We start from the raw sequence: 230,686 nt of genomic DNA, 5'->3' as shown, positions 1-230,686 counted from the left end.
GGGCTGGATTGCCGAGAAGCTGCGCAACGAGCTGACCGCCCGGCACGGCCACGCGCGCGCCGACGCGCCGCAATGGCTGACCGGTTTTGGCGTGGACCCTTCGCTGATGACGGAATGGCAGGAGCCGGATCAGCCCTTTCTGGACCAGATCAGCACCGAGACGCCCATCTTCCTGATCAACGCCTCCGGCCACCTGGGTTACGCCAACTCCCCGGCGATGAAGCTGGCCGGGCTGGACCCCGACACCAAGGGGGTCACCACCGAGGCCGACGTCGGCAAGGTGCTGGCGGTGATTCCCGGCCTGGCCGCTCCGCACTTGCTGAGCAAGCTGCAGGAAATCCTGCACGAGGCCGCGTCCAGAGGCATGACCACGCTGTTCGACGCCGGCCTGGGCGCCGCCATGGGCCAGCTGGAAATCACGCTGCTGCGCGCCTTCGCCCAAAGCCCGCTGGCGCCGGTGCGCATCGGCGCGGCGCTGTACTCCAACCAGGACTGGCTGCAAGAGCAGTGGCTGCACACCTTCCAGCCCAATCACATTCCGCACGACGACGACCGCTTCAGCATCCGCGCGCTCAAGCTGATCGCCGACGGCTCCAATCAGGGCCTGACCGGCTACCAATCGCAAGACTATTGCTGCGCGAACCAGCACAGCGTGCCCAATGTCTCTCCGCGCGGCCTGTTCAACTTCGAGCCGCCCATCACCTTCGCCGCCCAGTTGCAGCGCGCGCTGAACGCCGGCTGGCCGGTGCTGGTGCACGCCAACGGCGATCAGGCGGTGGATTACGTGCTGGCCGCCTTCGAACTGGCGCTATACGACGAAAACGCCAAGGACGGCGCGCCCAATCCCAAGCTGGCGCTGCGCTCGCGCATCGAACACGCCTCGCTGCTGAGCGACGCCAGCATCGCCACCATGGCGCGGCTGAAGCTGTCGCCCAGCTTCCTGATCGGCCACGTCGGTTACTGGGGCCACACTTTCAAGACCACCATCCTGGGCCGCGAGCGCGCCCAGATGCTGGACCGCTGTCAGTCCGCGCTCAAGGCCGGCCTGCGCATCAGCCTGCATTCGGATCACTTCGTGTCGCCGCTGGGCACGCTGCGGATGATGGAACAGGCGGTGACGCGGGTGATGGAGGCGGACCCGGAGCGGCAGGCGCTGAATCCGGCGGAGTGTCTGGACCGGCTCTCCGCGCTGCGCGCGGTGACGCTGGACGCCGCCTGGCAGTGCCATATGGACCACATCGTCGGCTCGCTGGAACCGGGCAAACTGGCGGACCTGGCCATCCTGGAACAGGACCCGCTGGACCCGGCGGTGCCGGCCGGATCGCTGCGCGACATTCCGGTGCATCAAACCTGGCTGGCCGGCAAGCCGGTCTTCCACAACCCCAAGACGCACTGAGCCGCGTCCGGCGCGCAAAACAAAACCGGCCGGGATTCCCGGCCGGTTTTTGCGTTCCGCCCTCTTCCGCCGCGCGGGCCGAGAGCGGGGCCTCGACTCAATGCGCCACGGACTTGGACATCAGATTCATCACCAAGACCCCGGCCACGATCAGGCCCATGCCTATCATCGCCGGCGCGTCCAGCTTCTGGCCGTACATGACCCAGCCGACGATGGAGACCAGCACGATGCCGACGCCGGACCACAGCGCGTAAGCCACGCCCACCGGGATCTGGCGCAGGGTCAGCGACAGCATGTAGAAGGCCAGCATATAGCCGGCGGCCGTCAGCAAGGATGGGCCGATCCGGGTAAAGCCGTCGGAGGCCTTCAGCGAGGAGGTGGCGATCACCTCGCTGACGATGGCGACGGCCAGGAACAACCAGGTTTTCATTCAAGACTCCAGTTCGGCGCAAGGCTTGCCGCCGCGCTCGCGTAGCTTGGCGCGCAGGGCGTCGTACAGCCAGTTGAATACATAAGTGTAAGGCAGGAAGAAGGCGAAGAAGCCCAAATCCAGCAAGAAAGCCTGCCAATAGCTGACGTTCAGCCACCAGGCCGCCAAGGGCACCAGCATGAACACCAGGCCGCCCTCGAACATCAGCGCGTGCAAGCAGCGCACGCCCACCGTGCGGCTCCAGCCCATCGCCGCTTCCAGGCGGTCGAACAGCATATTGAACACCACGTTCCACAACATGGCCGCGGTGGACATCATGAAGGCCAGCGCGCCCATGTGCAGCAGGCTTTGTTCCATCACCAAGGAAGCCAAGGGCACCAGCAGGGCCATCGCGCACAGTTCGTACATCACGGCGTGGAAGCCTCGCTCCAGCCAGGATTTTTGTTTGTCCATACTATTTCACAATCATGACCGTTTAAAGAATCCGTTCACGATCCGCTGCGCCGCGGCGGGATTGTTGGACAGAGGCTTGAGGACCGCTTCGAAACGCGCATGAAGCGCTCGCGCATTCCGCTGTCTCGGCCGCAAAGCCTTGTCTCGCCATGGTCCGCAAGATCGTGAACGTCAAGATAGTCGCTATTCTGATTGGTTTTTCGGATGGTTAAAAAATAATAACCATCGATAAAACCGATACATCAAGCCATGCCGGCGCGGGCGCGGCTCAGGCGGCGCAACAGGCTGGCGCGCAGTCCGTCGTACAGCCAGTTGAAAACAAAGGTATAGGGCAGGAAGAACAGGAAAAAGCCGATATCCAGCAAGAAGGCCTGCCAGTAACTGATCTCCAGCCACCAGGCCGCCAGCGGCACCAGCAAGATCACCAAGCCGCCCTCGAACAACAGCGCGTGCGCCGCCCGCAACGCCGGGGTCCGCGTCCAGCCGCGCCGCCGTTCCACGCGTTCGAACAGCGCGTTGAAGACGATGTTCCACGACATCGCCGCCGTGGTCATCATCAGGGCCAGCGCGCCGATCTGCGCGGTGTCCTGATTCAATAGCCAGCTGGCCAAGAGCATCAACAACATCACGGCGCACAGTTCGTAAGCCACGGCGTAGAAGGCGCGCTCCAGCCAGGATTTCTTTACTTGCATCGATTCTCCTTGATCCGCCGCGGCGCTTGGAAGCGGTGTGCGACCTGCTGCGCCGCGGCTTGATTGGCAAGACAATGACGCGATTTTTATTGGTTTTTCGGATAGGATAAAGATGGGTTAAATCGGAGAAACCGATATGAGCATGTCGCTAGACGCGCTGGCGGCGTTTGCCAACGCCGCCGAACTGGGCTCGTTTTCCGCCGCGGCGCGGCGGCTGGGCAAGAGCCAGTCCACCATCAGCGAGGCCATCGCCAATCTGGAAATCGATCTGGCGGTGCAGTTGTTCGACCGCGGCAGCCGCCAGCCGGCGCTGACCCAGGCCGGCCGTCATCTGCTGGGCTATGCGCGGCAGATGCTGGCCATAGGCGATGAATTGAACCAGCAGGCGCAGTTGCTGACCGCCGGGCTGGAGCCGCGGCTGACCCTGGTCTTGTCCGACACCTACCAGTCATCCCGCTTTCAGGAGGTGACGCGGCAGTTGGAACGGCACTTCGAGGCCTTGGAGCTGGAATGCCTGGTGGGCGAGCAGGACGACGTGCTGGACTTGATCCAGACCGGACGCGCGCACCTGGGCTGCATGGCGGCGCTGGAGCAGTACCCGGCCGATATCGGCCACGCCACGCTGGGCGAGGTCAGCGAAGTGGCTTTGTACGTGGCGCGCAGCCATCCGCTGGCGGCGCTGGAGCAGGTGGACCGGCAGGCGCTGAGCGGCCACCGGGAGTTGCGGCTGAACACTTACACCGAAAGCAAGCCGGACACGCTGAGCCGGCGCTGCTGGTTTGCGCCCAGCTATCTGATGCTGCTGGAAATGGCGATCCTGGGCGCCGGCTGGGCCGAGTTGCCGCGCTGGCTGGCGGATTCCTTCGGCGCCGGCCGGCTGAGCGAACTGCATGCGCCGGGCTGGCCCAAGGCGCGCCACATCGATCTGGTGTGGTCGCGGCGGCGGCCGCTGGGCCTGGCCGCCGTCTGGGTGCGCGAGCAGTTGCTGCGCTCCTGACAAGGCCGCCGCGCGTGACGCCAGGCGCGGCGGACGCCGAGGACTCAGCCGCCGGGCGCGGTCATCGGCCGCAGAATCCACATCGGCGGCCGGCCGGGATGCAGCTTGCGCAGCCGCAAGGCCGGCGGGAAGATTTTTTCCATGCCGAAGCCGAAGGCCAGGGTGCGATCGGCCTGGCTGACGATGTTGCCGGGCTGGGAGAACACATCCCAGCGCTGGCTCAGCAGCGCGGGCTCCGGCAGCAGATCCAGTTGCAAGGGCGAGCCGTCGGCCACTTCATTGGCGGCGATCACCAATTGATTGCCGCTGGTGGCCAGCGCGAACAGCCCGCGGTCGAAGTCGATATTGAACAAGGCGGCGAAATTGTTCTGGAACGGCTGCAGGCTGAGCCGGGAGCCCTTGATCGAATCCTCGGCCACAATGGCGTAATCCGGGAAATAGGCCGAGGTGATGAAATACGAAGTGCTGCTGAAACCCATCGTTTGCTCCTTGCATGAACCCAAAAAGCGGCGGCGAGCCTTAGAACCTGTTTACGATCTGCTGCGCGTTGGCGAGACGGCGTTGAAAACCCCTTCGAAATGCTCATGTACCAACCGTACATTCCGCTTTCTCAGCCGTTTTCGCCTTGTTTCGCCCTTGCTCGCGAGACCTTGAACAGACTCTTTGCGCCCGCCGCCGCGATCTTTGCCCTTCGCTGATTAAGCGGTTTCCAGCACCAGCTCCGAGCGTTGCGCCGAGGTCAGCGGCTTGAGCGCCCATTGCTGAGCCGGCGAAGCGTTGAACTCGTACAGCCAGATCAGGCTGCCCACGCCGCCGCGGCTTTGGTTGTCTATCACCAGATTGTTGTTTTGACGGCTGGAGATATAGCCCGGACGGGAGAACAGGTCCCATTGCTGGCTGAGCGAGGACGGATTGTACGGACGCAGCACCAAGGGCTTGCCGCTGGACAGGTCGGAAATGTCGATCACCAGCTGGTTGCCGCTGGTGGCCAGCGCGAACACGCCGTTGGCGAAGTCGATGTTGAACAGCGACAGGAAGTTGCCTTGGATGGGCTGCAGGTACAGCTGGGAACCGCTCATCGAATCTTTGGCGGTAATGCCCAGCGCGGTGTTTTGGCTATAGGTGAGGAAGTAAGGAACGCTAGAGAAAGACATATGGCAACCCCCATGTTTATGCCAATCAATTATTGGCTTTCTCAAACTAGCAAGGTTTGCCCGTATTGCAAGCGCCGGCCCGAAACCGGCCGCGCCCGGCGTAAAATCCAGATAAAAATCCGATCAGAAACACGAACTTAGACGACGATAAGTGAAATTGCTTAAAGTCATCCGGCACAGAACGGTCTGTTCGACAACAGACGCGGCGCCAACAAAAACAGCCGGGCGTCAGCCCGGCTGTTTTGATCCGTCCCAGCAGTCGATCAGACCGACAAATAAGACGATTGCTTCAGGCCGCGGCAGAACTCGGCGAAGAACAGGCTGCGCTCTTCGCTGCTGAGGTCGGCGGCGCGCGACTTGGCTTCGTAGCGGTTGAGGATGTCTTCCGGCGACAGGTGCACGTAACGCAGCATGTCTTCTATGGTGTCGTGCTCTTCCACGCCGGAGAACTCCAGTTCGCCGCCGTCGCGCACATAGACGTTGACCGAGTCGGTGTCGCCGAACAGATTGTGCATATCGCCCAGGATTTCCTGGTAAGCGCCCACCAGGAAGACGGCGATCAGATACTCGTCGCCCTGCTTCACCTCGTGCACGGACAGGCTGGATTCTATGCTCTGCTGGTCCACGTACTGCTTGAGCTTGCCGTCGGAGTCGCAGGTCAGATCCTGCAGCACCGCGCGGCGGGTGGGCTGCTCGTTCAGACGGTGCAGCGGGGTGATCGGCAAAATCTGGTCGATGGCCCAGGTGTCCGGCAGGCTCTGGAACACCGAGAAATTGCAGAAGTACTTGTCGGCCAGTCGGTCGGTCAGTTCGTCGTACACCTGGCGCTGAGAACGCTGGCTGGCTTGCAGCTGGCTGTGCAGGCGGCGACACAAGGCGGCGTGCACGTCCTCGGCCAGCGCCTTTTCCTTCAGCGACAGCCGGCCGGCGGCGTACAGATCGGTGACTTCCGACACGTAGTGGCTGGCGCGGTAGTAGATTTCGGTGACCAGGTCGTCGTCGTTGAGCTGCACCAGTTCAAACAGCTTGCGCACCGGCTGCGACAAGGCGGCGATGTCGTCCACCTGCGGCACTTCGTCCGGCAGGCGCTCGACATCGGTCACGTTCATGATCAGCACGGCGTGGTGGGCGGTCATCGCGCGGCCGGATTCGGACAGAATGCGCGGATGCGGAATGCCGTTCTCGCCGCAGAACTCGGACAGCATGGACACGATCACGTGCGCGTACTCGTCCATATCGTAGTTGATGGAGCTGTCGTTGCGCGAATGGGTGCCGTCGTAATCCACGCCCAGGCCGCCGCCCACGTCCACGTGGTCGATGGGCAGGCCCAGCGCGCGCAGTTCCGCGAAGTAGCGGATGGCCTCGCCGAAGCCGCTGCGGTAATCGCCGATGTGGGCGATCTGCGACCCCATGTGGAAGTGCATCAGGCGCACGCAGTCGGCCAGGCCGGCGGCGGTGAGCTTGTCCGCGGCGGAGATCAGCTGGCCGGCGGACAGGCCGAACTTGCCCTTCTCGCCGCCGGTGTCCGCCCACTTGCTGGACGCCAGCGAGGACAGACGCACGCGCATGCCGATATTGGGACGGATGCCCAGCTTGCGGGATTCATCGATCACCAGCTCCACTTCGGATTCTTTCTCGATGACGATGAACACCTGGTGGCCCAGACGTTCGCCCATCAAGGCCAGGCGGATGTAGTCGCGGTCCTTGTAGCCGTTGCAGACGATGGTGCAGCCCTTGGGCGCCAGCGCCAGCACCGCCATCAGTTCCGGCTTGGAGCCGGCTTCCAGGCCGATGGACACGTCCGGCGTGGCGATGATGCTCTTCACCACCGCTTCTTGCTGGTTGACCTTGATCGGATAGATGGCGGTATAACGATTGCCGTAGCCTTGTTCGGCGATGGCCTTGTCGAAGGCCGCGCACAGACGCGTGACGCGGTCTTGCAGAATATCGGGAAAACGCACCAGCAACGGCAGGTCCAGGCCTTTGCCGGACAGTTCGCCCACCAGGCGATGCAGGTCGATTTCCTTGTTTTGGCGCACATTCGGACGCACGACGATATTGCCGTTGGCGCCCATGTCGAAGTACCCCGCTCCCCAATGCCGGATGCCGTACAACGCCCGGCTATCAGCCACAGACCAAGCCATGAGTTTTCCCCTCAAGAACTGACGGAAAGCCCTGAACCCCGCGCAATGATGGGTGGACAGGGATTTCCAAAGGACGCGCCCAGGCCGCCGCCGAAAAAGCGATGAGCCAGCCGCAGGAGCATCCTTATGATGGATAACCCCGCTCCTTAGTGCGCGGCTTTCGGGCTGAACAGCTTTTATGTGGGCCTGGGATGTCGGAGCGAAACAATTGAATTGTAGGTTTGCAAAGCTGCAAACGAGCGCGGATTGTAACAACATCACGCGGCTTGACAAGTAAAAAAATGTATAAAAATCCGCATGTCCAATTTAATCGACAAGCCCGCGCCGAGCGGCCCGGCAAGCCTTGCCGGGCAAGGCTTGAGCAAAAACAGCCCCCTATATTTTTCTCATGCCGGCAAGCGGCCGTTTCTCCAGCCGGGGACCTCGCGGTTCCGGCAATGGACTTGTCCAAAATATTCAACAAGAGCGCGGCCCGGCGCGCCAAGCCGCGCCGAACAAGGCTTTTAGCCCAAATACGGCATGTTTTTTCAAATCTGCGCCACGCGCCGCCACCTGCCGCGCCGGCTCTGGTTACAATGCCCCGGTCATCACTAGCCGCAAGCACGAGCCAGCCCATGCGCGAGCATCACCACGATTTTCTGTCCTGGACCATGAATCCCGCCTCCCCGGCCTCCGCCGAATGGCAGCTCCACTCCGGCGTGCGGGCGCGCTGGCTGGATTACGGCGTCGTCGAGCTGGAACCCCTCGCCGCCGCCGCCGATTCCCTGCTGCTGTCCAGCGGCGTGCACGGCAATGAGACCGCGCCTATCGAGGTGCTCAACGCCATCCTGGCCGACATCGCCGGCGGCAGGCTGGCGCTGCGCTGCCGGCTGCTGGTGATCTTCGGCAATCTGGACGCGATGCGGCTGGGCAAGCGTTATCTGGATTACGATATGAACCGGCTGTTCAACGGCGCGCACGCGCGCCAGCCGGAAGCGCGCGAAGCGGCGCGCGCGGCGCGCCTGGAACAGGCGGCGGCGGACTTTTTCGCCTCCGCCCGCGGCCGGCGCTGGCATTACGATCTGCACACCGCGATCCGCGGCTCGGTGTTCGAGAAGTTCGCCATCTACCCCTATCTGCACGAACGCCCGCACAGCCGCGCGCAACTGGCCTGGCTGAAGAGCTGCCAGGTGGAAACCGTGCTGCTGCACAGCCAGCCGGCCAATACCTTCAGCTACTTCACCAGCCGCCACTGCCAGGTGGACGCTTTCACGCTGGAGCTGGGCAAGGCGCGGCCCTTCGGCCAAAACGATCTATCCCGCTTCGCCGGCATCGACCAAGCGCTGCGCCGGCTGCTGGCGGAGCCGGAGCAAGAACTGCCCGGCTACCGCGACGGCGACCTGCCGCTGTTCCAGGCCAAGTACGACATCGTCAAACACAGCGAAGCCTTCCGCCTGCACCTGGCCGACGACGTGGAAAACTTCACCGCGTTGCCGGACGGCTTCCTGATCGCCGAGGACGGCGAACACCGCTATGTGGCCGTCGGCGGCGATGAGCGCATCCTGTTCCCCAATCCCACGGTCAAGCCCGGACTGCGCGCCGGCATCGTGGTGGCGCCGGCGCGGCTGCCTTAAACGCGATTCAAGGTTCCGCGCGGACGCCCAGCGCTCAAGGGAGCCGCGCGCGACAACGCCGCGGCCATGGCCGCGGCGTCGTTCATTCCGGCAGGACCTGCCCGCCCCGCGCGGCGTTTCAAGCGAACTCGGCGGCCGCCACCCTCGCCACCGCGGCGATCACCGCATTGCGCTCGTCCATCATCGCCGTCGAGCCCCAGTAATAGACCGACAGCAACAACGGCGACTTGCCCGGCCGCCAGGCCACGGCCACGTTGTTGGCCGCGCCGTGGCCGCCGCTGCCGGTCTTGTCCCCCACCCGCCACTCCGCCGGCAAGCCGGCGCGGATGCGCAGATTGCCGGTGGTGTTGCCCAGCAGCCAGTCGTTCAGCAAACCGCGCTGCCGCTCCGGCAATAGCGGGGAAAACAGCAGCGCGCGCAGATTGGCCGTCATCGCCGCCGGCGTGGTGGTGTCGCGCGGATCGTCCGGCTCGGCGCGGTTCAGTTCCGGCTCGACGCGGTCAAGCCGGCTCAGGCCGTCGCCCAACGAACGGGCGAAGCGGGTCACCTCCTGCGGCCCGCCCAACTGCTCCAGCAGCAGATTGGCGGCGGTGTTGTCGCCGAAGCGCATCGCCGCGTCGCACAAGTCTTTCACCGACATGCCCTGCTCCACGTATTGTTCGGCGATGGGCGAATAGTCGATCAATTGCTCGCGCCGGTAGCCGACATGGCGGTAGAGCAGATCCGGCTGCGTCGCGCTGCGTTGCAATAAGGCGCCCACCAGCAGCAGCGTGAACGTGCTGCACATCGGGAAGCGCTCATCCGCCCGGTAAGCCAGCGTCCGCCCGCTGTCCACTTCTTGCGCGAACACGCCGATGCGGCCGCCGGCATTGCGTTCCAGCTCCGCCAATTGACGCGCGGCCGGGGCTTCGCCCGGCACCCGCAACGGCGGGCGCGCGCAACCCCAGATCAACGGCGTGGCGGCCAAGGCCGCCAGCAAGACGCGCCGCTGCGCAAAATCATCCATAGATCAATCCCCAGATTCGGTATGACGGCGCGGCCCGTCGCAACGGCCGGCCATCGCGGTTTAGTTCCCCCGATGCGCATTGCCGCTATCCGCCGCAATGACAATGAACTAAAGTGCGATACATATTCTTTTGCGCCTGAACCCCGAAAATAGATGCGTCAAAACATCACGAACAAGTTCAAGCACTTTTAATGACACATTAAACAATCGAATGACATGAAAAAGCCTGCACAGTTCCGTATCCCCGCTTTGCGGCGCATCGCCGGCCTGCTCGGCCTCAGCCTGGCCCTGCTGGCCGCGCCGCTTGAAGCCAAAACGCCGCACACGCATCGGCACGCCAGCGCGCCGGCGCAAGAGCAGTTGCTGGAACACGGCAGCTACACCAACTCCGACGGCGTGGAGGTCCACAGCCCGGCCCATACCCGCTCCGGCAAAGCGCCGGCCGGCGCCAGCGCGCGCTGCCGCGACGGCAGCTACAGCTTCAGCCAGCATCGGCGCGGCACGTGTTCGCATCATGGCGGCGTGGCGGCCTGGCTCTGAGAACCCGTTCATAGTCTGCTGCGCTTCAGCGATACGGCGTTGAAAACAAGCTCAAAATGCTCATGTACCATTTGTACATTCCGCTTTTTCGCTCGTTTTCGCCTTGTCTCGCCCTTGCTCGCGAGACTCTGAACAGGCTCTGAGAGCCTGTTTACGATCTGCTGCGCATCGGCGATGCGGCATTGAACGGGCTCTTGCCTCACACCAGACAGCCGGCAAACAGTAGGTACACCGCGCCCGCGCCCAAGAGCCAGCGGCCGTCCACGCTGCCGCGGCGGAACAACAGCCACAAGCCGACGATCGCCGCCATCGTGGCCAGGCCGGACCACAGCAGGACGCCGTCGAACATCCACGGGGTGAAGAACAGGCCGAAGGCGCTGGGAATCGTCGCCTGTATCATCATCGCGCCGGAGATATTGGCCAATGCCAGGCGCTCCTTGCCCTGGCGCAGCCAGATCAGCGCGTTCATGATTTCCGGCAATTCCGTGGCCACCGGGCTCAGCAGCAAGGCCACCAGATGCGGCGCCATGCCCCAATGTCCGGCCAGCGCTTCCAGCTGCGCGACGAAACCGTGCGCCGCCGCCGCGATCACCGCCAAGGCCAGCAGGGCCTGCGTCGCCGCCCAGCCCAGGCCGCCGCCGGCGCGCAGTTTCAAGGCGTCCAGTTCTTCCTCTTCCGGCGCGGTGTCCGCGCTGCGGATCTCGCGCCAGACATAGGCGGCGTAAGCGGCCAGGAACAGCACGCCCAGCCAGGGCTTGATGGCGAAGGCCAGCAGGCCCAGCGCCACCTTGAACGCGAAAATCAGCAAAAACGCCAGTTGGTCGCCGGCCAGCCGGCGGTGATCGACGCGCAGCAGGTAGTCGCCGCGCCCCAGCCGGCTGCGGTTGCGCCACAGCGCGAAGCCCACCACCGCGTACGCCAGCGTGGCCAGCACCAGCGGCCCGCCCAGGGCGGCGCCGACGCCGATGTCCTTATGTTGCGGCGTGCCGCCGAAGGCCATCGCGGTCAAGGTGACGGCGCTTTCCGGCAAGGCGGTGCCGAAAGCGGCGAGCACGGTGCCGACGGCGCTGGCGCCCAGGTTCAGATGGCGTCCGCACCATTCGATGGCGTTGACGAAGTATTGACAGGAAAGATAGATCAGGACGGCGAGGCCGAGCAGAAACGACAGGGTCAACAGCATAGATAGTCTTGGGCCGGGCAAGCGGATGGACAATGGCGCAACGACGCGGCTTGCCCGGCGGCAAACGCATCGTGGCCAAAGGTCTCGCTTGGCGGCGCCGGCAATGCCGGCCGCTGACCGCGCCATGAGGAAAGCTCCTCAAGTTTGTTGACGCGGCCTCTTCGGCGGGGCCGAAGATGGCTACTCCCCAATGACAACGGCGCCATTGTGCCAGCCTGGGCGCAATGGCGCAAACCTAGGCGCCCGTCATGCGACGCCCACTGCGGATGGCGGCGAAGGGCCGCGACGTCGCCGCCGCGGCCGCCTCGGCGCTAGCGGCGGAACCACTCACGCTTGGACAGCGCCGCCTCCACCTGCTCGCGATTGAGCAAGGCGTCGCGCATGGCGTTCCGCGCCGCCAGCTCCATCTGGTCGCCGTAGTAAGGCGATTGCGGCTGGCTGCTGTTGCCGTAGGTGTTGATCACCTTGGCGCGCAGCGGCCGACCGAACTCCACCAGGGCGGTGAAGGTGTCGCCGAAGATGGCGCGCTGACGGCCGTCGCTGTCGCCGATATAGCTGAAGGTGCGGAAGGCGCCCAAACCCTCGGCGCCGCCGCTGGCCGGCTGGTCCAGCCGCGCCGCGCCGCCGGCGGGGCCGCGCCGCAGCCGGTAGACTTCGCCGAAGGCGATGTCCAGCGGCACGCCGGCCTGTTGCAGCCCCTGGGCCGCCGCGCCCAGCTTGCTGAGCGCGAAGCCGGCGTCGCGCAGGCCGGCGGGCGTGTCGTAGGGCTGCGCCGGATCCGCTTCCCGGCGGTAGCGCAAGGCCTCTTCGCCGCCGGAGGCCGCCACCCAGGCGGCGAACAGCACCGCGCCCTTGCTGGCGGCGTCGCTGCGCCGGTCCCATTGGGCCAGCACTTGCGCCGCGGCGATCAGGCCGGCGTCGCCGGAGGCGCGCGCATAGCCGATCAAATCGTCCAGCACCCGGTCCGCCAGCAGCAGCCGGGTGTCGTGCTTGGCGCTGAGCAGCGTGTCCAGGGTGAAGGCCGGCGTCTGTTCGATCAGCTCGATGCCGCGCTGTTCGCGCAGCAGCGGCGACGCCCGCGGCGACAGATAGCCGGCGTAGGCGGCCGGGTCCAGCGCCGGCTTGCTCATATACCAGGGCACGCTATTGGAGTTCTGCACCCAGCCGCTGGACGGATTGGCCACCTGCGGCAATTCGTCCAGGCGCAGCGCCTGACGCCAGATCAGATCGCTGCGGCTGCCGTCCACCGGCTGCGCCCAGAAGGCGGCGTCGCCGCCGGCGCGGCGCGGGGTCAGACCGCCGAAAGCCGCCCAGATATTGCGTTGGGCGTCGGCGTAGATGATGTTGTGGTAGGGATTGCGCAGCCGCGCCACGACGCTGCGGAAGGCCTTGAAGTCGGGCGCTTGCGCCATGTCCCACCATTGCTCCAGCACGCCGGGGGTCTGCAGCTGGTCGACGCCGACGATGCGCAGCGCGTAGCTCTGGCCGTCCTTGTCGAACACCGGGCCCTGCTCGGCGCGGCGCAGCGTCAGCTGCTCGGCTTGCAGGCTGCCGTCCGGCTGACGGATATACAGGGTTTCGCGCTTGGTCTCAAAGTCGCGCGCCACGCCGTCCAGCAGGTATTGCCGGCCGCTGAGCTTGAGTTGGTACAGGTCACAGCCGTCCTGGGTGTTGACGGTGTGCACCCAGCCCAGCCGCTGGTTGAAGCCGATGCGCATCACCGGCAGGCCCACCAGGGTGGCGCCGTAGATATCGTATTCCGGGCTCTTGAATTGGGCTTCGAACCAGGTGTGGCTGCCGCCCCACAGCAAATGCGGGTTGGCCAGCAGCATGGCGTTGCCGGAACGGCTCTTGGCCGGCCCCAGCGCCCAGCCGTTGGAGCCGCCGATCAGATTGATGGGGGTGGCCACCGCGTCCGGGTAGATCAGCGAGCAATTGGCCGCGCCAGTGGCGGTGGAGCCGCTCAGATAGCCGAAGAAGATGCGCAGGGTGTGGGCCAGCACGTCCTCGCTGCGCACCGGCAGCACCGCGCGCGCCGCCGGGCTCAGACCGCCGCTGGCGGCGGCCTGGTCGTTGACGCCGGCGACGAAGGCGTCCAGGTAGGCGCGCATGCGCGGGCTTTGCTGTTGCAGCCATTGTTTGGAACGCTCGGGGAAACCCATGGTACGCACCATGCGGTCCACTTCCGCCATATTGCTGGGGAAGGGCTCGCCGGCCTCGAACACCGCGCCGTAGTATTCCGCGCCGCGGCCGCGGCCCTGGGCGTACAGCCGCAGCAGCAGCTCCGGATGCGCCTGCATCTGGGCACGGCCAAAGGCGTAGGCCAGGCTGTCGGCGCGCGCGGCGTAGATGTGCGGCACGCCGCTGCGGTCCCACAGCACCTGGCTGCCGCGCGGCTTGCCGTCTTCGTCCAGTTCGCAGGCCGTCAGCAAGGACAGCATGGCGATGCCCAATAGGGCGAGGATCAAGCGTTTCACTACCCTTCCTCCTTTTTGACAACTTAACAATAAGCTGTCGGCCAGTATGCTCAACAGCGATGCCCGGTTCTTCACACTCTTGAAACGACGGAACTGGCCAGCAAGAAAGGAAGCACGTATCCAACGCGCCCAAAGTCCCTTCAAGTCTGCCGCCGGGTGGCAGGCCCGAGGTTTTAGCTACGCAGAAACTTCGCTTCGCACGTTTTAAGCGGCTGCCTGTTCGAGCAGCGCGACGTTAGCGCGCCATCACTGAGCGAATCCTTGATTCGCTCAGTGGGCCAAGTTGTTCCCCTTCCTGCCTTATTCCCTCGCGACGCTACGCTTGCCTCGCTCGGTCAGCGCAGCCCCGGCAATCAAAACCATCATCCGCGCAGCGGATGCCTCATGCCCCTAATACCAGCGAAACACCCGCGCGCCGCTGACGAAGCCGGCAATGCCGATCAGCGTGAGCACCACCGCCGAACGCGCGATTTCCAGCACTCCAGCCCCCTCGACGAAGATCATGCGCATGCCGTCCGCCAGGATGGTCAGCGGCAACACCTCGATCACCGCCACCATCCACTCCGGAAAGTGCTTGTAGCTGAAAAAGATGCCGGAAAAGATCACCAGGAACAGGATGGTCATTTCCAGCAGGCCGTTGGCGGTCTGCGCCTTGGTGGCGCGCGAGGCGGCCAGGATGGCGATGCCGGCGAAGCAGACGTTGCCGGCCAGCAGCAGCACGATGAAGGGCAGCGCCCCGCCCTGGGCGTGCACGTCGAAATAACTGCTGGCGAACAAATACAGCACCAGGGTTTCCAGCAGGCTGAACACCAGGCAGGCCAGCACGTGGGCCAGCAGGAAATCAGTCTTGCGCATCGGGGTGATGCGCATCTGCCGGGTAACGCGGGTGGCGCGTTTTTCGATCAGCGACCAGCCGACGGCGATCAGGCAGGTTTCCATCACCGCCATCGCCACCAGGCCGGGCACCAGGAAGTCGATGTAGCGCAGGCCGGGGCTGTCCAGCACCGACATATTCTTGTCCACCGCCTGGCTCAGCGCGTCCGGGTCGTCGCCGAGGAAGAAGTAGGTCAGCAGCGCCTCGTTGTTCTGCGGGTCCAGATAGTAGATGCGCTTGCCGCTGTCGGCGCTGGGCTCCATGAACACCTGCACGTCGCCGCGCTTGAGGCCGCGCAACACCGATTCGCGGTCCGGGTAGTACTGGAAGCGGTATTTCATCCGTATCAGGTGGTCGCGCTTGATCTCGTCCGCGTTGATGACGCTGGACAGCGGCTGGTTGCGGGCCTCCACCTTGCTGATCCAGGCCTTGACCGCGGCCTGCTCCTGCAAGCTGGGCGGCAGCACCACGCCTATGGTGCGCTCCTTGATTTCGCCGCCGGAGAAGGACACGCCCAGCAGCCACACCAGCAGCAGCGGGAAGCCGAAGGACCAGAACAGGATTTGCGGTTCGCGCAGGTATTGGCGGAATTGAGTGACGATCAGATTGAGCAAGGCGTTATTCATGGAAACCTCGGCCGGCCAGTGACAGGAATAAATCGTCCAGCGTTTTTTTGCGCACGATGATTTCGTCGATGTCGATTTGTTGTTCGCGGATGAACTCGGGCAGACGGAACAGGAAGGCCGAGCCGTTGCGTACCAGCAGCCTCGCCTTGGCGGACGCCTGGTCGTAGCTGTAGCTGATGATGTTGTCCTTGTGCTTGGGCTCGGCGCCGCCGGCGCCGCTCTTGACCCGGTATTCGACCACTTCGCCCGGCTCGTGCGCGGCCAGCAGTTCGTCCAGCGTGCCCTGGGTCAGGATGCGGCCCTGGTGCATGATGCAGATGCGGTCGCACAAGTATTCGGCTTCTTCCATGTAGTGGGTGGTCAGCAACATGGTGGAGCCCAGCTCCTTATTGAGCTTGCGCAGGATGTCCCAGGTGCCGCGCCGCACCTGCGGGTCCAGGCCGGTGGTGGGCTCGTCCAGGATCAGGATTTCCGGCTGGTTGAGGATGGAAATGGCCAGGGCCAGCCGCTGGCGCTGACCGCCGGACAGCCCTTCCACCATCACCTTGCGCTTGGGGGTCAGTTCCACCAGCTCCAATACCTCGTCGGCGCGGCTGCGCGGCCGGCGGTAGAAACTGGCGAACAGGTTGACGGTTTCGTCCACCCGCAGCTTGTTGATGAACAGCGATTCCTGCAGCACCCCGGCCAGGCGGTGGCGCAGATAGCTTTCGTCCTTCTGCCAGCTGCGCCCCAGGATGCGGATGGAGCCGGCCTCCGGCTGTTTCAGTCCCTCCAGCATTTCCACCAGCGTGGTCTTGCCGGCGCCGTTGGGCCCCAGCAGGGCGACGAATTCGCCGCGATAGATGTCCAGCGACACGTCGTTGACCGCGGTGTAGTCGTTGAAGCGCTTGGTCACCGACTGGAATTCGATGACTTTTTCTCTTGTTGTGGCTTGGTGCATTTCACTTTCCATAGAAGCCGAAGGAGAACCGAAGCAGCGGAAAACCCCGCGCAGCCGCAGGGCTTATCCGCCTCTTTTCATTGCCGCCGCGCGGTCAAACGAGTTGATAACGGTCCGCATCCTTCAGGAAAGGGAACTGGGCGCGCACATCGTCCAGCTGCGCGCGCGACAGCCTGGCCTGATACACGCTTTCCAGTTGGCGGCCGTGGTACAGGGTGTCGCCCAGCGGATCGATCAGCATGGAGTCGCCGCTGTAGCGGATGTCGTTGCCGTCCACGCCCACCCGGTTGACGCCGATGACGAAGGCCTGGTTTTCGATCGCCCGCGCCGGCAGCAGCGTTTGCCAGTGCTTGGCGCGGCGCTCCGGCCAGCTGGCGATGTAGAGCGCCAGGTCGTACTGGCTGTTGTTGTTGCGCGACCAGACCGGGAAGCGCAGGTCGTAGCAGACGAAGGCGGCCACCGACCAGCCGTCCACCTTGACGATCAGCGGCGCGTCGCCGGCGGTGTAGTGCTCGTGCTCGCCGGCGAAGCTGAACAGATGCTTCTTGTCGTAGCTGAACAGGCTGCCGTCGGCCTTGGCCCACAGCAGGCGGTTGTAGTAGCGGCCCTGCTCTTCTATGGCCACGCTGCCCACCAGGTCGGCGCGCTTGGCGCGCGCGGTGTCGCGCAGCCATTGCACCGCCTTGCCGTCCATGGTTTCGGCGATCTTCTCCGGCCGCATGCTGAAGCCGGTGGTGAACATTTCCGGCAGCACGATCAACCGGCTGTCGTTCACCGCGCTCAGGTGGCGCTCCATCCGCTGCAGGTTCTGGTCCACCGATTCCCAGGCGATGTCGCTTTGCACCAGGGTGACGGCTAAGTCTTGATTTGGCATGGTTTGCTTTCCCAATGGGTCAATATCACTTCGTTGTGGTCGCCGCGCTCGCGGCTGCTCTGGCGCACCAGCACTTCGCCGCCGTCGTCGGACAGATACCAGCCGGTGCCGCTGATCTTGCGCCGCTTTGATTGATAGGCCACCACCCTCGCCTGCCGCGGCTGGCCCAGCAGGTCCAGGGTTTCGTCCGGCAGCCGCTGGTAGCGGACCTCGTCAATGTCGAAGTGCTCCAGATCCAGCACCCGCAAGGTGGCCTCGGCCTGGCCGCCGACGAGAAAGCGCTCGGCGGCGTCTTCGCTGCTGGCGTCGAAATCCCCCAGCTTGAAGCGGCGCACCTCCAGCTGGCCGTCGTGCAGGCGCAAGGTCAGCACGCCCTGACGCAGCCGGCCCTTGATCACGGTCTTGTCGCCGTCCTCGTCGGAGACGCCGGCGTAGCGGCACAGGCCGTCCGCGCCGAAATCCATGCTCTCGTCCGATTGCAGCGAGTAGTCGAACCACAGCCCGCTGCAGCGCAGGTCCATCCGGTTGCTGACCTGCAGCACCGGCATGTCGTCCAGCCAGCCGCGGCGGCGTTCTGTCCGCAGCCGGCCTATTGGTTCGCCGTTGCTCAGCACCTGATAGTCCAGCAGCAGTTCCGCGACCGGTGGGGACCTCGAAAAACCTACTGCGCCGTCCGATAGCTGCGTTGCTCCGTGCTCGCTCCCTCGCTGTACTCCTTGTACTATCTCGGTCGCTGCGCGCGGTGCGTCTTGCTCTCGAACCGCTCGCGACGGTTTTTCGAGCGCCCCCGGCGCTTCGATCAGCGCTTCCTCGTCGGCCAGCATCTCAGCGCACCGCCGCCGCGTCGCTCAGGTCGGCGTCGTACAAGCTCTCCATATAGCCGCCGGCCATGCTGGTGTGACGCTTGATTTCCGCCAGCGGGGTCTGCTCCGCCGGAGCGTTCAGGAAGCCCACCTTGCAGGCGTAGTCCAGATAGCGGCCGAACAAGGCCTGGTCCAAGTCCGGGCAGCGGATGTCGGTGTTGGCCAGCAGCTCCTGGATCTCGCTGGTGTCGTACTTGGCGTGCTCCTTGCAATCGCTGCCGTCGTAGAAGATGGCCATCAGATCGGTGAAGGTGGAGCGGTAGCCGGCGCCGCCGCGGTGCATGCGGCCTTCCTGCAGCGCTTCGAAGTAGTCCTTGGACGATACGTCGCGCAGGGTGTAGCCGTAGCCGCGCAGGCGGGCGACGATGCCGTCGTAGTTGATCGGACGCGGATTGGTCAGGTTGTAGGTGCGACGATTGCTGGACTGCAGATTCATCGCCGCGAACAGCGTGGCCTGGGCCACGTAGTCCACCGGGGAGATGTCGAAGGCTTCGTCCGAGGCGAAGGTCAGGCCGGTTTCCACCAGCGATTTGAGCATTTCGTAGTAGATGCCCTTGACCTTGGTCTGCTTCAGCGGGTAGCAGCCGGTCCGGCTGTCGCCCCAGATATTGCCCGGACGCACAATGACCCAATCCAGGCCGCGCTCGCCGGCCTCGTGCACCATGCGCTCGGCGGTGAATTTGGAGCGTTCGTAGTCCATGTTGACGAAGCCCTGGCCCACGTCCAGATCGGTTTCGCGCAGCACGAAGTCCGGCTGGTACAGCTTGTCGCCCACCATGCTGAAGCTGGAGGTGAACACCAGCGGGGCCTTGCCGGCCAGGCACAGTTCGATCAGGTTGGCGGTGCCGCCCACATTGACCGGGGCGATCTTGTTGTAGGAGGCCACCAGACTGACGTTGGCGGCGCAATGCAGCACCAGGTCCGCCAGATGGGCCAGATCGCGGTAGGCGCTGGCGTCCAGGCCCAGCATGGGCTGGCTGATGTCGCCCAGCACCGGGATGATGCGCCAGGCTTCGGTGGCCAGCTTGCGGCCTTCGTCGTAGCAATACAGCACGTCTTCGATGCGGGCGCGCGCGGCGTCCTTGTTCTCGGCCCGCACCACGCAATACACGTTGGCGTCGGTGGTGGCCAGTATTTCCTGCAGCAAACGGCCGCCCAGCACGCCGGTGGGGCCGGTCAGCACGATGTTCTTGACGCTGGTCTTGGCTCGGTAATCCATGACTTCACCTCTGAATTTGGTTTGGTTCCAGTCGGGGGCCGGCGCGGCCGGCCCCCTGTCACGCTATGCGGCAGAACCTGATCCAAGTCTCGCGAGCTAGAGCGAAACCGGTTTCAACGCCATATCGCCGAAGCGCAGCAGGCCTTGGACAGATTCTTACAAGGTGCCTACCCGCATGCCTCCATCCAGCGGAATGACGGTGGCGTTCAGATAGTTGGTCTTGCAGGTGGCCAGGAAGGTGACCACCTCGGCGATGTCCTCCGGCAGCCCCCAGCGCCCCACCGGCACGATGGACTTGACGATGGCATCGTCGGACTGCTCCACCATCTGACGGTCGACGAACTGGCCCAGCATCTTGGTCTTGCAGATGCCCGGCGCAATCGCGGTGACGCTGATGTTCAACGGCCCCAGCTCCCGCGCCCAGGACTCAGACGCCTTGATCAGGCCGGCCTTGGACGCCGCGTACGCCGACCCGCCGGCCGCGCCCCAGATGCCGGCCACAGAGGCGATGTTGATGATGCGGCCGTACTTCAGCCGCGCCATGTGGCGGGAGAACACCGCGGTGGCGTTGAAGGCGCCGTTGAGGTTGACGTCGAACACCCGTCTCGCCAGCTCCCCGCTTTTTTCCGCCATGCAGTAGCCGCGGCCGATGACGCCGGCGTTGTTGACCAAGACCGTGATGTTGGCGCCCATGCGCTCGACGATGGCGGCGCTGGCGGCGTCCACGCTGTCGGGGTCGGTCACGTCCATCACGAAACCGCGCAGGCTGTCCGGGCAATCCAGCTCCCGGCCCAGCTGCTCCAGCGCGGCGGCGTCCACATCGGTGGCCGCCACCGCGTAGCCCACTTCCAGCAGCGACTTGACGATGGCGCTGCCGAAGCCGCCGGCCGCGCCGGTGACGACGGCGACTTGCCGGGTCACGCCACCTCTCCTTCCTTGAAGGCGATGTCGATCACTTTGCGGGCGTTGGCCATGGCGTCGAAAATGCGTTCTTCGAAGAAGCGCACGTCGTCCTGGTTCATCAGCAGGTTGGAGTAGATCCGCGACAGCGGCGAGAACTGGATGCCGTAGCGCTTGGAGATCTCGCGGATGATGATGTCGCAGAACTTGACCTTGTCGCTGTAACCCTCGGAGCGGTCCACCATGGTGTCCTGCGAGTGGTAGACCAGCGCGGTGGGCATGCCCTGCACCACCAGCGGCAGATCGTTGGCGTGAGCGGCCTTGATGAAGGTGTCGGAGATCTGTTCGGTGAAGCGGCCCATGCGCTCGTAGCAGCCCGGGTCCTGTTCGATCAGCTCGAAAGTGCTCTTGATCGCGGCCAGGCCCAGCGGGTAGCCGTTGAAGGTGCCGGCGTGGATCACCTTGCCGCGGGTGTAGAGGTCCATGATGTCGCGACGGCCGGCGATGGCGGAGATCGGCATCGAGCCGCCGCCCAGCGCCTTGCCGAAGGTGGACAGGTGCGGGGTGACGCCGAGGATGCCCTGGGCGCCGGACAGGCCCAGACGCACGCCGGTGATGATCTCGTCGAAGATCAGCACGATGTTGTACTTCTCGCAGATTTCCTTGGCGCGCTCCAGATAGCCTTCGCGCGGGAAGATGCCGCCGCCGTTGACGCAGATCGGCTCCATCAGCACCGCGGCGATTTCATTGTGGTAGCGCTCGATGGTGGCTTCCAGCACCTGGATGTCGTTCCACGGCAGCATGAAGGACTGGTCTTCCAGCGCGCCGTCGGCGCGGCCCAGGGTGTCCAGCAGGTCGCCCTTGAAGGTTTCCGGCACCGGGAAGCTCAGGTCCTGGCGCTTGCGGCCGCCCATGATGTTGTCGGCGTTGCCGTGGTAGTGGCCGTGGAAGCGGATGAAGCGCTGCTTGCCGGTGAAGCCGCGCGCCAGGCGCAGCGCGTTCTGCACCGCCTCGGTGCCGCTCAGGCAGAAGCGGATCATCTCGGCGCAAGGGATGTGCTTGACCATCAGTTCGCAGACTTCGACTTCCAGGTCGCAAGTGTCCACCGAGGTCACTTTCTGCATGTAGCGGATCAGCGCTTCGTTGTAAGCCTCGTTGTGGTGGCCGACGAAGAGCGCGCCGAATTTGCAGAACAGGTCCAGGTGTTCATTGCCGTCCAGATCCCAGACCCGGGAGTTGCGGCCGCGATTGAACGGCACCACCAGCGGCCGTTCCGGGTCGCCGAAGTTGTAATGAGTGCCGCCCGGCAGCAGCTCCCAGCATTGCTTGTAAAAATCCTTGGACTTGATCAGCGACAGCTTGGTATTGCCTTCCATATTCCTGCTCTCCTCTTGCTTGCCCTGTGATGCTACGGTTGGTGCTACGGTTGATGACGGGATGTCATTCAATTCGGGTTCGGGTCCGATGTCGTCTTCGTCCAGCGCCGTCATGCGGGCGCTGAGGGGGCGGTAACGCTCCAGCCGCTGCGGCGTCAGGACGCCCAGCTGGCGCAAGGCCGCCACGCGGCTCAGGTAGGCGGCGCCGGCCATCAGCTCCACCGCGATGTCGGCCACCTTGCGCTTGGCCACCGGCGCCAGCTCGCTGCCTTGCAGCCACTCGTTGGCCGCGCCCATCGCCGCGCCGCACCAGATCTGGTAATCGACCGCGCGCTCGGCCGCGCCGGAGATCGCCCAGCGCGAGGACTGGCCCAGATACCACTGGAACAGCAGCGCCATCTTTTTCTTGGGGTTGGCGTTGGCGGCGTCTATCAGCGCCTGGTTGCCGCGGCCGGCGAAGAAGGCCTCGGTGTCGGCCCATACCTGGGCCAGCGGCTGACGGAACACCTGCTGTTCCAGGCTGGCCACTTCGGCGGCCGGGATCTGTTCCAGGCCGGGGTACTGCTTGTACAGGCCGTGCAGCTTCTGCGCGCGCACCGCGTACATGCTGCCGCCCTTGAGCACCTGCACCTTGGCGCCCAGTTCGAACATATCGGCGGACGGCGCCATCGCCATGTCGGCGATCTTGGCCTTGCCCAGCAATTGCTTGACCGGGTCCGAGGTGCCGGCTTCGACGCAGGCCTGGTTGATGGAGCCGGTGACCACGTAGGCGGCGCCCAGCGAGAACGCCGCCAGCGTGGCGTGCGGGCTGCCGATGCCGCCGGCGGCGCCGACGCGCACGGTGAAGGGATAGCCCTGGCCGGCGCAGATTTCGTCGCGCAGCTCCGCGATGGAGCGGAAGATGCAGCTGAGCAGGCCGTTGTCGGTGTGGCCGCCGGAATCCGCTTCCACGGTGATGTCGTCGGCCATCGGCACTTTCTTGGCCAACTCCGCCTGGCGCTCGCTGATCAGGCCGTCGGCCAGCAGCTTGCGCACGATCTTCTCCGGCGCCGGGCTGAGGAAATGCTGCGCCACTTCGCGGCGCGACACCTTGGCGATCACGCGGTTGCGGCGGATCACCGCGCCCTTGTCGCCGGCCTCCAGGCCCTTGACCCGGTAGTAGACGATGGCGGCGGACAGATTGACGTAGGCCGAGGCCTCCACCACCTTGACGTCCTGTTCGATGAACAGCTTGACGCAGTTCATCTCCCAGTCCGGCTGGCTGGGGTTGTGCAGCAGGTTGATCGCGTACGGGCCGTTGGGCAGCGCCTGCTTGATACGGCGGATGGCGCTGCCGATGCGCTCCAGCGTCAGGCCGCCGGCGCCGAAGGCGCTGAGGATGCGGCGCGAACCCAGCGCGATCACCATGTCCTCGGAGTTGATGCCGCCGGCCATGGCGCCCGCGTAATAGGCGAAGCGCACGCCGTAGTCACGCAGGAAGGACGGATCGCCGAAGTACTCCGGCAACATCGCCGGCACCATGCCCAGGCAATCCACCTGGCCGTTGCCGGCCAGGCCGCCGGCCGGTTCCAGCAGTACCGCGTCCTGCTGGCGCAGCACGTGCAGCGGCCGCGCCAGGTCCAGCAACTGGGCCTGGGCCTGTTCCGGCGTCTGCTGGAACTTGCCGGCATGGCCCTGCCATTTGTACACCGGGGCCGCAAAGCGCGGCGCCACGCAAAGCTTGTCTTGGTTCATTCATGCCTCTATCGCTGTCAGCGCCGGCACCGAAGCGTCCGCCGCTGCCGGCGCTCGGCTGAAGCCGGCGCCTAGGTTGTCGCACATACCGATGACGTTGCCGCGGTAGATGATCTCCGCGAGGAAGACCAGCGCCATCCGCTCCAGCTGGCCGTCGGCCTGGTAGTCGCAGTGGATGGATTTGCAGGTGAGCCGGTAACGCAGGGTGTCGGCCTCGCACTTCACTTCGCCGCGGAACTTGGCGCTGTAGCTGTGCGGGCTGAGCGCGTGCGGCACCATGCCCGGCAGCGAGTACAGCCCCAGGTAGCACAGGTAGAACTTGACCAGTTGCTCGCAGCCTTCCACCAGGAAGGTGCCGGGCATCACCGGGTCGTTCTTGAAGTGGGCGCGGAACACCCAGTGGCTGGGGTCGATGTCGCGTTCGGCCACCGCCTCGCCCAGGCCGAAGGCGCCGCCGGAGGCGGAGATGGACACCACCCGGTCCAGCATCTTGGCCGCCGGCGCGTACAAGCGCGGCGCGCGCGACGCGGCGTAGGCGGCGTCGCCGAAGCAGGCGACGAAATCGCCGCGCTGCAAGGCCTCGATATGGCTGTTGTCGAAGGACGCGCGCCCGCAGCGCAGCGGCGGCTGGAACGGCTCGGCCGGCTGGCCGGCCTTCAGATAGGGCGCGGTGTTGACCCCCTTGGATTTTTCGATGTCCTTGGGCAGGAAGAAGCCGGAATTGGCCTCCAGCTTGAAGCTCAGCCTATCGCCGACGTAGCACAGATACTCGTAGGCGATCAGCACGTTCTTGCCCACCTTGAGGAAGGACTTGATGTTGACCCGTCCGCGCAGCACTTCGCCGGCCTTGGGCAAGGGACCGTAGACCGTGGTCTGGCTGTCCACCGCCCGGTAGCGCAGCTGGCCCTTGAACAGCTGGTCGCAGCCGATATAGGTGAAGGCGACGATCATCGCGTGCGAGGCTTCCAGCGACACGAAGGCCGGCACCAGGCCGTCGGACACGTACCAGGCGTCGGGGTGCAGATCGTATTCCCACTCGATGAAGCACGGCTCCAGCTTGCCCGGCTGCGCCGACAGCGCGGTGATGCGCGAGGCGAACATATACGGCGGCGACGGCATGCGGGTGCGGATCGGATAGCTGTCGGCCTCGGCGTAATCCGGGCCCAAGACCTTGGCGATGGAGCCGTCGGTCAGCTCCACCAGCTGCGCTTCGTCGAACAGCGGACGCGGGCGCGGCGGCACCGGCGCCGCGGCCTTGGGCTTGGCCGCGCGGCGCTGGCCGGCCGGCGCGCCGGCGCCCAGCAGTTGCGCGATGCGCTGGTAGAAACGCTGCTCGGCCTGCAGATAGCTGAGCTGGGTCTGCGCTTGGCGGCTGTGCTGCCTTTGCAAGACCGGCGCTTCGCTGTCGGCCGGCGCCGCGGCGGCCGGCTGCGGCTGCGCCGATTCCGCCACCGGCTGCGGACGCCGCCAGGGCTTGACGTCGCCGAACAGCGCGCGGTTGGCCTCGTTGACGATCATCTCGGCGATGGTGTGTTCGCGGCCGGTGTGCACGGTGGCGACCAGGGCCGGACCGCCCGCCTGCGGCGGCGTCGGCGTTCTGGCTTCCAGGCGATTGGCCTCGCCGGGCTCTTGCAGAATCATATGGGCGTAGCCGCGGTCCAGGCCCAGGCTGTTGACCGCCGCCAGCCGCAGACCGCCGGCCGGCGCCGGCCAGGCCGCGCCGGTTTCTCCGGCGCGGAACACGGCGCGCAGCGCGGCCTCCGGATAGGCGGCCAGCGCCGCCGCGCCGGGCAGCTGCCGGCGATGCAGGCAGAGCGCGGCCTTGATCACGCTGACGATGCCCTGGGCCGAGGCCAGCTGGCCGTAGTTGGCGGCCACCGAACCGGCGGCGACGCCGCTGTCGCGGTAGACCCGGGACAAGCCGTCGATTTCCACCTGGTTGTCGCTGGCCAGCGCGCCGCCGCTCAGTTCCAGATAGCCCACCGACGCCGGATCCGCGCCGGCCTGGCGCAAGGCCGCCGCCGCCGAGCGCGCCACCGCGTCCGCCGCCGGTTGAAACTCGGTGCTGTCGCCGCAAGCGTGGCCGATGGCCAGGCCGCGCATCACCGCGTAGATGCGGTCCTTCGCTTCCAAGGCCGCCTGCTCGCGCTTGAGCACCACCACGCCGCCGCCCTCGCCCACCGGCGCGTCGACATGGCCGGCGCCGCGGCGCGGCGCCCACAAGACGTTTTCCAGACCGCCGGCGAAGCTGCCGCCGGCGACGATGACCGCGTCCACCAATTGCTCGGACAACATGAATTGCGCCAGTTCTATCGCCTTGAAGGCGGCGTTTTCATGCGCGCACAGCGAGAAGGCCGGGCCGTCCAGCTTCAGATGGGCGGCGATGCGGCTGGCCACCACATTGCCGATGCCGCCGGTGATGCCTTCCGGATACGGCTCCGGGAACAGGCTGTCCTTGACGATGGTTTCCAGCGCCGCGGTCTGCGCCTCGCTCAGCGAGATGCCGCTGTGCGCCAGGCTGTCGCGCACCTGCCAGGCCATCTCGTTGCGCGCCTGATAGCGCGAGCAGCTGTAGTCGACGTCGCCGGCGACGATGACGGCGATATTGCGCTTGTGGCCGTCCAGCTGGTAGCCGGCGTCGTAGAAGGCGCGCTCGGCGATGGGCATCAGGAACAAATGCGACAGCAGATGGCTGCCCACCACCTTGGGCGGCAGCTTGAAGCGCTTGCAGTCGAAATCGAACTGCTCGATATAGGCGCCGGCCGGCGCCTGACGGTAGCCGCGCGCGCCCAGCACGTCGGCGCGCCCCTCCAGGCCCAGCCAGCGGGTGCGCGGCAGCGGGCGGAAGTGGCGGCGGCCCTCGGCCACCGTCCGCAACAGGGCGTCCGGGGTTTCAGTGTCCGCCAGCGCCACGCCCACGCCCACGATGGCCAGGCTTTGTTGTTCAGCCGGCAGTTGCGGCCAGGCGGTCACCGGCGCGTCGGCGCGGTGTTCGCGCAGCACCATGTGGCCGTTGACGCCGCCGAAGCCGAAGGCGTTGATGCCGGCGCGCTTGGCCTGGCCGCGCTGCGGCCACGGCGTGGTGTCGCGCACCACGTGGCGGATGTCCAGCTGGCCGCCCGGGGTGCTGACCATGTCTTCCACGTTCAGCGTCGGCGGGATCACGCCGCTGCGCATCGCCAGCAGCACTTTGAGGATGCTGGCCATGCCGGAGGCGGTCAGCATATGGCCGATATTGCCCTTGTTGGCGCCGATCAGCGGCCGCTGCGCCTGGTCGGCGAAGAAGGTCTCCACCGAGCCCAGCTCCACCTGATCGCCCACCGGGGTGCCAGTGGCGTGGCATTCCAGATAATCGATGTTCTTGTCCACGCCGTCGTAGGCGCGCTTCAGCGACAGCAGCTGGCCGTTGAGGTCGGGCACCAGGATGTGCTTGGCGCCGCCGTCGTTGGACAGGCCGATGGACTCAATCACGCCGTAGATGCGGTCCTTGTCGCGCACCGCGTCGGCGTAGCGCTTGAGCGCGATCACGCTGGCGCCCTCGCCGGCCTTCAGGCCCTGGGAGTTGCGGTCGAACGGCACCGACTGGCCGTCGGCCGGGAAAGCCTGCAACACGTTGAAGCCGTGATCGATGTAGATGTGGTCGGCGTGGCAGACCGCGCCGGCCAGCATCAGGTCAGCCTTGCCGCTTTGCAGGTAGTAGCTGGCCACGCGGATGGCGTACAGCGCGGAGGCGCAAGCCGCGTCCAGCGCGAAGCTGGGGCCGGCCAGGCCCAGCGCCTGGGCCGCCAGCGTGGCGTTGTGGCTGCCGGTCATCAGATTGAGATCGGACAAGCCTTCCGCCTGCCAGGGCTGGCGGAAATGGAAATCGTCGCGTTGCAGCAGTTCCTGGACGTAGGGTTCCAGGATGCCTTGGTAGAAACCGTTGAGCAGCTTCTTGCCGGCGTGCGTGGGCATGCCGATATTGCCGATGATCAGGCCGCAGCGCTCCAGCGCCTCGGCGCTGTGGCCCACACCCTGGCCGGCGTCGATCAAAGCCTGTTCCGCCGCGTACAGCGTCCATTGGAACAGCGGGTCCAGCGCCTCCAGCTGCGCGGCCGGCAGGCGGTAGCGGCCGGCGTCCAGCTTGAAGCCGCGCACATGGCCGTTCTTGTTGTAGGCGATCTTGTCCGCGGTGCCCGGCACCGGGTGGCGATACAACGCCGGGTCCACGCCCAGCTCTTCCCGGCTCAATTCCGAGGTGCAATCCCGCCGCTCCAGCAGGTTGCGCCAGTACTGTTCTGGCGTTTCGGCGCCTGGAAACAGGCAGCCTAATCCGATAATGGCGATTTCTTCCATAGTGCATTCATGCCTAAAGTAGAGCCAACATTCCCAAACCTTGGGCGCAACCGTCCCCCTCCGCCGCCGGCCGCTGTTGAGGCGGCGGGCGGCGGCGCGGGATCAGGATTGAACCGGCGCGGGCCGATTTCGAGCGCGGCGGCGGCAAGGCGAACCCTCCGCCACCACGACTCGGCTGTATGGCCGGAACGCGTCGCCGCGCTCCGGACCGGCTGCGCCCGCAGGCGCAGCCTTGCTCGCGTCACACCGCCACGCTGGCCTCCGGGTCGCACATCAGCTGCCGCAGCTTCTTCGACACGGTGAACTGCAAGCCGGACAGCTTGCTGTACACCTTGCCGTCGGCGCCGTGGACGGTGACGTCGGCCAGCAGAGTGGTCGCGGTTTGCGCCGTGACCGCCATGCTCAGATAGAAGGCCTGGTCGAAAGCCAGCGGCGCGTACTGCCGCCACTCGGCGATCTGCAGCGGCAGCCCCGCCTTGTCCGACTGCGACATCAGCCAGATCAGCGGCGTTTGCAAGGCCACGTCCGCCAGGTAGGGGTTGAAGGAGTTCACCGGGAACTGCCCCTGTCCGCCCGCGGCGGCCAGCCTACCGCCCGCTTGCAAGCCCTGGCCGTCGAGACGGAACAAGGACTGCACGCCGCGGAAGGCCGGGCCGTGGAACAGCCAGGCGCCGTCGCGCATGTCGCCGTACAGCGGCGCATGCTCCAGCGGCTCGCCCGCCGGCGCCTTGGGCCCGTCCAGCGGCGCTTCCGCCGCCAGCCGGCTCATGGTCACCCGCGCCTGGTAGCGGTTCAGCGCGGCCCCGTCCACCTGGTTGAAGATGCTCACCTCCAGCGTGTGGCGGTCGCCGTTGCCGCCGGCTTCAGCCACCGGCCGCAGTTCGGCGATGAAGCGCCGCTGTTCGCCGGCGTCGAACACCACGCCCTTGAGCACGCGGAAGTCCGTCAGCGTCTCCAGCCGATAGCCGGGCAGCAGGTCTTCGCACAGCTGCACCATCCAGCCGGCCGCGGCGGTGGCCGGCAGCACCGGCTGTCCGCCCACCACGTGATCGCCCAGGAAGCCGTTGACGGCCGGGTCCAGCTCGCGCTCCACCCGGGTCAGCGCCGGCAGGGTCTTCTGCTTGCGCCCCACCTTGTAGCTGCCGCCGCCCACGATCACCTGCGGCACCAGACCGGCGGCGAACTCGTCGACGAAGAACTGCGCGCCCACGGCGGTGGGGATGATAGCCAGGCCGCGGTCGGCGTAGGCCTTCTTCAGCACGTCGTTGACCATGCCGCTGTCCCACGGACCCCAGTTGATGCTGCGCACCTGCTGTTTCGGGTACAGGGTCTGGTACAGATAGGCGAACTTGTTCAGCGCGTCGTTGGCCATCGCGTAATCGGTCTGGCCGGCGTTGCCGAAGAAGCCCGACACCGAGGAGAACAGCATCAGATGACGCAAGCCGTCCGGCTTGACCGCCGCCAACAGGTTCTCCAGCCCTTTCACCTTGGTGTGGAACACCGAGCGGAAATCGGCCGGGGTCTTTTTCTCGATGCGCTTGTCAGCCAGGTTGCCGGCGCCGTGGATGATGCCGCGGATGGGGCCCAGCTGCCGCTGCGCTTCCGCCGCCGCCCGCGCCACGTCCTTGGCGTCGCCGATGTCGCAAGCCAGATAGATGGCCTGGCCGCCGGCCTGCTCGATCCGGGCGATGGTGTCGCGCACCTCGGCCAGTTGCAGCAGCTCCTTGAGCAAGGCGTCCACCTTGACCGGGGTCACCGTCTCGCCCTGCTGTTGCAGATGACGGATGGCGCGCGCCTTGAGCTCGGCCACTTCGCCGCCGCCCTCCGCCCATTCCGGCAGCGGCGCGTCGATGCGGGTGCGGCCCAGCAGCGCGAAGCGGGCCGGATAACGCTTGGCCAGCGCGATCACGCACTCGGCGGTGATGCCGCGCGCGCCGCCGGTGACCAGAAACACGGTCTTGGCGTCGATGCCGGCCACGGCCTGCGGATCGGTCGGCGCCGCCTCGAAGCCCAGCGTCATCCGCTCGCCCTTGACGCCGCGGCCCACTTCGGCCACGTCGGACTGCACGTCGCGCAGCTCTTCCAGCAACATCGCGGCGATGGCGCTCTTGCCGCATTTGGGATCGAAATCCACAGTGCGGCAGAACACGTCTTCCCACTCGATGTTCAGCGCCTTGCTCAGGCCGCTGACGCCGGCGGCGGCCACCGGGAAGGCGGCGCGCCGGGCGGTGCCCAGTTCGCCGTCCAGCTGGCTGGCCACGAAGAAGCAGGCGCGGCCGGGGCCGGGCTGCGTCAGCGAGGGCTGCAGCAGCTTGGCCAGCAGGAACAAGGCCTGAGCGGTGTCGTACTCGGCCGCGGCGAAGGCGTTGGCCAGCGATTTGACGTTGCCGGCCGGCGCTTGCAGGTGGATGAAGCCGCCCACCTGCCCTTCGGCCACCGCGATCCGCGACAGCACGTCTTCCAGCGCCAGCTCGTCGGCGCGTTCCAGCACGTAGTCGTTGACGTGCTTGATCGCCTTGCGCTGGCCCTTGGCCTGCTGCCACTTGAACACCAGCCGCGCCACCTGCTGGCCGTGGGCCAGCAGCTGTTTGGCCACTTCTTCGCTTAAACCCTTGCCGTCGTCGGTCAGCAGCCAGAGCCGGCCGGCGGCCAGCTCCAGCAGGTCCGGCTTGGGCAAAGCTTGTTTCCGCGCCTGAAAACGATGGATGGACGCGGCTACCGTATGGGCATCACTTACAGGGGATTGCTGAGCGAGGGCAGATGCCGTCTCCCGGGGCTCAGCTAGGGATTTTTTTGCTGCGGAGTCCTCCACGGCAACGTCGGACACCAGTTTCTTGGTGGACGACACCACGCCCAGCTGACGCAAAGGCTTGGCCTCCGCCGCCGGGGTTTCGTGCAAGGCGGGCTCGCTGGAGACCGGGGCCGGCGCGGCCTCCGGCGCCGGAGCGGCTTCCGCGGCCGGCGCAGCAGCGCCGCCCTGCTTCAGCTCGGTCAGCAGTTCGGAGATGGTCTGCTTGAAGAAGCCGCCCATCTTGCGGATGTTGCTGAAGGCGTCGATGTCGAAGGTTTCCATGTCCTTCTGTTTTTCCATGTCCTGGAAGTGCGGCACCTCGGCGGACAGCTGGTCGAACATGGCGCCGAAGATTTCCAGGCGCTTGATCGAATCGATGCCCAGGTCGGCTTCCAGATCCATGTCTTCATTGATCATGTCGGCCGGGTAGCCGGTGCGGTCGCTGACGATGGCGATCAGTTGCTTGATCAGGTCGGCCTCGGTCAAGGCTTCGAAGCGCTGGATCAGGGCCTGGTCCTCGGCGCTGATCGCGGCGGCGGGCGCGGCGGCTGCCGGAGCGGGCGCGGCTACCGGGGCCGGCGCGGCGACCGGAGCGGCTGCTTGCGGAATCTCCTGCAGCGTCGGCTTGGGCGCCTGCACCGCGCTCACTTGAGGCGCCGGGGCCGCAGGCGCGGCGGCGGGCTGAGCCAGGGGCGCGGCCGCCGGCAATTCCACCGCGGCGCGCGGCGTCGGCAAGCTCACTTCCAGCGGCGCGCGCTGTTGCAGGCGAGCGGCCACCTGGCCGCCGCGGGCGGCGACGTCGGCGCCCAGCAAAGCTTGCTGGTTGTCGAAATAATGTTCGTGGTTGACGTGGTAGAGCTCCTGGTTCTTGTCCAGCAGCTGCAGGCTCTGGCCCAGGCTGGCCACCACTTCCGTCAGTTGCTGGCTGCCCTGGAATTTCTCCAGCAAGGTGTATTGCTTGTTCATCAGCGAATCCAGCAGCTGAATGTAGTCCTTCTGATTCAGCTGGAACTGCTGGTGCACCTGGCTGAGCATGTTCTGCGCCTGGATTTGCGCGTCCAATACGCTCAATACTTCGTTGTCCGAGCTACTGCGTTGCATGATTCCCTCTCCGCTTATGACATGGACCGGCTCCAGCCACACCATGTCGTCCCTGTTGTCGACCAAAGTTTCCACCACTACCGTACTATCCCGCTCCGTCTCCGGCGCCCGCGGCGGCGAGCTGGCGGCGAGCCGCTCGTCGATGAAGGCGTCGATGACGCGCGTATCCTTGCGCATGGCGTGCGCGCGGCGCTGCTTGGCTTTCTCCGAGTAGAAGAAGCCGCCGCTCATTGTGTAAGTCAGCGCCTTTTTCTTGGGCGCCGTCGCCAGTGGCAGCGCCGCCTGCGGATCGGTGGAGCTCAGCTCCACCCCCTCCACCGCCAGCCGAGCCAGCGCGCGCTTGAATTGCAGGGCTTCCTCGCCGTTGGCGCTGGGGTTCAGCGACACCACCGCGTGCGGCTTGTCCTTGAGGATGTCCGCCACCAGCTTGCCCAGAATGCCCTTGGGGCCGATCTCGACGAAGAGATAACCGCCCTGCTGATGAATGCGTTCAATGGTTTGCTGGAAGCGCACCGGGCTGACCAGTTGGCCGATCAAGGACTGCTTGATCTTGGCCGGGTCGTCGGCGTGGCGCTCGCCGCTGGCGGTGGAATACACCGCGGCTTGCGGCGCCTGGAACGGAATCCCGGCCAGGCTGGCCTCGAACGGCGCGCAAGCGTGGCGCACGAAGTCGGTGTGGAAGGCCGCCGACACCGCCAGCACCTGGCTGCGCACCTTGCGCTCGTTCAGGAACTCGTGGGCCTGGCGGATGATGTCGCCGGCGCCGCCGAACACCAGTTGCTGCTGCGAGTTGTAATTGGCCACCACCAGCTCCGGGAAGCGCTCCAGCACCGCGCTGGCTTCGCTCTCCGGCAGCGAGGCCGCCAGCATCGCGCCCGGCTCGCCGCCCGGCACCGGGCTGGCCACCGCCGCGCCGCGCGCCAGCGAGGCGCGGTAGAAGTTCTCGTCGCTCAAGACGCCGGCGGCCCATAGAGCGGTCACCTCGCCGTAGCTGTGGCCGGCCAGGAAGTCCGGCCGCAGGCCCAGACCGCGCAGCAGCTTGTAGTAGCCGGCGCTGATCGCGCCTATCGCCGGCTGCGCGGTGCGGGTCTGGGTCAGATCCGCCATCTGACGGTCCGCCGTCTCCGCGTCGAAGGCCGGCGGCGGGAAAATCGCCGCCGAAGGCAGCGGCAGCCCGTCGGCGTGCGCCGCGGCGTCCAGGCCCTCCAGGGTTTCGCGCATCGCCGGGTAATCGTTGGCGATGTCGCGGCCCATGTTCACGTACTGCGCGCCCTGTCCGGGGAACAAGGCCACCACGCGGCCGGCCAGCGGGGCCGCCTCGCGCTTGTAGTAAATGCCCAGCGGGTGTTCCCAGTCCTGATCCGGCCGCGCCCGCAGCAGCTTGATCGCCTCGTCCAGCAGGCCGGCCGCCTGTTCGGCGGAGCCCGCGACGAAGGCCAGGCGCGCGGAAGCGGCCGGCGCGCGCGCCGCCGCGCCTTGGTGCAGACGGAACTGATAACCGGCGTCTTCGGCGCGGAAGGCATCCAGCTTGTGCTCGGCCAGCGCCAGCAGCTGCTCCGGGCCGTCCGCGTGCAGCAGCACCACTTCCGGGCGCAGGTTCAGGCGGAAATCGCCCTGCGGCCGCGCCTGATGCTCTTCCATGATGGCGTGGTAGTTGGTGCCGCCGAAGCCGTAGGCGCTCAAGGCGGCGCGGCGCGGCGCGCCGTCCACCGGGCTCAGCCAGGGCCGGCTGTCGATGTTGACGTAGAAGGGGCTGGCGCTGTCCGCCAGTTCGCGGCTGGGCTGGCTGACGTTGATGGTGGGCGGCAACACCTTGTGATAGAGGCCGAGCGCGGCCTTCATCATCGCCGCCGCGCCGGCGGCGCAACGGGTATGGCCGATCTGCGATTTGACGCTGCCGATGGCCACCGAGCCGGGCTGAGCGCCGCCGGCCTCGAACACCGCGCGCAAGCTCTTGATCTCGGTCTCGTCGCCGGACTGGGTGCCGGTGCCGTGCGCCTCCACCAGCTGGATCTCGGCCGGAGAAATGCCGGCGCGCGCGTAAGCGCGTTGCATCGCCTTGACCTGGCCTTCGTGACGCGGCGCGAAAATGCTCTTGGCGCGGCCGTCGCTGGAGGCCTGCAAGGATTTGATCACCGCGTAAACGCGATCGCCGTCGCGCTCGGCGTCTTCCAGGCGCTTGAGCACCAGGAAGCCCACGCCGTCGCCCAGCATCATGCCGTCCGAGGATTCGTCGAAGGGCCGCGACAGATTGCTCTTGGACAGGGCCGGCGTCTTGCTGAAGCACAGGAAGGAGAAGATCGAGTTTTCCAGGTTGACGCCGCCGGTCAGCACCACGTCGCAGCTGCCGTCCACCAGCTCGCCCACCGCCGCCTTGATCGCGGCCAGGCTGCTGGCGCAAGCGGCGTCCACCATATAAGAGGTGCCGCCCAGATCGAAGTAGCTGGCGATGCGGCCGCAGGCGACATTGCCGAGGAAGCCGGGGAAGCTGTCCTCGTTCCATTCCAGATAGAGATGGTTGACGCGGTCGATGACCTCGTCGGCCACCGCGCCGGGCAGGCCGGCGTGGTTCAGCACCTTGCGCAGATACGGCTCCTGCTGACGGAAGGCCAGCGAGAAGGAAGTGTTGCCGTTGCCGGCGCCGCCCAGGATCACGCCCACGCGGTCTTTATCCACCGGCAAGGCGTCCTCGCCCACCAGCCTGGCGTCCAGCATCGCCTGTTTGGCCACGTGCAGCGCGAAGATCTGCGCGGTGCTGATGGACTCCAGCATCAGCGGCGGCAGTTTGAATTCCACCGGATCGAAATCGATGGCCGGCACGAAACCGGCGCGATGGCCGTAAGTTTTGTCGGCGGCGCTCGGGTCCGCGCTGTAATAGTCTTCCTTGCGCCAGTACTCATCGCCGTTCTTCTGGTCGATGTCGGTCAGGGAATCCTTCTTGTCGACGATATTGGTCCAGAAATCGTACAAGGTGGCCGCATCGGGAAAGTGGCTGGCCATGCCCACAATCGCGATATCCACCGTGCCCGGTCCTATCCTGCTCGATACGGTCTTGCTCATTGCTCCTCCCGCGGTGAACCTGCTGTTTCGCATCATTCGCTTGCCGCCGCGCACCAACCGGGAAGCGCAATCGCCGGCCGCACGGCCAGGGTCGACTGCCTTTCTTTAAATCCGGTCCCGCACGCAAAGCCTGGATCGAATTCGCGTCCGGCGAACCGCCGCACGCGCCTGCTGCCTATTACGCAAACCACATCCAAAACCGCGATCTCAACTTGACAAAATCTTTACAACCGAAACTGTCAAATCCGGTTTTGGAAAATTATGACGTTGAAATCTTAGTGTTTCCTTAGGGCTTTCTTGCAGTTGACTGATTTACCTCCACAGATCTGGAGAAAAATATATACAGAACAAAGCAAGTCATTGATTTTAATAATGTATCTTTATTGACACACCAATGCCAAAGTCATTATTTTTTAGTAAATCCATTACTGAAAAATAAAAAACCCAAGCTTGAAAAAGAAAACTGAGGAGAGTCTGAGCAGGCAATAAGAACAGCGGCTTATTGAATTGGCATTCAAATTCAATATCCAGACTAATACCAGTGGTATTAATACTAGGGAAATCCCGTACGCCGACTCCGCCTTATTCACGCTTGGCCGCGCTCAGAAAACCCTAAGCAGGAATAGGCATACTGCCCTCATTTCACCCCGGAGACAGTCATGCCCCAGCCCAACCATCCCCCCTGCCGGCCCGGCTGCAGCGCGGAGGCCTGACCATGGTCTCCCTCGCTCGCGCCTCGCTGATCTACGAGTGGCGCCGCTTCCTGCCGGCGGTGCTGGCGGTGGCTTTCGCCGGCCTGCTGGTGCAAGTGCAGCTCAGCCTGCTCTTGGGCATGTTCAGCTCGGTAGGCGTTTACATAGACCGCTCCAGCGCCGATCTTTGGGTGGGCTACCCGGCCACTCAGAGCGTGGATCTGGCCCGGCCGATTCCCGGCAAGACCGAGAACAACCTTTGGGCGCATCCCGAAGTCACCTCGGTGGAACGCTTCACCTGGACCATGGCGGACTGGCAGCGTCCCGGCGGCGGCAAGCTCAGCGCGGTGCTGATCGGCATCGACCCGCGCCCGCAGGCGATGACCTTCGCCACCTTGCTGACCCCGGCGCTGCGCCAGGAGCTGACGGTGCCCAGCACTGTGCTGGTGGATGAGAGCGATCTGGAAAAGCTGGGCGTCAAGATCGGCGACTACGCCGAACTCAGCGGCAAGCGGGTACGCATCGGCGGCACCGTCAACGGCATGCGCGCAATGGGCGGGGCCAACATCCTGACCTCGCTGAACACCGCGCGCCGCATCGATCCCAATCTGCGCAACGACGCCACCGACTACTTCCTGGCCCGGCTGCGCGACCCCAGCCGCGCCGAACTGGTGCGCGACCAGCTGCAGCCGGCCGGCAGCTTCAAGCCCTTCCAGGTGTGGACCGCCGAGGAGTTCTCCATCCAGTCGCAGGTGTATTGGCTGTTCGAGTCCGGCGCCGGCTCCGGCTTCCTGTTTTCCTCCGCGCTGGGCCTGCTGGTCGGCATCGTCATCACCAGCCAGACGCTGATGGCGGCCATCGTCGCCGCACTGCGCGAATACGCCACCTTGCGCGCCTTGGGCGTGTCCTCCTCCTCCTTGCGCGCCGTGATCCTGGAGCAGTCCTTCTGGGTCGGCCTCGCCGGCCTGGTGATCACCGCCGTGGTCGGCGCGCTGCTGGTGATGGCCGCGCGCCACGCCCACATCGCGCTGGAAGTGCCGGTGTGGGGCTGCCTGGCCACCGGCACCCTGGTGCTGGGCATCGCTCTGCTGTCCGGTCTGTCCGCGCTGCGCGCGCTGAACCAGGCCGAACCCTCCACCCTATTGCGATAAGGAGACTCTCATGTCCGCCTCTCCCGCCATCGTCGGCGAAAACCTGAACCGCTCGTTCAGCAACGGCAAGACCGAGCAAACCGTGCTCACCAATATCTCGCTGTCCATCCTGCCCGGCGAACTGACCCTGATCATCGGTCCGTCCGGCTCCGGCAAAAGCACCTTGCTGTCCGTGCTATCCGGCCTGCTGCCGCCCAGCTCCGGCCGCGTCACCGCGCTGGGGCTGGAGCTGACCCGGCGCTCCATCGAGGAATTGAGCCGCTTCCGCCTGGAGCATTGCGGTTTCGTGTTCCAGGGCTTCAATCTGTTCGCCTCGCTGACCGCGCTGGAAAACGTGCTGCTGCCGCTGAACTACGGCCCCAAGATCAGCAAGCCGGAAGCCGAGAAGCGCGCCCAGGAGGCGCTGGAACTGGTGGGCCTGGGCCCGCGCGCCAAGCTGCGGCCCATGGAATTGTCCGGCGGCGAAAAGCAGCGCGTCGCCATCGCCCGCGCGCTGGTCAAGCGGCCCAAGCTGATGTTCGCCGACGAGCCCACCAGCGCGCTGGACAGCCATAACGGCCAAGTGGTGATCGACCTCTTGCACCAGATCGCCCAGGAACAAGGCACCACGGTGCTGGGCGTGTCGCACGACAACCGCCTGATCAAACACGCCGACCGCGTCATCACCCTGGAAGACGGCCAGGTGGTCAAAGACCTGCGCGTCCATAACACGCCGATGGAGGTAGCATGAGCAGCCCTATTCCCAAGACCCCGCTGCGCCTGGGCCCGCTGCTGGCCTTGAGCCTGTTGCTGGCCGGCTGCTCCGAGCCCCCTCCCCCCGCGCCGGTCCAGCAATCGCCGTGGGCCGCCATCGCCAAGGGCCGCGTCAGCATAGAAGGCGGGGTGATCAATATCGCCGCGCCGCGCGCCGGCATCATTCGCGAGGTGTCGGTGGAAGAAGGCGCCGAGGTCAAACCCGGCGCGGTGCTGGCCCGCATCGACGACCGCGAGGCCAATCTGGCGATGAAGGTGCGCGAGCAGGAGCGCGACGAGGCGCGGCAGGCGCTGACGCTGCTGCAGGTCAAGCACGCCATCGCCCAGCGCGAGCTGCAACGAGTGTCCGCGCTGAGCGGCGACGAGGTGGTGTCCAAGCAGGAAAAAGACAACGCCCGCGATCAGGTCAAGCTCAGCGCCTCCGAACTGGCCCGCCAGCAGGCGGCGGTGGCCACCGCCGACGCGCAAGTGGCGGCCAGCAAGCTGGAAGTGGATCAACACGTGGTCCGCGCGCCGCTGGCCGGCCGCATCATCCGCCGCCAGGCCCGCCCCGGCGACGGCACCTCCACGCTGAACGTGACGCCGCTGTTCATGTTCGCCCCCAACGGGCCGCGCATCGTTCGCGCCGACCTGGAAGAACGCTATGTGGGCTTGGTGACGGCGGGACAGGCGGCCGAGGTGACGCTGGAAGCGGACGAAACCAAGGTCTACAAGGCCAAGGTGCTGCGGCTGGGCCAGGTGTTCGGCAACCGCCCGGACAACGACGACCCCAATGAGAAACAGGACGTGCGCGTGATCGAATGCGTGCTGGCGCTGGTGGACGCACCGGAAATCCGCATCGGCCAGCGAGTGCTGGTGCGCATCGCCCGACAAGACAAGGCGGGCAAGCCATGATGCGCCCCATCGCTCTGCTGCTGCTCCTGGCGCTTGGCGGCTGCGCCGGGCTGGAGCCTTCGCGCCCGACGCCGGCACTGCCGGAACGCTACGGCCGGACCCTGCCCGGCGCCGGCCCGGACGCCCAGGCCTGGGACGGTTTCGGCGATCCCGGCCTCAGCCGCTGGATAGCCGCGGTGCGCGAGGGCAACACCGACCTCGCCGCCAGCCTGGCGCGGCTGGACGCCGCGCGCGCCGAACTGGGCGTGCTCAACGCCGACCGCTATCCCAAGCTGGACTTCGAACAATCGGTGGAACGGCGCAAACTGTCCAAATTCGATTTGGGCGAAGTGAGCGAAGACACCGCCAATCCCAGCACCCGCTACAGCACGCGGCTGGCGCTGGGCTATGAAGTGGACTTGCGCGGCCGGGTCAGCGCCGCGACGCGCGCCGGCCGCGCCGACCTCAAGGCCAGCGGCGGCGACCTCGACGCGCTGGGCCTGAGCCTGGCGCGGCAAACCGCCGAACTGTGGCTGACCCGGGCGGAGCTGGCCGCCGACATCGAACTGGTCCAGGAGGCCGCGCGGCTGCGCCAGCGGCTGCTGGCCGGCGTCGCCGCCAAACGCCGCGTCGGCCTGGCCAGCGGCCGGCAACTGCTGGAACCGGACAGCGAGGCCAGCGAAGCCGCCCGTCTGGTCGCTCAACAAGGCGACGCGCTGAAGCGGGTGGAGCGCAGCCTGTGCCAGCTGGCCGCCAAAATGCCGGACGCCTGCGGGCTGCCGCCGGCGCGTCCGCTGCGCGAACTCCGGCTGCCGGAAGTGGGCGGCGACGTGCCGGCCCGGCTGCTGCAGCGCAGGCCGGATCTGAGCGCGGCCCAGGCCCGCTACGACGCCGCGCGCGCGCGCATCGACGAAGCCGAGGCCGCCCGCTGGCCGTCGCTGACCCTGAACGGCGGGCTGGGCATCAGCGCCGGCAGCTGGTCCGGTCTGCGCGGCAGCAAGGTGCTGAACTGGTCGCTGCTGCCGCAGCTGGACATTCCGCTGTTCGACACCGGCAAGCGCAAGGCCGAGGCCCAGCGCGCGCGCTCCGCCGCCGCCGAGCAATACGCGGCCTGGCGCGGCGCCGTCACCCGCGCGGTGTACGAGGTGGAAGACGCCGCCGCCTCCGCCCATTTCGCCAGAACCGATCAGGAGGCCAGGCAGCGCCAATACGTGGACGCCAGCCGCCGCTTGCGCGCCGAGCGCGACGCGCGCGGCGTGGGGCTCAGCGACGGCCAGGCGGAATGGCGCGCGCAACTGGCAGAGCTGCAGGCGGAACAGGGCGTGCAAGGCGCGCGCCGCCAGCAATTGCTGGCGGCGGCCAATCTGATCGCCGCGCTGGGCGGCGGCTGGGAGGGCGCGGACAAGAGCGCGCCCTGAGAAGCGATGAAGCGATGCGGGAGCGCGGCGGCCTCAAGCCGGCCGCGCGTCGCAGCGCGGCAGGCGGATTTCCACGCCCAGGCCGTTGCCGTGCAGGCCGTCGGTCAGCAGCAGGCTGCCGCCGTGCAGCTCCACCACCCGCTTGACGATGGCCAGCCCCAGGCCGCTGCCGGTCACGGTATTGTCGGGCAGGCGCACGAAACGCTTCAGCACCTGCTCCCGCCACTGCGGCTCGATGCCCGGCCCGTCGTCCAGCACCGCCAGCCTCACATTGGAAAACCCCTCGCTGACTTCCACATTGATGCAAGCGCCGTCCGGGCAGTAACGGATGGCGTTGTCCAGCAGATTGTCCAATAGGCTATCCATCGCGCTGGCGTCGCCGCAGCAGGCCGCCGTCTGCGCGCCGTCGTAGGCCAGCGTGATGTTGCGCTCCATCGCTCGCGGCACCTGGCGCGCCAGCGCCGCGCGCGCCAAGGCCGCCAGATCGAAGGATACCGGCAGCACCCGCGCCGATTCCGCGTCCAGCCGCGACAACGTCAACAGCTTGCCCACCAGTTCGCCGCTGCGGCCTATGCTGGCGTCCAGCAAGGCCGCCAGCGCCGCCCTCTCCTGTTCGGACTCCGCGCGCGCCAGCAGATGCACTTGCGCGCCTATCGCCGCCAGCGGCGTGCGCAGCTCGTGCGCCGCGTCGGCGAAGAAGCGCTGCTCGCCCTCGCGAAAAGTCGCCAGCCGCGACAACAGCTCGTTGACGGAATTGAACACCGGCCGCAGTTCCTGGTATTCGGGGTCGGCGCAGGCCAGCGGCGCCGTCGATTGCACATCGCGCGAGGTGATGGTGGTGGCCAGCGTCGCCAAGGGCTGCAGGGCGCGGCCGTAACCGACGCGCAGCAGCAGCATGATGATGGGCACCGCGGCAATCAGCGGCAGCAGGAAGAAGATCAGGATTTCGGCCTGCACCCGCTGCACGAAGCTGCGCGCGATCGCCAACTGCACCCGGACCTCGTCGCCGCTCGCCGTCAGCATGCGCCAGCGCCCCTGGTTGGCCGGCGCGCCGCCGCTGGGCGGCTGCTCCAGCTCCGGCCAGGCGCTGGACACCGCCAGCAGGCGCTGGCGCTTGTCGACGATGCGGTAGGCCAGCTCGTCCTTGACCGGCGGCCTTTCGCTATAGCCGTGGCCGAACTGGCCGATCAACTGATCGACGACGCGGGCGCGCTCGCTTTCCTTGATGTCGGCGCTGTAGACGGTGGCCAGGGTGCGCGCCAGCCCGCGCAAATCGCCGTCCAGATAGCCGGAACCGACCCGGGTCACTTCCCAATAAAACCAGGCGAACAGGACCAGCCACACCGCCAATAGGGTGCTCAGACTGGTCCATAACAGCCGCCGGTAGAGCGAGCGCCGCGCCAGCGAGGGGATGATCATGCCGGCTTGGGCAGCAGATAGCCGACGCCGCGTATGGTGCGGATCCAGTCCGAACCCAGCTTGCGCCGCAGATTGTGGACATGCACTTCCAGCGCGTTGTCGGACTCGCAGCACAGATGCTCGACCAGGTGCTCGCGGCTGACCACCTTGCCGGCCTTGCGCACCAGTTCGAACACCAGCGCGAACTCGGACGGCGACAAGGCCACCGCCGCGCCGCCCATCGACAGCTCTCGGGTTTCGGCGTTGATGCACAAATCGCCGATCTGCCAATTGGCCGACACGAAGCCGCTGCTGCGCCGGGTCACCGCCTGCAGCCGGGCCAGCAGCTCGGGAATCGCGAAGGGCTTGACCAGGTAATCGTCGGCGCCGTTGTGCAGGCCGGCCAGCCGGCTCTCCAGCGCGTCGCGCGCGGTCAGGATGATGACCGGCAGCGTCGATCCGTTGCCGCGCAACTCCTGCAGCAAATGCAGGCCCTCGCCGTCCGGCAAGCCCAGATCCAGCAGCAGCGCGTCCTGCGGCTCCTCGGCCAGAAAGGTGCGCGCCTCCTTCAAACGCCTCACCCAGACGGTGCGAAAGCCGGCCTGGCGCAAAGCCTGCCCCAGCGCCTCGCCCAATGCCAGATCGTCCTCCACCAACAGTATGTTCACGGGATATCTCCGCTCGCCAAAACAATGTCAAAATCATGCCAGAGCGCCATGGCAAAAGCTACCGCGCCGGCGTCAATCCTCGGGCTGCAAGAGATGATCCAGCGACAGCACATCGCCCAGCCGCCGCAGGGCCTGCAACTCCTCGCGATGCTCTCGCGCCAGACATTCCGCCAGCGCCTCGCCCTTGGGCAGCAGCCGCACTTCCACGCAGCGGCGGTCGTCCCGCCCCGGGCTGCGCGCCACCAGCCGCTGTTGCTCGCAGCGGCTGATCAGGCCCACCACGCTGTGGTGGTGCGACTGCAGCCGCTCGGCCAGTTCGGCCACCGTGGCCCAGTCGCGGCCGGGAAAGCCCTTGATCTGCAGCAATAGCAGGTATTGCAGCATGGTGATGCCGTGGCGCTGGGCCGCCTCCTCGCTGAAACGCTGGAAGCGGCGCAAACGATAGCGGAAGTCCGCCAGACGTTCGAAATCCTGTTTGGAGAAGCTGGATGGCTCGGGCATGCGGTCAATGATCCAGCAAGGCGCGGTAGCACACCGGCGACGCCAGCTCTCCGGCCTCGATGCGCGCTATCTCGTCCAGCTTGTCGCCCAGGAATTGCGCCAAGGCCTGCGCCGGCTGCTTGTCGCCGCCGCCCGCGTGCAGCAACACCAGGCCGCCGCGGCGGCTGGCCTTCCACAAGGGCCACCAGCGCTGCGGGTTCGCCGCCAGGTCGGCCCAATACACCTCGCAGAAGGTGGGCCAATGACGGTCGTCCTGGCGCAGCCATTTCAGCAAACCGGGCGCGGGCGCCACGCTTTTGAGCCAGTGGGCGGCGTCCAGCGCCTGCCGCGGCAAGCCCTTCGGCCAGGTCTCCTCGATCAGAAAAGCGTTATCAAGCCCCGGCCGGTATTCGCTCACCGGCAATAGGCGAATGGTTGCGTCCATTGCGTCACTCCTTATTTCATCTGGCGGCGGAGGCGGTGCGGCGTCGTCAGAAATATCGTATTACGATATTTAATGGTCAAAAAAAGGCGGCTGGGCCGCCATTGGAAGCTGTGTTCAAAGTCTTGCGAGCTAGAGCGAGACAAGGCGAAAACGAACGCAAAAGCGGAATGTACTCGTGGCACATAAGCATTTTGAGCGGGTTGTTAGCGTCGTATCGCCGCTGCGCAGCAGATCGTGAAGGCCGCGGCGAATCGCCGCGGCCCTTTACCGCTACAGCGCGGCCTTGAAGATCGCGCAGATTTCCTCGTGGCTGGCCTGGATCGGATTGGTCAGACCGCAAGCGTCCTTCAAGGCGTTGGCGGCCAGTTCAGGAATATCCTCTTCCTTGACCCCCAGTTGCGTCAATCCCGCCGGAATGCCTACATCGGCCGCCAATTGGCGTATGGCGGCGATCGCCGCCTCGGCGCTGGCTTCCACGCCCAGCGCCGCGCCGACATCGGCCAGCCGCTGGCCGGCCGCCTTGGCGTTGTAAGCCTGCACATGCGGCAGCAGCACCGCGTTGCACACGCCGTGCGGCAGATCGTAAAACCCGCCCAGCTGGTGCGCCATCGCGTGCACATAGCCCAACGACGCGTTGTTGAAGGCCATGCCGGCCAGGAATTGCGCGTAAGCCATCTGCTCGCGCGCCTCCATGTCCATGCCGTTGCGCACCGCGCGGCGCAGATGGCCGGCGATCAGCGTCACCGCCTTCAAGGCGCAGGCGTCGGTAATGGGCGTGGCGATGGTGGACACATAGGCTTCCACCGCATGGGTCAACGCGTCCATGCCGGTGGCGGCGGTCAGCCCGGCCGGCATGCCGGCCATGGTTTCCGGATCGTTGACCGACAGCACCGGCGTGGTGTGCTTGTCGACGATGGCCATTTTGATGTGACGGCTCTCGTCGGTGATGATGCAGAAGCGAGTCATTTCCGAAGCGGTGCCGGCGGTGGTGTTGATCGCCACCAAGGGCAGTTGCGGCTTGGCGGACTTGTCCACGCCCTCGTAATCCTGGATCTTGCCGCCGTTGGCTGCCACCAGGGCGATGCCCTTGGCGCAGTCGTGCGGCGAGCCGCCGCCCAAGGACACCACGGCGTCGCAGCCGTGCTCGCGCAACAGCGCGAGGCCGGCGCCTACGTTGGCGGTGGTGGGATTGGGATGCACGCCGTCGAACAGCACGGTGGCGATGCCGACGCCGCCCAGCAGCTCGGTCACTCGGCCGGCCAGACCGGTTTTCACCAGGCCGGCGTCGGTCACCATCAAGACCTTGCGGTAACCGTAGCCGCGCATGGTTTCAACGGCTTGTTGCAGACAGCCCGCGCCCATCAGATTGACGCAGGGGATGAAGAAAGCGCTGGTGGCCATGGCAAACTCCTGTTCTTAAGACATTTGTCATAATCGCAGTATGCTCAATTTGGCCGATGCGGCATTTGCCTCACATCAAAAGATGTCCAATCGCCCCGCTCACTTATGCGGCAACACATCCTGCGCCAGCTGGGTGATCAGGGCGCCGAAGCCGTCCCACATGATCTGCACGCCCAGGCATAGCAGGATGAAGGCGGACAAGCGCAGGAACACCACCGAGCCGGTCTGGCCCAGATAGCGCAGCAGCTTGTCGGCGTGGCGGTAGCACAGATAGACCAGCAAGCTGCACACCAGCACCGCGAAACTGCCGGCCAGCGGCGAGATCGCGTATTTGACGATGCCCTTGCCGGTATCGGTCAAGGAGGCGCCCATGGTGATGGCCACCGAGATGGAGCCCGGCCCCACCGTCAGCGGGAAGGTCAGCGGATAGAAAGCGCGTTGCTTCAAGGCGTCCTGGTTTTCCGCCTGGATGGGCTGATCGGTTGAGGTGGGGCTGCTCTCCGGCGGCGCGTCGTTGAGCATGCGCCAGGCGGCGAAGGTGATCAGCAGGCCGCCGGACAATTGCACCACCGGCAAGGACACGCCGAAGAAGGACAGCACATAGCCGCCGGTGAACATGCTGCCCAACAGCAGCAAGGCGCAATACATGGCAATGCGGCGCGCCAGGTAGCGGCGCTGCTGCGGCGTATTGCGCGCCGTCATCGAGATGAAGATGGGCACCAGGCCCGGAGGGTTCATGATCGGCAGCAAGGCGGCCATCACAAACAGAAACTTTGTTATGAATATTGTCAGCAACTGCATGAATGACTCCGAAGCCATCGAATTCAGATCGGGAACGCCGGCGGGCGGCGCCGCGCCAGCCGCCATATTACACAATTCATCAGTATTGCAAGCCGGCTCTCGTTCGGACTGCGGCGCCCCGCCCCGGTTCCGGCGCGCCGCGCGCGTCCGCGGCGCCGGCATGGGCCGGCGCCGAATCCAAAACAATCAAGCCCTTACGCAAAACAGCCCGGCATGGCCGGGCTGTTGGCGAACTGCCGCGCTAAGGCTGGCAGAATTCACAGAGGATCAGCGCGTGGCGGCGGCCAGCTTGCCGTCCTTATTCTCTTGGCGCAAAGCGCGAGCCTTGACCAGCGCCTCGCTGAAATCAATCTCTTCCAGCGCCACCATCCGGGTTTTGTGCTTGTACTTGTAGCCCAGCCACAGCGCCAGGAACAGCGGGATGCCCAGATAGGTGGCGATCACCGCGCTCCAGTCGATATGGCCGCCGATGAAGGCCTCGTAGTTCTGGCCCAGCATGATCAGCAGACACAGCGCGAAGGCGAACAACGGCCCCAGCGGGAACCACTTGGCCTGGTAGGGCAAGTCCGCCAGATCGTGGCCCTGCTTGACGTAGCCGCGGCGGAAGCGGTAGTGGCTGATGGCCACGCCCAACCAGGCGATGAAGCCGGTCATGCCGGAAGAGTTCAGCAGCCACAGATAGACCGCGTTGGTTTCAAACAAGGAGGTCAGGAAGCACAGCGCGGCGATCACGCTGGTGGCGTACAAGGCATTGCGCGGCACGCCGTTGCTGGACAGCTCGGCAAAGCGCTTGGGCGCCATCTTGTTGCGCGCCATGGTGTACAGCATGCGGGTGGACGCGTACATGCCGGAATTGCCGGCGGACAGGATGGCGGACAGGATCACCGCGTTCATCAGGCTGGCGGCCATGGCGAAGCCGGCGCGGTTGAACACCAGGGTGAACGGGCTGGCGCCGACGTCCTTCATATCGTTCTTCAGCAGCAGCGGATCGTTGTACGGCAGGATCAGGCCGATGATCAGGATGGACAGCATGTAGAACATCAGGATGCGCCAGAAGATCTGCCGCACCGCGCGCGGGATGGTCTTGCCCGGATTGGCGGACTCGCCGGCGGCGACGCCGATCAGCTCGGTGCCCTGGAAGGAGAAGCCCACAATCATGGCCACGCCGACAAAGGCGGCCAGGCCGCCGACAAACGGCCCCTGCCCCTGCTGCATCACCGACAAACCCGGCGCGATGCGCTGCGGATTGGGGTCGGTCATGATGCCGAAGATCATCAAAAAGCCGATGACGATGAAGGCGATGATGGTGGCCACCTTGAGCATCGAGCACCAGAACTCGGCCTCGCCGAAGCCCTTCACCGAGAAATAGTTGAGCACGAAGATGATCAACAGGAAGCCGGCGCTCCAGACGATGCCGGGCACCGCCGGATACCAGTAATGCATGATGATGGCGGCCGCGGCCAGCTCCACCGCCACGGTGATGGCCCAGTTGTACCAGTAGTTCCACCCTTGGGCGAAGCCGAAGGCCGGATCGACGAAGCGCGAACCGTATACCTGGAAAGAGCCGGATTCCGGCATGAAGGCGGCCATTTCGCCCAGGCTGGTCATCAGGAAGTAAACCATCAGGCCGATCAGGGCGTAGGCGATCAAGGCCCCGCCGGCGCCGGCCGACGCCACGGTGGCGCCGGAGGCCAGGAACAGGCCGGTGCCAATGGAGCCGCCGATGGCGATCATCGACAGGTGGCGCGCCTGCAAGGTGCGCCTAAGCTCTTGGCTTTCTTGCTTTTTTTCCATCTCTTTGTCTCAAGTGCGCCTGCTCGGCGACATTGCTTTCGGCTCGCTGCGGCCAGCCGGCGGCCTGCTGTCGCTACGACAGGCAGTCGTAATCGAAACGCAAAAGAATGACAGCAACCACGACTGTTGACTAGTCAAACATGGCTTTGAAGCTTAAAAAACGAAAATGTCATGTTCGCAAAGGAATACCACACCCGCTTGGATTGCGGCCGAAAGCCGGCCCAAAGCCCCGCCGGCCGGTACGGGCCGGGCCTGCGGCGGAGAACGCGGCTTTGCCCATCCGCGGCGCGGCGCTCTGAAACGCGGCGGACCTTGAGTACGACGAGTCGGCGCAACGCAGCATCCGGGGTGTGTTCGCCGCGCTTCATCGTCATCTCGCGCCGCATCTGTCGCGTGAATCATACAGTTTTCACCCGCCCCGCCCGCGCCGGCGCGCCGCAGGAAAGGCGCCGCGACCGCAGCGCCGCAACGTGGTTGCATGGGAAAACTCACAGTCTCCGACGGTCTCCCGTCGTTTACAAATAGGAATGAATCTCATTTGCAAAAATGACAAATAAGATCTTGTCATATAAAGACAAATTTAAATTTAATCCAAATTAAAACAAATAAGACATCACAAACCGTCACAATCGCATTTACAATTTTCACACCGCCCCATTGAATAAAAACCCACCTAAAACAAATAAAATTTCCATCCGCCTTTATTCATCCAATCCCTTCGCCATATCAATATAACGATTGCTCATAACCCTATAGCGGCTAATTTGTTCGCCCGCTCCCGACATCTGCCATAGAATGGCCGCGCTAACTAAAGCTAAACCTGTTCTTTCCATCATTTTTATTTTGGTTATCACATAACGATAAGTGAAACGCCCGCGCATGAACGTGGGCCAGTCGCAATTCAATCGCTTTTGATTCCACAACCATTTGAGATAAACCATGAACGCCATTGTCGACCCTGTTTTTCACCCTTTTGGAGTTTCCGCCTCGGATCTCGCCCGGCAAATACTGGAACGGGTTTTCAAGCTGCGCCGCGTCCACCCGGAAGACCTTGCCGCGCCGGAAGACCTTGCCGCGGAAATGGCCCCTCACCTGCCCAAGATTCAGGCCGCCGTCAGCCGACGTCAGCCGCTGCAAATGATTTTGCCGGCCTTTCCCGGCAAATCGCCCAACCGCAATAAAACCCTGGGCGCCATGCCCGACCTGGCCGAACGCCACGCGCTGGATAATCTGCACCAACTCTGCCGGGACATTCAGAGCATCTACCCGCCGGGCGCTCAAGTCGCCATTTGCTCGGACGGCTATTGCTTTTCCGACGTGGTGTATATCCCGGACGCGGAAGTCGCCGCCTATATGGACGACTTGATTCGCTACGCACGGCAACGCCATGGCGACAGCTTCCGTTTTTACGATCTGAAAGACCACTTCAGCTATATCGGCGACCTGGATTCCCAGCGCGAGGAATTGCTGATTCTTTACAGCGACTCCATCGAACAGATCAAACGCCAATGCCAGGACGAACCGGCGATGCGCGCGATGTACCAGGGCATTACCCGTTTCCTGTTCGAAGACGCGCAAGGCATGCCGCGCTTCGCCGGCCACAGCAAGACCAGCTTGCAGAAAATGGCGCGCGCCAACGCCTACCGGGTGATCCAGCGCAGCAATGCCTGGAGCCGGCTGCTGGAGCGCGCGTTTCCGGACAGCCTGCGCCTGTCCATTCATCCGCAATTCCGCGTCTCCGCCAAAATCGGCGTGCGCCTAGTGGACAGCACCGACGCCTGGCTGACGCCCTGGCACGCCGCCGCGATCAAGCACGAGCACGGCGTGATGCTGAAAAAACGCAGCGACATCGACGAGAACCAGTCCGCGCTGGTCTTTGTCGACGGCCGGCCCAGCCACTTCATCGCCACCGCCGCCTGAAGCCCCGCCTTTCATTGTTCATTTCGAGTATCGCCATGCAAAACGAACCTATTGTCGCTTCCATTGTTTCCATTCTGCTCGACGCCTTCCAGGGTGAAGCCGACCACCCGCAGCGCGAATCCTACCGCCAGGCGCTGAGCGCCCAGGTGGAAGGCTTCGTGCGCCGGCAACAGCCGCTGCAATTGCTGCTGCCGGGCTTTCCGCTGAAATCGCCCAACACCCGCGACAAGACCGCGTCCGACCGCCCCGACTACGCCGAATACGCGGCGCTGGAACGGCTGGACCGGCTGTGCCGCGCCGTCGGCCGCGTCTACCCGGCCGGTTGCGCGCTGGAACTGTTCAGCGACGGCCTGAGTTTCCACGATCTGCTGGACATCCCGCGCGACACCGCCAACGACTACCACCGCCGGCTGCGCGCGCTCTACGCCAGCCCGGTACTGCGCTGGCATGACTACGCCAGCATCCAGCCCGGTTTCGACCGCCTGCGCGACCGCGCGGAAAGCGTGCTGCGCCGCTACCTGCCCGCCGCGGCCGCGGACTTCTCCCAGCCGCTGCCGGAAAACCAGGCCGGACGCCAGCCGCAATGGCTGGGCCTGCTGCGCGAAGACAATGCGGCGCGCGGCATCGCCGAGGCCGAGGACTGGCCGCAGCGCGCGCGGCGCCTGGCCTGGCGCGGCATCGCGCTGGACGCGATGCTGGCCGAGCATTTCCCGGAAGCCATCCGGCTGACCATCCACCAATCCGGCGCGCCCGGCGGCAAATTCCCCATCCGCCTGTCTCCGGCCCAGGCCGAGGCGGCCTTGCCCTGGCACCGCGTCTACCTGCTGAACCTGGCCGGTCACGGCGAGCTGGTCTCCAAGCGCCAGGCGCTGGACGCGCGCCGCGCCAAGGCGGTGAGCTTCGGCGGGCAGCCCTGGCTCTATCTGGAACAGGCCGGCGCGGAATGGGAAGGTTGCGAGTTGTCGGTGATGCGGGCCGGCCGCTTCGGCCTGCTGATAGAAAACCGCCGTCCCGGCGCCAACTGCCTGTCTCTGCCGCGCCCGGCCTTGACCCGCTTGGCCCAGATGTTCGGCTTCGTCGCCCTGCGCGGCTTCGCCGTGGCCGACGAGGACAATCTGATCGACTTCAGCGCCCAGTTCGGCACCCCGTATATCTGGCAGTTCGGCGCGGTGCACAAGGTCAAGCCGGAGGAAGACGCCGACGGCTTCGTCCACTCCTTCGAGGAGCTGCCGCTGCACTGGGATTTGAGCATGCTGCCGGCCGACAATGAATTCGTGCGCAAGAATCCGCGCTTCAGCGCCAGCCTGTTCGCGCTGTATTGCAAGACCGCGCCGCAGCACGGCGAAGGCCAGACCACCCTGGTGGACGCGCGCAACATCCTGCGCCAGGTGCCGGTGGCCACCCTGGCCGAATGGGAGCGGCTGGAAATCCGCTACCACACCAAGTTCACCTATTTCGGCGGCGACGCCCGCGTCTACCCGCTGGTGGAGGCCCACCCGGACACCGGCGAATCCGTGCTGCGCTTCCAGGAAAACAGCAACTCCGAACTGCAGAAGTTCTTCGTCGACGTGGAAGAGCGCGCCGACGACTATCCCAACCTGGTGCAGGAACTGCTGGAACGGGCCTATGCGCCGGAAAACCTGATCGAGCACGACTGGCACGACGGCGACCTGGCGCTGATAGACAACTACAACAGCCTGCACGGCCGCCGCGCGATGACCCGCGCCTCGCGCGGACGCGAGCTGTGGCGTGTCCAGGTCCACAAAGGCTAAGCGCCTGTTTACGATCTGCTGCGCGTCGGCGATACAGCGTTGAAAAAGGCTTCGAAATGCTCATGTACCACGCGTACATTCCGCTTTCTCAGCCGCAACGCCTTGTCTCGCCTTAGCTCGCGAGATCGTAAACACGTTCTAAGGCCCGCCCCGCGCCGTCCGGCCCCGCCGGGCGGCATCGCCCCCCATCCCCCGAAAACCGCCATGAACCCACGCAAGCAGAAAATCCTCTTCGTCGGCGAGGCCGTCACCCTGGCCCATGTCGCCCGCCCCTACACCCTGGCCGCCGCGTTGCCCGCAGCGGACTACGACATCCACCTAGCCGCCGCGCCGCGCTTCGATCATATTTACCAACGCCAGGACATCCAATACCACCCGCTGATCACCAAGAGCTGCGAAGACTTTCTTGACGCCGTGGACAACGGCAAGCCGCTGTACCGGCGCGAGGAAATCATCGCCTACGTCGAAGAAGAATTGCGCCTGATCGAACGCCTGGACCCGGACATCATCGTCGGCGACTTCCGCCACTCGCTGGGCATCAGCGCCGCGCTCTCCGGCAAGCCCTTGATCAATCTGATCAACGCCTACTGGAGCCCCTACCGCCAGCCGCAGCCGCTGCCGGTGCCGGAACTGGCCAAGATCAATCTGCACCGCCTGCCCGTCATGCCCGCGCTGATGCGCTGGATCACCCCGCTGGCCACCCGGCTGCTGGCCCGCTCGCTCAACCGCGCCCGCGCCCATTACGGCCTGGCGCCCTTCGCCAACTGCTTCGAGGCCTGGAGCCACGGCGATCAAGTGCTCTACTACGATTCCCCGGAACTGGTGCCGCTGGATCCGCTGCCCGCCCACCACCGCTATCTGGGCCCGGTCACCTGGTCGCCCGGCGGCGCGCTGCCAGACTGGTGGCCGCAATTGCAAGACCGTCCCACCGTCTACCTGTCGCTGGGCTCTTCCGGCAATCTGGCCTTGCTGCCCACGCTGATTGAGCAGCTTCTGGGCGAAGGCCTGCAAGTGATCGCCAGCACCGGCCGCCGCCAGCGGCTGCCGCAACGCTCCGGCCTGTTCAGCGCCGACTTCCTGCCCGGCGAGGCCGCCGCCGCCCGCGCGGACCTGGTCATTTGCAACGGCGGCAGCCCCACCAGCTACCAAGCGCTGGAACAGGGCCGGCCGGTGATCGGCATCCCGTCCAATATGGATCAGCTGCTGGCGATGCGGCATATCGAAGCCTACGGCGCCGGCGCCACGCTGCGTCGCCGCCACATCGAAACCGGCCAGCTGCCGCCGCTGCTGCGGCGCATGCTGGCCACGCCGTCCTACCGCCAGCGCGCGCAGCAACTGGCCTGGCATTTCGCCGCTGCCCGGCCTCACCTTACATTCCGTCAAGTCTTGCAACAATTCGACATACAATCGCCGGCGCAAGCAAAGCCCGGTTCAAACACGGAGCGCATAATGCTGTAAGCATCGACCCTCAGCCTGCTGCGGCGCCATCCCTCGCCCCATCCGCGCCGGCGGTCGCCTTCGAATGATCCGGAGCGGCCCTCGCCGCTCCAAGGCCGTTTTTCTGGAGCCCCGCCGTGACCCAATCCGCCGCGCCTCGCCGCCCGTTTTACCGTTCCCCGCTGTGCTGGGGCCTTGTCGTCGCGCTCGCGCTGGGCGGCGGCTGGTGGTGGCGGCAGCACGCGGCCTCGGACGCCGCCGGCCAACGCCGCTCCGCGCCGCCGGCGGCCGTGGGCGTGGCCGCCGCGCAGCGGCAAAACGTGCCCTTGCAGATCAGCGCGCTGGGCACCGTCAACTCCACCTACACCGTCACCGTGCGCAGCCGCGTGGACGGCCAGCTGGACAAACTGCATTTCGAAGAAGGCCAGCCGGTCAAACAAGGCCAGCTGCTGGCGGAACTGGACCCGCGCCCGTTCCAGGCCGCGCTGGCCCAGGCCGAAGGCCAGTTGCTGCGCGACCAGGCCTTGCTGCAAAACGCCCAGCTGGACCTGAACCGCTACCGCCAGCTGCTGGAGCAGAACTCCATCGCCAAACAACAGGTGGACACCCAGGCGGCGCTGGTGCGCCAGTATCAGGGCACGGTCAAGCTGGACCAGGGCGCGGTGGACAACGCCCGGCTGCAGCTCAGCTACAGCCGCGTCACCGCGCCGGTGTCCGGCCGCGCCGGCCTGCGTCAGGTGGACCCGGGCAACATCGTCCACGCCAGCGACGCCAACGGCCTGGTGGTCATCACCCAGACCCAGCCCATCAACGTGCTGTTCTCGGTGCCGGAAGTCAGCCTGGGGCCGGTATTGCGGGCCAGCCGCGCCAAGCCCGGCCTCGCGGTGGAAGCCTGGGACCGCGACAACCGCAACAAGCTGGCCGACGGCGCGCTGCTGGCCATAGACAACCAGCTCAACACCAGCACCGGCACCGTCAACCTCAAAGCCCGCTTCGCCAACGCCGACGAGGCCCTGTTCCCCAATCAATTCGTCAATGTGCGCCTGAGCCTGGGCGAGCAGGAAAACGCCGTCACCGTGCCGGCCGCCGCGGTGCAGCTGGGCAAGGCGGGCAGCTACGTCTACAGCGTCAACGCCGACAGCAGCGTCAGCCTGAACAAGATCAGCGCCGGAGCGCGCGTCGGCGACATCGTCATCGTCGAGCAAGGCCTGCAGCCCGGCCAGCGCGTGGTGGTGGACGGCCTGGACAAGCTGCGCGACGGCGCCAAGGTCACCGTGGTGGACCGCGCCGCGCAAAACCGCCAAGCCGCCCAGGGCGCGGGCAAAAACGGGCGCCACAAGCGCGACGGCAGCGGCCCGGCCGGCAAACGCCGCGCCTCGGCGGCGCAGTAAGCGCGGAGAGACGGCATGAATCCCTCCCGTCTGTTCATCCAGCGGCCGGTGGCCACCACCTTGCTGATGGTCGCCATCCTGCTGACCGGCCTCGCCGCCTGGCGCATGCTGGCGGTGTCCGCCTTGCCGGAGGTGGACTATCCCACCATCCAGGTGGTCACCCAATACCCGGGCGCCAGCCCGGAGGTGATCACCTCTTCCATCACCGCGCCCTTGGAGCGCCAGTTCGGCCAGATGCCCGGCCTGTCGCAAATGTCGTCCACCAGCTCCGGCGGCGCTTCGGTGATTACCTTGCAGTTCGGCCTGGAACTGGGCCTGGACGTGGCCGAGCAAGAAGTGCAGGCGGCGATCAACGCCGCCGGCAATCTGCTGCCCTCCGATCTGCCCAATCCGCCGGTGTACAGCAAGGTCAATCCGGCGGACACCCCCATCATGACCATCGCCGTCACCTCGCCCACGCTGCAGCTGACCAAGCTGGAGGATCTGGTCGACACCCGGCTGGCGCAAAAACTGTCGCAAGTGCCCGGCGTGGGCCTGGTCAGCATCAGCGGCGGCCAGCGCCCGGCGGTGCGCATCCAGACCAATCCGCGCCAGCTGGCCTCGCTGGGCCTGACGCTGGAAGACGTGCGCACCGCCATCGCCAGCGCCAACGTCAACCAGGCCAAGGGCAGCTTCGACGGCCCACGCCAGGCCTCCACCATAGACGGCAACGACCAGCTCAAGTCCGCCGACGAATACCGCGGCGTCGTCATCGCCTACCGCAACGGCGCGCCCATCCGCCTGTCCGACGTGGCCCAGGTGGTGGATTCGGCGGAAAACACCCGCCTGGCCGCCTGGGCCGGCGCCACCCCGGCCATCATTCTCAATGTGCAGCGCCAGCCCGGCGCCAACGTGATCCAGGTGGCGGACCGCATCAAGACCCTGCTGCCGCAGCTGCGCGACGCCCTGCCCGGCGCGGTGGACGTCAAGGTGCTGAGCGACCGCACCGTGACCATACGCGCCTCGGTGGCGGACGTGGAGTTCGAGCTGATGCTGGCCATCGCCCTGGTGGTGATGGTGATCTTCCTGTTCCTGCGCAATGTACCGGCCACCGTCATCCCCGCGGTGGCGGTGCCGCTGTCCCTGGTGGGCACCTTCGGCGTGATGTATCTGGCCGGCTTCTCCATCAACAATCTCACCTTGATGGCGCTGACCATCGCCACCGGCTTCGTCGTGGACGACGCCATCGTGATGATAGAAAACATCGCGCGCTACATCGAAGACGGCGAAACGCCGATGGCCGCGGCGCTGAAAGGCTCCAAGCAGATCGGCTTCACCATCATCTCGCTGACCATCTCGCTGATCGCCGTGCTGATTCCGCTCTTGTTCATGGGCGACGTGGTGGGCCGGCTGTTCCGAGAATTCGCCGTCACCCTGGCGGTGTCCATCCTGATCTCGGCTTTCATCTCGCTGACGCTGACGCCGATGATGTGCGCGCGCCTGCTCAAACACGTGCCGGAAGACAAGCAAGGCCGCTTCTACCACGCCAGCGGCCGCTTCTTCGACCGGGTGATCGCCCGCTACGGCCGCATGCTCAGCTGGGTGCTGGAGCGGCAGACGCTAACCCTGCTGGTGGCGCTGGCCACCGTGGCGCTGACCGCCGCGCTCTACCTGGCCATGCCCAAGGGCTTCTTCCCGCTGCAAGACACCGGCGCCATCCAGGGCGTCAGCGAGGCCTCGCAATCCATCTCCTTCAGCGCCATGGCGCGCCGGCAGGAAGCCTTGGCCCAGCGTCTGCTCAAAGACCCGGCGGTGGACAGCCTGTCCTCCTTCATCGGCGTGGACGGCAACAACGCCACGCTCAACAACGGCCGGCTGCTGATCAACCTCAAGCCCAAGGCGGAGCGCGACGACATCCGCACCGTGCTCGCCCGGCTGCAAAGCCAGGCCGACGCGCTGCCGGGCATGGCGCTCTACCTGCAGCCGGTGCAGGACCTGACCATAGATTCCCGCGTCAGCCGCACCCAATACCAATTCACCCTGCAAGCCACCAGCGCCGAGGACCTGTCCGCCTGGACGCCCAAGCTGGTGGAGACGCTGCGCCGGCTGCCGCAGCTGGCCGACGTGGCCAGCGATTTGCAGGACCAGGGCCTGCAGGCCTACGTCAACATCAACCGCGACACCGCCGCGCGCCTGGGCGTCAGCACCGCCGCCATCGACAACGCGCTCTACGACGCCTTCGGCCAGCGGCTGATCTCCACCATTTTCACCCAGACCAATCAATACCGCGTGGTGCTGGAAGTGGACCCGCAGCACCAGCAAGACCCGCTGTCGCTGAAAAGCCTGTACGTGCCCACCGCCAACGGCGGACCGGTGCCGCTGGACGCGGTGGCCAGCATAGAGGAGCGCCCCGCCGCGCTCGCCGTCAACCACCTGGGGCAATTCCCCACCGCCACCGTGTCCTTCAATCTGGCGCCGGGCGCCTCCCTGGGCGCGGCGGTGGACGCCATCCGTCAGGCCGAGGCCGAGCTGGGCCTGCCGGCCAGCATAGACACCAAGTTCCAGGGCGCGGCGCTGGCCTTCCAGGCTTCGCTGTCCAACACCCTGTGGCTGATCCTGGCCGCCATCGTCACCATGTACATCGTGCTGGGCGTGCTCTACGAAAGCTATATTCATCCCATCACGATTCTCTCCACCCTGCCCTCGGCCGGCATCGGCGCGCTGCTGGCCTTGCTGCTATCCGGCAACGATCTATCGGTCATCGCCATCATCGGCATCATTCTGCTGATCGGCATCGTCAAGAAAAACGCCATCATGATGATAGATTTCGCGCTGGAAGCCGAGCGAGAGCGCGGCATGAGCCCGCGCGACGCCATCTACCAGGCCTGCCTGCTGCGCTTCCGGCCCATCCTGATGACCACGCTGGCCGCGCTGCTGGGCGCGCTGCCGCTGATGCTGGGCGGCGGCATGGGTTCCGAGCTGCGCCAGCCGCTGGGCGTGGCCATGGTGGGCGGCCTGCTGCTCAGCCAGGTGCTGACCCTGTTCACCACTCCGGTGATCTACCTGGCCTTTGACCGGCTGGGCAAACGCTTTGGCGCCAAGACGGCGGAGGCGGAAGCATGATTTTTATTCGCCACGGAAGCACACGGAAAAATACGGAATTCCGTGACATTTTCGACAGGATCGCCCTTAGCCAAACAACGCTAACCGCCATCAAACCCTTGCATGGCTGGTTTTTGTCCGTGTCCTTCCGCGTGTTTCCATGGCCGATGAGGATTTTCTCGTGATCCCCTCCGCTCCCTTCATCCGCCGCCCGGTGGCCACCACTCTGCTGACCCTGGCCATCCTGCTGGCCGGCTTGCTGGCCTTCAAGCTGCTGCCGGTGTCGCCGCTGCCGCAAGTGGACTTTCCCACCATCTCCGTCAGCGCGCGCCTGCCCGGCGCCAGCCCGGAAACCATGGCCGCCACCGTGGCCACCCCGCTGGAACGGGCGCTGGGCCGCATCGCCGGCGTCACGGAAATGACCTCGTCCAGCTCCCTGGGCTCCACCCGCGTCACCCTGCAGTTTGAGCTGGACCGCGACATCGACGGCGCCGCGCGCGACGTGCAGGCGGCCATCAACGCCGCCCGCTCGCTGCTGCCCACCGGCATGCCGTCCAACCCCACCTATCGCAAGGTCAACCCCGCCGACGCGCCCATCATGATCATCGCGCTGACCTCGGACAGCCTGAGCCGCGGCCAGATGTACGACGCCGCCGACACCATACTCGGCCAGAAGCTGGCCCAGGTGGAGGGCATAGGCGACGTCAACGTGGGCGGCGGCGCGCAGCCGGCGGTGCGGGTGGAACTGAACCCGCGCCAGCTCAACCACTACGGCATCGGCATGGAAACCGTGCGCGGCGCCATCGCCGGCACCAACGCCAACCGGCCCAAGGGCTTTCTGGAAAACGACGAACGACACTGGCAGGTGCAGGCCAACGACCAGGCCACCAAGGCCAGCGACTACCTGCCGCTGATCGTCAGCTACAAAAACGGCGCCGCGGTGCGCATCGCCGACGTGGCCGAGGTCAAGGACGCCGTGGTGGACCTGCGCAACGCCGGCCTCCTGGGCCGGCAGCCGGCGGTGATGCTGATGCTGTTCCGCCAGCCCGGCGCCAACATCATCGAAACCATAGACCGGGTCAAGGCGCTGCTGCCGCAGCTGCAAGCCTCCATCCCCGCCGCCATCAACATGCAAGTGGTGATGGACCGCAGCCCCACCATCCGCGCCTCGCTGCAGGAAGTGGAGCGCTCGCTGCTGATCTCGGTGGCCCTGGTCATCCTGGTGGTCTTCCTGTTCCTGCGCAACGGCCGCGCCACCGCCATCCCCGCCATCACCGTGCCCGTGTCCCTGGTGGGCGCCTTCTCCGTGATGTACCTGGCCGGCTTCTCCCTCAACAACCTCAGCCTGATGGCGCTGACCATCGCCACCGGCTTCGTCGTCGACGACACCATCGTGGTGCTGGAAAACATCGCCCGCCACATCGAAGACGGCATGAAACCGATGCAGGCCGCCTTGCGCGGCGCGCGCGAAGTGGGCTTCACCGTGCTGTCCATGAGCGTCTCCCTGATCGCCGTCTTCATTCCCATTCTGCTGATGGGCGGCGTGATCGGCCGGCTGTTCCGCGAATTCGCCGTCACCCTGTCCGTGGCCATCCTGGTGTCGCTGCTGGTCTCGCTGACCACCACGCCCATGCTCTGCGCGCGCTGGCTCAAACCGCGCGAAGAACGGCCTCCCGGCCGGCTGTTTCAATGGAGCGAACGCATCTTCGACGCCATGCTGGACGGCTATCGCCGCAGCCTGGACTGGGCCTTGCGCCACGGCCCGCTGATGATGCTGATCCTGGCCGCCACCATAGGCCTCAACGTCTACCTCTATCTGGCGGTGCCCAAGGGCTTCTTCCCGCAGCAGGACACCGGCCGGCTCAACGGCATGATACGCGCGGACCAGAACATCTCCTTCCAGGCCATGCAGCAAAAGCTGCAGCGCTTCATCACCGTGGTCAGCCAAGACCCGGTGGTGGACGCCGTGCTCGGCTTCACCGGCGGCGGCCAACGCAATAGCGCCAATATGTTCGTCAGCCTCAAGCCGCTGAGCCAACGCGGAGAAAGCTCGGACCAAGTCATTGCCCGGCTGCGCAAAACCCTGGCGCGCGAACCCGGCGCCCAGCTCTTTTTGCAGGCGGTGCAGGACATCCGCATCGGCGGCCGTTCCAGCAACGCCCAGTACCAATACACCCTGCAAGGCGATGATCTGGCCGAACTGCGCGAATGGACGCCCAAGGTGCAGCAAGCGCTGATGAAGCTGCCCATGCTGGCCGACGTCAACACCGACCAGGAAGTCAAAGGCCTGCAAACCACCCTGGTTTTCGACCGCGACGCCATGGCGCGGCTGGGCCTGACCCAGGCCCAGGTGGACGCCGCGCTCAACGACGCCTTCGGCCAGCGCCAGGTATCCACCATCTACAACGCGCTCAACCAATACCGCGTGGTAATGGAAGTGGCGCCGCAATACTGGCAAGGCCCGGACGGCCTGGACAGCATCTTCCTGCAAACGCCGGGCGGCCAGCCCACCCCGCTGTCCGCCGTCGCCCGCTGGGCGCCCGGCAACACCGCGCTGTCGGTCAACCACCAAAGCCAGTTCGCCGCCGCCACCGTCTCCTTCAATCTGCCGCCGGGCGCCGCGCTGTCCGACGCCACCGACGCCATCAACCAGGCGCTGGCCGGCGTCGGCCTGCCCAGCAGCATTCACGGCAGCTTCCAGGGCAGCGCCAAAACTTTCCAGGCCTCGCTGGACAGCCAGCCGCTGCTGATCCTGGCCGCGCTGATCGCCGTCTACATCGTGCTGGGCATGCTGTATGAAAGCGTGGTGCACCCGGTCACCATCCTCTCCACCCTGCCCTCCGCCGGCGTCGGCGCGCTGCTGGCCATCATCGCCACCGGCGGCGAATTCAACGTCATCGCGCTGATAGGCGTGCTGCTGCTGATCGGCATCGTCAAAAAGAACGCCATCATGATGATAGACTTCGCGCTCAACGCCGAGCGCGAACAGCAGATGACGCCGGAACAGGCGATACGCCAGGCCTGCCTGCTGCGCTTCCGCCCCATCATGATGACCACGCTGGCCGCGCTGTTCGGCGCGCTGCCGCTGGCCCTGGGCCGCGGCGACGGCGCCGAGCTGCGCACCCCGCTGGGCATCTCCATCGTCGGCGGCCTGCTGCTCAGCCAGCTGCTGACCCTGTACACCACCCCCGTCGTTTACCTGTATCTGGACCGCTTCCGGCTGTGGTGCCGCCGCTGGCGGCCCGCGCGCGCCGCGCTGAACCGCGGAGCCGAGGAATGAAACCCATGAAAACACAAAGCCTTACGCTGGCCTGCGCGCTGTTGCTGGCCGGCTGCGCGCTGGGCCCGGACTACGCCAAGCCCAAGCTGGACGTGCCGGCTGCATACAAAGAGGACGGCCGCTGGAAAAGCGCCCAGCCGCAAGATGCAGTGCCTCGCGGCGACTGGTGGCGCATCTACCAAGACCCGCGGCTGGACCAGTTGATGGACACCCTGAACCGGCAAAGCCCAGGCATCGCCCAGGCCGAAGCCCAATACCGCCAGGCCCAGGCCTTGCTGAAGCAGGCCGAAGCCGGGCTCTTTCCCAGCCTGGGCCTCAGCGCCGGCCAAAGCCGCGGCGTCAGTTCCCCCGGCCAGGCCACGTCCACCAGCTATAACCTGAGCGCCAACGCCAGCTGGGAGCTGGACCTGTGGGGCGGCCTGCGCCGCTCCGTGGAAGCCGGCTCCGCCAAAGCCCAAGCCAGCGCCGCGCAACTGGCGGCGATACGCCTCAGCGCCCAGGCGCAGCTGGCCACCGCCTATCTGCAAATCAGCGTCGCCGACCTGCAACTGCGGCAACTGCAAGCCAATGAACAAGCGCTGGCGGAAACGCTGAAGCTGACCCGCAATCAATACCAGGCCGGCATTGTTTCCGACGCCAACGTGGCCCAGGCCGAAAGCCAATGGCAAAGCGCCCAGGCGCAGCGGGCGGACAAACAGCTAACCCGCGCCCAGCTGGAACACGCCATCGCCGCCGCGCTGGGGCAGACACCGGCCAGCTTCAGCCTGCCGGCGCCCGGCGCCGAACCGCGCTTGCCCAGCATCCCCGCCGGCCTGCCCTCGCAACTGCTGGAACGCCGCCCGGACATCGCCGCCGCCGAACGCGCGGTGGCGCAGGCCAACGCCGAAATCGGCGTCGCCCAGGCCGCCTTCTTCCCCACCCTCACCCTGTCCGCCAGCGGCGGCTATCGCGGTGCCAGCTTCGCCGACTGGGTCAGCCTGCCCAACCGCGTCTGGTCGCTGGGCCCGGCGCTGGCGCTCAGCCTGTTCGACGCCGGCCTGCGCAGCGCCCAGAAAGAGCAAGCCGTCGCCGCCTACGACGCCAGCGTCGCCGGCTACCGCCTGACCGTGCTGTCCGCCTTCCAGAGCGTGGAAGACAATCTGGCCGCGCAAAGACTGCTGGGCGAGGAAGCCGCCTCGCAACAGGCCGCGCTGGACGCCGCCCGGCGCGCGGAAACCATCGCGCTGAACCAGTACCGCGCCGGCACCGTCAGCTATCTCAATGTCTTAAGCGCGCAAAGCGGCCGCATCAACGCGGAAAGCACGCTGTGGAACGTGAAGAACCGGCAATACGCCGGCAGCGTGGCGCTGATCGCCGCGCTGGGCGGCGGCTGGCAGGTGCCGACGCCGGCCCCATAGCGAGCGGCGGCGCCTAGGGCGGGAGATTGCAAGACTCGCGGAGCGCCCCCTCTCACCCCTCATCGCTCAAAGCCGTGGCCGCCTCCTCACGCACATTGTCCAGCATGCCGTGGTAGTCCTCCATCGCCCAACGCACCAGCCGGCACAGCCCGGCAATCGGCACACCGTCCTCGGCATCCAGACTCAGGCACAAGCGCTCCGCCGCCTCCACGGCGGGGATCACCAGGTCCAAAGCCTCCAGCCCCAGCTGGCTCGCGTCCAGCACGCGGCCCAGCAACTGCCGGCGCTCGTCTACCTCGCATAGGGCGTTCATAGCCGCGCCTCCTGTGGCCAGGACAGCGGATCAAGAGAAAAACGGGGAGAAAAAAGGAAGGATCGCATCGCGGCCTCCAAGTCGTTTCCTGAGAGAAGGCCCGCTCGAGCGGCAGGTTTGAGCAGGCTCGTGACAAGGGTAGAAGACCGGTTCACTCGACCAAAGACCGGTAGCCCGTTAAGGCTCCCTGCCACGGCCCGCCCAGGATGGGCATGCATGGCAGCAGACGTAGAAGTGCCAAAGCGGACACCTCCTGTCTGCGATCAAGTGACTCTGGGCTTCTACTCCCGGCGCGGCGTGATTGGGTGCAGCGCGAGCCACAGGGTACTGAGCCGGGCAAGCAGCGTCAAGGCGCCGGCGTCGCGGACGGAAAGAAAGCCAAACGGCGTGCATCCCGAGCAGGAGCACGCCGTTTCCACAGCCACCCATCAGACGGATGGGCCATGGCTAACAAAACTCAGTTTTACGACCTAGGCAAGTCGGCGCAACGCAGGATCAGGGGGTTTGTTAGCGGGTCTTATTGAACCAGCCCGCCATCTGCAGCTTCTTGACGTTGACATTGCGCGCCGGGCTGTCCTTGCCCAACACCTGATCGAACTCGCGCATCGCCGCCAGATAATCGCCCTTCAAAGGCTCCGGCACAAAGCGATAGCCGCCCTTGACGTAGTCATGCACGATCTCGCTCATCACGCTGCGGCACACCGCGCCGCGCTCGCCCGTCTTGAACATCAGGCCAAAATCCACCGGCACCACCTTGCCGCCCTCGGTTTTGACGAAATTGGCCGAAGACGGGTCCCCCATCATGAAGCCCAGGCGGAACAACTCGCCCACCGCGCCCTTCACCTCCTCCGTGGTCGGCGTCGAGCCGGCGATAAAGGGCATCGCCAGCGTATCGCCCTGCATCCGCGCCTCCGGCAGGGCCCGCTGGCTGGCCTTGAGATGGCTGTTGCACATCGCCAGCTCATGAGCGACGGCGCCCTTGTCCATCGCCTTGAAGGATTTGACCACCATATCGCCGGCCTGCTGCACTCGGCCGCGAGAGCCGGCGGCGCTGAAACCCTTGCCGGCGCCATCGGCCTCGGCGCGCGGCGCGGACTGAACCGGCCGCTTCTCCGCCACTGGAGCGGTCTCGTCGGCAAAACGCAAACGGCGGGTGCGGCTAGCGGCAGCCGGCTCATCCGCCTGCGGCTGGGCGCGACGGCCATTGGAGACGGTATTCAGGCTGGTGATCAGATCGACCAGGCGGAAACGGCGCGACCCCGACTCCGCCTGCTGCGGGTCCAGCTGGCGCAGAAACTCGCTGGCGCGTCGGGTCTGATCCGGATGCAGCAAATAAGAACGGCCGGTGTACAGCACCAAAGTGCCGTCCTTGCGCATGCCGATGCGCGCCTTGTCGGCGTTCACATCGGCGCAGCTCTCGCGCAAAGCCTGGGCGGAGTGCAGCCCGCGCATGGGGATATGGGTGGAAATCGTGCTCATGAGTGTCCTTTTCTTAGGAGTTTGCCCATCAGGGCTTATAGGCGGAACAAGGGTTTAACAAACGACAAGTTCGTCCACCGCCGACAACAACTCTTCGGCGCAGACAATCACGGCGTCCAGGGCGGACGCCATCGACGGCAAATCGCAGCCCTGGCACGGCAAACGCAACCAGCAGCCCAACCGCTCGTCCTGATCCAGGCTGACCACCGGCTGCCAGGCTTGAATCGCCAGCTGATTGCGGCGCAAGGCCTGCGCCAACACGGCGGGACCGGGCGACGGCAAGGCGTCGCCAAGGTCCGCCTGCATGAACCAGCTATCCTGATCGAGACAGACAAAATGGAGGGAGAAGCGCTGCTCCAACTGCAGACTGAGCACCTCCTGATCCGCGGCCAGCTCCGGCGCGTCAAAACCCAGGTGTTGCAACAGCTCCGCGACGCAGCGATGAAAAGCGATCAGGTCCGGCATGAAAATCCTACAAGCGAAATGGCGAATGCCGCTTTATACCTTCGCCGGTGCGCGACGCACTTCCAGAATTCGCCCAAGCGCGCCGTCTGCGCCGGCATGACGCAGCCCTCCTCAGACGGCACCGCGCCTGATTACGCCCGGCGGCGACACCCCGCCTCACCGCTGCCGCCGGCGCAAAAAGTTACAGACGTTACAGTTTGCGCGATTTACAGCCCAAGCCTTCGCCATCAGGATAGCGCCACACTTTCCCACCAGACAGAAGGACCCAAACCATGTTCAAGCATCTGATTTTATTCGTATCGCTAGCCGCGCCGCTGACCCAGGCCGTCGCCGCGGACCCGCTCGCCGTCGCCGCCGACAAGCTGGCAAAACTGGAGCGCGACTTTGGCGGCAGCATCGGCGTCTACGCCATCGACACCGGCTCCGGCGCCACCGTGGCCAATCGTCCCAACGAACGCTTTCCCATGTGCAGCTCTTTCAAAGGCTTTCTGGCGGCGGGGGTGCTGGCGCAGAGCCAAGCAAAACCGGGCCTGCTGGACAAACGCATCCGCTACAGCAAGACGACTCTGCCTAATTGGTCCCCGATTACCACCAAACACCAGGCAAGCGGCATGACCGTGGCCGAACTCAACGCCGCCTCCGTGCAATACAGCGACAACGGCGCGGCCAATCTGCTGCTCGAGGAAATCAACGGCCCCACCGCCCTGACCGCCTTCATGCGCTCCATCGGCGACGCCAGCTTCCGCCTGGATCGCCGGGAGCCAGAACTGAACTCCGCCATCCCCGGCGACCCGCGCGACACCTCCACCCCCAAGGCGGTGGCGGAGAGCATGCAAAAGCTGACGCTGGGCAAGGTGCTGCCGGAGCCGCAACGCCAACAGCTGGCGGACTGGCTGAAAGGCAACACCACCGGCAACGCCAGAATCCGCGCCGCGGTGCCGGCCGGCTGGGATGTGGGGGACAAAACCGGCACCTGCGGCGTCTACGGCACAGCCAACGACTTCGCTGTGATCTGGCCGCCCAAGCGTGCGCCCATCGTGCTGGCGGTCTACACCAAGCACGCCAAGAAAGAAGCCAAGCACAGCGACGAGGTGATCGCCGCAGCGGCGCGGGCGGCGTTGGAAGCGTTCACCGTGAAGAAATAAGGCGGGATGAGGCGCGGCCGAGGGGCCGCGCTGCTGGCAACAGGCCATGACGTAGGTTCATGGCCCTGTTTAATTGGTGAGTATGCAATACCGTGGGGGGATATCGGTTACAAGTAGCTGATTTTGATGAAGTTTTCGAGGGCTATTCGCATGAGGCGGGCAAACCAAATGACTTGCCTACCCCGCTTGCTAAACTACTTATCTCGGCCTCTCCCATTTCTGAATGGAAGTCCCTTGCTGCACCACGACAGCAAGAAATGAGACAACCACATTCATATCTACCTTAATAGCAAGCCGGTACCTGATATATGAAATTGCCAAAACACCGCTTCGGCCATCTAACAATCGAAAATCACTTAAATCTTTCTCTGAAAATTCCTCAAAGTTGCCAACATCCCCTCCCTCAAGCAATGAGACATCTCTGCCAAGCACCAGTCCAATTTTATGAACAATATCCGAATCAGGAATTATACCATTCACTTTTTTGCCTTTTGCCACCCGACCCAAACATTAAATCAAAGCACCCACATCAAAACCAATACGGCATCACACAATAACTTCCCTAATCATTTCCAGCTTTCCATCCACAAGAACATATCTACGCATCCAACTCCCTTCCTCCACCTCTGAGCGATACAAAAATTTAATTTCTTCCATCCCTGACAGCAAAACCATTAAAACATCAGGCTCTGCAACCTCATTAGCCTCCAACAACCAAACACATTCCTTAAAATCCTCCTCCTGCCACTCATCATCGCTAAAATTCCTAATCAGACGATAGCTCGTACCACCCTCACCCATTGCAAGGTAATACTCTCCCCAAAAACCACTTTCATGAGGCAAAAAACAAACCTTTAGCGTTTCCCCAAGTAGGCGCACCACATCATCTACATCTTGCTTCTCAACCCCATAATGATCATAGACATTCATTTTCAAATTCCCAGTTTAACAATATGCGAAGGACCTTTTAGCGCATCGGAAATATTATCATAAAACATAAACTCCACTGGACGACCTGATTGCTGAGACAATATTTTTTGCATTTCACGTAAACCAAGTAAACTGGCCTGCTCTGCACTTAATGGACCAATACGATCTGGCATAGTTTTCACTTTAAAGCCAGCAGATCTACCAAAGTCTAAAGATTTTAGATAAAGATCATCATTCACCAATGCAATATCATAGTCACTTAAGCGACCATAATCAAATGGTGCACCCGGCATTTTACTATATGGTGAGCTACGACCAGAAACAGAACTACCTTTAAAAACAATAGAAGTATTCTCTGTCAGACCGGCTTTGAGCACATCAACAAATGCGCCATATTCTCTAAAGTCCTTAAACCCATATGGCAATGGTGCACCTGAGGGGTCAAATGCCCTAGCAGGAACAAACTCTCCCCCCTCTGGCACCGCATACATCCTCAGCCCCGGTGTGCTCTGCTCCGCCAAACGATCCAGCCTCGGCCCAAACGCTTCCACAGCATCCCTTGCCAGCAAACGCGTGCCCATACCTGCTTCAACACTCAGACTGGACCCTCGTAGCAAACGCGACCCTGGAGCCCAGGACAACAAGGCATTGCCGGCCAATGCGCCTGCCTGCTCCGCGCTCAGTTTCCCAGGATTCTTCGCATAATACATCAGCTCGCCCGCCGCTTACCGCAAACCACAATGCAAATACAGAAACTGGCTTGAGCCTTATGAACGACCAAAGCTCCGGGAGGGGCTTTTGGTGAGGCTTGGGCTTATAAGTTACGGCGCGTCCAAAGGCCGTGTTGCCAAAGTCATGAGCACTGCATATATTCAACATCGCTAATAGGCAGCCGTCTTATCCACTCTAAGTCAGCAAGGCTTTTTTTCATAATTTTCCTCCAAACCGACTGGCCTTATCTTTAATTCGAGTCTAGACCTATCTTTTTAATCACGCACTCCACTCATCATCTTAATTACTCCACGAATAGAATCCAAGGCCTTCCTAGTTTCTCCATAAACATAGACATGCTTCATATTGACTGGGCAAGTCAAGCCAAATGGCATTATACCTATTGGCGTTGCTTCAGGTATCGGAGAAAGAACAACATCGCATGCTGGGCACGTGAGCACCACACCTTCTTGCCACAACCTCAACGCTCGCATACCAGCCATTTTTTCATGATCGTAGGTCATTATTGCCTCCAGCCTTTTACAGAAACCTTACCGAAGGAAAGACTCGCACATTCTGGCGTTTTGCCAATTACGCTCTAAATATCTTGACGCTTAAACAACGTCGTCCGCTTTACCAGACTAAGAGTGGCTAACAAAACTCCTGCGGCTTCATGAGTCCGCGTCATTCATATTACTTCCGCACCCTGCTTCTGCCTTCGTAGCACAGGAGCTTTGTGCAACGTAATTTTCTGAAATGACCTTATTCTTTAGAAATTCAGACAGCCTTTCATACATTGATCCAATTTCTCCATATTGAGTATCTTCTGCTGCTTGCACTTCCCATAAAATATTATTCATCTCCGTAAATTGCGGCGTTAGTTCAAAACCATTTTCCTTACCCTATTCCCAAGCACAAACTCAGGCACCGCTTCAAAACCTGCACCATTACGCCCCTACCTTACCTTATGAGTACCCCACCCTAATTGCTTAACCTCTGCAACTGCAAATTTCTGACCTATAGCACAATCTCATCAATTAAACGCACAGCCAAATCTCTAAACAAATTGGGTGATGAGCCTACCTCTGAAGAAATTGCATAATTAACCGTAAAATTCCCAGCAGGCAAACCATCAATTAATCCCATCACTCTATTCTTAACAGTCAAGCAAACTGCGTGAGCCGACCGTTCATCCAGCCCAAGAAAACCAACCCCAGCAAAGTTAGCTAAGTCATGATTCAAACAGGGCACATCCGCACCATTAAAACCAACAACAACATCCAACTCTGCTTGATTTATTATTTCGTAAGTACACCCCAGGAATCCGTATACCACCTTAGGTCCTGCGCTACAGAATCTCTCCACTGCAATTAAAATTGTTCCAAGAACACACTGAACATCGGCAGACATACGAAAACCTATTGCACTATCAGTATCAAATTCAAATTCTGGCACTGGAAGTGCGCCCATCCATACACGACTCAATCCAGCCTCGGAAAAATGCTCTTTCATCACCTTCTCCATCCACGCCCTAAACTAAGCCAGTGATCAATTACCAGAATTAGCCTTCAGAACACACAGACAACCAATAATTAATAGTGACACCTAACACCACCCAAAAACAAGGCAAGGCTTACTATATAAAACTTAAATATATAATCCTATCAAATCATGACAAAATCAATTAAAATATTGCAGAAACTCAGCGATAACCCTTCAAAAAAGGTCAACATCTTGCAAAAAAAATACTAAAGTGCCGATAAGGATAGCTGCAAAATTAAGCCCCACGACAAACCACCCCAAAAGCATACTTCCAGGGTATCAAAAAATCTAACGCAATCTGTCCCACCTCGTGACTAAACTCATAGGCTACCGTAAAAAGGACACCAGATAGGACAACGAAGTCATCGCCGCCGCGGCGCGGGCGGCGCTGGAAGCGTTCAACGTGAAGAAATAAGGCGATGAGGCGCGGCCGAGGGGCCGCGCCTCACCCCCTCAGCCGGCCGCTGACGCCGCCGGGCGGGTTCAGGCTCCATTCGCTGATCAGCACCATGCCGTCGGCGGCGGCCACCAGGAGGCTCAGCGCATTGGACAGGATCAAGGAGCCCGGCGGGTAAGCGTGGCTCTCTCGCCAGCCTTGCGCGCGGTGCACGTGCACGGTGACGCCGTTGACCGCGGCCAGGCATTCGAAGTCGCCGAAGGCGCGCACTCGGCGCATGACGTCCTCCACCGGCAGGCTGAAATCCAGCACCCGTTCTTCGTCCCGCCACAGCGGCCAATAGCTGCTGTTTTCGCCTTGCGGCTGAGCCTGATCCCATAAGGAGGCGAAGTCGCCGGCCACTCGCCCCGCCAGCCGGTACAACGCCAGTTGCAGTTTCGCGTCCAGCGATTCATGGGTTTCGTCCGGCCTCAAGGCGAACTGCTCCTGCGCCAGCACATCGCCGGCGTCCATTTCCCGGGTCAATTGGTGACAGCTGCAGCCCCATTGCCTATGGCCGTCCAGGATCGCCTTCACCATGGGGTAAGGCCCGCGGCCGATGGGCAGCGGCGACGGATGGAAGTTGACCGCGTAATTCAGATAAGGCTCCCAGTCCGGCACCCGCCAGTTGTAGCTGGCCACCAGCAGGACTTCGCAATCCTGCTCCGCCAGCTCCAGCAAGTCGCGCTCGCGCATCCGCGACAGCTGCACCGGCACGCCCAGGCGCTCCGCCGCCGCCAGCGACTCCTTGTGGTGATGCATGCGATGGTCCACCGGGGTGCAGAACAACTTCAACGGCTGCCAGCCGGCGTGCAGGAACACGTCCAGCACCGGCTTGAAGCGATCGGACAAGGTAATGGCAAAACGCATGACGGCATCCCGGCGGTTCAGAGGGCTGACTTGTTTATAACAAGACCATCCGAACGAGACTTCCTGTCTCACGGAAATTAACAGAATCTCCCCGCAAGGCTGGCACGCCGTTTGCAACTGGCAACGGGTCAAGCCCTTGTTCTGACGGGAAAACAGGCCAAACTCGCCGCCAGACGGCAATTCTCTCCGCCACGGCGGCATGGATTGCCGCCCGCGCCGGCAAAACGTCAGAACCAGGCCGGCAATGGAAGTCGAGCTGCTCCGTGAGGCTCACGACCGACAACTCCATCATGACTTTGCGGGAGAACATTCATGTCAGTCAGCAATACCAGCGGCATCGACGCCGGCGGCAACGCCTGGCAACAACGTAAAGCCGTTCACCAGCAGCGCCGCCAGGATTTCCAGACCATGATCAACGACGTGCGGCAAGGCGATCTGGGCGGCGCGCAGCAAGCCCTCGCCAGCCTGCAGTCCGCGGCGTCCGGCGGCGCGACAAGCGGCTCAAACGCCGCCAACGCCGGCGGCCAGGACTTCGCCAGCCTGATCAACTCCATGCAGACCGACGGCAGCGTCGCCGCCGCCGGCGACGCGTCAGCCAGCAATGCCGGCGGCAACGGCGATCTGGCCGTGCTGTTCCAGCAGATGCTGAGCCAGTTGCAGGCGGCCAGCTTCGGCGGTTCGGGCAATAGCGACGCCGACGACGCCTTAAGCGCGCTGAGCGGCGCCTCCTCGGCCTCATCGCCCAACTCGCTGTTCAACAACCTGGGCCAGGATCTGGGCAGCGGCAACCTTAAGCAGGCGCAGCAGGATTACCAGCAGTTGCAGCAAAGCTTGCAGACGGCGGCGCAAAACCAGCCGCCTCACCATCGCCACCATCACCATGGCGGCGCTCAGGTTCAGGCGGCGCTGGCGGCCTACCAGGCCAATAGCGGCGACGCCGGCCAGACTCAAGCTTCCGCGGGCTGAGCGCCCTTTTCCCGCCGGACCTCGGTTTAAGCCGGGTCCGGCTTATTATTTTTACCGTTGAAATGAAAATCCATTCCACGCCGATAACGCCGCCCGCCCTCTCCCCAAGGCCCCGCGCCGCGGACACCGCCGCCTTCGACCCCGAGCTTGCGCCGGCCGCCCCGGAACCGACGCCGGAACCCGCTCAAACCAGCCGTCCACGCCTGGACATGGCGACGCTGGTCCGGCTGCTGCTGATGCAAATGCAGCTCAAGCTCAGCCAGTCCGGCGACGCTGCCGAGGACACGCTCAAGCTAGCCACCGGACAAGACGCGCCGGCGTCTTCTTCCGGTTCACTGATAGACGACGCCGGCCAGGCCGCCGCCGCCGACGCGCAAGCCGCCGCAGTTCAAGCCGGCGGCGAAGCCATGCCGCAGACGGCCGCGTCCAGCGCGGCCCTGCAGGCCTACGCCGGCGCGGGCGCCCCGCCCGGCAAGCCGCTGAGCAGCGCCTGAGCGCGCGCCTGTACCTCTATCTACGCCACTGTGCTAACCTGCCTTATTGGCGGCGACGCCCCGTCCGCGCTTCCGCGTGCGCGGCCCGCCGCCCGACCGCCGGCCCGATAGCGGGCCGCTTGTTTACGCAGGATCTGGCGCGCCAATGAAATTGCACTTCACCAAAATGCACGGCCTCGGCAACGACTTCATGGTTGTCGACGGCGTGAGTCAAACCATTCCCCTGAGCGCGGAGCGCATCCGTCAGCTGGGGGATCGCCACTTCGGCATCGGCTTCGATCAATTACTGCTGGTGGAGCCTCCGCGCTCTCCGGACAACGATTTCCGCTACCGCATCTTCAATAACGACGGCGGCGAGGTGGAGCAATGCGGCAACGGCGCGCGCTGCTTCGCCAAATTCGTGTCCGACCGCGGCCTCACCGCCAAATCGCGGATCCGGGTGGAAACCGCCAAGGGCGTGATCGCGCCGGAGTACCTGGGCGACGGCCAGGCCCGGGTGGACATGGGCCGGCCGCGCTTCGCTCCGGACGAGATTCCGTTCCAGGCCGAGCGCGAGGCGGTATGCCACGATTTGCAAGTCGAGGATGCGACCTTGTCGGTCAGCGTGGTGTCGATGGGGAACCCCCACGCGGTGCAGGTAGTCGCAGATGTAGCCTTGGCTCCGGTGACGCGCGTCGGCGCGGCCATCGAAAACCATCCCCGCTTCCCGGAACGGGTCAACGCCGGCTTCATGCAGGTGCTCGCCCGCGATGAAATCCGTCTGCGCGTGTTCGAACGCGGCGCCGGCGAAACGCTGGCCTGCGGCACCGGCGCCTGCGCGGCGGTGGTGGCCGGCATCCGCCGCGGCCTGCTGGACCGGCGCGTGCGGGTGCACACCCGCGGCGGCGAACTGACGGTGGAATGGCCGGCCGACGACGCCGCGGTCACCATGACCGGCCCCGCCGTCACCGTGTTCCAGGGCGAAATCGAGATTTAACGGCCCGCCGCCGGCAAACGGCGGCGGGCTCGCAACAACAACACAGCCGTATAGGGGGTTATGAATCATGCAGACAGATGATGTGCTGGCGTTTTTGGACCAACACCCGGACTTTCTCGCCCACCATGCCGAAAGACTCGGCCTGAAGCCGGGCGGCGCGCCGCAAGACCGCGTGGTGGTCTCGCTGGCGGAACGCCAAATGCTGGACCTGAAGGACCGCAACCGCCAGTTGGAATCGCGTTTGCAGCAGTTGATCCGCCACAGCGAAGCCAACGACCGCATCATCGCCAGCGCCCATCAATTGGCGCTGACGCTGCAAGCCTGCCTGAGCCTGCAAGACGTGCTGAACGCGCTGCCCGCCTGCTTCGCCGAGCATTTCAAGCTGAAGCGCGTGGCGCTGCGGCTGTGGCATCCGGCGGCGGAGTCCGCCGGCCCGGCCTACGACGCCCGCAGCGAGGTGGCCGCGCTGGCGCGCAATCTGTCCGCGCCCTATTGCGGCCCCTACGTCAACGACGACGTGCTGGCCTGGTTCCCGGCCGCGCCGGTATTGCAGTCCTTCGCCCAACTGGCGCTGCGCGACGGCAAGGGCCAGGCCTTCGGCCTGCTGGCGCTGGCGTCGGACGATCCGCAACGCTTCACCTTCGACATGCACACCCACTACCTGGCCCAGATAGGCGAGCAGGTGTCCGCCGTCCTGGTCCGCGTACTGGAGGCTCAATGACGGCGACGCCCACCGGTTGGTTCCTGCTCGTTCTGGTCGCGCTGTTCTACCTGCACATTCTGTGGCGCTTGATCGCCAGCCGCGACGGCATCGCCCAGCTATGCTTCGCGGCGTCCTTCTTCATCCTGGCGCTGATCTTCCGCGCGGACCCCTTCCTCACCGTGCTGTCGCCGGTGTTGCTGCCCTTCTGTTACGCCTACGCCTGGCTGGGCATCGCCGCCGTGCTGTGGTCCGCCAGCAGCTTGCGGGTCAGCCGGCTTGGCTTGGCCTTCCCCGAACGCCAGCCTCAGCTGGCGGCGCTGATGGCCAGCCAGCTCAGCCTGCATCTGGGCATCGTCGCTTTTTCACGCTTGCTGGACTGGCGGCCGCTGCTGTCCTACCTGATGGCTCCGCCGCTGATCATGGTCGTCAGCTACGCCTGTTACCGCGCGCTCTTGTACGTGATGCGCCGTCAGCCGGAAGCGCGTCTGCCCTGGACGGTGTTCGGCGGCATGACCGTGATCAGCCCCCTGCTGGTGATGTGGCTGTCCGATTGGCTGGCCCCCATCGTGCTGGGCCTGACCTGATCCCCCGCAACGGCGTCCATAAAAAAACCCGAGTCTTTCGACTCGGGTTTTTTTTGACGCCGGGCAAGCTCTCCGGCGCTTTATCGAATCCGCTTACTTCTTGCCGGCTTCGATGGTGATGTTCAGCTGCAGATCGTCGCCCACCGCCGGCGCGTAAGCGCCCACGCCGAACTCGCTGCGCTTGATGGTGGCGGTGGCGTCGGCGCCGCACCACGGCTTCTTGGCCATCGGATGGGAATCCACGCACTTGAAGTTGGTCACCGTCAGCGTCACCGGCTTGGTCACGCCGTGCAGGCTCAGTTGGCCGTCCACCGCCGCCAGCTTGTCGCCGTTGAAGGTGAATTTGTCGGATTTGAACGTGATGGTCGGGTACTTCTCAACGTCCAGGAAGTCCGGGCTGGCGATGTGCTTGTCGCGCGCCGCCCAGCCGCTGTCGTGGCTGGCGGTCTTGATCACGATGTCCACCGAGCCGGTTTTCTTGGCCTGGTCCAGCACCACGGTGCCCTTGGTATCGTTGAAACGGCCGCTCAGCGTGGAAAAGCCCAGGTGGCTCAGCGAGTAGCCGGCATGGGTGTGCGAGCTGTCCACTTCGTAAGTGACCGGGGCGGCTTGCGCGCTGCCCAGCACGCCCAGCGTCATCACGGCGGCAAACAGAGTCTTCATTTTGGTCGTCACGTCGGTTTTCTCCAGGGTAAAGAAAGGCAAGATTACTTGCCGGTCAGAACGAATTTGTATTTGACGGTCACCAGATCGGCGATCGCCTCGGTGTCGTCCCAAGCGCCGTCGCCCACCTTGAACTGCAGGCGTTGCAGCGGGAAGCTGCCTTGCAGCGTGGTTTCATTGCCCGCGCTGGCGGCGGTGAAGGTGGACACCACCTCGCGGCTGACGCCCTTCAGGCTCAGGGTGCCGCGGGTTTCGAACTTGCCGCCGCCCAGGGCCTTCACCGATTTGGCGGTGAAGGTGGCCTTGGGCAGGCTGGCGATATTGAAGAAGGACGCGCCGCGCACCGTGGTGTTGCCGTCGGCGCTGCCCACGTCCACGCTGCCCAGGTCCACGGTGAACACCGCCTTGGTGGCCTCCGGCTTGGCGGCGTCGAAGCTGACGTTGGCGGCGAAGCTCTTGAAGCGGCCTTCGGTGGGCACGTTCATCTGCTTGAAGGTAAAGCCCAGCGTGCTCTTGGCCGCGTTCAGCGTTTGCGCGGCCTGGGCCGGCGCCATGGCCAGCGCCACGGCGGCGCTCAGGGCGAGGGAAGTCAGAAATTTCATGCTTGAGGATCTCCTTTGCGACAGGACGGCAACATCCGCGCCAGTGTGGCGTCGCGATCGATAAAGTGATGTTTCAATGCCGCCAGCGCGTGCAGGCCGACGATGGCGACGATGGCGTAAGCCATCAGCGCGTGGCTCCAGCCCAGCACATGGCCCAGCGCTTCGTTCTTGTCCACCAGGTCCGGCAGTTGCACCAGGTTGAACCACACCACCGGGTAGCCCTTGGCCGAGCTCATCAGCCAGCCCACCAAGGGCATGGCCAACATCAGCGCGTACAACAGCACGTGGATCAGACCGGCGGCCTTGAGCTGCCAGGCCGGCTGCCCGGGCAAAGGCGCCGGCGCGCCGCGGCGCGCGCGCCAGACCAGGCGCAGCACGGCCAGCGCCAGCACGCTGATGCCCACCCATTTGTGCCAGGCGATCAAAGAGGCTTTCAGTTTGAAACTGGCCGGCGAAGTGATTTGCATGCTGTTGAAATACCAGCCCATGATCAGGGCGGCAATGATCAACAGCGCAATCAGCCAGTGCAGGGCTATCTGTGTCGGACTGTAGCGTTGCATCGAATTCCTTATTACAAATGAGCGGCAGATTAAAACTTATCATGCCCGTTAATCATAAAAGCGCGCCCATTGCCGTCATAGCGAAATTATTAGCGCAAAAGATTCAAATTTTCTGAACAACCGCCAGGCGACGCAATGGCAGTTGAGATTGGGAATCACTATGAATAACAAACGACGGCAAGGTTCCCGTATGCGATATAAAACAAAAAACCGCCAGGGGCAAAGCCCGCTGGCGGTTTCCGACCTGGCTCAAAAGCCGGTCAACGGCTCTTGACGAAGGGAATGCCTATCGCTTTGGGCGCCACCGCGCGGCCGACGAAGCCCGCCAGCAGCAAGACGGTCAGCACATAGGGAATCACCGCGATGGCCTGGGACGGGATCTGGCCGATGCCCGGCAGCGCCACGCCTTCCAGACGGATCTGGATGGCGTCGGCGAAAGCGAACACCAGGCAGCCCAGCACCGCCGGCAGCGGCTTCCATTTGCCGAAAATCAACGCGGCCAGCGCCAGGAAGCCCTTGCCCGCCGTCATTTCCTTGATGAAGCTGCCGGTCTGGTACACGGACAGATAGGTGCCGGCGATGCCGCACAACACGCCGCCCCAGAACAAGGCGGTGTAGCGCACCTTGGCCACCGAAATGCCGGCGGTGTCCGCCGCGTGCGGGTTCTCCCCCACGGCGCGCAGACGCAGGCCGAAGCGGCTCTTGTACAACACCCAGGCCACCAGCGGCACAATCAGGAACAGAGTCAGATACACCAGGATGCTGTGGCCGGACAGCAGCTTGCTGTACAGCTGGCCCAGCAGCGGCACCTCGCGCAGCTCATGGGCGAACGGCAGCGCGATCTCGTGGAAGCGGCCCTCGTCCGGCAGCTGCGGGGTGTTGCCGCCCTGCTGGAACCAGGCCAGGCCCAGCACCGGGGTGATGCCGGAAGCGACGGTGTTGAGCGCCATGCCGGAAATCAGCTGATTGCCGTTGTAGGTGACGGACACGAAGGCGTGGATCATCGCCATCGCCACCGAGGCGGCGATGCCGCAGGCCATGCCTATCCACGGGTTCTGAGTGGCGAAGGCCGCGGCGGCCGCGGCAAAGGCCGCCACCAGCATCTTGCCTTCCAGGCTGATGTCCACCACGCCGGAACGTTCGGAGAACATGCCGGCCATCGCGGCCAGGATCAGCGGCGTGGCCACGCGCAGCGTGGAATCGAGCAGACTGAAGAAGATTTCCATTATTTGTCGTCCTTGCGCTTGAACAGGCCGGCGATGAACGGCTCGAACAGGTTTTCCAGCGCGCCGCAGAACAGGATGATCAGACCCTGGATGAAGATGATCATCTCGCGGGTGATCATCGGCTTCTCGAAGGACAGATCGGAGCCGCCCTGGGTCAAGGCGCCGAACAACAGCGCGGACAGGATGATGCCCACCGGGTGGTTGCGCCCCATCAGCGCCACGGCGATGCCGACAAAGCCCACGCCGTTGGTGAACATCACGTTCATGCGGTGGGCGGAGCCCATCAGCTCGTTGACCGCAGCCAGGCCGGACAGCGCGCCGGACACGCACATGGCGATGATGATGACGCGGCTGACGCTCATGCCGGCGTAGCGGGCGGCCGGTTCGCTGGTGCCCACGGTGCGCAGTTCGAAGCCCCAGCGGCTATGCCACACCACCAGGTAGAACAGCGCGGCGGCCAGCAAGGACATCACGAAGCTCAGGTTCAGCGGCGAGGTGGGAATCTCCACGCCAAAGCGCGCCGCCACTTCATGGATGGCGGGAATCCAGGCCGCCTGGCCGAATTCGCGCGTGGTCGGGTTCTGTGAGCCGGCCTCGATCAAGTGATGGCTGATCAGGTACAACATCAAGGAGTAAGCGATGAAGTTGAACATGATGGTGGTCACCACGATGTGGCTGCCCCGCTTGGCCTGCAACCAGCCCGGCACGAAGGCCCAGGCCGCGCCGAAGCCCATCGCCGCCAGGATGGCCAGCGGCACCAGCACCGCCGGCGGCAGGCTGTGGTCGAAGCCCAGCACCACCAGGGTGACGCCCAGACCGGCCAGATAAGTCTGGCCTTCGCCGCCGATATTGAACAGGCCGGCATGGAAGGCGGTAGCCACCGCGAGACCGGTGAAGATGAAGCCGGTGGTGTAGAACAGGGTGTAGCCTATGCCCTCGCCGTAGCCGAAGGCGCCGTTGATCAGCAGCTTCAGGCATTCCCAAGGGTCTTCGCCTATCAGCCAGGTGACCAGGCCGGTCACCAGCAGCGCCGCCATCAGATTAAGCGCCGGCAGCACCGTCAGCTGCGCCCAGCGCGGCAAGGTGGAAGGTTGTCCGAATTTCAATGCTTGTGCCCCCCCATCAGCAGGCCCAGCGAAATGGTGTCGGCGTCCTTGGCCGCCACTTCGCCGGAGATCTGTCCGCCGGCCATGACCAGGATGCGGTCGGCCAGCGCCAGGATTTCTTCTAATTCAACCGAGACCAGCAAAATGGCCTTGCCCTCGTCGCGCAGTTCCACCAGCCGCTTGTGAATGAACTCGATCGCGCCGATGTCGACGCCGCGCGTCGGCTGGCCGATCAGCAACAGGTCCGGATTGGCGTGGATTTCACGCGCCAGCACCACTTTCTGCTGATTGCCGCCGGAGAGCAGGCCCACGCGCAGCAGCGGATTGCCCGGGCGGATGTCGAATTGCTGAATGAAGTCGCGGGTGCGCGCCAGCAGCCGCTTGCGCGAATACCAGGGGCCGCGGCCCAGGCCAGTTTCGCCGTGATAGCCGAGAATGGCGTTTTCATAGCTGGAGAAGGCCTTGACCAGGCCCTCGCGCGAGCGGTCTTCCGGCACGTGAGCGATGCCCAGCCTGCGGTAGAGCGCGGCGCGCGGCTCGCCGCCGCAACGGCGGCGCAGCAGGTCCTCGCCCTTGTAGACCATCTCGCCGGCGCTGGGCTCCAGCATGCCGGCGAGCACTTCCAACAGTTCCGACTGGCCGTTGCCGGACACGCCGGCGATGCCGACGATCTCGCCGGCGCGCACTTCGAAATTCAACTGGTCCAGCAGCTTGACCGCGCGCGCGTCGGTCAGGCACAGATTCTTGACGCTGAGCACCGCCGCGCCCGGCTCGCGCTCGGCCTTGTCCACTTTCAGGCTGACCTTGCGGCCCACCATCAAGTCCGCCAGCTTTTCCTTGTCCACGTCGCAGGTGGCGACATTGGCCACCACGGTGCCGGCCCGCATCACGCTGACGCCGTCGGTGATGTCCATCACCTCGCGCAGCTTGTGGGTGATCAGGATCACGGTCTTGCCCTGCGCCTTCAGCGAACGCAGGATATGGAACAGGTGATCGGCTTCCTGCGGCGTCAGCACCGCGGTGGGCTCGTCCAGAATCAGCACGTCGGCGCCGCGGTACAAGGCCTTGAGGATTTCCACCCTTTGCTGCAGGCCCACGCCCAGATCGCCCACCAGCGCGTCCGGATCCACCTCCAGCGAGTAATTGCGGTTGAGCTCTTTCAGATGCTCGCGGGCCTCGTCCAGCCCCTTTTTCAGCACCAGGCCGCCTTCGGCGCCCAGCACGATGTTTTCCAGCACGGTAAAGGTGTCCACCAGCATGAAATGCTGATGCACCATGCCGATTCCCAGCGCGATGGCTTCCTGGCTGTTGCGGATAGGCGCTTCCTTGCCGTTCACCCGGATGGCGCCGCTGTCGGCTTGATAATAGCCGTACAGAATGCTCATCAACGTGGATTTACCGGCCCCGTTTTCGCCGATGACGCCATGGACGGTGCCCTTGGCGATTTTCATCGAGACGTCGCGGTTGGCTTTGACGGCACCAAAACTCTTGTTGATGCCCGCCAGCTCAATGGCAAACTCGGTCATGCTTATTCATATTCCCTGGTTAGGGTCAACCTGATTCCGCTCCGGCATGAACAAACAGGCACGATGGAATGCATCGTGCCTGCCTCCCCGAAACGGATCAGGGAAAACTCAGCTCAGCTTATTGCATCGGGCAACTGTTGTTGGCGCGGTAATCCACCACCTTGATCTTGCCGCCGATGATGTCCGCCTTGGCCGCGTTGATCTTCTTCTCCATCGCCGGAGTGATCACTTTGCGGTTGTTGGCGTCCAGCGCCCAATCCACGCCGGCCTCCTTCAGGCCCAGCACCTTGACTTCCGGCTTCCAGGAACCGTTCTTGGCGTCCTTGAAGGTGTTGAACACCGCCACGTCCACGCGCTTGACCATGGAGGTCAGCACCGAACCCGGGTACAGATGGTTCTGGTTGCTGTCCACGCCGATGGAGTACTTGCCGGCGGCCTTGGCGGCTTGCAGCACGCCCAGGCCGGTGCCGCCGGCGGCGGCGAACACCACATCCACGCCGCGGTCAAACTGGCTCTTGGCCAGCTCAGTGCCGCGCGCCGGGTCGTTGAAGGCCTGCGGGGTGGTGCCGGTCATGTTCTGGATCACGCTGGCGTTCTTGTTGGTGAACTTCACGCCCTGCACATAGCCACAGCCGAAGGCGCGGATCAGCGGCACGTCCATGCCGCCGACAAAGCCCACCTTGCCGCTCTTGGAGGCCATCGCCGCGGCCACGCCGGTCAGGAAGGCGCCTTCTTGTTCCTTGAACACAATGCTCTGAACGTTGGAACCTTTTGCCACGGCGTCGATCAGAGTGAACTTGACCTTGGGGAACTCCTTGGCCACGGTTTCCACCGCCTGGGTGAAGGAGAAGCCGATCGCCACCACGATGTCGGCGTCGCGGCGCGCCATATTGCGCAGCAGCTGTTCTTTCTGGGCTTCGGACGCGATCTGGCCGTCGCGGTAGTTGATCTTGAATTCCTTCTTGAAACGCTCGGCGCCGTTGTACGCGGACTCGTTGAAGCTCTTGTCAAACTTGCCGGCCATGTCGTAGACCACGGCGGGCGAGAATTCTTTGGCGAAGGCGGAAGTGGACAACACCGCGGCCGCTACGGCAAAGCTCATTCGTTTCAGCTGGATTTTCATCTCTATGACTCTATGGAGTTTGTTGGTCAACCCGCACGTCGATCACCCCCTGTGGTTCCCGTGTCGTGCAGCGAAGCAAAGCGCCCGCCAACCCTTTGTCATGTAGCGTCGCAACTACACGCCTGGTTGCGCGGATGCGGTCCTGCCGCCATCCCGTGGCAAACGGGATCGCAATCGGCACAGACGCCGCCCTGTCATTCTTGTTTGAGCGCGGCGAATTGTAATGACGCACCCATGGCCTGTAAACAACTTCCTCTCTACTTTGAAATATCATGTCGCAACGAAAGCCGGCAAAGCCCGAGCCCGCGCACAAAAACGCCAATAGCATGACAAAACGCTGTTGTTTTCGCGTAATGGAAGCGTAAGACATAAAACTACAGCACAAGGGCATCGTCCGTCGCCCGCGCGCCTTCCAAAGCCGGCCGGCAACGCCTACAATGCCGGCCTTCCCCACCCGCTTCAAGCCGCCCCATGCTGCCTATTCTTTACCGCGACGACCGGCTGATCGCCATTCACAAGCCCTCCGGCCTGCTGGTGCACCGCACCGCGCTGGACCGCAACGAAACCCGCTTCGCCGTGCAGCTGCTGCGCGACCAGATCGGCCAGCGGGTCTACCCGGTGCACCGGCTGGACAAGGGCACTTCCGGCGTGCTGCTGTTCGCGCTGGACAAGGACATGTGCCGCGAAATGAGCTGGCAGTTCGAACGCCAGCAGGTGGACAAGCGCTATATCGCCGTGGTCCGCGGCCACGCCGACGACGCCGGACGCATCGACTACCCCTTGAGCCGGCGCCCGGACGATCTGGAATGGATAGGCGAAACCGTGGACACCGCGCCGCAGGCCGCCGTCACCGATTACCGCACGCTGGCGCGCATCGAACTGCCAATAGAGGTGGAACGCTACCCCAGCAGCCGCTACAGCCTGCTGGAGCTGACGCCTCACACCGGCCGCCGCCACCAGCTGCGCCGTCATCTGAAGCACATCGCCCACCCCATCATCGGCGACGCCACCCACGGCAAGGGCCGCCACAATCGCATGTTCGCCGAGCATTTCGGCAGCCGGCGCCTGCTGCTGGCCTGCGTCGCAATGCGGCTGAGCCACCCTGACAGCGGGCAGCCGCTCTGGCTGCAAGCGCCGCCGGCCGACGATTTCATGCAGCTTGCGGAACAACTGGGCTGGCGCGCCGCGCTGGAGGACGCGCTGCGCGGCCACGCCGAATCCGGTACAATTCGCGGCTGACGAACGCCATACCCCGCAGCCATGCTTAGTTACCGCCACGCCTTCCACGCCGGCAACCACGCCGACGTGCTCAAGCATCTGATCCAGATCGAACTCCTGAACTACCTGGGCCAGAAAGCCAAGCCCTACTGGTATATCGACACCCATGCCGGCGCCGGCGCCTACTCGCTGGTGGAAGGTTACGCCACCAAGAACGCCGAATTCGAATCCGGCATCGCCCGCCTTTGGCGGCGCGAGGACCTGCCGGAAGCCGTCGCCAACTACGTCGACGTGGTGCGCAGCCTGAACGCCGACGGCGAACTCAAGCTCTACCCCGGCTCGCCCTGGTGCGCGGCGGAAGTGATGCCGGCCAGCGACAAGCTGCGCCTGTTCGAGCTGCACCCCACCGACCACCAGCTGCTGGCCGACACCTTCGCCGACGCCGGCCGCCGCGTGCAAATCCAGCAGGCCAACGGCTTCGAGGCGATCAAGGCGATTCTGCCGCCGCCGCCGCGCCGCGCGCTGGTGCTGATCGACCCGCCCTACGAGGACAAGCGCGATTACCAGCACGTGATCACCGCGCTGAAGGAAAGCCTGAAACGCTTCGCCACCGGCGTCTACGCGGTCTGGTATCCCTGCCTGCAGCGCGCCGAGATGAAGGAACTGCCCAAGGAAATGAAGAAGCTGGGCGCCAAGAACTGGCTGCGCGCCGAATTGCATGTGCAAAAGCCGTCCAGCGACGGCTTCGGCATGCACGGCAGCGGCATGTTCATCCTCAACGCGCCGTGGACGCTGCCGCAGACGCTGCGCGAAGTGCTGCCCTACCTCGCCCAGCACCTGGCGCAGGACGCCGGCGCCAGCTATGTGCTGGAAACCGGCGGTGACCTTTAAAGAACCTATTTACGATCTGCTGCGCGTCGTGGAGTGTTACACGGTGAGTACGGCTTCAGAATGCTCATGTACCTCTTGTACACTCCGCTTCTTCAACCGTTTTCGCCTTGTCTCTCCTTAGCTCGCGAGATCGTAAACAGGCCCTAAGCCCCAGCGAGAACCCATCGATGGCAAAACTCTTTTTCCGCTACGCCGCGATGAACAGCGGCAAGAGCACCCAGCTGCTGCAAATCGCCAACAACTACGAATCCATGGGCAAGACCGTGGCGCTGTTCACCAGCGCGATGGACGACCGCTACGGCTTCGGCAAGATCACCTCCCGCCTCAATCTGCAGCGCGACGCCCGCACCTTCTCGCCGGAGCTGAACTTCCTGGCCGAGGATTTCGGCCAGACCGCCTGCATCCTGATCGACGAAGCCCAGTTCATCACCCCGGAGCAGGTGCACCAGTTGCATGAGCTGGCCCATACCCGCAACATCCCGGTGATCTGCTTCGGCCTGCGCACCGATTTCCGCGGCGAGCCCTTCGTCGGCTCCGGCATGCTGCTGGCGCTGGCCGACGAAATCGAAGAGATCAAGACCATTTGCGAATGTGGCAAAAAAGCCACCATGCACATTCGCATCGACGCCGACGGCCGCCGCGTCAAAGAGGGCCCGCAGGTGGAAATCGGCGGCAACGCCCGCTACCGCGCGGTTTGCGCCCGCTGCTTCTACCGGCTCTGAAGCCGCCGCCCGCCCGCCGAAACCCGCCCGCCTCAGCGGGCTTTTTTGCGCCCGCCGCCGGCGCGCTCAAAAAAAACTTGCCCTGGGCTTTGATAATGTACACAATCAAATCTGCTTGCATTACAGAGGATTAGCCAATGAGCCATGGGGGCAAACGCAGCGGCGCCGGCCGCAAATCCAGCTACGGCGGCGACAAGACCGTCGCCCTCCGCGTGCCGGAACCGTTGAAACCGGTGCTGGAAGACTGGCTGCGCGACTACCGCAGCTGGCGCACCGCCCACAACGCCCAGGCCGACGACGTGCGCACCCTGGCGCGCCACCTCAGCGAGTTGTCGCTGCCGCTGTTCGCCAACAGCGTGCCGGCCGGCTCGCCGGTGGCGGCGGACGATCTCAAGGAAGACGACGTGGACCTCAACGCCAGGCTGGCGCCGCGGCCGGGCAGCACCTTCCTCGTCACGGTCAAGGGCGAATCCATGTTGGGCGCCGGCATCCACGACGGCGACCTGCTGGTGGTGGACCGCGCGACGGAGGCGCGCAACGGCAAGGTTGTGGTGGCGGCGCTCAATGGCGAACTGACGGTGAAGCGGCTGGAAAAAACCGCCAAGGGCATCCGCCTGCTGCCGGAAAACCCGGAATTTCAGCCGATTCCGGTACCGGAAGACGCCGCCTTCCATATCTGGGGCGTCGTCACCAACGTCATCCACAAAGTGGACTGAACCTTCGGGAGAACACCATGGAACACACTCAAGCGCAGTACGACAGCATCAAGATGAAGTTCATGGACTGGCGCCGGCTGCCGCGCGCCTTCCGCGCGGTGATCCAGGGCCAGCCGCAAGTGCTGGTCAGCCGCCCGGGGCGAGACTTCTACGTGCCGGTGCAGTTTGTTTAGCCACTTTTATTAGCCACGGAAACACACGGAAGACACGGAAAAAGACAACTCCTTCGGCCAGGAGGCCCACGAAACCTTCTACTGTCTTTGGTCCGTGTTTTTCCGTGTGTTTCCGTGGCAAAAGAAACTACAGACCTTGCCTGCTCCCGTGGCCTTCCGTGGCAAAAGACGTTTTCCGCTCCCCTATAAGAGCGGCTAACATTGTCAGTTTCACGGCTGAGGCAAGGCGCGCCGACGCAGGCAGTACTTGAGTACGACAAGTCGGCGCAACGCAGCATCAGGGGTTTGTTAGCCGCTCTAAGCAAGCGTCACGCTTAATTGGCCTCGCCCACATCCGGCCCGCGCATCGCGTCCGCAGGCATGTTCAAACGCTCCACCTGGGCGCGCGCCGCGGCGAAGGCCGGGCCGGCCAGCTCCGCCGCCCAATCCGCCGCCCGGCCGGCCATGCGCTCCAGCCGCCGCGCCAGTTCCGGCTGCGCCGGCGGCCGCAGATGGGCCAGGATCAGATCGGTCTGCCGGGGATCGTTGCAGACCAGCACCATATCGCAACCGGCGGCCAAGGCCGCGTCGGCGCGCTGAACAAAGTCGCCGGCGCCGGCCGCGCCCTCCATGTCCAAGGCGTCGGAGAAGATCACGCCGTCAAAACCCAGCCGGCCGCGCAGCACCTGCTGCAGCCACACCGGCGAGAAACCGGCCGGCTGCGCGTCCACCGCCGGGTACAGAACATGCGCCGGCATCACCGAGCCCATTCCGGCCGCCGCCAGACGGCCGAAGGGCACCAGATCGTCCGCCTCCAGCTCGGCCAGGCTGCGGCCGTCCTCCGGCATCAGATGATGGCTGTCGCCCTCGACAAAGCCATGGCCGGGGAAGTGCTTGCCGCAAGTGGACATGCCGCCGCGCGCCAGGCCGCGCTGCAGCGCCTCGGCCAACTCGGCCACAATGGCCGGATCGCGGTGGAAGCTGCGGTTGCCTATCACCGCGCAGCGCCCCCAATCCAGGTCCAGCACCGGGGTGAAGGACAGGTCGACGCCGCAGGCGGACAGCTCGGCGGCCAACACATAGCCCACGTTCTCCGCCTGCTCCAAGGCCGCCGCGCGGTCCTGCTCCCACATCCTGCCCAGCACCTGCATCGGCGGCAGACGGGTGAAGCCGTCGAGGAAGCGCTGCACCCGGCCGCCCTCGTGATCCACCGCAATCAGCAAATGCGGGCTGCGCAAGGCGCGGATTTCCGCGGTCAGCGCCTTCAGCTGTTCGATGTCCTGGAAATTGCGGCGAAACAGGATCACCCCGCCCACCAGCGGATGCGCCAAGCGCTGTTTCTCTTCGTCCGTCAGCCGCAGGCCGGCCACGCCCGCCATTACCGGCCCGCGCGGCAAGGCCGCGCTCTGTTGAGTCTGCTGCATCGGTTTGCTCTCTCTCTTAGAACCTGTTTACGATCCGCAACGCCTTGTGGAGCGTTACACGGTGAGCACGTCTTCAAAATGCTCATGTACCGTGTGTACACTCCGCTTTTTCAGCCGCAACGCCTTGTCTCGCCCTTGCTCGCGAGATCGTAAACACGTTCTTAGCCGGGCGCGGAGCGCTCCAGCACCACAAAAGCCAGCGCGTGGCCGCGTTCGTCGCTGATGGACAGATGACGCGCGCCCACGCCGCGCCGGCTTAAAAATTCTTCCAATTCAGGGCTTAGCGCCAATAGCGGCTTACCCCATTCATCATGCTCGACCCAGATCGCCGTCAGCAACACCGGCGCGCGCACCCCGGTGCCCAGCGCCTTGGCCAGGGCCTCCTTGACCGCGAAGCGCTTGGCCAGAAAGCGCGCCGGATCGGCGCTGTCGGCGAAAGCCCGCCGCTCGGCCGGGGCCAGCATGTGCCGCCCCAGCTTGAAGCCCCAGCGCTGGAACATCCCCCGCATGCGCTCGATGTCCACCAGATCGGTGCCTATGCCGTAAATCATCGTCCGCCCTCCCCGCGTCCGCGCAGCCAAAAAGCGCGGGACGGCCATAGCAGCAGACAGGGCAGCCAGACGTAAAGCAGCTCCGAACTCAGCACCCGCAGCCCCTTGGGGCCCAGCCAGCGGCCGGGCGTCAGCGGCGAGCCTTCGATAGGCCTCCAATCAAACAAGAAGCGCCCCGGATGCCAGGGCATCGCCAAAGCCGGGCCATGGGTGGCGTCGGTCCACATGTCCAGCAAGGCGTGGGAGGCCACCGCCAGGCTCAGCACGACAAAAGCGCGTAGCGGCCCCAGACCCAGCCGCGACCACCAGCGGCGCCCGAGCGCGGCCAGCGCGCCGCCGGCGATCAAGGCCAGCGTCAGCGAATGGGAGACGCCGCGATGCCCCCAGGGGCTGGCGTAGGGAATGCCCAGCTTGAAAGTGATCACGTCCAGATCCGGCAGCATCGCCGCCGCGCCGCACAGCAGCAGCCAGCCGGCCATGCCGGGCGCGCGCAGCGGACGCGGCGCGCACAGGCCGGCCAGCGTCGCGCCGGCCAGGGCGTGAGAGACGACGGTGGGCACCGGAATCAGCCGCGCGCGGCCGCCATCAGCGTCTTCATCTCCTTCACCGCCTCGGCGAAGCCGACGAACAGCGCCTGGGCGACGATGGCGTGGCCGATATTCAGTTCCGCGATCTGCGGAATCGCGGCGATCGGCTGCACATTGTGGTAGTTGAGGCCGTGGCCGGCGTTGACCACCATGCCCAGCTCGGCGGCGAAGGCGGCGGCGTCGCGGATGCGCGCCAACTCGGCGTCGCGCGCCGCGGCGTCATGGGCGTCGGCGTAAGCGCCGGTATGCAATTCCACCACGCGCGCGCCGGCGTCCCAGGCGCGCTGGATCTGCGCGCGGTCAGGATCGATGAAGATGGACACGCGGATGCCGGCGTCCAGCAGGCTGCGGGTGTAGCGGCTGACATCGGCGAAATGGCCGATGGCGTCCAGGCCGCCCTCGGTGGTGACTTCCTCGCGTTTTTCCGGCACCAGACACACGTCTTCCGGCTTCACCGCCAGCGCATTGGCCAGCATTTCCTCGGTCATCGCCATTTCCAGGTTGACCCGGGTCTTGACCACCTGGCGCATCGCCACCACGTCGGCGTCCTGAATGTGACGGCGATCCTCGCGCAGATGCAGGGTGATCAGGTCGGCGCCGGCGGTTTCCGCCACCAGCGCGGCCTCCACCGGGCTGGGATAACGGGTGCCGCGCGCCTGGCGCAAGGTGGCGACGTGATCGATGTTTACGCCCAACAGAATCATATTCACTCCCGATAGCTTGGCCTCAATCCGACAGCGAATTGACGGCCTGTAACAGTTCGCGCGAAGCCAGCGGCTCCTCGCCCAATAAAGCGGTCAACCATACTCGCATCAGCGCCCGCGCTTCAAGCCGGGTGGCCGCAGCCGCGTAATCGTCGGCCTCTATCGCCAGCAAGCTGGCGCCGCTGAGCCGCAGCCCGCGCTCCAGGCTCTGGCCGGCGTCGCGCTCCGGCGCGGCGTTGCCCTGGCACCAATAATCAAGTCCGGCGTCCACGTCCGCGCCGTCGCCGTCGCGCAGCAGGCTGGGCGCGTAGCCCAACACCTGGATCAGCCGCAATTCGTAGCGGCGCAGCACCGCGGCCAGACCGCCTTGCCGCGCCAGGCCGCGCACCGCCGCGTCGTAAACGGCGAAGGCGCGCGGTTCGGGGTCGTCGCGCGCGGTCAGCTTCATCATCAATTCGTTCAGATAAAAACCGCAGATCAGCGGCAGTCCGGACAACTGCGGCACGCCGCCGTCCCAGTCCGCGCTGTGCAGGGTGCGCAGTTCGGCCTTGCCGAACCAGGACAGGGTCAAGGGCTGGAAAGGCAGCAGCAGGCCGCGCAGATCGGCCCGCGGCCGCCGCGCGCCGCGCGCCACCACCGAAAAACGGCCGTGGTCGCGGCTGAGCACCTCCACCAGCAAACTGGTTTCCCGGTAGGGCTGCGCGTGCAACACATAGGCCGGCTGGCGATCCACCCTGCCCGGCTGGCTCATCCGGCGCCCCCGGCCGCCGGCCGCGGGCACACCGCGGCCGCGCTCACATTGAAAGCGAATACCCGATACCAGGCTTCCGGTCCGTAGCGCTGGGCGATCAGGCGCTCGGCGCACTGACGCCAAGCGGCGATGGCCTCGACGCTGTCCCAGTAGGACACCGTGTCCCGTCCCGGCTCTCCGCGCTCCAGACCCAGGAAGCCGGCCTGGCAGGGCGCCAGCCGGGCGATGCGCTCCAGCAAGTCGCGGCTGCCGGGCAAGTCCTGCCCTTGCTGCAGAGAAAAAATCACCGTCCAACAGGACGGCGCCAAATGATAGTGCATGAGGGCTTCAGTCCAGGCCGAATTCCCGCAGGAAGCGGACGTCGTCGGCCCAGCCGGATTTGACCTTGACCCAGACCTGCAGGAAGACCTTGCCGTCGAACAATTTTTCCATGTCCATCCGCGCCTCGGTGGAGATTTTCTTCAGCTTCTCCCCGCCGCGGCCGATGACGATGGGCTTCTGGTTTTCCTTGTCCACCAGCACGCCGATATGGATGCGGCGCAGCTCGCCGTCCATTTCGAACATTTCCACTTCCACGTTCATTTCGTACGGCAGCTCTTCGCCCAGGTAGCGGAACAGCTTCTCGCGCACGATCTCGGCGGCCAGGAAGCGTTCGCTCTTGTCGGTGACCATGTCTTCCGGATACAGCGGCATCGATTCCGGCAGATGCGGACGCACTTGCTCCAGCAGCTCGCTCAGGCGCTGGCCGTGCTTGGCGCTGACCACTTCCACGCCGGCGAAGGCGAATTCCGCCTGCACTTCGGCGATGAAGGCCTGCAGCGCGTCGCGGTCCTTGGCCTTGTCCAGTTTGTTCACCACCAGAATCACCGGGGTGCGCTTGGGCAGCAAGGCCATCACTTCGCGGTCCGCGCCGGTGAAGCGCATCGCCTCCAGCACGAACAGCACGCAATCGACGCTGCCCAGCGAGTCCTTGACGCTCTTGTTCAGGGTTTCGTTGAGCGCGCCCTTGTGAAAGGTCTGGAAACCCGGGGTGTCGACGAAGACGAACTGGGCGTTGTTCTCGGTGTGGATGCCGGTGACGCGGTGACGCGTGGTTTGCGCCTTCTTGGACGTGATGCTGATCTTCTGGCCGATCAGATGGTTCATCAGCGTGGACTTGCCGACGTTGGGACGGCCGACGATGGCGACGAAGCCGCAGTGATATTGGATGTCAGTCATATACGTTTCTTGCTCGCAGCGAGTTTTTGTTCCAGCAGGATCAGCGCCGCTTCGGCGGCCTGCTGTTCGGCGGCGCGGCGGCTGCCGCCTTCGCCGGTGGAGCCTATCGCCAGCTCGCCCAGGTCGCATTCCACGCGGAACCATTGCTCATGGGCTTCGCCGCTTTGCGACAGTATCCGGTATTTGGGCAAGGCCAGCTTGCGCGCCTGCAGCGCTTCTTGCAAACGGGTCTTGGCGTCCTTGGCCTGGCGGCTGGTGTCGATGGAGGACACGCGTTCGGCGTAGAGCCTGCGCACGACTTGCTCGGCGCGCAGAAAATCGGAGTCGAAGCTGACCGCGGCGAAAGTGGCTTCCAGCGCGTCGGCGAGGATGGACGGACGGTTGAAACCGCCGCTTTTCAGCTCGCCCTCGCCCAGGTACAGGTAATCGCCCAGCTTCAGCTCGTGGGCGATCTCGGCCAGGGTGTTCTGGTTGACCAGATTGGCGCGCAGCCGCGACAGCTCGCCCTCGGTCAGCTTGGGAAATTGATCGAACAGCATGCGGGCGACGGTGTAATTGAGGATGCTGTCGCCCACGAATTCGAAACGCTCGTTGTTGCCGGCGCCGTAACTGCGATGCGTCAAGGCTTGACGCAGCAGTTCCGGCTTCTGAAATGCGTAATCCAGCGCCTGACTCAGGCGCCGGAATCTATTGTCGGTTGGTATCACTTGGCTTATTGCGGGGGCTGGCCCGCTTGGGTATCGAATTTGAACAGCAGACTGACATTGGAGAACAAGGGCACTTCGCGCTGATAAGCGGCGCGGATGTACACGTAATTGCCGCCGGTCACCACCACCAGGTTTTCACCCTTGATCGAGGCGATGCCGGCCACGGCGGCCCGCTGGTTGAAATCCCGGCGAACGGATAGCTCGCCGACATTGCTTTGAGCGGACAAGGCGGTGATCGCCTGGCGCACCTCGGCGTACTCCGAGTACACCGGCATCACCTTCATGCCCAGCACGAGGACCGCGCCCAGCACGATCATCACCAGCAGTACGGAAAACAGCGACAGGCCCTTCTGACGACTGAAATGCATAATGCGCTCCGAGCTTGCGATCTTGCGTTTATCAGTGAATGGTTTTGCCGATGCGGGACAGGTCGCCAAAGTTCATCCAGATCATGAAGGCCTTGCCCACCATCAGCTTGTCGTTGACGAAGCCCCAGTAGCGGCCGTCCAGGCTGTTGTCGCGGTTGTCGCCCAGCATGAAGTAATGGCCGGCCGGCACCTTGCAGACAAAACCATTGTCATCATAGCGGCAGTTGTCGCGGAACGGGAAGTCCTGCACCTGGCTCAAAGCCACAGTGGGCGAACCGTCGTTGTTCAGCACCGAGTACGTGCGCGACCCCATGGTTTCCTTGTAGCGCTTGGCGTTGATCATCATCAAGCCCTGCTCCAGGTATTCATAGTTGCCGTCGTCGGCGTCCGGCAGCGGCTTGCCGTTGACGCTCAGGCGCTTGTCGCGGTACTCGACCACGTCGCCCGGCAGGCCGATGGCGCGCTTGATGTAGTTGACCTTGGGGTTGGGCGGGAAGTTGAACACCACCACGTCGCCGCGCTCCACCTTGTCCACCGGCGCGAACACGGTGTTCAGCACCGGCACGCGCAGGCCGTAGGTGAATTTGTTCACCAGGATGAAATCGCCCACCACCAGGCCCGGACGCATCGAGCTGCTGGGAATCTGGAACGGCTCGGCGATGAAGGAACGCAGCAGGAACACCACCAGGATCACCGGGAAGAAGCCGCGAGAATAGTCGACGAAATGGCCGGCCGGGGTCTCCGCCGCGCGGCGCTTGGCCAGCACCAGCTTGTCCGCCAGCCATACCGCGCCGGTGATCAGCACGAAGACCAGCATCACCGCGGTGAAGCTCATATAGTTGGACAGCAGACCGAAGCCGCCGATCAGCACCGCCAGATAGCCCCACTGCACCGCCTGCGGCCAATCCTTGGCGCCCTCTTGCTTCTTGCCGCCAAAAGCGATCAGCATGCCGCCGATCGCCACCGCCACGACAAACACCCAGAACAGATTTCCGCCCACTTATTTGTCCCCTACTTGAAGGATTGCCAGGAATGCTTCCTGCGGAATTTCCACATTGCCCACCTGCTTCATGCGCCTCTTGCCCGCCTTCTGCTTCTCCAGCAGTTTTTTCTTACGGGTGATGTCGCCGCCGTAGCACTTGGCCAACACGTTCTTGCGCAAGGCCTTGACCGTCTCGCGCGCGATGATGTGGCCGCCGATGGCCGCCTGCACCGCGATATCGAACATCTGACGCGGAATCAGTTCACGCATCTTGGACACCAGTTCGCGGCCGCGGTAGACGCTGGAGGCGCGGTGCACGATCAGCGACAGCGCGTCGACCTTCTCGCCATTGACCAGCACATCCAGCTTGACCAGATCGGCGCTCTGGAATTCCTTGAATTCGTAATCCAGCGAGGCGTAGCCGCGGCTGGTGGACTTCAGCTTGTCGAAGAAGTCCATCACCACTTCGTTCATCGGCAGATCGTAGGTGAGCATCACCTGACGGCCCATGTACTGCATATTGCGCTGTACGCCGCGCTTCTGGTTGCACAGCGTCATCACCGCGCCGACATAGTCTTGCGGCACCAGGATGGTGGAGGTGATGATGGGTTCGCGCAACTCGTCGTACTTGCCGGCGTCCGGCATCCGCGACGGGTTGGACACCACTTCCACCACGCCGTCCTTCATCACCACTTCGTAGTTCACCGTGGGCGCGGTGGTGATCAGGTCCATGTCGAACTCGCGCTCCAGGCGCTCCTGCACGATCTCCAGGTGCAGGAGGCCGAGGAAGCCGCAGCGGAAGCCGAAGCCCAGCGCCTGCGACACTTCCGGCTCGTACTTCAGCGAAGCGTCGTTCAACTGCAGTTTTTCCAGCGCGTCGCGCAGCGCTTCGTAGTCGTGGCTTTCCACCGGATACAGGCCGGCGAATACCTGGGACTGCACTTCCTTGAAGCCCGGCAGCGCCTCGGTGGCCGGCTTGGACACCAGGGTGATGGTGTCGCCGACCTTGGCCGATTTCAATTCCTTGATGCCGGCGATGACGAAACCCACCTCGCCCGCGTTCAGATTCGGACGCTGGACGGATTTGGGCGTGAACACGCCCACCTGCTCGCACAGATGCTCGGCGCCGGTGGCCATGAACTTGATCTTGTCCTTGGGCTTCAGCGAACCGTCGATCACGCGCACCAGCATCACCACGCCGACGTAGTTGTCGAACCAGGAGTCGACGATCAAAGCCTTCAGAGGGCCGCCCGCATCGCCCTTTGGCGGCGGAACCTTGCTGACCACTTCTTCCAGAATGTCCTCGATGCCGATGCCGGACTTGGCCGAAGCGCGCACCGCGTCCGCCGCCTCGATGCCGATAATGTCTTCGATTTCCTGGCTGACGCGCTCCGGCTCGGCGGCCGGCAGGTCGATCTTGTTCAGCACCGGCACCACTTCCACGCCCAGCTCGATAGCGGTGTAGCAGTTGGCCACGGTCTGCGCTTCCACGCCTTGCGAGGCGTCCACCACCAGCAGCGCGCCTTCGCAGGCGGACAGCGAGCGCGACACTTCATAGGAAAAGTCCACGTGTCCGGGGGTGTCGATCAGGTTCAGGTTATAGACCTGACCGTCGCGCGCCTTGTAGCTCAAGGCCGCGGTCTGCGCCTTGATGGTGATGCCGCGCTCTTTCTCGATGTCCATCGAGTCCAGCACCTGGGCGCTCATTTCGCGCATTTCCAGGCCGCCACAGAATTGAATGAAGCGGTCGGCCAGGGTCGATTTGCCATGGTCGATATGGGCAATGATCGAGAAATTTCGAATGTTTTTCATGATATCCAGCAAAAGATAAGGGCACGCTAGCGTGCCCGGAACTGCCGATGGAAGCCGCGGGCCTGATGAAAGCGGCTCATCATCAGGATTGCGACCTCTAAAGCCGTTAACAGCCCATCCAGCAAGCGGGGGCACCCAAGTGCCCCCGATATAAACTCACACTGGCGCGGATTTTAGCCGATTTCGCCCAAATGTGCAGCCAATGCGGCCTGATCCAGGCGCCAATGGCAGATTTCGGTCTCATCCGCCATCAGAACCGGCACCAGTTCGTTGAAGCGGCGCTCCAGCTCCGGGTCGGCGTCGACATCGACGACGTCCAGCTCGAAGCCGTAGCGCTCGCGCCAGGGCTGCAGCTCGGCCAGCATCTGATGGCACAAGCTGCAGTATTCGCGGAAATACAGCGTCAGTCTCACTTGCCGTCGCCCACCGGCAGCGGGATGAACTGGGTAATCCCCTGACGCAGCACTTGCAGCGCGATCGACGAGCCCTTCTTGGCCGCGGACAAGGCGGACTTCAGCTGCTCGACATTGGCCAGCGGCTCGCTGCCGATGCCCACGATCACGTCGCCCGGCTGAATGCCCGCGCGCATCGCCACATTATTGGCGCCGCGCACCAGCAGGCCGTACTTGATGCCGGCGCGCTGCAACTGCGCCGGATTCAGCACCTGCAGCCGCAAACCGATCTGCGAGAAGCTCTGCTCGGCCGGACGCTCCTGCTGCGAGCCGCGGTATTCGCGCTGCGCCAGCCTCGGGTCCTGATCCTGCTGCTCCACCGGCACCACCTTGGCCGACACCGCGGCGCGAGCGCGCCACAGGCCCAAGGTCACCGGCTTGCCGGGCGGAATGCTGCCGATCAGCCGCTGCAGATCGGAGCCGGATTCAACCGGCTTGCCGTCCACTTGCTGGATGATGTCGCCGGGCTTGACGCCGGCCTTGGCCGCCGGGCCACCCGGCTCCACCGCGTTGATCAGCGCGCCGGCCGGCTTGGCCAGGCCGAAGGAGGCGGCCAGATCCTGGCTCAACTCCTGGATCACCACGCCGATCTTGCCGCGGCTGACATGGCCCTTGGCCTTCAGCTGAGCCACCACGTCCATCGCCACATCAATGGGGATGGCGAAGGAAATGCCCATGAAACCGCCGGAACGGCTGAAGATCTGGGAATTGACGCCCACCACTTCGCCCCTGGCGTTGAACAGCGGGCCGCCGGAATTGCCGGGGTTGATCGCGGCGTCGGTCTGAATGAAGGGCACGAAGGTTTCATCCGGCAGCATGCGGTTCTTGCCGGAGACGATGCCGGAAGTGGCGGTGTTCTCGAAGCCGAACGGCGAGCCGATGGCCAACACGCCTTCACCCACCTTCAAGGCATTGGCGTCGCCGCGGCGCACCACCGGCAGCTTGTCGGCTTCAATTTTCAACAACGCCACGTCGGTACGGGCGTCGGAGCCTATCACCTTGGCCTTGTACTCGCGCTTGTCCGTCAGCTTGACGGTGATTTCATCGGCGCGGGCCACCACGTGCGCATTGGTCAGCACATAGCCGTCGGCGGAAATGATGAAGCCGGAACCCAGCGACGACTCTTGCCGCTCCTGGGCGCGCGGCGGCGCGAAACGACGGAAGAATTCAAAGAAGGGGTCGCCGCTCATGCCCTCGGGCAGATCGTTGCTGACCTCGCGCACCGTGGACTTGGTGCTGATGTTGACGACGGCCTTGCCCTCGTTAGAGACAATCTGGCTGAAGTCCGGCAGTTCCGCGGCCATTGCAGCGGGCACCGCGCCCGCCATAATAGAGGCCGCCAGCATGGCGGAAACAATCAGTTTTTTAACCGGCATGAGCGCTCCATCTTGATATGTTGTGTTTGAGACGCGCCGGCGGAAGCCGGCTGGGGAATTTCAGCGTCGAACCGGCCGCGCGCCAGGCGCCCGGCCGCGGCGTTCGCCGCCGAGAAAAACAGGAAAGCCGGCGTCAAGGCGCCGGCGCCGCCCGGTCCGTTCCGCGCAAGCGCGCCGCCGGAGGCCGGGCCTCCGGACGGGCTTGCAGGAACGTCCACGAGCTTGGCCGTCATGGCTTGAGGCTGACTTTCAACCCTTTCAGCAGCCCCATCATCGCCGGCTCGGGCATATCGCCCACCGCGGTCAGCTGATAGCTGCCTTGCGGACCGGTGGCCATATTGATGGCGCCGTGCAGATTGCTGCTACGTTCCAGCCGCGCGCCTTCCGGCTGCGTCTCGACGAACAGCGACAGCATCACCAAGCCGTCGGAATACACCATGTGGCGCACCGACTTGCCCGCCTGGCCCGGCAGACTGCGCTGCACCGAGCGCAGCAGATGGAAGCCGTTGGGCAGCCCGGACACATCGTTGTCCACTTGCGCGCCGGCCTGCGGCGTCGACGCGCCGCCGGAGCGCAGCAGGAACTTCTGCGCGAACTTGGGCCGATAGGCTCGCTTGTCCTTGGGGCCGTTCAGGTCGATGTCGGTGAAGGTGAACTGCTCCACCGCCTCGCCCTTGGGCGACAAGGTCACCATCTTCAAAGGCAGCGAGGTCAGCGGCTCCACGCACATGCGCAGGCTGTAGCGCTGCCTGTCCTTGGGCCGCAGCTCCAGCAGATTGCAATCGCGCTGAGCCACCCGGTCGCTGCCCACGTGCTTGAGCGCATACGACTGGTTGATCTCGCTCATGTCCTCCGGCAGCAAGGCCGGAAACAGGCGCATCGCGCTGATCTTGGCCGCGTTCAAGGCTTTCTTGTCCGGCGCGAAACAGGCCAGCTCATTGCCTTTGCGGACAATTTCGCGGGAAGGCCCGTCCAAGGACGTCCGCTTTTCCCGCATGGCTTCGCCTTGGCCTTCCCTGACGATGTGGAAGGTTTCCAGCGTGCCGTTCATCTGGTGCAGATAGGTGCCGTTCAGCGCCTGCTGGCGTCCGGCAGCCGCCACATTGCGCAGCAGCTGCCAGTCATCCTCTGCATGGGCGGCAGGCGCGGCCGCCACAACCATCAAACTGATCAGAGGAATTACACGCATTTAACGGCGAGCTCCGTTTCCGTAGGATACTTTCATATTGCCTTGTTCGGAGGTCACTTCCTGATGAGCCAGCAAATAGGGGTCGTCGCGCTCGGGCTGGCTGGCTTGCGCCGGCTGGGCCACTTGCACCGGCACGCCCTTGTCCGCCACCAGCGAGGCCGGCTCGCCGCGGTGCGAGAGCTGCTGCCAGCCCACCACGGCAGCGAAGCTCACGCTGGCGGCCAGCGCCACCGCGCCTGCGGTGCGGACGCTAGCGACCAAGGCCACCCCGCCTGCGGCGCGGCCGCGCGCCGGGCGCAACCAGCCCCGCGGCGCAAGCACCGTGGGCTCGTCCGCCAGCCGGCTGGCGACCTGCTCTCGCACATTGAGCGCAACCATGCGGTTGGCGCGCATCGCGTCGCCAATCAAGTGATACTCGCCCCAGGCGGCATCCAGTTGCTTGTCAGATGAAATGGAGGCGATGGCTCTGCCTATGTCAGAGTCGTCCAGTTCGCCATCCATCATCGCGGATATCGTTTCTTTCATACCTACCACCTTCTGTTCTTGGCCGTATCCAGCAAAGGCCTGAGCTCGGCAGCAATCGCCTCGCGCGCCCGGAAAATCCGCGAGCGCACGGTGCCTATCGGGCAATCCATCACCTTGGCGATTTCATCGTAGGATAGACCGTCCATTTCCCTGAGCGAAATTGCGGTTCTTAGTTCCTCCGGCAAAGCCTCCACGGCGGCATTGACCGTTGCCAGAATCTCCTTATTCATCAGCTCGGTTTCGGGCGTGTTCAGGTCGGGCAGCTGCGACGCCATGTCGAAGCTCTCGCCGTCCTCGTCCTCTATCTCGCTGTTGACCACCGGACGACGTCCGGAGGCGCTAAGGAAATTCTTGGCAGTATTGATGCCGATTCTGTACAGCCATGTGTAAAACGCGCTCTCGCCACGAAACGACGGCAAGGCACGATACGCTTTGACAAACGCCTCTTGCGTCACATCCTCGATGTCTGCGCCGTCGCGGATAAACCGCGACAACAACCTGGCGAGACGTCGCTGATACTTGGCAACAAGCAGATCGAAAGCTCTTTTTTCACCTCGCTGGGCACGCTCCACCAACTGTTGATCGAGATCCCGATCACTCATGTCGTTGTTATGCTCCCTGATTTGCCCACTAGTCGTGTTTGTGGTCGTTGTATGTGGACTGTGACTAGACCACCGCGCTTGCGATGAGTTCCCCCACGCGATTCAGCAGCGAAACATAACAGACCTCGAACAAAACTTGAACATTTGTTTTAACCGTATTGCCAGCGCTCAAACCAGCCCTTACACTCCTACCAAGCACTTGCTTGAATGACATAGAGATAACAATGCAAAGCCAAATAGTTTCCGACTTCACGGCTTTGCCGTTTCTCCGCAACTTTTAGGAACCCAACGCGATGAGCACTCCCGGCCAACGCTTCCGTCTGGCGGTAGCACAAGAACAGCCCTTGCAGGTGGTGGGCGCGGTCAACGCCTACGCCGCCCGGCTGGCCGAGCACTCCGGCTTCAAGGCGCTGTATCTGTCCGGCGGCGGCGTGGCCGCCTGCTCCTGCGGCATCCCGGACTTGGGCATCACCACGCTGGAAGACGTGCTGATCGACGTGCGCCGCATCACCGACGTCACCGAACTGCCGCTCCTGGTGGACATCGACACCGGCTGGGGCGGCGCCTTCAATATCGCCCGTGCGGTCCGCAGCCTGGAGAAGGCCGGCGCCGCCGCGGTGCATATCGAGGACCAGGTGCAGCAAAAACGCTGCGGCCATCGCCCCAACAAGGCCATCGTCAGCCAGGAGGAAATGGCGGACCGCGTCAAGGCGGCGGTGGACGCGCGCCGCGACGACGGCTTCGTGATCATGGCGCGCACCGACGCGCTGGCGGTGGAGGGCCTGGACGCCGCCATCGCGCGCGCCGTCGCCTGCGTCGAAGCCGGCGCAGACATGATCTTCCCGGAGGCGATGACCGATCTGGCCATGTACCGCCGCTTCGCCGAGGCGGTGAAAGTGCCGGTGCTGGCCAATATCACCGAGTTCGGCGCCACCCCGCTGTTCAATACCCGCGAGCTGGGCGAACACGGCGTCGGCCTGGTGCTCTATCCCTTGTCCGCCTTCCGCGCGATGAGCCAGGCCGCGCTCGACGTCTACGGCGCGATCCGCCGCGACGGCGGCCAACAGGCGGTGCTGGACACCATGCAGACGCGCGCCGATCTGTACAGCCATCTGGACTACCACGCCTACGAACAAAAGCTGGACGCGCTGTTCCGCCAGGAAGGCCATGGTGCCGAATAATCTGTTTGGCGACATCCCGGCGCAGTTGCCGGAAGAGTTGCTGCAGACTTTATTCAGCGGCGCGAAAGGCTTCCGCGTCGAGCGCATCGTCTCGCGCGGCCATGCTTCGCCGGAGGAATTCTGGTACGAACAGGACGAAGATGAATGGGTGCTGCTGCTGTCCGGCGCGGCGGAACTGGAATACCAGGACCCGCCCCGGCGTCTCAGGCTGAAACCGGGCGATTGCGTGGCCATCCCCGCGCGTCGCCGGCACCGGGTGGCCTGGACCGCGCCGGAGCGGGACAGCGTCTGGCTGGCCGTTTTCTACGAAAAATAATCATTCCGCAGGTCTGCGATCAGGAGAAAAGCATGAGCGAAACCGTTGTTGGCATCAAACCCAAGAAATCCGTAGCCCTGTCCGGCGTCGCCGCCGGCAATACCGCGCTGTGCACCGTGGGCCGCAGCGGCAACGATCTGCACTACCGCGGCTACGACATCCTCGACCTCGCCGGCCGTTGCGAATTCGAGGAAGTGGCCTATCTGCTGGTTCACGGCAAGCTGCCAAACAAGGCCGAGCTGGTCGGCTACAAGAAAAAGCTGAAATCGCTGCGCGGCCTGCCGGCCGCGGTGAAGGCGGTGCTGGAGGCGCTGCCGGCCAGCGCCCATCCCATGGACGTGATGCGCAGCGGCGTGTCCGCGCTGGGCTGCGCGCTGCCGGAGAAGGACGATCACAACCAGGCCGGCGCGCGCGACATCGCCGACCGGCTGATGGCCAGCCTGGGCTCGATGCTGCTGTACTGGCATCATTTCAGCCACAACGGCAAGCGCATCGAGGTGGAAACCGACGACGACAGCATAGGCGGCCACTTCCTGCACCTGCTGCACGGCGAAAAACCGTCTCAGGAATGGGTGCGCGCGATGCACACCTCGCTCAATCTTTACGCCGAGCATGAATTCAACGCCTCCACCTTCGCCGCCCGCGTCATCGCCGGCACCGGCTCGGACATGCACAGCGCCATCGCCGGCGCCATCGGCGCCTTGCGCGGCCCCAAGCACGGCGGCGCCAACGAAGTGGCCTTCGACATTCAGCAACGCTATGAAAGCCCGGCCGACGCCGAGGCCGACATCCGCGAGCGCGTGGAGCGCAAGGAAGTTGTGATCGGCTTCGGCCACCCGGTCTACACCATCTCCGATCCGCGCAACAAGGTGATCAAGGACGTGGCGCGCGAACTGTCCAAGTCCGCCGGCAACAGCAAGATGTTCGACATCGCCGAACGGCTGGAAACCGTGATGTGGGACATCAAGAAGATGTTCCCCAATCTGGACTGGTTTTCCGCGGTCAGTTACCACATGATGGGCGTGCCCACCGCCATGTTCACCCCGCTGTTCGTCATCGCCCGCACCAGCGGCTGGAGCGCGCACGTGATCGAGCAACGCCAGGACGGCAAGATCATCCGCCCCAGCGCCAACTACACCGGACCGGAAGACCAGGTGTTCGTGCCGCTGGAACAGCGCTGACCGGACCGGGGGCCGTCGCGCCCCCGCCCCTGATTTTCAAATTGGCCAAGACATGATGAATTCCGCTTACCGCATTCCCCTGCCCGGCACCGGGCTCGACTATTTCGACGCCCGCGCCGCCGTCGACGCCATCCGCCCCGGCACCTGGGAGCAACTGCCCTACACCGGCCGCGTCCACGCCGAAAACCTGGTGCGCCGCTGCGAACCGGCGCTGCTGGGCGACTGCCTGGAGCAGATCGCCCATCGCAAGCGCGAGCGCGATTTCCCCTGGTTCCCGGCGCGCGTGGTCTGTCACGACATCCTGGGCCAGACCGCCCTGGTGGACCTGGCCGGCCTGCGCGACGCCATCGCCGATCAGGGCGGCGACCCGGCCCAGGTCAATCCGGTGGTGCCGGTGCAGTTGATCGTCGACCATTCGCTGGCGGTGGAATGCGGCGGCTTCGACCCGCAGGCTTTCGAAAAGAACCGCGCGATCGAAGACCGGCGCAACGAAGACCGCTTCCATTTCATTGAGTGGACCAAGAGCGCCTTCGACAATGTCGACGTGATCCCCGCCGGCAACGGCATCATGCACCAGATCAATCTGGAGAAAATGTCGCCGGTGATCCACGCCGACAACGGCGTGGCCTACCCGGACACCTGTGTCGGCACCGACAGCCACACCCCGCACGTGGACGCGCTGGGCGTGATCGCCGTCGGCGTCGGCGGCCTGGAAGCGGAAAACGTGATGCTGGGCCGCGCCTCCTGGATGCGGCTGCCGGACATCGTCGGCGTGGAGCTGTCCGGCAAGCCCGGCCCAGGCATCACCGCCACCGACGTGGTGCTGGCGCTGACCGAATTCCTGCGCCAGCAAAAAGTGGTGGGCGCTTATCTGGAATTCTACGGCCCGGGCGCGGCGGCGCTGACCCTGGGCGACCGCGCCACCATCTCCAATATGGCGCCGGAGTACGGCGCCACCGCGGCGCTGTTCTTCATCGACGAGCAGACCCTCTCCTATCTGAAGCTGACCGGCCGCAGCGATGAGCAGGTCCGGCTGGTGGAAAGCTACGCCAAGACCGCCGGACTGTGGGCCGACACGCTGCAAAACGTCGTGTACGAGCGAGTGCTGCGCTTCGACCTGTCCAGCGTGGGCCGCAACCTGGCCGGCCCGTCCAACCCGCACAAGCGGCTGCCGGTGTCGGCGCTGGCCGAACGCGGCATCGCCGTCAATCTGGCGCAGGCGCGCGCGGAGGAGGCCCAAGGCCTGATGCCGGACGGCGCGGTGATCATCGCCGCCATCACCAGCTGCACCAATACCTCCAACCCGCGCAATGTGATCGCCGCCGGCCTGCTGGCGCGCAACGCCAACCGGCTGGGCCTCGCCCGCAAACCCTGGGTGAAGTCCTCGCTGGCGCCCGGCTCCAAGGCGGTTGAGCTCTATCTGAAGGAAGCCGGCCTGCTGTCTGAGCTGGAACAGCTGGGTTTCGGCATCGTCGCCTTCGCCTGCACCACCTGCAACGGCATGTCCGGCGCGCTGGAGCCCAAGATCCAGCAGGAGATTGTGGAACGCGATCTGTACGCGACGGCGGTGCTGTCCGGCAACCGCAACTTCGACGGCCGCATCCACCCCTACGCCAAACAGGCCTTCCTGGCCTCGCCGCCGCTGGTGATCGCCTACGCCATCGCCGGCACCATGCGCTTCGACATCGAAAAAGACGTGTTGGGCGTCGCCGACGGCAAGGAGATCCGGCTCAAGGACATCTGGCCGGACGACGCGGAGATAGACGCGGTGCTGCGCCAGGCGGTCAAGCCCGAACATTTCCGCCAGGTCTACGAGCCGATGTTCGCCATCCGGCGCGACGGCGCCGCCAAGGCCAGCCCGCTGTACGCATGGCGGCCGCAGTCCACCTATATCCGCCGCCCGCCGTACTGGGAGGGCGCGCTGGCCGGCGAGCGCACGCTGCGCGGCATGCGTCCGCTGGCCCTGCTGCCGGACAATATCACCACCGACCACCTATCGCCTTCCAACGCCATTCTGCTGGACTCGGCGGCCGGCGAATACCTGGCGAAAATGGGCCTGCCGGAGGAGGACTTCAACTCCTACGCCACCCACCGCGGCGATCACCTGACCGCGCAGCGCGCCACCTTCGCCAACCCCAAGCTGTTCAATGAAATGGTGTTGAACGAAGACGGCTCGGTACGCCAGGGCTCGCTGGCGCGCGTGGAGCCGGAAGGCGAGACGATGCGGATGTGGGAGGCGATCGAAACCTATATGCGGCGCAAGCAGCCGCTGATCATCGTCGCCGGCGCCGACTACGGCCAGGGCAGTTCGCGCGACTGGGCGGCCAAGGGCGTGCGCCTGGCCGGCGTCGAGGCCATCGTCGCCGAAGGCTTCGAACGCATCCACCGCACCAATCTGATCGGCATGGGCGTGCTGCCGCTGGAGTTCAAACCCGGCGTCAACCGCAAGACGCTGGCGCTGGACGGCAGCGAAACTTACGACGTGATCGGCCAGCGCCAGCCGCGCGCCGAGCTGACGCTGCTGATCCACCGCAAGGACGGCCGAACGGAGCAAGCGCCGGTGACCTGTAGGCTGGACACCGCGGAAGAAGTGTCGATCTACGAGGCAGGCGGCGTGCTGCAGCGTTTCGCGCAGGACTTTTTGGAGGGGGCGGGAGGCTGAACCCCTCTCCCCCGGCCCCTCTCCCTCAAGGGGAGAGGGGTGACTTTTAACTTCATTTTATTTATGGCATCAGCCGACGATTCCATCGCCTGGTTTGCCAACAAGGTAAAGTAGGCAGGTTAACTGCCAGCAGCTCAACAAACCCCTCCTCCCTCACGGGAGGGGGAGCCTTTCAACTTCATTTTATTTATGGCATGAGCCAGCGACTCCATCGCCTGGTTTGCCAACAAGGTAAGGCTCGCAGGCTAAATGTCAGCAGCTCAGCAAACCCTTCCTCCCTCGCGGGAGGGGGGACTTTCAACTTCATTTTATTTCTGGCACGAGCCGACGATTCCATCGCTTGGTTTGCCAATAAGGTAAGGTAGGCAGGTTAACTGTCAGCAACTCAGCAAGTCCTTCCTCCCTCACGGGAGGGGGAGCCTTTCAACTTCATTTTATTTCTGGCACGAGCCAGCGACTCCATCGCTTGGTTTGCCAACCAAGGTAAGGCACGCCAACTAACTGTCAGCAGCTCAGCAAGCCCCTCTCCCCCTGCGGGAGAGGGGTTGGGGAGAGGGGTATGCGCCAGCTCGATTTCGCCAAGTCCTTACGGCGCAATATGACCGACGCCGAACAGCGACTCTGGAAGCAGCTCCGCGCCCACCGGCTGAACGGCGAGAAATTCCGCCGCCAACAGCCGATCGGCCCCTACATCGTCGATTTCGTCCACTTCGGCTCGCGGCTAATCATAGAGGCGGACGGCGGCCAGCATCATGAAAGCCGCGGCGTCGCCGCTCGCGACGCTTGGCTGCAGGCGCAGGGCTTCAGAGTCATGCGCTTCTGGAACAACGATATTCTGCACAATCAGGACGCGGTCCTAGAAGCGATCTGGCAAGCGCTAAACGCCCGGACACAATGAACACAGCGGCGTCCCGACAACGGAACCGCCGCAAGCACAGGAAAAACAGCATATGACTCAGTCTGCCCAGATCCGCATCCCCGCCACCTATATGCGCGGCGGCACCAGCAAAGGCGTGTTCTTCCGTTTGCAGGACTTGCCGGAGGCCGCGCGCCGGCCGGGCGCGGCGCGCGACGCGCTGCTGCTGCGCGTGATCGGCAGCCCGGACCCTTACGGCAAGCAGATAGACGGCATGGGCGGGGCCAGCTCCAGCACCAGCAAGACCGTGATCGTGTCCCCCTCCTCGCGCCCGGGCCACGACGTCGATTATCTGTTCGGCCAGGTCGGCATAGACAAAGCCTTCGTCGACTGGAGCGGCAACTGCGGCAATCTGTCCGCCGCGGTCGGCCCCTTCGCCATCGCCGGCGGCCTGATCGATCCGGCGCGCATTCCCGCCAACGGCGTGTGCAGCGTGCGCATCTGGCAGGCCAATATCGGCAAGACCATCATCGCCCATGTGCCCATCACCGCAGGCCAGGTGCAGGAAACCGGGGATTTCGAGCTGGACGGCGTCACCTTCCCCGCCGCCGAGATTGCGCTGGAGTTCTTGGACCCGGCCGATGAAGGCGATGGCGACGGCGGCGCGATGTTCCCCACCGGCCAATTGGTGGACACGCTGGAAGTCCCCGGCGTCGGCGTCTTCCCGGCCACGCTGATCAACGCCGGCATCCCCACCATCTTCGTCAAGGCCGCCGACATCGGCTACAGCGGCGCCGAGTCGCAGGACGCGATCAACGCCGACCCGGCGGCGCTGGCGCGCTTCGAGGCCATCCGGGCCCACGGCGCGTTGAAGATGGGGTTGATTGAAACGCTGGGAGAAATCGCCAGCCGCCAGCACACGCCCAAGATCGCCTTCGTCGCGCCGCCGGCCGACTACACCGCCTCCAGCGGCAAGCCGGTGCGCGCCGCCGACATCGACCTCCTGGCGCGGGCCATGTCCATGGGCAAACTGCATCACGCGATGATGGGCACCGCCGCGGTGGCCATAGGCACCGCCGCGGCCATTCCCGGCACCCTGGTCAACCTGGCCGCCGGCGGCGGCAAGCGCCGGATGGTGCGCTTCGGCCATCCGTCCGGCACCTTGCGCGTCGGCGCCGAAGCCCGTCAGGAAAACGGCGTCTGGACGGTGACCAAGGCGGTGATGAGCCGCAGCGCGCGGGTGTTGATGGAGGGTTGGGTGCGGGTGCCGGGCGACGCGCTCTGAGTCCGACTCAGACCGGCAAGGCGCGCTGCAGGATAGCCTCGATATCCAGCCGGCATCCGTTCAGCGCGCCGGCCACCCGCCCCCATTGCCCGTCGTCCAAACGGCTGGCGATAAAACCCTGGGCCGAAGCCGACGGCGCATGGCGCGCCAGCAGGCAGGCTTGCGCCGTCAGCGCCAGCAATTGGGCGAAACGCCGCCCCAAAGGCTCAAGCTCGGCCGGCCTGGCGGCCATCTGGCGCAATTGCGCCAGCGCCGCCGCCAGCGCCGGCTCGCCGCCGGACAGGCCGGCCAAATCCTCCAGCAGCGCCTGCCAGGCTTCGGGCTCGCGCTGCAGCGCGCGGATCAGATCCAGGCACATCACATTGCCGGAGCCCTCCCAGATCGAATTCAACGGCGCTTCGCGATACAGGCGCGCCATCGGTCCGTCGACATAGCCGTTGCCGCCGAACACTTCCATCGCCTCGCCGCTGAGCTCCACCGCGCGCTTGCACACCCAGAACTTGGCCGCCGGCGTGACGATGCGCTTCCAACCCCGCTGCGCCGGCGCGTCCTCTCGTTCAAAGGCCTCGGACAGCCGCGCCGCCAATTGCAGCGCCGCCTCGCTTTCCAGCGCCAGGTCCGCCAACACCGCGCGCATCAGCGGCTGCTCGGCCAGCCGCTTGCCGAAGGCCATGCGCCGCCGCGCGTAGGCCAGCGCCTGCACCGCGCCCTGGCGCAGCAGCGCGGCGCTGCCGATCACGCAGTTGAGCCGGGTGTAGCCGGCCATTTCGATGATGGTGGGAATGCCGCGGCCCTCCTCGCCGATCAGCACGCCCCAGGCGTCCTGGAACTCCACCTCGCACCCGGCGTTGCTGCGATTGCCCACCTTGTCCTTCAGGCGCTGGATCCGCACCGCGTTGCGCTCGCCGTCCGGCCGCCAGCGCGGCAGATAGAAGCAGCACGGCGCGCCGTCGGCGGTCTTGGCCACCACCAGATGGGCGTCGCACATCGGCGCCGACCAGAACCACTTATGGCCGCGCAGCAGGTATTCTCCGCCGCGGCCCCCGGCGCCCAAGGGCGTCGCCTGGGTGGTGTTGGCGCGCACGTCGGAGCCGCCCTGCTTCTCGGTCATGCCCATGCCTATCCAGGCCGACGTCTTGCGTTCCAGCGGCAGATCGCGGCTGTCGTGAACGCGGCTGAACAGCTTGTCGCCCAGCTGCGCCCACAGCGCCGGCTCGCGCCGCAGCAAGGGAATGGCGGCCTGGGTCATCGTCGCCGGGCACAAGCTGCCGGCTTCCACCTGGCCATGCAGATAGAGGCCGGCCATCGCCGCGGTCCAGCGGCCCGGCCGCTGACTGTCGAAAGGCAGGCTCACCAGGCCCTGCTCACGATACAGCGCCAAGAACTGGTGCCAGGCCGGGTGGGAATTCACCTGGTCGACGCGACGGCCGCGGCGATCGAAAGCCCGCAACTCCGGCGCATGGCGGTTGGCTTGCTCGGCCAGTTCGAAGCTGTCCGCCCGCCCCAGGCGCTCGCCGTAGGCGCTGAGCCCGGCCTCGGACCAGCCCGCGTCGGCGCGCCGCAGCGCCTCGCGCAAAGCCGGGTCGCTGTCGTACAGCGAGTAATCCGCCAGTTCTTCGTACTGGTTGCTCACTTCATGGGTTTGCCAGATCATCGTTCCGTCTCCTCGCGCCGCGTTCGCGGCCATGACGAAAGTATAAGGAAAGCGGCGATGCGACATGTTCGGGTTTCCCCCACCGCGGCGCAGCAAGCCGAACAGGCCGCGCCGGCCACGCGCCGGCGTCCGCGCCAGTCGCGTTCGCGCGCCAGCCTGATCGCGCTGCAACAGGCCTTTGTTCAGGTTTTGCTCACGCGCGGCTACGCCAAAACCACGGTGCGCGAGGTGGCCGCCGTCGCCGGCGTGGCGGTCGGCACCTTTTATCAGTACGTGCGCAATATGGACGGCCTGGCCGCGCTGTGCATCCATCAGCATGTGCACGCGCTGGCCGGCGCGCTGCGCCAATGCGCCGCCGCCCGCCGCGGCGCGGATCGCCGCGATATCGCCATCGCGCTGCTGACCTTGCAACTGGACACGATCCAACGCCAGGCGCCGGCCTGGAGCGCGCTGTTCCAACTGGAACGACGCGTGTCTTCGCTGGACGCCTACCGCCGCCACTATCAGCAATACGTGGATATCTGGCGCGCCGCATTGGCCGCCGCCGCCGAGCCGCCGCCGCGACTGGACGCCGCCGCGCGCATGGCTCACTGTCTTTGCTACGGAAGCATTTCGCAGACCTTGCTGACCCAAGGGCCGACCGCGGATCTCGCGGCCCTGCGCCCGGAATTGGAAGCGGCGCTCAAGGCCTGTCTGGGCTGAAACCGCGGGAAAGGCGTCGCAATAAGGAGTAGAATCGGCCACAGCCGCCGCCAAGGCGGCCAAGAAGAACAAAGGAAGCAAAATGACAGAACATTGGGGCAAGGTGCTGACCGCCATGGTCACGCCCTTCGACGAGGCCGGCCGGCTGAATCTGGACGCGGCGCGGCAACTGGCCAGACATCTGGCGGCCAACGGCAGCGACGGCCTGGTGGTGGCGGCCACCACCGGCGAGGCGCCGACGCTGAGCGACGAGGAACGCCGCGATCTGGTGCGCGCGGTCAGCGAGGCGGTCACCATCCCGGTGCTGGCCGGCACCGGCAGCAGCCACACCGAACACGCGATCGCGCTGACGCGCGAGGCCGCCGGCCTGGGCGCCGCCGGCGTCTTCGTGGTCGGCCCCTATTACAGCCGCCCGCCGCAAGCCGGCATCGAAGCCCATTTCCGCGCGGTGGCCGCGGCCACCCGGCTGCCGCTGATGGTCTACGACGTGCCGGGCCGCACCGGCCGCCGCATCGCCGCCGACGTGCTGCTGCGGCTGTTCCGCGAGGTGGACAATATCGTCGCCTTCAAGGACGCCACCGGCGACCCGGCCGCGGCGGCCGCGCTGCTGGCCGCCGCCGGCGAGCACTTCTCGCTCTACTCCGGCGACGACGCGCTGACCCTGCCCTTGCTGGCGGTGGGCGCGGTGGGCGTGGTCGGCACCTCCACGCACTGGACCGGGCCGGAGTTCGCCCGCATGATCGCCGCCTTCGAACAGGGCGACACGGCGCAGGCGCGGCGCGTCAACGCCGGCTTGCAGGAATCCTTCGCCTTCTCCAACACCGACGCTTCGGTGTTTTCGATGTCGGTGAAAGCCATGCTGCGGGTGCAGGGTCTGCCGGTGGGCCAATGCCGGCTGCCGCTGCCGCCCACCGGCTCCGCCGAGGAGGAACAGGCGCGGCTGGTATGGGAGCGGCTGCAGCTGCGCCGCGCCGCCGCCTGTTAAAGCGGAACGGCAATGAAAAAAGGAGCCTGTCGGCTCCTTTTTTCATTTCGCGCGTGTTCATGTCGCGCGACGGCGTTCAATCGCGGAAGTTGTTGAACTGCAGCGGGAAGCCGTTTTCCTTGTCGTCGGCGATTTCCTTGCGCATCAGCGCGATGCATTCCTGCAGCACGTCGCGCTTGGCGCCGGACACGCGCACCGCTTCGCCCTGGATGCTGGCCTGCACCTTGAGCTTGGCGTCCTTGATCAGCTTGACGATTTTCTTGGCCAGGTCGGACTCCAGCCCTTCTTTCACCGTCAGCACTTTCTTCACCTTGTTGCCGCTGACTTTTTCCAGCTTGCCGTACTCCATGCAGCGCACGTCCACGCCGCGCTTGGACAGCTTGTTCACCAGAATGTCGTTGACCTGGTCCAGTTGAAACTCGGCGTCGGCGTACAAGGTCAGTTCCTTGTCTCCGGTTTCGATGCGGGCGTCGCTGCCCTTGAAGTCGTAACGGGTGGACACCTCTTTATTGGCTTGCTCCACGGCGTTGCGCACTTCCACCTTGTTCACTTCGGACACGATATCGAAAGACGGCATGAAATATTCCTAATAATGCTTGATGCCGACATTTTAGAGGCTGGCTCCGCCCTTGTCACTCGGCCGCCCGTTCGTTGCCCTCGCCGCCTTCGCCCAAACGCGCCCGCATCGCTTCCACCTCCTTGAGCCGGCCGCTGATGCGGTCCCAATGCCGCGCGTTCAAGGCGGCGATCACCGCGTCCACCAGCATCATCAGCGGCGTGTTGCTGTCCCAGCCGGCCGGTCCGGCGGTGTGCGCCGCCAAGGTGTAGCGCGCCACGCGCGCCACCGGCGACAGCCACTGATCCGTGAACAGCAGCACGCTGGCCTTGCGCTGCGCCGCCATTTCCGCGATGCGCAGCGCGTCGTCCCAGTAGCGGCGGATGTCGAAGATCACCAGCACGTCCGGCCGGCCCATGTCCACCAGCGAATCCGCCCAGCTTGCCGGCACCCCGCGCAAATGCACCACGTCCGGCCGCACCACTTTCAGATGGTGGCAAAGATAGGCCGCCAGCGGATCGGTCAACCGCCCGCCCAGCAGCCAGATCCGGTGCTTGCGCTCGCCCAGCAGGTCCACCGCGCCGTCGAACTCGGCGCGCGGCACCTGGGCCGCGGTCTGGCGCATCAGCTCGGCGATGCGCTCGGCGTGGCTGGCCAGAAAATCATGGTCTCCCTGCAACTGTCCCGGATCATGGCGCATCAGCGGCGATTGCAAGCGCAATTCCAGTTCTGCGCGCAGCGCGGACTGGAAGGCGGCGTAATTGTCGAAACCCAGCTTGCCGATCAAGCGCAGCACCGTCGGGCCGCTGACGTCGGCGCGCTGCGCCCATTGCGCGATGGTTTCCAGGCCGGCCACCGGATAGTTGGCCAGCAGCGCCCGTCCCACCTTGCGTTCGGTGGGGGTCAACGCTTCGAACAGCGCGCGGACTTGCTCCGCGATCGAGCGGCTTTGGCTCATTCTGTTGCCCCTTTGGCGATGCACGACTGCCCTCGTGCCGCGCAGCATAACAGCGCCGGTGTAAAAACGGCATTGTGTCATTGCGCCCACACTGCCGCCCATATTCTAATATTTATTACAAATTTGGCTTGATTCATTTTTTTTTAACGAATAATACTACCCAAACAACATGGCGGCGACAAAAAAGCAGCCCACAAGGCAGCGACAAATCACCGCCAAAACAGACAGTTGCAAGCCAGACGATGAACGCTCTGCCGGTATCGGGGAAGTCAGACCGCGGCAATCAGGGAGAGACAGCGATGGAAGCACGCGACGTAAAGACAATCGCGGATTTGAAGGTTTTGATCGAAGAACGCCGCCTGAGTCAGATCAAGGTGGGCCTGGTGGACATGGACGGGGTGATGTGCGGCAAATACATGTCGCGCGACAAATTCCTGTGCGCCCTGGAAGGCGGCTTCGGCTTCTGCGACGTGGTGTTCGGCTGGGACGTGGGCGACAAGTTGTACGACAACACCCTGCTCACCGGTTGGGGCCGCGGCTACGGCGACGCCGAGGTGCGGCTGATTCCCGAATCCTGCCGCGACCTGCCGCTGGAAGGCGATATGATCTTCGTCCAGGGCGAGGTGGTGGGCCGGCTGGAAAGCCTCTGTCCGCGCGGCCTGCTGCGCCGGGTGCTGGAGCGCGCGCGCGACATGGGCTTCGACGTGCTGGCCGGCTTCGAATACGAGTTTCTGGCGGTGGACGAAGACAACGACGCGCTGCAGCAGCGGCTGTACCAGCACCCCAAGCCGCTGGGCAGCGGCGCCTTCGGCTACTCCATTCTGCGCAGCTCGGTAAACACCGACTTCTACCGCGCGCTGCTGGACCTGTGCGAGCGGATGCAGATGCCGATCGAAGGCCTGCACGAGGAAACCGGACCCGGCGCGCTGGAAGCCGCGCTGTGCGTGGACAACGCCTTGCGCGCCGCCGACAACGCCGTCTGTTTCAAGACCTTCTCCAAGGTGCTGGCAGAGAAACAGGGCCGCATGCTCTGCTATATGGCCAAGTGGCACCAGGAGCAATCCGGCCAGGGCGGCCACATCCATATCTCGCTGCGCCGCCGCGACGGCGGCGACAGCGCCTTCCACCAGCCGGGCCGCGAACACGCGATCAGCGACGCGATGCGCCACTTCATCGGCGGCATCCAGCGGCTGATGCCGGAATTCATGAGCCTGGCCGCGCCCACGGTCAACAGCTTCCGCCGGCTGGTGCCCGGCTATTGGGCGCCCACCAGCTCGCTATGGGGCGTGGACAACCGCACCGTGGCCATCCGCGCGATTCCCGGCAGCGCCAAATCGCAACGCGTCGAATACCGCCTGCCCGGCGCCGACAGCAATCCCTATCTGGCGCTGGCCAGCGGCCTGGCCGCCGGCCTCTACGGCATCGAACACCGGATCGAGCCGGAAGAACCGGTCAGCGCCAACGGCTATCTGCTGGACGCCCCGCCCCATTTGAAACTTCACCGCACCTTGTGGGAGGCCGCTCAGGCGCTGCGCGGCTCCGCCGCCGCCCGCGACTGGTTCGGCGACGACTTCGTCGATCACTTCGCCGCCACCCGCGAATGGGAGGAACGCGAGTTCCAGCGCCATGTCACCGACTGGGAATTGAAACGCTACTTCGAGATCATCTAAATGAGCGAAAACTACTCCGTCATCACCCCGCTGGACGGTTCCACCCTGCTGCAGCGCGGCTACACCAGCCCGGTCCAGACCCAGGCCGCGCTGGACGCCGCCCGCGCCGCCCAGGCCGGCTGGCGCGCCACGCCGCTGGCCGAACGCAAGGCCTTGATCGGCCGGGCGGTGGACTGGCTGATCGCCCACAAGAGCGACTGCGCCGACGCCGTCACCCGCCAGATAGGCCGGCCCATCCGTCAGTCCCCCGGCGAGATCGGCGGCTTGGCCGAGCGCGCGCGCCATATGCTGGACATCGCCGAGGAGGCGCTGGCCGACCTCCACCCCGCGCCCAAGCCCGGCTTCGAGCGCTGGCTGCGCCGCGAACCGCTGGGCACGGTGCTGGTGCTGGCGCCGTGGAACTACCCCTTCCTCACCGCCATCAACACCATCGCGCCGGCGCTGGCCGCCGGCAACTGCGTGCTGCTCAAGCATTCCTCGCAAACCCCGCTGATCGCCGACCTGTTCCGCCAGGCCTGCGCCGCCGCCGGCCTGCCCATCGGCGTGTTCCAGACCCTGGAACTGGACCATGCCGCCACCTTGAAACTGACGGCCACGCCGGATATCGACTTCGTCGCCTTCACCGGCTCGGTCAGCGGCGGCCGCGCGGTGCAAAGGGCGGCCGCCGAGCGCCTCATCGGCGTCGGCCTGGAGTTGGGCGGCAAGGACCCGGCCTATGTGCGCGCCGACGCCGACCTGCCGGCGGCGATAGAAAACCTGGTGGACGGCGCTTTTTTCAATTCCGGCCAGTCCTGCTGCGGCATCGAACGCATCTATGTGCAGCGCCAGCGCTACCGAGACTTCGTTGACGGCTTCGTCGAGCTGACCCGGACCTATCGCTTCGGCCATCCGCTGGACCCGGATACCAATCTGGGGCCCATGGTGCGCGCCGGCGCCGCAGACTTCGTGCGCGGCCAGATCCAGGCGGCGCTGGCCACCGGCGCGCGCGCGCTGATTCCGGCCGGCCATTTCGCCGCCGACGCGCCGGGCAGCGCCTATCTGGCGCCGCAAGTGCTGGTGGACGTGGACCACGCCATGAGCGTGATGCGCGAGGAGAGCTTCGGCCCGGTCATCGGCATCATGGCCGTGGACTCCGACGAGGAGGCGCTGCGGCTAATGAACGACAGCGCCTACGGCCTGACCGCCTCGATCTGGACCGCGGACCGCGACGCCGCCGTCCGCCTGGGCCAGCAACTGGAGACCGGCACCGTGTTCATGAACCGCTGCGACTACCTGGACCCGGCGCTGGCCTGGACCGGGGTCAAGGACACCGGCCGCGGCGTGTCCTTGTCCACGCTGGGCTATCAGCAGCTGACCCGGGTCAAATCCTTCCATCTCAAGGGGTAAGGCGATGCAACTGCAAGGCAACTGGAACTATCCGACCAGCATCCGCTTCGGCGCCGGCCGCGCCGCCGAACTGCCGGCGCTGTGCCGCGAACTGGGCATGCGCCGCCCGCTGCTGGTCACCGACCCCGGCCTGGCCCGGCTGCCGATGCTGGCCCGGCTGCGGAGCTTGCTGAGCGACGCCGGCCTGGAGACCGCCTTGTTCAGCGATATGCGCCCCAATCCGGTGGGCCGCGACGTCGACGCCGGCGTCGCCGCCTTCCGCGATGGCCGCCACGACGGGGTGGTCGCCGTCGGCGGCGGCAGCGCACTGGACGTAGGCAAGGCCATCGCTTTGATGTCCGGACAAAAACGCCCGCTGTGGGACTTCGAGGACGTGGGCGACAACTGGCTGCGCGTCGATCCCGCCGGCGTCGCGCCCACGCTGGCGGTGCCCACCACCGCCGGCACCGGCTCCGAGGTGGGACGAGCGTCCTTGATCATCGACGAAGCCGCGCATCGCAAGGTCATCATCTTCCATCCGGCCATGCTGCCCAAGCTGGTGCTGGCGGACCCGGAACTGACCGTCGGCCTGCCGCCGGCGCTGACCGCCGCCACCGGCGTCGACGCGCTGGTGCACAATCTGGAAGCCTTCTGCTCCCCGTTCTATCATCCCATCGCCCAGGGCGTGGCGCTGGAAGGCATGCGGCTGGCGCACGACTGGCTGCCGGCGGCCCACGCCGACGGCGGCAATCTGGAAGCCCGCGCCCAGATGCTGTCCTGTTCCATCATGGGCGCCACCGCCTTCCAGAAAGGCCTGGGCGGCGTGCACGCGCTGGCGCATCCCATCGGCGCGGTGTTCGACACTCACCACGGCCTGGCCAACGCCGTGCTGCTGCCCTATGTGCTGGTGCGCAACCGGCCGGCGATAGCCGAACGGCTGAGCGCCGCCGCCCGCTACCTGGGCCTGGCCGACGCCGGCTTCGACGGTTTTCTGGCCTGGGTGCTGCAATTGCGCGCCGGCCTGGGCATTCCGCACACCCTGGCGGAGATCGGCATCGGCGCGGACGCCGCCGCCGACATCGGCCGCATGGCCAAGGCCGACCCCAGCGACGGCGGCAACCCCTTGCCCCTGTCCGCCGACGACTACCGCGCGATCTTCCTCGCCGCGCAGCAAGGCAGGCTGTGATGAGGCGCCCGCTGATCGGCCTGACCACCTACCCGGCCACGCCCGAGCACGGCTACCACACGCCGCTGGAATACGTGGCGGCGGTGGTGCGCGCCGGCGGCGCGCCGGTGCAATTGCCGGCGCTGGGCCCGGAGATGGTGGACGGCTGGCTGGACAAGCTGGACGGCGTGGTGCTGATCGGCGGCGGCGACATCGATCCGGCCCGCTTCGACCGCGACGGCCACCCGACCATTTACAACCTCAGCCCGGAGCGCGACGCCACCGAAATCGCGCTGGCGCGCGCGCTGCTGCAACGCAAGCTGCCGACGCTGGCGATCTGCCGCGGCCTGCAAATCCTCAACACCGTGCTGGGCGGCAGCCTGCACCTGCACCTGCCGGACGTGGTGGGCGAAGCCGTGCCCCATCGCGCGCCGCCACGCGTGCCGACGCCGCACCCGGTGCGCGTCGCCGCCGATTCCTGCCTGGCGGGCCTGATCGGCACCGAAGTCCTCACCCAGTCCTGGCACCACCAGGCGATAGACCGCCCCGGCCACGGCGTGGTGCCGGTGGCCTGGGCGCCGGACGGCGTGATCGAGGCGATAGAAATCGCCGACTTTCCCCAGTTGATCGCGGTGCAATGGCACCCCGAGCTCTCCGCCGAGCGCGACAGCGGCCAGCAAAGGCTGTTCGACGCGCTGGTCACCATGAGCGGAACGCCGCCGCCCGGCTGAGCGCCGCCGCGCCTCGCTTCCTAAATAGACACGAAGCCCGGATCACCGGGCCAGGGCCCGGCCGGCCTCCGCCGCCGTTCGGGCGCCGGCGCGTACGCGCGCCTAGGCGGAAAACCACAGACATGCACAATGAGAGAGGAACATCATGGAACCAGTTCGGCATGAGTCCGCGCCCGTGGGCGAGGACGAGAAACTGTTGCACAGCATGGGTTACGCTCAGGAATTGTCCCGACGCATGAGCGGCTTTTCCAACTTCGCCATCTCCTTTTCCATCATCTGCGTGCTGGCCGGCGGCATCACCGCCTTCCCGGCCGGACTCAGCGCCGGCGGCGGCGCGGCCATCGGCATAGGCTGGCCACTGGGCGCGCTGTTCGCCGCCATCGTCGCCGCGGCCATGGCCCAGATCGCCTCCGCCTACCCCACCGCCGGCGGACTTTACCACTGGGCGTCCATTCTGGGCGGCAAGGGCCTGGGCTGGACCACCGCCTGGATCAATCTGCTGGGACTGATCTTCGTCACCGCCGCGGTCAATTTCGGCGTTTACGACCCCTTCTTCAAAACCCTGGTCGCGCCGCTGCTGGGCCTGAACCCGGAACAGCTGGGCTGGGGCCAGCAGACCTTGTTCCTCGCCGTGGTGGCGCTGAGCCAGGCCTGGCTCAACCACCTGGGCATCAAGCTCACCACCCGGCTGACCGATCTGTCCGGCTATCTGATCTTCGTCGTCACCCTGGCCTTGGTGGTGTCGCTGCTGATCTACGCGCCCGGGCCGCTGGATTTCTCCCGGCTGTGGACCTTCCACAATTACAGCGGCGCCGACGGCGGCGCCTGGCCGCGGATGGACAACACGGTGATGGTCTTCCTGGCCGGCCTGCTGCTCACCGTCTATACCCTGACCGGCTACGACGCCTCCGCCCACACCTCGGAGGAGACCCGCGAAGCGGCGCGCAACGTGCCCAAGGGCATCTTGCGCTCGGTGCTGTGGTCCGGCGTGTTCGGCTATCTGATGATCTGCGCCTTCGTGCTGGTGCTGCCGGACCTGGGCGCCGGGGTCAAGGCCGGCATGGGCTTTTTCGATCTGCTGCTGAGCGCGCTGCCGCCGGCCTTGAAGGCGGCGCTGGGCATAGGCATCTTTCTGGTCAACTATCTGTGCGGCCTGGCCTGCCTGACCTCCACCTCGCGCATGATGTACGCCTTCGCCCGCGACGGCGGCCTGCCGGCCTCGCGCTGGCTGCGCCAGGTGCATCCGCAACACCGCACTCCGGGCCCGGCGATCTGGGTCAGCGCCGCGCTCGCCATCGCCGCCACCTTGTACGGCGACGCCTTCCTGGTGCTGTCCACCGGCGCCGCGGTGTTCCTGTACATTTCCTACATCCTGCCGTCCGCCGCCGGCCTGTTCGCCGAGGGCCGCAGCTGGACCCACAAGGGGCCGTTCGATCTGGGCCGGGCGTCCAAGCCCATCGCCGCGCTGGCCACGCTGGGCGGCGCGGTGCTGGTCTTCGTCGGCATCCAGCCGCCGAATGAGAAGGTCTTGTACCTGACCGTCGCGCTGCTGCTGGTGCTCGCCTTGTTCTGGTTCGCGCTGGGCGTGCGCAAGCAATTCAAGGGACCGCCCACCGGCCAGCGCATCCAGGGCCATCAAGCGCACATCCGCGAAATCGAAAGCGCGCTGGACGAGGCCGGCTGAACGCGCCGTCGCGAAGGGAGACCGGCGCGGCCGGACAAAGCGCTTGTCTCCCGGCGGCAAATGCGGAATCATCCGGACACGAACCACCGCCAGAGAAGCCCATGCTCGTCACCCCGGAACAATTGCTCGCCTTCGCCGCCGCCGCGATGCTGATCACCCTGTCGCCCGGCCCGGACAATCTGATGGTGCTGAGCCAGGGCATCGCCCGCGGCCGCCGCCAGGGCATGGCCTTCGGCCTGGGCTGCGCCTTGGGCTGCCTGAACCACACGGTGCTGGCCGCGCTCGGCGTCAGCGCGCTGATCGCCGCCTCCCCGCTGGCCTTCACGCTGCTGAAGTTCGCCGGCGGCGGCTATCTGATCTATCTGGGCTGGCAGGCGCTGCGCAGCCCCGGCGCCAGCTTCCAGGCCGGCGCCGCCGGGCGGGACGCCGCGCCGCTGGCCGCCACCTTTCGCAAAGGCCTGATCGCCAATGCGATCAACCCCAAGGTGGTGCTGTTCTTCCTCGCCTTCCTACCGCAATTCGTCAACCCGGCCCAGGGTCCGGCCGGGCTGCAGATCGCCGCGCTCGGCCTGGTCTTCACGCTGCAAGGCGCGCTGATCTTCGGCTGCCTCGGCTATTTCTCCGGCACCATCGGCCAATGGCTGTCCAAGAGCCGCCGCGCCAGCCAGTGGCTGGACCGCGTCGCCGGCAGCGTCTTCATCGCGCTGGGCTTGAAGCTGATACTGGACCGCGGTCACTAGAGGCGTCGCACGCTTTCCGTAGGCGATAAAAAAGCCGGCAAGCGCGCTTGCCGGCCGTTCGCTGTCTCGCGAGCCTTCATTTCTGGATCAGGAACTCCACCAGCACATTCTTGAACAGGAAGCCGGACACGCCGAAGCCCAGTACCAGGAACAGGATGAACATGCCCATCTTGCCGGCCTGAGCCTTCTTGCCCAGGTCCCAGATGATGAAGCCCATGAAAATGATCAGGCCGCCCAGGCACACGATCATGGAAATATTGGTGAATTGTTCTTCCGACACTTGTTATCCTTTGCGTCCACAGCAGATCACGGACCGGCGGGGTCTTAGCGATGCGCCCCGCCTGGCCGTAATAAGATACTCGCCATCGCCCTCCGGCTCAATGCCCGCGCGCGCCTATCGGCGCCAGCGCAACCTCTGCAACACCAGGGCGACGCCCAGCGCGGCCAACAACATGCCGCCCACCGCCAGCAGACTCAATTGCTCGTCGAACAGCCACCAGGCCTGCACCGCGGCCAGACCCGGCGTCAGATAGAAATAGCTGGCCACCTTGCTGACATCGCCGTCTTTCAACATGCGCATCAGCAGCAGGATGGCGAGCACCGACAGCGCCAGCACGCTCCAGCCCAGGGCCAGCGCCAGTTGCGCGTTCCAGTGGATGGCCTCGCCGCGCTCCAGCCCCAGCGCCAGCGCGCCGGTAATCAGAAAGGCCGCCAGGTATTGATGGAAGGCGCCGGTCAACGGATGCACGCCCTGGCCAAAACGCTTCTGGTACAAGGTGCCGGCGGTGATCGCGCACAAGGCCAGCGCGGTCAGCCACAGGCCGGGATTGGCGCCTAACTGCAAGCCCTTGCCGCCCAGCACCACCAGCAGCGCGCCGCCAAAGCCTGTCGCCAGGCCCAGCCATTGCATGCGGCTCAGCCGCTGCTCGCCCATCAGCCAGCTCAGTATCGCGGTCAGTATCGGCTGCAGGCCGACGATCAGCGCGGTGATGCCGGCCGGCACCGCCAGCTTGATGCCGGCGAAGCTGGCGCCCAGATAAAGGCCGTGCAGCATCGCGCCGCAAGCCCATTGGTGCTTGGCCGCCGCCAGGCCCGGCCAGGCGGGCCGGAAGCAGGCGATCAGCGCGCCGAAGCACAGCAGGGTCAGACCCATCCGTATCGCCAAAAAGGTGAACGGGCCGATGAAAGGCAGGCCTAGTTTGGCGCCGATGAAGCCGGTGCTCCACAGCAGCACGAAGGCCCAGGGGATCCAGGCATTGGATCGATGATTGGTTTCCATATTTTGCGTCATTAAAAAAAGCCCCCTGCGGGGGCTTTTGGGGTCCAACGCGGCGCTTTAGCCGCGTTTCTGTTTGGCGTTGCCGGCAATCCGCATCCGCAACGCGTTCAGGCGGATGAAACCGGCCGCGTCGGCGTGATTGTAGGCGCCGCCGTCTTCGTCGAAGGTGGCGATGGCGGGGTCGAACAGCGAGTCGGTCTTGGATTCGCGGCCCACCACGATCACATTGCCCTTGTACAGTTTCAGCCGCACCCAGCCGTTGACCGTGGCCTGGGAGGCGTCGATCATGCCTTGCAGCATCAGACGCTCCGGGCTCCACCAGTAGCCGGTGTAGACCAGCTTGGCGTACTTGGGCATCAGTTCGTCCTTCAGGTGGGCCACTTCGCGGTCCAGGGTGATGGATTCGATCGCGCGGTGCGCCTTCAACATGATGGAGCCGCCCGGGGTTTCGTAGCAGCCGCGGGACTTCATGCCCACATAGCGGTTTTCCACGATGTCCAGCCGGCCGATGCCGTGCTTGCCGCCCAGGCGGTTCAGCTCGGTCAGCACCTGGGCCGGGCTCATCGCCACGCCGTTGATCGCGGTGATGTCGCCCTTCTCATAGCTCAGCTCAATGTATTCGGCCTGGTCCGGCGCGTTCTCCGGGCTCACCGTCCACAACCACATATCCTCTTCCGGCTCCGCCGCCGGGTCTTCCAGCACCGTGCCTTCATAGGAGATGTGCAGCAGATTGGCGTCCATCGAATACGGGCTGCCGCCGTTCTTCTTCTTGCTGATGTCGATGCCGTGGGTTTCCGCGTAGTTCAGCAGTTTTTCCCGCGACAGCAGATCCCATTCGCGCCACGGCGCGATCACCTTGACGTCCGGCTTCAGCGCGTAATAGCCCAGCTCGAAGCGCACCTGGTCGTTGCCCTTGCCGGTGGCGCCGTGAGACACCGCGTCGGCGCCCACCTGATTGGCGATCTCGATCTGGCGCTTGGCGATCAACGGCCGCGCGATCGAGGTGCCCAGCAGGTACTCGCCTTCGTAAACGGCGTTGGCGCGGAACATCGGAAACACGAAGTCGCGGACAAATTCCTCGCGCAGATCGTCAATGAAGATGTTTTCCGGCTTGATGCCCAGCGACACCGCCTTCTTGCGCGCCGGTTCCACTTCTTCGCCCTGGCCAATGTCGGCGGTGAAGGTCACCACCTCGCATTGGTAGGTATCCTGCAGCCACTTGAGAATTACCGAAGTATCCAGACCGCCGGAATAAGCCAGTACCACTTTCTTGATGTCAGACATTTTGTATTCTTTCAAATCCATTGATTGCCGGATCCGGCCCGCGCCTGGCGCGGCCTTGCCGAATCGCGTAAACGGCGGGCTCGCCCGCGTCGTCAGTTCAGTCGTAGCGCTGGCCCAGCAGCAGGAACTCGATCAGCGCCTTCTGCACGTGCATGCGGTTTTCCGCCTCGTCCCAGACCACGCTCTGCGGCCCGTCTATCACCGCGGCGGCCACTTCCTCGCCCCGGTGCGCCGGCAAACAGTGCATGAACAAGGCGTCCGGCTTGGCAAGCTTCATCAGCTCCGGCGTCACTTGGTAGTCGCGGAAGGCTTCCAGCCGCGCTTCCTTCTCCGCCTCGAAACCCATGCTGGTGAACACATCGGTGGTCACCAGGTCCGCGCCGGTCGCCGCATGGCTGGCGCTGTGGCTGGGTTCGAAGTGCTCGGGGCCGTAATGCTGGCCGTCCAAGGCCTTGAGCTCGAAGCCCACCGGCGTCGCCACCTTGAGCTTGAAGCCCAGGATGCGAGCCGCCTGCAGCCAGGTGCGGCAGACATTGTTGCCGTCGCCTATCCAGGCCACGGTCTTGCCCTTGATCGAGCCGCGCTGCTCGATATAGGTGAAGATGTCCGCCAGAATCTGGCACGGGTGGTATTCGTTGGTCAGGCCGTTGATCACCGGCACCTTGGAATGCGCGGCCAGCCGCTGCACCAGCGCCTGCTCATAGGTGCGGATCATGATGATGTCGCTCATCCGGGACAGCACGCGGGCGGTGTCCTCGATGGGCTCGCCGCGGCCCATCTGCGAGCTTTGCGAGTCCAGGAACATCGCGTGGCCGCCCAGTTGCGCCATGCCCGCTTCGAAAGAAACGCGGGTGCGGGTGGAATTCTTCTCGAACACCATGGACATCACCTTGCCGACGAGCGGCTGGTACAGCTGGCCGTCGCTACGTCGTCGTTTCAGGACCTTGCTGCGCTCGAAGAGATGGCGGTATTCCTCGTGGGTCAGGTCGCTGAATTGCAAGTAATGCCTAGGGGACGTCATGGTGCTCCATTTCAAAAAAAAAGCCACCGCGCGTTCGACACCGTTTCAGTGTCCTTCATGCGCGATGGCACATTACTACACGCTGGTCTCAAGTCATTCACAGGCGTCGCAAGCATGCCTACGCAAAGCGCATGATTTACATAATTGCGACAAGACTTATATTTATCGGAAATCAGCCTGTCTGACAAGCATTCATTTGAACAAGGCGCGTCCAGGCAGTTGCGCCAGCTCCCCTTCTTTGAGCACTCGCAGCAAAAACTCGCCGCCATCCTCGGCCAATCCATGCATTTCTATGGATTTCTGGGTTTTTTGCAGCCGCGCCAAATACGCGAGAATGGTGTCGTCTATCACCTGGCCGGGCACCAGCACCGGAATGCCGGGCGGATACGGCACGATCTGGTCGCAGCAGACCCGTCCGACCAGGGCCGCGTTGGGGCGGCCATCGTCGTCCAGCAGCGGCAAGCGCTCGCCGGCCTCGTAAAAAGCGTCGCGCGGCAAGCTGGCCAGACGGGAGAAACGCGGAATCTCCGGCATCCTTCCCAGCGGTCGCGGCGGACGCTTTTCCTTGGCCAAACGCAGCATGGCGTCATACAGCCGCGACACCTTGCTGCGGGTGGTGCCCAGGGTCAGCAGCAGGGTGATGGTGCTGAACGTGGATTTCTCCACCTGGATGTTGTAGCGCTCGAACAGCGCCTGCTGCAATTCGTCCGCGGTGAAGCCGGACTGGGTGATGTCCACGGTCAGCTTGGTCGGGTCCAGCTGGATGCCGTCTTCGCGCACCTCCTCCGGCAATAGGTCCGACAGTTCCAGCACCCGGAAAGCGCCGGTGGAGTTGATCTTGTCGCGCAACTCCTGCGCCAGCTTCAGCGTGCGGTCCAGCAGCCGGTAGCCCTCCATCACCGCCTGTTTGCGCGCCACGTCCAGGCTGGCGATCAGGTTGTACTGCGGGCTGGTCGACGCGTGCATATTGAAGTTCTCGCGGAACAGATGCGCGTCGAAGCCGGGGTCGTTGACGTGAATCATGCTGGCCTGGGAGAACGCCGACAGCACCTTGTGCGTGCTCTGGGTCACATAGTCGGCGCCGGACTCCAATGCCGTCGGCCGGAACGCCGGGTGGAAACGGGCGAAGCCGTACCAGGCCTCGTCGACGATGACCTTGATGCCCTGCTCGTGCGCGGCCTCGATGATGGGCTTCAGATCGTAGCGCAGCCCGTCGTAGGTGCAGGAGGTCAGGATCAGCACCCGCGCGTCGGGGTTGGCGTCGATCGCGGCGAAGATGGTTTCCTTGGGCACCGGCCCGAAAATGCCGAACTGCTTGTTGATCGAGGAATCCAGATACACCGGCAGCGCGCCGGACAGAATCACGCCGTGATGCACCGATTTGTGACAATTGCGGTCCAGCAGCAGCTTGTCGCCGGGTGCCAGCAAGGTCTGGAAGATCACCTTGTTGGAGGTGGAGGTGCCGTTGGTGGCGAAGTAGGTGCGCTTGGCGCCGAAGGCCTTGGCCGCCAGCATCTGCGCCTCCTCTATCACCCCGGTGGGGTGCAGCAGCGAATCCAGCATCGGCACCGACACCGACAGGTCGGCGCGCAGCATGCTCTCGCCGACGAAGTCGTGAAAATCCCCGACCCAGGGGCTGCCTTTCAAGGAATCGCCGCCGGAATGGCCCGGCGTGTGCCAGGAGTCCTTGGCCATGCGCACGTATTGCTTGAGCTTGTCGTAGAACGGCGTCGCGGACTTTTCCGCCAGCTCCGCCGACAGAATGCGGAACCAGCCGTGGAAATCCAGCTCGTCGCGGTAGAAATAGCCGTCCACCGCGTGGCTGGCCAGGTCTTCCACCAGCGCGCGCTCGTCGTCGTCGAACAATAAGACATACAGCGAAATTTCCGGACGGAAGGCGCTGATGCGGTTGGCCAGCTGCGCCGCCGCCTGACTGACGCCCTTCTCCTGCAACTGCTTGTCCACCAGCACCACCTGGACGTCGCCGTCTCGGGCGATCTGATCCAACGCGTCCTGACTGCGCGCGACGCCGACGAAAGTCAGGCCGTAGGGGTTTTCCAGCCGGACCGCGGCGGCGCCCAGTCCGGCCAGCACATCGGCCTGCCATTTGGCGTCGTCGCTGACCACCAGCACTCGGCTAACGGGTGTCATGATCGGGTTTCTCCTGTTGATATTGCTTTGCGCTGTTATTGATGGATTTGTCTGCCTAAGTCGCTCGCGCAATTTCGCTTGTTTTTATATTTGCCTATCCTATCCACATCCGCGCGTCGCCGTCATTTTGCAGTCGCACATCAGGATTTCCCCATATTCGACGCCCGGCTTGGCGCGGCCAGACAAGGCCGCCCCCTTGCGGTACAATCGCCGCCATGCTGACCCCTGCTGAAAAAGACGCGATTCGCGACCATTACCGGACCATAGCCGACAACTTGCCGGGCTTCCGCCCGCGCGCCGCGCAACGCCGCATGCTGGCGGAGATCGCCAACGCGTTGTCGCGCAGCAAGGACAAGGAAGGCGACGACTGGCCGGAGCGCGCCGGCGAAAGCATCGCCGTGATCGAAGGCCCCACCGGGGTCGGCAAAAGCCTGGCCTATCTGCTGGCCGGCGGCGTGATGGCCAAATCCCGCGCCAAGAAGCTGGTGGTCACCAGCGCCACCGTCGCCCTGCAAGAGCAACTGGTCAACCGCGACCTGCCCTTCGTCGTCGAAAACAGCGGCCTGCCGCTGACCTTCGCCCTGGCCAAGGGCCGCGGCCGCTATCTGTGTCCGCAGCGCATTTACGCGCTGACCGCCGAGAACGCCCAAGGCCAGCTGCTGGACCTGGACCCGACGCTGGCGCTATGGGACCGCAAGCCGGAAGCCGGCGAAATCGAAACCCTGCGCCAGCTGGCCGACGCCTTCTATTACCGCCGCTGGAACGGCGACCGCGACGCCTGGGAAAGCGTGATAGAGGACGGCCTGTGGTCGCGCGTCACCAACGACCGTCACGGCTGTTTGAAAGCCGCCTGTCCCAACCGGCCGGAATGCCCGTTCTATCTGGCGCGCGACGTGCTGGAAAACGTGGACGTGGTGGTGGCCAACCACGACCTGATGCTGGCCGACGTGTCCATGGGCGGCGGCGTCATCCTGCCGGCGCCGGAAGAAAGTTACTACTGTATCGACGAGGCGCACCACCTGGCCAAAAAGGCGGTTAACCAGTTTTCCGCCGAACATTCGCTGGCTCAGGCCATGTCCTGGCTGGACAAAGTGGCCGCCGCCGCCATCCGCGTGGAGGCGCTGACCGACAAGGTGGACATCGTCAGCCAGGCGATAGAAGCCGCCAGCGCCTGCTCCGAAACGCTGACCGAGTGGCTGTGGCTGCTGGAAGGCGAAGACGCGCTGGCCGCCTCCAGCGACAATCTGGAGCCCACCTGGCTGATAGAGGACGGCGTGCTGCCGGAACGCTTCCAGGGCCCCACCGCCAATATGGCCACCTCGGCCCGCTCGCTGTTCAAACAGCTGAGCCTGCTGACCGACGCGCTGGGCGAGGCGCGCAAGGACAAGGGCGGCGAAGCGGCGCAAGTCGACAAGACCGCCTCCGACCTGGGCTTTCTGACCGCGCGCGCCGAACAACTGCTGGCGGTGTGGGAATTGTTTGAAAAAGAAACCGAGCCCGCCAGCCCGCCCATCGCCAAATGGATCACCCGCCGCGCCGAAGGCAAGGGCGATTACCTGTTCTCCGCCTCGCCGGTCAGCGCCGCCGCCAGCCTGGCCGCCACGCTGTGGCGCCGCGCCGCCGGCGCCATCCTGACCTCGGCCACGCTGCGCTCGCTGGGCGAATTCGACCTGCAGCTGTCGCAGACCGGCCTGAAATGGATGCCGGAAGTCAGCTGCGTGGCGCTGGACTCCCCGTTCAACTTCGACGAGCAGGGCGAGCTGTATCTGCCGCCGATGCTGGCCAGCCCCAAGGACGCCGGCGGCCATACCCGCGAAATCGTGGAATGGCTGCCCAAGCTGATCGATGTGAAAGAACCGGTCGGCACCCTGGTGCTGTTCTCCTCCCGCAAACAAATGCAGGAGGTCGCCGCCGGCCTGCCGGCCGCGCTGCGCGAGCGGCTGCTGATTCAGGGCGAAATCCCCAAGAGCCTGCTGATAGAACAGCACCATCAGCGGCTGAAACAGAGCGAACCCAGCGTGATCTTCGGCCTGGATTCCTTCTCCGAAGGCCTGGACCTGCCCGGCGAAAGCTGCGTGCACGTGATTATTGCCAAACTGCCGTTCGCAATGCCGGACGATCCAGTGGGCAAAACCCTGTCGCGCTGGATAGAGAAACGCGGCGGCAATCCCTTCATCGAGATCACGGTGCCGGAAGCTTCGATCAAGCTGGTGCAGGCCGTGGGCAGGCTGATCCGCACCGAACGCGACTACGGCCGCGTCACCATTCTGGACAACCGCTTGCAAAAACAAAGCTACGGCAAGCGGCTGCTCGCCTCGCTGCCGCCATTCAAGCGCATCTGATTTTCGGGTAAAATGCTAAATATTCAGCAACAAACAAAACGCCTGAACATAAAACGCCAAGCGCAAATCGCTTAGCAGACGATAAAAAACAGGCTAAACCAAAAGCAAACACTCCGGTCCACCGCCATGATCTGCAATCCATACGAAATAGTCATCCAGGGCATCACTTCCGAGGGGCGCACCTTCCGCCCCAGCGACTGGGCCGAACGCCTGGCCGGCATCCTAGCCTCCTTCGACGATCAGAAACTGCACTACCACGCCCATGTCCGCCCGATGATGCTGGACGGCGTGCGCTGCGTGGCGGTGGACAAGAAACTGGAGAAAATCAGCCCGCAGGTGTTTTGCTTTCTGATGGACTTCGCCAAGGACAACGATCTGCGCATCGTCGATTGCCGCACCCTGCTGGACGAGGTCTACCCCAATCAATTCTTGGCGTAATTGCAACACTACCCCTGTCCGAATTGTCTTGATGCAACAACATTGCAACACCCACGTCATATTTTGTGGCTAAACTAAGACATGTGTTGTGGCGATACCGCACTTATCTACTATAGATATTGCAGGTCCGCCAGCTTCGGCACCTGACTTTAGTAAAGCAAAAACTGACTTGGAGCATTCAAGATGCAAAAGAAAAATCTGGCAGCCCTGCTTGCCGCAATGTTCGCCTTGCCCGTTGTCGCCCACGCTGACGTAACCATCTACGGTTTCCTCAGCGGCGGCATCGAATCGAGCAAAGCCACCGGTTCCGGCGGCAGCGAATACAGCAGCCGCACCCGCATCGTCGACCACAACTCCCGCATCGGCTTCAAGGGCTTTGAAGACATCGGCGGCGGCACCAAGGCGATCTGGCAGGTGGAAAACAGCCTGCGCAACTTCGAACAAGGCGGCACCAACGACAAAGGTCAGAGCGCGACCTTCGCCACCCGCAACACCTTCATCGGCCTCGACAACGGCGACTTCGGCCGCGTGCTGCTGGGCCAACACGACTCCGCCTACAAGATGTTCACCGGCAGCAGCAACAGCGCGCTGGGCACCGACCTGATGGTCAACACCACCGCCGACAACTTCGGCAGCAGCTCGGTCAACAGCCGCGGCGAAGCGCGTATGGCCAACTCCGTACACTACTTCTCCCCGAGCTGGGCCGGCTTCAAGCTGGGCGCGTCCTGGGGCGTGGATGAAAACCGCGTATCCGGCAACGACTCCAAACGCATCTCCCTGGGCCTGGGCTACACCTGGCAAGGCCTGAACCTGGCCGCCGCCTGGGATCGCCAGTACGATACGGCGGTTACGGCTAACAGCAACAGCTACAACACCTCCAGCAGCAACAGCCCGGCGGTACTGTCGCTGAACTCCGGCAAGAACGTCACCTTCTACGGCCTGGCTGCCAGCTATAAGTTCGACACCGGCACCTTCGTCGGCGGCAACTACGAATGGGGCACCTATGACCAGGTAGGCGGCGGCCAAGTTAAGCAAGACGACTGGCTGATCGCTCTGGGTCAGGACTTCGGCGCGGCTTCGGTCAAGCTGTCCTACGGCCAGCTGGGCACGCTGAAGAACACCTCCGCCGGCGTTAACGGCGACGACTTCAAGGCCAAGCAATGGACTCTGGGCGGCACTTACAACCTGTCCAAAACCACCCAAGTACTGGCTTACTACACCAAGATCAGCAACAACGCCAAGGCCAAGGCCAACTTCGCCAACAACCCGGTATACGATAGCAATCTGGGCGCCAGCAACGCTTCGTTGACCGCCGGCAACGACCCGCAAGCCTTCGGCGTAGGCTTCAAGATCGCCTTCTGATCCTGAACGACTGCCGTTCCAATCACGCCGCCGGCCCTGCCGGCGGCGTTTTTCATTTGCTCAGGCTGGCGCGCAAGGCCTCGATCGCGTAACGCACTTTGGCCGGCTGAATGTCGCGGCGCGGCGTCACCGCGTAAATCGCCAGCGGCGGCAAGCTCCACTCCGGCAATACTCGCAATAAGCGGCCGTCGGCCAGTTCCTGGCGTATCTCCGGCTCCGGCTGCACCGCCACCCCCATGCCGGCCAGCACGAACTGGCGCGCGGCAACGATATTGTTGCTGACCAGGCGTGCGTCCGGTTCGGCGGTGAAGCGGCTGCCGTCAGCGTGCTCGAAGGCCAGCCAACCCAGCTTGCGGTCAGACAAAGCCACCCACTGCAGCGCGGACAATTGCTCCGGCCGCGTGATCGCCGGCTGACGCGCGAGATAAGCCGGCGACGCGCACAGCACATTGGGCCAGTCCGCGAGGTGGCGCGCCACCAGGCTGGAGTCCTTCAGCACGCCGGCGCGCAAAGCCAGATCGATGCGGTTGTCCACCAGATCTATCATTTCATCATGGAAAAACAAACGCAGCTTCAGGCCCGAGTGCGCGCTCAGCAGCGGCGTCAGCGCCTCGCTCAACAAGGCGCCGGCAAAACCGGTGGGCGCGGCGATGCGCAGCTCGCCCACCGGCGCGTCGCGCAGCTCCAGCAAGCGCTGCTCGGCCAGCTGCGCCGCGGCCAGCATATCGGCGCAGCCCTGATAAAACAGGCTGCCGGCCTCGGTCAGCGTCAGCTTGCGGGTAGTCCGGTGCAACAGGCTGACGCCGTGCTGCTGCTCCAGCTTGCTGATGTGCTGGCTGACCGCCGACGGCGTCATGCCCAGTTCGCGCGCCGCGCCGTTCATCGAGCCCTTGTCCACCACCATGGCGAAGACCGCCATCCGTCTCAATGCATCCATTATTAAGCCCATCTAAACTATCAATCTTATTTTTGCCGGATTATCGCTCTATAATCAAGCTGCTATTCTGAACGCCATCAAACTTCATCACGTTTATCGCGAAAAGGAATCCCCATGAAAATCGCTCTGATCGGCGCCAGCGGCTTTGTCGGCTCGGCCATCTTGCAAGAACTGCTGGCCCGCAATCATCAAGTCAGCGCCATCGTCACCACTCTGTCCAAGCTGCCGCAACACCCGCAGCTGAGCGGCGTGGCCGCCGATGCCTACCAGGCCGGCCAGATCGCCGCCGCCGTGGCCGGCCACGACGCCGTGGTCAGCGCCTTCAATCCCGGCTGGGACAAGGCCGACATCCAGGCACTGGCCGTCAAGGGCCACGACGCCATCGTCGCCGGCGTCAAGCAGGCCGGCGTCAAGCGCTTCCTGGAAGTGGGCGGCGCCGGCAGCCTGGAAGTGGCCCCCGGCGTGCAATTGGTGGACACCCCGGAATTCCCGGCGGAATGGAAGGAAGGCGCGCTGGGCGTGCGCGAGGCGCTGCGCCGCCTGCGCGAGGAAAGCACGCTGGACTGGACCTTCGTCTCCCCGCCGGCCTTCCTCCACCCGGGCGAGCGCAGCGGCAAATACCGGCTGGGTGGCGATCAGCTGCTGCTCAACGGCGACAAGCCGGCCGATATCAGCGTGGAAGACCTGGCCGTGGCCATCGTCGACGAACTGGAAAAACCGCAGCATCTGCGCCGCCGCTTCACCGCCGCCGCAGTCTAATGAGGCGGTTCAAAGTCTTGCGAGCAAGAGCGAGACAAGGCGTTGCGGCTGAGAAAGCGGAATGTACGCGTGGTACATGAGCATTTCGAAGCGGTACTCACCGTGTCACATCTCACGACGCGCAGCAGATCGTAAACAGGTTCTAAGCTCCAAGCCCGGCTCGCCCGGGCTTTTTCACGCCCCATTCCCCTCCTCGCCTTGTACAAAGGGCCTCCCACCCGCCCGGTTCATGCCGTCCGAATGCGAAGCGGTTTCAACTCGTCGAATCCCCGACGCAACTTAGTCCTGACTCTATAATTCTAAATTGACAGCCGTCGCCGGCTTGTCTAGATTGCCCGGCTGCCGCAAGATGGCGAGGCGCAGGCCAGCCCTCGCGCCAAAGCCGTGCGAAACCATGACAACGACAATAATAAGGACGGCCCAGGCCGCCCGGACAACAACCCGCTTAGCGGGACACAGCCCTTAAAGAGAAGCATTATGGCCATCAGTGTTTTTGATTTGTTCAAGATAGGCATCGGCCCGTCCAGCTCCCACACGGTTGGACCGATGCGCGCCGCGCGCCAATTCATCGCCCGGCTGGAAAAAGACGAGTTGCTGGATCAGACCGCCAGCGTGCGCGCCGAAATGTTCGGCTCGCTGGGCGCCACCGGCAAGGGCCACGGCACCGACGTCGCGGTCTTGCTGGGCCTGCAGGGCGAACAGCCCGACCTGGTGGACACCGATGCGGTGGACGGCATGCTGGCCGCCATCCGCGCCGACAAGTCCGTCGCCCTGCTGGGCAAGCAGACCGTGCCCTTCGTCGAAGGCGAACACCTGATTCTGCACAAGAAGAAAACCCTGCCCTATCACCCCAACGGCATGATTTTCGAAGCTTTCGACGCCGCCGGCGCCAGCCTGTCCAAACGCGCCTATTACTCGGTGGGCGGCGGCTTCGTGGTCGACGAGGCCGCCATCGACGCCGGCTTCGTGCCGCCGGGCGTCACCGAGCTCAAGCACCCGTTCAAGAGCGCGGCGGAATTGCTGGCCTTGTGTCAGCGCCACGGCAAATCCATCAGCCAGATCATGCTGGAGAACGAGCTGGCCTGGCGCAGCGAGGAACAAGTGCGCGCCGAGCTGCTGAAGATCTGGCAAGTGATGCAGGACTGCGTCAAGCGCGGCTGCGAGCGCGAAGGCATCCTGCCCGGCGGCATGAAGGTGAAGCGCCGCGCCGCCGACATGCACCGCAAGCTGCTGGCCTCGCCCGAGGCGGCGCTGCGCGACCCGCTGACGGTGATGGACTGGGTCAATCTGTACGCGCTGGCGGTGAACGAGGAAAACGCCGGCGGCGGCCGCGTGGTCACCGCGCCCACCAACGGCGCGGCCGGCATCATCCCGGCGGTGATGCACTATTACGCCCGCTTCGTGCCCGGCGCCAGCGACGACGGCATTGTGCGCTTCCTGCTCACCGCCGGCGCCATCGGCGTGCTGTTCAAGCTCAACGCCTCCATCTCCGGCGCCGAAGTGGGCTGCCAGGGCGAAGTCGGCTCGGCTTGCTCGATGGCCGCGGGCGCCTTGGCCGAAGTGCTGGGCGGCACCCCGGAACAGGTGGAAAACGCCGCCGAGATCGGCATGGAGCACAATCTGGGCCTGACCTGCGATCCGGTGGGCGGCCTGGTGCAAGTGCCCTGCATCGAACGCAACGCCATGGCCTCGGTCAAGGCCATCAACGCGGCGCGCATGGCGCTGCGCGGCGACGGCCAGCACTTCGTGTCGCTGGACCGGGTGATCAAGACCATGCGCGACACCGGCATGGACATGAGCACCAAGTACAAGGAAACCGCGCGAGGCGGCCTGGCCATCAACGTCATCGAAGTGCCGGTGAATATTGTTGAGTGCTGAGCCGCAGGCCTGTTAGCATCAAAGCCGATGGCGCTTGCGCCGTCGGCTTTTTTTACGACCTCATCCCGCGAAATCCGAACCAGCCATGCATCACATCGCCACTGCCAGACTGCAACTGCGTCCGCTGCACGCCAGCGACGCCCCCTTCATGCTCAAGCTGCTGAACGAGCCGGCCTTCATCGCCAATATCGGCGACAAGGACGCCCACGATCTGCTCGGCGCGCTGCGCTATATCGAGGAAGGCCCGCAAACCAGCTATCGCAAGCACGGCCACGGCCTCTTGCTGGTGGAACGGCTGGACGACGGCGCCCCGGTCGGCATCTGCGGCCTGGTCAAGCGCGACGGCCTGGACTATCCGGACATCGGCTACGCCTTCCTGGAGCAATACTGGGGCTGCGGCTACGCCAGCGAAGCCGCGCTGGCCGCCATAGAACACGGCCGCGAGCAACTGGGCCACGCGGTGGTGGTGGGCATCACCGCGCCGCACAACCAGGCGTCCATCCGCGTGCTGGAGAAAATCGGCCTGCTTTATCAGGGCCGGATCGAACTGCCCGGCATCGACGGCGACAGCTGTTACTTCGTGCCGCCGGCCCTGTTCAAAGATCAGCCCGCCTGAGCAGGCGCCGCCGGCCGCAGCCAGCGCCGGCACAGCAACACGCCCAGCGCGGCGGCGGCCGTCGACGTCGCGAACGTCGTCGCCATGCCGCCGTGCGGCCACACCAGCCCGCCGATCAGGCCGCCGGCGCTGCCGCCGACGCCGAAGGAGGCGATGATGTACAGACCCTGGGCGCGGCCGTGGTGATGTGGGTCGAACATGCGGTGGATCAAGCCCACCGAGGCGGCGTGGTGCAGGCCGAAAGTCAGCGCGTGCAGCAGCTGCGCGCCTATCGCCACCCAGGCCAGCTCGGCCGCGGCGGCGATCAAGGCGAAACGCAGCGCCGCCGCCAATAGCGACGCCAGCATCAGCGTTTCCAAACGCGCGCGCGCCATGATCTTGGGCATCAACAGGAATACCGCCACCTCGCTGACCACGCCCAGCCCCCACAGCATGCCGATCGCGCCTTGCTCATAACCCGCCTGCTTCAGGCCGATGGAGAAAAAAGTGTAGTAAGGGCCGTGGGCGAAGGCCATCAGGAAGCAGCAGCCGAACAAGGCCACCACCTCCGGCCGCCGCAGCGTGGCCGCCATCGGCGCCGACGGTCCGCTCTTGCGCTCGGCGGCCACCTCCGGCACCCGCCAGGCCGCCGCGGCCACCAGGGCCAGCAGCGCGCACAGCGCCCAGGGCAGATTGCCAATGCCGATGCCGTCCAGCAGCAGGCCGCCGCTCATCGCCAGACAGACGAAGCCTATCGAGCCCCAGACCCGCACCCGGCTGTAACGCCCCGGCTGCGCGCGCGTCAGATGGGCGGTGCTGGCCTCCACCAGCGGCAGCGCCGCCGCCCAGAAGAAGTGGGACACCGCCAGGCTGACGAACACCCACCAGAAAGCGCGGTCCAGTCCCACCAGCAGGAAGGCCGCCGCCGACAACAGCGACGTCGTCAGAATGATGGCGCGCCGACGGCCGCGGCGGTCCGCCAACCAGCCCCAGAAGCCGGGCGCCACGATGCGCGCCAGCGTAGACAAGGCCATCAGCACCGAGATCTGCCAGGCGGAGAAGGACAGCGATTGCAGATAGAGCCCCCAGAACGGACTGAACAGGCCCTGGAAGGCGAAATAACTGAAATAGAACAGGCTGAACGGCAGCAGGGATACGGCGGGTGACGCGGAAGACGACATGATCTGAAGCTCGGCCCTTGACGGGTTTCTGGTTGAAAATGGCGCGCAGGCTTTGAGCGGCTTTTTAGAGCCTGTTCAAAGTCTCGCCAGCTAGAGCGAGACAAGGCGAAAACGTTTTCAACGCCGTATCGCCGACGCGCAGCGGACTGTGAACCGCCTCTTAAAATTGCCCTTTGAACTTGCCGATATCCCGCCGCGCCTTCTTGGTGGGACGGCCGTCCCCGTGCGGGAAGCTGGCGCGCTCCGACTTCAACAGCAGCACCTGCTCTTCACGCGCGCGCTGAGAAGCCTCGTCCTCGCGGTAGAGCAGCCGCGCCTCCTGCGCCGGCCGGCGCTGGGTGCTCAGCGCCAGCACCTCGACGCGGTATTCCAGCTGATGGATGCGCATCACCAGCTGGTCCCCCTCCTTGACCACCCGCGACGCCTTGACCCGGTCGCCGTTGACCTGCACCCGCCCCAGCTCCAGCGCCTCGTGCGCCAGCTGCCGGGTCTTGAAGAAACGGGCGGCCCACAGCCATTTGTCGAGACGGACCTTGCCGTCGTCCTCGCCTGAGGCCGCCATCAGAGCACGCTCCATTCGGCGGCGGCCAGGCCCTCCAGCTTCAGGCTGAGCCGGTCGCCGGAACGCACCGCGGCCACGCCTTCCGGCGTGCCGGTATAAATCAGATCGCCGGCCTGCAGGCCGTAGATCCGCGACAGATAGGCGATGACGGCGGCCACCGGGAACAGCATCAGGCCGGTGTCGCCCTGCTGGCGCAGCTCGCCGTTGACGCGCAACTCGAAGCTCAGCCGCTGCGGATCGGCCACCCGCTCCGCCGGCGCCAAACGAGACAGGCAGGCGGCGGTGGGGAAACCCTTGGCCTTGGTCCACGGATGGCCCTTTCTCTTGGCCGCCGATTGCACGTCGCGCGCCGTCATGTCCAGACCGATGCCGTAGCCGGCCACATGGCCGAGCGCTTCGGACTCCGCAATGTCGCAGCCGCCCTTGCCTATCAGCAGCACCAGTTCGCACTCATGGTGAACGTCGCGGGAATAGTCGGGCAGCCTCAGCGGCTCGCCCTCTCCAGCCAGCGCCGACGTCGGTTTCAGGAACACCAGCGGCTCGTCCTCCAGCGGGTTGTTCAATTCCGCCGCGTGGGCGGCGTAATTGCGCCCGATGCAGAAGATATTGCCCACCGCGACCTCTTGATCGCCCAAGCGCGCCTTGAATGCCGTCATGACCATCCTTTCCCGTTCTGTTCAACGCCAAGCTTACCAGCTCGCGATTATCCCATAATTTCCACCCCCCCGGCATGCCAGGCCGAAAGGACAGCTAGGCAGATTGTGCACTGCGGCAACAAGATGCGGCTTTCGACGCGCCTTATCGTCCTCCTCCCGGTGAAAATGTCATGCAACCCTGTTACAGTCATGGCGTACCTTGCGACCGCACACTTTGTTACACGGTCCAATGCAGGAAAGCTTCGATAACGCTTCGGCACGTTTCAGGAGACAGCTTTGACCCAAGAAAGTACAAACCCGCTGGATAGTTTCTTCGCCAGCCTATCCGAGGCCAACCAACAATGGATGCAGCAGTTCGTCAACAACCTGCCGCTGCCGCCGCAACCTGGAAATGCTGAACTGCCGCTGGCCAACGCCTGGGGCGCCATGCTCAGCAACGCCGGCCAGCTGTTCGCCTGGCAAAGCAGCTTGTATCAGCAGCAAATGAATCTGTGGTCGCAATTCCTGGGCCAGGCGCCCGCCAACGGCGACGCCTCGGCGAAAAAGGGCGATCGCCGCTTCGCCTCGCCGGAATGGGATGAACACCCGTTCTACCATTTCCTCAAGCAAGGCTATCTGCTCACCAGCAAATGGATGACCGAGCTGGTGGACAACGCCCAGCTGGAGGAAGAAGCCAAGGACAAGCTGGCCTTCGCCACCCGCCAATACCTGGACGCGGTCTCCCCCAGCAACTTCATGCTGACCAACCCGGACGTGATGAAACGGGCGATAGAGACCAAGGGCGAAAGCCTGGTCGACGGCATGAAGAACATGCTGGAGGATTTCCAGAAGGGCCATATCTCGATGTCGGACGAGAGCCAGTTCGAGATCGGCAAAAACATCGTGGTCACCCCGGGCGAGGTGGTGTTCCGCAATGAATTGATCGAACTGATCCAGTACACCCCCACCACCGGCCAGGTCTATGAAAAACCGCTGCTGATCGTGCCGCCCTGCATCAACAAGTACTACCTGATGGATTTGCAGCCGGACAACTCCATGGTCCGTCACTTCGTCGCCCAGGGTTACCGCGTATTCCTGATCAGCTGGCGCTCGGCGGAACCGGAGATGAAGCATTTCACCTGGGAAAGCTATATCGAGAAAGGCGTGATCGCCGCGGCGGAAACCGTGCGCAAGATCAGCAAGCAGGACAGCATGAACGCGCTGGGCTTCTGTGTCGGCGGCGTGATCCTGACCACCACCCAGTGCGTGCTGCAGGCGCGCGGACTCAAATACTTCGACTCCACCACCTTCATGACCTCGCTGATAGATCACGCCGAGCCGGGCGAGATCTCCTACTTCATCGACGAGAATCTGGTGGCCAGCCGCGAAGCCAAGATCGCCGCCGGCGGCATCATCAGCGGCAAGGAGATAGGCCGCACCTTCGCCAGCCTGCGCGCCAACGATCTGGTGTGGAACTACGTGGTCAACAACTATCTGCTGGGCAAGACGCCGGCGCCGTTCGACCTGCTCTACTGGAACAACGACGCGGTGGACCTGCCGCTGCCGATGCACACCTTCATGCTGCGCCAGTTCTACATGAACAACGCGCTGACCAAGCCGGGTTCCATCACCCTGTGCGGCGTGCCCATCGACGTTTCCAAGATCGACATCCCTGTCTACATCTTCGCCGCGCGCGAAGATCACATCGTGTTGTGGAGCTCCGCCTACTCCGGCATCCACTACCTGACCGGCGCGCCGTCGCGGCGCTTCGTGCTGGGCGCCTCCGGCCATATCGCCGGTTCGATCAACCCGGTGACCAAGGACAAGCGCAATTACTGGGTCAACGACGCCCAGCCCCAGCACGCGGACGCCTGGCTGGAAACCGCGGAAAGCCGCCCCGGCAGCTGGTGGAAGGACTGGGACGCCTGGCTGGCCCCTCAATCCGGCAAGAAAGTCGCCGCGCCCAAGAGCCTGGGCAGCAAAGACTTCCCGCCGCTGCAAGCGGCGCCGGGCAGCTATGTGCTGGCCAAGGCCATGCCCAGCGTGGTGGCCAGCCTGCAATAAGAACCTGTTTACGATCTGCTGCGCGTCGGCGGGATGGATAGACATGGGCGTTGAAAGCCGCTTCGCAACGCTTTAGCGGCTTCCCCGCCCCGCCGCCGGCGCGCTGGCCGACACACCGACCTTCGCGGTCACATTGAAGAGAGAGACGGAGAAAAACATGGAAGTCGTGATTGTCGCAGCAACCCGCACCGCCATCGGCAGTTTCGGCGGCGCGCTGGCCAAGATCCCGGCCCCGGAACTGGGCGCCACCGTCATCAAATCCCTGCTGGCCAAAACCGGCCTGAAACCGGAAGACGTCAGTGAAGTCATTCTCGGCCAAGTGCTGACCGCCGGTAGCGGCCAGAACCCGGCGCGCCAAGCGCTGATCAAGGCCGGCCTGCCGGTCACCACCCCGGCCACCACCCTCAACGTGGTCTGCGGCTCCGGCCTGCGCGCCGTGCACCTGGGCGCCCAGGCCATCGCCAATGGCGACGCCGACATCGTCATCGCCGGCGGCCAGGAAAGCATGTCCCTGTCGCCGCACATCCTGCCCGGCTCGCGCGACGGCTTCCGCATGGGCAACGCCCAGCTGATCGACACCATGGTCAACGACGGCCTGACCGACGCCTACAACGCCTACCACATGGGCATCACCGCTGAAAACGTGGCGGAAAAGTACGGCATCGGCCGCGAAGAGCAGGACGCGTTGGCGCTGGCCTCGCAGCAACGCGCCGCCGCCGCTCAGAAAGCCGGCAAGTTCAAGGACGAAATCACCCCGGTGCTGGTGCCGCAGCGCAAGGGCGATCCGCTGGCCTTCGACAGCGACGAGTTCATCAAGCACGACGCCAGCGCCGAAGGCCTGGCCAAGCTGCGCGCCGCCTTCAAGAAGGAAGGCACCGTCACCGCCGGCAACGCTTCCGGCATCAATGACGGCGCCGCAGCGGTGCTGCTGATGTCGGCCCAGAAGGCGGACCAGCTGGGCCTGAAGCCGCTGGCCGCGATCAAGGGCTACGCGCTGACCGGCTGCGCGCCGGAAATCATGGGCATAGGCCCGGTGGCCGCCACCCGCAAGGCGCTGGACAAGGCCGGCTGGAAGGTGGAAGAGCTGGATCTGGTGGAAGCCAACGAAGCCTTCGCCGCCCAGGCGCTGGGCGTGGCGCGCGAACTGGGCTGGGGCCCGGACAAGGTCAACGTCAACGGCGGCGCCATCGCGCTGGGCCACCCGATCGGCGCTTCCGGCTGCCGCGTGCTGGTCACCCTGCTGCATGAAATGCAGCGCCGCGACGCCAAGAAGGGCCTGGCCACGCTGTGCATAGGCGGCGGCATGGGCGTGGCGCTGGCGGTGGAACGGCGCTAAAACCGGTACCCGTCAATCACAAAACCCACCGGCTCCGGCCGGTGGGTTTTGTTTTGGCCGCGCCCTCCGCGGCTAGCCCGAGCGCCCGTTGTCGCCGTGCTGGCGCAGAAAGTCCATGTTCAACTCCAGCGGCGCGCCCAGCCACATGGCGAAGTCGCTGTGGTCCTCGACATCGTCGCCGGTCAGCGGATGCAGCAGCACGCTCAACCCTTCCCGGTTCAGCATCAGCCACGGCACGATCTGGCCAAACAAGGCCGGCGCGAAGGCGATCTGATACGCGCCCACCGGATGCGGCCCGTAAGCCTGCTCTCGCCAGCGCCCCAATTCCACGGCGAAGCGCTGCGCCACCGCCTCGCGCAGCCGCCGCGCCGCGGCTTGCTGCGCCGCGTCGAAATACACATGGGCGTGATAGCCCGTCGCCTCGATGGCCTCTTGCATCGCCTGTCCCCCGCCCCCGCCGCGTTCACGGCGGCCGGCCCCGAATAAAGCCGGTAAAACTATCGTCTCCGCCGAAAAAAATCAACAAGCATATTTTGGCGGCGCGCGCCTGCCCTTGATCCGCATTCAATCCGCGCCAAACAAAAACCTCCTGGCCGCAAAGGCAGGAGGTTTGGGCGATTGGCCGGCCCGCTGGCCGGCGTAGACGGTCGGATGGACCGTGAAGGGAAACAGCGCACGGATCAAAACCAGCGAGGCGCTCAGCACATCAAGGCAGCCGCATCGCCGCGGCGCTCGCCTTAGTGAGGGACAATGATGGGCGCCCCGTCCGGCCCATGCTTCTTCTGATGTTTGGCCGCCCGCTTCTCCTTGGGCGTCATCAACGGCTGTTTTTTGGCTTCCTTGCTGCTGTGTCTTGATTTACTCATGATCAGCTCCTTGGCATGCATCGGCGGTGCCAATGCCGGCTCCAGTATAGACCTCATCCGGGCTTGCCATGGCGATAAAATACCCATCCGGGCGTCAAGGCCAGAGCGGCGGTTCCAATCGTCTTTTAAATGGTTCAATCAATACTTACACCTGAAACAAAGTCGCCGCCAAGGCCGGGATCGCCACGGCGAAACCCTCCGGCCCCAGTTGGCGAAAATGCTGCTGCGTCGCGCTAATAAAATCCTGGATGAAAGCGGGTTTTTCCCGACCATGTTTATCCTGCACGATCAGCGTGGGCGCGGGACTGAAATCGGAGAACGGTCTTCGTATCAACGCCGGTCCGTCCCGAGTGGCGCTGCCGGACGGGCACATATTCAGGATGGAACAGCCGAATCCCGCGGAAACCGCCGCGCGCACGGTTTCATAAGAGCGCGTCCTGAAGCGCACATGAGGCTGACAAGGCGATATCGCGAACAAGGCCAGCAAATACGCCGCCGTCTGCGGCAAATCCAGCAATACCAACGGCCGCAGCGCCAAATCCGCCAAGGAGACCGACTCTTGTTCCGCCAGCGGGTCTTGTCTCGACAGCAAGGCATGACAGGGCACTTTGCAGATACGGCTGACCTCCTCGTCCAAGTGAAAGCCGATATCGTAGGTCACGATCAAATCCACCTCGTCGGCCGCCAGCCAGCCGCGCAGTTGCGACTGATCTCCTTCCCGCAGCTGGATGTCGACTTCGCCCTGGCCCTGTATATAGCGCTTCAGCACATCCGGCATGAATAAAGCGCCAAACGGCTCAAAACAGCCAATCCGCAATTGCACGGCGCCCGGCCGCGTCAGATTGGCGATGCTGCGATTAAACGTCGACTTCGCCTCCAACATATCCTGCGCCGCCAGCATGAATTGCTTGCCCGCCGGGGTGATTTTTACGCCTCGCGCCGGGCGGCGTTCAAAAATCCGAAACCCGATTTGGTGTTCCACATGAATGATGGCGCTCAACAAGGCGGATTTGGAAATCGGTATCGACTCCGCCGCCGCCGCGATGCTGCCCGTCAACGCCACCTCATAGACATAACGGATTTGTCTAATCGAAATATTCATGGCCCCGCCCCCTCGCCGGCATTGAGCAGCTTGTTAAAAGTCCGCCGCGCTTCAGCGATACGGCCTTGAAAACATCTTCAGAATGCTCATGCGCCGTATGACCATTCCGCTTCTTCAGCCGCAACGCTTTGTCTCGCTCTCGCTCGCAAGACTTTGAACAGGCTCTTACACATAAAAACAGCGCAACTTGCCGCGAAAAATGCGTTTTTCCGCGCCGCCTCGTTTGCTTACCATCATCGCCAGGCAACACCACCGCCCAGTCATGCCATTGCGGCCACGCCGCTCCTTGCCTTGGAGCTGAGTATGTCATCTATTTCTACAAATCCGCTGTCGGACGCGTCCCCGCTCTGCCGGCTGAACGTGCAAACCATGACCGCCCGCTACGCCGCGGCAAGCCTTTCTCCGCTTGAAGTCGCGGACGCGGCGCTAGCCAGGGCCTCGGCGGTCCAAGACCGATACAACGCCTTCGCTTCCATCGACCGCGCCGGCGCGCTCGCCGCCGCCGCCGCCGCCGCCGCCGATGAACGTTGGCGGCGGGGCCGTCCCTTGTCGCCCATCGATGGCGTGCCGGTCACGATCAAGGACATCGTCCAGGTGCAAGGCTGGAGTGTGCGCTATGGCAGCCACAGCAGCAGCGCGGCGGTTTGCGACAGCGACGCGCCGTCGGTGGCTCGCTTGCGCGCCGCCGGCGCCGTCTTGCTGGGCATGACGACAACGCCGGAATTCGGCTGGAAAGCCGTCACCGATAATCCGCTGCATGGGATTACGCGCAATCCTTGGCGGCCTGAGCTGACGCCGGGCGGCTCTTCCGGCGGCGCGGCGGCGGCGGCGGCGGCCGGCGCGGGCGTATTGCACCTGGGAACGGACGGCGGCGGCTCCATTCGCATCCCGGCGGCCTTCTGCGGCCTGGTCGGACACAAGCCGAGCTTTGGCCGGGTGCCCGCCTATCCCGGCAGCGCCTTCGGCACCCTCTCCCATCTTGGTCCGATCGCGCGCTGCGTCGGCGACGTCAGCGCCATGCTGGACGCGATGAGTGGCCGCGACCTGCGCGACTGGCATCAGCCCATCGGCAACCCGCCCGCCTTCCCGCCCTTGGCGCTCAGCCGGGCCAGAGTGGCGTACTGGTCCACCCCGGCCTGCGGCCAGCTGCGGCCGGAAGTGGCCGCGGTCATGGAACGGGCCTTGAGTCTGCTGCGCTCCTTGGGGGTGGAGATCCAGCCATTCGAGCTCCCCGATATCGATCTGCTCGATGTTTTCCAAAAGCACTGGTTCAGCGGCGCGGCCAACCGGCTGTCCAGGGTGGCGCCGGCCCTGCGCGGACAACTGGACCCGGGCTTTGTCGAGATAGCCGAACGCGGCCTGGCCCTGAGCGCGGCGGACTTGGTCGCGGCTCAGACCCGGCGCGCCGAGTTTGGCGCCTTCATGGACCAGACAATGAGCCGGTTCGATCTGCTGCTGGCGCCGGCCACTCCCTTGGCGGCCTTCCCCATCGCCTCGCGACAGCCGGCCGGCGATGGCGCGGCCTGGACGGAGTGGGCGGGCTTCAGCTTCCCGCTCAATCTGAGCCAGCATCCCGCCTGCGTCGTCCCCTGCGGCCTGACTCCGGACGGCAGACCGCTTGGGCTGCAATTCATCGGCGCGCGCGGGGCGGACCGGCAATTGCTGTCGCTGGCCGGCCAGTTTGAAGCGCTGGGCGCCTTTCCCCATCTATTAGACTCAGGAGCCGACGATGAGCGCTGAACCCCTATCCGCCGCCGACTGGCGCGCCCTGGCCAAAGAGCCCCCCTTGGAACTGGGGCTGTTCATTGACGGGGACTTTCACCAGGCGCGTTCCGGCCGGCGCTTCGCCAGCGTCAATCCCAGCAATGACCAAATCCTGGCCGAGCTGCCCAGCGCCGATGGCCAGGATGTGGATCTCGCCGTCAATTCCGCGCGGCGCGCGTTTCAGTCCGGCGCCTGGTCCAGACGGCCGCCGCGCGAGCGTATGGCCGTGCTCAATCGGCTCGCCGATTTGATCGAACAACATCAGCGCACCTTCGCCTTGCTGGACTGCCTGGACATGGGCAAGCCGATCAGCGAGATGCTGACGGTGGACCTGCCCCTGAGCGTGCAATGCCTGCGCTTTACCGCGGAATCCATCGACAAGGTGCAGGGCACGGTGGGCGCAACCGCCCACCACATCCATAGCTTTGTGCTGCGTCAGCCCTTGGGCGTGGTGGCCTGCGTGGTGCCCTGGAATTACCCCCTTCTGATGAGCTGCTGGAAGATCGCGCCCGCGCTGGCGGCCGGCAACTCCGTGGTGCTCAAGCCGGCGGAGGAGTCTCCGCTCAGCGCTTTATGGCTGGCCAAGCTCTTCGTCGAGGCCGGCGGCCCGCCCGGGGTATTCAATGTGCTGACCGGCGATGGGCCTGGCTGCGGCCGGCCGCTGGCCTTGCATCGGGATGTCGACAAGATCGCCTTCACCGGTTCGGTGGAAGTGGGCAAGCTGATGCTGGGCTACGCGGGCCAGTCCAATATGAAGCAACTGTCCTTGGAATGCGGCGGCAAGTCCCCCCATGTGATTCTGGCCGATGTCCAGGACCTGGAGGCCGCCGCGCGCTGGGCGGCCATGGGCGTATTCGGCAATCAAGGCCAGATATGCTGCGCCGGCTCCCGCCTATTGGTGGAACAAAGCATTCTTCCCGACTTCCTCGACGCCTTCCTAAGCGCCGCGCGCAGCCATCACCTCCCGGGAGACCCGCTGGACCCGGCCACCCGCATGGGCCCGTTGGTGAGCCGCGGCCAGCAGCGCCGCGTGCTGGATTACATCGCGCTGGGCCGGCAAGCCGGCGCGCAATGCCTGTTGGGCGGCGACGCCCCGCGCCATCTGGAGCACAGCGCCTACGTCAATCCCACGGTGTTCGCCGGCGTGGACAACGGCATGCGCATAGCGCGGGAAGAGATCTTTGGCCCGGTGGCCTGCGTGCTGCCGGTATCCGGCTTGGACCAGGCCATCGCCATCGCCAATGACAGCCGCTTTGGCCTGGCGGCGGGCATCTGGACCCAAAACCTCAACCATGCGCATCGCTTCGCGCGCGAGGTCGAAGCCGGCATGGTCTACGTCAACAGCTATATGGACGGCGATATGCAACTGCCGTTCGGCGGCTGGAAAGAGTCCGGCAATGGCCGCGACAAATGCTTTGACGCGCTGCTGGCCTACACCCAGACCAAGGGGGTGTGGATGACGCTGAATCAGGAGCAATAGGACAACAGAACGCCGGCCATCGGAACCAACCGGCGCCGCATCGTAAAACCGAGGAGAGAACATCATGAGCAGCACAGCCAATCGCCATCCCACCGGCCACCTCTTATACCCCTTCGCCAATGCCAGCCATATTGCCGCGCATCCGCCGTTGCGGATCGATCGCGCTTCGGGTTGCCATGTCTTCGATCAAACCGGGAAACGCTATCTTGACGGGCAAGGCGGCTTGTGGAATGTGAACGTCGGGCACGACCATCCGGAAATCAAGGAGGCGATCACCCAACAATTGAACCAGCTGGGTTTTTATTCGATTTTTGGCGGCACCACCACGCAGCCTGCCCAGGCGCTGGCCGAACGCTTATGCCGGATGACGGAGCCGGAAGGCATGAGCGCCGCCTTTTTCTCCTCCGGCGGCTCGGAAGCCAATGAGGCGGCGTTTAAACTGGCCCGCCAGTACTGGCGGCAAAGCGGCGAGCCGGAGCGCCATAAAATCATCTCGCTGAAGCAGGCTTACCACGGCGTCACCCTGGGAGCCTTGTCGGCGAACGGCAGCACCGCTTATCGCCAGGCTTACGAGCCCTTGCTGGCGGGCTTCAGCCAAGTGGACACCCCCCATCTATACCGCAACCCCTACACCGACGATTCAGACACCCTAGGCCGCTTATGCGCGCAATTGCTGGAGCGGGAAATCCTGCATCAGGGCCCCGGCAGCGTGGCGGCCTTCATTGCCGAACCGGTGCAAGGCGCCGGCGGCGTCATCGTCCCGCCCGCCAATTACTGGCCCTTGGTGCGCGAGGTGTGCGACCGCCATCGCGTGCTCCTGATCGCGGACGAAGTGGTCACCGGTTTCGGCCGCATTGGCAAGCTGTTCGGCAGCCGGCATTGGGGAGTGAAACCGGACATCATGGTATTCGCCAAAGGGATTAACAGCGGCTACATCCCGCTGGGCGCGACTTTGATCAACCAGCGGGTGGAGTCGGCGTTTCACTCCAGCGACGCCCGTCAGTTCAGCCCAACCGCCTTCTATCACGGCAACACCTATGCCGGCCATCCGCTGGCCTGCGCGGCGGCGCTGGCCAATCTGGAGATCATCGAAAGGGACAAGCTGACGGCAAACGCGGCCAAGGTGGGCGGTCATTTATTGCAGCGCCTGACAAGGATAAAGAGCACGCATCCCCATATGGGCGATGTCCGCGGCCTGGGCCTGATGATAGGCGTGGAGCTGGTGGCCGACCCCGCCGGCAAACAGCCTTTTGATCTGGATCTGGGCTTCGGCGCCTATATCTCCGACTACTGCCGTCAACACGGGGTGTTGATACGCAATCTGGCGGACACCTTCATCATTTCGCCGCCGTTGACCCTGAGCCTGGAGCAGGCCGATCTCATCGCGGACACTTTCGAGCAAGCCGTCGAGGCCGCGGAGAAAGCCTTGCTACGATAAACGCCATGGATAGCAAGCGGCTTGAATCGACAACAATAGCCGGTCCCAAGAGACGGTTAACGACGCGCAGCGGACTTTGGACAGGCGCCAAAGCGCTGGCCGACAATAGAGGAGCATCATGATGCCAGGATCCCCCCCGTTCCCCATGACGGCGCCCGCGCAGCCCCTGCCCTACGCCGGATCGCTGCGCCGAGTCTTATCGCTGCCGGCGCTGACCTTGTTTGGCCTGGTCTATATGGTGCCCTTGACCGTATTCACCACCTATGGCGTGGTCACTCAAGTCACCGGCGGCCGCACCGCTTTGGCTTATCTGCTCACCTTGCTGTCCATTTTTTTCACCGCGCTGTCTTACAGCCGCATGGTCGGCCGTTACCCGGTTGCAGGCTCGGCCTATTCTTACGCCCGTAAAAGCTTTGGTCCGATGGCGGGCTTTCTGGCCGGCTGGTCTTTATTGCTCGATTACCTGTTTTTACCGATGATCAATTATCTGGTGATCGGCATCTACCTGCATCAAAGCTTTCCTCAAGTGCCGGCCTGGGGCTTTATCGTGACCATGATCGCGCTGGTCACGGTGTTTAATGTGCTGGGCATTCAATCGGTGTCGCGTTTCGGCAATGTGCTGGTGGCCGCGCAGCTCGTCTTTGTTCTGGTGTTTGTCGCGCTGGCCGCCCGGCAGATCATGACTCAGACCAGCGTGGATCTGCTGGCCCCGTGGCAGGGGGACGGCAGCGCCATCGGCATGGCTCCGGTGCTGGCCGGCGCGGCCATTCTGTGTTTGTCCTTTCTGGGCTTTGACGCGGTGTCCACTTTGGCGGAAGAGGCGCGGGAACCGCACCGCGACATCCCGCGGGCCATCATCATCACGACGATAGCAGCGGGACTGCTGTTCATCCTGCTGGCGGCCATCAGCCAGCTGGCTTTCCCCGGCAGCCGGTTCCAGCATGCGGATTCTGCCGCCAATGAGGTGATGCAGCGCATCGCCGGCCCCTATTTCGTCAGTTTTTTCACCGCCAGCTATGTGGCCGGGGCTTTTGGATCGGCGCTGGCCTCCCAAGCCTCGGTCTCGCGCATTCTGTACAGCATGGGCAGGGATCGCGTCTTGCCGCACCGGGTCTTCGCCGGTCTGTCGCAACGCTTCAACACCCCGATCTGGTCGATACTGGTGGTATCCCTTTGTTCCCTGCTGGCGCTGGTGATGGATTTGGCCACCCTGACCTCCCTGATCAGTTTCGGCGCGCTGGTGGCGTTCTCGGTGGTGAATCTGGCGGTGATCAAAACCTATCTGCTGGACGGCAAGCCGCATCCGTTCAGCGCCTGGCTGCGTTATGGCTTGCCTGCGGCGATTGGATTTGCCCTGACGCTATGGCTATGGACCAGCCTATCGGCGCTCACCCTGCAAATCGGCCTGGCCTGGCTGGCCGCGGGCGTGGCGTATTTGCTGTGCCTGACGCGCGGCCTGCGCAAAGCCGTGCCCACGGTTCAATTCGACGACAGCGGGTCTTGAGCGAAGGCGGGCGTCCGACGCCCGCGCCCCCAGCCAAAATGACATGGCAATCATCAGCTATGCTCATACTCTTGCGCCCCGGTTTCATTAGCCACAGAATGCATGGCATACATCCCCCGGAGCCGGCATGAACACCCTCGCAACCCCGCAATTGGACACCATTCCGCAACGCATCGCCTCTTTGCGCGCCGCCATGAAGAACGCCGGCGTCGACGCCTGTCTGGTGCCCTCCTCGGACCCGCATCTGTCGGAATACCTGCCGGCGCGCTGGCAGGCCCGCCAATGGCTGTCCGGCTTCACCGGCTCCATGGGCACGCTGATCGTCACCCGCGACTTCGCCGGCGTCTGGGCCGACAGCCGCTACTGGGTGCAAGCGGAAGCCGAATTGGCCGGCAGCGGCATCCAGCTGGTCAAGATCGTCAGCGCCGCCAGCGCCGACCACCTGGGCTGGATCGCCAAGACCCTGAGCGCCGGCCAGACCCTGGCGGTGGACGGCGACTCGCTGGGCCTGGCCGCGGCCAAGGCGCTGCAAGCCGCGCTGGAACAGGCCGGCGCCCGGCTCCGCACCGATCTGGACCTGATAGACGCCATCGACCCGCAGCGCCCGCCGCTGCCGGACGCGCCGGTCTATCAACATGAATCGGCCTTCGCGCCGCAAAGCCGCGCCGACAAGCTGGCGCGCTTGCGCGCCGCCATGGACGAGGCCGGCGCCGACTGGCACTTCCTGTCCACGCTGGACGACATCGCCTGGAGCTTCAATCTGCGCGGCAGCGACGTCAACTACAATCCGGTCTTCATCAGCCACGCGCTGCTGAGCCGTCGGCAGGCCACCCTCTTCGTCGGCGAAGGCAAGGTTTCTGCCGAGCTGCGCGCCCAACTGGCGGCCGACGGCGTCGAAGTGCGGCCTTACGCCCAGGCCAAGCCGGCGCTCGCCGCCTTGCCGGCCGGCGCCAGCCTGCTGCTGGACCCGCGCCGCGTGACCCTGGGCCTGCGCCAGGCGGTCAATCCGGCCGCCCGCGTGATCGAGGCGATCAATCCCAGCACCCTGTTCAAGTCCTGCAAGACGGAGGAAGAGGCCGCCCACATCCGCGGCGCGATGGAACAGGACGGCGCGGCCCTGTGCGAGTTCTTCGCCTGGTTTGAAGGCGAGGTCAACCGCAGCCGCGTCACCGAGCTGACCATAGACGAGGAAATCACCGCCGCGCGCGCGCGCCGGCCCGGCTTCGTATCGCCCAGCTTCGGCACCATCGCCGGCTTCAACGCCAACGGCGCGCTGCCGCACTACCACGCCACCGAAGCCGCCCACAGCGAGATCAAGGGCGACGGCCTGCTGCTGATAGACTCCGGCGGCCAATACCTGGGCGGCACCACCGACATCACCCGCGTGGTGGCGGTCGGCGCCCCGTCCGCCGAGCAGAAGCGCGACTTCACCCTGGTGCTGAAAGGCACCATAGGCCTGTCCATGGCTCACTTCCCGCGCGGCACCCTGTCGCCGATGCTGGACGCGCTGGCGCGCGCGCCGCTGTGGCAGCAGGACATCGACTTCGGCCACGGCACCGGCCACGGCGTCGGCTACTTCCTCAATGTGCACGAAGGCCCGCAGAGCATTTCCCGCGCGGTGCCGGACGCCAATATGGCGATGCAGGAAGGCATGGTCACCTCGATCGAGCCCGGCGTCTACCGCCCGGGCCGCTGGGGCGTGCGCATCGAGAATCTGGTGCTGAACGTGGCCTCGTCGCAGAACGAATTCGGCGACTTCCTGCGCTTCGAAACTCTGACCCTGTGCCCCATCGACACCCGCTGCCTGGACTTCAACCTGCTGTCCCGCGCCGAGGTGGACTGGCTGAACCAGTACCACGCCGAGGTGCGCGCGCGCTTGCTGCCGCTGGTGGACAGCACGGCGCGCGAATGGCTGCTGGCCAATACCGAAACCATTTAAACCCCTCCCCGCCCGGGCGCTGCCGCGCCCGGGCCACGCTCATGCTCGATCGACTCAACGACCTACGCCTCTTCCTCGACGCTGCCCAGCTGGGCAGCTTCTCCGCCGCCGGCCGCAAGCAAGGCCTGTCCCCCGCCGCCGCCAGCGCCTGCATCCAGCGGCTGGAAGCGGCGCTGGACAGCCGGCTGTTCCAGCGCACCACCCGCCAGCTGCGGCTGACCGAGGCCGGCGAAGTGTTCCGCGACCACTGCCAGCGCGCGCTGGACACCCTTCAGCAAGGCCAGGACCGGCTGCAGCGCGAGCAGCGCGAACTCAGCGGCCTGATCCGGCTGTCGGCGCCGTCGGACCTGGGCCGCCACGCCTTGCTGGACTGCCTGGACGAATTCCGCCGCCTGCACCCGGCGGTGCATTTCGCCTTGCAGCTGGACGACACCCCGGCCGATTTGATCGGCGAGGACATCGACATCGCCATCCGCTACGGCCAGCCGGCGGACAGCAGCCTGATCGCGCGCGAACTGGCCGCCAGCCGCCGCGTGGTTTGCGCCGCGCCGGCGCTGCTGGCGCGCACCGGCATGCCCAGCCATCCGCGGCAGCTGGCCGAGCTGCCGACGCTGACCCTGGTCACCGGCGACGGGCCGATGCATGAATGGCCTTACCGCGAGCACGGCCAGCGCCGCGCGCTGCGGCTGGAGCGCGCGCAGCAGAGCAACGACGGCGAGGTGATCCGCCGCTGGGCGCTGCAAGGCCAGGGCTTCGCCTACAAATCGCTGCTGGACATCGCCGACGATCTGCGCCAGGGCCGCCTGCTCACGGTGCTGGACGAATACTTCACCGACAGCGCGCCGCTGCACCTGCTCTACCCCGGCCAGCGCGGCCAGCCGCTGCGCATTCGTCGGCTGATCGATTTCCTGCGCGAGCGGCTGTCGACGCTGCCGGCCACCGCTCTGCTGCCGGAGGCCGGCGCCCAATTGTAAGAACCTGTTTACGATCTGCTGCGCGTCGGGGATACGGCGTTGAAAACGCTTTCAGAATGCTCATGTAACACCTGTACATTCCGCTTCTTCAACCGTTTTCGCCTTGTCTCGCCTTAGCTCGCGAGATCGTAAACAGGTTCTAAGAAAACCGCGGCGCGGCCAATGGCCGTCCCGCGGTTGTGGAACGCTTCTCAAAACCCAAGAACTCAGTCCGCCGGCACTTTGTCCGCCTGCAGCGCGTAGCGCGCGATCTCGTCCTTGCGCATGAAGGCGACGCCGGCATGGCTCTGCGCATAGCGGATGAACTGCTCCAGCGCCTTGACCCGCGCCGGCGAGCCGGAAATGCGGTCGTGGGTGCTGATCGACATCATCCGCCGCCGCGAACCCGCCTCGGCGTAGAGCACGTCGAATTCGGCCTTCAGATCCGACAGATAAGCCTCATTGCTCAGCGCCGGCGAGTCGAAACGCACGATGTCGTTGTTGCGCAAGGTATAAGGCACCACCACGAAGGGCTTGCCCTTGACCGCCACCGTGAACGGCTCGTCGCGGCTGACGTTGTCGATGTGATAGAGAAAGCCCAGTTGCTGCAGAATGCTCAGGGTATTGGGCGTGCCGCGCAGCCAGAAGGCGTTGAAGCCCACCGGCCGCGTGCCGGTGGCGCGCTCGATGCTGGCGATATTGGCGCTGTAGGCCGCCAGTTCCTGCTCCGGCGTCATCGGGTATTGCGGCTCCCAGGTTTGGCCGTGCGCCGCCGCCTCGTGGCCGCGCGCCACGATCTCGCGCGCCAGCCGCGGGCTGCGGTCCACCGCCTGCCCCACCATGTGCGAAGTCACCTTGACCCCGGTGCGGTCCCACAAGTCCAGTAGCCGCGGAATGCCCTCCTTCACGCCGTAGTCGTACCAGCTTTGCATCGGCAGATCCGCGTACTTGGGGTCCAGCGGCGGAAACGGCCCACTGGCGCCGCGCTCCGGCTGCGCGCCGGCCTCGAACTGCATGGAAATCGAAATCGCCAGGCGGGCGCCGTTCGGCCAGAAGGCGCCGCCGCTTGTTGAAATTGCCGTCATTTTGCTTGCTCCTGTCGCCGCCAGCACCGCGCCGTGCGCCAGCATCAGCGCGGTGCCGCCCGCGGCCGCGCCGGCCAGGAACTGGCGACGATTGATGGGTAGGGTATCGGACATCTCGAGTCCTCTCTCTTGGGCCGAGGCCTACAACAAGGCCCCGCCCTCCACGTCCAGCACCGCGCCGCTGATGAAGCCGTTGGCCATCGCCAACAGATAGGCTTGCGCCAATTCCCGCGGCTGGCCGACGCGGCCGACGGGCAGGCCCTGGCCGATGCGCGCCAGCGTCGCCTGGCGCGCGGCCGAGCCGGCCTCGCCCCATAGCTCGGTGTCCACCACGCCGGGGCTGACCACGTTGACGCGGCGCGGCGCCAGTTCCTTGGCCAGATTCTTGGCCGCCGCCTCCAGCGCGGCGTTGACCGTGCTTTTCAGCAGGCCGCCGCTGGAGAATTTGCGCGCCAGCAGGCCGGAGGTGAAGGTCACCGACGCCCGCTCCGTCAGATAGGGCAAGGCCTCGCGCACCGCCAGCAGGCTGCCGAACAGCTTGACGTCGAAAGTCTGCCGCAAGGCCTCCTCGCTCAACTCGGCCAAGGCTGGCGCGCCGACCCGGGCGCCGGCGGTCAGCACCAGATGATCGATGCGGCCGATGTCGGCGAAGGCCCGGGCCAATGCCCGGCTGTCGGTCATGTCCGCCTGGATGCCTTCGCGATCCGCCTCGGATTGGGCGCTACGCCCCAGCACATAGACCCGCGCGCCGGCCGCCGCGGCCGCGTCCGCCACCGCTCGGCCGATGCCGGAGCCGCCGCCCAACACCGCCACGGTCTGGCCGTGGAAAGAAAAATCCCCCGCGCTCATGGCTTCACCACTCCCAGTTGCTGCATCAGGGTCAGATTGTCTTCCAGATGCCAGTTCTCGGCGATGCGGCCGTTCTTGACGCGGTACAGGTCGAAGGCCTGGAACTCCACCGGCTGGCCCTGGCCTTGCACGTCGCCGAAGCGGCCGCTGAAATGGCCCTGGAAATGCAGGCGCAGCGCGACGCGGTCGCCGGCCAGCACCATGTCGGTGACGTCCACCTTCAAATCCGGCACCGCGGCGCGGAACTGGCGCGAAGCCTGCAAAGGGCCGGCCACGCCCTGCTGACGGCCGGCGGGCAGGGTGCGGTCGATGAAGTCGGGGTCCAAGGCCAGTTCGGCGTAACGCGGATCGCCGCTGTTCCAGAACGCCGCGTAACGCAGCGCGGCCAGCTTCACCGCCGCCGTGCTGCCGGCCGGACGGTCCGCCCACACCCGCGCCGGCTGCGGCAGGTTTTCCGCCGCGCCGGCGAAGGCCGCGGTCAAGGCCAGGCCGAAGCCCAGCGCCAAGGTCAAAGCTTTCATCATCGTCTCCCGATTGCGGCGCCGCCAACACGGCGACACCGGACCAGCGCATTGTGTCGCCGCCGAAGGTATTTGATAATTGGCTTTAAATTTGGATGATCTGCTTGTTTAATTTGAAAATAGGCGTAAAAAAAGGCGAAGCTCCAGCGCTTCGCCTTTCTCAAAGAACCTGTTTACACAGGTTCTTTGAGCCTGTTCAAAGTCTCGCGAGCAAGAGCGAGACAAGGCGAAAACGAGTGAAAAAGCGGAATGTACAAGTGGTACATGAGCATTTTGAGCTCGTTTTCAACGCCGTATCGCCGAAGCGCAGCAGACTTTGAACAGGTTCTTAGCCGCCGGTGCCGCCCACGGTCAGCCCGCCGTCTATGCGCAGCGTGGGCTGGCCCACGCCCACCGGCACGCTCTGGCCTTCCTTGCCGCAGACGCCGACGCCCTGATCCAGCTGCAAATCATTGCCTATCATGCTGACGTAGTTGAGCACGTCCGGCCCGTTGCCTATCAGGGTGGCGCCCTTGACCGGATAGCTGAGCTTGCCGTTTTCGATGCGCCAGGCTTCCGACGCGGAAAACACGAACTTGCCGCTGGTGATGTCCACCTGGCCGCCGCCGAAATTGACCGCGTACAGGCCGTCCTTGACCGAGGCGATGATTTCCTGCGGATCGTGCTGACCGGCCAGCATATAGGTATTGGTCATCCGCGGCATCGGGATGTGGGCGTAGGACTCGCGGCGGCCGTTGCCGGTGGCGCCCACCTGCATCAGGCGCGAATTCATCGCGTCCTGCATATAGCCCTTGAGCACGCCGTCCTCGATCAGCACGGTGCGCTGAGTGGGATTGCCCTCGTCGTCTATCGCCAGCGAGCCGCGGCGCTCTTCCATCACCCCGTCGTCCACCACCGTGACGCCCGGCGCCGCCACCCGCTGGCCGATCTTGCCGGAAAAGGCCGAAGTGCCCTTGCGGTTGAAATCGCCTTCCAGGCCATGGCCTATCGCCTCGTGCAAGAGCACGCCGGGCCAGCCCGGCCCCAGCACCACGGTCATCTGGCCCGCCGGCGCCGGCCGCGAATCCAGATTGGTCAGCGCCTGATGCACCGCCTGGCGGGCGTAGCGCTCCAGCACCTCGTCGTCGAAGTAGGCCAGGTCGAAGCGGCCGCCGCCGCCGCTGGAGCCCTGCTCGCGGCGGCCGTTCTGCTCGGCGATCACCATCACCGACAGCCGCACCAGCGGCCGCACGTCGGCGGCCCGCACGCCGTCGTGGCGCGCCACGTAGACCACGTCGTATTCGCTGGCCATGCCGGCCATCACCTGGATCACCCGCGGGTCCTGCGCCCGCGCCATCCGCTCCACTTTTTCCAGCAAGGCCACCTTGGCCGCCGCCTCCAGGCTGTGGCAGGGGTCCAGCGCCGGGTACAGCGGCTTGGGCGCGCGCCGGGTCTGCGCGCCGGCGGAACCGTCCCCGCCCGCCTGGCCGATGGCGCGCACCGCGTCGGCGGAGCGGCTCAGCGCCTCCAGGCTGATGGCGTCGGAATAGGCGAAGGCGGTCTTGTCGCCGGCCACCGCGCGCACGCCCACGCCTTGGTCAATGCTGAAGCTGCCGGACTTGACGATGCCCTCTTCCAGGCTCCAGGCCTCGCTGCGGGTGTATTGAAAATAGAGATCGGCGTAGTCGATGGCGTGGTGGCGCATGCGCGCCAGCGTGGCTTCCAAAGCCGCCTCGTCCAGACCGTAAGGCTTGAGCAGCAGGCTGTCTGCCGCGGAGAAAGCATCTTGCATAGTGTCGGGTTCTTTCACGCGAGTACGCGGTGCGCCAGCGCCGGCAGGCGGGTGCGCACCGACTGGATCAATGTCGGGTCGATTTCAGCGAGGATCACGCCCTCGCCCTTGTCTATTTCGGCCAGCACGCGGCCCCAGGGATCGATGATCATCGAATGCCCGTGGGTCTTGCGGCCGTTGTCGTGTTCTCCGCCCTGCGCCGAGGCCAGCACATAGCTCTGATTCTCTATCGCGCGCGCGCGCAGCAAGGGCTCCCAATGCGCCTCGCCGGTGGTGGCGGTGAAGGCCGCCGGCAAAATCATCAGATCATAGGGCGACAACTGGCGGAACAGTTCAGGGAAACGCAGATCGTAGCAGATGCCGAAGGCCATCTCGGCGAAGCCCAGATCCGCCTTGACCGGCTGTTCGCCCGGACGGATGGTGTTGGATTCGCAATAACTCTCGCCCAGGCCGGAGAAGCCGAACAGATGGATTTTGTCGTAGCGGGCGCGCACTTCGCCGTCCGGGTCGAACAGCAAGGTGGTGTTCAACACCCGCTGCGGCTCCGGGCTGCGCAAGGGCACGGTGCCGGCCGCCAGCCACACGCCGTTCTCCTGCGCCATCCGCGCCAGCGCGCTCTGGATGGGGCCGTCGCCGTAGGCTTCGCACACGGCCACCTTATCGGTTTCCTGCCGCCCCATCAGGCAAAAATACTCGGGCAAGACCACCAGCCGCGCGCCCTTGCCGGCGGCTTCCGCCACCCAATGCGCGGCGCGCTGCAAATTGGCCGTCACGTCGGAGCCGGACACCATCTGCACCGCCGCCGCCAAAAATGTCTGCTTCATGGTTTTCCCCCTTTGTTCTGCTGTATCGGACCGATCGCCGTGCGCACCACCTTGGGGTCGCGCAAGGAGCCGCTCACTTCGTAATCCACCGACAGGATGCGGCCCACCGGATCGCGCAGCACTTTCTGCGCCGCCAGCGTGGCGATGCCCACCACCGGATTGAGCAGGGCCGCCCCCGCCGCCAGCGCCACGCTTTCCGCCAGCCGCGGCACCACGTGCACTTTCAAGGCCTGGCTTTCCTTGCCCAGGTCCAGTTCTCCGGAAATCGTCACGTCCGCGCCCGGCCCCTTCATCTCCACCTTGGACGAAGTGAACAGACCGTTGCGCGCCTGCGCCTCGCCCTTCAGGCTGTCGAAGGCGAAGCCGTCGCTGAACACGTCGGTGAAGTCCAGCCGGATGCGGCGCGGCAGCGATTGCAGGCTGAGCGCGCCCAGCAGTTTGACCACGCCCGGGTCCACCTTGGCGAAGCGTCCGTCCTTGAAGTCTAGCGCCAATTCGCCGGATACCTTGGCCAAATCCAGATCGCCCAGGCCGCCGGGCCAATTCAAACGGCCGTTGAGCGTGCCCTGGCCGTTGCGGAAAATCTCGCCCTGACCCAGCCGCGTCAGCAGCTTGCCGGCGTCGCCGACGAGCAATTCGAAGCGGGCGTCGACATTGCCGGCGCCGCGCGCGTCCGAACGCACCGTGGCCTTCAGCGTGCCGTCGTTGGTGGTCAGCCGCAAGGGCGCCATCTGCCAGACGCTGCCGTCGCGGCGCGCCTCCAGCTCCAGCCGGCCCACCGAGCGCCCCTGCAACACCAGCTCGCCGACGCGCACCTTCATCTCCGGCAGCCTGCGGTTCAGCACCGAGGCTTCGCCGCCGGCCGCGGCCTTGGCCTCCGCCGCGCCCTCCTTCTTCTCCGCCGGCAGGCTCAAGGCCAGACGGCTGAGATTGGCCTGCAGCAGGCCGTTGCCTTCCGGCCGATAGCTGGCGTCGCCGCTCATCTCGTTGGAGCGCAGCTGTACGGTCCAGGCCTTGGACAGCTCGCGGTTGCCCAAGCGGGCGTTGACCTTGTGCAGGCTCAGGCCCGGCAACACCAGTTCCGGCGTTTCCAGTTCCAGCTGCAAGGCCGGCAGGGCCGCAGGCTCTCCGCCGCCGCTGGACTGCGCGGCGCCGTCGGCCAGTTTCAGCCAATCGTCCAGCACCACCTTGGGCTGCGCCACCCGCACCGCCAGGCCGGACGCCGCCGGCTCGCCCGGCGCGCGGCCCACGCCCAGCGCGCCGGCCTGCAAATCGCCGTGTTCGTTCAAACGCAGGCGGCCGGCTATCATGCCGTCCAGACTGAAGTCCAGCCGCTGGGTCTGGACGCCGCGCATCTGCTGCGGCCGCAGCTGCAGTTGCAGGGGCAAAACCGTCGCCGCGGCCTTGGCCAACGGCGGCGGCAAGTCGAAGGCGGTGCCCTGCAAGTCCGAACTCACCGCCAGGCTCTCCAAGCCCTGCTTGACGACGAACTGCGCGCGGTAGCCGGACTTGCCCGACACCTGCTCCGCCAGCGCCGGCAGATACTGCTTCAGCACTTGACGCGAATCGGCCTGGCCCGCCAGTTCGAAACGCATGCGCTTGTCTGCGCCGGTGTTGGCCTTCAACTGGAACGGACCGCCGAAGCCGACGAACTGCAGGCCCGGGCTGTCCACGCCGCGTTCGGTAAAGGTCAGCCGGCCGCGCGCCTTGCTCAGCGGCGGAATCGGCAGGGATTTGAAGCGCAGCGCGTTGTCGGCGAAGCAGATGTCGCCGCGCACCGTCACGCCCTGTTCGCCGGCCAGCGGTATCCCCAGTTTCAAGTCCAGGCTGGCGTCGCCGCCGGCTTCGATCTGGCCGGTGAAACCGTCCAGCCAGCCGTCCACCGGGCTTTGCGTGGTAAAGGCCAGCATGCGCTGCAGACGGTCGGCCACGCGGCCCTCCACCGTCAGCATGGGCACGTCGGCGCCCAGATTGTCTATCACCGCCTTGACGCCGCTCAGCGGCACGCCCACGGTGACGGCGCGGCGCGCGTTCACCTCCATCCGTTCGTTGCGGAACAGCAATTGGGCGTCGATGTCGTCGATGCGCGGCCAGCCGGACTGATAGCTGAGACGCGCGCGCTCCACCTCGGCCTCCACCAGAAACTCGCCGCCCTTGCCGCCGGCAAAGGGGAACTGCTCCAGATCGCCGCGCAGCTTCATCGTCGCCTGGCGCAGCTGCCCGCCCTGCAAGGCCTGGCGCAGCCAGCGCAAAGTGTGCTCGCCCACCTCGTGCGGCAGATACTCCGCCACCCTGGCCGCCGGCACTCCGGCGATGCTGGCGCGCAGATCGGCTACGCCGGCCCCGGCGCCCTGATGCCGATAACTGCCTTGCAGGCTGCCGGACAAATCGGCGTTGGAGAAGGCGGCCTGGCGGAAGTCCAAGACCACCGCCTGCCCTTCCCGCCGCCAGCCCACGTCGGCGGTCAGCTTGTCGAAATTCAACGGCGCGACAAAAACCGATGGATAGCTGACCTGGGACTTGCCGGTGTCCAGCTGCAGGCGGCCGCCTTTTTCGTCGAAGCTGATCGCGCCGCTGACGCCGGACACGCCGGGCAGCTCCCCGAACGGCTGCCAGGCCAGCTTTTCAAAACGGGATTTGAGTTTGAAGGCCTTGGGCGCTTCCAACGCGCCCTTCCAGCTGACGGTCAGGTCGCGCAGCGCGCCGCTGGGGGAAAAACGCGCGAACAGCGGGTTGCGGTCGGCGCCCAGCGCGTGGATGAAGGGGGTCAGGTGGCTGAGGTCCACATTGTCCAGCGTCAGTTGGCCGAAGCCTTGCTCGCCGTAACGCCACTCGCCGTCGATATTGGAATTGTCGAAAGCCAGGCCGCTGGCGCTGGCCAGGCTCAGCCGGCTGGCCTTGACCTTATAGCTGCCGCTGAGCTGGCGCGTCAGCTGCAACTCGCCCTGCAGCCGCGGCAGCACCAGTTCGTGGGAATCCGGCGGCGTGTAGGCGGCGTCGTGGACGTTGACGCTGGCTTTCAAGGCGTCGATGGCGCCGTCGGAGAAGGACATCTCCACCGTGCCGCTGCCCTCGCCGCTGCGCAGCATGCCCAGTTGTTGCAAATAACGCGTCCACGAACCCACTTTGGCGCCGTCCAGCGCCACCTTGAGCGAGCCCGACCACTGCTGCCAGGCGGCGATGTCGTCGCCGCGCCAGGACGCCGTCAGATCGAAGCCCTTGCCCAAGGACGCCGCCGGCTGGCCGGACAGCTTCAGGCCGTGGCCGAACAGGCCGGCGCTCAGCTTGAGCTGGCCCTGGCTCAGGTCCAGCCGCGGCAGGCCCAGCAATTCATCCTGCCAGCTCAGCCGCGCGTCGCTGATCTCCAGGCTGGGCTGGCGCAGCAGCCAATTGCCCAGGCCGCTGTCGGCGGAGCCGGAACTCAGATCAAAGCCGTTCAGATAGATCACGCCCTGGCGCGAGCGCAGCAGCTCCACCGTCGGGCCCTTGACCACCACGCTGGCCAGCCGCGGCTCCAGCGCCAGCAAGGAACGCCACGACGGCTCCAGCGACACCTGGCGCAAGGTCAGCGCCTTGCCGTCCTGCGGATTGGCGATGGTGACGCCGCCCAGCTCGAAACGCGGCCCCACGGTCAGCCATTCGCCGGACAAGGCCGCCACCTGCACCGGCCGCCCCAGCGACTGGCTCAGATAACGCTCCAGCGGCTGGCGAAACTGGTTCAGATTGGGCAGCACCCAGAAAGTGAACGCGCAAAAGGCCGCCAGCAGCAGCGTCAAGGCGGCGGCGGCGGCCATTCCCAACAGCGCACAGGTCCGTTTCAGAACCTTGATCACATGGATATGGGACAGAACGGAGAAGAGCTTTTCCAAATGCGGCAAACCGTTACAATGTGGCCATCAAGAATTGACATGCCGTAGAGGCCTATTATGCCAGCAAACACGGCCGCTGCCATTGCCCGCAGCCGCGAGTTCTCTCACTATCTGCAGCGTCTGCTGACCGCCCGCCCCGAAGAATTGGAGCGGCTGCAAGCCAAGCTAGGCCGGCCTTTCGACGCGGCGGAGATGGAAGCCTTCGCCGACTGGCGGGCGCTGAGCGACGCCGAAGGGCTGGCGCCGGCGCTGCGGCGGCTGCGCCAGGCAGTGGTGGCGCGGCTGATCTGCCGCGACCTCAACGGCCTGGCGGACCTGGACGAGGTGGTGTCCACCGTCAGCGCGCTGGCCGATTTCGCCGTCGAACGGGCGCTGACCTCTGCGCGCGCCGGCCTGGCCCACTACGGCCAGCCGATAGGCGAGGACAGCGGCGAGACCCAGCAATTGATCGTCATCGGCATGGGCAAGCTGGGCGGCGGCGAGCTCAACGTCAGTTCCGACATCGACCTGATCTTCATTTACCCCGAAAGCGGCGATACCGACGGCGGTCGCCATGGCGGCCGCAGCATCAGCAACCACGAATACTTCACCCAGGTGGGCAAGCGGCTGATCGCCCTGCTCAACGACGTCACCGCCGATGGCCAGGTGTTCCGCGTCGACATGCGGCTGCGGCCCTACGGCGATTCCGGCCCGCTGGCGATGAGCTTCGCCGCGCTGGAAAACTATCTGCTGAGCCAGGGCCGGGAATGGGAACGCTACGCCTGGATCAAGGCCAGGCCGCTCAGCGGCGACGCAGCGGCGCTGGCCGACATGGCGCGCCCCTTCGTTTACCGCAAGTACCTGGATTACAGCGCCTATGGCGCGATGCGCGAACTGCACGCGCAAATCCGCCGCGAGGTGGCGCGCCGCGACATGGCCGACAACATCAAGCTGGGGCCGGGAGGCATCCGCGAAGTAGAGTTCATCGCCCAGGTATTTCAATTGATACGCGGCGGCCGCGACCGCAGCCTGCAACTGCGCGGCACCCGAGAGACATTGCGCCGGCTGGGCGAACTGCGGCTGCTGGAGCCCGCCGCCGTCGCCGAACTGCAGGAGGCTTACGCCTTCTTGCGGAATCTGGAACACCGCTTGCAATACTTGGACGACCAACAAACCCAAACCCTGCCCGCCGGAGCCGACAACCGCGCCCGTATCGCCGCCGCCATGGGCTGCGCCGACTGGGAGCAGTTCATGAACCGGCTCAACCAGCAGCGCCGCAAGGTCACCCGCCACTTCGAGCAAGTATTCATCCTGCCCACCGAGAGCGCGGCCGATCACCCGCTCTCCGAGCTGTGGCTGGACATCGCCGACTGCCTGCCGGTGGAAAAACTGCAAGGGCTGGGCTTCGCCGAGCCGGAACAGGTGGCGCGTCAGCTGCAAAGCCTGGCTCAGGGGCAGCGCTACCAGCAAATGCCGTTGAATGGCCGCAAGCAGTTCGACCAATTAATGCCGGCGCTGATCGAAGTCGCCTCCCGCTTCGACAACGCCGACGCCACGCTGGCGCGCATCATCGCGCTGATGGAAGCGATCAGCCGCCGCGCCTCCTACTTGGCGCTGCTGACCGAATACCCGCAAACCCTGCAGCGGCTGGCCTCGCTCTACTCGTCCAGCGCCTGGGTCTCCGGCTACCTGACCCGCCACCCGATACTGCTGGACGAACTGCTGGACGCGCGCGTGCTCTACGCCACGCCGGACTGGCCGCAGCTGGCGGAACAGCTGGAACAGCAGCTGCGTCAGGCCGACGGCGACGTGGAAGCCAAGATGGACGCGCTGCGCCATTTCCAGCACGCGCAATCCTTTCGCCTGGTGGCGCAGGATCTGGCCGGGATGTGGACGGTGGAGGCGCTGTCCGACCAACTGTCGCTGCTGGCCGACATCGTGCTGGCGGCCACGCTGCGCCACGCCTGGCTGGACATACCCAGCCGCCATTGCGACACGCCGCGTTTCGCCATCATCGGCTACGGCAAGCTGGGCGGCAAAGAGCTGGGCTACGCCTCGGACCTGGACCTGATCTTCCTCTACGACGATGAGCACCCGGACGCCGCCGAACTCTATTCGCGGCTGGCGCGCAAAATGTCCACCTGGCTGACCAGCGCCACCGCCGCCGGCGTGCTCTACGACATCGACCTGCGGCTGCGCCCCAACGGCGCCAGCGGCCTGCTGGTCAGCTCGGTCAACGCCTTCCGCCAATACCAGGAGCAACAGGCCTGGGTCTGGGAACACCAGGCGCTGACCCGCGCCCGCTACGTGGCCGGCGACGCCGAAGTCGGCGTCCAGTTCGAACAGGAACGCCACGCCATCCTGACCCGTCGGCGCGAGCCGGCCGTTTTGCGAGACGAGGTGCTGGCGATGCGCCAGCGCATGTTGGACAGCCACCCCGCCCGCGACGAAGACCCCAAGAACGCGCGCGGCGGCATCATAGACATCGAATTCCTGGTCCAATACCTGATCCTGGCCCACGCCCACGCGCTGCCGGCGCTGACCGCCAACGCCGGCAATATCGCGCTGCTGGCCACCGCCGCCGAGGCCGGGCTGATCCTCGCCGCCGACGCCGAGGCCGCGCGCAACGCCTACCGCCACTACCGCCGGCGGCAACACGCCGCCCGGCTCAACGAAAAGCAGACCGTGACGCCGGACGCCGCCTTGCTGGAGGACTATCGCCAGTGCCGCGCGCTATGGCAGCGGGTATTCGAGCAAGCGCTCAAATAACGGTTCACAGCGTCATGAGGGCGAGATAAACTCATTGGATAAGAACCTAGTTCAAAGTCTGCTGCGCTTCAGCGATACGGCGTTGAAAACCAGCTCAAAATGCTCATGTACCACGAGTACATTCCGCTTTTTCGCTCGTTTTCGCCTTGTCTCGCCCTTGCTCGCGAGACTTTGAAAAGGTTCTGAGGTCGGACAAGATCCGGCCCCATCCCAAAGCGAAAACACAATATTGGAGAACACCAAGATGTCGATGGCTGATCGTGACGGAAAAATCTGGTATGACGGCGAAATGGTGGACTGGCGCGACGCCACCACCCACGTGCTGACCCACACCCTGCACTACGGCATGGGCGTGTTCGAAGGCGTGCGCGCTTACGAAACCCCCAAGGGTCCGGCCATCTTCCGTCTGGAAGACCATACCGCGCGGCTGTTCCGCTCCGCCAAGATCCTGGGTATGGCGCTGCCGTTCACGCCGGAACAGATCAGCCAGGCCCATCTGGACGTGGTCAAGGCCAACGGCCTGAAATCCTGCTATTTCCGCCCGATGGCCTTCTACGGCTCCGGCAAGCTGGGCGTGGCGCCGCTGAAGAACGACGTGCGCGTGATCGTGGCCGCCTGGCCCTGGGGCGCCTATCTGGGCGACGAAGGCCTGGAAAAAGGCATACGCGTGAAGACTTCCTCCTTCACCCGCCACCACGTCAACATCACCATGTGCAAGGCCAAGGCCAACGGCAACTACATGAACTCCATCCTGGCCAACAACGAAGCCACCGCCGACGGCTACGACGAGGCGCTGCTGCTGGACGTGGACGGTTTCGTGGCGGAAGGTTCCGGCGAAAACATCTTCATCATCCGCAAGGGCAAGCTGTACACTCCGGACCTGACCAGCGCGCTGGAAGGCATCACCCGCGACACCGTGGTGCAGATCTCCAAGGAAATGGGCCTGGAACTGATAGAAAAGCGCATCACCCGCGACGAGGTCTACAGCGCGGACGAAGCCTTCTTCACCGGCACCGCCGCCGAAGTGACCCCGATCCGCGAACTCGACAGACGCGCGATCGGCGACGGCAATCGTGGTACCATCACCGCCGAAATCCAGAAGCGCTACTTCGACATCGTCAAAGGACTGGATGCCGAACACCAGCACTGGCTGACCTACGTCAACTAAGCAAGACGAGCCGCCCGCGCGGCGGCTCTGCAAGGAATACAGAATGGCTGAACAGAAAGAAAACACTCAACGCGTGATCGAAGTCACCCAGCACGACCTGCCGCTGCATTGCCCGATGCCGGACATGGTGTCCTGGAACTCCCACCCGCGCGTGTTCCTGCCCGTGCACAAGACCGGCGAAGCGCTGTGCCCCTATTGCGGCACCCGCTACAAGCTGAACGGCCCGGCAGGCGGCCACCACTGAGACCGGCTCCGCGCCGGCAACGCAGCTAAGGTGTGGCGCGAGCCGCACCTTTTTTGCTTGCCGGCCCGCCTCGTCTGCAAACCCAAGCCGGGCCGCGCCCCGGTTTCGGTTTGCAATCGGAACATCTGCAATGAAGAAGAAAATCCTCGTCATCGGCCCTTCCTGGGTCGGCGACAGCGTCATGGCGCAACCGCTGTACCAAAGACTGCACCAACGCCACCCCGATCTGGAGCTGCACGTGTTCGCGCCGGCCTGGACCCTGCCCTTGCTGGCGCGGATGCCGGAAGTGGCCAAGGCTCATCTCAACCCCTTCGGCCATGGCGCGCTGCGCCTGGGCGAGCGCTGGAACGTGGCGCGCCAGCTGGCCGCCGAACGCTTCGATCAAGCCATCGTGCTGCCCAACTCGCTGAAATCCGCCTTGATTCCGCTGTTCGCCGGCATCCCGCTGCGCACCGGCTTCCTCGGAGAATCGCGCTACTGGATTCTCAACGACGCGCGCGAACTGGACGAGCAGGCGCTGCCCATGATGGTGGAGCGCTTTTGCGCGCTGGCGGAAGACAAGGGCGAGCCGCTGCCGCGGCCGCTCAGCCATCCGCGGCTGGCGCTCACCGACGCCAGCCAGCGGGCGGCGCTGGACAAGCTGCAACTGGACGCCGGCCGGCCCGCGGTCGCCTTCTGCCCCGGCGCCGAGTACGGCCCGGCCAAGCGCTGGCCGGCCCGGCACTTCGCCGAACTGGCGCGCCGCTTCGACGCCGCCGGTTACGCGGTGTGGTTGTTCGGCTCCGGCAAGGACCGCGAAGTGGGCGACGACATCAGCCGCCTGTCCGGCGGCCTGGCCGTCAACCTCTGCGGCGCCACCGGCCTGGAAGAAGCGATAGACCTGATAGGCTTGACCCAGCTGGCCGTCTGCAACGACTCCGGCCTGATGCATGTGGCCGCGGCGCTGGACAAGCCGCTGGTGGCGCTGTACGGCTCCTCCAGCCCCGACTTCACGCCGCCCTTGTCGACCCGGGCCGCCATCGTCTCCCTCAACCTGGATTGCAGCCCCTGTTTCGAACGGACCTGTCCGTACGGCCATACCGATTGCCTGGAAAAAATGGAGCCGGAACGGGTCTGGCAAGCCGCGCTTCCGCTGCTGCCCGCCCACTCCCAAGAAAAAACACAATAATGAGCACAGACAACACCGCACCCGTCGAAGAAAACAGCCGCCGCATGGAGCTGATCCGCGCCGCGGCGATACTGTTCCGCGACCAGGGCTACGAGCGCACCACGGTGCGCGACCTGGGCAACGCGGTCGGCATGCAGTCCGGCAGCCTGTTCTACCACTTCCGCACCAAGGAGGAGATCCTGGTCGCGGTGATGGCGCTGGGCATCACCAGCACCACCGAACAGCTGAAGCGCGCGCTGGACGCGGCCGGATCGCCGCGGGCCAAGCTGGCCGCGCTGTTCCGCGTCCACCTCAATTCGCTGCTGGGAGACAATCAGGCGGCGCTGGAAGTGATGCTCTACGAATGGCGCAGCGTGTCCGCCGCCGCCCGGCCCGGCCTGGTCGTGTTGCGCGACCGCTACGAAGCGCTGTGGCAGCAAGCGCTGGACGAAGCCGCCGCCGCCGGCCTGGTCAAGCCCGACACCGCGCTGCTGCGCCGCACCCTGCTGGGCAGCCTGCACTGGTCGGTGCAGTGGTACCGCTCCCAAGGGCCGCTGAGCGTGGATCAATTGGCCGAACGCATGCTGGAATTGGTATTACTGCCACAAATCTGACCTTTAGGCCTGAAAAAATTCGGCAATCCGGTAAAAAAGATTCTAGAATCAGCGATATAGGGCAACTGGGCTCTATACCGTCCTGCGCGACGGCAACGGCACCCACGGTTTGGAGAGAGCGATATGGCAAGCACCGGCAGCATAGGCAGCCTCAACTCTCTGCAGCAATTGCAATCGCTGCAGAACACGCGGCCTGAGCAAAAGACGCTGGAAGAACCGCGGTCCGCCACTCCTGCGGTTTCCCAGCAAAACGTCAGCCAGGCCGCGGTCCGGCAGAACCCCGACACCGCGCGGGTCGAACAGCAGCTGCAACGCCAGCTGAACACCGCGCAGACCAATGCCGCGCAAACCCGCAACGGCGAGCAGCAAAGGGTCAGCCAGGAACAGGCGCAAACCACCGCCCTGGCCAGTTCCGCCGCGCCGGCCGCCGCGGCCAACGACACCCCGCGGGCTCAGCAGCGCGCGGCGGAAGCGGCCAGCGCCAATCGCGCCGCCAGCGCCCCGCCGGCGACGCCGCCGCGCCCGAACACGGTGCCGGCGGCCAATGAGCAGCAAGCCGCCAACAATCAGGCGGAACAGCAGACCAATCAGACCAATAACAACGCGAACAACGCGGTGGCCCGTTCCCAACAGCAGAACGCCAGCGGCCAGCTGGCGGTCACCCAGTACCAGACCACCCAGTCCCTGCTGCAGAACAGCACCTACCGTCCGCGGGTTTCGGAAGTGGCCTGAGGCCTCCTCACTGAAAAAAAACGGCAATCCATGCGGATTGCCGTTTTTCTTGCCGGATCGCCGCTCGGACCATCCCGCCGACGCGCAGCAGACATCGAACAGCCTCTCAGGCCTCTCCGGTTTTGCGCCCCGGTCGCCACAGCACGTCCGGCTCGCCGGCCTGACGGTTCAGATAACGCGACAGCACGAACAGCAGATCGGACAGACGGTTCAGATAACGGCGCGCGGCGTCGGACACCGTCTCCCGCTGCGCCAGCGCCACCACCGCACGCTCGGCGCGGCGGCATGCCGAACGCGCCTGGTGCGACAGCGCCGCCGCCCGGCAGCCGCCGGGCAGGATGAACTCCTTCAGCGGCGGCAAATCCTCGTTGAGGAAGGCCACCACGGCCTCCAGCGCCTGCACGTGCTCGGCGCCCAAGGCGCTGTAGCCGGGCACCGCCAGCTCCGAGCCCAGATCGAACAAATCGTGCTGCGCCTCGGACAACCAGGTCCTGACCTCGTCCGGCAAGGTCTCCGCCAGCAACACGCCCAGCACCGAGTTCAATTCGTCCACCTCGCCCAGCGCGCAAATGCGCAAGCTGTCCTTGCCCACCCTGCTACCGTCGCCCAGGCCGGTGCTGCCGTCGTCGCCGGTGCGGGTGACGATATGCGATAACCTATCACTCATCGCGTTTTCCATCCTTTTCAATCTTGCCCAAAGAATTGATGGTCTGGCGCAAGCTCTCCTTCAAGGCCTCGCCGAACAACATCTCGTAATCCTCCTTGAGCTGATGCATCACGCCGGACAACATCTGCTTGGCCTGCAACTCCAAAGCGTCCTGCAACCACAAGGACAGCTCCACCTTCATCCGCGGCAGCATTTTCTCGTACATGGACTGCAACAAGGCCTGCTCGTCTATCACCGCCACCGTGCCCGGCGGCGCATTCACCGCCTGAGGCGCCATCATCGCGGCGGCCGCGGCGGCCGAAGCCACCTCGGACACTTTCAAGACTTCCACGCCGCGCGCCGGCGGCGCGTCGGAAACGGCTTCCCGCTCGGGTTCTCCCGACGACGCCGCGCCGGCAGCCAGCGCCAGGCCCGCGGCCGCCAGCGCCCCGGCTCCCGCCGCCAACTCCGCGGCCCCCATCCCATCCGTCCCGGTCTCGGGTTCGGACTCCAGCACCGTCAGTTCGGGAATCTCGCCCTCGGCCAGGGCCAAGGACTCGGGCTCGGCGTCCGCCAAGGGCATTGCCGGCTCGGCTACCGCTTCAACTTCCGCCGGCTCGGCAAACGCAGCGTCCAGATGCGGGACTTCCGGTTCGGCGGCTTGCGACTCCAGCGCCTCGTCCAGCACAGGCTCTGCTACCGCTTCGGCGTCCGCCGGCTCGGCGAACACAGCGTCCAGTTGCGGGACTTCCGTCTCAGCGGCTTGCGGTTCCAGCGCCTCGTCCAGCACAGGCTCGGCCGTGGCTTCGACTTCCGCCAGCTCGACAAACGCAGCGTCCAGATGCGGGACTTCCGACTCGGCGGCTTGCGGCTCCAACGCCTCGTCCAACACAGGCTCGGCTACCGCTTCGGCTTCCGCCAGCTCGGCAAACCCAGCGTCCAGCTGCGGGACTTCCAGTTCGGCAGCTTGCGACTCCAGCGCCTCATCCAGCACAGGCGCGGCTGCCGCTTCGGCTTCCGCCGGCTCGGCAAATTCAGAGTCCAGATGCGGGACTTCCAACTCGGCGGCTTGCGGCTCCAACGCCTCGTCCAGCACAGGCTCGGCTACCGCTTCGGCTTCCGCCGGCTCGGCAAACCCAGCGTCCAGCTGCGGGACTTCCAACTCGGCGGCTTGCGGCTCCAACGCCTCGTCCAGCACAGGCGCGGCTGCCGCTTCGACTTCCGCCTGCTCGGCAAACGCAGCGTCCAGATGCGGGGCTTCCAGTTCGGCGGCTTGCGGCTCCAGCGCCTCGTCCAGCACAGGCTCGGCCGTGGCTTCGGCTTCCGCCAGCTCGACAAACGCAGCGTCCAGATGCGGGGCTTCCAGTTCGGCGGCTTGCGGCTCCAGCGCCTCATCCAGCACAGGCGCGGCGGCCGCTTCGGCTTCCGCCAGCTCGGCAAACCCAGCGTCTAGCTGCGGGACTTCCGGTTCGGCAGCTTGCGGCTCCAGCGCCTCGTCCAGCACAGGCTCGGCTACCGCTTCAGCTGCCGCCGGCTCGGCGAACACAGCGTCCAGATGCGGGACTTCCAACTCGGCGGCTTGCGGTTCCAGCGCCTCGTCCAACACCGGCTCTGCCGCCGCTTCGGCAAACGCGGCGTCCATCATTGGCGCTTCCGCCGCAGCCGGAGGCTCATGCGCCTCCGCCTCAACGGCCTCCGGCATCGCCAAGACAGGCTCCGTCTGCAAGCCCGCCAGCGCCTGGTCGATCTCGGCCAGCAAGGGCTCCTCTCCCGGCGCGGCAAGCGCCGGGGCGACGGCGGACTCCGGCGAAATCATCGCATCGGGAAGCGCCACCGCCGGTTCAAACACCGCTTCGGGCGCTACGGCCGGCGCGACGTCAAACGCCGGCACAGGCAGCGCCTCCATCTCGGGCGGCGCTTCGACGGCGCTCTCGCCCTGGAGCGGCGCAGATTGTTCCAGATCGTCCACCGGCGCGCCGGCGGACGGGGCCTCGGCGGGTTCCGGCCAAACGGGGGCGGCTTCCTCCGCCGGGCTCTCCGGCCAATTCGGCAGTAAGCTGTCCACCTGGGTTTCCGGCCCGACTCCGCCGCCCAGCACGCCGGTGGGCAGGCTATCCAAGGAAATGGAAGTGAAAGGCGTCGGCGCGGGCGGCTCGATCAGCGTCTCGGCCACGCCGACATCCGGCGCGGGCGGTACGGCGGTCGGCGCCTCCGCGTCCGGAATCTCGATGCCAACGGGCTCCGGTTCGGCGGCCGCAGACACGGCGGCCATTGCCGGCTCAGCCTCGGCGACTAGCGGCTCGGCATCGAGCGCCGGAGCAGGCGCCGCGGCCGGCGGCTCTTCCCCGATGGACGCGGACTCGTCGGCCAAAACCTCCGCCGGCTCCTCGCCGGCCGGCTGCAGCGAAAATTCGAAATCGCCGGCTTCCGCCGCCGGCAGCGCCGCCTCCGGCAAGGCCGCGGCGGGGTTCCAGCCGGGCAGCACTTGCTCGATGCCCAGTTCAGAGGCCGGCATGTCGTCCAGATCCAGCGACGGCAGCGAAGCCAGGTCCAGCAAAGGCTCTTCGCCGGGAACGGGAGCGGCGATCAGCTCCTCCAGGCTCAGTTCGGGAATTTCCAGTTCGGCGGGCAGGTCCTGCGGCGGCTCGCCCAACTGGTCGGCCAGTGCGTCCAGTTCGCTGGAGAAATCAAAATCGGGGATGTCGATGACTTCGTCGCCCAAGGTAGGCACTTGCGACTCATCCACCACCTCGGTCAACACCGGCAGGTTGAGGCCGGACCAGTCAGGCTCTTTGGGCTTTGACGGCTCGCTCATGGTCACTTATTGCTCATGTCGTGATGTTCGATTGCATAACCGCGCTCGCGATACGCCTTGAACCGCAGGCGCGCCGTCTCCAGCGACGCTTCGTCGCGTCCGACTATTTCCAGAATACGATCAAAGCGCTCCATCCGCTCCGGCAAATTCGAACCCAGGTTCAACAATACCGGGTGCTCCAGCGCGTCCGGCAGGCGGGCGGTCAGCCAGATCGGCGTGTCCGCCGCCTCGTCGGCGCCCAGCCTGCAGTGCGGCACGAAGCGGGTATCGCCGAAGCTCCACAGCTGCCGGCTGAAGGTGTCGAGCTGCTGCTCGCTGTCGAACCAGATCAGCAGCCGCTCCCCCTTGCGCATCACCGTGGCCGCCAGCAAGCAGGCGAAGCCCTGCGGGTCGGCCACCTTGGTGTAAAAATCAATCCTGCTCATCGTCCACCGTTTCAGGGGTTTCGCGGCGCGGACGGCCGCGGCGCACCACATTGCCCAGCGCGATGTCGGCGCGGTCTTGCAGGAACTGCACCAGCAAAGGCACCGGACGCGCGGTGGCGCCCTTGTCCTTGCCGCCCTTCCAGGCGGTGCCGGCGATGTCCAGATGCGCCCAGTCGTATGCTTTGGCATAGCGCGACAGGAAGCAGGCCGCGGTGATGCTGCCGCCCGGACGGCCGCCGATGTTCGCCATGTCGGCGAACGGGCTCTTCAGCATGTCCTGGTACTCATCCCACAACGGCATATGCCAAGCACGGTCGGCCACTTCCTCGCCGGCGGCCAGCAGTTCGCGCGCCAGGCTGTCCTGATTGCTGTACAGCGCGGTGGCGATATGGCCCAGCGCGATCACGCAGGCGCCGGTCAGCGTGGCCACGTCGATCACGGTTGCCGGATCGAAGCGCTCGGCGTAGGTCAGCGCGTCGCACAGGATCAGCCGGCCCTCGGCGTCGGTGTTCAGAATCTCGATGGTCTGGCCGGACATCGAGGTGACGATGTCGCCCGGCTTCAGCGCGTTGCCGTTGGGCATGTTCTCGCAAGTGGGCACGATGGCGACCAGGTTCAGCGGCAGGTTCATTTCCACCGCGGCGCGGAAAGCGCCCAGCACGGTGGCCGCGCCGCACATATCATACTTCATCTCGTCCATGCCCTCGCCCGGTTTCAGCGAGATGCCGCCGGAATCGAAGGTAATGCCCTTGCCCACCATCACGATGGGCTTGTCGCCCTTGTCCTTGGCGCCGTGATGGCGCAGCACGATCAGGCGAGCCTCTTCCACGCTGCCCTTGGCCACGGACAGGAAGGAGCCCATACCCAGTTCCGCGATGTCTTTGGGGCCCAGGATTTCAGCGTCGGCGCCGAAGGCCGCGGCCATCTGGCGCGCTTCTTCGCCCAGATAGCTGGGGGTGCAGACATTGCCCGGCAGATTGCCCAGGTCCTTGGCCAGCTTCATGCCGCTGCCGATGGCCAGGCCGCGCTGCAGGCCTTTTTCGCCGTCGGCGAGATCGCTGCGGCGCGGCACCGCCAGCGTCAGTTTGCGCGGCTCGCGCACCGATTCGTCCACCTTGCTCTTGAAGCGGTCGAAACGGTACAAGGCGTCCAGCGTCACCACCGCCGCCTGTTCTATCATCCACTCGACGTCGTGTTTCTTGACTGTCAGTTCGCTCAGGTAGCTGACCGCCTCCACCGCCGAAGTCTGGGTCAAGGCCTTGACCGAGGCGCGCACCGCCTCGCGGTACTCCTTGGCGCGGAACTCCCGCTCCTTGCCCAGGCCCACCAGCATCACCCGGTCGCACAGGGTGTGCGGCACCGAATGCAGCACCAGCGTGCTGCCCAGTTTGCCCTCCATATCGCCGTGGCGCAGCACGTCGCTGATGAAGCCGTTGGAGATACGATCCAGCAGGTCCGCGGCGAAGGTCAGCTTGCGGGATTCGTACACGCCGACGATAACGCAAGCTACCCGTTGCTTTTCCGGACTGCCGCTTTTTATGTTAAATTCCATTGAGAACTCCCGTGTAGAGCGAGTGTCTGTAGCTCCACCTCTTAACCGGCCGTCGATGCGCGGGTAGAATCCTGACGGCCCGGCCTTCCGGTGAAGACGGATTTTGTTGTTGATTCCGAAATCGTCCGTTTTTGACGTTTCTGGATGGTCCCCGGAATTATCACAATGCTTTTCATGAAAAGTCAAAAAGGCACTGAATAAATGGTTTTTCAAAAAAGCCTGACTCGCGAGCTGACTTTGAGCGCTTTAGGCGTTTTCATCGTGCTCCTGGCGATTATCGTTTCCACTCAGGCAGTCAATCTGCTGGGCCGCGCGGCCGAAGGACAGATGGCCAACGAGGCCGTTGCCGCGGTGCTTGGCTTCACTACGCTGGGCTTTTTCCCGGTATTGATGATTTTGACGGTTTTCGCCACCATTTTAGTGGTGTTGACCCGTATTTGGCGCGATCATGAGATGGTGGTCTGGCTCAGTTCCGGCCTGTCTCTGAGCAATTGGGTGTGGCCGGTGATGCGCTTCACCCTGCCGCTGGCGGTGCTGATCGCCGGCGTCACCCTGTTCATCGGTCCCTGGGCCGACCAGCGCAGCCAGGACTATGCAGAACAGATCAAACGCCGCGAGGAGGTTTCCGCGATCTCTCCCGGCGTGTTCAAGGAATCAGCCTCGTCCAACAAGGTGTATTTCATCGAGAACTACTCCGGCGAGCACGGCGCGGCCACCAATATTTTCATGCAGGAAATCACCGACGGCAAAGTGGCGACGATTTTCGCCAAATCCGGTTTTATTACCACTAAGCCGGACGGCGAGCGCGTGGTGGTGCTGGAACACGGCCAACGCTACGTCGGCGAACCCGGCAGCGCCAACTACGAGGTGGCGGAATTCCAGCGCTACACCGCCGGCATCGGCGAAAGCCAGCAGATGCCGGGCCCGTCCGGCAATCGCCAGGCCATTCCCACCGCCCAGCTGCTGAGCCAGGACTCCGCCGACTACCGCGCCGAGCTGGCCTGGCGGCTGTCCATGCCGATCAGCTGCGTAATCCTGGCCCTGCTGGCGATTCCGATGTCCTATTTCAACCCGCGCAGCGGCCAGACCTACAATCTCTTGCTGTCGCTGCTGGTTTTCTTCGTTTATCAGAACGGACTGACCGTGGCCCGCAACTGGGTGGCCCAGGGCAAGGCCGGCGTCTGGCTGGTGCTTCTGGTGCATCTGGCCATGCTGGCGCTGGCGCTGGCGCTATTGAGCTACCGCAACCGCCCGGCCCGTCCCATCGGCCAGGCCTTGTCCCTGCTGTTCCGGAAATCCTGATCCCGTCATGAAACTGATTCATCGCTACATCGTCGCCACCCTGAGCCAGGCGACCTTGTTCACCCTGCTGGCCCTGCTGGGCCTGTACGGCTTCTTCGACCTGCTGGCCGAGGTGCCCAATCTGGGCAAGGGCAGTTACACCCTGGGCAAGATGCTGGGCTATGTCGCGCTGCTGATGCCCGGCCACGCCTATGAACTGATGCCGCTGGCGGTCTTGATCGGCGGCATGGTGGCGATGACCCAGCTGGCCACCAACAGCGAATACACGGTGATACGCACCAGCGGCGTGACCCTGCCGCAGATCGCCGCCACGCTGTTGAAATTCGGCCTCGGCTTCGCCCTGCTCACCGTGCTGCTGGGCGAGGTGGTGGCGCCGCGCACCGGCCAGCAGGCGCAGAGCCTGAAGCTGTCCGCCACCCACTCCATGGTGGCGCAGGAGTTCCGTTCCGGCATCTGGGTCAAGGACAATCAGAACTTCATCAACGTCCATGAAATGCTGCCGGACACCTCGCTGCTGGGCGTGCGCATCTACACCTACGACGATAATTTCCGCCTGGTGCGCACCCGTTACGCCGAACGCGGCTCCTTCTCCAAAGACGAGCAGCAATGGCGGCTGATCAATGTGCGCGAAACCACGCTGACCGCGGACCAGGCCGTCAGCCGTCATTACCCCGAGCTGTCCTGGAAATCCATCGTCGAGCCGGAAATCCTGTCCGTGCTGCTGGTGGTGCCGGAACAGATGTCGGCCAGCGCGCTGCTGACCTATCTGGAGCATTTGCGCAGCAATAAACAGCAAACCCAGCGCTACGAGATCGCCTTGTGGAGCAAGCTGTTCTATCCGCTGGCCTGCATCTCGATGGCGCTGGTGGCCCTGGCCTTCACCCCGCAGCAGCGCCGCCACGGCCAGTTGGGCATCCGTCTGTTCGGCGGCATCTGCCTGGGCATCGCCTTTCACTTCGTGAATCGCCTGTTCGGCCATCTGGGCCTGTTGTACGACTGGAATCCCATCCTGTCCGCCACCCTGCCCACCTTGCTGTTCTTGGTGGCCGGCGTCGCCATCATCGCCAGACAGGAAAGGCGCTGACATGAGTTCGCCGGCCGCGGAATCCCTCGCCCGCATGCGCCAGGAACTGGCCGGCAAACGTCAGGCGCTGGCCGAGCAATACCGGCAGCAGCGCAATCCCCAGGAATATCTGAAACGGCACAGCCAGACCGTGGACGCCGCGCTGCAGGCGCTGTGGGCGCAGTCCGGCCTGGACGGCGCCGCCAGCCTGATCGCGGTGGGCGGCTACGGCCGCGGCCAGCTCTTCCCCTATTCCGACATCGACCTGCTGGTGCTGCTGGACCAGCCGCCGTCGCCGGAGCTGGGCGAACGCGTCGGCGCCTTCATCAGCCTGCTGTGGGACGTGGGCCTGGAAATCGGCCACAGCGTGCGCACCGTCGAGGAATGCCTGGCCGAGGCCCGCGGCGACATCACCATTGAGACCAATCTGCTGGAAAACCGGCTGATCGCCGGCGACGCCGCGCCCTGGCGGCGCATGAGCGCGCTGCTGGACCGCCAACGCGACCCACTGGCCTTTTTCGAGGGCAAGACCCAGGAACAGCAGCAGCGCCACACCCGCCACTTCGGCGTCGGCAACAATCTGGAACCCAATATCAAGGAAAGCCCGGGCGGACTGCGCGATCTGCACACCATTCTGTGGATCAGCAAGGCCATAGGCCTGGGCGACAACTGGGACGCGCTGGTGCGCCGCGGCATCCTGACCCTGGCCGAAGCGCGTCTGATCAAGCACAGCGAACGCCAATTGCTGGGCCTGCGCATCGAGCTGCACTTGCTGGCGCGCCGGCGCGAGGACAGGCTGATCTTCGATCTGCAACAACAGCTGGGCCAGGCGCTGGGCCTGCAGGACACGCCGGCCAAACGCGCCAGCGAACAGGCGATGCAGCTGTATTACCGCGCCGCCAAGACCGTCAACCAGCTCAACGGCATCCTGCTGCCCAATCTGCGCGGCCGAATTTATTCGCAAGTGCCGCGCGTCACTCAGAACCTGAACGAACGCTTCTACTCGGTCAACGGCATGCTGGGCATCCGCCAGCCGGACGTGTTCGAAAAATACCCGTCCGCCATCCTGGAAGCTTTTCTGATGCTGCAGCGCAACCCGGAGCTGAGCGGCTTCGCGCCGCGCATGTTGCGCGCGCTGTGGCACGCGCGCAGCCACATCAACGAGCGCTTCCGCAACAACCCGCGCAACCGCGAGCTGTTCCTGCAACTGTTCCGCGAGCCCAACGGCCTGACGCGCTGCCTGCGGCGGATGAATCTATACGGGGTGCTGGGCCGCTACCTGCCGAATTTCGGCCACATCGTCGGCCAGATGCAGCACGATCTGTTCCACGTCTACACCGTGGACGAACACATTCTGATGGTGGTGCGCAATCTGCGCCGCTTCGCCAGCAGCGCCTTCACCCACGAATACCCGCTGATGTCCCGGCTGATCAACGACTTCGAACGCCCGGAAACCCTGTATCTGGCCGGCTTGTTCCACGACATCGCCAAAGGCCGCGGCGGCGATCATTCGGCGCTGGGCACGGTGGACGCGGCGGACTTTTGCCGCCAGCACGGCTTGCCGGCCGAGGACGGCGAGCTGGTGGCCTGGCTGGTGGGCCAACATCTGACCATGTCCAGCGTGGCGCAGAAGCAGGATATCTACGACCCGGAAACCGTGCGCCGCTTCGCCGAGCTGGTCGGCACGCCACGCCGGCTGACCGCGCTCTACCTGCTCACCGTGGCCGATATCCGCGGCACCAGCCCCAAAGTCTGGAACGCGTGGAAAGCCAAGCTGCTGGAAGACCTTTACCACGCGGCGATGCGCCAACTGGTGCGCGGCGGCCAGCTGGACGTCGCCTCAGAGCTGGAGGAACGCAAACACCAGGCCCAGGCGCTGCTGCGCTTGCACGCGGTGCCCGGCGGCGTGGAGGCCGCGCTGTGGCAGGAGCTGGACACTGTTTACTTCCTGCGCCACGAGGCCAAGGAGATCGCCTGGCACGCGCGCCTGCTCAACCGCTTCGTCCACGCCGAGCAGCCCCTGGTCCGCGCCCGGCTGTCCGACGACCACGAGGGCATCCAGGTGCTGATCTACACCCGGGACCGGCCGGAACTGTTCGCCCGCGCCTGCGCCTTCTTCGGCCGCACCCACTACAGCATCGCCGACGCCAAGGTCTACACCACCCGCCACGGTTACGCGCTGGACACCTTCCACGTCTTCGTGCCCGAGCATCATGACGGCGATTATCGCGACATGATCAATTTCATCGAGTTCGAACTGGCCGAATGCCTGCGCCAGGAGGGCGAACTGAGCTTGCCCGCCTCCGGCCGCATCAGCCGCCACCTCAAGCACTTCCCGATCACGCCGCAAATCCTGATCCGCCCGGACGACAAGGCCAGCTTCTACGTGCTGTCCATCGTCGCCGGCGACCGCCCCGGCCTGCTGGCCCGCATCGCCAAGGTGCTGTCCGACTACCGGATGAATGTGCAATCCGCCAAGATCATGACCTTGGGCAGCCGCGCCGAGGACTCTTTCCTGATCTCCGGCCCCGGTCTTAGCGACGACAAAACCGTGCTGGCGCTGGAAAACGCCTTGCTGGCCGCGCTGCGGCTGTAAGCGCCCGTTTAACGCCAGGCGGGCAGGCGCCAGACAAAGCGTTTGCGGCCATGACGGCGACTCTTCGAAATACTCATGCCGCTCATGAGCAAAGCGCTTCCCCGCCTACCCCTATTTTGCGCGCCAGGTCTTGAATAGACCCAAAACGCAAGCCGCAAACCATCAGGCATACTCATTAGATCAATCAGAAAAACGCATTGCCATTGTCATTTTTTTGCGTTTTGCATACAGATTTGACGCTGATCAATAATTTACTTGTCATCGATTGAGATTTGGGATTACACATTCAGCGTTCCCCATCGGGAGCAGCCCTTCCGCACCAAGGGCAACCAACCTGGACCAAAGGCGCGCCGTCGAGCGACTACAAGCCCGGTCCAAGGGCCCTGCCCAAGCGCAGGCCCGCGCGGTACTTCTTCAGAGGAGAAGTGAATGTTTGCCAAGCAATACACGGCCGCACTGGTGTCCGCCGCTTTCTTCAGCATCGCGGCGCAAGCAGCAAACCTCAACTGGCAATCCACCAACACCCTGGCTCACCCGGTACAGACGCTGACCCCGCAGGCGCAAGACAGCGGCGAAGTCGCCGCCGGCCAGAGCGTCCACGTCGCGGTGGCGCTGAAAGTGCGCAACAAGGCGCAGCTGGACGCGCTGACCCAGGACATTCTTCAAGGCCGCAGCAAGCGCTACCTGAGCAAGGCCGAGTTTCTGAGCCAGTTCTCCCCCACCGAGGCCCAGGCGCAAACCGTGGTCAAACACTTGCAGGCCAGCGGCTTCCGCAACATCAAGGTGGCGCCCAACCGGCTGCTGATCACCGCCGACGGCAGCGCCGCCACGGTCAAGGCCGGCTTCCAGACCTCGCTGCACCGCTACGACATCAATGGCCGCCAGGCCTTCGCCAATGTCGCCAACGCCCAGGTGCCCGGCGCGCTGGCCGACATCGTGCTGGCGGTGCACGGCCTGCAGAACGTGCATCAATTCCACACCGCGCTGCGCCATCCGACGCCGCAGGCCTTCAAGACGACCAGCGTCAGCGGCCACGCTCCCACCGACTTCCCGTCCATCTACAACGCGAACAGCCTGCCGCCGGCCAGCAACACCACCGTCGGCATCATCGCAGAAGGCGACCTGAGCCAGACGCTGAGCGATCTGCAGGACTTCGCCAGCGGCGCAGGCTACGGCGCGGTGGCCACCTCGGTGATCAATAGCGGCACGCCCAGCAGCGACACCTCCGGCACCGAGGAATGGAACCTGGACAGCCAGGACATTCTCGCCGCCGCCGGCGGCGCGGTGCAGCAGATGAACTTCTACGTGGCCCCGTCAATGACCAACGCCGACATCACCGCCGCCTTCAACGCCGCGGTCAGCGACGGCACGGCCAAGGTGGTCAACGTTTCGCTGGGCGAATGCGAGACCAGCGCCCAGAGCGACGGCATGACCGCCAGCGCCGACCAGATCTTCCAGGCGGCGGTAGCCCAGGGCCAGACCTTCTCGGTGTCCACCGGCGACTCCGGCTCCTACGAGTGCGGCGGCCGCACCGCGCGCCAGAGCTACCCGGCGGTGTCGCCCTACGTGATCGCGGTGGGCGGCACCACCCTGTCCACCAGCGGCAAGACCGCGTATCTGTCGGAAAGCACCTGGAACGGCGGCGGCGGCGGCCCCAGCTACACCGAGAACGCTCCGGCCTGGCAAAGCAGCGCCGGCGTGCTGACAATTTCCAAGACCAAGCGCGGCGTGCCCGACGTCTCCTTCGACGCCGACCCCAATAGCGGCGCGCTGGTCCTGGTCAACGGCGGCACTTCGCAGATCGGCGGCACCAGTCTGGCGGCGCCCTTGTTCACCGGCTTCTGGGCGCGGATAGAGTCGGCCAACGGCAACAACATCCACTCGCCGGCGCCGTCGATCTACAAATACTTCAAGGCCAACCCCGCGCTGTACCACGACGTCACCAGCGGCAGCAACGGCGCTTACAGCGCCGCCAAGGGCTGGGACTACACCACCGGCTGGGGCAGCCTGAACATCGCCAATCTGAACGCCTTCATCGCGCGGACCCCCGGTTTTTAAAGCAGCGCTCTCTCGCCTTGAGCCCCGGTCCTCGGGGCTTTTTTGCGCCCGGCGGCGGCGCCGGCTAAGATGGGCCCACCTCGCGCCGGAAACCAAACATGAAAATCCCGCCCTCAGCCGCCGTCCATCTGCTGCACCGCTGCGTCCACGCCAGCCTGGCCACCCACAGCACTCAACTGGCCGGCTATCCCTACGCCACGCCGATACCCTGCGTGCCCGACCTACGCCACCGGCCCACGCTCTGCCTCAGCGCGCTGGCCGAGCACAGCAAGAACCTGCAAGCCGATCCGCGCTGCAGCGTGGCCTTGCTGGACCCGGCGGCGGCGTCCAGCCAGAGCGGCGCGCGCCTGACCCTGCTGGGCGATATGGAAGCCTTCCAACCCACGCCACTGGAACTGGCGCGCCATCTGCGCTACCAGCCGGAGGCCGAAGACTGGCTGCAGCTGGACTTCGCCTTCTACCGACTGCGGCCGCAACGGCTGCGCTATATCGAAGGCTTCGGCCGCATGGGCTGGCTGGAGGCCGAGCAGTGGCTGGACGGCCCGACGCTGGAGCCGGAACAAGAGGCTGAGCTGCTGACGCAGAGCGCCGCCTTGCCCGCCGGCGTCCGCTTGCTGGGGGCCGACTGCCACGGCATCGATTACGAGACCGCCGCCGCGCGCCGCCGGCTGGCCTTTCCCGCCGCGTTGGCGGCGGACGTGCTGGCCGCCCGCTGGACAGCGCTCTGCGCGGCGCTGGCATGAAAAACGGGAGCCTGTCGGCTCCCGCTCGCACATCCCCCCGACTGCGCCGTTCCGGCGCAGCCGCTCACTTGAACAACATATGGCCCAACTTGCTGGCCTTGGTGTCCAGATAACGGTCGTTGTGCGGATTGCGTCCCACTTCCAGCGGCACCCGTTCCACCACGTCGATGCCGGCATTGCGCAGGGTTTCGATCTTGCGCGGATTATTGGTCATCACCCGCACCCGCGACACGCCCAGCTGGTCCAGCATGTGGCGGGCGATGCGGAAGTCGCGCATGTCGGCGGGAAAGCCCAGCCGCTCGTTGGCTTCCACGGTATCCGCACCGCCGTCCTGCAGCTGGTAGGCGCGGATCTTGTTGATCAGGCCGATGCCGCGGCCTTCCTGACGCAGATACAGCAAGGCGCCGCGGCCTTCGGCGGCGATGGCGGACAAGGCCGCCTCCAGTTGGAAGCCGCAGTCGCAGCGCAGCGAAAACAGCGCGTCGCCGGTCAGACACTCCGAATGCAGGCGCGACAGCACCGGCTCGCCGTCGTCTATCGTGCCCAGGGTCAGCGCGACGTGCTCGCGCCCCCCCACTTCCTCAAAACCATGCATGGTGAACTCACCCCAGGGGGTGGGCAGCTTGCAACTCGCGATGTACTCCATCCTCGGCTCATCAGCGCTGAGCTCGACAGCAGGCAATGACATTGTTTCTCCGCTAAACCTGATGAACGCGCCTGAATCCGCGCGCGATAATCTTTATTAACTGTGGTCGGCTTCCGGATTTTCAAGCGCCAGCGGCAAGGCGGCGAAAGGCTCGGCCAGCACAATGGCCAGCGCGGCCAGCCACACCAGCCGCTCCGGCGTGAAGAAACCGGCGCTGGACGCCTCGGCGTCCAGAATGCCCAGCACATTGTCGTCCTGACCCAGCACCGGCAGGCAGACCTCGCTCATCACCTTGGGGTCGCACTCGTAATAGCCGCCGCCCTCGGCGCGCCAGGCTTTGACGTCCTCGATCAGCACCGCCCAGCCGGTCAGGCCCACCCGGCTGTTGTTGCTGTACTCGGCGAAGGCCTCGGTCAAAGGAAACTCCGCGCGGCTGGGCACGCCCTGATAAGCCAGCTTGACCAGCTTGGCTTGCTGGCCCTTGCCTATCTTGCGATACACGCCCAGCCAGTCCGCGCCCACCTTGAGGTTCACCGACTCCACCAGCGCCAGCAGATTGCGCAGCGCCGCCGTCGCCTCCGGACTTTCGCCGCCGAACAGCGGCGCCAGGTCGTAAGGCTCGTCGGCCAGTTCCTCGAACAAGGAGCAACTGCCGTCCTCGCTCAATTTGGGCACCCGATAGCGGTACAAATCCTGCCGCGCCGCCGGCTTGTCCGCGTTCAACACCGCGGACAGGGTCAGCACCGCGATCTGCAGCTCGGTGCGATCCAGATCCAGGCTCTGCTCGCGCAGATAGTCGGCCAGTTGGCTTACGGGTATCATGACTGTGCTCCTGAAGGCGGCCGCGCCGCCCGATGCGAATGAATATCGAAACCCAGCAGGATACCAAAAACCGCCCCGCGCTGGCCAACCCCAGCCCAGAATAAAACACCATGCCCGCCATCCATATCCCTTACCCGCCTCTCGTGATCAAGGCCGGCGCGCACGCCCGCAAGCTGCTGGCACGCCAGGGCCTGCCCGCCGCCAGCGTGGCCACCCTGCCCGGCGCCGCCGGCGGCCCCAAGGCGATAGGCATCACCGGCCTGGACCAGGCGGTGTTCGAATGGCTGAACCGCAGCCCGCGCCGGCGCGAGCTGGTCGGCGCCTCCATCGGCGGCTGGCGCTTCGCCTGCGCGATGCAGGCCGAACCGCGTCAGGCGCTGGCCCGGCTGGCGGAGCGCTACACCGCTGAAACCTACGCGGCCAAGATCGGCGTGGCCGACATCACCCGCCAGACCCGCCTGATGCTGGACGAGGTGCTGCCGCCCGAGGCGCGCGGCGCGCTGATCGATCACCCTCACTATCAGCTTAGCCTGTTGCTGGTGCGTTCCCACGGCCTGCTCGCCAGCGAGGCGCGCGCGGCGCTGCTGGGCGGCCTGGCGCTGAGCGCCGCGCTCAACGCCGTGTCCCGCGGCCTGCTGCGCCACGCCTTCAGCCGGGTGATCTGCCACGACCCGCGCAGCGACTTGCGCTTCAAGCCCGCGGACGACATCCCTACGCTGTGCCAACCGCTGGGAGCGGACAATCTGGACACCGCGCTGATGGGCACCATCGCCATTCCCGGCGTGCTCAACGGCGTACAGTTGCCGGGCGCGCCGGCGGCCACTTATCGCGACGGAGGCCTGACCGACTACCACTTGGACTTTCCCTTCGCCCAGGGCGACGACATCGTGCTCTACCCTCATTTCACCGAGCGCATCGTGCCCGGCTGGTTCGACAAATTCCTGCCCTGGCGCCGGTCCAATCCGGCCCACCACGCCAACACCGTGCTGATCTCGCCGTCGCGCGACTACTTGGCACGTCTGCCCGGCGGCAAGCTGCCGGACCGCAACGACTTCCACCGCTACCTGGGCCGGGACGCGCAGCGCCAGCAGGTCTGGCGCCAGGCCACCGCCGAGAGCCAAAGGCTGGGCGACGCCTTCATGGCGTGGCTGGAGCGGCCGGACCTGGGCCAGGTTCAAGCGCTCTAAAACAAAAAGAGCCGGGAATCTCCCGGCTCTTTTCATTCATGCCTCAGACACGCCTCAACCGGCGCGGGCCCAGCACGCCTCGTCCGACATATTCACCGGCGTCGCCAGCAACTGCACCACCACGTCCCGCGTTTGCGCGCCCTTGCGCACGCGCACGGTGATCTGGTCGGCCACGCCCGGCTGGTCCTGGTCGCGGCGGTAGTTGAAGGCGCCGTGGTCGGCCATGACGGCGCGGCCCAGCTTGGGACCGCTCACCAGGCTATAGCCGTCCGGCTCGCCCACGCCTTGCAGCTGGCCGCGCAGGCAGCGCACAGGGCTGGAATAGCTGAGCTTGGCCAAACCCAGCTGGGCGTCGCCGCCGCCCGGCTGCGACGGCTGCGACGCGGCCGGACCCAGCGGGCCTTCGCAGCGCAGCGCCGCGCGCTTGGCCTTGAAGTCGTAGTCGGTGGCCGCGCAGTTGAGCGCCATCATATTGTTGATGCCGCTGCCGCGCAGCAGGTTCTGCAGGGCGGAGTCCAGGGTCTTGTCCAGCTCCTGGCGCGCCATGGTGGCGGTGCCGGAACGCAAGGGCAAGACGCCGTCGCATTCGAAGCGGCGCAGAGCGCTGCGTTCGCCGTCGGCCCAGACGCGGCACGCCACCGGCAGATGACGGCGCATCGCGCCCTCGATCGCGCGAATCTCGCCGGCCTGCCACTCCGCCTGTTTCAGCCAGTCCACGCCCCGCTCGGTCGAGGTATTGCCCAGTTGACCGGCGCGCTGCGCCTCCACCTGGCGGCCCACATAATCGTGGAAGCCCTGCACCAGACCGGCGTCGCGGCCCATTTCCGCCACCAGGGCGTCGAAGCGCTTGACGTCGTCGGCGCGCAGCGAGGCCAGGATCTCGGCGATGCGGCCCGGCTGTTGCTGGTTCAGGTAGTAGAACCACAAGGCGGAATGGCTGTAGAAGTCCCAACCGTCGCTATAGCTGGAACGCATGATGCGGGACGGTTCCAGATAGCTTTGCGGCCAGCCGTTGGCCACCACGTCCACCACGTGGCCGCGCACCTTGATACCGTCGCGCGACGTGCTCCAGGCCATGAATTCGGCGAAGCCCTCGTCGTACCAGGCCATGCGGCGGTCGTCGCGGTAGAAGTCCGAGCTGCCCCACATGCCCGGCTGGATGAAGCGGCCGGACAGATAGTGCACGTACTCGTGGCGCACCAGTTCTTCCAGGCTCAGATAGCTCTCGCGCGGCACTTCGCGCTGGAAGGTGTAGAAGGTGCCGTCCTTTTCGATGTAAATGCCGCCGTTGTCGGTGGATAATTCATTGAGCAGGCCCTGGAAGCGCTGGTAGGCGGTCTTGCTGCCATAGATCACCATGCGCAATTTGGCGTTGGTGTCGCCGTTCACCGGCTGGCTGATGCCACTGACCCGGCCCAATTGCGCCTGCACCTGCTTCATCGCGTAGTACAGCGGCTCCACTTCGGCCAGCGCCAGCGGGGTTTCGAACACCAGATTGCCGTTGTCGAAGCTCCAGCTATGCGGGAACAGATGCGTTTTCAGCTCCTGTTCCGCCTGGCAGATGCCGTAGCGCTCGCACGGCACCTTGCCCAGTTTCTTCAAGGCGTACACCGCTTCCGCCCACGAAGCGCCGAACTTCTCCCCGCCCAGCAGGCCTGCCACCGCGTCTTCCGCCAGTTTGGCGGTGCGCGGGTATTGCATGAAACGGCCGGTTTCGCGCACGGTGTTCAGATACATCTGTTCGTCGGCGAAGGCCGGCTGTCCGGCGCGGGTCAGCCCTGCCAGGCTGGTCGCCAGCGCGTCCAATTGACCGGCGCCCGCCTTGTCGGCGAAGCCCTCGGTGTAATGCATATTGAACAGGGTGGTCTGCATCGGATGCAGCGCGATGCGCGCCCAGTTGTTCTTAGCCGCGGCGTTGTAGCGGCCGAAGAAGCGCTGCAGCAGCGGCAGCGCGTATTCCTGCTTGCGCACCGAATCCGCCAGAATCATGGTTTCCGCCACCGACTGACGCAGATCGGTCGCCAGATACCAGGCGTCGTGGTCGCCGCTGCCGTCGCGCACCGGCTCGCTCCACAGCGCCGGGTTTTCCGCCAGCGCGCTCACCGCCTGCATCACCGGCTCGTCCACCGGACGGCCGTAATCGCCCACTTCCGCGGCGTGGCTGTACTGGGTGAAGTAGCCGGCTTTCAGGAACACCGCCAGCGGCCACAAGCCGTTGGCGCTCTTGCCGTCCCAGCTTTGCGCGCGGGCGCGGGCCTCGGCCGCCACTTCCCGCATATTCGCCGGCGACACCACTCGGTAACTGAAGGCATCCGCCTGGAACAGGCGGTTCATGCACGTGCCCTGCACGCTGGCGACATAGCGCGCCAGCGCCGCGCCGGACAACTGGCCCAGCTTGGCCTCCTCGCAAGCGGCGTACTGCGGCCCGGCCGCGGCCTCCTTGGCGCGGCGCGCGCCGGTCTGCTGCATCGGGCCTTGCGGCTTGGCGCCGGGACCGGCGCCGTCGGCCGGCGCGCCGGGCGGCAGGCCGTGCGGATAAGACGGTTTCTCCGACAAAGCCGGAGAATGCGAGGAGTGGCCGGCCTGAGGCAGATTGGCCTGTGGCGCTGGCTGGCTGACCGCTGTTTTTTCGGAATCGCTGACGCAACCGGCCAATAAGGCGGCCGCCATCACGGAAAGACTCAGTGCGCGCACGCCGCTGAGCGAAGCTGTTTTTATCATGACGCTATCCAAGACATTAATAATGTCGCATCAATATTCAGATGCGCATTTCAAATCATATAGAATAGCCATCGTCATGAGAATTCAGTTTAAAATAAAACACCCAATTTAAACCATAATTACAACATTGGTATTTTTACCCTGTTTTTCACCGAAAAAAGGGCGTAAAAAAAGCCGCGCAAGCGGCTTCGATAAAGTTTGTTGCCCAACCAAGGGACAGGCGTCAATGCCTGGCCTCGCGCGCGGCGGCGATCACGTCGTAATCAAACAGACGGTTGGCGTCGTCCTCGTCGTAAACGTAATGCTGGTTGCAGTAGTCGCAGACGATTTCCACGCTGCCCTGTTCCAGCAACACCTCGCCCACCTCCTGGCCGCCCAACATCTTCAGCATGTCGCCGACGCGTTCGCGGCTGCAGTTGCAGGCGAAGCTCACCGTCTCCTGATCGAACACCCGCACCGTTTCCTCGTGGAACAGACGGTGCAGGACGTCCTCGGCCGGCAGGCCCAGCAGTTCGTCCGCCCTCAGCGTGGCGCCCAGCATCTGGATGCGCTCCCAGCCTTCCGGATCGCCATGGCCTTCCGGCAGTTTCTGCAACAGCATGCCGGCGGCGGTTTCGTCGCTGGAGGCCAGGATCAGCCGGGTTTCCAGCTGCTCGGAACGCAGCATGTAGTTCTCCAGCATCTCACCTATGCTGTCGCCCTCCAGCGCCACGATGCCCTGCCAGGTTTGCGCCTTGTCCACGCGCGGTTCCAGCGTCACCACAAAACGCCCGTGCCCGCCCAGCAAGGACTGGATGGAAGCGTCGTCGGCAATGCCGTCGTCCCACTTGGCGGTGGCGCGGATGGTGCGGTCGTTATTGCACTCCACCACCGCCAGCTTCAGGGCGCCGGCGCCGTGAAGCTGCAGGATCAGCGCGCCGTCGAACTTGAGGTTGGCGGCCATCAGCTCGGCCGCCGCCATCATTTCGCCGACGATCTTCTTCATGGCCGGCGGGTAGCTGCGGCGGGCCAGCACCTGCTGCCAGGCGCCGTCCAGGCGCACCAAGGCGCCGCGCACCGGCGCGCCGTCAAACAAAAATCGTTGCAATCTGTCTTGTGTGCTCATGCTGTGTCTTTCTTTTCCTTGTCCGCCGCCAGCTCTACGGTATAGACCGTCATCGGCATCGAGGAGCTGACGTCGAATTCGCAGCCGGCGCGCACGCCGATTTCGGCGATTTCGCGCGCGCTCAGCGCCTGGTCGTACACCGCGTACATCGCGCCCATCGCGAACTTGCGGCCGGAGCCTATCGCCCAGATGCGGGAAAACTCATAGATCTCGCGCATGGGGTAAACCCCGAAAATGCCGTGACGGTTGGCGATCACCACCATCATCTGGCTGGATTCGTACGGATCTTCCTCGTCCTCCTCGGGACGCAGGTAGAAACCGTCCTTCAGCTTGGGATGCAGCTTGCGGAAGGTCTCGAAAATGCCCTGGCGGCTGCTCAAGTCTTTTTTCTTCAACTCCTTCAGCGCGCCTTGCAGCACCAGGTCGTGCGCGGCCGAGCCGGAGATGGCCAGATAGCTGTCCCCGTGCTGGAAAATCTTGTTGTGGAAACAATCATAGCCGGCCAGCAGCTTCTGGTCGTCGCCAAAAGTGGTCTGGCTGTCTGCGGCGATCGCAATCTGATCGCCCTTTCTTACCGCCACGATGGTAGTCATCCCTGCGCCTTTTTCGTCGATGGCGGCCCCGGGTTCGGCAGCCGCGCAAAACCGCCTATTGTATCGGCTTACGCCCGGCAACCCAAGCTTTGCGCCCGCGGCCGGCTTTGGGGGAGATGGGGACCGCCGGCGCGAATCTCAAGGCCGCAGCGCGGCCGCGACGAGATGACAAAGCGGGTTTTTATCGATACAATGATATTGATTCTCATTTACAAAAAAGCCATGCAATTCCACGCTCAAGACTTTCCCATCGTCTGGCTGGATCGCCGCCGCCCGGATGGACAGCAGCCCACCGACATCTTCGCCACGCTGGACCAGCTGCTGCTCCAGCAACGCCCCTTCGTCTTCATCGCCAAGGAACCGGCCCCCACCGAGCTGGACCTGCACGCGCGCATCATCCGCAAGATGGCGGCGCTGTGGGTCAAGGACAACCGGCTGCAAATCCGCCAGCTGATCCGGGGCACCATCGTGATCGCTCCTCTGACCGACCAGCAGCGCTATCTGGACGAGTTCGCGCCGCGCTTCGAAAAATTCTGGGGCTATCCGCTGCGCCACCGCCCGGACTGCGACGCGGCGCTGAACCTGGCGGCGGAACTGCTGGCCGGCCCGCCCGCCGTCGGCCACGCCCTCAGGCGTCGCGCAGTTCGAAATCGTGGCTGATGTCGGCGGTCTTGCCCAGCATGATGGAGGCGGAACAGTATTTCTCCGCCGACAGCCTGATCGCCCGCTCCACCGCGTCCGCCTTCAGTTCGCGCCCGCTCACCACAAAGTGGAAATGAATGCGGGTGAACACCTTGGGCTCCTCCTCGGCGCGCTCGGCCTCGATCTCCACCCAGCAATCGCTGACCTGCTGCCGCGATTTCTTCAGAATGGTGATCACATCGTAGCTGGTGCAGCCGGCGGTGCCCAAGAGCAACAGCTCCATGGGCCGCGGCCCCAGATTCCTGCCGCCGCCCTCCGGTGCGCCGTCCATCACCACCGCGTGACCGCTGCCGCTTTCGCCCAGAAAACACACGCCGTCCACCCACTTCAACCTGGCTTTCATCCCCGCCTCTCCTCATAGTAGGAATTCCGAAACGGCCTAGCCTAACATCCGGATTTGGGCGAACAAAGATTCACCGGTAAAATAGAAAGATTGTCCCGCTATATCCGAGCTGCGCCCAAACATGCTGGTACTAGGTATTGAATCTTCCTGCGACGAAACCGGAGTCGCTTTGTACGACACAGACGGCGGCCTACTGGCCCACCAACTGCACACTCAGATGGCCATGCACGCCGAGTACGGCGGCGTGGTCCCCGAGCTGGCCAGCCGCGACCACATCCGCCGCGCCATCCCGCTGACCGAGGCCTGCCTGGCCGAGGCCGGCAAGACCCTGGCCGACCTCGACGCCATCGCCTACACCCAGGGCCCCGGCCTAGGCGGCGCGCTGCTGGTGGGCGCCAGCGTGGCCAACGCGCTGGCCTTCGGCCTGAACATCCCGGTGCTGGGCGTCCATCATCTGGAAGGCCATCTGCTGTCTCCGCTGCTGGCCGAGCCCAAGCCCGAGTTCCCCTTCCTGGCCCTGCTGGTTTCCGGCGGCCACACGCAGCTGATGGCGGTGCGCGGCGTCGGCGACTACCAAATCCTGGGCGAAACCCTGGACGACGCCGCCGGCGAGGCCTTCGACAAGACCGCCAAACTGCTGGGCCTGCCCTATCCCGGCGGCCCGCTGCTGTCGCGGCTGGCCGAGGAAGGCGACCCGGCCCGCTTCACCCTGCCGCGGCCCATGCTGAACTCCGGCGATCTGGACATGAGCTTTTCCGGGCTGAAAACCGCGGTGCTGACGCTGAGCAAGCAGGTGGCGGACGCCGACGGCCACATCGACGAACAGACGCGCAAGGACATCTGCCGCGCCTTCCAGGAAGCCATCGTCGAAGTGCTGACCAAGAAGTCGCTGGCCGCGCTCAAGCAGTGCGGCATGAAGCGGCTGGTGGTGGCCGGCGGCGTCGGCGCCAACAAGCAGCTGCGCGCCGCGTTGGACGAGGCCGCGCGCCGTCGCCGCTTCGAAGTCTTCTATCCTCCGCTGGCGCTGTGCACCGACAACGGCGCGATGATCGCCTTCGCCGGCGCGATGCGGCTGAAACACGCCCAAGCCCCCGGCAGTTACTCAATCAAGCCGCGCTGGGATCTCAGCGCGCTGCCCCCGGCCTGACCCACACCCATGCGCCGCGCCGGCCGCGAACGCCGGCGCGGCCGTTCGGACTCCTATGATTCAACTCAAAAACCTCAATCTGCGCCGCGGCCTGAAAGAATTGCTGCTAGGCGCCAACCTGACGCTCAACCCCGGCTACAAGACCGGCCTCACCGGCGCCAACGGCGCCGGCAAGTCCAGCCTGTTCGCGCTCTTGATGGGCGAATTGCACGCCGACAGCGGCGACGCGTTGCTGCCGCCGCACTGGACCATCGCCCATGTGGCGCAGGAAACGCCGGCGCTGGAACGCTCAGCGCTGGACTACGTGCTGGACGGCGACCATGAGCTGCGCCAGCTGGAACAGGGGCTGCGGGACGCCGAAGAGCGGCACGACGGCAACGCCATCGGCCATCTGCACGGCGAACTGGCGCGCATCGACGCCTACGCCGCGCCGGCGCGCGCCGGCAAGCTGCTGACCGGCCTGGGCTTCGACGTGGACGCCCAGCAACGGCCGGTGGCCAGCTTCTCCGGCGGCTGGCGCATGCGCCTCAACCTGGCCCAGGCGCTGATGTGCCGCTCCGACCTGCTGCTGCTGGACGAACCCACCAACCACCTGGACCTGGAAACCGTGCTGTGGCTGGAAGACTGGCTGCAAGGCTATCCGGGCACCCTGCTGATGATTTCCCACGACCGCGACTTCCTGGACAGCGTCTGCGACCACATCGTCGAAGTCGCCAACCAGGAACTGACGCTGTACACCGGCAACTACAGCCAGTTCGAAGTGATGCGCGCGGAAAAACTGGCGCGCCAGCAAGGCGAATACGAAAAGCAGCAGCGCCAGATCGCCCACCTGGAATCCTTCGTCAACCGCTTCAAGGCCAAGGCGTCCAAGGCGCGCCAGGCGCAAAGCCGGGTCAAGGCGCTGGAAAAGCTGGAGCGCATCGCGCCAGCCCACGTGGCTTCGCCGTTCGACTTCCACTTCGACAGCCCGGACAACCTGCCCAATCCGCTGCTGAAGCTGGAACAGGCCGACGTCGGCTACGGCTCCGCCACCATACTCGGCGGACTGAATCTATCGGTGGAGGCCGGCGCGCGCATCGGCCTGCTCGGCGTCAACGGCGCCGGCAAATCCACCCTGGTCAAGCTGCTGTCCGGCGACCTCGCGCCGCTGCGCGGCGAAGTCGTCAACGCGCAGACGCTGAAGATAGGCTATTTCGCCCAGCACACGCTGGAGACCCTGCGCGAAGACGAAACGCCGCTGCAGCATATGCAAAGACTGGCGCCCACCACGCGCGAACTGGAGTTGCGCAGCTTCCTGGGCGGCTTCAACTTCTGCGGCGACGCCGCCACCGATCCGGTGGGCCCGATGTCCGGCGGCGAGAAAGCGCGGCTGGCGCTGGCGATGATAGTCTGGCAGAAACCCAATCTGCTGCTGCTGGACGAACCCACCAACCACCTGGACCTGGAAATGCGCCACGCGCTGACCATGGCCTTGCAGGATTTCAGCGGCGCGCTGATCGTGGTGTCCCACGACCGCAGCCTGCTGGAAGCCACCACCGACATCTTCTGGCTGGTCAGCCACGGCAAGGTGCAGCCCTTCGACGGCGATCTGGAAGATTATCGCCAGTGGCGGCTGACCCTGCTCGCCGACGCCGGCAAGCCCTCGTCCGGAGACGCCCAGGGCCTGAATCGCAAGGAACAGAAACGCCAGGAGGCGGAAGCGCGGCAACGGCTGTCCCTGCTGCGCAAACCGCTGCAGAACAAGCTGAACAAGCTGGAAAAGGAACTGGACCAGCTCAGCGCGGCGAAAGCCGAACTGGACGGCTTCATGGCCTCCGCCGACGCCTACGAGGACGCCAACCGGCAACGGCTGGCCGACGCGGTGCGCCGCCAGGGCGAGGTGGCGACCCGTCTGGCCGAAGTGGAGGAAGCCTGGCTGGACGCCCAGGCCGAACTGGAGGCCTTGGAACAGGCGGAATGAAGGCGGCGGCGGCCCGGGTTTTCCACAGCAATCGCCGGATAACTGTGTGGATAACCCCGGCCGGACGCCAAAAAAACTTTTGCAATTAGCCACTTGCCTCTTACGCTTATAAAAAAGGCAAATCCGGGGAACTTTCCCACCTTGCCAATGGGCAAATCTGGTGACAGCATGTGGATAAGATCGGCAACTCCATGATTGCAAAAAACAAATGACTGCCGCCCATTTTTTACGCAAGGCCGCGCAACGCCTTCCCCGCCGCCACGCATGCCCGTCGCCCATCCGACGCGTCCTGCTTGCCGGCCTGCTGCTCGCCGGCGCCGCCGCCGCCGAGCCCCCCATCCGGCTCAACACCCATCAGCAAGCTCCGCTTTCCTTCCGCAAGGAGGACGGCAGCGCCGACGGCCTGGCGGTGCAAGTGGTGCAATGCGCGCTCAAACAACTGCAACGCCCCTACTCCATCGCCTTCCTGCCGTGGCCGCGCGCGCAATGGCAGGTGCAGCACCAGCAGGCCGACGCCTTCTTCACCGCCACGCCGTCCGCGGAGCGCGACGGCTACGCGGTGTTGTCCGCTCCCATCCTGCCTTACGAGCGGCGCTGGTATCTGCTGAAGGACAATCCGCAATCCCCATCCGGCAGCGATTTCAAGCGCCAGGGCCGCACCGCCGCCTTCAACGGCTCCAATATGGACGACTGGCTGCGCGAACACGGCTACCAGCTCACCTCCACCCCGCCCAATAGCGAACAGCTGGTCAAGATGCTGCTGAGCCGCCGCGTCGACGCCATTCTCGGCAACGCCTACGTGGTGGACGCGCTGATCGCCAAGATGGGCGTGCAGGAGCAGCTGCGCAGCGAACTGGCGCAAAGCCTGCCCTTCGGCGTCTACTTCGGCAAAGCCTTTCTCGCCCGCGAATCGCCGCAGTTCCTGACGCAATTCAATCGCGCGGTGCAAACCTGCCGCGCCAAATAAAAAAGCCGCCATCTCTGGCGGCTTTTCAATGCGGCTTGGCTGCGGATCAGACCGGAGCCGGCTCCTTCATCAGCAGCGTGGACAGCTCCGCCAGCTTGCGCTTCAGCTCGCGGCGGTCCACCACCATGTCCACCGCGCCCTTGCTCAGCAGGAACTCGGCGCGCTGAAAGCCTTCCGGCAAGGTTTCGCGCACGGTTTGCTCGATCACCCGCGCGCCGGCGAAGCCGATGCGCGCCTTGGGCTCGGCCAGCACCACGTCGCCCAGGAAGGCGAAGGAGGCGGACACGCCGCCCATGGTCGGGTCGGTCAGAATCGAGATGAAGGGCAGCTTGGCGTCGGTCAGCAGCTGCAAGGCCGCGCTGGTCTTGGCCATCTGCATCAGCGAGTTCAAGCCTTCCTGCATCCGCGCGCCGCCGGAAGCGGCCACGCAGATGAAGGGCGCCTTGGCCTCCACCGCGGCGCGCACGCCGCGCACGAAGCGCTCGCCCACCACCGATCCCATGGAACCGCCGATGAATTTGAATTCAAACGCGGCCACCACCACCGGCATCGATTCGATGCTGCCCTGCATCACCACCAGCGCGTCGTCCTCGCCGGTGTCGCTCTTGGCGGCGGTCAGGCGGTCCGGATACTTCTTGCTGTCCTTGAACTTCAGGATATCCACCGGCTTGACCTCTTCGCCCAACTCGCGACGGCCTTCTTCATCCAGCAGCAGGTTCAGACGTTCGCGCGCGGTCAGCGGATGGTGGTGATTACACTTGGGACACACCTGCAGATTGCTCTCCAGATCGGTGTAATACAACACGGCTTCGCATTCCGGGCACTTGCTCCAAAGCCCCTCCGGTACCGCGGAAGGTTTGTCGGCGCGGTTGTCGCGCTTGATCTTCGGCGGCAGGAGCTTATTCAACCAGCTCATGCTGACTCCTTGATTCTTGGGCCCGCCGCCAAACGGCGGGCACAGTAAAACGGGGGCTGAGCCCCCGCAGTGTTCTATCGGATGGCGGCCTTCAGTTCGGCCACCAGACGGGTTAACCGCTCTTTGGCGGTTTCGGGTGTCGCCGCCTCAATTTCCTGCACCAAACGGCTGCCCACCACCACCGCGTCAGCGGCGGCGGAGATCGCCTTGGCTGTCGCACCGTCGCGAATGCCAAAGCCGACGCCTATCGGTACGGTCAAATATTCTCTAAGGGCAGCAATTTTACGCGCTACGTCGTCAATGTCCAGATGCCCGGCGCCGGTCACCCCCTTCAGAGACACATAATAGACGTATCCGCGCGCCAGTTTGGCGATTTCCGCCACACGTTGCGGCGGCGTGGTGGGCGCGATCAGAAATACCGGATCCAGGCCGTTGGCGGTCAAGGCCGCCGACAGATCGGCGGATTCCTCCGGCGGGCTGTCCACGGTCAGCACCCCGTCGACGCCGGCGGCCTTGGCCGCCGCGGCGAAGTCCTGATAGCCCATGGCGAACACCGGATTCAGATAACCCATCAGCACCACCGGGGTGTGATCGTTGTCGCGGCGGAACGCCGCCACCAGCTCCAGCACCTGGCGCAGACCCACTTTGTGGACCAGAGCGCGCTCGGAGGCGCGCTGGATCACCGGGCCGTCGGCCATCGGATCGGAAAACGGCACCCCCAGCTCGATGATGTCGGCGCCGCCCTCCACCAGGCCGTGCATCAGTTGCACGGTCAGCTGCGGCGACGGGTCGCCGGCGGTGATGAAGGGGATCAGCGCCTTGCCGCCGGCCAACGCTTCAAAACATTTGGCGATACGTGACATAGCGCCTCCTTACAGAGTGATGCCGGCAAGACCGGCCACAGTGTTGATGTCCTTGTCGCCGCGGCCGGACAGATTGACCAGAATCACCTGGTCCTTGCCCATCTTCGGCGCTTCCTTGACGGCCCAGGCCAGCGCGTGGCTGGATTCCAGCGCCGGGATGATGCCCTCGAAGTGACAACAGTCGTGGAAGGCGCGCAAAGCCTCATCGTCGTTGATCGCCACGTAGTCGGCGCGGCCGATGTCCTTCAGATAGCTGTGCTCCGGCCCCACCCCCGGATAATCCAGGCCGGCGGACACCGAATGGGTTTCCACCACCTGTCCGTTCTCGTCCTGCATCAGATAGCTCTTGGCGCCGTGCAGCACGCCCAGGGGCGCGCCGCCGGAAATCGGCGCCGCGTGCTTGCCGGAATCCAGGCCCAGACCGCCGGCCTCTACGCCCACCATGCGCACGCCGTCCACGCCGATATACGGGTAGAACATGCCGATGGCGTTGGAGCCGCCGCCGACGCAAGCCACCACCACATCCGGCTGGCGGCCGATCACTTCCGGCATCTGCACCTTGGCCTCCTCGCCGATCACCGACACGAAATCGCGCACCAGCATCGGATAGGGATGCGGACCGGCCGCGGTGCCCAGGATGTAGAAGGTGCTGTCGATATTGGTCACCCAGTCTCGCATCGCCTCGTTCAAGGCGTCCTTCAGCGTCTTGGAACCGGACTCCACCGGCACCACGGTGGCGCCCAGCAGCTTCATGCGGAACACATTGGGCGATTGACGCTTGATGTCCTCGGCGCCCATATACACCACGCACTCCATGCCGTAGCGCGCCGCCACGGTGGCGGAGGCCACGCCGTGCTGGCCGGCGCCGGTTTCGGCGATCACCCGCTTCTTGCCCATGCGCCGCGCCAGCAGCGCCTGGCCGATGGCGTTGTTGATCTTGTGCGCACCGGTGTGGTTCAGGTCTTCGCGCTTCAGATAAATCTGCGCGCCGCCCAGCTGCTCGGACCAGCGTTTGGCGTGGTAGACCGGGCTGGGCCGGCCGACGTAGTGCTTAAGCTCGTGGCGGAATTCTTCCCAGAACGACGGGTCGGCCTTGACGCGAGCGTACTCGTTTTTCAGCTCGTCCAGCGCCGCCATCAAGGTTTCGGCGACATAGACGCCGCCATGCGGGCCAAAATGGCCCTGGGCGTCCGGCAGGTCATAACGATCCATGTCTAACTCCTGATATGAACGCCGCCATTCTGGCGGCATCTTTGATTCCCTTGGACGCCTCCACACCGCTGGAGACGTCGACCGCGGCCGGGCGCACCTGCGCCACCGCCGCCGCCACATTGTGTTCGTCCAGGCCTCCGGACAGGATCAGCGGCAGAGGCAAGGCCTCCGGCAGCAAGCTCCAGTCGAAGGTGGCGCCGGTGCCGCCGTGCGCGCCTTCGACGAAGGCGTCGCTCAGCACCGCGCGCGCGTCCGGGTAGGCGGCGGCGATCTCGGCCAGGTCCACGCCCGGCTTCACCCGCACCGCTTTCAGATAAGGCCGCTGGAAAGAGCGGCAGAAGGCGGCGTCTTCCTCGCCGTGGAACTGCAAGATATCGATCGCGCAGGCGGCCAGCACTTCGCGCACGTACTCCGGCTCCGGATTGACAAACAAGGCCACCACGCTGACGAAGGGCGGCAGCGCCGCGATCACCGCGCGCGCCTGCTCGAGGTCGACATGGCGCGGGCTCTTGGCGTAGAACACCAGGCCGATGGCGTCGGCGCCCAGCCGCGCGGCCTCGACGCCATCTTCCGGCCGGGTAATGCCGCAAATCTTGATTCGGGTCGTGCCGCCCACTCTCATCTCCACAAAGCCAGCCGCGCGGCGTCCGCCTGCGACGGCAAATCGTATATTTCCGGATAACCCACGCCGGTCAGGTACAAGCCGTCCGGCATGAAGGTGGGCGGCGCGAAGGTGCGGTCGCGCGCGGCCAGCAAGCCCGCCATCTCATCCGCGCGCAAAGCGCCCTTGCCCACGTAGACCAGCGCGCCGACGATATTGCGCACCATATGATGCAGGAAGGCGTCCGCCAGCAGATCGAAGCGGATCAGGCCGTCTTGCTCGCTGATGTCCAGCCGCTGCAAATCCTTGAGCGGCGATTTGGCCTGGCACTCCGAGGCGCGGAAACTGGAAAAATCATGCCGCCCCAACAGATGGGCCGCCGCCTCTCGCATCGCCGCCACGTCCAGCGCCTGATGAAACCAGCCCATCTTGCCGGCCAGCAGACAGGGCCGCACCGGGCTGGTCAGCAGAAAATAGCTGTAACTGCGGGAAAACGCCGAAAAACGCGCGTGAAAATCCGCCGACACCTCCCGCGCCCACACCACCGCCACCTCAGCCGGCAGCAAGGCGTTGACGCCGCGCACCCAGGCGTTCAGCGGCCGCTCGGCCGGGCTGTCGAAATGCACCACTTGCATGGCCGCATGCACGCCGGCGTCGGTCCTGCCCGCGGCCAGCGTGCCGATGGCCTCCACGCCGGCGATCTGCGCGATCGCCTGATTCAATCTGTCCTGCACCGTATTGCCATGCGGCTGAGTCTGCCAGCCGGCGAACGCCCGACCGTCATACTCGATGCCGAGCGCTATCCTCATGCCCACACCTTCTTCAAACTCCGACGCGGTGCGCCGCGTCGTTTCAGCAATAAAGCACTCACTCTACCTTATCCTGCCCGGTTTGCGCCACGACCAAACGATGACGTTTGCTGCGAACGCACGAGAAAAGCGCCCAACCGCGGCATAAGACGCCGTCGAAGCAAAACGAAAAGAGGCCGGCTCGCGTCAAGCGCGGCCGACCTCTTCCATGCGCGCGGGCGCGACCGGCGCTTTAGCGGCCGGCCTCCTTCATCAAGGCGTCCGCGGTTTCCTTGTCGCCCATCTCCAGATACAGCTTGGCCAACTCCATTTTCTCCTCGTCCGGGCTCGCCGCGGCTGCCGGCGCGGGCGTCGGCGCTGCCGCGACGGGCGCGGGTGCCGGTGTGGGCGCTGCCGCGACGGGGGCCGCGGGAGCGGCCACAGGCGCAGGCTCGGCGGCCGCGGGCGGCGGCGCATCCGCCGCCGGCTCGGGCTTGGCCTGGGCGAACAGCGGATGGCCTGGCGCGACGGTCTGGCCGATTTCGCACACCCTCATCCATAAGGTGCTGTCCTTGCCGAACACGCCCTTGGCGGTGGTGGCCTCGGCGATGAACATCTGCTTGTCCTGCTGGGTGGACAAGACTTCCAGCAATTTGTAGCGCAAATCCTGCCGCATCGGCTCGTGAGCCAAGCCTTCGCGCAGAATCTCCAAAGCCTGGTCGTCGCGGCCGTAGGCCAGGTAGACATCGGCTTCGGCCACCCGGTCCACCGAGGACAGGTCGATGCCGTCGCCCTTCTTCAAGGAGCTCATCAAGGTCGTCAACGGCCCCAACATCGACGCGCCCGCCGCCGTGCCGCTCAAGGCTGGCGCGGCGGGCTCGTCCTTGCCGCCGCCCTTGCGTTTGCGCCGCGCCAGCAGCAAGGCCACCAGGCCCAGCGCCGCCGCGGCCCCGCCCAGCTTCCAGCGCATGGACTCGTCGGACAAGGCCGCGGCCAATTCGTCCGTCCAGCCATTGGCCGCCGCCGTGACCGGCGTAGCCTTGCTGTCGACGGGTTTGGCCGGCGGCGGCTCGTGCTGAGCGGCCGCTTCGACAACCGGAGGCTTCTCCGCGTGTTCCGCCGTCGCCGCCTGCGGCGCGGACGCCGCCGCGACCGGCATGGAACTGACGGCCGCCACCTTGGGTTCCGGCTTGGGTTCCGGCTTGGGTTCCGGCTTGGTCTCGACCTTGGGCTCCGGCGCGGACTCGGGGCCGGGCTCTCTTTCCGCCGGCGCTGGGGCCGGCGCGGCCTTGGCCGCCGCCTGGCGCTGGTAATCCTGGATTTTCTGTTCCAGCGCCTTGGCCCGCTGCTCGGCTTGCTGCAGGGCCTGGTCTTGCCGCTGCAGCATCTGCTGCAAATGCCGTTCCTGCTGCGACGGCGCGGCCGCTTGCCTCGGGGCTTCCGCCGCCGGAGCCGGTTTGGACGCTTCCTTGGCGACAGGCGGATGCGCCGGCGCGAGCGGAGCGGCCGGCTTGGCCGCCGATTTGGCCTCTACGGGTTTGTGCTCCTGCGGTTTGGATTCCGGCGGCTTGTGTTCCTGCCGCGCGGCTTCCGGCTGCTTGCGTTCCGGGGACTTCTGCGCCGGAGGCTGATGCTCCTGCGGCGCGCGCGCCTGGGGCTTGCTGTCTTGCGGCGCGCTTTTCTCAGCCGCGCGGGCCTCGGGCGAAACCGCCGGCCGCTTAGGCTCCGCGGCGCGGGCGGCGCTCTGGCCGCGCAGTTGCCACTCCGACGGATATTCCAGCGCCACGCCGGCGCGCAGGCGATTGGCGTCTCCGGCGATGAAGGCCTCGGGATTGCCTTGCAATAGTTGCTGCGCCACCGCGCCCGACTCCCCGCCGCCGCGCACGCGGCTGGCGATGCCGGACAGCGTGTCGCCCTTGAGCACCCGGTACACTTTCAAACCCTGCGTCTTGGCGACGGGGGCCGGCTTGGCCGCCGAATGGGGGTCCAGCAACACCGAGTAGTTTTTCTGCGCTTTGAGCTTGCCCGCCGCCACCTCCAGCCGGAAGGCCAGCATCGGCTCGGTCACCGGCTGCTCAGTACGCAATTGCACATTGAACCGGCCCTTGGCCACTTTTTCGACGTGGGGCACGATGGAAGCCACTAGGCGCACTTGCTGGGCGTTGGGCTCGCCCTGAGCCGCCACAGCGAACAAGGCCAGCCGCGGCGGTTCCGCCTGATCCAAGGCGCTGCCCTGCAAAGTCAGCTCCAACAGCAAGGGTTCGCCCAGACGGGAACGCAGGCGGGCGTCGCTCAGGCCCAAGGAATCCAGCCGCGGCGAGGCGTCGACGCCGGCCAGCGGCTTCTTGCCCTCCTCCCGCGCCGGCGCGGGCTTGTTGCGCGGGCCGTCTCGCCGATAATCCACTTCGAACTCGCGCACCAGCCGGCCCGCCGGCCAACTCAGATCCACGGCGAAGCGCAGCAGCGGCTCCGGATAACTGGCGGCGCCCTTGACCTGGATTTTCTGAACATTGCCGTCCGGTTTGCGGACGATGGAAAACTGCAGGCTGCCGGCGGAACCGCTGTAAGTGGACAACAGCGGATAGCGGTTGCGATCCGCCAGGCCCACCAGCACATTGTCGGAGGGCTCCTCGTCCACCACCGGAATTTCCGCCAGGAAAGGCTCGCCATCGGCGGACAACACCCGGATCGGCCCCAAGCCGGCCGTAGCGGCCGCCGCCAGACCAAGACCGGCCAGCAGCGACGCGATTTGACTCATGCGTGTCTTGAAAGACATGAACGAATTTCCCCACCCTCATTCTTCGAAGCCGCCGCGCCGCTTGCCTTGGCCGGCAGCCGGGTCTCGACAGGCCCTTATAACGTTTTAATTATTGCAACGAAACTATACAACAACCACTTAGCGAGGATAAATCGGGCGTCCCCGCCTCATTGCATCCAGGCAATGGCCAAAAAAGCCACACATTTTCCGGTTTTTCGCCTAAAAACCACGCACCGGCGCGAGATCGTCAAGCGGCGGGAGGAGTGACTCCATCCCGCCGCTCATTGCCTTTGAAGCCGCCCCATGTCCGCAGCGCCGCGTCGGACGTTCACGGCGAGCGCCGCTTCGCAATCCTCATGCGCCAAGCGGACACCCGCTTTCTCAGCCGTTTTCGCCTTGGCTCGCGAGACATTGAACCGGCTCTCAGCCTCTATCTCAGGCGCTGATCGTGGCCAACAAGGCCTCGGCCTCCGCCTTGAGCGGCCCCTGCGCCTCGGCGATCAGATCCTGCAATACTTCTTTGGCGCCGTCGCGGTCTCCCATGTCCAGATAAACCTTGGCTAGGTCCAGCTTGGTGGCCAGCGGGTCGTCCAGCACCGACATGCCTTCGGCCTGCGCCGCCGCAGGGGCTTCCGCCTCGGCGGCCGGCGTTTCCGCCAACATGTCCTCGTACAGGGACTCGAAGCCCGCGGGCGGGGCCGCTTGCGGCGCCGGCGCTTCCGCTGCGGCCGGCGCTTCCGCTGCGGCCGGCGCTTCCGCCGCCATGCCTTCCAGATTGAAATCGAAGTCCAGCAAATTGTTTTCCGCCGGCGCCGGCGCCGCTGGCGCGGGCTCCGGCTTGGGTTCGGCCGCGGGCGGCGTCAGTTCCGTGTCCAGATCGAAATTGAGCAGATTGGCTTCCTCCGCCTTCTCCTCCTCGGCCTGAGGTTCGGCGAACAGCGCGGCCAAGGGATCGTTCTCGGGCGCGGCCGCTTCCGGCGCGGCAATCGGTTCAGGCGCGGCGGCCGGCTCCGTCGGCGCGGCCTCGGGCTCGCCGAACAATTCCCGGTCCAGATCGATGCCGCCCGGGGGCGACGTCGGCGCGGGCGCGGCTTCGATGTCCTCGCCCTCGCCGTCCGACAAGTACAAAGAGTTGGTCGGGTCTATCGAGCGCCCCATCGCCGCGGCCTTGGCCCAGATTGGTCCATGGCCGTCGAAGGTGGCGTGCATTTCCCGCGCCAGTTTTTCAAAGCTGGCGACGTCCGGCCGCGCCGCGTAGATCTCCATCAGCTTCAGCCTGACTTCCTGGCGCGACGGATCTTTGGCCAGCGCGTCCTTGAGGATGTCCTCGGCCTGCACGTCGCGGCCGTAGGCGATGTACACCTCGGCTTCCGCCACCGGGTCGACCTCGGCCGCGTCGATGGCGCCGGCCGCCTGGGTGAAGTTACTCATGAAGGAATGGCCGCCGCCCACCGACGGCGGCTCCATGCCGGAAGACGCGCCGCGGCTCAGGGCGGCGCTGGTATTGTTGGCGGACAGCGACAAGGGCTTGCCGCCCTTGCGCCGGCGCGCCAGCAGCAGGCCCAGAGCGCCCAACAGGCCCAGGCCGGCCACGCCGCCGCCCACTAGCGGCAGGTGGTCTATCACTTTATCCAGCAGCGAAGGTTCCGGCGGCGGAGGCGGCGCCGCCGGCTTGGCCGCGGGCTTGTGCTCCGCCGGGGCGGGCTTGGCCGCGGGCGCCGGGGCCGGCGCGCTGGCGGCGTGCGCGGGAGCGCTGGCCGCCGCCGGCTCGGCCGCGGCCGGAACGGCGCTGGGGCTGGAGCTGGGCATGGCCGGCAAGGGCTTGCCGGCCTGCAAGGCCTTCAATTGCTCTTCCAGCGCGCTGATGCGCGCCTCCGCGTTTTTCAGCGCCTGCTCGCGCGCCGCCACTTGCTGCTCGAGATCGGTCAGCTTGCCGCCGCCCGGCTCGCTGGGCACCAGCTTCAGCACATCCGAGCCGGCCTTGGCTTCGCCCGCCGGCGCAGCGGGCTGGCCGCCCAGAATGCTGGCCACCTGAGCGGCGCTCAGGGCTTTGATCTTGCGGCTGGTCGGCACTTTCAGCACCGCGCCCAGCTTGAGGCGGCTGACGTCGCCGTCGACAAAGGCGTCGGGGTTGGCCTGGGCCAGCGCGGCCATGGTCTGGTCCAGCGTGGCGCCGCGCGGCCTCACCTTGCCGGCCAGGCCGCGCAGGGTGGAGCCGGACTTCACTTTGAGAATGCCGGGCTGCGGCCGCGCGATGGGCGCGACGTTGCCGCGGTAGCGGCTGGACAGATTGTTGTCTGCGTAGCTGGGCACGTCCTGCACAATATTGGCGGACGGCGAGGCCATAGAGTAATTGCTGGGGTCCAACAGCACGGTGTACTCGCGCACCGCGCGTCCCGACGAGGTCTTGGCCTCCACCACGAAGCGCAGATAGGGATCGTTGATGGGGCCGGAAGAACTGATGCGTATCATGGCGCCGCGCGAGCTGGGCGCCACGCTGAAGCGGAGCATATTGAGCACCGTGGCGTAATCGACGTTCAAATCCTGAAACGTATCCGCCCCGGCCAGCCCTATCCTCGCGCTCTCCAGTTCCGCCGCCCTTACCCCGGTCAATTCGATATCGGCGCGGAACGGCTCGCCCAGATTGGACCTGACGTTGATTTTCCCCAGCCCTGCCCAGGCGCTGGCGGAGCAGGCCAAAGCCACCGCCAGAACGCCGATTCTGATTTTTGCCTGATGTGTCACTGTCAACCTTCCGGCACGGTTTATCTTGATTTTATTTGCGCTGGCCCAGCGGGCGCAGACGGTAACTGTTGCAATCTTAGGCCCTGCGGCTGTTTTTAGCTAGATTTCATAATGACGCCGTTTACCCGCGATTTCCGCCGCAGCCATGAAACAGGGCGGCACTCTCGCGAATGCCGCCCTCTGTCCGCGCGATGCGCGGCTTCAGCCAAACCGCAGGATCAGATCAAGCCATTCTGCTTTAACAGGGTTTCGGCGATATTCACGCAATTGAGCGCGGCGCCGGCCTTCACATTGTCGGCGGCCAGCCAGAAACTCAGCGTCCGGCCCTTGCCGCGCAGGCGGCTGACCCACACCGCCTCGTTGCCGGTGGCTTCCATCGGCGTCACATAGCCGCCCAGCTTATCCGCGGCCACCACTTGCAAGCCTGCCGCAAGCAGACGTTTGCGCGCTTGCTCCATGTCAAATTCATGTTCGAATGCCGCGTTCACCGCCCAGGCGTGGCCGAAGAACACCGGCACGCGCACGCAGGTGGCCTCCACTTGCAACTGCGGCAGATCCAGCAGCCGCGTGAGCTCGCGCTCCACCGAGCGCTCTTCCTCGGACGCGCCGTCCGCGTCCAGCGCGCCGATCTGCGGCAACACGTTGAAGGCGATGCGCTTGTCGTAGACCCGGCTTTCGGTCTCGCGCTGGGAGAACAGCGCCGTGGTCTGGTCCGCCAGCTCTTCCATCGCCGCCTGGCCACTGCCGGACACCGATTGATAGGTAGCCACCGACACGCGCTGCAAACCCAGCGGGCGCAGCGCCGCCAGCGCCAGCGCCAGCGGCGTCACCGTGCAATTGGGCGCGGAGGCCAGCGCGGCTTCGCCTGCGTCCGCCAGCAAGGCGCCGTTGATGGCGGGAATCACCAGCGGGACACTGTCGTCCTCGCGGAAGGCGGAGCTGAAATCCACCACCGCCGCGCCTGCCGCGCGCGCCAACGGCGCGTACTCGCGCGCCAGCTCGCTGCCGGCCGCGAAGATGGCCAGCGCCACGTTTTCAAAGGCGAAACCGTCGATGGGATGCACGTCCAGCTCCAGATTGCCGTAGGCGGCGGTCTCGCCTTCCTTGTCCGCCGCGTCCACGGCAAAGACCCGGCCAACGGGCAATTGGCGCTGGGCCAGCAGTTCCAGTACCGCCTGGCCCACCAGGCCGGTGGCGCCGACTACGGCGAGCTGAATAGAGTTCGACATCGCTTTACTTTCTCAATCAATCATTGCAAACAGAATACCGCGCGCAAAAAAGGGCACCTCAGTGCCCTTTTCAACTAGGCCGCGCGTTTGACGCGCGGCTTCGGCAGTAGGTGCTCGCCAAGGCGAGCCCCAGGCTGCCGCCATTCTACCCTGTCAGCGCTCGATCAGGATACGCAACATGCGACGCAGCGGTTCGGCCGCGCCCCACAGCAGTTGGTCGCCCACGGTGAAGGCGGACAGGTATTCGCCGCCCATCGCCATCTTGCGCAGGCGGCCCACCGGCGTGGCCAGCGTGCCGGTCACCGCCGCCGGGGTCAGCTCGGCCATCGAGGCCTCGCGGGTATTGGGCACCACTTTGGCCCAGGGATTGGCGGCGGCCAGCATGGCCTCGATCTCGTCCAGCGGCACATCGCGCTTGAGCTTGATGGTCAAGGCCTGGCTGTGGCAACGCATCGCGCCCACGCGCACGCACAAGCCGTCCACCGGCACCGGGTTGGCGGAGCGGCCCAGGATCTTGTTGGTTTCCACGCCGCCCTTCCATTCTTCCTTGGATTGGCCGTTGCCCAGGTCCTTGTCTATCCAAGGGATCAGGCTGCCGGCCAGCGGCACGCCGAAGTTCTGGCTGGGGAAATCGTCCGCGCGCAGGAAGTCCGACACTTTGCGGTCGATGTCCAGAATGGCGGACGCCGGGTCCGCCAGCAGGCCGGACACCTGGGCGTTGATCGCACCCATGCCGGACAGCAGTTCGCGCATATTCTGCGCGCCGGCGCCGGAGGCGGCCTGATAGGTCATGGAGGTGGCCCACTCCACCAGATCGTTCTGGAACAGGCCGCCCAGCGCCATCAGCATCAGCGACACGGTACAGTTGCCGCCGACGTAGTCCTTGACGCCGCGCGCCAGGCCCTGCTCGATCACCGCTTTATTGACCGGGTCCAGGATAATGATGGCATTGTCTTCCATGCGCAGCGCGGAAGCCGCGTCCACCCAGTAACCGTTCCAGCCGGCGGCGCGCAGCTGCGGGTAGACTTCATTGGTGTAATCGCCGCCCTGGCAGGTGACGATCACGTCCATGGTCTTGAGTTCGGCGATGTCCTTCGCGTCTTTCAGCGCCGGGGCGTCGCGGCCGATGTCGGGGGCTTTGCCGCCCACATTGGAGGTGGTGAAGAACACCGGCTCGGCGATCGCCGCAAAATCGTTCTCTTCGCGCATGCGCTGCATCAGCACGGAACCCACCATGCCGCGCCAGCCAACAAAACCTACTCTCACTGGGTCTCTCCTGGTATCTGTCTGTCAAATCGTCGCGCCCGCCAGTGCGGCGGGCGGCTGTAATGTTGTCACCCCATTGTGCAGCGCGATAAAGCGTCAGGCAATGGGGTATTTCGTTTTTATTGTATTCAAATCAGAACAGATGGTTCGCCCGGCGCAAGCCGGGCGGACCACTGCCATTTACAGCGCCGACACCACCGCATCCCCCATCGCCGAGCAACTGACTTTCTCGCAACCGGCCTCGTAGATGTCGGCGGTGCGCAGGCCGCGCGCCAGCACGGTTTTCACCGCGTTTTCCACCCGCTGCGCCGCGTCTTCCAGGCCGAAGGTGTAGCGCAGCATCATCGCCGCGGACAGGATGGTGGCCAGCGGATTGGCCAGATTCTGCCCGGCGATGTCCGGCGCCGAGCCGTGCGAGGGCTCGTACAGGCCCTTGTTGTTTTCGTCCAGCGAGGCCGACGGCAACATGCCGATGGAGCCGGTCAGCATCGAGGCCTCGTCCGACAGGATGTCGCCGAAGATATTGCCGGTCACCATCACGTCGAACTGCTTGGGATTGCGCACCAGCTGCATCGCCGCGTTGTCCACGTACATATGGGACAACTCCACCTGCGGATACTCCTTGGCCACGTCTATCATCACCTCTTTCCAGAACTCGGTGGTTTCCAGCACATTGGCCTTGTCCACCGAGCACAAGCGCTTGTCGCGCTTCATCGCGATGCCGAAGGCGACATGGGCGATGCGGCGCACCTCGCCCTCGCTGTAGCGCATGGTGTTGTAGGCCTCGCGCTCGCCCAGCTCGTTGACGGCGATGCCGCGCGGCTGGCCAAAGTAAATGTCGCCGGTCAGCTCCCGCACAATCATGATGTCCAGGCCGGACACCACTTCCGGCTTCAGCGTGGAGGCGTTGGCCAGTTCCGGATACAGGACGGCCGGGCGCAGGTTGGCGAACAGGTTCAAATCCTTGCGGATGGCCAGCAGGCCGCGCTCCGGCCGCAGCGGACGCTCCAGCTTGTCGTAGGCCGGGCCGCCCACCGCGCCCAGCAGCACCGCGTCGGATTCGCGGCACAGCTTCTGGGTGAACTCCGGATACGGCTGGCCGAAGGCGTCGTAGCCGGCCCCGCCCAAGGGCGCCTGTTCGGTTTCGATGGGCAGACCGTCCTTGCGCAGCACTTCCAGCACGCGCTGCGCCTGGGCGATGATTTCCGGACCGATGCCGTCACCCGGCAGAATGGCGATTTTCATACTGTTTTCCTTTTCAGTCTTGAGGACCGCGCCGGGTCAGCCGCTCCACCAGCACCCGCTCGCAACATTTGAATACGATATAAGCCGCCATCGCGGCATAGCCGGACGCCAGCAGTTCCAGCAATTGGCGCAACGCGCCGTCCATCGCCGCCTGCCAGCCGGCGTCCAGCCACAGCTTGAAATTCAATTGCAACAACAGGGCCAGATTGACCGTGCCCGCGCCGAACACCAGAAAGCTCAAGCCCAGCAGCGCGAAGGCCCAGCAGGGATGGCGATGCAACCAGGCCATCGCGCCGCGCCGGCCGTCGCCGCGGGCGGCGTTCATGTTCTGGCCCACAACACCATCACGTCGGCGCTGAAACTGCCGTCCGCCTCGATGGCGAAATAATCGCGCACCTCCCGGCCCATGCGCTGCTGCAGCAGGCGGATGGCCGCGGCCATCTCCGGCGGCGTGCGCATGCGCGCGGTCCAGGCGTCGAAGGCCAGCCGCAGCCGCTGGCGGCGCAGGCTGTCCACCGCGAAGCCGGCCTCGGCCAGCATCGCCAGCCATTCTCCGGCGCTGTAATCGCGCACGTGGCTGGAATCCCGCAGCACCTCCACCGCCTGCAGATGCGTGTCCAGCAAGGGCTGCCCCGGCGACATCACGTCTATCAGCGCCAACCGGCCGCCCGGCTTCAGCACGCGCCGCGCCTCGCGCAGCGCCAGGCCCACATCGCCCCAGTGATGGGCGGAATAGCGGCTGAACACCAGATCGAAATCGCCGTCGGCAAAAGGCAGCCGCTCCGCCGCGCCCTGGCGCGTGCTCAGATTGTCCAGGCCGCGCCGGGCCGCTTCCGCCGCCACCACCTCCAACATGGCGGCCGACAAATCGTAAGCCACCACCTCCCGCGCCGCCTCCGCCACCTGAAAGCCCACATGGCCGGCGCCGCAGCCCAGGTCCAGCACCCGCGCCGCGCCATGCTCCGCCGCCGCTTGGCGCAGCTCGGCGAACTCCGCGCCTTCCGCATGCACCTGGCTGCTCAGATAGGCGGCGGCCTGGCCGCCGAACTGCTGCTCCACGTGCTGCTTATGCGCGTGGCCGCCCTGCTGTAGCGCGCTCATCGCCGGCCGCCGTTCAGGCGAACAGCCACGGCTGCTCGCCGCGGCGCTTGGCTTCGAAAGCCTTGATTTCGTCCGCGTGCCGCAGGGTCAGGCCAATCTCGTCCAGGCCGCCCAGCAGGCAGTGCTTGCGGTGCTCAGTGATGTCGAAGGAGAACACCTGCCCGGCCGGCGTGCTCACCGTCTGCGCCGCCAGGTCCACGGTCAGTTGATAGCCTTCGGCGGCCGCGCATTCGCGGAACAGCTGATCCACCGCGTCCGCCGCCAGCACGATGGGCAGCAGACCGTTCTTGTAGCAGTTGTTGAAGAAGATGTCGGCGAAACTGGGCGCGATCACCACGCGGAAGCCCTGGTCGTCCAGCGCCCACGGCGCGTGCTCGCGGCTGGAGCCGCAGCCGAAGTTCTCGCGCGCCAGCAACACCTGCGCGCCCTGATAGCGCGGCAGGTTAAGCACGAAGTCGGGGTTCAGCGGCCGCTTGCTGTTGTCCATGCCCGGCTCGCCGTGGTCCAGGTAACGCCATTCGTCGAACAGATTGGGACCGAAGCCCGAGCGCTTGATGGATTTCAAGAACTGCTTGGGAATGATGGCGTCGGTATCCACATTGGCGCGGTCCAAGGGACAGGCCAAACCGGTCAGGGTGGTAAATGCTTTCATCGTCAATGCCGTTTCCGGGCGCTAGCGCCCGCCTTCATTAGAGAGTGCGAGGAGACAACCGCCCCGGCGGACGCCGGGGGCGGGCCGCCGCATCACATTTTGTTGGACACGTCCTTGGCGGCGTTTTCAATCGCCTGCCCGCCCTTGGACACGTCCTGGCCCACGCCCTTCACCGTATTGCAAGCGCTCAGGGTCAGCGCGGCCAGTACCAACAACAGCAGTTTTTGCATGATTCTCTCCTTGGAACGGTTACAACGAACGCACATCGACGAAATGACCGGTGACGGCGGCGGCCGCCGCCATCGCCGGGCTGACCAGATGCGTGCGGCCGCCCTGCCCCTGACGGCCCTCGAAATTGCGGTTGGACGTGGACGCGCAACGTTCGCCCGGCAACAGGCGGTCCGCGTTCATCGCCAGACACATCGAGCAGCCCGGCTCGCGCCACTCGAAGCCGGCGGCCAGGAACACCAGATCCAGGCCCTCGGCCTCCGCCTGCGCCTTGACCAGGCCGGAGCCCGGCACCACCAGCACCTGCTTCACATTGGCGGCCTTGTGGCGGCCCTTGGCCACGCTGGCGGCCTCGCGCAAATCCTCAATGCGGCTATTGGTACAGGAGCCGATGAAGACGATGTCCACCGCGATGTCGTGAATGGGGGTGTTGGCCTGCAAACCCATATAGCTGAGCGCGCGCTCAATGCCGCTTTTCTTCACCGGATCGCTTTCCCGCGCCGGGTCCGGCACCGCGCCGTCGATATCCACCACCATCTCCGGCGAAGTGCCCCAGGTCACCTGCGGCAGAATGTCCTCGGCGCGCAGCACCACTTCCGCGTCGAATACGGCGCCCGGATCGGAACGCAAAGTGCGCCAATACGCCACCGCCCGCTCCCACTGCTCGCCCTTGGGCGCAAACGGCCGGCCTTTTACATAATCGATGGTCTTCTGGTCCGCCGCCACCATGCCCGAGCGCGCGCCGGCCTCGATCGCCATATTGCACAAGCTCATCCGGCCTTCCATAGACAGGCTCTCGATGGCCTCGCCGGCGAACTCGATCGCGTAACCGGTGCCGCCGGCGGTGCCGATCTTGCCGATGATGGCCAGCGCCACGTCCTTGCCGGTGATGCCGCGGCCCAGCTTGCCGTCCACCCGCACCAACATATTCTTGGATTTCTTGGCCACCAGGCACTGCGTGGCCATCACATGCTCCACCTCGGAGGTGCCGATACCGTGCGCCAGCGCGGCGAAAGCACCGTGGGTGGAAGTGTGGCTGTCGCCGCACACCACGGTCATGCCCGGCAGCGTGGCGCCCTGCTCCGGCCCCATCACATGCACAATGCCCTGGCCCTTGTCCTTGAACGGGAAATACGCCAGCGCGCCGAAAGCCTTGATGTTGGCGTCCAGCGTTTCCACCTGCTGGCGCGAGATCGGGTCCTTGATGCCCTCGTCCCAATGATCGGTGGGCGTGTTGTGGTCCGCGGTGGACACCACCGAATCCACGCGCCACAGCGGGCGGCCCGCCAGCTTCAGCCCCTCGAACGCCTGCGGGCTGGTCACCTCATGCACCAGGTGGCGGTCGATGTACAGCAAGGCCGTGCCGTCCGCCTCCTGGCGCACCACGTGGCTGTTCCATAATTTGTCGTACAAGGTCTGTGCGGTCATGGTGTTTGCTCGAATCCGGTTATTCAACTTGAGACTGCCGCCGGCGCCGCGGGTTTCCGCGCGCCGGGCACAAAGCTCTGCTCCGTGGACTTATCTTGGAGCCAAACTTTCCCGGCAACAAGCCAGTTGCTTATACTAGTAGCGATACTAATACCCAGAGCCCTACGCCCATGACCGCCAGCAAAGACAGCGCGCCGCTGGGCCAATTCATCCGCGCCCACCGCGAGCGCCTGAGCCCGGAACAAGCCGGCCTGCCGCCCGGCCAGCGCCGCCGCGCCAAAGGCCTGCGCCGCGAAGAAGTGGCCGCGCTGTGCGACATCAGCACCACCTGGCTGACCTGGATAGAACAAGGCCGCACCCAATCCGTGTCCGCGCCCACCCTGGCCCGGCTGGCCGAGGCGCTACGCCTGACCACCGCCGAGCGCGACTACCTGTTCAACCTGGCAGGCCTCAAAGACCCGGAACCGGAATGGCGCGGCCCGTCCGAACAGGCCAAGGCGCTGTTAAAGCAGGCCACCGCCCATATCGATTCCCCCGCCTACGTGCTGGACGCCGAATGGCGCGCCGTGGCCTGGAACCCGCCGGCCCAAAGGCTGTTCCGCGACTGGCTGGGCCGGCCGGACGCCAGCCGCAGCCTGCTGGACTTCATCTTCCTGGCGCCGGAAGCGCGCAGCTTCATCGACCAATGGGCGGAACGCGCCGGCCGCATCGTCGCAGAGCTGCGCGCCGATCTCAGCCCGCGGCTGAACCAGCCCGCCGTGGCCACGATGATTGCGGCGCTGGAAGCGACAAGCCCGGAATTCCGCCAATACTGGCAGCAGCAAGACGTCCAGGGCCGCGAAGGCGGCAGCCGTGTGTTCCACCACCCCAGCGCCGGCCGCATCGAGCACCAGCAAATCACCCTCAAACTGGCCCAGGCGCCGGAATACAAGCTGGTGATGCTGCTCTGAGCGCATGCCGGGGACATGGCCATTTCTTTATATTGAACGCTCCCGGGTTTGGGCACACTGCGCCGCACCAACAAAAAGGCGGCGCTAAACGCCGCCCATACCGCCTCAGGAGCGCTTATGAAAATTTCCGACCTATTGCTCAGCTGCATTCACCCGCGTGGTTCCGCGGACCCGGATACCCCGCCGCAAACCGCGCTGGCCGGCGAACTCAAACGCGCGCAGAACAGCGACGCCAACGCCGCCCTGCTGCGCGCCGCGCCCAGCCCAAGCGCCGCCCGCTCCCGCGCCCACGACAGCGCGCTGAACCAGGCCAAACGCCGCTTCGCCACCGCCGCCCCGGCCGGCGTGGACCCGGCGTTCAAACCCGCCCAGCAACGCTTCGCCCACTGGCTGAACCAGCAACCGCTCAATACCTGGCGACAACTGCTACACAATCACCAAGCCCGCGAAGTGCACGCCTTCATCGACATCCACACCGAAGACATGGTGCGCCGCGACCTGGCCAGGATGCCGGGCGCAGACGCCAAAGCCCTGATCCAGGCTTACCGCGAAGCCATGATCGCCGCCGCCGCCCAGCTCTACCCGCAACAAGCCGAGCGCTTTCGCCAAGGCGGCGTCAGCACCCTCAGTCAGCAACTGGAACGGCTCAGCCAGCAGGCCGGACTGGACTGCAGCAACAAACGCCCGCTGCAACAGCAGGCGCTTCAGGAGCTGATACGCGCCACGGCGGACCAAATAGCCGATGCGCTGGAGCAAACCAAACCGCAGTTGCTGCGCAAAGCGCTGGAACAGGCCAGCAACGCCTACCAGGCGCACCCGGCCGCCACCCGTCGGCAAGCCGCTTGCCAGGCCGCCGCCCAGACCTTTGCCGGCGAACGCGAAGCCAATGACCAGAACACGCTGGGGCTGTCTCTGCGCCGCGCCGGCGGCACCCGCCTCAGCCGCCGTCATTACGACTCCATCCGCCTGAGCCGGGAAACCTTCGCCCAGCGCCGGACCTCCCTGGGCAAGCGCGCCAACTAAGCCCGTCCTAAAGCCCCGCCCAGCGCCCGCCGCATCGCCGGCGGCTGGGCCGGGGCGGCTTGGCCGCAAACCCAAGCCCAAAACTCGGCGGCCGCGCGCCCTTGACCCGCCCCGCCCGCGCCGCCACAATCGCCTGCGTGCCGATCCACATCCGGCACTGGGACTGGAACCCCATGTTTCTTTGAGAATAGGCATTGCCCGCAACAGGCAATGCCGATGAGACGCGCGCGCCAGTACGGCGGGGGCGGATCATAGGTGCGGCCAACGCCGTACCGGTTTCTTGAAGAGCCGGAGTTCCAGCCTGTGATCTCGCTCCCGCCACCCGACTGGAACCGGACAACGGGTCACTTAGCATCTTCAAGGAGATAGCAAATGTCTCATGAACTTCCCCCGCGCCGTCATTACCGGCCCAAGCCTCACGAAACCCAGGCCACGCAGCTGCCCTTCGTCCGCCACCTGCCGCAACGCGGTCAGCCCCACCATTGGCAGATGCCGCCCGCCGACGACTACGTGGACGCCTGCGCCTACGGCCGCGAATGCGCCGCTCATCTGGCCCAATACCTGAAAGACAATCCGGACCGCCACAGCAAGGGCCTGCTCGGCAAAATCGCCTACGACATCGACTTCCGCGACCCTCACCACGCCCGCGGCTATTGGGTGGGCTTCTTCAACTACGCGGAGCAATTGATGTTGCTGGGCGCGCTGCGCTGCGACGTCTTCCAGCACGTGGACAGCGTGCACGCGCTGCAACGCGCGCAAGTAGCCAAAACCGAGCTGGAAGGCAAAACGCCCGGCCGCAATAGCTAAGGCGTAAAAAAAGCGGCGCTCCGGATTGGCGCGCCGCTTTCAAATTCTCACTCATTAAAAAATCTTAACCCCAGCAATTCAAATCAGCCCAACTTTGTTAAAAACACCTCTTTAATCAACTCCATATCTTCTCTCAGCCCATCCGCCTCCTCGTGGTAGGTTTCAAAAAACTGCTCATCCACGCCCATATAAATTTCCTTCAGCTCATGCAACACATCCCAGTCAAATGGATCATCCACTGCAAATCCATCACTTATACCTCTCACTCGCTTAAATAGCGCAGTATAAATAGCAACCTTTCTGAATTGCGACCCAAGTTTACATGGCCTCTCTAGTTCATCATAAGCACATGCGAACTGCTGCCCAAGGTCGTAGCCGAAACTAGCGCCCCTTGAAAACTCAGAGTCAACTGTCTTTAACACTGCCGCATAAGTACGGTAACACTCAAAATCTACCTTTTTTTCTGGAATCACAGCTTCTCATTGCAAAATTAATCATTCCTGCAGCGCCCCAATAGGTAGCACCACCCTAGGACACACTCCCTCACCCCACCACTTACCTACAACATGCTAGCTCACACCACATATCCAACTTAGAGCCGGCCCTCGCTCCACATATGCCGACGAATCTCCAGCAATTCATAACCTTCCGCTGATGGAGTCAAGCCATACTCGCTAATTAAGCCCCCCTTCACATCCCACTCTTTTCTTTCTATCAAAATTCCACACTCATAGCTACAAGCGATCTTCACCCCGCCATGCTCAAACCACTCAACGCAGCATCCATGCAAATAATTCCTGCGATACGACTCTTCTTTAAACGGCTTGCCAGAGGAATACCAGATCTTGGCCGTCCCATCTAGCAGACCATCCACATACATAGTCTCACTGATTAAGACATCCTTTATCTCTTCGCATGCAACACCACTAAAAGGTGCCCCAGCATAAATGCAAATTCGCTCAACCGAATAGTCCAACTCACCCTCATCAACCCTCAACATTTACCCCACCTCTCCGAACCTTATCCGCTTACAAAACAACAAGACCTGAACGACTCGCAGAAACAATTCACACTCGTTCAACACAATCAAAGGTGACTTACCTGATTTTTTAAAATTTAAATATATTTTTTTACTCAGCAACTTCAGGCTCTGGGCTGCACGAACACCCAGATCCGGGCGCTGTTTCAACACTTCCTCTTCAAGCACGCCAAACTCACCCGTTACTTCATAAGCATGGCTCAATATATCAGGGCACAAAAAAACCCATTCTGCATCACTCTTTTAAAATTCCAAAAAACACCGGCACACTCTTCCTTTGCCGCCACTGAAATCAAATCATACATATAGGTCGTATCATCCGGGTGCACGTGTTTCATCACTTACAAAAACACCTAGATCCTTCCTAAAGCCGCCATGAGAATTATTACGCCCACAGCCAAGCTCAGCAATAAATTCTCAAACTAATTTGCGCTCTGAAGCAAAGACAAGCCATTAATACTTTCCTCGGGCAACCCTCTTACACAGACCCAGCAAAGCCTTCCTGAAAATCCAACCCCAAATTCAACACAATCAGACACGGCAATCCACTCCGTCGCATCAACATCAGCCCAAGCAATCATTATCTTATTTGAATTATAGAAAATCCGAACCTCAGCCCTCTCATCCAAAAGCATCTCTTCATGCCACCAATCAACCGAAAAACATGGCACTCCAACCTCTTCTCGCAATGAAGTACTCAGCTCAGGAACTCCACGCTCAAAACAATCAAAAATCACCAAAGAAAAGCTGGCCACCACCCCACTTTTTCGATCAACCCCTATTTCAATTAATGAACTCTTAAAATTACCTAGCCTCCAATAAACACAATTACAACTCTCTTCATCAGTCAAATCAAATTTAAATGGAAGATAGTCTCCAAATTCAGCGACCACCTTCTCGCCTCGTTTCAATCCTATTATTTTCAACAGTTCACACTCTTCTGCCAAGGCGTAAAAAGTAGCGAATCACATTCAAATCCTCACGGACTATTTTTATGTAAATAATCTTCAGCCACTCAAAATTCAGATCATGCACACAGCTACCTTTTAAGTTTTGGAAGAAAGAACTCCTTTCCTGTTTCTCTATCTACAAACACATCCACACCATCATCTTGTCGCAAAAACACCAAATTTGATGGAGCATCAACGCCAGCCACAAATTTGCCATTAGCACTCAAAGAGTCTGCATAACGCCATCCTTCTGGCGCCATGACTTTTGCTTTAACAGCAGGAGGCACAAAGCAAACTGCAACGGGTTGCCTTGGATCATCATCCCAATCCGCGCAACCGAACCCTAACCAGTCACAAGAAACCATCGGCCCATGCATTTGATCAACAACCACAAGATCCACAGCTGCTCCATCATCGCCCTTGTACCTCAAGCCCATTCCGCTTAGAGTTTCCACATAACTTCGCGTCTCATGAGGACTCACAAAGTGAACGCATGCCAGTTCACCATCCGAGCGGAGTGTTTTATTTGGGAGCATCCGCATAAAATGCGCAATACCCCCAGGCACCTTCTCAATAATCGATCGACAACGAATAACTACCGATATACCTTCAATTAATACTGCCATCATTCACTCCAGTTTATTTAGAACGTTGCACCCTATGCCATTGAGTAAACGCCCTCTCGTCAGGTTCATTGCCTAAAGCTTCATAAAACTGAATTCTATCCGCCATGAGCAAAGACTCTTCTCTACAAAAAAACTCTACCGTTTGAACAGATTGATTATATAAAGCACAAAACGATGGATCAGTAAATTTTTTATAATAATCACACACTAGGCCAATCGCCCCTTCCTCTGTGTGACCATAATCCTTCTGCAGTTGAAAAACTATTCGTTCAAACAACCAAGCCTCATCCTCACCTGTTGATGGAAGCAACAATTTTATCTCCTTAGCATATATTTATTAAACAAATCCACCGCTTCTTTTGTATGTATGCTTGTTTGATTACCTCTAGCAGGCAATGTTCTTATCCCATTTCTGCCAACCCCACCAAACATTGGCCCTGTTACCAAATCAAAAGTATACTTCCACTCATCAGGCGGAAGGTAAGGAACAGTTGTCAATTGCCTATTCATTGCAACAAAGTCAGCCCACTCTCCATTTGCCCCTCCAAAAACCTTGCTATTCAGTTTTTCAAGCTCTGATTTAGGCACTGAGAATTCAACGACATCTTGCGAATTTTTGCTCATCATAGTTGCGGAACTAATAGCTTCATCACGAGAGGTTGTCATATAAAAACCAGGACCAAAATCATTGGTCAATTTCGACTCAGACAAATCCACACCTATCGATCGAATATTGGCGGCATTCTTTGGCGATGTGCCATGATAAAACATTACGAAATCATTCGCTGCAGATGAAGCATCTAATCCACTCGCAGTGCCGACTCCCCCTCGGAGACTAGCAAGGCCCTCACTCCCCAGCAATGGTCCTGTCGCAGCCTTAAACGCTCCACGCAAAACACCAAATCCAGCAAACAGATCCAACTCTGGCATTGTCTGCACTAGGCCAGGCTCGCCATTCTTGATGGTGTGCTCAGACGAAACAATGTTTGCAATCTGCTGCAACACACCCTGCTCTCGTTTGGTCTCTCGGATTAAAAGCTGAGTAAACGCGAGCTTTGCCTGATTAGCTTCCAGATCACACTTGACAGCCACAATGGAACAACCCGACTCGACTCTCTTCTGGAGTTCCTGCGCCTGCGCCTCCAACTGCTCCAATTGCTTTTTCTGATCATCTATATTTCCGATCAAAGGCCCTAAACCAGAGAATGCGCCAAGCATGCCCTCGTCACCTTCTCGCGCCAGCTTATCAATTTCAGCATTACGCGTGGCATCCAACCATTTTAGCTGATCCCGAACCTGACACGCTTTTGCATCCCCTTCACGGCATGCCACCTCCGCCGCGATCAACACTTTCTTCTCAGGCAGGGACAGAGTGTTGTTCTCCATCTCCGTCTTCGCCGCATTCACCGTAGTCGCGGCGGTGTCCATCCCGCCCGTGGCAGTAGACAAACCTGCCAGCAAGCCGCTCACCAGGCTTTCTCGTTGCAACTTCTGTTCCGCCGTCATGGTGTCCGGGCTGGTTTTTTGCAACGCGTCCAAAGCATTGTTCAACGCCACCGCTGCGGCGGCCCCGGCGGCTCCCGCGCCGCAACTCTGCCCGCTGGCGCTGGCTCCGCCGCAGGCCAGCGCGGCGTGCAGCACGGCGCGAACAATTTCGCCTTCCGGCGTTTTGGCGCCGCCCTCCATCCCGTCAACCAACGCTTTCACCTGCTGAGCACCCAGGCCTTGCAGATAGGCGATGCCGGCGTTTTGCGCCATGCCGCCAAGGCCGTTGGCCACATTGCCGCCGATGCCGGCGGTGACCGCAGTGAGGATCTGGCTGTAGGCTCCACCTGGCGCCCACTTGGCGGCATTGGCTGCCGTCGCTTGCAGGCGTTCCTTCTCCGCATCGCTCTTGGCCGGATCCTTTTGCGCCTTGTCCGCTTCCTCCTTCGCCGCCTTGGCTTCCGCGGCCTTGGCGGCGGTGAACACGCTGACCTGCTCGGTCAGCGCCTGCACCACTGCGAAGGTGGTTTGCAATTGCTGCTTGTCGAACTTGTCCTGTAGGGAATTTGCGCTGTCCCTGTCGCTGCTGACGTCGCGGTTGAGCGCGGCGGCGGCTTGCTCCGCCGTCTGGCCGGTCAAGGCTTGCTGACCGGCGCTGTCGACAATGCTCAGCTTGCCGCCGCTGACCCCGGCGCGGGTGACGCTATCCGCGCTCTCATGGGCGGCTATCGCACCGAAGGCGTTGGCTCCGCCCCCGTTGCCGAATTGCTGAGCATGGATATCTTGCCCGCCCACAGCGTCCATGGAGCCAAACTTGACCTCTCCGCCCTTCATGCTGCCGCTGCCACCCAGGCTGATGCTGCTGCCGCTGTAGTTGGCGTGGTTTTGCACATCGCCGACGATCAGCGTGCCGGTGCTCAAACTATTCTTGTCGTCCGCCACCGCCTTGTCGCTGCTGGCGATGACGCCACCCGTGAGATGGGTATTGCCTTTGACCACCACTTGGAAGCCGCCGTTTCCGGCCTTGAGGCCGGACTGGTTCTGCACGCTGGCGTAGTCGTTGTCCATCTTTTGCTGGCTGTAACTGCCGCTGGCGCTGAAGCCGAGTCCAACGGTGACGCTGCCGCCCAGGCTCTTTCCGCTGCTGTGGTACTGGTGCAGGTCTTGCTGGCTCTGGATGTCCAGATTGCCGCCGACATTGGCCACGATCTCTCGGCCACGCGCCTCCGCGCCCTTGAGCACGGCGTCGCCGCCGGATTGCAGGGTCAAGGTATTGCCGGCGTTTACCGTGGCGTGGCGTTGATCGACCGTGTCGCCGCTTTCACGGCCGAAGGAGTGGTTGGCGTTGGCGGTGACGCCAACGCTGAAGCCCCCCTGGCCGAAGGAAGCGCCGATGCCCACGCCCCAGCCGGAGCCGCTGTTCTCGCCGCGCAAGCTGCTGCTGTCCTGCGCCGACTGCAGCGCAACTTGATTGTCCGCCTTCAGCGTCGCGTTGCGGCCGGCCTGCAATTGACTGCCGACGATATCGATATTGGAGTCCTTGCCGCCGCCGCTGGCCTGTATCAGCAGATCTCGCCCCGCCTCCAGCCGGGTGTCGGTATGCGTGAGGGACTGGCTTTCCTGCTTGCTGTCGCTGCGGTTGGCGCCGATGGTGACGCTGGCGGACACCAGTTGACCATCAGCCGCCGCCTGAGCCGCTTTATACCCGTTGTACGCGGCCAATGCGGCGGTGCCCGTCGCCAAGGCGCGGGTGCGCGAATCGGCACTCTGCCCGCCCGCCGCCACCTGGCCCATCTTATCCACCGCATCCAGCGCGCTGAGCACAGGGCTGCTGACTCCGGCGGTGACGCCCCATTGGTCCATGTGATGGGTTTCGACGCGGCTATCCTGATCCACGCCGGGCCGGATTTGCACGGACTTGCCGCTCAAGGTCAAATCCTGCCCCGCCGCCAACTGAGCTCCGGCCACCCGCACCGCGTCGGCGGCGCTGAGTGCGACATTGCCTTGCAGGCTGGTGATCTGACTGAGGGCTGCGCTTTGCTGACTGCCGCTGCCCGACGCCTTGTCCTCTGTGTGCTGGACGCCGACCGTGGCGGAGTGATTGCCGCCGCCGACATTGCCCAGGGTGAAGCCCTTGTTGTCTTGGTTGAATTGGTAATGAGCGGTGGCGGCCAGCACGTTGACGCTGCCTTGATCCGCCGCCACGGTCACGTCCTTCACCCCCTGCAACGCAGAGCCCACCACATTGACGTCGCCGCCCAGGCTGACCACCCGGATTTGCTCGCCGCGAACCTGGCTGGGGTTGAGTTGCTGGTCGTTCTGCCTGCCGTTGCCGTCTTGCCGCGCCTGGTTGTACGGCGTGAGCGAGGTGCCGCTGTGGTTGGGCACGCCCTCGAACGCGCGAACCAGATCGCCGAGCTGCGGCGCATACAAAGAGGTGCGCGAAGCGTGGCTGTAGCTGCTGAAGCTGTCTTGCCTGTCGTTGACGCCCGCCAGAATGTCGACATTGCCCTTGGCGAACAAGTCCACCTTGCCCCCGGCCTGCAGGCTGGAGCCGATGACGGACAAGTCTCCATTGCCCGGCAGTTGCTCCGGCTTGCCGCTGGCCAGCAGCTTGATGTCGCCGCCGGCCAGGATGGCGCTGCCCACGCTGCTGACGGTGCGGTTATGTTGCTGATAGCCCTGCTCCAGCGAGGAATAGGACATATCCTGGCTGCTGCTGGACAGCGCGAAGGCGGAGATCTCCGCGCCCACGCCCTTGACCAGACCAAAACCGTGGCGGGTGCTGACGATCTCTTTCAGGTTGTCGAACGTGTCCTTCAGCGTATTGACGGTTTTCATGGAGAAGCCGCTTTGCTTCTCCACATGGCTGCGGTCCACCACCATGACGTCCCGGCCATCCTGCACCAGCACGGAGTTGGCCCCCACCGCCACGTCGCCGTTCAAGGCGCTCAGGCTGCTGCCCTGCACCAGCAGCTTGCCGCCGGCCTGCACCGTTAAATCGCCCTTCAAGCTGCCCACCAGGCTCTTGCTTTGACTCTGGGTGGTGCCTTGGGCGTTCATCGCGTCGCTCAGCTCTTTGCTGCCTATCATGAAGCCGCCCCAGCCCGTGCCGAAGAAGCCGGACTTCTTCTCGTAGTGGTACTGGAAGCTTTGGCTGGCGTTGGTGCCGGCCTGGACGCGGATGTCGTTGCCCGCTTGCAACGATGCCGTGTCCGTGCTCGCCACCTGACTGGCCAGGATGCCCAGATCACGCCCGGCGCTGACGGCGACCTTGTCCGCTGACAGATTGCTGCCCACCTGGGTGGCGCTCTGATGAGAACTGATGTCCACCGTGGTTTTCTTGCGCATGAAGCCGCCGGACGAACGCACCGTCTTGCTGTAATCGCTGTGCAGATTCGTCGCCGAGCTCAAGCTGACGTCGCGTCTCGCCGCCAGCGCGGCCTCGCCGTCGCTGGACAGGCTGACGGCCTGAGCTGCGACGTCCCGGCCGGCCAACAGCGTTAGCCCCGTCTCTCCCCGCAGCGCGCTGCCGTGCTGGGTGAGGTCGTAATTATTGTGGACATCCTGGCCCCAACTGTTGTCGCTGCGGTTCTCAGTGGCCACCGCGCCCAGTTTGATGTCGTTGCCGGCGGACAGGCCCAGCTTGCCGCCGCTGAGCAGGCTGGCGCCGTTCAGCAAGGCGTCGCCGCCGGCTTGCATTTGCAAGTCGTTCTTGCCGGAGAGCGCGGCCACGGTCAGGGAGTCGGTTCGCCAGTTGTGACTGCTGCCCCCGCTGCTGCCGATATCTTGCTTGGTGTTGGCCTCGCTCTGTAGCGTCAGTTGCTTGCCGGCCAGCGCCAGCAGGCCGCCGCCGGCCTGGGCTTGGGAGCCGTTGAGGGCTAGATTGCCGCCGGCTTGCAGCAGCATATCGCCGCCGGCCTGCAGCTGGGTGGCGTGGCGAGTCTGGTCCAACGTCGAGTACGCGCCCCAACCCCAACCATTCCAGCTGCCCTGGCCTTGCTTGCTATCCAATGTGGATTGCAGGGTCAGCTCATTGCCGGCCACGGCCAGCAGCTTGCCGCCGGCTTTGACGTCCGCGCCGCTAAGCGTGAGGTCGTGCCCAGCGTTGAAGCCCAAGCTGCCGCCCACTTGCAGCGTGCTGCCGACATGGTCGACCTGCTGGTAACTGTACTGGCTGCGGCCGATGTTGCCTGCATGGCTGTAGCGGTTTTCGCGGCTGGCGATGTCAAGATCGCGGCCGGCCTGCAGTTGCGCGTCGCCGCTGACCTGCAGCTGCGCGGCTTGCAGCTTCAAATCATTGCCGGCCTGCAGCTGCAAGCTGCCCGCCTGGATCACGCTGCCGGCCTGGCTGTGTTGCTTGTCATCGCCAACAAGCAGATCGTGGCGAGCGCCAAGGCCCAGGTCGCCGCCGGCCAGCACTTTGCCGCCTTCGATGCGGATATCGCCCGCTTGCGCCAACAGGCTGTTGTCCGCCTTCAACGTACCGCTGTTGATCAGCGAGCCATCGGCCAGCAACGCCATATGGCTGCCGGCCAGCACCGCACCCTGGCCGCGCAGCGATTGCTCCTGCGCCTTGGCCAAGTACACCACCGGCACCAGTACGTCGTGGCCGTCGACATTCTGCTTCACCAGCCACACCATGTCCGCGGTGAGGCGGGACATCTGCTCCGCAGACAGCGCCACGCCCGGCGTCAATTGGAATTGCTTAGCGTATTCCGCGCCCTGGCTCATCAATTGCTGGTACTGCTGCGTCGCGTTGGCGTTGCCGCCGATAAAGCGCTTGCCGGTCAGCTCGGTCACCGCGCGGCTGACCAGTTGCTGCTCGTAGAAACCGTCGCCCAGGCGTTTTTCCACGCGGCTGGGGTCGTAGCCCAATTGTTTGAGCAGGTAATCCGACGAAATGAAATTGTTGTACTGGGTGAAGCGCGGGTCGGTCTCCACCAGATAGGGCTGCGCCGGCGCCGGGCGCGTCTGGAACAGACCGTTATTAGGCAGGCTATAGCCGCCGGCCACCGGGTTGGCCGCCTTGGTGCCGGCGGACTCCAGCAACACTTGCTGCGGCAACACCGAGGTTTTGGTCCCGTCCCACTGCGCGCCGGCTTGGCTGGTCACAGCGGACTTTTGCAGCTCCACCGCCGCTTGCGCGCCAGTCAGCGGCCCAGCCAACGCTTGCGCGGAGGCAAGGGCATCCAGCGGCTTGCCGCCCAGCTTCTTGCCCGCGCTGGCCGCGTCGCCATCGGCTTGCGCCAAAGCCTTGCCCGCCGTGGTGTTTACCGCCGTCGCTTTGGACTGGCTATCGCCGGTAGTTAGAGAGATATCGAGCTGAGAAGCCTTGCCGTTGGAAATGGTGGGGGCTTGTAGCGTGAGTTTTTGGCCGGTACTAATAGTGGCATCCAACGAGGCTAGGACTTCCGAACGCGTTGAAACAGTTGGGCTACCAACTCTACCCGCATAAAACACAGCCTGTGTTGTCTCCGTAACGGTCTTTAATAGCTGCTGACCTACACCATTTATTTTATTCCCTGCCTTCATAACCAAATTTTGACCAACTGCAATAGAGCTGTACTTATTTAACACATCTACAGACTGAATAGACAAATCCCCAGCCACTAATAGGCTCGCAGGATTACTTTCCCCTGACGCCATATCCGTCTTAGTTGAAATAGAGTAATTTCTCGCCACCTCACCCGGGACTCCAACTTCATCCCTCCCAGGCACTGAAATAGACACTGGAATGATATTTATTTTCCGTGACGCGCCATAGCCATCAACTCTAGCCCCTGCCTTCATCAATGACTCCGCCTTGCCATATTCCAGCACCATTGGATCAAGATTATTCATCATTACCTGACGAGAATCCGTTGGCAAGATATGTTTTTTAGGATCATATCCAGGCAAATAGTAATAACCAGCCTGCCACCCACTCTCCACCTTCAAAAAATATGGAACTGATACCGGTTTATCGCCAACAGAACCTTTAACCCTAAGATACTTACTTCCTTCATCAACAGATGCTACCGCATAAAAAGGGACAAAACCAACGTAGGATATGCTATGCTCGCACTGCCTCGAACCATCCTTTCCACAATCCACATATTCATAGATAACGGAAGGAAGTTCATATAGTGTTTTTTTATAACTCTCCGCAACTTCGCTACTTGGCAATATCTCTATTGGGCTCGATTCGTTACTCACCCTCCCCGCATCAATAAACATATTGCCATCGGACTGCAAAGTCGCCACATGGTTAATCACCTGCCCTGCGGCCGCTCCGGCCTTGCCGATGCGCATATCCCCCTGACTATACAACCAGCTGCCGTCGTGATTATTCAGCGTCTGGCCGATATCCAGCGCCATATTGCCGGCAGAGGCGATCAGACCCTGATTGCCGCCGTTGTCCAGGCTGGCGGCCTGGATGGAGATATCGCCGCCGGTGATGGAGTGGGTGTTCAACACGCTGGCGGCGTTCAGTTGCAAGGCGCCGGCGCTGAGCTTGCCGCTATTGCTCAGCGCCTGGCTCAGCGCAGCGCTGAGTTTGCCCCCGGCGTTGACCTCGCCGCTATTGGTCCAGCGGACGCCGCTCAAAACCAAATCGCCGCCGGCCTGCAACTGGCCGCTATTGATCAGATTGCCGCTGCTGCTGATGCTGAGCTTGCCATTGGCCTGCAACTTGCTGCCCGCGACATGGATGAAGTCGCTGGCCAGGGTCAGGCTCAAATCCTTGCCGGCCAGCAAGGAACCGGAATTGCCCAGGGTCACCGTGTCTATACCCAGGCTGCCCACGCTCAGCAGGCTGCCGCCGGCATTGTCCAGTCCTTGCGCCTTGATCCGCCAATCGCCGTTGCCGGCGATCTGGCCGCCGTTGTTCAATTGCCCGCTAAGCGTCACGCGGCTGTCGCCGCCGCCCAGCGCCAACAGCTTGCCCCCATGGTTGAGCAAGCTGCCGCTATCCAAGCTCAAGGTGTGGCCGGCCTGGATCAGGCCGCCGGCATTGTCCACGCTGGCGCTGTCCAACTTCAAAGCGCCGTTGCTGCCCAAAGCGCCCTGGCGATTGTCCAGCGCTCCGCTCGCGCTGAGTTGCAAATCGCCCTGGCTGCTGAGCGTGCCGCCGGCATTCAGCAAGCCCGCCGCCGTCACCTGTAGCTGGCCGTTGGACAGCACTTTGCCCTGCCGGCTATTGTCCAGCTGGCCGCTTAACTCCAGCTTGGCCGCGCTGTCACCGGCCTGGCTGAGCAGACCTTGCTGGTTGTTCAGCTCGGCGGCTTTCAGCTGCAGTTGCCCGGCCTGGATCTTGCCGCCCTGGTTCTGAGCCAGTTGCGCCACTTGCACGTCCAGCTTGGCCGCGCTTTGCAAAACGCCCTGGCGGTTGTCCAAGGCCAAGGCGCTCACCTCCAGACGGCCATTGCCGGCCAACAGGCCTTGAGCGGAGTTGTCCAGCGTCCCGCCGATGGCGACCTTGCCGTCGCCGGCTCCCAGCGCCTTGATGCTGCCGCCCTGATTGCCCAGGCTGGCCGCGTGCAGTTGCAGGGATTCGGCCTGCACCGTGCCGCCTTGGTTGTTCAAGACCGCGCCCAGCTGCAATTGCAGCCCCTGCCCGCTGACCAAGGCGCCGCCCTGATTGTCCAAGCCTTGGGCCAACTGCAATGATTGCGCGCCCAGGCTGCTCAACGAGCCCTGCTGATTGTTCAGCGATTGGGCTGCAAGCGTCAGGCCGCCGTTGCTGAACAAGGTGCCTTGCTGATTGTCGAAACGCTGACGCACCTGCCATTGCGCCATGGACTGTCCCAAGTGGCGGATTTCGCCACCCTGGTTGCTGAGCCTGTCCGCTTTAAGATTCAGGTCTTTGGCGACGATGTGGCCGCCGTCGTTGTTCAAGCCGGCTTGCTTCTCCAGCTTCAACTCTCCGGCCGACTGCAGCGTGCCGCCGTGGTTGTCGATGTCGGCGGCGTTGACCTTCAGTTCTGTATTGCCGGCGATCTTGCCCTGGTTGTTCAGCTGGCCGCTGATCTCCAGGCTGCTGGCGGCGTCCTTGCCCAAGGCCAGGATCTGCCCCTTGTCGGCGTTGTTGACGCTGGCCGCCGTCAGTTGCATATCCTTGCCGGCCTGGATCAGGCCCTCGCCGTTGTCCAGCTGGCCGACCGTCAGCTTGAACGTGCCGTCGCTGCCCAGCAGGCCATCGTTGCGCAGCACCTCGCTGGCGCTGAGAGTGAACCCTTGCGAGCCGATCAGGCTGCCCTTGGCGTTGTTCAGTTGCCGCAGCTGGGCGTCCAGCTGCTGCTGGGCGAAAACTTCGCCGCCCTGATTGCTGAGCGTGTCCGCCTTCAGGTTCAGATCCTTGGCGACGATGTGGCCGCCGTCATTGTTCAGACTGGCTTGCTTCTCCAGCTTCAACTGGCCGGCCGACTGCAGCGTGCCGCCGTGGTTGTCGATGTCGGCGGCCTTGATATCCAGCTGCGCGTTGCCGGCGATCTTGCCCTGGTTGTTCAACTGGCCGCTGATTTCCAGGCTGCTGGCGGTGTCCCTGCCCAAGGCCAGGATCTGGCCCTTGTCGGCGTTGTTGACGCTGGCCGCCGTCAGTTTCAAATCCTTGCCGGCCTGGATCAGGCCTGCGCCGTTCTCCAACTGCCCGGCCGTCAGCTTGAGCTGACCGTCGCTGCCGAGCAGGCCGTCGTTGCGCAGCACCTCGCTGGCGCTGAGGTTCAGGTTTTGCGAACCAATCAGGCTGCCCTTGGCGTTGTTCAGTTGCCCCAGCTGGGCGTCCAGCTGTTGCTGGGCGAAAACTTCGCCGCCCTGATTGCTGAGCGTGTCCGCCTTCAGGTTCAGATCCTTGGCGACGATATGGCCGCCGTCGTTGTTCAAGCCGGCTTGCTTCTCCAGCTTCAACTGGCCAGCCGACTGCAGCGTGCCGCCGTGGTTGTCGATGTCGGCGGCCTTGATATCCAGCTGTGCGTTGCCGGCGATCTTGCCCTGGTTGTTTAGCTGGCCGCTGATCTCCAGGCTGCTGGCCACGTCCTTGCCCAAGGCCAGGATCTGCCCCTTGTCGGCGTTGTTGACGCTGGCCGCCGTCAGTTGCAGGTCCTTACCGGCCTGGATCAGGCCCGCGCCGTTCTCCAGCTTGCCGACCGTCAGCTTGAACGTGCCGTCGCTGCCCAGCAGGCCATCGTTGCGCAGCACCTCGCTGGCGCTGAGAGTGAACCCTTGCGAGCCGATCAGGCTGCCCTTGGCGTTGTTCAGCTGTCCCAGCTGGGCATCCAGCTGTTGCTGGGCGAAGAGTTCGCCGCCCTGGTTGCTGAGCGTGCCCGCCTTCAAGTTCATATCCTTGGCGACGATATGGCCGCCGTCGTTGTTCAAGCTGGTTTGCTTCTCCAGCTTCAACTCGCCGGCCGACTGCAGCGTGCCACCGTGATTGTCGATCTCGGCGGCGTTGACGCTCAGCCCGGCATTGCCGGCGATCTTGCCCTGGTTGTTCAACTGGCCGCTGATCTCCAGGTTGCTGGCGGTGTCCTTGCCCAAGGCCAGGATCTGGCCCTTGTCGGCGTTGTTGACGCTGGCCGCCGTCAGTTGCAAATCCTTGCCGGCCTGGATCAGGCCTGCGCCGTTCTCTAGTTGCCCAGCCGTCAGCTTGAACGTGCCGTCGCTGCCCAGCAGGCCATCGTTGCGCAGCACATCGCTGGCGCTGAGGGTAAAGCTTTGCGAGCCGATCAGGCTGCCCTTGGCGTTGTTCAGTTGTCTCAGCTGGGCGTCCAGCTGCTGCTGGGCGAAGACTTCGCCGCCCTGGTTGCTGAGCATGCCCGCCTTCAGGTCCAGGTCCTTGGCGACGATATGGCCGCCGTCGTTGTTCAAGCTGGTTTGCTTCTCCAGCTTCAACTCGCCGGCCGACTGCAGCGTGCCGCCGTGGTTGTCGATGTCGGCGGCCTTGATGTCCAGCCCGGCATTGCCGGCGATCTTGCCCTGGTTGTTCAGCTGACCGCTGATCTCCAGGCTGCTGGCCGCGTCCTTGCCCAAGGCCAGAATCTGGCCTTTGTCGGCGTTGTTGACGCTGGCCGCCGTCAGTTTCAAATCCTTGCCGGCCTGGATCAGGCCTGCGCCGTTCTCCAACTGCCCGGCCGTCAGCTTGAACTGGCCATCGCTGCCGAGCAGGCCGTCGTTGCGCAGCACGCCGCTGGCGTTTAGCTCCAGGCCTTGCAAGGTGGTCAATCGCCCTTGCGCGTTGTCGATCTCCGCCGCCTTGACCTCGGCTTTGGCGTCGCTGTGCAGCTTGCCTTGTTCGCGGTTGTCGATTTTGTCCGCGCTCACTCTCAGCGTATCCGCGCCGGCGTGGCTGATTTCGCCATGTCGGTTGTCGATGGCCGCCGCGTCCACGGTCAGCGTTTTGCCCTGGCTGGCGATCACGCCGTCGCGGTTGTCCAGCAGCCCTTGCACGTCCACCAAGCCGGCGGCCGCGCCGCCTTGCGCAATCAGGCCGCCGCGGTTGTCCAGCGTCTTCGCCTGCAGTTCTAGCTGTCCGGCGCTCAACGCGCCTTGCCGCAGCTGGATCCCCTCGCCGGCTTGCAAGCGAGCCAGGCCTCGGGCGCCCAGCTTGGCTTGCGAGGCGTTCAAATCCCCGTCCGCCGTCACCCGCAAATCGCCGTGGCTGGCGCCTAGAACCGCGCCCTGCAACTGGGCCTTGCCCGCCTGAATGCTCGCATCGCCGCCGGCCAGCAATTCGCCATGGAAATCCAGACCCCCGCGGCTGCGCAGCGTCAGCGCGCCGGTCTCGCCCAATTTGCCGTCGGCTTGTGCGCCGGCGGCCACGCTGCCCTTGCCCGCCACCGCGGTCGCTTCAATGTCGAGCGCGCCGCCCGCCGTCAGACTGCCGTCCAGTTGGGCCGCGCCGACGGCGGCCACTTGCAGCGCGCCCTGACTGCGGGTCTGGCCGCCGTGCTCCAGCTTGCCGCCGCTGTTGAGCCTCATGTCTAGCTGACTGAAGGTCTTGCCCTTCAGCAACAAGTCGCCGGCGCTGGTCAACTGCAGATCGCCGGCGCGCGCGGCCATCTCGCCTTGTTGATTGACGCCCACCCCGGCCTCGGTGCCCACCAAGCGGATGGCGTTGGCGTACATGCCGCCCAGTTGCGCCACGTCCAGCGCGAAGGTCGGCGCGGCGGAGCCGTCGGCCGCCAATGGCCGCGCCTGCAGGGTGTCGGCGTCCACCTGGTTGCGCCCCAGTACCAGATCCAGTTGCTTGGCGTGCAGTTCGGCATTGACTTGCAGCGCGCGGCTGATGATGGCGAATTTATCGACATTGCCGGCATTCAAGCCGGCGCCGCTGATGCTGACGGCGCCGCCGTTGACCTGGAAACCGGTCAGCGCGCCCTGGGCGTTGAGTTGCGGCGCGCCGGTGCTCAGCATCGCTTGCTGGGTGTTGATGAAGCCGCAGCCGCTGCAGCTGATGCCCCATGGGTTGGCCACCACCACTTGCGCGCGCTGGCCGGCCACTTCCAGATAGCCGTTCAGCTGCGAGGGGTTGGCGTGGGTGACTTCGTTGAGGATGATGCGGGCGCTGCCGCCGGCCAGATTGGGATTGCCGCCGACATAGCCGGCCAACTGGGCATTGACGACTTGCGCGCTGTTGTTGAGCACCACCCCTTTGGGGCCGACGTTGAACTGCTGGTACTGATTGTGGGATACGCCGGCGGCGGTGGGCGCAGCGATCTGCACCACCGGCAGCCCGCTATTGGCCTGAATCACCGTCGGCCGCTTGCCGGCCGCCGCAGCCGGATCGGCCACGATGTCCGCCGCCAGCGCGACGCTGCCCAAGCCGACGCCCACCCACAGCGCGCACAGTTTGAAGCCGAAGCCGCGCGCGGCGGCGAATCTCGCCCCCGCCGCAGTCTGGCCGCGGCCGCCGCCCTTGCCCTGCCCGCTTGCGGTTTCCTGCACCGCCATCAGTTGGCCGCGCGCTTGATTGAAGATGATGCGATAGAGAGTCTTGTTCATGATGGCGTCGTCGAAACGGGACAGGGCCCGGCCTTGAACGCACGCTCAAGGCTGGGGGCTCGGCAAAACGGGCTTATTGCCAGAGCAGGGTCAGATTGAAATGGGTGATGGCGGGCCGGTTCCAGCCTTGCGGCTGGCGCATCGCGCGTTCGTGGCTGAGCTCGGCGCTGAGCTTGCCCGCCAACTGCGCGCGCAGGCCGGCGGCCCAGCCGGAAAGGCTGCGGCTGGTATCCTCGGCGTAAGCCGGATGCGACACCCGGCCGGCGTCCAGGCCCAGATAGCCTTCCAGTTGCGCGCCGGCCGGGGCCGACAGCGGCGCACTCAGCTCATTGCGCCAGTACAGGCCGCCGCGGCCGCTGAGGCTATTGCTGTTGAAACCCCGCACGGTGTAACGGCTGCCGATGGAGAACTGCTCGGACGGCAGCAGCGGGTCGGCGCTGTACTGGCCGCGCAGCTCGCTGCTCCAGCGCCAGGTTTGGCCGCCCAGACGCAGCGGCAGCTGCAAGGCCAGCCGGCTTTGGAACAGTTCATGGCGGGCGGTGAAACCGGCGGCGGCGGTTTGCGCCTCGTTTTGCGCGCCCCAGCCGCCGATGCCGCGCTGATAGCCCAGCGAGGCGTCCAGCACCGCTTCGCCCAGGTAGCGGCGATGACTGAGCTCCAAGCCGGCGATGGTCAGATCGCGGCGTTGCTGCGCGATTTCCGCGTCCTCGATAAAACTGCGCGAGGCCTTGCGGGTCAGGCTGGCCTTGAGTTCGGTCTTGCTGCTCTGGTCTCGATGCAGCAAGCGCGCCAGCGACAACTGGGTATTGCGGCTGTGGCCGCTGGAAGAGAAAGACTGATTAACCGCCTGCACCGTTTGCCGGTAGGCGAACGCGCTATAGCTGGCGAACGCGGTCCAGTCGCCCCAGGGCAGCAGCCAGGACACGGTATGCGCCTGGCTCAGCGGATGGGCGATATGCTCGGCGTCCTGGCTCCAGGACAGGGACAACAGGTCGTTGAAGCCGGTGGTGCCTCCCAGCAGCAGGCTGGCGTTGCTCTGCAGCCTGCCGGTGGCGGGCTGGCCGCTGTCGTCCAGGCTCAGTTGCCCGGTCAGCTGGCGCGCACGGCTGCGGCTGACCGCCACATCGCTTTCGCCCGGCTGTCGTCCAGGCACGATTTCCATCGTCGCCTGCTGGGTGGGCACTCGCCCCAGTTGTTCCAAGCCCTGCTCCAGCGCGCGCACATTGAGGATGTCGCCGGCGCCCTGCGGAAAGGCGGAAGCCAGGCCGCGGTCGCCCGGCCCGTCCTTGAGCCGGATTTGATGGATGCGCCCCGGCACCACCGCCAGCCGCAAGCGGCCCTGCCCCAGGTTCTGCTCCGGCAGATACACCCGGCTGGTGACATAGCCGCGCTCCACCATCGCATTGCTCAGCTCCGCCACCACCTGGTCCAGTTGGGCCAAGCCCAGGCATTGGCCTTGCCAGCGGGCCGCCGCCGCAGGCAGCCAGCCGCGCCAGGCGACGGGCATGCCCTCCAGCGCGATTTGCCTCACCGTGAAACACGCGCCTTCATGAGCTCCCGCGGCGGCGGGCAGAGCGGCGGGACTGGGCGCGGATGGGGATTGGAGCACGTCGGGCCGCCGTTGCAGCTCTTCCCGCTGCTGCTCCAGTTGTTGTTGCTGATGCCGAAGAATGTGTTCATCCAGCGCGGCGGCGCCGGCGGCGGGAACAAGAAAGCCGCCCAAAACGGCGGCCTGAATCAGGGTATGGTTCACGGAGACTTAGAGTGATTATTTTAAATTATTTAAATGGTATTTATGTTCCCATTTTAAATAATGACAATCACAAGGTAACTACGTGAAAATACGTAACACATAAAAAAACCGGAAGCCTCGCTTCCGGTTTTTAGTCTGCCGCGTCTTGTTCCGCTCAAGCCAGAACAATGCTCTCCAGCTCCGGCAAGGCGATTTTGTGATCCTTGCTGTATTGGTAGTCGTGGAACACGTGCTCGGCGCTGAGCAGTTGATAGCCGCCGTCTTCGCGCCGGACTGTGGTGTCTTTGAGACGATAGGCGTTGTGGCCGCAGGTCCAGCAATCGAAATTGCGCATCTGCGTGCACAAACAGGTCTTGTCCCACACCTTGATGCGGCGCTCGCCGGGGTGGGCGGCCACTTCGCGGTTATAGGCCTCGATATAGGAACAGCCGCCCTTGGCGTCCAGCAGATAGCCGTAGGCCTCGCAATTGGGCCGGATGCCGTCGCCGATGGCCGGACAGTGCTTGATCATCCGCATCGGATAGCCGGTGGGCGACAGCTGGTTGACTTCGATGTCGTCCTCGTTGGCCTTGAAGTATTCCTGCTGCACCTTCTCCGGCAGGCCGCATTCGCGCGCCACGGTGAAGCGGGTGGCCACCTGCACCGCGCCGGCGCCCATTTCCAGGAACTGGGTCGCATCGCTGCCGGTGAACACGCCGCCGGCCGGAATCAGCGGGATATCCAGTTGTTCCGCCCGCAGCCAGTCGCGGATTTCCACGACGATGGCGGCCAGATCGTATTGCGCCCAGTCCATGCCGAAGCCGAGGTGGCCGCCGGCCAGCGGGCCTTCCACCACCACGTAGTCCGGCAAGCGGTTGCTGCGCGCGCTCTTTTTCAGGAAGAGCTGCAGGGCGCGCAGCGAGGAGACGATGATGCCGAGTTTGGCGTCGCGAAAGCGCGGGTGGTCTTCCATCAGCGCGAAGGACCCCAGGTGCAGACCGGCGGCCAGGGTGATGCCGTCGATGCCGGCGTCCAGCGCGGCGTGCATGCGCGTGCGCAAGGTTTCCTTGGGCGCGTTCATGGTCAGCTTTTCCATGCAGTTGATGAAGACCAGGCCGTCGCCGCGTTTGGCTTCCATGGTCTTGCCCACATGCATGCGGGTGGCCTCGGCCAGCAGGCCCAAGTCGAACTGCACGACGGATTTGTCGCTGTTCTCGACATTGAATTTGTACTGCTTGAGCTTGTCTTTGACGTATTTGGTGTTGAAGCGGCGGTCGGTCACCGTGGGCACCATGGCGTCGGAAATATGGCCCACGCCGCCCAGCCTGGCCGCTTCCAGCGCCAGCGCCGAGGTGGAGATGTCCACGCCCATGCCGCCTATCATGATGGGCACCAGCTCCTGCTTGCCCAGCCGCAGTCTGAAATCGTCAACGCACTTCATTAAATCAGCCTATCTCTCCTGAATGCTGGCGGGCATTATCCCCCCGCATTGTGGGAAAATCCATTTTTTTAGAGTTTTTGCTCCGAGCTCTCGGCCGGGGCCGAGACCGCCGGGCCGCAATCTGGACTTTAGCCCGCCCAAGCCACTATGCGCCCGCCAGATTGCAGCCGTGCTACGCGCCTGCCATTGAAAAAGCCGGGAGACCCCGGCTTTTCCCAGCCCGCCGACGCGCGGCGGGCATTGCGCCGGCGCTTACCAAATGCGAATGCGCTCGTCCTGGGGCTTGAACATCTTGTCGCCGGGCTTGACCTCGAAGGTTTCGGCGAAGGCGTCGCTATTGCTCGCCGCGCCGATGGCGCGGAACTCCCCCGGCGAATGCGGATCGGTCACCAAACGCGACAACAAGGCCTCGTCGCGAATCTTGGTGCGCCACACTTGGGCGAAACCGTAGAAGAAACGCTGGTCGCCGCTCATGCCGTCTATCGTCGGCGCGCGCTTGCCGTCCAGGGACAGCAGGTAGGCTTTGTAGGCGATTTGCAGGCCGGCGTTATCGGCGATGTTCTCCCCCAGCGTCAGTTCGCCGTTGATATGCTTGCCCGGCAAGGGTTCGTAGCCGCTGTACTGCGCCACCAACTTGCCGGTCAGCTGGTCGAAACGGGCCCGGTCTTCCGCCGTCCACCAATTGCGCATATTGCCGTCGCCGTCGAACTGGCTGCCCTGATCGTCGAAACCGTGACTGATTTCATGGCCGATCACCGCGCCGATGCCGCCGTAATTGGCGGCGTCGTCCGCCTTGGCGTCAAAGAACGGCGGCTGCAGAATGGCGGCCGGAAACACGATTTCGTTCAGCGACGGGTTGTAGTAGGCGTTGACGGTTTGCGGCGTCATCCCCCACTCCTCGCGGTCCACCGGCTTGCCCAAGCGGGCCAGCATGCGGCGGTATTCGAACATCGAGCCGCGCTTGATATTGCCCACCAGATCGTCCCGCTTGATCTCCAGGCCGCCGTAGTCTCTCCACTTGTTGGGATAGCCTATCTTCAGCATGTATTTGGACAGTTTTTCCTGCGCGGCCTTCTTGGTGGCCGGGCTCATCCAGCTGAGCGTGTCTATGCTCTGGGCGTAGGCCTTCATCAGATTGCCCACCAGCGCTTCCATCTTGGCCTTGGACTCCGGCGGGAAGTAAGTCTGCACATAGAGCTTGCCCAGGGCTTCGCCCAGATTGCCCTCCACCGCCTTCACCCCGCGCTTCCAGCGCGGCTGTTGCTCCAGCGTGCCGGCCAGCGCCTTGCCGTGGAAATCGAAACGGGTTTGCGCCAGGACGCCGTCCAGATAAGGCGCGTAGGCGTCCAGCGTCTGCGCCGTCAGATAATCCTGCCAGTCTTGCAGCGGCAACGCGGCCGCCAGCTTGGCCCAGGCTTCTGCATAGCTGGGCTGATTGACGTTGACGGCGCTGACGCCGCCGGCTTCGGCCGCATCCAGGAAAGCCTGCCAGTCAAAGCCCGGCGCCCGCTTTTTCAGCTCGGCCACGCTCATCTTGTTGTAAGTCTTTTGCGGGTCCCGGTTCTGCACCTTGCTCCACTGGGCTTCCGCCAGCTTGGTTTCCAGCGCGAACACGCGCTGGGCGCGCTGCTCCGCGTCGGCGTAGCCGCCCAGCTTGAATAGTTTGACCAGATAGGCGCGATAGGCCAGGCGCGCCTTCTCGAAGCGCGCGTCCTTGCCCAGATAGTAGTCGCGGTCCGGCATGCTCAGGCCGTTCTGATACAGGCCGGCCAGGTATTGGCGCGCGTCCTTGGCGTCCGCTTCAACGTAAAAAGCCAAGGGCTGTTGCACGCCTAAGCCCTGCGCCGCGCCCATCCAGGCCGCCAAGGCGCTCTTGTCCTTCAAGGCGGCGATGGCCGTCAGTTCGCCGCGCATCGGCGTCAGGCCCAGCTTGTCCAGCGCGGCCTCGTCCATGAAGCTGTGATACAGATCGCCGATCTTTTGCGCCTCAGCCGACGCCTTCGGCTTGGCGGCGGCCTCCTCTATCAGCTTGCGGCTGCGTTCCAGGCTCAGATCGCGCAATTGCTTGAAAGCGCCGTCGTTATCTTCGGACGCCGGCAACACCGCGTGCTTGACCCAGGCGCCGTTGACCGCGTGATAGATATCGTCTTGCGGACGCACCGCGCTGTCGAAATGCTGTTTGTCGATGCCGGACACGGCGCTGGCTTGCGCTTGCCAGGCCAGCAACAGGCTGGCGGCCATCAGGGCTAACTTCATTTTCATCGGGGTTCCTTTCACTCCATTTCTCTGCGGCCCTGTTTTCCTTGTTTTGGTTCCGGTGAAAATGCCGGGCCGGCTCGCAATTGCAAAATAAAGGCAGCCCGAAGGCTGCCTTTTCCTTACAAGGGGTCAAACATCAATTTCATGACAAAGACAATATATGGATCAAGACAAGTTATATAAGGCGTGCCTTGGCCGGACTCGCGGGGTCACTGCACAAACTGCTCGGAGCCCACGATGCCCAATTTAGTCACCCCCAAACGCTGAGATTCCGCCAGCACCATCGCCACCGGCTCATACCCCGCGTCCTTGTTCGGCTTGATGTGGAACTCCGGCTGCGGCGCCCGCGCCGCCGCTTCCGTCAGCTTCTTCTCCAAAGCCTCCCGGTTCGCCAAACGCTCTCCGTTCCACAAGATCCCGTTGTCCGCCGCAATGTCGATCTGCACCACCACCGGCTTCTCCATCGGCTTCGCCGGACTGCTCACCGGCATGTCCAGCTTCACCGCGTGCGTCTGGATCGGGATGGTGATGATCAACATGATCAGCAGCACCAGCATCACGTCGATCAAGGGCGTGGTGTTCATCTCCACCATCAGCTCGTCGTCGGACGAGCCTACATTCATTCCCATCTTGCTCTCCCTTCTAGTTGCGCGGCGGCGGTTCGGTAATAAAGGCGATCTTCACGATGCCCGCCTGCTGCACCGCCAGCACGATCCGGCCGATCGGGCTGTACTTCGCCGCCAGATCCCCGCGGATGTGCACTTCCGGCTGCGGCTCCTTCTTCGCCTCCTTCACCAGCCGCGCCAGCAGTTCTTCCTGCGTCTTCACCGGCGTGGTGTTCCAGTAAATGGTGTTGCCGGTGTCCACCCCCAGCACGATGTTCTCCGGCTTGGTCTGCGTCGGGATATTGCTTTCCTTCGGCAAGGCCATCTTCACCGTCTGCGTCACCACCGGCACCGTGATCAGGAAGATGATCAGCAGCACCAGCATCACGTCCACCAGCGGCGTGGTGTTGATCGCGGACATCACCGCGTCTTCGTCGCCCTTGCCGTGGCCTTGGCCGAATCTTGCGTTGCGCCCCTTCATCGTCGTCGCCTCAGCGCGCGTTCAGCAGGCTGGCGTGCAGGCGGCCGGCCACCACGCGCACCATGTCCAGCACCAGCTTGTTGCGACGCACCAGCCAGTTGTATCCCAGCACCGCCGGCACCGCCACGCCCAGACCGATCGCGGTCATGATCAGCGCCTCGCCCACCGGGCCCGCCACTTTGTCGATGGACGCCTGGCCGGACATGCCGATCGCGGTCAGCGCGTGGTAAATGCCCCATACCGTGCCAAACAGGCCGACAAACGGCGCGGTGGAACCCACGGTGGCCACCACCGACAGGCCGTTTTGCATATGGTGGCTGGCGGAGTCCACCGCGTCGGAGATGGCCATCGACACCCAGGTGTTGAGGTCCACGCGGCCAGCCAGTTCGCCCTTGTGCTCGGCCGCCGCTTCAATGCCGGCCGCCGCCACCGCGCTGAACATGCCTTCGTCGGCCAG

At 64.6% G+C, this 230,686-nt stretch carries 189 protein-coding genes, 1 pseudogene and 1 riboswitch (1 of these 191 cut by a window edge); of the genes and pseudogenes, 73 read left to right on the top strand and 117 right to left on the bottom strand.

Annotated elements, in window-relative coordinates:
- Positions 1-1,396, top strand: partial view of an amidohydrolase gene (locus QUG03_RS06705; protein WP_500819687.1) — the 3' portion only. It extends 440 nt beyond the left edge of the window; the window shows 1,396 of its 1,836 coding nt (coding positions 441-1,836); its start codon lies off the left edge, out of view; it ends in the stop codon at positions 1,394-1,396.
- Between the two features lie 97 nt (positions 1,397-1,493).
- Here QUG03_RS06705 and QUG03_RS06700 read toward each other — a convergent pair whose 3' ends face one another.
- The 3 genes from QUG03_RS06700 to QUG03_RS06690 all read right to left on the bottom strand — a co-directional run bounded on the left by QUG03_RS06700 (position 1,494) and on the right by QUG03_RS06690 (position 2,971).
- Positions 1,494-1,826 (bottom strand): DMT family transporter, encoded by a 333-nt coding sequence (locus QUG03_RS06700; protein WP_081544619.1) that lies wholly within the window; start codon positions 1,824-1,826, stop codon positions 1,494-1,496.
- Positions 1,827-2,279, bottom strand: coding sequence for a multidrug/biocide efflux PACE transporter (locus QUG03_RS06695; RefSeq protein WP_107799342.1), 453 nt, complete (start codon positions 2,277-2,279; stop codon positions 1,827-1,829).
- Between the two features lie 242 nt (positions 2,280-2,521).
- Complete coding sequence (locus QUG03_RS06690) at positions 2,522-2,971, bottom strand: multidrug/biocide efflux PACE transporter (protein ID WP_107799343.1); 450 nt, start codon at positions 2,969-2,971, stop codon at positions 2,522-2,524.
- Between the two features lie 136 nt (positions 2,972-3,107).
- On the opposite strand from QUG03_RS06690, the gene QUG03_RS06685 reads away from it, so the two are divergent.
- Positions 3,108-3,968, top strand: coding sequence for a LysR family transcriptional regulator (locus tag QUG03_RS06685; RefSeq protein ID WP_107799344.1), 861 nt, complete (start codon positions 3,108-3,110; stop codon positions 3,966-3,968).
- Positions 3,969-4,012: 44 nt separating this feature from the next.
- Here the strand turns inward: QUG03_RS06685 and QUG03_RS06680 are convergent, their stop codons facing one another.
- From QUG03_RS06680 to speA, 3 genes are all read right to left on the bottom strand, one after another.
- Positions 4,013-4,447 (bottom strand): hypothetical protein, encoded by a 435-nt coding sequence (locus QUG03_RS06680; protein WP_500819686.1) that lies wholly within the window; start codon positions 4,445-4,447, stop codon positions 4,013-4,015.
- Between the two features lie 219 nt (positions 4,448-4,666).
- The gene (locus QUG03_RS06675; RefSeq protein ID WP_107799346.1) at positions 4,667-5,122 is read right to left on the bottom strand and encodes a ricin-type beta-trefoil lectin domain protein; all 456 of its coding nucleotides are present in this window, start codon (positions 5,120-5,122) and stop codon (positions 4,667-4,669) included.
- A gap of 263 nt (positions 5,123-5,385) precedes the next feature.
- Positions 5,386-7,266 carry an arginine decarboxylase gene (speA, locus tag QUG03_RS06670; protein ID WP_107799347.1) on the bottom strand — a complete coding sequence of 627 codons (1,881 nt, stop codon included), beginning with the start codon at positions 7,264-7,266 and terminating at the stop codon, positions 5,386-5,388.
- 614 nt (positions 7,267-7,880) lie between these two features.
- Here speA and astE point away from each other — a divergent pair.
- The gene (astE, locus tag QUG03_RS06665; protein ID WP_500819685.1) at positions 7,881-8,879 is read left to right on the top strand and encodes a succinylglutamate desuccinylase; all 999 of its coding nucleotides are present in this window, start codon (positions 7,881-7,883) and stop codon (positions 8,877-8,879) included.
- A gap of 118 nt (positions 8,880-8,997) precedes the next feature.
- On the opposite strand, the gene blaCHA is transcribed toward astE, so the two are convergent.
- Positions 8,998-9,885: a CHA family extended-spectrum class A beta-lactamase gene (blaCHA, locus tag QUG03_RS06660; protein WP_500819684.1), complete on the bottom strand. Its 888-nt coding sequence runs from the start codon at positions 9,883-9,885 to the stop codon at positions 8,998-9,000.
- A 216-nt stretch (positions 9,886-10,101) separates the two neighbouring features.
- Between blaCHA and QUG03_RS06655 the strand changes: the two genes are divergently transcribed.
- Positions 10,102-10,425 carry a DUF3761 domain-containing protein gene (locus QUG03_RS06655; protein ID WP_227108053.1) on the top strand — a complete coding sequence of 108 codons (324 nt, stop codon included), beginning with the start codon at positions 10,102-10,104 and terminating at the stop codon, positions 10,423-10,425.
- 199 nt (positions 10,426-10,624) lie between these two features.
- Here the strand turns inward: QUG03_RS06655 and QUG03_RS06650 are convergent, their stop codons facing one another.
- The 11 genes from QUG03_RS06650 to QUG03_RS06600 form a co-directional block, all read right to left on the bottom strand.
- Positions 10,625-11,605: a sodium:calcium antiporter gene (locus QUG03_RS06650; RefSeq protein ID WP_227108051.1), complete on the bottom strand. Its 981-nt coding sequence runs from the start codon at positions 11,603-11,605 to the stop codon at positions 10,625-10,627.
- A 56-nt stretch (positions 11,606-11,661) separates the two neighbouring features.
- Positions 11,662-11,806: riboswitch (yybP-ykoY riboswitch) on the bottom strand.
- 110 nt (positions 11,807-11,916) lie between these two features.
- Positions 11,917-14,082 (bottom strand): penicillin acylase family protein, encoded by a 2,166-nt coding sequence (locus QUG03_RS06645; protein ID WP_500819683.1) that lies wholly within the window; start codon positions 14,080-14,082, stop codon positions 11,917-11,919.
- Between the two features lie 390 nt (positions 14,083-14,472).
- Positions 14,473-15,582, bottom strand: a complete 1,110-nt coding sequence (locus QUG03_RS06640; RefSeq protein ID WP_107799353.1) for an ABC transporter permease — start codon at positions 15,580-15,582, stop codon at positions 14,473-14,475.
- The gene (locus tag QUG03_RS06635; RefSeq protein ID WP_500819682.1) at positions 15,575-16,522 is read right to left on the bottom strand and encodes an ABC transporter ATP-binding protein; all 948 of its coding nucleotides are present in this window, start codon (positions 16,520-16,522) and stop codon (positions 15,575-15,577) included. The genes QUG03_RS06640 and QUG03_RS06635 overlap by 8 nt, the downstream gene beginning before the upstream one ends.
- A 94-nt stretch (positions 16,523-16,616) precedes the next feature.
- Positions 16,617-17,396 carry an amidohydrolase gene (locus QUG03_RS06630; protein WP_227108047.1) on the bottom strand — a complete coding sequence of 260 codons (780 nt, stop codon included), beginning with the start codon at positions 17,394-17,396 and terminating at the stop codon, positions 16,617-16,619.
- Entirely contained in the window at positions 17,378-18,010 is a 633-nt protein-coding gene (locus QUG03_RS06625) for a hypothetical protein (RefSeq protein ID WP_107799356.1), read from the bottom strand. Before QUG03_RS06625 ends, QUG03_RS06630 begins: the two co-directional genes overlap by 19 nt.
- Positions 18,011-18,221: 211 nt before the next feature.
- Entirely contained in the window at positions 18,222-19,478 is a 1,257-nt protein-coding gene (locus QUG03_RS06620; RefSeq protein WP_500819681.1) for an SDR family oxidoreductase, read from the bottom strand.
- 156 nt (positions 19,479-19,634) lie between these two features.
- Positions 19,635-20,399, bottom strand: a complete 765-nt coding sequence (locus QUG03_RS06615) for an SDR family NAD(P)-dependent oxidoreductase (RefSeq protein WP_227108043.1) — start codon at positions 20,397-20,399, stop codon at positions 19,635-19,637.
- Positions 20,396-23,488, bottom strand: a complete 3,093-nt coding sequence (locus QUG03_RS06610; protein ID WP_486637070.1) for a PfaD family polyunsaturated fatty acid/polyketide biosynthesis protein — start codon at positions 23,486-23,488, stop codon at positions 20,396-20,398. Before QUG03_RS06610 ends, QUG03_RS06615 begins: the two co-directional genes overlap by 4 nt.
- Entirely contained in the window at positions 23,489-27,823 is a 4,335-nt protein-coding gene (locus QUG03_RS06605; protein WP_500819680.1) for a hotdog fold thioesterase, read from the bottom strand. It lies immediately after the preceding gene.
- Positions 27,824-28,064: 241 nt separating this feature from the next.
- Positions 28,065-34,775 (bottom strand): SDR family NAD(P)-dependent oxidoreductase, encoded by a 6,711-nt coding sequence (locus QUG03_RS06600; protein ID WP_500819679.1) that lies wholly within the window; start codon positions 34,773-34,775, stop codon positions 28,065-28,067.
- Between the two features lie 715 nt (positions 34,776-35,490).
- Here QUG03_RS06600 and QUG03_RS06595 point away from each other — a divergent pair.
- From QUG03_RS06595 to QUG03_RS06580, 4 genes are read left to right on the top strand one after another with little or no spacing between them, the layout of a single operon-like run.
- Positions 35,491-36,618, top strand: coding sequence for an ABC transporter permease (locus tag QUG03_RS06595; RefSeq protein WP_107799362.1), 1,128 nt, complete (start codon positions 35,491-35,493; stop codon positions 36,616-36,618).
- Between the two features lie 10 nt (positions 36,619-36,628).
- On the top strand, positions 36,629-37,348 hold the full coding sequence (locus QUG03_RS06590) for an ABC transporter ATP-binding protein (protein ID WP_107799363.1): 720 nt from the start codon (positions 36,629-36,631) through the stop codon (positions 37,346-37,348).
- A complete protein-coding gene (locus QUG03_RS06585; protein ID WP_235088887.1) occupies positions 37,345-38,265 on the top strand; it encodes an HlyD family secretion protein in 921 nt (306 codons plus the stop codon). Before QUG03_RS06590 ends, QUG03_RS06585 begins: the two co-directional genes overlap by 4 nt.
- Positions 38,262-39,662 (top strand): efflux transporter outer membrane subunit, encoded by a 1,401-nt coding sequence (locus QUG03_RS06580; RefSeq protein WP_500819678.1) that lies wholly within the window; start codon positions 38,262-38,264, stop codon positions 39,660-39,662. The genes QUG03_RS06585 and QUG03_RS06580 overlap by 4 nt, the downstream gene beginning before the upstream one ends.
- Before the next feature lie 33 nt (positions 39,663-39,695).
- Here the strand turns inward: QUG03_RS06580 and QUG03_RS06575 are convergent, their stop codons facing one another.
- The 8 genes from QUG03_RS06575 to QUG03_RS06540 form a co-directional block, all read right to left on the bottom strand.
- Positions 39,696-41,081, bottom strand: coding sequence for an ATP-binding protein (locus tag QUG03_RS06575; RefSeq protein ID WP_107799366.1), 1,386 nt, complete (start codon positions 41,079-41,081; stop codon positions 39,696-39,698).
- Positions 41,078-41,728 carry a response regulator gene (locus QUG03_RS06570; protein ID WP_107799367.1) on the bottom strand — a complete coding sequence of 217 codons (651 nt, stop codon included), beginning with the start codon at positions 41,726-41,728 and terminating at the stop codon, positions 41,078-41,080. The genes QUG03_RS06575 and QUG03_RS06570 overlap by 4 nt, the downstream gene beginning before the upstream one ends.
- Before the next feature lie 72 nt (positions 41,729-41,800).
- Complete coding sequence (locus QUG03_RS06565; RefSeq protein WP_107799368.1) at positions 41,801-42,229, bottom strand: MarR family transcriptional regulator; 429 nt, start codon at positions 42,227-42,229, stop codon at positions 41,801-41,803.
- Positions 42,230-42,233: 4 nt separating this feature from the next.
- Complete coding sequence (locus tag QUG03_RS06560) at positions 42,234-42,653, bottom strand: DUF488 domain-containing protein (RefSeq protein ID WP_107799369.1); 420 nt, start codon at positions 42,651-42,653, stop codon at positions 42,234-42,236.
- 270 nt (positions 42,654-42,923) lie between these two features.
- Positions 42,924-44,054 carry an L-threonine dehydrogenase gene (yiaY, locus tag QUG03_RS06555; protein WP_107799370.1) on the bottom strand — a complete coding sequence of 377 codons (1,131 nt, stop codon included), beginning with the start codon at positions 44,052-44,054 and terminating at the stop codon, positions 42,924-42,926.
- A 99-nt stretch (positions 44,055-44,153) separates the two neighbouring features.
- On the bottom strand, positions 44,154-44,855 hold the full coding sequence (locus tag QUG03_RS06550) for a MarC family protein (RefSeq protein ID WP_107801780.1): 702 nt from the start codon (positions 44,853-44,855) through the stop codon (positions 44,154-44,156).
- 267 nt (positions 44,856-45,122) lie between these two features.
- Positions 45,123-46,649 carry an amino acid permease gene (locus tag QUG03_RS06545; protein ID WP_107799371.1) on the bottom strand — a complete coding sequence of 509 codons (1,527 nt, stop codon included), beginning with the start codon at positions 46,647-46,649 and terminating at the stop codon, positions 45,123-45,125.
- Positions 46,650-47,350: 701 nt separating this feature from the next.
- Positions 47,351-47,590 carry a hypothetical protein gene (locus QUG03_RS06540; protein ID WP_500819677.1) on the bottom strand — a complete coding sequence of 80 codons (240 nt, stop codon included), beginning with the start codon at positions 47,588-47,590 and terminating at the stop codon, positions 47,351-47,353.
- Between QUG03_RS06540 and QUG03_RS06535 the strand changes: the two genes are divergently transcribed.
- The 7 genes from QUG03_RS06535 to QUG03_RS06505 all read left to right on the top strand — a co-directional run bounded on the left by QUG03_RS06535 (position 47,589) and on the right by QUG03_RS06505 (position 60,927).
- Positions 47,589-48,569 (top strand): isocyanide synthase family protein, encoded by a 981-nt coding sequence (locus QUG03_RS06535; protein WP_107799372.1) that lies wholly within the window; start codon positions 47,589-47,591, stop codon positions 48,567-48,569. The two genes, QUG03_RS06540 and QUG03_RS06535, sit on opposite strands and share 2 nt — an antisense overlap.
- Before the next feature lie 35 nt (positions 48,570-48,604).
- On the top strand, positions 48,605-50,341 hold the full coding sequence (locus tag QUG03_RS06530; RefSeq protein WP_500819676.1) for an isocyanide synthase family protein: 1,737 nt from the start codon (positions 48,605-48,607) through the stop codon (positions 50,339-50,341).
- A gap of 204 nt (positions 50,342-50,545) precedes the next feature.
- Positions 50,546-51,799 (top strand): glycosyltransferase, encoded by a 1,254-nt coding sequence (locus tag QUG03_RS06525; RefSeq protein ID WP_500819675.1) that lies wholly within the window; start codon positions 50,546-50,548, stop codon positions 51,797-51,799.
- A 116-nt stretch (positions 51,800-51,915) separates the two neighbouring features.
- A complete protein-coding gene (locus QUG03_RS06520) occupies positions 51,916-53,169 on the top strand; it encodes an MdtA/MuxA family multidrug efflux RND transporter periplasmic adaptor subunit (protein WP_500819674.1) in 1,254 nt (417 codons plus the stop codon).
- 15 nt (positions 53,170-53,184) lie between these two features.
- On the top strand, positions 53,185-56,271 hold the full coding sequence (locus tag QUG03_RS06515) for an MdtB/MuxB family multidrug efflux RND transporter permease subunit (RefSeq protein ID WP_235088903.1): 3,087 nt from the start codon (positions 53,185-53,187) through the stop codon (positions 56,269-56,271).
- A 160-nt stretch (positions 56,272-56,431) separates the two neighbouring features.
- Entirely contained in the window at positions 56,432-59,530 is a 3,099-nt protein-coding gene (locus QUG03_RS06510) for a multidrug efflux RND transporter permease subunit (RefSeq protein WP_500819673.1), read from the top strand.
- 5 nt (positions 59,531-59,535) lie between these two features.
- Positions 59,536-60,927, top strand: coding sequence for an efflux transporter outer membrane subunit (locus QUG03_RS06505; protein WP_235088906.1), 1,392 nt, complete (start codon positions 59,536-59,538; stop codon positions 60,925-60,927).
- 52 nt (positions 60,928-60,979) lie between these two features.
- On the opposite strand, the gene QUG03_RS06500 is transcribed toward QUG03_RS06505, so the two are convergent.
- From QUG03_RS06500 to QUG03_RS06490, 3 genes are all read right to left on the bottom strand, one after another.
- Complete coding sequence (locus QUG03_RS06500) at positions 60,980-61,240, bottom strand: hypothetical protein (protein WP_227108020.1); 261 nt, start codon at positions 61,238-61,240, stop codon at positions 60,980-60,982.
- Positions 61,241-61,747: 507 nt separating this feature from the next.
- A complete protein-coding gene (locus QUG03_RS06495; protein ID WP_253315606.1) occupies positions 61,748-62,719 on the bottom strand; it encodes a protein kinase family protein in 972 nt (323 codons plus the stop codon).
- Between the two features lie 54 nt (positions 62,720-62,773).
- Positions 62,774-63,184: a CesT family type III secretion system chaperone gene (locus QUG03_RS06490; RefSeq protein WP_081544576.1), complete on the bottom strand. Its 411-nt coding sequence runs from the start codon at positions 63,182-63,184 to the stop codon at positions 62,774-62,776.
- Between the two features lie 272 nt (positions 63,185-63,456).
- Between QUG03_RS06490 and blaCRH the strand changes: the two genes are divergently transcribed.
- Positions 63,457-64,329 carry a CRH family carbapenem-hydrolyzing class A beta-lactamase gene (blaCRH, locus tag QUG03_RS06485; protein WP_500819672.1) on the top strand — a complete coding sequence of 291 codons (873 nt, stop codon included), beginning with the start codon at positions 63,457-63,459 and terminating at the stop codon, positions 64,327-64,329.
- 198 nt (positions 64,330-64,527) lie between these two features.
- Here the strand turns inward: blaCRH and QUG03_RS06480 are convergent, their stop codons facing one another.
- The 6 genes from QUG03_RS06480 to QUG03_RS06455 form a co-directional block, all read right to left on the bottom strand.
- Positions 64,528-64,827, bottom strand: coding sequence for a hypothetical protein (locus QUG03_RS06480; RefSeq protein WP_500819671.1), 300 nt, complete (start codon positions 64,825-64,827; stop codon positions 64,528-64,530).
- 48 nt (positions 64,828-64,875) lie between these two features.
- On the bottom strand, positions 64,876-65,259 hold the full coding sequence (locus QUG03_RS06475; RefSeq protein WP_500819670.1) for a hypothetical protein: 384 nt from the start codon (positions 65,257-65,259) through the stop codon (positions 64,876-64,878).
- Between the two features lie 2 nt (positions 65,260-65,261).
- Positions 65,262-65,969: a hypothetical protein gene (locus tag QUG03_RS06470; RefSeq protein ID WP_500819669.1), complete on the bottom strand. Its 708-nt coding sequence runs from the start codon at positions 65,967-65,969 to the stop codon at positions 65,262-65,264.
- Positions 65,970-66,245: 276 nt separating this feature from the next.
- Positions 66,246-66,494, bottom strand: a complete 249-nt coding sequence (locus tag QUG03_RS06465; RefSeq protein ID WP_500819668.1) for a hypothetical protein — start codon at positions 66,492-66,494, stop codon at positions 66,246-66,248.
- Between the two features lie 493 nt (positions 66,495-66,987).
- A complete protein-coding gene (locus QUG03_RS06460) occupies positions 66,988-67,482 on the bottom strand; it encodes a hypothetical protein (RefSeq protein ID WP_500819667.1) in 495 nt (164 codons plus the stop codon).
- Between the two features lie 475 nt (positions 67,483-67,957).
- On the bottom strand, positions 67,958-68,818 hold the full coding sequence (locus QUG03_RS06455) for a methionyl-tRNA formyltransferase (protein ID WP_107799382.1): 861 nt from the start codon (positions 68,816-68,818) through the stop codon (positions 67,958-67,960).
- A gap of 312 nt (positions 68,819-69,130) precedes the next feature.
- Here QUG03_RS06455 and QUG03_RS06450 point away from each other — a divergent pair, with 312 nt between their 5' ends.
- The 5 genes from QUG03_RS06450 to QUG03_RS06430 all read left to right on the top strand — a co-directional run bounded on the left by QUG03_RS06450 (position 69,131) and on the right by QUG03_RS06430 (position 72,541).
- Complete coding sequence (locus QUG03_RS06450) at positions 69,131-69,784, top strand: hypothetical protein (protein ID WP_107799383.1); 654 nt, start codon at positions 69,131-69,133, stop codon at positions 69,782-69,784.
- 209 nt (positions 69,785-69,993) lie between these two features.
- A complete protein-coding gene (locus QUG03_RS06445; protein WP_107799384.1) occupies positions 69,994-70,278 on the top strand; it encodes a hypothetical protein in 285 nt (94 codons plus the stop codon).
- 145 nt (positions 70,279-70,423) lie between these two features.
- Positions 70,424-71,254: a diaminopimelate epimerase gene (gene dapF, locus QUG03_RS06440; RefSeq protein ID WP_107799385.1), complete on the top strand. Its 831-nt coding sequence runs from the start codon at positions 70,424-70,426 to the stop codon at positions 71,252-71,254.
- 67 nt (positions 71,255-71,321) lie between these two features.
- On the top strand, positions 71,322-71,975 hold the full coding sequence (locus QUG03_RS06435) for a DUF484 family protein (protein ID WP_235088928.1): 654 nt from the start codon (positions 71,322-71,324) through the stop codon (positions 71,973-71,975).
- Positions 71,972-72,541, top strand: coding sequence for a hypothetical protein (locus QUG03_RS06430; protein ID WP_107799387.1), 570 nt, complete (start codon positions 71,972-71,974; stop codon positions 72,539-72,541). Before QUG03_RS06435 ends, QUG03_RS06430 begins: the two co-directional genes overlap by 4 nt.
- A gap of 93 nt (positions 72,542-72,634) precedes the next feature.
- Here the strand turns inward: QUG03_RS06430 and QUG03_RS06425 are convergent, their stop codons facing one another.
- The 7 genes from QUG03_RS06425 to QUG03_RS06395 all read right to left on the bottom strand — a co-directional run bounded on the left by QUG03_RS06425 (position 72,635) and on the right by QUG03_RS06395 (position 79,326).
- On the bottom strand, positions 72,635-73,216 hold the full coding sequence (locus tag QUG03_RS06425; protein WP_233246675.1) for a YceI family protein: 582 nt from the start codon (positions 73,214-73,216) through the stop codon (positions 72,635-72,637).
- Between the two features lie 32 nt (positions 73,217-73,248).
- The gene (locus tag QUG03_RS06420; RefSeq protein ID WP_227107992.1) at positions 73,249-73,806 is read right to left on the bottom strand and encodes a YceI family protein; all 558 of its coding nucleotides are present in this window, start codon (positions 73,804-73,806) and stop codon (positions 73,249-73,251) included.
- Positions 73,803-74,366, bottom strand: a complete 564-nt coding sequence (locus QUG03_RS06415) for a cytochrome b (RefSeq protein WP_107799389.1) — start codon at positions 74,364-74,366, stop codon at positions 73,803-73,805. The genes QUG03_RS06420 and QUG03_RS06415 overlap by 4 nt, the downstream gene beginning before the upstream one ends.
- 260 nt (positions 74,367-74,626) lie before the next feature.
- Positions 74,627-75,592 carry an ABC transporter permease gene (locus QUG03_RS06410; RefSeq protein WP_235088932.1) on the bottom strand — a complete coding sequence of 322 codons (966 nt, stop codon included), beginning with the start codon at positions 75,590-75,592 and terminating at the stop codon, positions 74,627-74,629.
- Entirely contained in the window at positions 75,592-76,698 is a 1,107-nt protein-coding gene (locus QUG03_RS06405) for an ABC transporter permease (RefSeq protein ID WP_500819666.1), read from the bottom strand. The genes QUG03_RS06410 and QUG03_RS06405 overlap by 1 nt, the downstream gene beginning before the upstream one ends.
- Positions 76,695-78,224: an ABC transporter ATP-binding protein gene (locus tag QUG03_RS06400; RefSeq protein WP_500819665.1), complete on the bottom strand. Its 1,530-nt coding sequence runs from the start codon at positions 78,222-78,224 to the stop codon at positions 76,695-76,697. The genes QUG03_RS06405 and QUG03_RS06400 overlap by 4 nt, the downstream gene beginning before the upstream one ends.
- Positions 78,225-78,342: 118 nt before the next feature.
- A complete protein-coding gene (locus QUG03_RS06395) occupies positions 78,343-79,326 on the bottom strand; it encodes a BMP family lipoprotein (RefSeq protein ID WP_107799392.1) in 984 nt (327 codons plus the stop codon).
- Between the two features lie 492 nt (positions 79,327-79,818).
- On the opposite strand from QUG03_RS06395, the gene QUG03_RS06390 reads away from it, so the two are divergent.
- From QUG03_RS06390 to QUG03_RS06370, 5 genes are all read left to right on the top strand, one after another.
- Positions 79,819-80,586, top strand: coding sequence for a tRNA pseudouridine(65) synthase TruC (locus QUG03_RS06390; protein ID WP_227107986.1), 768 nt, complete (start codon positions 79,819-79,821; stop codon positions 80,584-80,586).
- 21 nt (positions 80,587-80,607) lie between these two features.
- The gene (locus tag QUG03_RS06385; protein WP_488877905.1) at positions 80,608-81,456 is read left to right on the top strand and encodes a 23S rRNA (adenine(2030)-N(6))-methyltransferase RlmJ; all 849 of its coding nucleotides are present in this window, start codon (positions 80,608-80,610) and stop codon (positions 81,454-81,456) included.
- A 167-nt stretch (positions 81,457-81,623) separates the two neighbouring features.
- Complete coding sequence (locus QUG03_RS06380; RefSeq protein WP_107799395.1) at positions 81,624-82,178, top strand: thymidine kinase; 555 nt, start codon at positions 81,624-81,626, stop codon at positions 82,176-82,178.
- Positions 82,179-82,315: 137 nt separating this feature from the next.
- On the top strand, positions 82,316-82,894 hold the full coding sequence (locus QUG03_RS06375) for a LexA family protein (RefSeq protein WP_107799396.1): 579 nt from the start codon (positions 82,316-82,318) through the stop codon (positions 82,892-82,894).
- A 17-nt stretch (positions 82,895-82,911) separates the two neighbouring features.
- Complete coding sequence (locus QUG03_RS06370; protein ID WP_167604380.1) at positions 82,912-83,067, top strand: hypothetical protein; 156 nt, start codon at positions 82,912-82,914, stop codon at positions 83,065-83,067.
- A 314-nt stretch (positions 83,068-83,381) separates the two neighbouring features.
- On the opposite strand, the gene nagZ is transcribed toward QUG03_RS06370, so the two are convergent.
- The 17 genes from nagZ to rpoE all read right to left on the bottom strand — a co-directional run bounded on the left by nagZ (position 83,382) and on the right by rpoE (position 96,294).
- On the bottom strand, positions 83,382-84,470 hold the full coding sequence (nagZ, locus tag QUG03_RS06365) for a beta-N-acetylhexosaminidase (RefSeq protein ID WP_500819664.1): 1,089 nt from the start codon (positions 84,468-84,470) through the stop codon (positions 83,382-83,384).
- A 161-nt stretch (positions 84,471-84,631) separates the two neighbouring features.
- Positions 84,632-85,021: a holo-ACP synthase gene (gene acpS, locus QUG03_RS06360; protein WP_227107983.1), complete on the bottom strand. Its 390-nt coding sequence runs from the start codon at positions 85,019-85,021 to the stop codon at positions 84,632-84,634.
- Positions 85,018-85,581 carry a metal-dependent hydrolase gene (locus QUG03_RS06355; protein WP_500819663.1) on the bottom strand — a complete coding sequence of 188 codons (564 nt, stop codon included), beginning with the start codon at positions 85,579-85,581 and terminating at the stop codon, positions 85,018-85,020. Before QUG03_RS06355 ends, acpS begins: the two co-directional genes overlap by 4 nt.
- Before the next feature lie 5 nt (positions 85,582-85,586).
- On the bottom strand, positions 85,587-86,312 hold the full coding sequence (gene pdxJ / locus QUG03_RS06350; protein ID WP_227107981.1) for a pyridoxine 5'-phosphate synthase: 726 nt from the start codon (positions 86,310-86,312) through the stop codon (positions 85,587-85,589).
- A 22-nt stretch (positions 86,313-86,334) separates the two neighbouring features.
- Positions 86,335-87,063 (bottom strand): DNA repair protein RecO, encoded by a 729-nt coding sequence (gene recO, locus QUG03_RS06345; RefSeq protein ID WP_107801790.1) that lies wholly within the window; start codon positions 87,061-87,063, stop codon positions 86,335-86,337.
- Complete coding sequence (locus tag QUG03_RS06340; RefSeq protein ID WP_227107979.1) at positions 87,060-87,383, bottom strand: antibiotic biosynthesis monooxygenase family protein; 324 nt, start codon at positions 87,381-87,383, stop codon at positions 87,060-87,062. Before QUG03_RS06340 ends, recO begins: the two co-directional genes overlap by 4 nt.
- 7 nt (positions 87,384-87,390) lie before the next feature.
- Entirely contained in the window at positions 87,391-88,281 is an 891-nt protein-coding gene (era, locus tag QUG03_RS06335) for a GTPase Era (RefSeq protein ID WP_048410780.1), read from the bottom strand.
- The gene (gene rnc, locus QUG03_RS06330; protein WP_500819817.1) at positions 88,278-88,985 is read right to left on the bottom strand and encodes a ribonuclease III; all 708 of its coding nucleotides are present in this window, start codon (positions 88,983-88,985) and stop codon (positions 88,278-88,280) included. Before rnc ends, era begins: the two co-directional genes overlap by 4 nt.
- An 8-nt stretch (positions 88,986-88,993) precedes the next feature.
- Positions 88,994-89,356, bottom strand: a complete 363-nt coding sequence (locus tag QUG03_RS06325; RefSeq protein ID WP_235088951.1) for a DUF4845 domain-containing protein — start codon at positions 89,354-89,356, stop codon at positions 88,994-88,996.
- A 31-nt stretch (positions 89,357-89,387) separates the two neighbouring features.
- Positions 89,388-90,356 (bottom strand): signal peptidase I, encoded by a 969-nt coding sequence (gene lepB, locus QUG03_RS06320; RefSeq protein ID WP_199225869.1) that lies wholly within the window; start codon positions 90,354-90,356, stop codon positions 89,388-89,390.
- Positions 90,357-92,150, bottom strand: coding sequence for a translation elongation factor 4 (gene lepA / locus QUG03_RS06315; RefSeq protein ID WP_500819662.1), 1,794 nt, complete (start codon positions 92,148-92,150; stop codon positions 90,357-90,359).
- A gap of 173 nt (positions 92,151-92,323) precedes the next feature.
- Positions 92,324-92,563 (bottom strand): glutaredoxin family protein, encoded by a 240-nt coding sequence (locus QUG03_RS06310; protein WP_107799404.1) that lies wholly within the window; start codon positions 92,561-92,563, stop codon positions 92,324-92,326.
- Positions 92,560-93,978, bottom strand: coding sequence for a DegQ family serine endoprotease (locus QUG03_RS06305; protein WP_107799405.1), 1,419 nt, complete (start codon positions 93,976-93,978; stop codon positions 92,560-92,562). Before QUG03_RS06305 ends, QUG03_RS06310 begins: the two co-directional genes overlap by 4 nt.
- A complete protein-coding gene (locus QUG03_RS06300; RefSeq protein WP_486637044.1) occupies positions 93,960-94,211 on the bottom strand; it encodes a hypothetical protein in 252 nt (83 codons plus the stop codon). Before QUG03_RS06300 ends, QUG03_RS06305 begins: the two co-directional genes overlap by 19 nt.
- Positions 94,208-95,167 carry a MucB/RseB C-terminal domain-containing protein gene (locus tag QUG03_RS06295; protein ID WP_107799406.1) on the bottom strand — a complete coding sequence of 320 codons (960 nt, stop codon included), beginning with the start codon at positions 95,165-95,167 and terminating at the stop codon, positions 94,208-94,210. The genes QUG03_RS06300 and QUG03_RS06295 overlap by 4 nt, the downstream gene beginning before the upstream one ends.
- Positions 95,168-95,692 (bottom strand): sigma-E factor negative regulatory protein, encoded by a 525-nt coding sequence (locus QUG03_RS06290; protein WP_500819661.1) that lies wholly within the window; start codon positions 95,690-95,692, stop codon positions 95,168-95,170.
- Between the two features lie 2 nt (positions 95,693-95,694).
- The gene (gene rpoE, locus QUG03_RS06285) at positions 95,695-96,294 is read right to left on the bottom strand and encodes an RNA polymerase sigma factor RpoE (RefSeq protein WP_043641588.1); all 600 of its coding nucleotides are present in this window, start codon (positions 96,292-96,294) and stop codon (positions 95,695-95,697) included.
- A 293-nt stretch (positions 96,295-96,587) separates the two neighbouring features.
- Here rpoE and prpB point away from each other — a divergent pair, with 293 nt between their 5' ends.
- The 6 genes from prpB to prpF all read left to right on the top strand — a co-directional run bounded on the left by prpB (position 96,588) and on the right by prpF (position 103,775).
- Complete coding sequence (gene prpB, locus QUG03_RS06280) at positions 96,588-97,475, top strand: methylisocitrate lyase (RefSeq protein WP_488877901.1); 888 nt, start codon at positions 96,588-96,590, stop codon at positions 97,473-97,475.
- Positions 97,465-97,791 (top strand): cupin domain-containing protein, encoded by a 327-nt coding sequence (locus QUG03_RS06275; RefSeq protein ID WP_500819660.1) that lies wholly within the window; start codon positions 97,465-97,467, stop codon positions 97,789-97,791. Before prpB ends, QUG03_RS06275 begins: the two co-directional genes overlap by 11 nt.
- 32 nt (positions 97,792-97,823) lie before the next feature.
- Positions 97,824-98,972 (top strand): bifunctional 2-methylcitrate synthase/citrate synthase, encoded by a 1,149-nt coding sequence (prpC, locus tag QUG03_RS06270; protein ID WP_500819659.1) that lies wholly within the window; start codon positions 97,824-97,826, stop codon positions 98,970-98,972.
- A 55-nt stretch (positions 98,973-99,027) separates the two neighbouring features.
- Positions 99,028-101,634 (top strand): Fe/S-dependent 2-methylisocitrate dehydratase AcnD, encoded by a 2,607-nt coding sequence (gene acnD, locus QUG03_RS06265; protein ID WP_500819816.1) that lies wholly within the window; start codon positions 99,028-99,030, stop codon positions 101,632-101,634.
- 559 nt (positions 101,635-102,193) lie between these two features.
- Complete coding sequence (locus QUG03_RS06260; protein WP_500819658.1) at positions 102,194-102,532, top strand: endonuclease domain-containing protein; 339 nt, start codon at positions 102,194-102,196, stop codon at positions 102,530-102,532.
- Between the two features lie 52 nt (positions 102,533-102,584).
- Entirely contained in the window at positions 102,585-103,775 is a 1,191-nt protein-coding gene (gene prpF, locus QUG03_RS06255) for a 2-methylaconitate cis-trans isomerase PrpF (RefSeq protein ID WP_500819657.1), read from the top strand.
- 7 nt (positions 103,776-103,782) lie between these two features.
- On the opposite strand, the gene QUG03_RS06250 is transcribed toward prpF, so the two are convergent.
- Entirely contained in the window at positions 103,783-105,429 is a 1,647-nt protein-coding gene (locus QUG03_RS06250; RefSeq protein ID WP_500819656.1) for an acyl-CoA dehydrogenase family protein, read from the bottom strand.
- A gap of 57 nt (positions 105,430-105,486) precedes the next feature.
- Here QUG03_RS06250 and QUG03_RS06245 point away from each other — a divergent pair, with 57 nt between their 5' ends.
- Together QUG03_RS06245 and dapA are read left to right on the top strand one after the other, a co-directional pair.
- Positions 105,487-106,131, top strand: coding sequence for a TetR family transcriptional regulator (locus tag QUG03_RS06245; protein ID WP_500819655.1), 645 nt, complete (start codon positions 105,487-105,489; stop codon positions 106,129-106,131).
- 82 nt (positions 106,132-106,213) lie between these two features.
- Positions 106,214-107,116 (top strand): 4-hydroxy-tetrahydrodipicolinate synthase, encoded by a 903-nt coding sequence (gene dapA / locus QUG03_RS06240; protein WP_500819654.1) that lies wholly within the window; start codon positions 106,214-106,216, stop codon positions 107,114-107,116.
- Positions 107,117-107,192: 76 nt separating this feature from the next.
- Here dapA and QUG03_RS06235 read toward each other — a convergent pair whose 3' ends face one another.
- On the bottom strand, positions 107,193-107,693 hold the full coding sequence (locus QUG03_RS06235; protein ID WP_019099884.1) for a YajQ family cyclic di-GMP-binding protein: 501 nt from the start codon (positions 107,691-107,693) through the stop codon (positions 107,193-107,195).
- A 55-nt stretch (positions 107,694-107,748) separates the two neighbouring features.
- Complete coding sequence (locus tag QUG03_RS06230) at positions 107,749-108,630, bottom strand: MurR/RpiR family transcriptional regulator (protein WP_235088962.1); 882 nt, start codon at positions 108,628-108,630, stop codon at positions 107,749-107,751.
- Between the two features lie 299 nt (positions 108,631-108,929).
- Here QUG03_RS06230 and QUG03_RS06225 point away from each other — a divergent pair, with 299 nt between their 5' ends.
- The 6 genes from QUG03_RS06225 (at position 108,930) to QUG03_RS06200 (ending at position 115,985) form a co-directional block, all read left to right on the top strand.
- On the top strand, positions 108,930-110,300 hold the full coding sequence (locus QUG03_RS06225) for a glutamine synthetase family protein (protein WP_488906012.1): 1,371 nt from the start codon (positions 108,930-108,932) through the stop codon (positions 110,298-110,300).
- A complete protein-coding gene (locus QUG03_RS06220) occupies positions 110,301-111,686 on the top strand; it encodes an aldehyde dehydrogenase family protein (RefSeq protein ID WP_500819653.1) in 1,386 nt (461 codons plus the stop codon).
- Between the two features lie 4 nt (positions 111,687-111,690).
- Positions 111,691-112,851 (top strand): iron-containing alcohol dehydrogenase, encoded by a 1,161-nt coding sequence (locus tag QUG03_RS06215; protein WP_235088965.1) that lies wholly within the window; start codon positions 111,691-111,693, stop codon positions 112,849-112,851.
- Positions 112,851-113,561 (top strand): gamma-glutamyl-gamma-aminobutyrate hydrolase family protein, encoded by a 711-nt coding sequence (locus QUG03_RS06210; protein ID WP_107799420.1) that lies wholly within the window; start codon positions 112,851-112,853, stop codon positions 113,559-113,561. The genes QUG03_RS06215 and QUG03_RS06210 overlap by 1 nt, the downstream gene beginning before the upstream one ends.
- A gap of 145 nt (positions 113,562-113,706) precedes the next feature.
- The gene (locus tag QUG03_RS06205) at positions 113,707-115,245 is read left to right on the top strand and encodes an amino acid permease (protein ID WP_374420661.1); all 1,539 of its coding nucleotides are present in this window, start codon (positions 113,707-113,709) and stop codon (positions 115,243-115,245) included.
- A gap of 101 nt (positions 115,246-115,346) precedes the next feature.
- Entirely contained in the window at positions 115,347-115,985 is a 639-nt protein-coding gene (locus QUG03_RS06200) for a LysE family translocator (RefSeq protein WP_500819652.1), read from the top strand.
- A 76-nt stretch (positions 115,986-116,061) separates the two neighbouring features.
- Here the strand turns inward: QUG03_RS06200 and QUG03_RS06195 are convergent, their stop codons facing one another.
- From QUG03_RS06195 to QUG03_RS06175, 5 genes are all read right to left on the bottom strand, one after another.
- On the bottom strand, positions 116,062-116,265 hold the full coding sequence (locus tag QUG03_RS06195) for a DUF2788 domain-containing protein (RefSeq protein ID WP_019099892.1): 204 nt from the start codon (positions 116,263-116,265) through the stop codon (positions 116,062-116,064).
- Between the two features lie 114 nt (positions 116,266-116,379).
- Positions 116,380-117,264, bottom strand: a complete 885-nt coding sequence (locus QUG03_RS06190) for a DMT family transporter (RefSeq protein ID WP_107799422.1) — start codon at positions 117,262-117,264, stop codon at positions 116,380-116,382.
- Between the two features lie 57 nt (positions 117,265-117,321).
- Positions 117,322-118,548 carry an argininosuccinate synthase gene (locus QUG03_RS06185; RefSeq protein WP_107801798.1) on the bottom strand — a complete coding sequence of 409 codons (1,227 nt, stop codon included), beginning with the start codon at positions 118,546-118,548 and terminating at the stop codon, positions 117,322-117,324.
- A gap of 97 nt (positions 118,549-118,645) precedes the next feature.
- Complete coding sequence (argF, locus tag QUG03_RS06180; RefSeq protein ID WP_107799423.1) at positions 118,646-119,569, bottom strand: ornithine carbamoyltransferase; 924 nt, start codon at positions 119,567-119,569, stop codon at positions 118,646-118,648.
- Between the two features lie 192 nt (positions 119,570-119,761).
- Positions 119,762-121,720, bottom strand: coding sequence for an aminotransferase class I/II-fold pyridoxal phosphate-dependent enzyme (locus QUG03_RS06175; protein WP_107799424.1), 1,959 nt, complete (start codon positions 121,718-121,720; stop codon positions 119,762-119,764).
- A gap of 215 nt (positions 121,721-121,935) precedes the next feature.
- Here QUG03_RS06175 and dinG point away from each other — a divergent pair, with 215 nt between their 5' ends.
- The 3 genes and pseudogenes from dinG (at position 121,936) to QUG03_RS06160 (ending at position 125,862) form a co-directional block, all read left to right on the top strand.
- Positions 121,936-124,062, top strand: coding sequence for an ATP-dependent DNA helicase DinG (gene dinG, locus QUG03_RS06170; RefSeq protein ID WP_500819651.1), 2,127 nt, complete (start codon positions 121,936-121,938; stop codon positions 124,060-124,062).
- Between the two features lie 126 nt (positions 124,063-124,188).
- Positions 124,189-124,473, top strand: a pseudogene (locus QUG03_RS06165) (DUF3579 domain-containing protein); the annotation flags it as partial.
- 210 nt (positions 124,474-124,683) lie between these two features.
- Positions 124,684-125,862, top strand: a complete 1,179-nt coding sequence (locus QUG03_RS06160; RefSeq protein ID WP_500819650.1) for a porin — start codon at positions 124,684-124,686, stop codon at positions 125,860-125,862.
- 52 nt (positions 125,863-125,914) lie between these two features.
- Here QUG03_RS06160 and QUG03_RS06155 read toward each other — a convergent pair whose 3' ends face one another.
- On the bottom strand, positions 125,915-126,799 hold the full coding sequence (locus QUG03_RS06155) for a LysR family transcriptional regulator (protein ID WP_048412147.1): 885 nt from the start codon (positions 126,797-126,799) through the stop codon (positions 125,915-125,917).
- Between the two features lie 114 nt (positions 126,800-126,913).
- On the opposite strand from QUG03_RS06155, the gene QUG03_RS06150 reads away from it, so the two are divergent.
- The 3 genes from QUG03_RS06150 to QUG03_RS06140 all read left to right on the top strand — a co-directional run bounded on the left by QUG03_RS06150 (position 126,914) and on the right by QUG03_RS06140 (position 130,052).
- Entirely contained in the window at positions 126,914-127,558 is a 645-nt protein-coding gene (locus QUG03_RS06150; protein WP_500819649.1) for an NAD(P)-dependent oxidoreductase, read from the top strand.
- Positions 127,559-128,035: 477 nt separating this feature from the next.
- A complete protein-coding gene (locus tag QUG03_RS06145) occupies positions 128,036-129,436 on the top strand; it encodes an L-serine ammonia-lyase (RefSeq protein ID WP_500819648.1) in 1,401 nt (466 codons plus the stop codon).
- Positions 129,437-129,521: 85 nt separating this feature from the next.
- On the top strand, positions 129,522-130,052 hold the full coding sequence (locus QUG03_RS06140) for a GNAT family N-acetyltransferase (RefSeq protein ID WP_488877893.1): 531 nt from the start codon (positions 129,522-129,524) through the stop codon (positions 130,050-130,052).
- Here the strand turns inward: QUG03_RS06140 and QUG03_RS06135 are convergent.
- From QUG03_RS06135 to QUG03_RS06125, 3 genes are all read right to left on the bottom strand, one after another.
- Positions 130,040-131,212 (bottom strand): MFS transporter, encoded by a 1,173-nt coding sequence (locus QUG03_RS06135; RefSeq protein WP_500819647.1) that lies wholly within the window; start codon positions 131,210-131,212, stop codon positions 130,040-130,042. The genes QUG03_RS06140 and QUG03_RS06135 overlap by 13 nt on opposite strands.
- Before the next feature lie 160 nt (positions 131,213-131,372).
- Positions 131,373-131,774 carry an RNA-binding S4 domain-containing protein gene (locus tag QUG03_RS06130; protein WP_107799431.1) on the bottom strand — a complete coding sequence of 134 codons (402 nt, stop codon included), beginning with the start codon at positions 131,772-131,774 and terminating at the stop codon, positions 131,373-131,375.
- Complete coding sequence (locus QUG03_RS06125; protein ID WP_235088978.1) at positions 131,774-132,430, bottom strand: fumarylacetoacetate hydrolase family protein; 657 nt, start codon at positions 132,428-132,430, stop codon at positions 131,774-131,776. The genes QUG03_RS06130 and QUG03_RS06125 overlap by 1 nt, the downstream gene beginning before the upstream one ends.
- 345 nt (positions 132,431-132,775) lie before the next feature.
- On the opposite strand from QUG03_RS06125, the gene QUG03_RS06120 reads away from it, so the two are divergent.
- Together QUG03_RS06120 and QUG03_RS06115 are read left to right on the top strand one after the other, a co-directional pair.
- Complete coding sequence (locus QUG03_RS06120) at positions 132,776-134,473, top strand: PHA/PHB synthase family protein (RefSeq protein WP_371926275.1); 1,698 nt, start codon at positions 132,776-132,778, stop codon at positions 134,471-134,473.
- 157 nt (positions 134,474-134,630) lie between these two features.
- On the top strand, positions 134,631-135,809 hold the full coding sequence (locus QUG03_RS06115; RefSeq protein WP_488877891.1) for an acetyl-CoA C-acetyltransferase: 1,179 nt from the start codon (positions 134,631-134,633) through the stop codon (positions 135,807-135,809).
- Between the two features lie 72 nt (positions 135,810-135,881).
- Here the strand turns inward: QUG03_RS06115 and QUG03_RS06110 are convergent, their stop codons facing one another.
- From QUG03_RS06110 to QUG03_RS06100, 3 genes are all read right to left on the bottom strand, one after another.
- The gene (locus QUG03_RS06110) at positions 135,882-136,247 is read right to left on the bottom strand and encodes a DOPA 4,5-dioxygenase family protein (protein ID WP_486637027.1); all 366 of its coding nucleotides are present in this window, start codon (positions 136,245-136,247) and stop codon (positions 135,882-135,884) included.
- A gap of 299 nt (positions 136,248-136,546) precedes the next feature.
- Complete coding sequence (locus QUG03_RS06105) at positions 136,547-136,813, bottom strand: hypothetical protein (RefSeq protein ID WP_146176645.1); 267 nt, start codon at positions 136,811-136,813, stop codon at positions 136,547-136,549.
- A 7-nt stretch (positions 136,814-136,820) separates the two neighbouring features.
- Complete coding sequence (locus QUG03_RS06100; RefSeq protein WP_107799436.1) at positions 136,821-137,777, bottom strand: LysR family transcriptional regulator; 957 nt, start codon at positions 137,775-137,777, stop codon at positions 136,821-136,823.
- A 303-nt stretch (positions 137,778-138,080) separates the two neighbouring features.
- Here QUG03_RS06100 and QUG03_RS06095 point away from each other — a divergent pair, with 303 nt between their 5' ends.
- From QUG03_RS06095 to QUG03_RS06070, 6 genes are all read left to right on the top strand, one after another.
- Positions 138,081-139,517 carry an amidase family protein gene (locus QUG03_RS06095; protein ID WP_500819646.1) on the top strand — a complete coding sequence of 479 codons (1,437 nt, stop codon included), beginning with the start codon at positions 138,081-138,083 and terminating at the stop codon, positions 139,515-139,517.
- Complete coding sequence (locus QUG03_RS06090; RefSeq protein WP_500819645.1) at positions 139,507-141,021, top strand: aldehyde dehydrogenase; 1,515 nt, start codon at positions 139,507-139,509, stop codon at positions 141,019-141,021. Before QUG03_RS06095 ends, QUG03_RS06090 begins: the two co-directional genes overlap by 11 nt.
- Positions 141,022-141,085: 64 nt before the next feature.
- Positions 141,086-142,459, top strand: coding sequence for an aminotransferase class III-fold pyridoxal phosphate-dependent enzyme (locus tag QUG03_RS06085; protein WP_500819644.1), 1,374 nt, complete (start codon positions 141,086-141,088; stop codon positions 142,457-142,459).
- Between the two features lie 121 nt (positions 142,460-142,580).
- Positions 142,581-143,963 carry an APC family permease gene (locus QUG03_RS06080; RefSeq protein ID WP_500819643.1) on the top strand — a complete coding sequence of 461 codons (1,383 nt, stop codon included), beginning with the start codon at positions 142,581-142,583 and terminating at the stop codon, positions 143,961-143,963.
- Between the two features lie 151 nt (positions 143,964-144,114).
- Positions 144,115-145,902 (top strand): aminopeptidase P family protein, encoded by a 1,788-nt coding sequence (locus QUG03_RS06075; protein WP_500819815.1) that lies wholly within the window; start codon positions 144,115-144,117, stop codon positions 145,900-145,902.
- Positions 145,903-145,943: 41 nt separating this feature from the next.
- Positions 145,944-146,876: a LysR family transcriptional regulator gene (locus tag QUG03_RS06070; RefSeq protein WP_227103577.1), complete on the top strand. Its 933-nt coding sequence runs from the start codon at positions 145,944-145,946 to the stop codon at positions 146,874-146,876.
- 206 nt (positions 146,877-147,082) lie between these two features.
- Here the strand turns inward: QUG03_RS06070 and QUG03_RS06065 are convergent, their stop codons facing one another.
- The 6 genes from QUG03_RS06065 to QUG03_RS06040 form a co-directional block, all read right to left on the bottom strand.
- Complete coding sequence (locus tag QUG03_RS06065) at positions 147,083-148,054, bottom strand: polysaccharide deacetylase family protein (protein ID WP_500819642.1); 972 nt, start codon at positions 148,052-148,054, stop codon at positions 147,083-147,085.
- 27 nt (positions 148,055-148,081) lie between these two features.
- Entirely contained in the window at positions 148,082-148,789 is a 708-nt protein-coding gene (locus QUG03_RS06060) for an SDR family oxidoreductase (protein ID WP_500819641.1), read from the bottom strand.
- Complete coding sequence (locus tag QUG03_RS06055) at positions 148,786-149,310, bottom strand: ester cyclase (RefSeq protein WP_081544511.1); 525 nt, start codon at positions 149,308-149,310, stop codon at positions 148,786-148,788. Before QUG03_RS06055 ends, QUG03_RS06060 begins: the two co-directional genes overlap by 4 nt.
- A 328-nt stretch (positions 149,311-149,638) precedes the next feature.
- Positions 149,639-151,081 (bottom strand): metalloprotease TldD, encoded by a 1,443-nt coding sequence (gene tldD, locus QUG03_RS06050; protein ID WP_107798766.1) that lies wholly within the window; start codon positions 151,079-151,081, stop codon positions 149,639-149,641.
- A 14-nt stretch (positions 151,082-151,095) separates the two neighbouring features.
- A complete protein-coding gene (locus QUG03_RS06045) occupies positions 151,096-151,905 on the bottom strand; it encodes a carbon-nitrogen hydrolase family protein (protein WP_500819640.1) in 810 nt (269 codons plus the stop codon).
- Positions 151,902-155,774: a YhdP family protein gene (locus QUG03_RS06040; RefSeq protein ID WP_500819639.1), complete on the bottom strand. Its 3,873-nt coding sequence runs from the start codon at positions 155,772-155,774 to the stop codon at positions 151,902-151,904. The genes QUG03_RS06045 and QUG03_RS06040 overlap by 4 nt, the downstream gene beginning before the upstream one ends.
- Positions 155,775-155,831: 57 nt before the next feature.
- Here QUG03_RS06040 and glnE point away from each other — a divergent pair, with 57 nt between their 5' ends.
- From glnE to QUG03_RS06010, 6 genes are all read left to right on the top strand, one after another.
- Positions 155,832-158,522 (top strand): bifunctional [glutamate--ammonia ligase]-adenylyl-L-tyrosine phosphorylase/[glutamate--ammonia-ligase] adenylyltransferase, encoded by a 2,691-nt coding sequence (gene glnE / locus QUG03_RS06035; RefSeq protein WP_500819638.1) that lies wholly within the window; start codon positions 155,832-155,834, stop codon positions 158,520-158,522.
- Between the two features lie 244 nt (positions 158,523-158,766).
- A complete protein-coding gene (locus QUG03_RS06030) occupies positions 158,767-159,690 on the top strand; it encodes a branched-chain amino acid transaminase (RefSeq protein ID WP_107798762.1) in 924 nt (307 codons plus the stop codon).
- A 43-nt stretch (positions 159,691-159,733) separates the two neighbouring features.
- On the top strand, positions 159,734-159,934 hold the full coding sequence (locus QUG03_RS06025) for a zinc-finger domain-containing protein (RefSeq protein WP_019104039.1): 201 nt from the start codon (positions 159,734-159,736) through the stop codon (positions 159,932-159,934).
- A 130-nt stretch (positions 159,935-160,064) separates the two neighbouring features.
- Complete coding sequence (gene waaF / locus QUG03_RS06020) at positions 160,065-161,102, top strand: lipopolysaccharide heptosyltransferase II (protein WP_500819637.1); 1,038 nt, start codon at positions 160,065-160,067, stop codon at positions 161,100-161,102.
- Entirely contained in the window at positions 161,102-161,695 is a 594-nt protein-coding gene (locus tag QUG03_RS06015; RefSeq protein WP_235089013.1) for a TetR/AcrR family transcriptional regulator, read from the top strand. Before waaF ends, QUG03_RS06015 begins: the two co-directional genes overlap by 1 nt.
- Before the next feature lie 123 nt (positions 161,696-161,818).
- Entirely contained in the window at positions 161,819-162,427 is a 609-nt protein-coding gene (locus QUG03_RS06010) for a hypothetical protein (protein ID WP_500819636.1), read from the top strand.
- Positions 162,428-162,533: 106 nt separating this feature from the next.
- Here the strand turns inward: QUG03_RS06010 and QUG03_RS06005 are convergent, their stop codons facing one another.
- From QUG03_RS06005 to QUG03_RS05990, 4 genes are read right to left on the bottom strand one after another with little or no spacing between them, the layout of a single operon-like run.
- Entirely contained in the window at positions 162,534-163,094 is a 561-nt protein-coding gene (locus QUG03_RS06005; RefSeq protein WP_107798758.1) for a cob(I)yrinic acid a,c-diamide adenosyltransferase, read from the bottom strand.
- Positions 163,087-165,888: a hypothetical protein gene (locus QUG03_RS06000; RefSeq protein WP_500819635.1), complete on the bottom strand. Its 2,802-nt coding sequence runs from the start codon at positions 165,886-165,888 to the stop codon at positions 163,087-163,089. Before QUG03_RS06000 ends, QUG03_RS06005 begins: the two co-directional genes overlap by 8 nt.
- Before the next feature lie 2 nt (positions 165,889-165,890).
- Positions 165,891-166,313 carry a DNA polymerase III subunit chi gene (locus tag QUG03_RS05995; protein WP_048412222.1) on the bottom strand — a complete coding sequence of 141 codons (423 nt, stop codon included), beginning with the start codon at positions 166,311-166,313 and terminating at the stop codon, positions 165,891-165,893.
- The gene (locus QUG03_RS05990; RefSeq protein ID WP_107798756.1) at positions 166,300-167,865 is read right to left on the bottom strand and encodes a leucyl aminopeptidase; all 1,566 of its coding nucleotides are present in this window, start codon (positions 167,863-167,865) and stop codon (positions 166,300-166,302) included. The genes QUG03_RS05995 and QUG03_RS05990 overlap by 14 nt, the downstream gene beginning before the upstream one ends.
- Before the next feature lie 201 nt (positions 167,866-168,066).
- Between QUG03_RS05990 and lptF the strand changes: the two genes are divergently transcribed.
- The 5 genes from lptF to QUG03_RS05965 all read left to right on the top strand — a co-directional run bounded on the left by lptF (position 168,067) and on the right by QUG03_RS05965 (position 175,627).
- Positions 168,067-169,167, top strand: a complete 1,101-nt coding sequence (gene lptF, locus QUG03_RS05985; RefSeq protein WP_107798755.1) for an LPS export ABC transporter permease LptF — start codon at positions 168,067-168,069, stop codon at positions 169,165-169,167.
- A 7-nt stretch (positions 169,168-169,174) separates the two neighbouring features.
- Entirely contained in the window at positions 169,175-170,251 is a 1,077-nt protein-coding gene (lptG, locus tag QUG03_RS05980) for an LPS export ABC transporter permease LptG (protein ID WP_253314940.1), read from the top strand.
- 1 nt (position 170,252) lies between these two features.
- Complete coding sequence (locus tag QUG03_RS05975) at positions 170,253-172,826, top strand: [protein-PII] uridylyltransferase (protein ID WP_500819634.1); 2,574 nt, start codon at positions 170,253-170,255, stop codon at positions 172,824-172,826.
- Positions 172,827-173,255: 429 nt separating this feature from the next.
- Complete coding sequence (locus QUG03_RS05970) at positions 173,256-174,884, top strand: S53 family peptidase (protein ID WP_107798752.1); 1,629 nt, start codon at positions 173,256-173,258, stop codon at positions 174,882-174,884.
- Between the two features lie 98 nt (positions 174,885-174,982).
- Positions 174,983-175,627: a HugZ family pyridoxamine 5'-phosphate oxidase gene (locus QUG03_RS05965; protein WP_486637018.1), complete on the top strand. Its 645-nt coding sequence runs from the start codon at positions 174,983-174,985 to the stop codon at positions 175,625-175,627.
- Between the two features lie 64 nt (positions 175,628-175,691).
- Here QUG03_RS05965 and ribA read toward each other — a convergent pair whose 3' ends face one another.
- Positions 175,692-176,273 (bottom strand): GTP cyclohydrolase II, encoded by a 582-nt coding sequence (ribA, locus tag QUG03_RS05960; RefSeq protein WP_107798750.1) that lies wholly within the window; start codon positions 176,271-176,273, stop codon positions 175,692-175,694.
- Between the two features lie 96 nt (positions 176,274-176,369).
- Positions 176,370-177,095: a GAF domain-containing protein gene (locus QUG03_RS05955; protein WP_227103600.1), complete on the bottom strand. Its 726-nt coding sequence runs from the start codon at positions 177,093-177,095 to the stop codon at positions 176,370-176,372.
- A gap of 110 nt (positions 177,096-177,205) precedes the next feature.
- On the opposite strand from QUG03_RS05955, the gene QUG03_RS05950 reads away from it, so the two are divergent.
- Positions 177,206-178,282 (top strand): hypothetical protein, encoded by a 1,077-nt coding sequence (locus tag QUG03_RS05950; RefSeq protein WP_500819633.1) that lies wholly within the window; start codon positions 177,206-177,208, stop codon positions 178,280-178,282.
- Positions 178,283-178,336: 54 nt separating this feature from the next.
- On the opposite strand, the gene QUG03_RS05945 is transcribed toward QUG03_RS05950, so the two are convergent.
- From QUG03_RS05945 to QUG03_RS05935, 3 genes are all read right to left on the bottom strand, one after another.
- Positions 178,337-181,003, bottom strand: coding sequence for a collagenase (locus QUG03_RS05945; RefSeq protein WP_500819632.1), 2,667 nt, complete (start codon positions 181,001-181,003; stop codon positions 178,337-178,339).
- A 223-nt stretch (positions 181,004-181,226) separates the two neighbouring features.
- Positions 181,227-182,108 carry an Hsp33 family molecular chaperone HslO gene (gene hslO / locus QUG03_RS05940; RefSeq protein WP_107798746.1) on the bottom strand — a complete coding sequence of 294 codons (882 nt, stop codon included), beginning with the start codon at positions 182,106-182,108 and terminating at the stop codon, positions 181,227-181,229.
- Positions 182,105-182,701 carry an Ntn hydrolase family protein gene (locus QUG03_RS05935; RefSeq protein WP_107798745.1) on the bottom strand — a complete coding sequence of 199 codons (597 nt, stop codon included), beginning with the start codon at positions 182,699-182,701 and terminating at the stop codon, positions 182,105-182,107. Before QUG03_RS05935 ends, hslO begins: the two co-directional genes overlap by 4 nt.
- Positions 182,702-182,923: 222 nt before the next feature.
- Between QUG03_RS05935 and QUG03_RS05930 the strand changes: the two genes are divergently transcribed.
- Entirely contained in the window at positions 182,924-183,361 is a 438-nt protein-coding gene (locus QUG03_RS05930; RefSeq protein ID WP_146176588.1) for a hypothetical protein, read from the top strand.
- On the opposite strand, the gene QUG03_RS05925 is transcribed toward QUG03_RS05930, so the two are convergent.
- Positions 183,330-183,746, bottom strand: a complete 417-nt coding sequence (locus tag QUG03_RS05925; RefSeq protein WP_107798743.1) for an OsmC family protein — start codon at positions 183,744-183,746, stop codon at positions 183,330-183,332. The genes QUG03_RS05930 and QUG03_RS05925 overlap by 32 nt on opposite strands.
- A 121-nt stretch (positions 183,747-183,867) precedes the next feature.
- Here QUG03_RS05925 and tsaD point away from each other — a divergent pair, with 121 nt between their 5' ends.
- The 3 genes from tsaD to QUG03_RS05910 all read left to right on the top strand — a co-directional run bounded on the left by tsaD (position 183,868) and on the right by QUG03_RS05910 (position 187,820).
- Positions 183,868-184,893, top strand: a complete 1,026-nt coding sequence (gene tsaD, locus QUG03_RS05920) for a tRNA (adenosine(37)-N6)-threonylcarbamoyltransferase complex transferase subunit TsaD (protein ID WP_227103606.1) — start codon at positions 183,868-183,870, stop codon at positions 184,891-184,893.
- Between the two features lie 55 nt (positions 184,894-184,948).
- Entirely contained in the window at positions 184,949-186,853 is a 1,905-nt protein-coding gene (locus QUG03_RS05915) for an ATP-binding cassette domain-containing protein (RefSeq protein ID WP_500819631.1), read from the top strand.
- 208 nt (positions 186,854-187,061) lie between these two features.
- On the top strand, positions 187,062-187,820 hold the full coding sequence (locus tag QUG03_RS05910; RefSeq protein ID WP_107798740.1) for a substrate-binding periplasmic protein: 759 nt from the start codon (positions 187,062-187,064) through the stop codon (positions 187,818-187,820).
- A 46-nt stretch (positions 187,821-187,866) separates the two neighbouring features.
- Here QUG03_RS05910 and accD read toward each other — a convergent pair whose 3' ends face one another.
- From accD to leuC, 15 genes are all read right to left on the bottom strand, one after another.
- The gene (gene accD, locus QUG03_RS05905) at positions 187,867-188,736 is read right to left on the bottom strand and encodes an acetyl-CoA carboxylase, carboxyltransferase subunit beta (RefSeq protein WP_107798739.1); all 870 of its coding nucleotides are present in this window, start codon (positions 188,734-188,736) and stop codon (positions 187,867-187,869) included.
- Positions 188,737-188,810: 74 nt separating this feature from the next.
- Positions 188,811-189,599 carry a tryptophan synthase subunit alpha gene (gene trpA / locus QUG03_RS05900; RefSeq protein ID WP_107798738.1) on the bottom strand — a complete coding sequence of 263 codons (789 nt, stop codon included), beginning with the start codon at positions 189,597-189,599 and terminating at the stop codon, positions 188,811-188,813.
- 9 nt (positions 189,600-189,608) lie between these two features.
- On the bottom strand, positions 189,609-190,811 hold the full coding sequence (gene trpB, locus QUG03_RS05895) for a tryptophan synthase subunit beta (protein ID WP_107798737.1): 1,203 nt from the start codon (positions 190,809-190,811) through the stop codon (positions 189,609-189,611).
- The gene (locus QUG03_RS05890; protein WP_227103612.1) at positions 190,798-191,427 is read right to left on the bottom strand and encodes a phosphoribosylanthranilate isomerase; all 630 of its coding nucleotides are present in this window, start codon (positions 191,425-191,427) and stop codon (positions 190,798-190,800) included. Before QUG03_RS05890 ends, trpB begins: the two co-directional genes overlap by 14 nt.
- Before the next feature lie 2 nt (positions 191,428-191,429).
- A complete protein-coding gene (gene truA / locus QUG03_RS05885) occupies positions 191,430-192,221 on the bottom strand; it encodes a tRNA pseudouridine(38-40) synthase TruA (RefSeq protein ID WP_500819630.1) in 792 nt (263 codons plus the stop codon).
- A gap of 232 nt (positions 192,222-192,453) precedes the next feature.
- Complete coding sequence (locus tag QUG03_RS05880; RefSeq protein ID WP_500819629.1) at positions 192,454-194,958, bottom strand: type IV pilus assembly protein FimV; 2,505 nt, start codon at positions 194,956-194,958, stop codon at positions 192,454-192,456.
- A gap of 435 nt (positions 194,959-195,393) precedes the next feature.
- The gene (locus tag QUG03_RS05875) at positions 195,394-197,703 is read right to left on the bottom strand and encodes a motility hub landmark protein FimV (RefSeq protein WP_500819628.1); all 2,310 of its coding nucleotides are present in this window, start codon (positions 197,701-197,703) and stop codon (positions 195,394-195,396) included.
- A 218-nt stretch (positions 197,704-197,921) separates the two neighbouring features.
- Positions 197,922-198,932: an aspartate-semialdehyde dehydrogenase gene (locus tag QUG03_RS05870; protein ID WP_500819627.1), complete on the bottom strand. Its 1,011-nt coding sequence runs from the start codon at positions 198,930-198,932 to the stop codon at positions 197,922-197,924.
- Between the two features lie 153 nt (positions 198,933-199,085).
- Positions 199,086-200,198 carry an aspartate-semialdehyde dehydrogenase gene (gene asd / locus QUG03_RS05865; RefSeq protein ID WP_227103618.1) on the bottom strand — a complete coding sequence of 371 codons (1,113 nt, stop codon included), beginning with the start codon at positions 200,196-200,198 and terminating at the stop codon, positions 199,086-199,088.
- Positions 200,199-200,378: 180 nt separating this feature from the next.
- On the bottom strand, positions 200,379-201,443 hold the full coding sequence (gene leuB, locus QUG03_RS05860; protein ID WP_500819626.1) for a 3-isopropylmalate dehydrogenase: 1,065 nt from the start codon (positions 201,441-201,443) through the stop codon (positions 200,379-200,381).
- Between the two features lie 13 nt (positions 201,444-201,456).
- The gene (locus QUG03_RS05855; protein ID WP_488906046.1) at positions 201,457-201,768 is read right to left on the bottom strand and encodes a hypothetical protein; all 312 of its coding nucleotides are present in this window, start codon (positions 201,766-201,768) and stop codon (positions 201,457-201,459) included.
- Positions 201,765-202,544, bottom strand: coding sequence for a class I SAM-dependent methyltransferase (locus QUG03_RS05850; RefSeq protein ID WP_107798731.1), 780 nt, complete (start codon positions 202,542-202,544; stop codon positions 201,765-201,767). Before QUG03_RS05850 ends, QUG03_RS05855 begins: the two co-directional genes overlap by 4 nt.
- Before the next feature lie 13 nt (positions 202,545-202,557).
- A complete protein-coding gene (leuD, locus tag QUG03_RS05845) occupies positions 202,558-203,196 on the bottom strand; it encodes a 3-isopropylmalate dehydratase small subunit (RefSeq protein ID WP_235089035.1) in 639 nt (212 codons plus the stop codon).
- A gap of 92 nt (positions 203,197-203,288) precedes the next feature.
- Entirely contained in the window at positions 203,289-203,426 is a 138-nt protein-coding gene (locus QUG03_RS05840) for an entericidin A/B family lipoprotein (RefSeq protein ID WP_081544472.1), read from the bottom strand.
- A 19-nt stretch (positions 203,427-203,445) separates the two neighbouring features.
- Positions 203,446-204,852 (bottom strand): 3-isopropylmalate dehydratase large subunit, encoded by a 1,407-nt coding sequence (gene leuC, locus QUG03_RS05835; protein ID WP_500819625.1) that lies wholly within the window; start codon positions 204,850-204,852, stop codon positions 203,446-203,448.
- A 170-nt stretch (positions 204,853-205,022) separates the two neighbouring features.
- Here leuC and QUG03_RS05830 point away from each other — a divergent pair, with 170 nt between their 5' ends.
- The 3 genes from QUG03_RS05830 (at position 205,023) to QUG03_RS05820 (ending at position 207,632) form a co-directional block, all read left to right on the top strand.
- A complete protein-coding gene (locus QUG03_RS05830) occupies positions 205,023-205,802 on the top strand; it encodes a helix-turn-helix transcriptional regulator (RefSeq protein WP_500819624.1) in 780 nt (259 codons plus the stop codon).
- A 117-nt stretch (positions 205,803-205,919) separates the two neighbouring features.
- On the top strand, positions 205,920-206,825 hold the full coding sequence (locus QUG03_RS05825) for a hypothetical protein (protein WP_500819623.1): 906 nt from the start codon (positions 205,920-205,922) through the stop codon (positions 206,823-206,825).
- Between the two features lie 372 nt (positions 206,826-207,197).
- Positions 207,198-207,632: a hypothetical protein gene (locus QUG03_RS05820; RefSeq protein WP_500819622.1), complete on the top strand. Its 435-nt coding sequence runs from the start codon at positions 207,198-207,200 to the stop codon at positions 207,630-207,632.
- A gap of 83 nt (positions 207,633-207,715) precedes the next feature.
- Here QUG03_RS05820 and QUG03_RS05815 read toward each other — a convergent pair whose 3' ends face one another.
- The 12 genes from QUG03_RS05815 to QUG03_RS05760 form a co-directional block, all read right to left on the bottom strand.
- Positions 207,716-208,105, bottom strand: a complete 390-nt coding sequence (locus QUG03_RS05815; protein ID WP_500819621.1) for a hypothetical protein — start codon at positions 208,103-208,105, stop codon at positions 207,716-207,718.
- Between the two features lie 119 nt (positions 208,106-208,224).
- A complete protein-coding gene (locus QUG03_RS05810; protein WP_500819620.1) occupies positions 208,225-208,632 on the bottom strand; it encodes a toxin-antitoxin system YwqK family antitoxin in 408 nt (135 codons plus the stop codon).
- A 461-nt stretch (positions 208,633-209,093) separates the two neighbouring features.
- Entirely contained in the window at positions 209,094-209,597 is a 504-nt protein-coding gene (locus tag QUG03_RS05805; RefSeq protein ID WP_500819619.1) for a hypothetical protein, read from the bottom strand.
- Between the two features lie 113 nt (positions 209,598-209,710).
- A complete protein-coding gene (locus tag QUG03_RS05800; protein WP_500819618.1) occupies positions 209,711-210,247 on the bottom strand; it encodes a hypothetical protein in 537 nt (178 codons plus the stop codon).
- Between the two features lie 13 nt (positions 210,248-210,260).
- The gene (locus QUG03_RS05795) at positions 210,261-210,560 is read right to left on the bottom strand and encodes a hypothetical protein (protein WP_227103639.1); all 300 of its coding nucleotides are present in this window, start codon (positions 210,558-210,560) and stop codon (positions 210,261-210,263) included.
- Positions 210,561-210,562: 2 nt separating this feature from the next.
- Positions 210,563-223,711 carry a hemagglutinin repeat-containing protein gene (locus QUG03_RS05790; protein ID WP_500819617.1) on the bottom strand — a complete coding sequence of 4,383 codons (13,149 nt, stop codon included), beginning with the start codon at positions 223,709-223,711 and terminating at the stop codon, positions 210,563-210,565.
- Between the two features lie 73 nt (positions 223,712-223,784).
- Complete coding sequence (locus QUG03_RS05785) at positions 223,785-225,464, bottom strand: ShlB/FhaC/HecB family hemolysin secretion/activation protein (protein ID WP_500819616.1); 1,680 nt, start codon at positions 225,462-225,464, stop codon at positions 223,785-223,787.
- Positions 225,465-225,618: 154 nt separating this feature from the next.
- A complete protein-coding gene (locus QUG03_RS05780) occupies positions 225,619-226,884 on the bottom strand; it encodes a nitronate monooxygenase (RefSeq protein ID WP_235089053.1) in 1,266 nt (421 codons plus the stop codon).
- A gap of 252 nt (positions 226,885-227,136) precedes the next feature.
- A complete protein-coding gene (locus QUG03_RS05775) occupies positions 227,137-229,146 on the bottom strand; it encodes a M13 family metallopeptidase (RefSeq protein WP_500819615.1) in 2,010 nt (669 codons plus the stop codon).
- 206 nt (positions 229,147-229,352) lie between these two features.
- Positions 229,353-229,772, bottom strand: a complete 420-nt coding sequence (locus tag QUG03_RS05770) for an ExbD/TolR family protein (RefSeq protein WP_227103648.1) — start codon at positions 229,770-229,772, stop codon at positions 229,353-229,355.
- Positions 229,773-229,785: 13 nt separating this feature from the next.
- Positions 229,786-230,229, bottom strand: coding sequence for an ExbD/TolR family protein (locus QUG03_RS05765; protein ID WP_227103650.1), 444 nt, complete (start codon positions 230,227-230,229; stop codon positions 229,786-229,788).
- Between the two features lie 10 nt (positions 230,230-230,239).
- The coding region (locus QUG03_RS05760) for a MotA/TolQ/ExbB proton channel family protein (RefSeq protein ID WP_500819614.1) at positions 230,240-230,686 on the bottom strand (447 nt) is incomplete at its 5' end.

This window comes from Chromobacterium sp. CCUG 30098 (assembly GCF_059916605.1).
This window is presented reverse-complemented; position numbering and strand designations above follow the sequence as displayed.

Bases quoted from the DNA above. Each gene is read 5' to 3' on its own strand.
- QUG03_RS06325 (WP_235088951.1), bottom strand. From the start codon at position 89,356: ATGCATTTCAGTCGTCAGAAGGGCCTGTCGCTGTTTTCCGTACTGCTG.
- QUG03_RS06030 (WP_107798762.1), top strand. From the start codon at position 158,767: ATGTCGATGGCTGATCGTGACGGAAAAATCTGGTATGACGGCGAAATG.
- QUG03_RS06185 (WP_107801798.1), bottom strand. From the start codon at position 118,548: ATGTCTGACATCAAGAAAGTGGTACTGGCTTATTCCGGCGGTCTGGAT.
- QUG03_RS05950 (WP_500819633.1), top strand. From the start codon at position 177,206: ATGCCCGCCATCCATATCCCTTACCCGCCTCTCGTGATCAAGGCCGGC.
- QUG03_RS06060 (WP_500819641.1), bottom strand. From the start codon at position 148,789: ATGAGCGCGGGGGATTTTTCTTTCCACGGCCAGACCGTGGCGGTGTTG.
- QUG03_RS05910 (WP_107798740.1), top strand. From the start codon at position 187,062: ATGACTGCCGCCCATTTTTTACGCAAGGCCGCGCAACGCCTTCCCCGC.
- QUG03_RS05830 (WP_500819624.1), top strand. From the start codon at position 205,023: ATGACCGCCAGCAAAGACAGCGCGCCGCTGGGCCAATTCATCCGCGCC.
- glnE (WP_500819638.1), top strand. From the start codon at position 155,832: ATGCCAGCAAACACGGCCGCTGCCATTGCCCGCAGCCGCGAGTTCTCT.
- QUG03_RS06190 (WP_107799422.1), bottom strand. From the start codon at position 117,264: ATGGAAACCAATCATCGATCCAATGCCTGGATCCCCTGGGCCTTCGTG.
- QUG03_RS06295 (WP_107799406.1), bottom strand. From the start codon at position 95,167: ATGCGTGTAATTCCTCTGATCAGTTTGATGGTTGTGGCGGCCGCGCCT.
- era (WP_048410780.1), bottom strand. From the start codon at position 88,281: ATGACTGACATCCAATATCACTGCGGCTTCGTCGCCATCGTCGGCCGT.
- QUG03_RS06135 (WP_500819647.1), bottom strand. From the start codon at position 131,212: ATGTCGTCTTCCGCGTCACCCGCCGTATCCCTGCTGCCGTTCAGCCTG.
- QUG03_RS06380 (WP_107799395.1), top strand. From the start codon at position 81,624: ATGGCAAAACTCTTTTTCCGCTACGCCGCGATGAACAGCGGCAAGAGC.
- lepA (WP_500819662.1), bottom strand. From the start codon at position 92,150: ATGAAAAACATTCGAAATTTCTCGATCATTGCCCATATCGACCATGGC.
- QUG03_RS06650 (WP_227108051.1), bottom strand. From the start codon at position 11,605: ATGCTGTTGACCCTGTCGTTTCTGCTCGGCCTCGCCGTCCTGATCTAT.
- lptG (WP_253314940.1), top strand. From the start codon at position 169,175: ATGAAACTGATTCATCGCTACATCGTCGCCACCCTGAGCCAGGCGACC.
- QUG03_RS06450 (WP_107799383.1), top strand. From the start codon at position 69,131: ATGTCAGTCAGCAATACCAGCGGCATCGACGCCGGCGGCAACGCCTGG.
- QUG03_RS06205 (WP_374420661.1), top strand. From the start codon at position 113,707: ATGGAACCAGTTCGGCATGAGTCCGCGCCCGTGGGCGAGGACGAGAAA.
- QUG03_RS06225 (WP_488906012.1), top strand. From the start codon at position 108,930: ATGGAAGCACGCGACGTAAAGACAATCGCGGATTTGAAGGTTTTGATC.
- QUG03_RS06640 (WP_107799353.1), bottom strand. From the start codon at position 15,582: ATGAATAACGCCTTGCTCAATCTGATCGTCACTCAATTCCGCCAATAC.
- QUG03_RS05925 (WP_107798743.1), bottom strand. From the start codon at position 183,746: ATGAAAGCCAGGTTGAAGTGGGTGGACGGCGTGTGTTTTCTGGGCGAA.
- QUG03_RS06410 (WP_235088932.1), bottom strand. From the start codon at position 75,592: ATGGAAATCTTCTTCAGTCTGCTCGATTCCACGCTGCGCGTGGCCACG.
- QUG03_RS06370 (WP_167604380.1), top strand. From the start codon at position 82,912: ATGGAACACACTCAAGCGCAGTACGACAGCATCAAGATGAAGTTCATG.
- hslO (WP_107798746.1), bottom strand. From the start codon at position 182,108: ATGAGCACACAAGACAGATTGCAACGATTTTTGTTTGACGGCGCGCCG.
- QUG03_RS06245 (WP_500819655.1), top strand. From the start codon at position 105,487: ATGCGACATGTTCGGGTTTCCCCCACCGCGGCGCAGCAAGCCGAACAG.
- QUG03_RS06460 (WP_500819667.1), bottom strand. From the start codon at position 67,482: ATGAAAGAGCATTTTTCCGAGGCTGGATTGAGTCGTGTATGGATGGGC.
- nagZ (WP_500819664.1), bottom strand. From the start codon at position 84,470: ATGCAGCAGACTCAACAGAGCGCGGCCTTGCCGCGCGGGCCGGTAATG.
- QUG03_RS06585 (WP_235088887.1), top strand. From the start codon at position 37,345: ATGAGCAGCCCTATTCCCAAGACCCCGCTGCGCCTGGGCCCGCTGCTG.
- QUG03_RS06545 (WP_107799371.1), bottom strand. From the start codon at position 46,649: ATGGAAAAAAAGCAAGAAAGCCAAGAGCTTAGGCGCACCTTGCAGGCG.
- trpB (WP_107798737.1), bottom strand. From the start codon at position 190,811: ATGGATCGTTATGACCTGCCGGACGCCCAGGGCCATTTTGGCCCGCAT.
- QUG03_RS06690 (WP_107799343.1), bottom strand. From the start codon at position 2,971: ATGCAAGTAAAGAAATCCTGGCTGGAGCGCGCCTTCTACGCCGTGGCT.
- QUG03_RS05800 (WP_500819618.1), bottom strand. From the start codon at position 210,247: ATGGCAGTATTAATTGAAGGTATATCGGTAGTTATTCGTTGTCGATCG.
- QUG03_RS06070 (WP_227103577.1), top strand. From the start codon at position 145,944: ATGCTCGATCGACTCAACGACCTACGCCTCTTCCTCGACGCTGCCCAG.
- QUG03_RS06505 (WP_235088906.1), top strand. From the start codon at position 59,536: ATGAAAACACAAAGCCTTACGCTGGCCTGCGCGCTGTTGCTGGCCGGC.
- tsaD (WP_227103606.1), top strand. From the start codon at position 183,868: ATGCTGGTACTAGGTATTGAATCTTCCTGCGACGAAACCGGAGTCGCT.
- QUG03_RS06115 (WP_488877891.1), top strand. From the start codon at position 134,631: ATGGAAGTCGTGATTGTCGCAGCAACCCGCACCGCCATCGGCAGTTTC.
- QUG03_RS06560 (WP_107799369.1), bottom strand. From the start codon at position 42,653: ATGGACGCAACCATTCGCCTATTGCCGGTGAGCGAATACCGGCCGGGG.
- QUG03_RS05790 (WP_500819617.1), bottom strand. From the start codon at position 223,711: ATGAACAAGACTCTCTATCGCATCATCTTCAATCAAGCGCGCGGCCAA.
- QUG03_RS06470 (WP_500819669.1), bottom strand. From the start codon at position 65,969: ATGTATTATGCGAAGAATCCTGGGAAACTGAGCGCGGAGCAGGCAGGC.
- QUG03_RS06685 (WP_107799344.1), top strand. From the start codon at position 3,108: ATGAGCATGTCGCTAGACGCGCTGGCGGCGTTTGCCAACGCCGCCGAA.
- QUG03_RS06695 (WP_107799342.1), bottom strand. From the start codon at position 2,279: ATGGACAAACAAAAATCCTGGCTGGAGCGAGGCTTCCACGCCGTGATG.
- QUG03_RS06420 (WP_227107992.1), bottom strand. From the start codon at position 73,806: ATGAAATTTCTGACTTCCCTCGCCCTGAGCGCCGCCGTGGCGCTGGCC.
- QUG03_RS06130 (WP_107799431.1), bottom strand. From the start codon at position 131,774: ATGGCGGCCTCAGGCGAGGACGACGGCAAGGTCCGTCTCGACAAATGG.
- QUG03_RS05965 (WP_486637018.1), top strand. From the start codon at position 174,983: ATGAAAATCCCGCCCTCAGCCGCCGTCCATCTGCTGCACCGCTGCGTC.
- truA (WP_500819630.1), bottom strand. From the start codon at position 192,221: ATGAGGATAGCGCTCGGCATCGAGTATGACGGTCGGGCGTTCGCCGGC.
- QUG03_RS06495 (WP_253315606.1), bottom strand. From the start codon at position 62,719: ATGAGCACGATTTCCACCCATATCCCCATGCGCGGGCTGCACTCCGCC.
- QUG03_RS06145 (WP_500819648.1), top strand. From the start codon at position 128,036: ATGGCCATCAGTGTTTTTGATTTGTTCAAGATAGGCATCGGCCCGTCC.
- accD (WP_107798739.1), bottom strand. From the start codon at position 188,736: ATGAGCTGGTTGAATAAGCTCCTGCCGCCGAAGATCAAGCGCGACAAC.
- QUG03_RS06515 (WP_235088903.1), top strand. From the start codon at position 53,185: ATGAATCCCTCCCGTCTGTTCATCCAGCGGCCGGTGGCCACCACCTTG.
- QUG03_RS06445 (WP_107799384.1), top strand. From the start codon at position 69,994: ATGGCGACGCTGGTCCGGCTGCTGCTGATGCAAATGCAGCTCAAGCTC.
- QUG03_RS06220 (WP_500819653.1), top strand. From the start codon at position 110,301: ATGAGCGAAAACTACTCCGTCATCACCCCGCTGGACGGTTCCACCCTG.
- QUG03_RS06465 (WP_500819668.1), bottom strand. From the start codon at position 66,494: ATGACCTACGATCATGAAAAAATGGCTGGTATGCGAGCGTTGAGGTTG.
- QUG03_RS06395 (WP_107799392.1), bottom strand. From the start codon at position 79,326: ATGAGCTTTGCCGTAGCGGCCGCGGTGTTGTCCACTTCCGCCTTCGCC.
- pdxJ (WP_227107981.1), bottom strand. From the start codon at position 86,312: ATGATTCTGTTGGGCGTAAACATCGATCACGTCGCCACCTTGCGCCAG.
- QUG03_RS05880 (WP_500819629.1), bottom strand. From the start codon at position 194,958: ATGAGTCAAATCGCGTCGCTGCTGGCCGGTCTTGGTCTGGCGGCGGCC.
- QUG03_RS06435 (WP_235088928.1), top strand. From the start codon at position 71,322: ATGCAGACAGATGATGTGCTGGCGTTTTTGGACCAACACCCGGACTTT.
- prpF (WP_500819657.1), top strand. From the start codon at position 102,585: ATGACTCAGTCTGCCCAGATCCGCATCCCCGCCACCTATATGCGCGGC.
- QUG03_RS06340 (WP_227107979.1), bottom strand. From the start codon at position 87,383: ATGCACTATCATTTGGCGCCGTCCTGTTGGACGGTGATTTTTTCTCTG.
- QUG03_RS06100 (WP_107799436.1), bottom strand. From the start codon at position 137,777: ATGAATATTTCGATTAGACAAATCCGTTATGTCTATGAGGTGGCGTTG.
- prpB (WP_488877901.1), top strand. From the start codon at position 96,588: ATGAGCACTCCCGGCCAACGCTTCCGTCTGGCGGTAGCACAAGAACAG.
- blaCRH (WP_500819672.1), top strand. From the start codon at position 63,457: ATGTTCAAGCATCTGATTTTATTCGTATCGCTAGCCGCGCCGCTGACC.
- QUG03_RS06175 (WP_107799424.1), bottom strand. From the start codon at position 121,720: ATGACACCCGTTAGCCGAGTGCTGGTGGTCAGCGACGACGCCAAATGG.
- QUG03_RS05975 (WP_500819634.1), top strand. From the start codon at position 170,253: ATGAGTTCGCCGGCCGCGGAATCCCTCGCCCGCATGCGCCAGGAACTG.
- QUG03_RS05970 (WP_107798752.1), top strand. From the start codon at position 173,256: ATGTTTGCCAAGCAATACACGGCCGCACTGGTGTCCGCCGCTTTCTTC.
- QUG03_RS06025 (WP_019104039.1), top strand. From the start codon at position 159,734: ATGGCTGAACAGAAAGAAAACACTCAACGCGTGATCGAAGTCACCCAG.
- lptF (WP_107798755.1), top strand. From the start codon at position 168,067: ATGGTTTTTCAAAAAAGCCTGACTCGCGAGCTGACTTTGAGCGCTTTA.
- leuC (WP_500819625.1), bottom strand. From the start codon at position 204,852: ATGACCGCACAGACCTTGTACGACAAATTATGGAACAGCCACGTGGTG.
- QUG03_RS06580 (WP_500819678.1), top strand. From the start codon at position 38,262: ATGATGCGCCCCATCGCTCTGCTGCTGCTCCTGGCGCTTGGCGGCTGC.
- QUG03_RS06575 (WP_107799366.1), bottom strand. From the start codon at position 41,081: ATGATCATCCCCTCGCTGGCGCGGCGCTCGCTCTACCGGCGGCTGTTA.
- QUG03_RS06475 (WP_500819670.1), bottom strand. From the start codon at position 65,259: ATGAATGTCTATGATCATTATGGGGTTGAGAAGCAAGATGTAGATGAT.
- QUG03_RS06600 (WP_500819679.1), bottom strand. From the start codon at position 34,775: ATGAGCAAGACCGTATCGAGCAGGATAGGACCGGGCACGGTGGATATC.
- recO (WP_107801790.1), bottom strand. From the start codon at position 87,063: ATGAGCCAGCCGGGCAGGGTGGATCGCCAGCCGGCCTATGTGTTGCAC.
- astE (WP_500819685.1), top strand. From the start codon at position 7,881: ATGCGCGAGCATCACCACGATTTTCTGTCCTGGACCATGAATCCCGCC.
- QUG03_RS05820 (WP_500819622.1), top strand. From the start codon at position 207,198: ATGTCTCATGAACTTCCCCCGCGCCGTCATTACCGGCCCAAGCCTCAC.
- dinG (WP_500819651.1), top strand. From the start codon at position 121,936: ATGCTGACCCCTGCTGAAAAAGACGCGATTCGCGACCATTACCGGACC.
- QUG03_RS06635 (WP_500819682.1), bottom strand. From the start codon at position 16,522: ATGCACCAAGCCACAACAAGAGAAAAAGTCATCGAATTCCAGTCGGTG.
- yiaY (WP_107799370.1), bottom strand. From the start codon at position 44,054: ATGGCCACCAGCGCTTTCTTCATCCCCTGCGTCAATCTGATGGGCGCG.
- speA (WP_107799347.1), bottom strand. From the start codon at position 7,266: ATGGCTTGGTCTGTGGCTGATAGCCGGGCGTTGTACGGCATCCGGCAT.
- QUG03_RS06490 (WP_081544576.1), bottom strand. From the start codon at position 63,184: ATGCCGGACCTGATCGCTTTTCATCGCTGCGTCGCGGAGCTGTTGCAA.
- QUG03_RS06005 (WP_107798758.1), bottom strand. From the start codon at position 163,094: ATGAGTGATAGGTTATCGCATATCGTCACCCGCACCGGCGACGACGGC.
- QUG03_RS05955 (WP_227103600.1), bottom strand. From the start codon at position 177,095: ATGATACCCGTAAGCCAACTGGCCGACTATCTGCGCGAGCAGAGCCTG.
- QUG03_RS06085 (WP_500819644.1), top strand. From the start codon at position 141,086: ATGAGCAGCACAGCCAATCGCCATCCCACCGGCCACCTCTTATACCCC.
- QUG03_RS06090 (WP_500819645.1), top strand. From the start codon at position 139,507: ATGAGCGCTGAACCCCTATCCGCCGCCGACTGGCGCGCCCTGGCCAAA.
- QUG03_RS05775 (WP_500819615.1), bottom strand. From the start codon at position 229,146: ATGAAAATGAAGTTAGCCCTGATGGCCGCCAGCCTGTTGCTGGCCTGG.
- QUG03_RS06010 (WP_500819636.1), top strand. From the start codon at position 161,819: ATGGCAAGCACCGGCAGCATAGGCAGCCTCAACTCTCTGCAGCAATTG.
- QUG03_RS06045 (WP_500819640.1), bottom strand. From the start codon at position 151,905: ATGAAGCAGACATTTTTGGCGGCGGCGGTGCAGATGGTGTCCGGCTCC.
- QUG03_RS06210 (WP_107799420.1), top strand. From the start codon at position 112,851: ATGAGGCGCCCGCTGATCGGCCTGACCACCTACCCGGCCACGCCCGAG.
- QUG03_RS06110 (WP_486637027.1), bottom strand. From the start codon at position 136,247: ATGCAAGAGGCCATCGAGGCGACGGGCTATCACGCCCATGTGTATTTC.
- acpS (WP_227107983.1), bottom strand. From the start codon at position 85,021: ATGATTTACGGCATAGGCACCGATCTGGTGGACATCGAGCGCATGCGG.
- QUG03_RS06055 (WP_081544511.1), bottom strand. From the start codon at position 149,310: ATGAAAGCTTTGACCTTGGCGCTGGGCTTCGGCCTGGCCTTGACCGCG.
- QUG03_RS06375 (WP_107799396.1), top strand. From the start codon at position 82,316: ATGAGCCATGGGGGCAAACGCAGCGGCGCCGGCCGCAAATCCAGCTAC.
- waaF (WP_500819637.1), top strand. From the start codon at position 160,065: ATGAAGAAGAAAATCCTCGTCATCGGCCCTTCCTGGGTCGGCGACAGC.
- QUG03_RS05995 (WP_048412222.1), bottom strand. From the start codon at position 166,313: ATGAGCAGGATTGATTTTTACACCAAGGTGGCCGACCCGCAGGGCTTC.
- QUG03_RS05930 (WP_146176588.1), top strand. From the start codon at position 182,924: ATGCAATTCCACGCTCAAGACTTTCCCATCGTCTGGCTGGATCGCCGC.
- rpoE (WP_043641588.1), bottom strand. From the start codon at position 96,294: ATGAGTGATCGGGATCTCGATCAACAGTTGGTGGAGCGTGCCCAGCGA.
- QUG03_RS06385 (WP_488877905.1), top strand. From the start codon at position 80,608: ATGCTTAGTTACCGCCACGCCTTCCACGCCGGCAACCACGCCGACGTG.
- QUG03_RS06540 (WP_500819677.1), bottom strand. From the start codon at position 47,590: ATGGTTTATCTCAAATGGTTGTGGAATCAAAAGCGATTGAATTGCGAC.
- QUG03_RS06605 (WP_500819680.1), bottom strand. From the start codon at position 27,823: ATGGAAGAAATCGCCATTATCGGATTAGGCTGCCTGTTTCCAGGCGCC.
- QUG03_RS06610 (WP_486637070.1), bottom strand. From the start codon at position 23,488: ATGAACCAAGACAAGCTTTGCGTGGCGCCGCGCTTTGCGGCCCCGGTG.
- dapF (WP_107799385.1), top strand. From the start codon at position 70,424: ATGAAATTGCACTTCACCAAAATGCACGGCCTCGGCAACGACTTCATG.
- QUG03_RS06415 (WP_107799389.1), bottom strand. From the start codon at position 74,366: ATGCAACGCTACAGTCCGACACAGATAGCCCTGCACTGGCTGATTGCG.
- QUG03_RS05990 (WP_107798756.1), bottom strand. From the start codon at position 167,865: ATGGAATTTAACATAAAAAGCGGCAGTCCGGAAAAGCAACGGGTAGCT.
- QUG03_RS06095 (WP_500819646.1), top strand. From the start codon at position 138,081: ATGTCATCTATTTCTACAAATCCGCTGTCGGACGCGTCCCCGCTCTGC.
- QUG03_RS06140 (WP_488877893.1), top strand. From the start codon at position 129,522: ATGCATCACATCGCCACTGCCAGACTGCAACTGCGTCCGCTGCACGCC.
- QUG03_RS06675 (WP_107799346.1), bottom strand. From the start codon at position 5,122: ATGTCTTTCTCTAGCGTTCCTTACTTCCTCACCTATAGCCAAAACACC.
- QUG03_RS05915 (WP_500819631.1), top strand. From the start codon at position 184,949: ATGATTCAACTCAAAAACCTCAATCTGCGCCGCGGCCTGAAAGAATTG.
- QUG03_RS06400 (WP_500819665.1), bottom strand. From the start codon at position 78,224: ATGACCGAGTTTGCCATTGAGCTGGCGGGCATCAACAAGAGTTTTGGT.
- QUG03_RS05945 (WP_500819632.1), bottom strand. From the start codon at position 181,003: ATGATAAAAACAGCTTCGCTCAGCGGCGTGCGCGCACTGAGTCTTTCC.
- QUG03_RS05810 (WP_500819620.1), bottom strand. From the start codon at position 208,632: ATGTTGAGGGTTGATGAGGGTGAGTTGGACTATTCGGTTGAGCGAATT.
- QUG03_RS05780 (WP_235089053.1), bottom strand. From the start codon at position 226,884: ATGAAGTGCGTTGACGATTTCAGACTGCGGCTGGGCAAGCAGGAGCTG.
- QUG03_RS05825 (WP_500819623.1), top strand. From the start codon at position 205,920: ATGAAAATTTCCGACCTATTGCTCAGCTGCATTCACCCGCGTGGTTCC.
- acnD (WP_500819816.1), top strand. From the start codon at position 99,028: ATGAATTCCGCTTACCGCATTCCCCTGCCCGGCACCGGGCTCGACTAT.
- QUG03_RS06455 (WP_107799382.1), bottom strand. From the start codon at position 68,818: ATGCGTTTTGCCATTACCTTGTCCGATCGCTTCAAGCCGGTGCTGGAC.
- QUG03_RS06500 (WP_227108020.1), bottom strand. From the start codon at position 61,240: ATGAACGCCCTATGCGAGGTAGACGAGCGCCGGCAGTTGCTGGGCCGC.
- QUG03_RS06530 (WP_500819676.1), top strand. From the start codon at position 48,605: ATGCAAAACGAACCTATTGTCGCTTCCATTGTTTCCATTCTGCTCGAC.
- QUG03_RS06260 (WP_500819658.1), top strand. From the start codon at position 102,194: ATGCGCCAGCTCGATTTCGCCAAGTCCTTACGGCGCAATATGACCGAC.
- QUG03_RS06680 (WP_500819686.1), bottom strand. From the start codon at position 4,447: ATGGGTTTCAGCAGCACTTCGTATTTCATCACCTCGGCCTATTTCCCG.
- blaCHA (WP_500819684.1), bottom strand. From the start codon at position 9,885: ATGGATGATTTTGCGCAGCGGCGCGTCTTGCTGGCGGCCTTGGCCGCC.
- leuB (WP_500819626.1), bottom strand. From the start codon at position 201,443: ATGAAAATCGCCATTCTGCCGGGTGACGGCATCGGTCCGGAAATCATC.
- QUG03_RS06120 (WP_371926275.1), top strand. From the start codon at position 132,776: ATGCAGCAGTTCGTCAACAACCTGCCGCTGCCGCCGCAACCTGGAAAT.
- trpA (WP_107798738.1), bottom strand. From the start codon at position 189,599: ATGTCACGTATCGCCAAATGTTTTGAAGCGTTGGCCGGCGGCAAGGCG.
- QUG03_RS05855 (WP_488906046.1), bottom strand. From the start codon at position 201,768: ATGAACGCCGCCCGCGGCGACGGCCGGCGCGGCGCGATGGCCTGGTTG.
- dapA (WP_500819654.1), top strand. From the start codon at position 106,214: ATGACAGAACATTGGGGCAAGGTGCTGACCGCCATGGTCACGCCCTTC.
- QUG03_RS06535 (WP_107799372.1), top strand. From the start codon at position 47,589: ATGAACGCCATTGTCGACCCTGTTTTTCACCCTTTTGGAGTTTCCGCC.
- QUG03_RS06290 (WP_500819661.1), bottom strand. From the start codon at position 95,692: ATGAAAGAAACGATATCCGCGATGATGGATGGCGAACTGGACGACTCT.
- QUG03_RS05840 (WP_081544472.1), bottom strand. From the start codon at position 203,426: ATGCAAAAACTGCTGTTGTTGGTACTGGCCGCGCTGACCCTGAGCGCT.
- QUG03_RS06230 (WP_235088962.1), bottom strand. From the start codon at position 108,630: ATGAGCCAAAGCCGCTCGATCGCGGAGCAAGTCCGCGCGCTGTTCGAA.
- QUG03_RS06150 (WP_500819649.1), top strand. From the start codon at position 126,914: ATGAAAATCGCTCTGATCGGCGCCAGCGGCTTTGTCGGCTCGGCCATC.
- QUG03_RS06430 (WP_107799387.1), top strand. From the start codon at position 71,972: ATGACGGCGACGCCCACCGGTTGGTTCCTGCTCGTTCTGGTCGCGCTG.
- QUG03_RS05935 (WP_107798745.1), bottom strand. From the start codon at position 182,701: ATGACTACCATCGTGGCGGTAAGAAAGGGCGATCAGATTGCGATCGCC.
- QUG03_RS05770 (WP_227103648.1), bottom strand. From the start codon at position 229,772: ATGGGAATGAATGTAGGCTCGTCCGACGACGAGCTGATGGTGGAGATG.
- leuD (WP_235089035.1), bottom strand. From the start codon at position 203,196: ATGAAAGCATTTACCACCCTGACCGGTTTGGCCTGTCCCTTGGACCGC.
- QUG03_RS06550 (WP_107801780.1), bottom strand. From the start codon at position 44,855: ATGCAGTTGCTGACAATATTCATAACAAAGTTTCTGTTTGTGATGGCC.
- QUG03_RS06655 (WP_227108053.1), top strand. From the start codon at position 10,102: ATGAAAAAGCCTGCACAGTTCCGTATCCCCGCTTTGCGGCGCATCGCC.
- QUG03_RS06080 (WP_500819643.1), top strand. From the start codon at position 142,581: ATGCCAGGATCCCCCCCGTTCCCCATGACGGCGCCCGCGCAGCCCCTG.
- QUG03_RS06590 (WP_107799363.1), top strand. From the start codon at position 36,629: ATGTCCGCCTCTCCCGCCATCGTCGGCGAAAACCTGAACCGCTCGTTC.
- QUG03_RS06390 (WP_227107986.1), top strand. From the start codon at position 79,819: ATGCTGCCTATTCTTTACCGCGACGACCGGCTGATCGCCATTCACAAG.
- QUG03_RS05870 (WP_500819627.1), bottom strand. From the start codon at position 198,932: ATGTCGAACTCTATTCAGCTCGCCGTAGTCGGCGCCACCGGCCTGGTG.
- tldD (WP_107798766.1), bottom strand. From the start codon at position 151,081: ATGCAAGATGCTTTCTCCGCGGCAGACAGCCTGCTGCTCAAGCCTTAC.
- QUG03_RS06015 (WP_235089013.1), top strand. From the start codon at position 161,102: ATGAGCACAGACAACACCGCACCCGTCGAAGAAAACAGCCGCCGCATG.
- QUG03_RS06215 (WP_235088965.1), top strand. From the start codon at position 111,691: ATGCAACTGCAAGGCAACTGGAACTATCCGACCAGCATCCGCTTCGGC.
- QUG03_RS06300 (WP_486637044.1), bottom strand. From the start codon at position 94,211: ATGACGGCCAAGCTCGTGGACGTTCCTGCAAGCCCGTCCGGAGGCCCG.
- QUG03_RS06630 (WP_227108047.1), bottom strand. From the start codon at position 17,396: ATGCCAAATCAAGACTTAGCCGTCACCCTGGTGCAAAGCGACATCGCC.
- QUG03_RS06565 (WP_107799368.1), bottom strand. From the start codon at position 42,229: ATGCCCGAGCCATCCAGCTTCTCCAAACAGGATTTCGAACGTCTGGCG.
- QUG03_RS06235 (WP_019099884.1), bottom strand. From the start codon at position 107,693: ATGCCGTCTTTCGATATCGTGTCCGAAGTGAACAAGGTGGAAGTGCGC.
- QUG03_RS06160 (WP_500819650.1), top strand. From the start codon at position 124,684: ATGCAAAAGAAAAATCTGGCAGCCCTGCTTGCCGCAATGTTCGCCTTG.
- QUG03_RS06000 (WP_500819635.1), bottom strand. From the start codon at position 165,888: ATGAGCGAGCCGTCAAAGCCCAAAGAGCCTGACTGGTCCGGCCTCAAC.
- QUG03_RS06620 (WP_500819681.1), bottom strand. From the start codon at position 19,478: ATGGATTACCGAGCCAAGACCAGCGTCAAGAACATCGTGCTGACCGGC.
- argF (WP_107799423.1), bottom strand. From the start codon at position 119,569: ATGACGTCCCCTAGGCATTACTTGCAATTCAGCGACCTGACCCACGAG.
- QUG03_RS06250 (WP_500819656.1), bottom strand. From the start codon at position 105,429: ATGATCTGGCAAACCCATGAAGTGAGCAACCAGTACGAAGAACTGGCG.
- QUG03_RS06065 (WP_500819642.1), bottom strand. From the start codon at position 148,054: ATGTCCGATACCCTACCCATCAATCGTCGCCAGTTCCTGGCCGGCGCG.
- QUG03_RS06155 (WP_048412147.1), bottom strand. From the start codon at position 126,799: ATGGATGCATTGAGACGGATGGCGGTCTTCGCCATGGTGGTGGACAAG.
- QUG03_RS05850 (WP_107798731.1), bottom strand. From the start codon at position 202,544: ATGAGCGCGCTACAGCAGGGCGGCCACGCGCATAAGCAGCACGTGGAG.
- QUG03_RS06200 (WP_500819652.1), top strand. From the start codon at position 115,347: ATGCTCGTCACCCCGGAACAATTGCTCGCCTTCGCCGCCGCCGCGATG.
- QUG03_RS05765 (WP_227103650.1), bottom strand. From the start codon at position 230,229: ATGAAGGGGCGCAACGCAAGATTCGGCCAAGGCCACGGCAAGGGCGAC.
- QUG03_RS06305 (WP_107799405.1), bottom strand. From the start codon at position 93,978: ATGCCGGTTAAAAAACTGATTGTTTCCGCCATGCTGGCGGCCTCTATT.
- prpC (WP_500819659.1), top strand. From the start codon at position 97,824: ATGAGCGAAACCGTTGTTGGCATCAAACCCAAGAAATCCGTAGCCCTG.
- QUG03_RS06595 (WP_107799362.1), top strand. From the start codon at position 35,491: ATGGTCTCCCTCGCTCGCGCCTCGCTGATCTACGAGTGGCGCCGCTTC.
- QUG03_RS06525 (WP_500819675.1), top strand. From the start codon at position 50,546: ATGAACCCACGCAAGCAGAAAATCCTCTTCGTCGGCGAGGCCGTCACC.
- QUG03_RS06125 (WP_235088978.1), bottom strand. From the start codon at position 132,430: ATGACGGCATTCAAGGCGCGCTTGGGCGATCAAGAGGTCGCGGTGGGC.
- ribA (WP_107798750.1), bottom strand. From the start codon at position 176,273: ATGGAGTACATCGCGAGTTGCAAGCTGCCCACCCCCTGGGGTGAGTTC.
- QUG03_RS06700 (WP_081544619.1), bottom strand. From the start codon at position 1,826: ATGAAAACCTGGTTGTTCCTGGCCGTCGCCATCGTCAGCGAGGTGATC.